We start from the raw sequence: 190073 nt of genomic DNA, 5'->3' as shown, positions 1-190073 counted from the left end.
AAGCGTGCCTGGGGGCAAGGTATCCAAAAAGTCACCGATCTTGCTCGACTCTTCGGCGTTAGCGAAATCGCGATCGAGGTGCGACTCCGCCAGACGGGACTACGTGACTGTGACCACCGCGAAGAAACTGGCGTCGTGCGGCACGCGATCGGCTGGCAAGCACTATGCCAAGGCCGCGTGAATAGCTCGGGATGGATCGAACGGTCACCGCAAGATTTTGTGAGGAGCTTGCAATGAAAAGACCAGACAAGACCATACGAGATGAACACTCGCTCACCGCACTGTTTCGCTGAGTGCGGCGAACAGCGAAGCCTATATGGAGAACAACGAAATCTATCGGAGGATAAATATGGCACGAAAAATAGAACCACTCGATCTGGGCATCAGTGGGGTAGATCAGCCGCTGAAAACGGCTGTGTCGTATCCGCGCGTGTCCACCAAGGAGCAAGCAGAGAAGGATGGTGAGGCGGACGGTTACTCGCTTCCTGCGCAACGCGACGCCAACCGAAAAAAGGCCGCGTCGCTCGGCGCGGTTGTCGTCAAGGAGTTCGTGGAACGCGGCGAAAGCGCCAAGACGGCCGACCGGCCCAAACTTCAAGAGATGCTCGCTTACATCCAGGAGCACCCGGTCGACTACGTCATTGTTCACAAGGTCGACCGTTTGGCGCGCAACCGGGCCGACGACGTCGAGATCCACATGGCCATCAGAGCCGCTGGCGCTGAGCTGGTTTCAGCGACCGAGAACATCGACGAAACCCCTTCGGGGATGCTGCTGCACGGCATCCTCAGCTCCATCTCGGAGTTCTACTCCCGAAACCTCGCCACCGAGGTGCTGAAGGGTATGACCGAGAAGGCTCGCACCGGCGGCACGCCGAACCGAGCGCCTCTCGGCTACCGCAACGTCGGCGTCATCAATGACCAAGGCGCAGAGATCCGCACGGTGGTCGTAGACCCCGAACGCGGCCCCTTGATCGCCTGGGCCTTCCAGGCGTTCGCCACAGGGGAATGGACCCTGAAGGGACTGGAAAGGGAGCTCGCGGCCCGAGGGCTGACAACTCGGCCGACGCCGAAGGTTCCCGCCACCACAGTCAAATACACCAGACTGCAAGAGATCCTGCGCTCGCCGTACTACAAGGGTGAGGTCGTCTACCGGGGAGCCGTGCATCCTGGCCGTTACACACCGCTTGTCGATCCTGTCACCTGGCAGCTCGTGCAGACCCTCCTGTCTTCACGGGTGAACGGCGAGAAGATACGAGAGCATCCGCACTACTTGAAGTCCACGATGTTCTGTGGCGGATGTGGCAGTCGGCTCATCGTCACCCACGCCAAGAACCGGCACGGCACCATCTATCCGTACTTCGTGTGCCTCGGCCGTCACCAGAAGTTCAACGACTGCCAGCGCCGGGCCGTGCTGATCGACCGCGTCGAAGAACTGGTCGAAGAGGAATACAAGGCGATCCAGTTGACACCCGTCATGCGTGAAGAGATCGAAACCAGCCTCCGGGGTGAACTGTCGACCAGCCGCAACGCCGCAGACCGCGAGGCGCGGGAACTGGACAAACAGAAGAAGCGCCTGCTCGATGAGCGCGGCAAGCTACTCCAAGCTCATTACGCTGGAGCGCTTCCGCTGGACCTGATGAAGCAGGAACAAGACCGCATCGCCGAGCAACTGGCGCACATCGAATCCCGCCTTGAAGCCAGCCTGCTGAACATCGAGGTCGTAGAGACCAACCTGCGCACCGCCCTGAACTACGCCAGCAACTGCTACGCGGGCTATGCGGAAGCCAGCAACAGTGTGCGCCGCTTGTTCAACCAAGCGTTCTTCGAGAAGGTCTACCTCGAACAGGATGAGGTCCGCGTCGAGCTGGCCGAACCGTTCAAGACCCTGCTCGGTGGCGAACTGATCGCCACGGCAGTGAGCGATGCCGAAGCGGTAGCGGTCGAACTGGCCACCGGCATCGACGTGGCCGACCAACGGCCGGCGGAGGGCGGAGTGGAACTGATGGATGTCATCCGCAATACTCGGCCTACCAGCGAAGAAACCGAAAAACCTGCACCGGTTGGCGCAGGTTTGAAAGGCAATGGCCTGGTGCCCCCGGCAGGATTCGAACCTGCGGCCTACCCTTTAGGAGAGGGTTGCTCTATCCCCTGAGCTACGGAGGCTGGCCGGTGGTGGGGTGGGCACCGGGCTCGGGCGAGTCTACCTGGTCGGAGGTGGATGTGCGGCATCTCGCATGACCATCGGGCGTAGCTGTGGTGTCGTGGCTCGATGGTATGGCGCGAGACGCTGGGTCACGGGTGGGCGGGGGCGGTGGACTCTTCGTAGTCGTTGGGGGTGAATTTCCTTGTCTTCCAACGGAAGAGGATGGTGGCGCCGGGCCAGTTGTTGGTGATGCGGCCGGAGGCGTTGCGGTACCAGCTGGAGCAGAAGTTCCAGGGGGTGTCCTTCAGGCGGCGTTGCAGCCAGTCGTCCCAGGACTGTTCGACGGTCGCGCGGGCGGACAGGTAGCGGCCGGGTCGGGCGGACAGGTACCGGACGATCTGCCGGATGTAGCGGGCCTGGGATTCGAGCATGTAGATGATCGAGCCGGCGCCGACGTTGGTGTTCGGGCCGTACATCAGGAACAGGTTCGGGAAGTCCGGCACCGATATGCCCAGGTAGGCGCGGGCGCCCTCGGGGGACCAGACGTCGGCGAGTTTGCGGCCGGAGCGACCGTAGATGTTCATGGGCGCGAGGAATTCGGTGCCCTTGAATCCGGTGCTGTAGACGATGACGTCCACCTCGTGCTCGACGCCGTCGGCGGTGCGGATGCCCTTCGGGGTGACCGCCTCGATCGCGGTGGTCTCCACGGTGACGTTCGGCCGGCTCAGCGCGGGGAAGTACTCGTTGGAGAACAGGCCGCGCTTACATCCGGCGGCGTAGTCGGGGGTGAGTTTGCGACGCAGTTCCGGATCCGGAACCTGTTGTTCGCGATGACGATCCGCGATTCGGACCACCGGACCCTTGATGCCGGGAATGTCGGTGAGCGCGAGCGCCATCACCTCGAAGAACAGCCAGATCGCGAACCGCTCGGCCCATCGGCTCGGCGGGAACCAGGTGAACAGCGCGTGGTGGAACCCGGTGTACTCGGTGTCGAATTTCGGCAGTACCCAGGCGGCCGAACGCTGGAACAGCGTCAGGTGCGCGGCCTGCGGCTGGATCGCCGGAATGTATTGGATCGCACTGGCTCCCGTGCCGATGCAGGCTATCCGCTTGCCGGTCAGGTCGACGCTGTGATCCCATTCGGCGGAATGGAACGCGGCGCCGGTGAAGGTGTCGATACCCGGGATGTTCGGCAGGGCCGGACGCGACAGCTGGCCGACCGCGGGAATCAGCAGGTCCGCGGTGAGGGTGCTGCCGTCGGCGGTGCGGACCTGCCAGATGCCTTGCTGCTCATCGAATTCCGCGTCGGTGACCTCGGTGCCGAACCGGATCTTGTCGGGCAGGGCGTATTTGGTCGCCACCGAACGCATGTACGCGTGGATGTCGGCCTGCCGCGAAAAGCGCCGCGGCCAATCGGTCTTCGGCTCGAACGACCACGAGTACAGCGGTGAGGGGACGTCGCAGGCGGCATTGGGGTAGGTGTTCTCCCGCCATACCCCGCCGAGATCGGCGGCCTTCTCCAGGATCGTGAAATTGTCCAGGCCGTTGCGCTTCAGCTCGAGCGCCATGCCGAGCCCGGCGAATCCGGCTCCGATGATGAGAATGGACGGCGTGCGGGTCATAACCCGAGATTATGTGGTCGGACCGGGTTTTCTAGGGTAACCCCGGACATTAGATCAATATTTTCGGCCAAACTGGAAAGGTGCGTGCCACCGATTCACTCGACGCGGTCCGGCCGCGCTGGGCTATTATCTGCGTATGAATGCAGATAGCGAGATGAGGCGCTCGCTGATCGAGGAGGATCAGGTCCGGCTGGTCGTCGAGGTGTTCCGCATGCTCGCCGATCCGACCCGCGTGCAGTTGCTGTGGGTGTTGGCCGGCGGCGAGCTCCCGGTGAACGATCTGGCCGCGCGGGTCGGCAAACCCGCGCCCTCGGTCTCGCAGCATCTGGCCAAACTGCGGATGGCCCGGCTGGTCAGCACCCGCAGGTCCGGTACCTCGATCTATTACGCGCTGGAGAACGAGCACGTACGCCAGCTCGTCGTGGACGCGGTGCACAACGCCGAGCACGCCGGTCCGGGAGTCCCGGCGCATCATCGTGCCGTCGCATCGGTCCGGGAACTACCGCGCAAGGAAGTGGCAGGCGAATGAGCAACGCACACAACGAGTTCGGACCATCGGGCGAGAGCGTCGAGCATCTCCGGCCGCGGGACGGGCATCCTCGCGCTCACGGTGAGCATGTGCGTGAGGGTGGTGAGCAGGGCGAGCACTCGCACGCGCACGACGGATATTCGCACGAGCGCGGCGGGCACTCCCACGAGCGGGCTGGGCAGTCCCATGAGCACTCCGAGCATTCGCACGCGCACGACGGGCATGCACACACGCATGGCGGGCGCACCCACGTACACGGTCCACACACCCATTCGCACGGGGTGCGCGGGGTCCTGCGCGAGCTGCTCGTGCCGCACAGCCATGACGCCGCCGACAGCATCGATGACGTGCTCGAATCCAGTTCCGCGGGCATCCGGGCGGTGAAGATCAGCCTGGTTGTGCTGGGGGTGACGGCCGCGGTGCAGGTGGCGATCGTGCTGCTGTCCGGGTCGGTGGCATTGGCGGCCGACACGATTCACAACGTTTCCGACGCGTTGACCGCGGTGCCGCTGTGGATCGCGTTCGCGCTGGGGCGGCGGGGCGCGACGCGGCGGTACACCTACGGGTTCGGGCGGGCGGAGGACCTGGCGGGGTTGTTCGTCATTACGGTGATCGCGCTGTCGGCGCTATTGGCCGGATACGAGGCGGTGCGGCGGCTGATGCATCCGTTGCCGCTGGAACATCTGTGGTGGGTGGCGGCCGCCGGACTGGTCGGATTCGCGGGCAACGAGATCGTCGCGCTGTATCGGATCCGGGTCGGGCGGCGGATCGGTTCGGCGGCCCTGGTGGCCGACGGACTGCACGCCCGCATCGACGGCCTCACCTCGCTGGCGGTGCTGATCGGGGCCGGGGGAGTCGCGGTCGGATTCCCGCTCGCCGACCCGCTTGTCGGGCTGCTGATCACCGTGGCCATTCTCGGGGTCTTGCGGACCGCGGCACGTGATGTGTTCGCCCGTTTGATGGACGCGGTCGATCCGGCCCTGATCGCCACGGCGGAACGCGCATTGGCGGCCGAACACGGTGTGCTCCGCGTGCGGAGTGTGCGAATGCGATGGCTGGGCCACCGTCTGTATGCCGACGCCGAACTCGACATCGACCCCGACACCAGCCTGGCCGACGCACACCGCATCGCGCACGAAGCGGAGCACACGCTCGCTCATGCGGTGCCGCGGCTGGACCGCGCACTGGTGCACGCGTACCCGGAGCACGCCTGAGAGAGCAGCTGCGAACTCGGGTGACCGGCGGGTCAGCCTCGCGCCAGGTAGGAGATCGCGTCGCAGACCAGTCGTCGCGGCCATTTCTCCGGGTCGGCCGCAGGTGTTGCCCGGACCGGGGTCGCCGATGTGAGTGGTCCGGCGAGAGTGGTTCAGCGTCTGGCGAATTCGGCATCGGCGAGCCGGCTGAGCACCGTGCGGCTGCGGCTGGGTGTTGGATCCGCACGGAAGAGCAGGTCACGTATGGCGTGATCCCAGCGAGCCGCGGCTCGGATCACGGCATCGGCCGCTTCGTGGTCGTCGGTGTGCAGCGCCAGCGCCAGATCCAGTGCCGGACTCGGACCCGCGGTCGCGGCGCGGTATTCGCGCAGCCGGGCAGCCGCTGCCGCCGGCTTTCCTGGTGTGACCGCGGCCAGGGCTGCCATCCACGGGCGGACCCGGTCCGGGGTGTCGGGCCAAGAAGCCAGAACCCGTGGCGTCGCTTCGGTTACGGCGGCCACCGTCCGCTCGACCACGGTTCGGTTGCCCGGCTCACCCACGGTGGACAGTTCGATCATGGCTTGTAGCAGGGCGATGCGGTACGACGGGGTGAAGTCGGGCGTCGCCGCGAGTCTGGCCAGGTACGGCACCGCGAACGGGGTCGCGGTGTAGCAGGTTCCCTGGTGGAACAGGCTGCTGTAGAACCCGTCTTGGAGCGCTTCGTCGAATCCCTCGTCGTCGGCGGCCAAGGCCCACAGCAGTTCCGGCACGTCGTCTGCTGGACCGTAGGCGTGTTGCAGTGCGGCCCAGTCGATCTCGTCGATATCCGAGAGGTCCGCCGCGGTGTACGCCGGGCCGTCCTCGATCGGGAGATCGGCCAGGCCGTGCCGAATAACGGGGCGCTCTGTCCGGGCCGGGTACGTCTGATAGGCGGCGAGCCGGGCCGAGGCCGCTGCTGCGGAGGTGCGGTCGGCCAGAACGGTGCCACGCAGTTCCACTGCGCCGCGATCGGACTTGTGCATGACGAGCGACCGGACCGAACCCAGATGGCGGGCCGCGAGTTCTTCGATGAAGATCTGTTCGGCGCCCTCCCACCATTGGACGTCGGCCGAGGGCAACGGCCCCGCATCCACGCCGACCACCTGCCAGGTCGTCTCCTGGTCGACTTCCGTTACTGCGACGGCGGCGTAGCCGCGGGTCACCAACTGGGTGGCCACCTCCTGCGCAGCGGCCCGTTCGCCGAAATCGAAGGTATAGACCGTTATCCCGGACCGCTCGTGCACAGACCGATGATACTTACGCAGCAGATCCCTATCACCGAATGGCGGCCGAGTTGATTTGCGCGATGTTCGCCGGGTGGGCAGGGTTTCGGTGAGCTGCGGAGCGGTCGATTCGGTTGTGCGGTTCCGGGGGCGATCGCCGGGTTCGCGTGCGGCCGACTGGGGCCGGATTTCGAAGTTGATCATGATCGACGCGTTTAGCCTGCTCTCAGGCTGTGTTGCAGGTTGGCCTGGCTTCAGTCGACTCAATAACGATGACGAACGGTATCAGCTATCCTCGCGGCAGGTGTGACCTCGTTCACCGGTGAAGGAGTGGCGTTCGAATGTTGAGCACGATGCAGGATGAGCAGTTGTCGCTGGCCACGCTGTTGCGGTACGCGCAAAGTTTCCACGGCGATGCGACGATCTCGACGTGGACGGGTGAGGGCGTTCGCACCACTACTTATCGTGAGATGGGCGCCGAAGCGGCGCGGCTGGCCAATGCGCTGCGCGCGCTGGGCATCGGCGAGGGCGACCGGGTCGGCACCTTCATGTGGAACAACACCGAGCACATGGTCGTCTACGCGGCCGTGCCGGCGATGGGGGCGGTGCTGCACGCGCTGAACATCCGGCTGTTCCCCGAACAGCTGGTCTACGTGGCCAATCACGCCGAGGATCAGGTGGTGATCGTCGACGGTTCGCTGCTGCCGATGTTCGCCAAGTATCTGCCGCAGCTGCGCACGGTCCGGCACGTCATCGTCTCCAACGGCGATCCGGCCGAACTCGCCGCGCCCGCCGGCGTCCAGGTGCACTCCTACTCCGAACTCCTTGCCGCACAACCGGATACCTACGACTACCCGATTCTGGACGAACACGCCCCCGCCGGGATGTGCTATACCTCCGGCACCACCGGGGACCCCAAGGGCGTGGTCTACTCGCACCGTTCCAACTGGCTGCACGCCATGCAGGTGATCTCGCCGAACAGCATGGGGTTCAACGACAAGGACACCGTGCTGGCCATCGTGCCGCTCTTCCACGCCAATGCCTGGGGTATGCCGTATGCCGCGATGATGGCCGGGGCGAGCCTGCTGATGCCCGACCGGTTCCTGCAGCCGGCCCCGCTGCTGGAGATGATGGCCGCCGTCCGGCCGACCTTCGCGGCAGCTGTGCCGACCATCTGGGGTGGCGTACTGGCCGCGCTCGACGCGCATCCGCAGGACATCTCGCATCTGCGCACCTGCGCGGTCGGCGGTTCGGCGTTGCCGCCCTCGATGATGCGTGCGTTCCAGGAGAAGTACGGCGTGAAACTCCTGCACGCCTGGGGCATGACGGAGACCTCGCCGCTGGGCAGTATCGCGCACTCGCCGAAAGGCGCTGTGGGCGAGGAGGAATGGGCCTATCGGGCCACCCAGGGGCGCTTTCCCGCGTCGGTGCAGGCGCGGATCGTCGCCGATGACGGCAGCGCCCTGCCCAACGACGGAAAATCCGTGGGCGAGTTGGAGGTTCGCGGTCCGTGGATCACCGGATCGTATTATTCGCCCGACGGCAGCGAGGTCGACGCGGGCAAATTCGACGACGGCTGGTTGCGCACCGGCGACGTCGGGCACATCAGCCCGAACGGCTATCTGACCCTGGTGGACCGCTCCAAGGATGTGATCAAATCCGGCGGTGAGTGGATCTCCTCGGTGGATCTGGAGAATGCGATGATGGGTCATCCGGCGGTCGCGGAGGCATCGGTGATCGGTGTCCCCGACGCGAAGTGGGACGAGCGCCCGCTGGTGGCGATCGTCTTGAAGGAGGGCGCCACGGCCGACGCGGCCGAGCTGCAGGAATTCCTGGTCGACAAGTTCGCCAAATGGCAGCTGCCCGAACACTGGACGTTCATCGACGAGATTCCCAAGACCAGTGTGGGCAAGTTCGACAAGAAGCGCTTGCGTGCCAGGTACGCCGATGGGGATCTGAAAGTCGTCACGTTGTAGGGGATTCATCAAATGACGCTGGGGTTGCTCCGCTCCCTGGGAGTGCGGGCGTGGACCGAGCTGGAATATGTGCGGTTGTGCGTGAGCAGCGGCGTGATCGGGATCGAGACACCCGCGACGCTGCTGTCCGCGGGTGGCGCGCTGCTGAAGTACGGGGTTCTGCCCGCGGCGCTGAACCTTGCGGCGGCGCGCTACGGCGATCGGACCGCGGTGATCGACGAGCTGGGCGCGCTGAGTTATCGCGAGCTCGATGATCGGTCGAACCGACTGGCCAATCAGTGGCGCATCCGTGGCTTGCGCGGCGGCGAGGGCGTGGCGATTCTGGCGCGCAATCATCGCGGGCTGCTGGACGCGGTCTTCGCCGCCGCCAAGTGCGGTGCGCGAATCATCCTGCTGAACACCGATTTCGGCGGACCGCAATTGCAGGACGTCGCCCGTCGCGAGGGCATGGATCTGCTGGTGTACGACGAGGAGTACGAATCGATCCTGGGTTCGCTCAGTCCGCGTCGCGGGGCGTATCGCGCGTGGTCCGACACCAGGGAGGTCGGCGATCTCGAATCGCTCATCGCCGCGGGCTCGACAGTCGCGCCGCCCGCGCCGGGGACGAATTCGACCATCGTCCTGCTGACCAGCGGCACCACTGGCACGCCCAAGGGCGCGCCGCGTCCGGAACCGCGTTCGCTCGAACCGCTGGGCGCGATCCTGAGCCGGGTGCCCTTGCGCACCCGCGGGGTCATCGAATGTCCGGCGCCGCTGTTCCATACGTTCGGTTTCGCGATGGCGATGCTGGCCGTCGGATTCGGGTCCACCCTGGTGATCCGGCGGCGCTTCGATGCGACCCGGGTGCTCGAGAGCATGGCCCGGCATCGGGCGACCACACTCGTCGCGGTGCCGGTGATGTTGGCTCGGCTGACCGAACTGGACCCCTCGGCGTTCGCGCGAAAAGATCTGTCCGCGTTGCGGATCATCTTCGTCGCGGGGGCGCAGCTGGGTGCGGATCTGTGTTGCCGGGCGACGGCGATCTTCGGACCGGTCGTGTACAACCTGTACGGATCCACCGAGGTCGCCTACGCGACCGTCGCCACGCCGCGGGATCTCGCGGCCGAACCCGGTTGCGTGGGCAAACCGGTGCTCGGCGCGGTGGTGAAGATCCTCGACGATTCCGGTCGGGAACTTCCGCGCGGGGAGACCGGACGCATCTTCGTCGGCAACGCCCTTCAGTTCGAGGGTTATACCGGCGGCGGTGGCAAGGAGCGCGTGCGCGGGTTGGTCGCCTCCGGCGATGTGGGCCACTTCGATTCCGCGGGAAGGCTTTTCATCGACGGCCGGGACGACGACATGATCGTCTCCGGCGGAGAGAACGTCTTCCCCGTCGAGGTCGAGGAACTCCTCAACGCGCACAGTGACATCCGCGAGGCCGCGGTCATCGGCGTGCCCGACGACACGTTCGGCGCGCGACTCAAGGCGTTCGTGGTGACCAGCGCGGACGCCCGGCTCACCGAGGACGACGTGAAATCCCATGTGCGGGCGAGCCTTGCTCGTTACAAGGTCCCCCGCGAGGTGGTGTTCCTCGCGGAGCTGCCGCGCAACCCCAGCGGAAAGGTGCTCAAGCGAGCTCTCCAGGATCTCTAGGGTTTTCGTTCATCAGGGTTTTCGTTCATCCGGAACCCGGTGCGGGCGAAGGGGATCGCCCGCACCGGAATCGGTCCGGATCAGCAGTTGCGGAGCTCGGGGCTCTGGTTCAGCAGCTGGGCGCGGGTGGAGATGAACCTGGTGTAGGTGTCGCCGCCGACCGCGGAGATCGGGAAGGCCGCGACGCGGTGGCAGTTCTGGAAGGCCAGCTTGACGCCGAAGTGCCGTTCGAGGCCGCCGCGGATGGAATCCGACGCCATGGCGCGCAACAGCTGACCGCGTGCCGTCTCGTCCGGTGGCGGAGTCTGGTTGTCGGCGAATTCCGCTGTGCCGGAACGCAGATCGGCGGCGACGCGACTGACCACCGCATAGGCGTAGGGCAGTGAGTTGCGGACGCATTCGACGAATTCCTCGTCGGATACTTCACCGCGTTCGGCGCGCTCGAGCAGTGCGGTTGGTACGTCGAGTGACATGACGCTCTCCTCCTGGGATGGCGGATGATGCCCTCCGAGTCTAAACGAAAAACGTTGTCAATAACACCGGATACTGCGCGAAAGTGCTTTTTCCAGAGCTGCTTTCGCCTCCTCGGAGAGTCGGCGGATCAGATCACCGGCCGGCTCCCGACCGGTCAGGGCGTGCGCCTGACCGGCCCAGAGGTTCACCGCGTCGGCATCGCCGGAGGCGCGGGCCGCGGCGCGCAGTGGCCCGGTGGCGTAGTGGATTTCGGGATAGGCGACCGGCGCTTCGGGGTGATCGAGCATGAACCGGTTGCGCAGTCCGCGGGCGCGGCGGCCGGTGAAGGCGCGGGTGAGCATCGTCGGAATGTCCAGTGCCAGTGCGTCCCGATGGAGCTGCGGGGTTCCGGCCTCCGGGCAGTCCAGGAAGGCGGTGCCCAGTTGTGCGGCGGCCGCACCGGCGGCCAGGGCCGCGGCCACCCCCGCGCCCGTGGCGATGCCGCCCGCGGCGACGACGGGCAGATCCGCCGCGGCGGTGAGCAATTGGACCAGCGCGAGGGTGCCGAGCGGGTCGATGGCGTCGTCCTCGGTGCGGTCGGCGAAGGTGCCGCGGTGTCCACCCGCCTCGGCTCCCTGCGCCACCAGCACGCCGGCCCCGGCCTCGCGGGCGATGCGGGCCTCGGCGACCGAGGTGACCGTCACCCAGGTCTCCGACCCGGCCGCGTGCAGGCGCGCGATCTCCTGCGCCGACGGGCAGCCGAAGGTGAACGAGACCGCCGGGACCGGGTCGGCGGTGAGCAGATCCAGTTTCGCCGCCCAGTCGTCGTCGTCGAACCGGGCCTCGCCGAGGGGATGGTCGCGTCCGACTTCCTCCAGATATCGGGTGTACCGGTCCGCGGGGGTCGGGGTGCCCGGGACGAAGAGGTTCACCCCGAACGGTCCGGCGTCCAGGGCGCGGGTGGCGGCGATCCGATCGGCGGTGGCGGAGGCCGGAAGATATCCGGCGGCCAGGAAGCCCAGGCCGCCCGCGCGCGAAACCGCGGCGGTCAGTTCGGGAGTGGACGGCCCTCCGGCCATCGGCGCCAGCACGATCGGGGTACGGAGCTCGTCGATGATCACTCTCACAGTGTGCTTCCCGACGGCCGCGGGATGCTGGTGATCCCACTCTCACCTGCGTTTATTCCTAGAAAGGTTGCGAAAAGGTCACGACGGAGTACAGTTTCCGTCACGCCGATGCCGAATCGTTACCGAAATGCAGGTTTCGACCTTCGGGAGCGTATCGGTATCCACAACCGAAGTGAATCGACGCTAGGACGCACCTTGCCGCAGCACCGGGAGACATCGAGTTCCGTATCGGTCAGGGATCTGCTGGGGGATGGCGTCGCGAGCCGTTCGACCCGGCACCGGGCCGAACCCCGCCACGATCGGATGCGGCTGGCCGCCGGCACCGCGGTCGCGACCGGCGCCCTGATCGGCGTCACCGCCCAGTTCGCCCAGGCTGCCCCGCTGCCGGGTGTGCACACCGCCAACAGCGCCGACACCATCGCGCTGAAACCCGCTGTCGCCCCGGCCGCGGAGGCCACCGAGACTCCCGCGCGGGTGCCGCTGGAGGCCGCGGCGCCCACCCCGGCAGCCGCGCCGGTCGCCGCGCCCGCGCCTGCGCCCGCGGCCGCACTCGCGCCGTTCGGCTTGCAGAATCTGCCTCCCGAGGTGGCCGGGCCACTATCGCAGGCCGAGCAGGTGATCAAGAACCTGCAGCAGCAGGCCGCACCGCAGACACAGACGCAGGCCGTTCGCCCGGTCTCCGGTCAGCTCACCTCCGGATACGGCTCACGGTGGGGCGCATTCCATTACGGCGTCGACTTCGCCGACCCGATCGGCACACCGATCGAATCCGTGGAGAACGGCACAGTGATCCAGGCCGGGCCCGCCTCAGGGTTCGGGCTGTGGGTGCGGGTCCGGCAGGACGACGGGACCACGGCCGTATACGGCCACGTCAACCAGATCCTCGTGCACGAGGGCCAGCGGGTGAACGCGGGCCAGGCCATCGCGACGGTCGGCAACCGGGGCGATTCCACCGGCCCGCATCTGCACCTCGAGATCTGGGACCCGTCCGGCCGCAAGGTCGACCCGGCGCCCTACCTGGCCGCCAAAGGGGTCGTATTACAGGCGCGGTCGTGGGGATCGGGACAGTAGCCGTGGGCGCCGCGGGCCGCACGCGGCCACGGCTCGCCGTCGTCGGGGGTGGTCAGACCGACGTGCACGAACTGTTCGACACCGGCTCCCTCTACGGCCGCACCTACGCCACCCTGGTCCAGCATCCCCGGGCCACGCTGGCCGAACTGGCCGCGCATCTGGAATGCCCGCCGGAACTGATCCAGGCCGCCCTCGACCGATTGTGCGAGGTGCAGGCCGCCGTCCGGATCGATGCCGGGGGCCGCACCGTCTGGGACGCGCACGCACCCGAGGCGTTGTCCGAGGCCGAGGCGCGTCGCCGCCAGCAGGACACGGCCCGGATGCATGCCGCCGCGGCGCGGCTGGGCGAGACCTTCCGGTCGGTGCGGCGATCGGGCCGCGGTGACGGCGTCATCGTGCCGATGTACGAAACCCGGGAAATCATCGCGGAATTCGAGGATCTACACCGCGGCGCGCGTAAGAACGTGCGGCTGATCGAACGCGGCCCGTACGTCTGCGATGCGGAACGTTCCGAGCGGCTGTTCGAGCTGAAGTCCGCGCGGCTGGCCGCCGGGGTCCGCTATCAACTGCTGTATCAGGACACCATCTATCAGGACCCGGATCGGTTGCGGCACGCGCTGGCCGTCACCGCGGCCGGGGCGCAGGCCCGCACCCTGCCCGATCCGCCGCTGAAGGTGATCGTCGCCGACGGCGAACGGGCCACCATCGTGCTGCACAACGACGAGCGGCGCGGCGATCCGATGGGCCTGCGGATCGGCCCCTCGCCGACCCTGGACCTGATGATGCGCACCTTCGACGTGCTGTGGTCGCTGTCGGCCCCGATCTCGGTGAATCCGAGTGAGCCCCTGGACGAGCGCGATCGCGCCATCCTGACTCTGATGGGCCTGGGCGCCACCGATGACACCATCGCGCGGCGGCTCGGGATGTCGCGGCGCACGGTCGTGCGACGGACCGCCAGTTTGCTCGAACGGCTCGGTGCGAGTACGCGTTTTCAAGCGGGAGTGCAGGCGATCCGGCGCGGATGGTTGTGAGGACGCCGTACCCTCCGTGGCGACAACGCCGAGATCTACAGCCGTATATGCTTTCTCGGACCGTGCGAGTGAGGTTCGACCTGTGTTCGGCGGTGCGGACCTGCCGACCGCGAGAGGTGACAGCGCTCGAATGCATACAGCTCGTCGTACCGCACGGGGAAATCGCCGTCGGCGTTCCGGTAATCCCCTGTTCGGTCAATTGCTCACCGCCGCAGTGGAATCAGCCGCCGATGCGGTGGCGATCCGGGGGCACGCCAGCGGTGATCCGGCCGGTGTGCGTGAGCTGAGCTACCGAGAGTTCGACGAGGCGTCCTCGCGGCTGGCCCGGGAGTTGATCGCCCGTGGCATCGGGCCCGGCGATGTGGTGGCCGTGGGTATCGATCGCTCGCTCGAATGGGTGCTGGCGGTCTGGGCGATCGCCAAGGCCGGTGCGGCCTGCACACCGGTGGACCCGGCCGGCCCGACCGAACGAATCCCCCGTATCCTCGCCGAATCCGATGTGGCACTTGGTTTGACGACCACCACGTGCCGCGGCGATCTCGGTGACGACGTGGTATGGCTCGAACTCGACGACGCGCACACGGGCGAACGCATCGACGCCCGCGCCGCGCATCCGATCTCCTACACCGACCGGGTGCGCCAGCTCACCGAGCAGCATCCGGCCTTCGTCGTGCACCCGTCCGGTTCGGCCGGTGGCGTCGTGGTTACCCACACCGGCCTGGCCACCGTGGTCAACGCGATGCGTGAACACCTCGGGGTGGACGGCGAATCGCGTGTGGTCCATCTGCGGGCACCGGATTCCGGCCTCGCGATGCTGGAGCTGATGCTGACCTTCTCCTCCGGTGCGACGCTGATCGTCGCCCCGCCGGAGGCGTCCGGCGACCGGCTCGCGGATCTGCTGCGGCGCGAGCGGATCACCCATCTGCTGAGCACACCGGACGCGCTCGAATCGGTGGACCCATCGGGCTCGGACGAGCTCGAGGCCGTCGCGGTGATCGGCGACCGGTTCGATTCGGAGCAGATCGGCCGCTGGGCACGCGGCGGGCGGGCGGTCCACACCGCGTACGGACTTCCCGAGGCGACGATTCTGGATACCGTCAGCGGCGTCGTCCAGCCGGGCGAGATCGCGACGATCGGCACTCCGATCGCGGGAATCGGTGCCTTCGTGCTGGATTCGCGGTTGCGTCCGGTGCCCGTGGGTATGGTCGGCGAGTTGTATCTGTCCGGACCGGTACTCGCGCAGGGGTATTCGGGACGTCCGGGCGCTACCGCCGGACGGTTCGTGGCGAGCCCGTTCGGCGCCGAGACCGGACAGCCCGGCATGCGCCTTTGCCGGACCGGAGATCTGGTGCGGCGCAACGAGTCCGACGGTTCCATCGAATTCGTCTCACGGATGCCCGAGCCGGCCTCCGCGATGCGGGGACCGGTGCCCTCCGCGTTGCTGGAGCAGGCCGTCGCGGAGACCTTCGCCGCCCTGCTGATTCCCGCCGACGCCGAGCAGCGCCCGATCGAGCGCACCGACGACTTCTTCGACCTGGGCGGCGATTCTCCGCTGGCCGCCGTGGCCGCGGCGCGGATCGGGGCCGCGCTGGGGCTGTGGGTACCGGCGCGCTTCGTCTTCGAGGCCTCCACGGTGCGGGGCCTGGCCGAACGTATCGGGCGGCATGTGGAGTCGGTGGCCGCACGCGAACTGCGACCCATGCCGCGTCCGGAGCGGATTCCGCTGTCCTATGCCCAGCAGCGGATCTGGTCGCGCAACCGGTTCGATCCGGCGAGTGCGACCGACAACATTCCGGTGGCGATGCGGCTGCGCGGCCGGTTGGACATCGAGGCACTGCGCGTCGCGGCCCGGGATCTGGTGGTGCGGCACGAGGTCCTGCGCACGGTATTTCCCGAATTCCGGAGTGCCGGTTATCAACTCGTCCTCCCGACAGCCGATCCCCGAGCGACACCGGATGTTCGGGTCGTGCGTGCGGCCGAGAGCGAACTGCTGGGTCTGGTATCCGAAATCGTCGGCACCGGCTTCGATGTGACCGCCGAACCGCCGCTCCGGCTACGGGTGCTCTCCTCGAGCGAGACCGACCACGTCCTGGTGTGCGTACTGCATCGCATTGCGGGAGACGGCTTTTCGACCGGCCCGCTGGGCCGGGACCTGATGACCGCCTATCGGGACCGGGCGCGGGGCGAACATCCGCGCTGGACCGCCCTCGAGGTGCAGTACGTCGATTACGCCCTCTGGCAGCGTGAGGTGCTGGGGCCCGAAGACGATCCGGATTCCGTTCCGGCGCAGCAGATCGAGTTCTGGCGCAGGGAATTGGCCGGGCTGCACGAGCAGGCGGAGCTGCCCGCGGACCAGCCGCGTCCGGCGATCGCCTCGCAGCGGGGCGCGACGTTGGAGTTCGAGATCGACGCGCGGGTGCACGACGTACTGAACCGGGTGGCGCACGAGCACGGCGCTACCTTGTTCACGGTCCTGCACGCGATGCTGGCGATTCTGCTGGCACGCCTGTCCGGTACCCGCGACATCGCGATCGCCGCCCCGGTCACCGGACGTGGCGCGGTGGCGTTGGACGAGCTCGTCGGCGCCTTCGCCAATATTCTGGTGCTGCGCGCGAATATCGATCCGGGCATCGGGTTCGCCGATCTGCTGACCGCGGTGCGCGACTCGGACCTCGCGGCGCTCGGCAACGCCGATGTGCCGTTCGAGCAGCTGGCGGAGGAATTGGATCCGGTGCGGTCCGCGGCCCGGCATCCGCTGTGCCAGGTGGCGTTGACCTTGCGCAATACCGCTCGGACCCGTCCGGAACTGCCGGACCTGACCGTCGACGATATCGAGTTCGATACCGCACGGGCCGAATTCGACCTGCAGCTGACCATGTCGGAACGCCTCGACGAACGTGGCGTCGCGCAGGGGATGACGGCCCGGTTCACCTATGCCACGGACCTTTTCGACGACGCGACCGTCCGCGATTTCGCGCATCGTTTCGGCCGGGTGATCGACGCCGTCGCCGCCGACGGCCGGGTGATCGCCGGCGATATCGACGTGCTGCTGCCTGGTGAGCGCGAACTGGTTCTGCGCGAGTGGAATACAGCCGGGGTTGCGGCGCCCGCGGTGACGCTGGTGGATCTGATCGCCGAGCGGGCGAACGAGCGTCCCGGCGCGATCGCGATCCGATCGGGTGATACGGCGTTGAGTTTCGGCGAGCTGATGCGGCGAGCGAACCGGGTCGCGCGGGCGTTGATCGACCGCGGCGCGGGGCCGGAATCGGTGGTGGCCGTGCTGGTCGAGCCGAATGCGGAGCTGGCGGTGGCATTGCTGGGCGTGCTGCTGTCCGGGGCGGGATACGTCCCGATCGATCCCGACTCGCTGGTACAAGACTCCACGGCGGCGAGTTCGCGGCCTGCCTCTGGGCCGAATTCGCTCGAGTCCGTGCTCTCCGACACCGCGCCGGTCTGCCTGCTGACCACGGCCGAAGGCCGAAAATCGGTGCGGAACAACCGGACTCCCGTCGTCGTACTGGATGACGTCGAACAGTTCCCCGACACTCCCGTGACCGACGCCGATCGGATCTCTCCGCTGCGGCCGGGAAATACGGCGTATCTGAACTACTCCGCGGGTTCGGGCGGTACACCCAGGGCCGTGAGCATCAGCCATCGCAACGTGGTCGAGCTGTTCGTCAATGCCCGGCCGCTGTTCGACATCGCCGAGACCGATGTGTGGGCACTGAGCCATTCGTACGCCGACGACCTGTCGGTGTGGGAGTTGTGGTGTGCCCTGGCGACCGGCGCGGCGGTGGTGGTGGTCGACCGGCCGACGTCGTTGCCGCCGCAGTCGTTCCGGGAGTTGCTGGTTCGTGAACAGGTGACGGTGCTGCAACTGACGCCGTCGGAGTTCGACGGGCTGGTCGAGGCCGATCGGGCCGCGAGCGACAGCGAATTGGGCAGCTCGGCGAGGCTCGCGCTGCGCTACGTGGTGCTCAGTGGGGAGGAACTGGATCCGCAGTCGGTGCGGCGCTGGTACGAGCGGCACATCTCGAATTCACCTCAGCTGGTGAACATGTACGGAATCGCCGAGAGCACGGTGCACGCGTCGTTCCTCGCGGTGGACGAGCACTGGGCGGACGATCCGGTGAACGCGATCGGGCGGGCCCTGCCGGGTCTGGCCTGTTTCGTGCTGGACGAGCGGTTGCATCCGGCTCCGATGGGTGTGGCCGGGGAGATGTACTTCGCGGGTGGACAGCTTTCCCGCGGTTGTCCGGGGCGGGCGGGGCTGACCGCGACGCGGTTCGTCGCGAATCCGTTCGGAGAGCCCGGATCCCGGATGTATCGCACGGGTGATGTGGGGCGCTGGATCGGTTTCGGAGGTGAAGCCGTACTCGAGTACGTCGGGCGTGCGGAGCGGAATCCGGCGGACGCGCCGCCTCGGAGCGCGACGGAGAGCCTGCTCGCGCAACCTGAACTGGACTATGCCACAACGGAACTCGCGCCACTGGACGGCCGTGCGGTGGCTACCGCCGGTCCCGCGTTGTCGCAGGCGCTGGCCGCGATCGTCGAGGACGATCCGGACGGGCCCGCGCTGGTGTCCGGTGCGAGCGAGCTGTCCTTCGCCGAACTCGACGCGCGATCCTCGCGGCTGGCGCGGGTGCTGATCGACCGGGACTGCGGTCCGGGCGTCGGCGTCGCGGTCCGGTTCGAGCGCGGGATCGATGCGGTGGTGGCCGTCTGGGCGGTGCTGAAAGCCGGTGCGGCAGTGGTCTTCACCGCGGCGGACGCGCCGGAGCCGGAGGTTGCGGTCGGGTTGACCGCCGTCCCGGCGCACGGTTCTCGCATCGACTGGCTGGTTCCGGCCGATCCGGCGGTGGCCCTCGAGATCGACAGCCGATCGGCCCGTCCGGTGACGTACGCCGACCGCACCCGCGCGCTGCGGGGTGGTCATCCGGCATTCGCCACCGCGGATTTCGTTCTCGGTTACGACGAATTGGCCGCGGCCGTGGACCGATTGCGCGCGGGCATCGAATTGGATATCGAATCGCGCACCTTTCATCAGGGCGCTCCGCAGTCTCCGGCGGCATTGCTGGAAATCGTGGCGGCCGGTGCGGCGGGGGCGGCACTGGTATTGCCGCCGAATCCCGACGCCCCCGTCGACGCCGCGATGCTGGCCGAGGAATGGGTGACGCACCTGTTCATCGATGCGGCCGGGCTCGCGCGGCTGGACCCGGAGCCCCTGGCGGATTTGCGAGCCGTCGTCCTGGACAATGGCGCGGTACCGGCCGAGGGCTTCGGCGTCGTCGAGACGTTCATGGTGCTCGACGAGTTGATCCGGTGAATTCCGGCCCACCGGGTGACCATCGGGCCTTCGTACTCCACAATGGTCTGGTTCCGCGGGCGGCTACCCTCCGCCCCGGAATATCCGCACGATGGTGATATCGGCCGCTGTCGTGCTCGATCGATCGAGGGTGGCGTCCCCAGCGGCGCATGAGCAACAACAGGCAGGGTGTGAGGCAACGTGCTTCGGGTGTTCGGACGGCGCAACGTGATCCGGCATGGGATTCGGGCATGAGTCGCCCGAGTCGCCACCGGTCTGCGCGCAGCCGCCGCACGCGCGTGGTGACCCTGCCTCAGCTGATGTCGACCGCGGTCGAGGCCGATCCGGACGGCACCGCGATCGTCCTCGCGGATGCGGCCGGCACGCTCGCGGAACTGACCTACGCCGAGCTGGACGAGCGTTCCACACGTCTGGCGCGATTGCTGATCGCCCGCGGAATCGGTCCCGAAGACCTGGTCGCGGTGGCTTTTCCGCGTTCGCTCGAGGCAGTGATCGCGCTCTGGGCGGTCGCCAAAACGGGTGCGGGATTCGTTCCGGTGGATCCGGACGATCCGGCCCAGCGCATCGCGCATATCGTCGTGGATTCCGGGGTGGTGCTGGGCCTGACCGTCGCCGCGACCCGCGCCGCACTGCCCGGTACGACGCCCTGGCTGGCTGTCGACACCGCCGGAATCGCCGTGGAGCTGGAGGAATTCGACGCCGATCCGGTCACCTACGCCGACCGGCTGCGGCCGCTGCGCGCCGAACATCCCGCCTATGTGGTGTACACGGTCGACGCGATCGGCGCGCCGCACGGCGTCGTGGTGACGCAGGCCGGATTGTCGGTGCTGTCCGATGCGCAGCGGACGCGTTATCAAGCCGACGGCGATTCACGGACGTTGGCCTTCGCGGCTCCCTCGGACGATGCGTCGGTGCTGGAACTGCTGCTCGCCGTCGGCGGTGCGGCGACGATGGTGGTGGCCGCGCCGTCCGTGCGCGGTGGCGACGAACTGGCTCCGCTGCTTTTGCGCGAGGACGTCACGCACGCGTACCTGCCGCCCGAGGCGCTGGAATCCATGGACCCGGCCGGACTGGACGAATTGCGCGTGGTGATCTGCGCGGGCCGGTCGTATCCACCGGAGCTGGTGGACCGGTGGACGCAGCCGATCGGCGCGGGACCGTTCGGCGCGGCCGTGCGCCGTTTCCTGCACGGATACGGATCGGCGGAGACCACGGTCCTGACCAATATCGGCACGCCGAATTCGCCGGCAGAGGCATCGGGGATCGGTGCGCCGAATCCCGGGATCACCGAGTATGTGCTGGACGAACGGCTTTCGGTGGTCCCCGACGGGGAAATCGGTGAACTGTACATCGCCGGCCCGCAGCTGGCGCGCGGATATCTGCGGCGCCCGTCGCGGACCGCCGCGCATTTCGTGGCGAATCCGTTCCTCGGCGGACCGGAGGGGATGGGCCTGTCCGCCGCCGATTCCCGGCTGTTCCGGACCGGTGATCGGGTGCGTCGTTCGGCCGACGGCGCCATCGAGTACATCGGCCCCGCGACTCCGGTGGTGACCGCCGGCGCCATGCCCGGGGTGCGGGATCGGGTGTCGGATGAGGGGGCTCCCAGTGCGGGTGCCGGGGATGCCGATGCCGGCGGGGTGAGTGTCACTCCGCGCCCAGTGTCGGTGGATGGGTTCGTGGTCGATCACCCGTCGAGTGCGGGAGATTCGTCTGTCGGTGCGGAAGCGGGTTCGCGGGGCGGGACTCGGGGGCGCGATGGCGCCGCGGGCGCGGCATTCCCGCAGAGTTCGTCCGATGCGTCGAGGATCGATGAGCCGTCGGCGGATTCACCTGCCGGGTGGGGTTCGGGGCCGCGGTCAGAGGATGCGGATCGCGACGAAGAGGCTGCTACCGGGGCGGATTCGGCCGAGGCGCCGTTCGGGGTGGGAAGCGATCGTTCGTCCGCCGGGTCGGGTTCATCCGGCGAATGGGGTCCGGAGGCTCGGGCGACGGATGGTCCGGGCGGTGCGAGTGCCGACTCCGTCGTGAGCGCGGTCGACGTGTCGCCCGCGGCGAGTGGGAGCGGTTCTGCGTCGCCGGAGAGTGCGTACGAGGACAGGCCGCAGGCGGCGGGCAGTGCTGCGCCGGGATCGGTTGACGCCGACGCTTCGCCGGGGAGTGATCGGTCGCTCGCTGCCGAGGATTCGATCGGCGTGCGGGAATCGGCGGGGAGTGCCGGCGCGGTCGGCGGCCGGCCTTCGGAGACCGACAGTGCGGGCGGATTGCCCGATTCGGACGTGCAGCCCGAGCGGATACCGTTGACGACGATGCCGCGACCTTCGACGACCGTGGAGTTCGAGGACACGGTGCTGCCGGGCGTGCCGTTGTCAGCGGCGCAGGAGCGGATGTGGGGGATCAACCGATCTGATCCGGGGACGGCGGCGCACAACGTGTGTTTCGCCGTGCGGATCAGCGGGCGGATGCGGGTGGAGGCGCTGCAGGTCGCGGTGGTCGACGTCATCGAGCGGCACGAGATGCTGCGGACGGTCTATCCGCGGTCGGGCGGGGCCGGATATCAAGTGGTGCTGCCGCTGGACCGGGTGCTCGCGGATCTGACGCCGGAGCCGCTGGAGGAATCCGAGATCGAGGACTGGCTGGGCGATTACGCACGCCTGGCCTTCGACGTGACCGCCGAGATCCCGGTTCGGATCGGCGTCGCCCAGATCGCCGAGGACGAGCATGTGGTCGTCGTCGTGGCGCATCGCATCGCCGCGGACGAGGCCAGTGTGACGCCATTTCTGCGTGATCTCGCGGTGGCCCTGCTGGGGCGGCGCAATCGAGCCAAACCGGCGTGGGCCCCGCTGCCGGTGCAGTATGCCGACTATGCGCTGTGGCAGCGCTCGGCGCTCGGCGATGCGGCACAACCGGGTTCACTGGCGGCACGGGAAATCGCTTACTGGCGAACAGCTTTGGCGGGTATTACGGACGGGCCGGACCTGCCCGCGGACCGGCCGCGGCCCGCGACGCCGTCGGGACGCGGTGCGGTGTACGCCTTCTCGGTGGATCGTGAGGTTCATGCCGGGCTCCTGGAACTCGCCCGCACCACGGGCGGCACACTGTTCACCGCGCTGCACGCGGGATTCACCACGCTGATCGGGCGGCTGACGGGTGCGGGCGACATCGTCGTGGGCACCTCGGTTACGGGGCGTGGTGCGCGTGAACTCGACAGTGCCATCGGACTTTTCGAGAATCCGGTCGCCCTGCGCGCCCGGGTCGATCCGACCATGTCCTTCGCCGACCTGCTGGCGGAGGTGACGCGGTCCGACCTGGCCGCGTTCGAGCACGCCGAGCTGCCGTTCGGGTTGTTGGCCGAGGCGCTGGGAATGGGGTCCGCGCGGGCGTACCCGTCCTGGTTGCGGGTCGCGCTGACGGTCCGAGAACAGCATCCCTCACAGGTGAATCTACCCGGATTGTCCGCTACCGCAGTGGAATTCGACGGTGGTAACGCCGAATTCGACCTGCGGTTGAATGTGTTCCCGCGCACGCTGGACGGTGCGCCCGACGGGTTGTCGGCCGCGTTCACCTATGCCACCGACCTGTTCGACGAGATCACCGTGGCCGGATTCGCCGAACGCCTGGTCCTGTTGCTCGAGGCGGTCACGGCCGATCCGCGCCGTCCGGTCGGTGATGTGGAGTTGCTGCAGCCGGACGAGCGGATGCGAATCCTGGGCGACTGGAACAACACCCGGTACGCGGTCGAGCCCGGACTGCTGCTGGACGGCTATCGGCGTGCGGTGCGGGAGCATCCGGACGCGATCGCGGTCTCCAGCGCCGACCTCGAACTGACTTACGCCGAGTTCGATACTCGGGTGAACCAGCTCGCACGCCTGTTGATTTCGCGCGGGGTCGGACCGGAAACCACGGTGGTGCTCGCGATCGCGCCCTCGCTGGATCTGTTGATCGGCATGTACGCGATCGTGACCGCCGGTGGGGCGTACGTACCGGTGGATCCGGATCATCCGGCCGAGCGGATCGGGTACATCCTCGAGACGGTGCGTCCGGTCTGCGTGGTCAGTACCGTCGCGGATTCGGTTCCGGTGCCGCACGATACGCAGAGCCTGCGGTTGGACACGATGGATCTGAGCGGATTCGATCCGAGTCCGGTGCGGCCCGAGGAGTTGGCGCGTCCGCTGCGTCCCGGCCATCCCGCCTATGTCATGTTCACCTCGGGATCGACCGGGCGGCCCAAGGGCGTGGTCGTCTCGCACGCGGCCATCGACCACCAGCTCGCCTGGATGCTCGCGGCCTATCCGCTGGCGAGCGATGATGTGTACCTGCAGAAGACCCCGCCGACCTACGACGCCTCGCTGTGGGGATACTTCCTGCCCTTGCGGGCGGGGGCGCGGCTGCGGCTCGCCGCGCCGGACCGATCCGATCCGCTGTACCTCGCGGAATCCATTATCGCGCACGGTGTTACGGTCACCGACTTCGTGCCCTCGCAGCTCGCGGCATTCGCGGACCGCACCGCGCCGGGGATCTGCCCGACGCTGCGGGAAATCTTCGTGATCGGCGAGGTGCTCCCCGCCCGGACGGTCGTGGCGTTCGGGCGGATCAGCGACGCGCGCGTGCACAACCTCTACGGCCCGACCGAGGCCGCGGTCTCGGTGACGTACTGGCCCGCCGCGAGCGCGGACGGGGTGAACGTCCCGATCGGGTTGCCGCAGTGGAACACTCGGGTCTACGTGTTGGACGACCGGTTGCGCCCGGTGCCGGTGGGCGTTCCGGGTGAGTTGTATCTGGCGGGTGCGGCGCTGGCCCGCGGCTATGCGGGCCGGCCCGGTCCGACCGCGGATCGGTTCGTGGCCGACCCGTTCTCGGACCGGGATGCCGGGGAGCGGATGTACCGCACCGGCGATCTGGTCGTCTGGCGCGAGGGTTCGGGCGAACTGCCCGCGCGGCTGGATTTCCTGGGCCGCACCGATTTTCAGATCAATATCGGCGGCCGACGGATCGAGCCCGGCGAGATCGAAGCCGCTCTGCTCGCGCAATCCTCGGTCGGGGACGCGGTGGTGGTGGCGCGGGACGGCCGGCTCGTCGCCTACGTCGCACCGCGTCCCGAGAAGCGGATCGTCACCGAACGGGTGGCCGCCTCGCTGGCGGAAGTCCTTCCGGAGGAACTCATTCCGGACGTCGTCGTCCCGATGGAGGCGCTACCGCGCACGGCAGCGGGCAAACTCGACCGCCGCGCGCTGCCGGACCCGGCACTCGGCGTCGAGACGTCGTCCTCGCTGAAGGTCGTCCGTGTCGACACGCTCGCTTCGCCTCGCACGTCGGAACCCCCGTCGCCGACCCCGGTGCGGACCGAGGTCGACCCTGCGGCGGAGTCGGGTTGGCTGTCCAAGCAGTGGAAGCTCGGTCCGCTGTCGGGACCGGACACGTCGGTGGGGCCGGAATCGGTGGAGTCCGAGTCTCGAACGGGACTTCCGCGTCGGTCGACAGCCGAGTCCGACCGCCGGGGCGATGCCGATGCGTCCGGTACCGCTGCGCGCGCGGGTTCGGAGGCGTCCGCGGAGTCGGAGTCGCGGGTAAAGCTTCCGCGTAGGTCGCGGGCCGAGGCCCGTCGCCGGGACGATGCCGGCGGGGCTGATTCCGCTGTGCGATCGGAGTCGCCGGAGTCCGAGTCGCCGGTGGATCGGCCGGAGGGCGAGTCTCGCCGCCGCGTCGGTGCCGATGAATCTGGTTCCGCTGTGGGTTCGGGCTCTGCGGCGTTGTCGGAGCCGGAGTCGCGCGCGGTCCTTCCGCGTAGGTTGCGGGCCGAGGCCCGTCGCCGTGGCGATGCCGGCGGGGCTGATTCCGCTGCGGTATCGGATTCGGAGGTGTCGGCGGGTTCGGGCTCGCCGGAGTCCGAGTCGCGGATGGCGCTTCCGTGTAGGTCGCGGGGTGAGTCTGGCCGACAGGTCGATGGCGCCGGGCTCGGTCCCGCTGCGGGACAGGCTGCACCGCAGGAAGATCCGGAATCAATTCCGGATGATGCGGGACAGTCCGGGGTCGACCGAGGGGCGAGCTCGCATGCCGGATGGCCGCCGCGGGTGGTGCCCGCGGAGGATGCCGGCGCGGCCGAAGATGTTCGGGCGGAGTCCGATTCGTCCGCGCGTCCGGAGCCGGTCCGTTTGCCGCGACGTGCGGCCGGTTGGTCGCCGCGGGTGGTGGCGTCCCAGGAGTCCGGTGCGGCGGGCGACGGGCCTTCGGAGTCCGATTCGTCATCGCGTGCGGAGTCCGTTCGTCTGCCGCGCCGTGCCGCTGGGTGGTCGCCGCGGGAGTCGTCCTCGGAGGCGCCCGGGGCACAGGATGAAAGTGCTGCGGGGGCCGATCGCGGCTCGCTTCCGGGTGGTGGGTGGCAGCCACGGGTGGTGTCCTCCTCGCAGGAGCCGGGAGCGGTGGATGATTCCGCATCCGACGAGTCGGCGGCAGCGGCAGAGCCGGATTCGCCCAGGCTGGAATCCGGGTTGTCTTCGCTGCGGGCGGGGTTCGATCGTGGATTGCGTTCGGGCGCCGAGGAGCCGGACCCGTCCGAGCCGTCGTCGACGGCGCACGGGACGGAGCAGACCGCGGAATCGCCGGAGCTGCCGGGTCTTCCGTTGCGGCGGTCCCGCGATGAAACGGATTCGGCACCGGAATCGTCGTCGGACGACGATTCGCAGCCGGAGCCGGTGACAATGCTGCTGCCTCGCCGGTCCGTGTCGCAGCAGCCGGAGGCGGCCGGGGTCGGTGCGGTTCGAGCGGACGTCCAGCCGGTGCCGTTGTCGGCTACGCAGGAGTGGCTGTGGGAGCTCGGCCGGGCCGAACAAGGCGGGCATGTTCCGGCGGCGTACCACCTGCCGTTCGCGTTGCGACTGGCGGGAAGTCTGGATGTCGATTCGCTGGGTGCCGCGCTGGACGACGTGATCGCTCGGCACGAGGTGCTGCGCACGGTGTATCCGGCTGCGGCGGAACCGGATTCGGGAGCCGTGCAGCGAGTCTTGCCTGCCGGGCCGCGTCCGCCGCTGACCGCGCGGCGGATCGCGCGGTCCGAAATCGCGGCGGCGGTGCGCGAACTCGCGGCCGCGCCGTTCGACGTGACCGCCGAACCGCCGCTGCGGGTGCAGCTGTTCGAAATCGCCGATCTGGCACCGGGTTCGCGCCGGGAGTACGTCCTGGCCATGGTGGTGCATCGCATCGCCGCGGACAACTCCGCGCTGGATCCGATAGTCGCCGATCTGATGGTCGCCTATGCGGCCCGGACCGCGAACCATTCGCCGCGGTGGGCGCCGCTGTCGGCGCAGTACGCCGATTACGTCCGCTGGCAGCAGACCATGCTCGGCTCCGAATCGGATCCCGAATCGGTTGCCGCCCAGCAGATCAGCTACTGGCGCGGTGAACTCGCGGGGCTGCCCGATGTACTCGATCTGCCCGGCGCCCGTCCGCGTCCGGCCGTGGCGTCGATGGTCGGCGCGTGGACCGGCGTTCACATCGACGCCGCCACCCACACCGCGCTGTTGGAACTCGCGCACAACCATGCGACGACCCTGTTCACCGTCCTGGAGACCGCCGTGGCGGCCTTCCTGGCCCAGCTGTCGAACGGTGACGACATCGCGATCGGGGCTCCGGCCCCGGGACGCGCCGCGGGTGAGTTCGAGGATCTGATCGGCTCGTTCGTCAATACGGTGGTACTGCGCACGCGCCTGGATCCCGCGGAGTCGTTCAGCGAATTGCTGATTCGTCAGCGGGACAGCCAGGAACAGGCCTTCGCGCACGCGGACCTGCCCTTCGCGAGTCTGGTGGAGGCGCTCGGCATCCGCCCGTCCACCGCCCGCAATCCGCTGTTCCAGGTGGGTGTGGCGGTGCAGGCGCCCGCACGCACGACAGTGGATCTGCCCGGTCTGACGATCGAGAATCTCGATACCGAACTCGAGGTCGCACCGGTGGACCTGAACCTGACGGTCACCGAAACCTACGACTCGGACGGCAATCCATCCGGCATCGACGGCCGAATCACCTACGCCACAGATCTTTTCGACCCGAGTGCGGCGGAGTCTCTGGCCACAGGTCTGACCGGCCTCCTGACAACCCTCGTCGCCGACCCCACCCGGCCTCTGGGCGCCATCGGAATAGGCAGCCTCGACGCATCCGGCTCGGCCACCGCATCCGATGCCTCGACCCCGGCGCACACCTCCGAAACCGCCGCCGCCTCGGCGGACCGCGGAGATGCCGAGTCCGTCGACCGAATCGACGCTCTCCCGCCTTTGGCTCAGCGTCGCGGGGCTGGTAGCGGAGCCCCCGAAGCGACGGTCGCGAGCGCCGATTCTGGTGGCGATTCGGCTGATCGCGGGGGTTCGGGGCGTGCTGGTGAGGTGGCTCGCGTGGATTCTCGGGCTCGTAGCGCGACAACGGAAACCACGGTCGCGAATGCCGCTTCCCGGGGCGGTTCCGCCGACCGCGGGGATTCGAACGACCACGCCGTGGATTCGGAGTGGGGTCGGGATTCCGACGCGGCCTCGGGCGAGTCCGGCGACGGGCCGACTCTGGTGTCGATCCTGGAGGAGGCGGCGGCGGCCGGACCCGAGCGGGTGGGGATCATTGCCTCCGCGGCGGAGAATGCCGGTGGGCCGGCGGAGTTCACCCTCGGTGAGCTGGACGCCTGGGCGAATCGGCTGGCGCGGTATCTGATTTCGCTCGGCGTCGGCCGGGGATCGGTTGTGGCGCTGGCTGTTCGACGTTCGGTGGATCTCGGCGTCGCCGTGTACGCGGTGGCGAAGGCCGGTGGTGCGGCGCTGCCCATCGATCCGGAGGGAGATGCCGAACGCAATCGGGAGATCCTCGCTGGGGCCGGGCCGGTCTGCGTGTTGGCCGATGCGGAATATCCCTTCGTGGCCTCGAATCGCCCCGGCGGTGATGGGAGTTTCGACGCGCCGACCGAACTGCTCACCCCGATCGGGCGCACGCCCGCGCATCGGCCCGCCGCGGGCGGACAGCCGATGGTCGTGCGGGTCGACAGGCTGAATCTGGACGGTATCCCGACCCATCGGCTCGCCGATGCGGAGCGAATCGAACCGCTGCGCGCGAATCATCCGGCATGGATCATCCAATCCGCGGGCGCCGCTCGTGCGGTCGTCTCGCATGCCGGTGCTGTGGCCCAATTGACCGGCGTTACAAACGAATTCGGGTTGGACGCGGATGGCCGGGCGGTGTTGGCGACAGCCGCGACGGTCGATCTGTCGGTATGGGAATTCTGGACGGTCGCGATGGGCGCACCGGTTCAGCTAGGTGAGCAGGTTGCCCGGCCGCGCACCATCCCGGAACTCATGACCTCCGCCGTGGCCGCGAACCCGAACGGTGCGGCCGTGGTGTTCCGGGGCCGCAGCTTCACCTACACCCAACTCGATCGCGCCTCCTCCAAGCTGGCGCGGCGTCTGATCCAGCTCGGTGCGGGCCCGGAGAAGCCGGTGGCCGTGGCGATTCCGCGCTCGCTGGAGGCGCTGGTGACGCTCTGGTCGGTCGCCAAGACCGGCGCGGCGGTGGTGCCGGTCGAGCCGAGTCTGCCCGGCGATCGGATCACCGATCTGGTGTCGGATTCCGGTGCGGTCCTGGGCGTGACGGTTCGCGCCGTGGTCGCGGGCCTGCCCCAGATCGACGGCGAATGGCTGGTGCTGGACCACCCGAATTTCGCCGCTGAGGTGGATGCGCAAGCGGGCGAGCCGATTTCGGATTCGGAGCGGATCACTTCCCTGCTTCCGGACGACGGCGCGTACGTCCTGTACGGCTCCGCCGACATCGATCACAGCCAGGGCATCGTGGTGGCCCACGAAGATCTCGCCGATCTGGCCGAACAGGCGAATCACTATCGGCTGCACCATGGTTCACGTGTGCTCGCGCTCGCCGCGCCGTCGTCGGACGAAGCGGTGCTCGAGCTGGTCCTGGCTCTGGGCGCGGCCGCGGCGCTGGTAGTGGCCCCGGCGACCATCGGCGGCGGCCCGGAGCTGGCGCGACTGATCCGCTCCGAACGGGTGACGCACGCCTTCCTGCCCGAGGCGGCACTGCGAACGGTGGACCCGACATCGCTGGACGGCGTCGAGGTCGTGGTGACCGATCGCGCGGTGGCAGAGGAGGATTCCGCACCGGAGGAGTACTCGCCGGAGGTCGGGTACCCGGAGCAGGCGGACCACCGGAATCAGGAGTGGCCCTCGGCCCCGGGCGGATACTCCGAACAGGCGGACTACTCGGAACACGTCGACTATCCGGCGCAACCGGAACAGCCGGGACAATCCGGCTACTCCGAGCGGTTCGGGTACGCGGAATATTCCGAACAGCCCGGGTACGCCGAAGACCCGGAGTACGCCGAAGACCCGGAGTACGCCGAACAGCCGGAGCAACCCGAGGGCGCCGGATACCTGCCCGAGGTCGCGTACTCACGAGAGACGTCGCATTCGCAAGAGCCCGGCCGCTCGGAGCGGACGACCTACCCGGAGCAGGCCGAGGACACCGAACACCCCGAGTCTCCCGCACCGTCCGACCGCCCGATGACCCCTGCGGAACGCATCATCGCCGAGGCCCGCGCAAGCGCCCCGCCCCCGGAGGAATTCGACAGCGTCACAGCGTTGTCCGCGCCGATGCACACCCCCGCCCGGCAGGCGCTGCCGGATCGTGCCGCTCCCGCGCTCCCGCAACGGGGCGCCCGCGCGGCCGAGCCGGCCGAACCGGATTCGTCTGCCGAGTCGGCGGGTCCCGAGTCCGAACCGGATGAGCACGGCACACTCCCACTGCCACCGCGAGCGGTTCGCCTGCTGGAGATCGACCCCTCCGGCCGGGAGAGCCGCGCGATCGCCCTGGACGTTCCGGCCGGCGTGCCCACGGAGAACATCCGCGCCGCCGTGCGGACGATCCTGGAGCGGCATCCGCTGCTCTCGGCTCGTCTCACGGTCCCGGGCCGGGCCGGTGACGACTCGTTGCGCGCCTGGTCGCCCGTCTTCGCGGGGTCGGCACACGAGGCTCGGCTGGTACTCGCGCAGACACCGCCCGAGCTGTCACCGCGCCGGTTCGTGCACTCCGAGGGCGTCGCGGAGATGGCGGTGCGCACGCTGGCCGTCGAGCTGGATCCCGGCCAGGGCCGCAATATCGGCTTCGGACTGATCGATCCACCGGAATCGGCTGAGCTGGAAGATGATTCACGTACCCTCGTGATCGCCGCCAACGGTCTGGTCGTGGACGACGTCTCGTGGCGGATCATCATCGACGAACTGTCCCGGGCCTGGTCGAACGGCCACACCGAACTCGCCGACCCCGCACAGGCCGCACCCGGCGGCGCCGCGCACGCACTGTCCCGGCGTGTCACCGACGATGCGGTGCGCGGCGAGGTTTCCTGGTGGCGGCGCGCCCTGGCCGACCTGCCCACCGAAAGTCCGCTCGACGGTGTGGATCTCACGGCTCGCGGCCGGGTGTCGCTGGTGATCACCGCGGAGGGCGCGGCGGCGGTGTCCGCGGTGGCGGCCTCGTATCACACGGACGTGGAAGACGTTCTGCTGACGGCACTGGCCCTGGCGATGATGCCGGACACCCGCGCGGCCGAGATCCTCGGCCCGGTGGTGCAGTTGACCGTGGACGGGCGATCGATCGCGGGCGGCGAATCCGCCGGTGCGGTAGGCGGATTCACCGCCACCTACCCGCTGGCGCCGAATGTCGGCGGCATCGACCTGGACGAGGCCCTGAGCGGCGGTCCTGCGGCCGGTGCTGCCATATCCCGGGTGAAGGAGCAGCGTCGCACGGTTCCCGCGGGCGGCGCGCGATACGGCGTGTTGCGTTATCTCGACCCGGCCACCGCAACCGAAATGGCCGCACTCGCCCACGGCCGCACGGCATTCCGCTATCGCGACCTGCGGCCCGCGCGCTCCTACCCGGACACTCCGGCGGCCGATTTGTTCCTGGACCTCACCGTGGACGCGACCGAGGAGGGCTTCCGGGCTCGGTTCGACTACGCATCAGCGATTCTGGAGGCGGACGAGGTCAAAGAACTGGCCGGGCACTGGGTTCGATCGCTGGGTGGCCTCGCCGAGCACGGAACCCATCCGGAGGCAGGCGGTTTCACCCCTTCGGACTTCCCGATGGTGCCGCTCACCCAGGACGATATCGACCGACTGCGGTACGAGAACCCGGACCTCACCGAGATCTGGCCGGTCGCACCCGGACAGGCGGGCCTGCTGGCGACCGCGCACACGGCCGGTGGTGCGCAATTCGCCGTTGACCTGCGCGGCCCGCTCGACGACCGGCGACTGCGCCTGTCCGCGCAGGCCGTGCTCGACCGGCACGACGGCTTGCGCTCGGCTTTCGGCGAATGGGCGGGCGGTCCGGTGCAGGTGATCTCGGATCCGGTCGACATCGCCTGGCGGACGGTCGATTTCACCGATCTGGCAGCGGCCGATGCGCGGGTGGAGGTGGAGCGGTATCAGGCCGCGGAACGGCTCGCGCCGTTCGATCCGCACAGCGCGCCGCTGATCCGTATCGCACTGTTGAAATCGGCGGGCACCACGCACCGGATCCTGCTCACCGCGCATCCGCTGCTGCTCGACGATCGATCGTTGCGCCTGGTGATGCGTGATCTGCTGACCGTCTACGCCCGCGGCCCGCGCTCGCGGCAGTTGCCCGACGTCCATCCGTATCGCGCCTACCCGACGTGGCTGGCCGCCCAGAACGGCGCCGCGGCGCGAGCGGTCTGGCGGGATGCGTTGGCCGGATATCGCGCACCGGCATTGCTCGGTCACGCCGAGAATCCCGATACAGCCTCTGCCACCGCGGAAGTCGGCGTGGAACTGTTGCCCGCCGACGCCGTGGAACTGAGGGGTCTGGCCACTCGTCTGGGCGTGACGGTGCAGATGGTGGTGCAGGCGGCCTGGGGTCTGCTGCTCGCGCAGTTCGCCGATCGCGACGACGTGGTGTTCGGTGTCTGCGCGCCCGGACGCTCCCCGCAGGTGCCGCATGTCGACCGCCTGGTGGGCCGGTTCGGCGGCATCGTCCCCGTGCGGGTGCGGCCGGAACCGGAGGAGTCCCTGGAGGAGCTGCTGCTGCGAATCCGGGCCGAGTGGTCGGCCCGTCCCGGCTATTACTGCCCGAGCCAGGCCGATATGGCTCGGTCGCTGGGGGTGGATCGGCTGCTGGATTCGGTGGTGATGTTCCGGGACGACGCGGCCGACCTGGCCGAACTGTCCGGAATCATCGACGGCATCCGCATCGCGGAGGTCGATTCCGCGCCCGCGTTCGCCGATCGGATCGCGGTGGCCGTGGTGCTGAACGGGCCCAACCGGCTCTCGCTGCGCTACCTGACCGAAGAGATCAGCGAATCTGTGGCGAATGCACTGTCCTACGGTCTGGCTTCGATGATTCGGCAGATCGCGGCAGCGCCGCATACTCTGATCGCCGATCTGGATCTGCATATCGAGCACGCGCCGAGCGATGTCGGAGTCGGCCGATAATGTCCGGCTACCTCGGGTGGTGTGTGGCTGGAGTGAAATCTATTCGGACAGCGGCGATCCGGGATGGGAAGGCCGGTTCCGGTGACGTATCGTCGGGCGGGATGTCGCACGGCCCGCGGGGGAGTCGGCGCACCGGTTCCGACCGGACTGCTGGAAATTCGAACCGATAGTGAAGGTGTGCACAAGTGATTCGTCGACGCTTCCGGCGTGGCCTTCGAGCCGCCGCCGTTCTGGCGGCCACAGGGGTTCTCGCCGGTGTTCTGACCGGGGTCGGCGCAACGACCGCCGCGGCCGACGATCCGATCATGAAGTCCAAGGCCCTGCTGGCCGATCCGAAGGCGCCCGACGGCTCGCACATCACCCGCGCCACCTACACGGACAACCGCAATATCCGGCTGTACGTGTACTCGGCGGCGATGGACGAGACCTATCCGGTCGACGTGCAGCGCCCCGCCGACGCATCCAAGGCGCGCCCGACGCTGTACCTGCTCAACGGCGCGGGCGGCGGTGAGGACGACGCGTCATGGGTGAAGAAGACCGATATCGTCAAGGGCTTCCTGAGCGACAAGAACGTCAACGTGGTGCAGCCCATCGGTGGCAAGTGGAGCTATTACACCGATTGGATCAAGGATGATCCGGTACTGGGCCGCAACAAGTGGAAGACCTTCTTCACACAGGAGTTGCCGCCGCTGATCAACGCCGCGCTGGGCACCAATGGCGTGAATGCCATCGCGGGCCTGTCGACTTCGGGTACCAGTGTGCTGAATCTGGCGATCGCCCAGCCGGGCCTGTACAAGTCCGTCGCGGCGTATTCCGGGTGCGCGCAGACCGCCGATCCGGTCGGCCGGGAGTTCGTCAAGCTCACCGTGAACGTCTGGGGTGGTGGCGATGTGCTGAACATGTACGGACCCGACGGCGCGCCGGCCTGGGCCGTGAACGATCCGTACGTGCACGCGGACAAGTTGCGTGGGTTGAACCTCTACATCTCGTCGGGCAACGGCCTGCCGGGCGTCTACGACACGATGAACAACAAGTACGCCCTGCCCGGCGCCTACGGCCTGGCCAACCAGCTGCTGATCGGCGGCGTCATCGAGGCCGGCGTCAACTACTGCTCGCACAATCTGCAGGCCAAGCTGAATTCTCTCGGCATCCCGGCCACCTACAACTTCCGCAACTCCGGGACGCACTCCTGGGGTTACTGGCACGACGATTTCCTGAGCTCCTGGCCGGTTCTCGCCAAGGGCCTCGGGCTCTGACCTCGGCCTCAGGTCAGCTGTGGCGGACCGGGGTCCGACCCCGGTCCATCTCCGCTCGCCACCGGTTCGGTGCCGGGCTGCGGGAGTCGCCGTTCGGCAGACGTTCGCGCCGTCACATTTTCGGCTTCCCTATGGACGAAAGTTCGGGTACCCGTAAAATGGGTGGATGAGCATCGCGATCGGTACTCCGGCCGCCGCGTTCCGGCGCGCGCGGTCGGCATCGGTGCTGCTCGGGCCCGCTTTCGTCGCGGCGATCGCATATGTGGATCCGGGAAACGTCGCGGCCAACGTCAGCGCGGGGGCGCAGTACGGTTATCTGCTGGTGTGGGTGGTCGTGCTGGCCAATCTGATGGCCGCGCTGGTGCAATATCTCTCGGCGAAACTCGGCCTGGTCACCGGACGCTCGCTGCCGGAACTGGTGCACGCCGCCGCCGGGCCGCGAACCAGGCTCGGATATTGGATACAGGCCGAATTGGCCGCGATGGCAACCGATCTCGCCGAGGTGGTGGGCGGAGCGATCGCACTGCAACTGCTGTTCGGGCTGCCGCTGCTGCTGGGCGGTGTGATCACCGGTGTCGTGTCGATCCTGTTGCTGACGGTGCAGAACCGGCACGGACAGCAGCGGTTCGAGCGGGTGATCATCGCGCTGCTGGCGATCATCTCGATCGGATTCGTGGCGAGTCTGGTGATCTCGCCGCCCTCGGCCACGAAGACCGCGGGCGGGCTGGTGCCGCAGTTCCAGGACACGAACAGTGTGCTGCTGGCCGCGGCGATGATCGGCGCGACGGTCATGCCGCACGTGATCTATCTGCATTCGGGGATGTCGCGTGACCGGCACGGCCACAGCGAACCCGGGCCGGCCCGCACCCGGCTGCTGCGCGCCAACCGGTGGGACGTCGGCATCGCGATGCTGATCGCGGGCGTGGTGAATCTGGCCATGTTGCTGATGGCCGCGCACACCTTCGCCGGACACGGCGATGTATCGACCATCCAGGACGCCTACCACGCGGTCCGCCACTCGCTGGGCGCGCCGGCGGCGCTGCTGCTCGCGATCGGCCTGTTGGCCTCGGGTCTGGCCTCGACCTCGGTCGGCGCCTACGCGGGTGCGATGATCATGGAAGGACTGCTGCGCCTTCGCATCTCGCTGCTGCTGCGGCGGACGGTCACCCTGGTCCCCGCGCTGCTGATCCTCGCCGTCGGATTCGATCCGACGCGGGCGCTGATCGTCTCGCAGGTGGTGCTCTCGTTCGGCATCCCGTTCGCACTCATCCCACTGGTCCGTTTCACCGCGAACCGCACGCTGATGGGCGTCGATGCGAACCACCGCTTCACCACCGCGCTGGCCTGGATCATCGCGATCCTGATCACCGCCCTCAACCTGTTCCTGATCTACCTCACCATCGTCGGCAGGTGAGGGTAGGCCCCTGCCGACTGCTAGCATCGCGCGGATGCGGCGCAAGCTCACGGTCACCGGCGCAGTCGTTCTGGTCGTTCTGTTGTCGGTCTGCGTCGGGCTGTACGCGCTGATGAACTCCCGCACGTACCAGGTCGCCGGGCGGCTGGTGAACCATGTGGATACCGGCGAGAAGGTTGTCGCACTGACCCTCGACGACGGGCCGTCCGATCGCACCGGGAAAATTCTCGAAACGCTTTCCGCCGCAGGCATTCACGCGACCTTCTACCTGATCGGCAACGAGATCGCCGCGCACCCCGGCCGGGCCGCCGCGATAGCCGGCGCGGGCCATGAGATCGGCAACCACTCCTATCACCATCAGCGGCTGGTATTCATCACCCCGGGTACCGCGCGTGACGAGGTCGAGCGCACCGACACGCTGATCCGGAGCACCGGCTACTCGGGGCCGATCACCTTCCGGCCGCCCAACGGCAAGAAACTGTTCGCCCTGCCGCTCTACCTGTCGCAGCACAACCGGATCACCGTGACCTGGGATGTGGAACCCGATTCCGGCACACATTTCAGCGCCGATCGGATCGTCGCGGAAACGGTGTCCCAGGTCCGACCCGGATCGATCATCCTGCTGCACGCGATGTACCCGTCCGGTGCGGCGTCGCTGGCCGCGATCCCGCGGATCGTCGGCGAACTGCGCGATCGCGGCTACCGATTCGTCACCGTCTCCGAGCTGATCCGGCACTGAATTCCCGCGCGGCCGGCGGCGCGTCCGAACGACGAGCCGCACGGTGGTTCTCAGCCGCTGGACTCCGCTGCGCGCCGGTATCCCCGAATGGCCGGGTAGGCGAAGACCACGATCGCCCCGAGCGTCCAGGCGAGGGTTTTGAGCAGCGGCAGGGTGACCGCGCCGTCCCAACTCAGTCCGCGCATGGCGTCGATGGCCGTACTCATCGGCTGATTCGCCACGGTGGACTGCATCCAGGTGGGATAGACCGTGGTGGGCACGAATCCGGAGTTGAAGAACATCAGCAAGGTGTTGACGATGGCGACGATGTTCACCAGCATCACCCCGCCCGAAACCGTGGCCAGCGCGGTCACCAGCACCGCGAACGCGACGCCGAACAGGACCGGGATGGCGATCATGGCAAGGGAGGCCAACGGCCCGTTCCAGAACCGGAATCCGATGCAGCACCCGACCGCGATCACGAACAGCGTGGTGATCAGCACGCGGATCGCCTCGGCGAGCAGACGTCCGGTGAGTCCGGCGGCACGATGCACCGGCATCGTCCACAGCCTGCCCAGCAGCCCGGTGTACTGCTCGTTCTTGAAGCCCAGCGCGCTGACCACCGCACCCGACATCGCCGCGACCAGCGTGATCATCGGCACGGTCCCGTACTCGCTGGGTATCCCGGTGGCCCTGGTGATCGAATCGCCCAGCACGACGCGCAGCATCAGCAGTGTCAGCGCGGGATAGATCAGCGTCTGGATGGTCGTCGCCGGATCGCGCACCCACACCAGCAGCAGTCGTTTGCATTGAATCAGGCTGTGCCGCGTCCATGCCCCGAACGCGCGCTCGGATTGCGGCGGCACGATCGGCAGCGGAGCCTGCCCGCCGGCGGTCTGTACGGATTCCATGACAACAGCGCTCACGCCGTGTCCATTGGGCGTGAGCGGGGGGCCTACGTGGTCACGCTCCGCTGCTGCCTCCGGCCCGGTCCTGATCATGCCCGCCTCACACTCGCCCAGATCGCCAGCGGCACGAAGCAGACCGCCAGACCGCCCAACCACACCAGCGGCACCCACAGCACGTGCCAGCTCACTCCGCTCGCGGCCATATCCCGCATGGCGAAGGAGAATTGCGATATCGGCTGATTGCGCGCGAACGGCCGAATCCACGCCGGAAAGCCCGTCTCCGGGACGAATCCGCAGGAGAGCATGCCGAAGATCAGGGTGGGCAGCGTCAGCGCCTGACTCAGCGATTCCGGGCTCTTGGTCAGACAGCCCAGCGCGTCGGCCCCGATGGCCAGTACCGTGCCGACCCCCAGCGCGAACCCGCAGAACAGCACCGACTGCCACAGACCCGAATGCAACCGGAATCCGATCGCGTACCCGAATATCAGCGCGGCGATCAGCGCGGTCACCGAACGCACCAGGCCCGCCGACAGCCGCGACAGCAGCGGGACCACCCGCCCGACCGGCATGGTCTGCATGCGCGTATTGAGGCCGCTGGCCGTCTCGAACGCCGCGATCTGCGCATTGGACATCATCGTGAACGACATGGTCTGTAGCACGATGATCGGCATCACGAACTGTCCGTAATCGATGCCCTGTACCCGCATCACCCACCGCAACGGCAGATAGAACCCGAGTGTGAAGACCAGCGGCGTGATCACCGCGACGATCAGTTCGCCCTTGGTGGCCATGGTCCGGACGATCCGTCCGGTCAACGCCCGCCACTGCGCGAATCCGGACGGGCGCACCCGGGTCACCCCGGCGAACAGCCCACTGCCGGACTCGGTGAGCTGCTCCGTCACTCGTGCCCGCCCGAATGGCCGGTGATGGACAGGAACACGTCGTCGAGCGAGGGGCGCCGCAGGCCGATATCGGCGAGCTCCACCGCGCCCGCGTCCAAGCGACGCAGCGCCTCGGCCAGGGTGGTCGCGCCCTCGGGCGCGGGAATCGAGATCCGGTCGACCCCGGCGGACTGATCGGCGAACTCCTTCGCGACCGACTCGGGGACCAGGTCTCCCAGCGCATCGATCGCCGTCGCGACCCGGGTCGGGTCCAGCGGCACGATCTCGCAGTAGCTGCCGCCGGTCTTCTCCTTGAGCTCGTCGGCGGTGCCCTCGGCGATGACCGTGCCGCGATCGATGACGATGATGTTGTCGCTGAGCACGTCGGCCTCCTCGAGGTACTGCGTGGTCAGCAACACCGTGATGCCCTGGTTCTTCAGGGCGATGACCAGATCCCAGACGCCCTGGCGACTGCGCGGGTCCAGGCCGGTGGTGGGCTCGTCGAGGAAGACCACCTCGGGCCGGACGACCAGTCCGCACGCGATGTCGACGCGTCGGCGCATACCGCCGGAATAGCCGCGCACCGCGCGTTTGCCCGCACCGACGAGGTCGAATTCCTCGAGCAGCGTATCGGCGCGGTCCCGGGCGGCCTTCTTGTTCAGCCCCATCAGCCGCCCGAACAACTCCAGGTTCTCCCGGCCGGACAGGTTCTCGTCCAGCGCGGCGTACTGGCCGGTCATCATGATCGATCGGCGCACACCGGCCGGATCGCTCAGCACGTCGTGCCCGGCGACCTGTGCCGTACCCGAATCCGGGCGCAGCAGGGTGGACAGGATCTTGACCGTGGTGGTCTTCCCCGCGCCGTTGGGGCCCAGGATGCCCAGGACCGAGCCGCGAGCGGCGGTGAAGCTGACGCCCTGCAGCGCGTGGACATCACCGAAGGACTTGCGCACGTCGGCGACCAGGACCGCGGTTTCGGGCGGCGACTCTGCGTTGTCCAAGCTCGGCATCGACTCTCCACTATGGCTGGGGCGGCAACCGGATTGTCCGGATCGCCTGTTCATACGTCCGGTTTGGTGATCCCATCCACCGGGGGCGATGTTACTGGGTGTGCGGTGCCGGATCGCCTCCGCTTCGCTCCGACGGGTGCCGAATCTTCGGCCCGCGCTTCGCTCCGGCTGCTCGCGGCCCCTGGAGTCGCACCGTCCGGCCCCGTGTCGGGCACTGATTCCTCGCATCCGCCACGCGTCCGAGTGGCATGACGGGCCGCGAGCTGTGTTGGATTGCCTCTGCTTCGCTTCGGCGTGTTCGCGGCTCCCCTGGGGTTTCGCTGTTGGGTCCGGTGTCGGGCACTCGTTCCTCGCACCCGGCACGTATGCGAGCGGCGAGACGGGCCGCGAACCGTGGTGTCGGCGTTGGCTCCGGCGGGCGAGCCCGGGTGACCTTCGGTGTGGGCTCGCCGCTTATCTGGTGTCGGCGTCGGCCACGATATCGGCGCGAGGTCTGGCGTTAACTGTGGCGTTACTCACAATTCAGGAAACCGACCGGTACGGCCCGGGTGTCATCCCTGGTCGGGCTGCGAACCGGCCGGTACGTCCTGTGCGGCGGGATCTTGTCGCGTGGGCCCGGCCGCCAATACCCTGACGGGCAAGGGGAAGAGACGGACACTCACTTGTCTGCGGCAACCTCGTCCGGCGAGCGGGACGTTCGGTTGCCGCGGGCTCACGTCGGCGAGAGGTTGACCGATGGCAGAGTCTGCCCGCGGTGTGCACAGCGGGCCCGCGGCCCGCTCCCGAGTCCTGACGTCCTTCGACCCGCGCACCGGCGAATCCGTCGGCGACTACGCGGTGATGGGCCAGGTCGATCTGAGGCGTGCGGTCCGCACCGCGCGATCCTCCGAGAAATGGTGGGCGGCACTGGGTTTCGCCGGACGCAAACGCTGGTTGCTGGATTGGAAGCGGATCATCGTCCGGCGCGCGGGCGAATTGGTGGACCTGATCTGCGCCGAGACCGGCAAACCCGAGGCCGACGCGGCCATCGAGGTGATGCAGGCGGTGGAGAATCTGGACTGGGCCGCGCGCAATGCCGAACAGGCACTGGGCCGTCGGCGGCTGGGCGGGAGCTGGTTCACTCGCAACGAACGCGCCTCGGTCGGTTACCTCCCGCTGGGCGTGGTGGGGGTGCTCGGCCCCTGGAACAATCCGGTCTACACGCCGATGGGGTCGATCGCCTATGCCATGGCCGCCGGCAACGCCGTGATCTTCAAACCCAGTGAGCTCACCCCGGGCGTCGGGGTGTGGCTGGCCGAGAGCTGGGCCCGGCTCGCGCCGAATCAACCTGTGCTGCAGGTGGTTACCGGGGACAGTTCGACCGGCGCCGCGCTGTGCCGCGCGCGGGTGGACAAGATCGCGTACGCGGGGTCGGACGCCGGTGCGCGCGAGGTGATCTCGCTGTGCGCGCAGACGATGACACCGGTGGTCGTGGAACGTTTCGGCAAGGGCGCCATGGTCGTTCAGGTCGACGCCAAACTCGACGACGCCGCCGAGGCCGCGGTCTTCGGCGCGATGTCCAACGCCGGGCAGAGCCCGGCCGGTATCCAGCGCGCCTATGTCGCCGAATCGGTCTACGAGCCGTTCCTGGAACGGGTCGCCGCGCGGGCGGGGAAGCTTCGTCCAGGTGGGGATCGGCGTGCCTCCTACGGTCCGATGATCCTGGAGTCACAGGTGGAGGTGGTGCGGCGACAGGTCAAAGATGCGGTCGCGCAGGGCGGGCGGCTGGTCGTCGGCGGCCTGGACTCGATCCGCGAACCCTATGTCGAGCCGATCGTGCTGGCCGGCGTGCCCGAGGACTCCCAGGCGATCACCGGTGAGGCGGCAGGTCCGGTGCTGATCGTGAATCCGGTGGCGAGTATGGACGAGGCCGTGGAGCGGATCAACGCCGCCGAGCACGGCCTCGCGGTCGCGGTGTTCACCCGCGATGTGCGGATGGTTCCGGAATTCGCCGAACGCATCAGAACCGGTGTGGTGACGATCAATTCGTCGATGGCCTACGCCGGAATCCCGGCCATGCCCTTCGGCGGCGTCGGCGAATACGGCCAGGGCCACACGCACGGCGAGGCGGGTCTGCGCGAATTCAGCCGTACCCTGTCCATCGCGCAGAAGCGGCATCGCGGCATGGTCGACCTGATCACGTTCGACCGGCATCCGCGGAATCTGCGACTGGCCAAGGCTATTTTCCGGATGCGCCACGGGCAGGGGTGAGCCGGTTCAGGTTTCGGCGGGCACATCCGGGCCGAGCAGCACCGCGCGCATCAGGTCGTGCACGCGGGCAAGGCTTTCCGGGCGGCGATCGAAACGCAGGCGGCGGCCGACGTCGACGACCTGGGCGATGGCGGCGTGTACGCGGAACCGGGCCTCGGCGGGGTCGCCGTCGAGCAGGTTCGCCCACTCCAGGACGTTCTGGCGCTGGATCGCGCGCAGTCGATGTTGTTCGGCCGCGGGCAGGTTCGAGAATTCGGCGAAGTAGACCGGGAGGATCTCGGGCATGGCGAAGGTGAGCCGGGCGAAGCGGTCGGCGATGCGCAGCGCGGCGTCGGCGCGGCTGCTCGCCTCGGCGAGGGCCTCGGAGTTGGCGATCGCGACGCGCTCGCCGGTGCGGTGGAAGGCGGCGGCCAGCAGATCCGATTTGCTCGGGAAGTAGCGATACACGCTCGAGGCGTTGATGCCGACGGCCGCGCCGATCTCCTCGATGCTGGCCTCGTGATATCCCTGCCGACCGAAGATCCGGATCGCTTCGGTGAGCAGCTGTTCGCGTTTGGAGCTCAGCGGCAGGCCGCGCACGGGCGTCTCGGGTGCGGGCTGGGTCGGCGCCGGGGTCAGTTCGGTGCGCAGGATCGACCAGCAGATGCTCTGCATCAGGTCGGTCAGCCGGGTGGTGGACAGGGTCGTGCGGTGCAGGGTGACACTCCCGATCGCGCCGAGCATGCCGGTGCCGAGCACGTTGATATCGGCGGGATCGTCGCCGGGGCGCAGGGCGGCGATGGCCGATTCCACCGTCGCGTGCAGTTCGTCGTAGATCTTGCGGATGCGGTGCCGGTCCTCCGGCTCGAGATATCGCCGCTCCCAGCGGTACAGCCCGCCCTCGCGGCGCACCTCGATGGTGTGTTCGGCCAGGGCGCGGATCTGTGCGGTGAGCCGGGCCTCGGGGTCGAGCGCGGGATCGTCGGCCGCCTGCGCGGCGTCCAGCAGCAATTGCGCACCGCCCTCGGCCGCGGCGACGAGCAGTGCGTACTTGTTCCGGAAGTGCCGGTACAGGGCGGGGCCGGAGATGCCCACCTCGGCCGCGATCTCGTCGACTCCGACCGGGTGGTAGCCCCGCTCGCTGAACGCCTGGGCCGCGACGCGCACGATTTGTGCTTTCCTGTTCTTCGGCCGTCGTCGGACCGTCGCGCCGTCGTCTCGCGCGGAAGCGAGCCCGGACTCGCTGCGATCCGCGACCATGCACCTCTCCTTCTCTCACACCGCCGCCTGGTTGACAGCGCCGCACAACTCAACCTAAGTTAACCACAATTCGCAATGTTAACCGTCATTCTCGCGCCGCCGCCAGCGTCGACGGCCTACCTGGGAGTTGTTATGAGCAACGTCGAGCAGACCACCGCCCCGACGGGCCTGCGTGTCGTCCACGACGGCCGGGTGCTGCGTGTCACCATCGCCAACCCCAAGCGCAAGAACGCGATCAACTACGACACCATGGTCGCGCTCGGTGACGCGTTCGAGGCCGTCGTCGAGGATCGCACGGTTCGCGCGATCGTGCTCACCGGTGAGGGCGAGGATTTCTGCACCGGCGCGGATCTGTCCGGCGTGGTGTCCGAGGCGCAGCGCGGCATCACCCCCGAGATGACCATGGATGCGGCGAACCGACTGGTCAAGGCCATCGTCGACGCGCCGGTGCCGGTGATCGCGCGGATTCGCGGCGCGGCCGCGGGCGTCGGCGTGGCGCTGGCCCTGGCCGCCGATCTGACCTATGTGAGCGAGGAAGCCTATCTGCTGCTGGCGTTCATCAACATCGGCCTGATGCCCGACGGCGGCGCGGCGGCCATGATCGCCGCTGCCGCCGGGCGTCCGCTCGCCGCCGAGATGGCCCTGCTGGGCGAGCGCCTGCCGATCGTCGAGGCGGCCCGCTACGGCCTGGTCACCGGCGTGCTGTCCGCCGAGGAGCTGGACGCGAAGGTGGAGGCCGCCGCCGCGAAACTGGCCACCGGCCCGCGCCGCGCCCTCGAACTCACCAAGCGCGCCCTCAACGAAGCCTCGCTGACCTCGTTGGCCGCCGCCCTGGCGGCAGAGAAGACCGGCCAGTCCGAACTGCTGCAGTCGCCCGACTTCGTGGAGGGCGCGACGGCCATGCTCACCAAGCGCAAGGCGGTTTTCGCCGAGTAGGTGCGGCAATGTCCGGATCGGCAGGTTGCGGGCGAATGGTGTGCAACATCCGGATGATGTGCGTAGTCGGGTGGACGCTACTGTGACTACATGAATTACCTGGTTATCGGGGCAACTGGGTGTATCGGTCGGTATCTCGTCCCAGAGTTGCTGAAGCATTGCGGTGATATTCATGTGGTGGTGCGTCCCGGGGCCGATCCGGCCTATCGATTCGATCGGTGTGCCCGTGAGTGGAACGGGGGCGAGCGGGTTCGGCGCGTGCCCGGGGATCTCGGTGCGCCCGGACTCGGGATCGACGCCGATTGGATCGGCGCGCACCGCGGTTCGATCGACCACGTGATCCAGCTGGCCGTCGGGTACGACGCGGCGGGTTTCGGTCCGGGCACCGGCCATGTCGTGGACCTTGCCGAGCGGCTGGAAGCCGGTGCGCTGCACCACATGTCGAGCGTCGAGGTGGCAGGTGCGGCGGAGGGGCTGTTCGACGAGGATATGTTCGACGTGGGGCAGGTGCTGCTGACCCCGCAGCAGCGAGCGGCCTTCGAGGCCGAGCGGATCGTGCGCGAGCGCTGTGCGGTGCCGTGGCACATCTACCGGCCCTCGATCGTGGTCGGTCATTCCCGCACCGGTGAGATCGATCGGATCACCGGGCCGTACTACTTCTTCCGGCTGCTTCGGATGGCCGCCCAGTTACCGCGAATTCTGCCGCTGCTGGTCCCCAAACTCGGCGAAACCAATATGGTGCCGCTGGATTTCGTCGTCCGGGCGCTCGGTCACATCGTGCACCTGCCCGTCGCCGCCGGGACCACCTACCATCTGGTCGACCCGCGCCGACAGAGCGCCGCCGACGTGCTCAACCTGTTCGCCGACGAGGCGGGCGCACCCCGGCTGGTGGAAGTCATGCCCCGGCAGACCCTGGACATGATGTTGCGGCTGCCCGGCGTCGGCGCGGTTCTCCCGCATCTCGGCGTGCCGCGAGAAGTGCTCGAGCAGAACGAATTCGGCTGCTGGTTCGACTGCCGCAACACCGCCGCCGCACTGGCCGGCACGGATATCCGGGTCCCGCCGCTGGCCGGATACGCGCCGGTCATCTGGAAGTACTGGATCGAGAACTGGGTATGAGTCCTCGGAGCTATCGGAGTTCGTCGAACGCGGCCTCGGCTCGGTCTTTCGCGGGCGGGTATGCATAATCGACCCAGCGGTTCCGGTTGGTCCAGCCGACCAGGTCGTAGCGCCAGCGGAACGGCCAGGTGCGCGCGACGGTCATGAACAGAACCGCGGCCAGGGGTGAGTAGTCGGCGTGCGCGGACAGTAGCGCGTGCTGCCGGCGGGGCGAGGCGGTGAAGAATGCCTCGAACATCGAGATCGATTGGGCCGTGGTGAGTCTGCCGAGTCCGTAGAGGCCGCGCATGCGCATCCAGTAGACCAGGCGGGCCTGCCACGGCCACAGGTCCTGGACCGGGTCGCGGCCCGCGCGCAGCGCATCGATCGCGGTGTCCACCAGGGCCAATGAATCCGCGACGCTGTATCCGGTGCAGGGATGCATCATTCCGCCGCGAGAGCCGAACGGCACCGCATCCGCGGCCCGCGTGGCGGCGCGCATCGCGGGCGGCGGCTGATCCAGGGGATAGTGCGCGGCCTCGCTGGGTTCGTCGCCGCGCAGCGTGATCCCGTGTGCGGCAAGGCGCTCGAGCGCCCGGCGGCGCAATTCACGTTGCGGCATCCCGCCCCGCAGCCCCAGACTCGTCTCCTCGAAGATCACCGTGCCGTCACCGAGCGGCACCGCGTACAGGAACGACGGCGGCTCATCCGGCCCCGCCCCGTTCTCCGCACGCCAATCCAGCAGCAGCCCTTCACCTTCGGCGACCATCGGCGCGGCACGCTCGGCATCGACGAAGATCCCGTGCGCACTCGCGGTCCGGCGCGCCCCCGGGGACGGCAGCCCGCGCGTATCGAAAACCGCCGCGGCCGTGACTACCGTGCCGTCGGCGAGTTCGACGCGATGCGCGCCGACCGAGGCCGCCCGACCGGCCAGCACGGTCGCGTCGTCGAGCGGAAGCGCTTCGCGCAGACCGGGTTTCGACAACACGCAATACGGCCGCTCGATCCGATGGGCGGATTCCGTCCACACCGTCGGCGCCTCGATCCGCTGCGCGATCGTGCTCTGCGGCAACCACGACGGCAACTCGTCGATCCAGCACGAGAACGTCGGGGGCCACAACCGCTCCGGCCGTGGATCCACCGCCACCACCCCCATCCCCGCCCGCACCGCCCGATGCGCCAACCCCCGCCCGGCAGGCCCCAACCCCACCACGCAGAGATCCGCCTCCCCGACACGCTGAGCATTCATGTATCTCATTCAATCAGTCGCGCCCCCGATTCCTGTACCCGTTGGCTCGATCGGCGGGAACGGTCGAGGTCGCCCGGCCCGAGATCCGGCGATCGATATCGGACCGGTCAAGCGCCGTCCGTCGCGTGCGGGCTGGTGAACGCTCCGGCGGCGGCGGCGAATACGGCCGTGACGGCGGCAGTGTGGGGTAGGCGCGGGTCGGGCGGTGTGCGAAGGAGCACCAGTTGGTGGTACAGCGGGGCGGTCGCGGCGATCAACAGGGCGCGGGGGTCGGTGTCGGGCGGGATCTCTCCGCGCCGGACCGCTCGCTCGACGATGATCTCGCACTGCGCGTACCGGTCCTCCCACAATCGTCGCAGCGCGCGGGCGGCGTGTTCGGAGTGGAACGAGACCTTGATCAGTGCCACCGCTATCGACGCAGGCTCGGTCAGTGAATCCTGGATCTCCTGGTTGAGGGCCGTCAGATCGCCGCGCAGTGAACCGGTGTCGCGGGGTTGCCATGCCACATCGCCCACCGCGGCGAAGACATCGATGATCAGCCCGCCGACGTCGTGCCAGCGGCGGTACACCGTGGTGCGATGCACCCCGGCGCGGGCGGCGACGGCGTCGACGGTGAGCGCGTCGTAGCCGTGTTCGATCAGTTCCGCGTGGACCGCCTCGAGGACTTGGACACGAATGCGGGCCGTTCGGCCGCCCGGCCGAGGCCGGGCGGTGGGTGCGGGATCGTCGGCCGACGGTACGGAGTTCATCGCGGTTGTCCGATTGCTTGACGATGTGAGAGAGGCTCCACTAGTTTAATGCAACAGTTGTCGCACTAGTGAATAGGCCTCGACGGACGCGCCGAACGGCTGCCGCCGCTGGAACCGACGAGACCGCCACGCGTGCCGAAAGCCCACTGTCCGAAGGAGTTTCGCCATGCCCGAGGACTCCGTCCCGATTCCCGCGGATCCGACCGTTCTGCGCCCCATACCCGGCCAGCCACGGACGGTGCTGTTGAAACCCCTTGTCACGTCGCCGCTGATCGAGATCGGGGAATTCTCCTACTACGACGACCCGGACGATCCGACCGCGTTCGAGACCCGCAATGTGCTGTACCACTACGGTCCGGAGAAGTTGGTCATCGGGAAGTTCTGCGCGCTGGCAACCGGCGTGCGGTTCATCATGAACGGCGCGAATCACCGCATGGACGGCCCCTCGACCTTTCCCTTCCCGATCATGGGGGGCTCGTGGTCCGACCACTTCGACCTGATCACGGGTCTGCCGAATCGTGGCGACACGGTCGTGGGCAACGACGTCTGGTTCGGCAATGGGGTGACGGTGATGCCTGGTGTGCGGATCGGTCACGGCGCGATCATCAGCACCGGCTCCGTGGTCGTCGCCGATGTGCCCGACTACGGCATCGTGGGCGGCAACCCGGCTCGCCTCGTCCGCACCCGCTACGACGCCGACGATATCGCCCGACTGTTGGCGGTGGCCTGGTGGGACTGGCCGGTAGAGCACGTCACGGTCCACGTGCGAGCGATCATGTCCGGCACCATCGCCGATCTCGAGGCCGCCGCCCGAGATCTGATCTGAGGGGAACCGTCATGCCTGCCCGTCCTGCCCACCTCGCGATGATCGGCATTCCGATCGTCAGTCACGTTCTGGCCGGCCTCGAGATCATTCGGGAACTGGTGGCCCGCGGCCATCGCGTGACCTACGCCAACGACCCTGCCGTTGGCGATCTCATCGCCGGCACAGGGGCCGAATTCGTCTGCTGTACTTCGGTATTACCGGTCGCAGACGACGCCTGGCCCGATGAGCCGATCGCTGCGATGAATCTTTTCCTCGACAACGCCCTGCACGCATTCCCGCAGTTGCGTGCGTCCTACGACCACGCCCCCGCGGACCTCTACCTGTACGATATCGGTGCCTACGCCGCGCGTGCCATCGCCGAAACTCAGCATCGCCCCCTTGTGCAACTGTCTCCGACGTTCGTGGCATGGGAGGGATACGACCGGGACGTCGCCGCCGCCATCAGGCAGCTGCCGGGCGCCGACGCCTACCGGGCGAGGTTCGCACACTGGCTCGCCGACAGCGGTGCTGCCACCACGGACGTCGATACCTTCTCCGGCCCACCTGAACGAGCTCTGGCCCTGATACCCCGGGCGATGCAACCGCACGCAGACCGGGTCGACACCGGCACAGTGACATTCGTCGGTCCATGCTTCGGCACCCGACCGGTGGAACGGGGGTGGGCGCGTCCGGCCGACGCGGAGAAGGTCCTGCTGATCTCGCTGGGTTCGGCGTACACCCGCCGGCCTGAGTTCTACCGGCGATGCCTGGCGGCCTTCGGTGGCCTGCCCGGCTGGCACGTCGTCCTCCAGATCGGAAAGCACACGACTGCCAGGGAGCTCGGCGAAATTCCACCCAATGTCGAAGTGCACCAATGGGTTCCGCAGCGAACGATTCTGGAACAGGCCGATGCCTTCATCACGCACGCCGGCATGGGCGGCTGTGCGGAAGGGCTGCTGGCAGGCATCCCGATGATCGCGGTTCCGCAAGGCGCGGAACAGTTCACCAACGCCGACCGGCTCGTCGAACTGGGAGTGGCCCGCCGCGTCGACACCGCGAACGCCACCGCCGAAACGTTGCGGAAAGCCCTGATCGAACTCACCACCGATCCGGAACTCGCCGATCGCTCAGCGCGGTTACGGGCCGAGACGCGAGCCGAAGGCGGCACCATGCGAGCGGCCGACCTCATCGAAAAGATGCTGGGCCCAACGTCGGGCCGGTAGGGAAGCCGGCCGGAGGGAAGGCTGCCGAATCGCTGCCCAGGACAGGTCGTCGTGCCACACCGCGCCGGCCGACAAAAGCGGGAGGGTCCGAGCGATGCCGGCTACTTCGGGGTGATCCAGGTGGTGATGTCGGCGTGGACGACCTCGACGCCGTGCTTGTCGTAGATCGAGACGGGGACGGTGAGGTCCCGGCCCTCGGTTATTTCGCTGAAATCGGGGATTTCCGGAAGTTGGGCTATGGCGCGCAGGCCCGATTCGGCCTTGGCGAGGTACTGGACGTTCATCGCCTTGGGGATCCAGCGGTGAGTGGTGGGGACGGTGGCCTCGCTGAGCATCCCCATCGCGACCTCGGCGAGGTTGCAGGCGGCGATCGCGTGAAAGGTGCCGAGGTGATTGTGAATACCGAACCATTTCGGGGCGGTGACCTCGCAGACGCCCGGTTCGAGCCGCACGACGTTCGGAACGATGGTGCCGAAGTAGGGCACCCGGGCGACCATGCCCAGGGAGAACAGCGCATGCCCGATACGGTTGTCGGGGAGCTTCTTCCAGCCGCGGAAGGCGGCGGTCTCGTTCGTCATGCCCCTATCTTACTCGATAGTAAGTTCTGGGGAGAGGTGGTTGACGACCTGGTTCCCTGCAACAAGTCCGTTCGAGAAATGTTCCATTCGAGTAATTTCCCATTTGTATTTCTGCTATTCGGCCGGTTGGTGAATTGAAGTATTGAAATAAGTTGCCATGCAGGCGATTTGGGCTTTTGTCGGCATTTTCGCGTACGGTATTCGGCATGACATCCGATCCCTCCAATCCGCACGACGCGTTGGTTCGTAAAATGCTCTTCCGTGTCATCCTCGAAGGCCCTATGGCAGGGAGGCGTTCCAGGTCATCGCGACGTACATTGAATATGTTGGCAAGCTGTACCCCGGCGAGTTCGAATCCTTCGCCGAACAACTCGGACCCATCGCCAAGGAGGTCATCGTGACAACGGCTGAGATGCGCGAAGCGCTGGGTGAAGCGCGCGGTGAAGCGCGTGGTCGTGCGGCGATGTTGCTCGAGCAGTTGGCTCTGAAGTTCGGGTCGTTGAGTTCTTCTGTCGAGGAGAAGGTTTATGCGGCTGATGTCGAAACGTTGGATGTGTGGGCCGAGCGGGTGTTGACCGCGAGCACGCTGGATGAAGTGTTGGACTGAGTATTTCGGGATGCTCGGAGCGCCGGGGGCGGGTGAGGCGTTGCGGCGCATAGGGATACCGGGGGATTTCTCGGGGTGCATCACTCTTGCGGGGGAGGGGGGATCACCTTGTGAGGTGATGGAATCGGGGGTGGGGGTTTCTACGATGGGCTTGTGATGGCTATCGGGCGGGTGTGGCGGTGGGGCCTTCTCCCGCTCATGGGGGTCTTCTTGCTGATGGGCGCGGGCGGGGTTGCGGGAGCTGATGCGCCGTCTTCGGGTGGGGATGTGTCTGTCGCGCAGACGTTGGGGGGTCGGGAGTTGACCGTTGTGTTGCGGCGGGTGACGTCGGTGCCGGGGCCGTTGCAGGTCGAGGTGGTCACTCATGCGGGGACCGCGGAGGGAGGGCTGACCCTGGCCGTGACGCCGACCGGGGCCTCGTCCTCGGCGTCGTCGCCCGCGCCGGGTGCTCCCACTGCTCGCGGGACGATTCAGCTCGGTGGTGCGCCCGGGATGTACTGGACCACGGTGCGAGTGGATCGGGCCGGGCCTTGGGAGCTGGCGGTGAGCGACGGGCAGCGGGTCGCGCGGATTCCGTTCGTCGTGTCGAAACAGGTGACTACGCCGCCGGAACGTTTCGTTTACGGTGGATTCCTGGCTGCCGGTGTGTTGCTGCCGGTTTCGATTCTGGTGGCGGTTCGGGCGCGGCGCGGTGCGTGGGCGGTGGTGCCCGCCGGAGGGATGGTTGCGGGATTGGCGGTGGCGATCACCGCCGCGGTGCTGTCCGCGTCATTGCCGCTGCCACCGCAGCCGGGCGTCCAGCTCGATCCCGATGTGGACAATGTGAGCAACCCGTATGCTCTTGGGCGGCCACTGATTTCGGACTTCTCCCGGCCGCCGGTGATGCTCGCCCTGGGCGGTGCGCCGCTGAGCGCCGGGCAGCCGGGTGATCTGGATCTGAACCTGACCGATGCGGCCACCGGCGCGGCCGTCGACGATCTGGTCATCGAGGACAGTGCGCTGATCCACCTGCTGGTGGTCGGGCCGAGCGGTCAGCTCTGGCATCTGCATCCGATTCGAATCGCGCCCGGCCGCTTCAGGATTCGCCTCGCCCCGCCCGAGGCCGGGCACTATGCGCTGTCCGCCGAACTGGCGCGGCGGGGCGGAGGTGTGCAAATGGTCCGCGCCGCAGAAGGATTCACCGTAGCGCCGGGACAGGCCACCAGCACCAGCGCGTCACCGCCGCATACCGCGAATCCGATACACCTCGGCAACGGTGCCACGACGGCATCGACCGAGGCCGACACCACCCCGATCACCTTGGCCACCACCGCCGCAACCGCGGGTACGCCGATACCTCTCGACGCGACCGTCGGCAACACTCCCGACCTGCAACCTTGGCTCGGCATGGTTGGGCACATGATCGTCGCTGGACCACTTCCCGATTCGGATACCGATATCGGCACAGCCGTGCAGAGTGCTCCCGTCTGGGGGCACGCGCACTCCATGGGCGGCATGTCCATGCCGGGGATGAGCAACCAGCCCGCCGGCGGGACAACGACTTCCGGCCCGAAAACCATGCCGGATATGCCGAACATGCCTGGTATGAACGACGATTCCGGTACGAGCGCTGCGCCGATGCCGGATCTGCCCGGGATGTACCACGGCTCGGAATCGAGTGCTCGGCCAACGCCGACAATGCCGGGTGGCGGTGACGGTTCGGTCAGCAGCGCTCCCGGCGGCGCGATGCTGATGCCGCCGGTGAACGGCGACAGCGCACCGGACGAGACCGTTGCCGCATACGGCCCGGCGGTCCCGTTCACCTACACCTTCGCGACCCCCGGCCGCTACCGGGTGTGGATCCAGGTGGAACGGAATTACACCGTGCTCACAATTCCTATCGTTCTCGACGTCGCCGCGGGAGGATCACGATGACGGCGAGTCCGGCGGCCACAGCAGAGCCGGTCGACCACACCTCGCGCGCCCGAACGCTACGGGTAGCCGCGGTTCTCGCGCTCGTGGTCGCGCTGATCGCGCTGGTGGGGTGGCTGCTGTGGCCGAGTCCACCCGGACATCTCGTAATGCACGGCGGCACAGCCGATCACATCGTCACTGTGACATCGGGTAGTTCTCGCATCGGCGACACCGGCATCGATATCGACATCGCCGATCGCGCGGGACATCCGGTGAACGGCGCCGTCGTCGAGGTGCAGGCGGTGGAACCGCGGATGGGGTACGCGAATGCGCCGGTGACCGCGACCTCGAGCGGAGGGGGTCGTTATCACGCACAGGATGTGCCGTTCATGATGACCGGGCCGTGGGATCTGCGGCTGTCCATCGTGATCGGCGATACGACCGATCGGCTTTCCGTACCGCTGTGGATCAGCGGATGAGTGACAGGGGTGCGGCAGCACCGGAAGGAGCAGCGCGATGCGTGAAAACAGGGAGCGACCGACCGGATCGCTGCCGGATACCGACGAGGCGACAACCTGGTCGCAGCCCGAGACAGGGGAGACGCCATGAGCACCTCGATACCGTTCGACACCGCGTCCGGCGGTGAGCGAGCGGCGAGCACGGCACGCCCGATCACCGTGGCCGCCGCCACCGGCACGACGGCACGGGCGGGGGCCTGGGTCGTGCTGCTCGGGATCGTCGTCACCACGGTCGGAACCAGCTGGGATATCCAGTGGCACAACGACGTCGGGCCGGATACCTTCTTCACCCTGCCGCATCTGTTCCTCTATTCCGGCAGCGCGATCTCCGGGTTCGCCAGTCTCGCCGTGGTAATGCTGATGACCTCGGCACAGCGGGCGGGCCGGGAGGTGCCACGCGCGGGCGGCACGCCGATCCGGGTCTTCGGCGGGACGCTCACCGCACCGATCGGCTATATGGTCTCCGGCGCTGGCGCGGCATTGTTCCTGCTCTACGGGCTGTTCGACCTGGAGTGGCATTCGATCTACGGATTCGACGCGGTCCTCAACACCCCCTCGCACGTGGCGCTGTTCCTCTCGATCTCGACAACCATGATCGGCAGCGTCATCGTGTTCTCCGCACACCGCGACGAGTTGTGGGGGCGCATCGGGCTGGTGTTCGCGGTCGTGCTGCTGATCTCCTACGCCCCGATCCCCGCCGACGGGCTGAACAATCTGCGTCTGCCGGTCGACGCGATGGTCGCCGCCACCGTGCTGTTCGCACCGATGCTGCTGATCATGGGCGCGGTCGTCCTGGGCCGGACCGGGTCCGCCCTGGCCATCGGTGTGGCGATGAGTGTGACGCAGGGGCTGCTGTGGTGGTTCTCGCCGTGGGCCGCGCATGTGTACGCCTCGGCCGTGGGCCTGCCGCTGCGCGACGGATTGCTGCCGCTGCCGCCCTCGTTCCCGAGCATCATGCCGATGTTCCTGATCGTCGCCGCGGTGGCCGTGGAGGGAATGTTCGCGCTGGCCAGGGCCCGGAATGCGGAACCGCGTCGCACCCTGCCGGCGACCGGCGTGGTCACTGGGGTCATCCTCGGCATCGGCCTGCCGCTGCAGACGATCCTGACCGATCCGGTCGCGCACATCAGCGCGTCGATGTTCGTCATCATCGCGGTCCTGGGCATCCCGTTCGGACTCGTCGCCGGATACTTCGGCGGACGTTTCGCGGCCATGCTGCGCACCCTCGCACCACGGGAGACCTTGTGACCCAACGCATCACGCACGATCGCCGCGGCGCCGAGGTGCGGTCGTGACCCACCGCGCCACCCTGCGCCGACTGGCGGCGCTCCTGCTCGCGGCGGTCACGCTGGTCCTGATCACGACCGGTCCGGCCGCCGCCTATCAACCGGTGAACATCGTGCACACCGAACGGGTCCAGGCCGGGCCGTACGACCTCACCGTCGGATTCACCACGTGGCCGATCCGGGCCATGCAGTCGCTGGACTTCACCTTCCTGCCCGACGGCGGCATCACCGGTAAATCCGGAACCCTGAAGATCAACGGACCGGATCGCCGGGCCACCCGCCGGGTGCAGCCGCTCGTGCGGCATCCGCGCAAACGCGACTCCTGGGGCCTGGACGTGAAATCCCTGAACGCCCCCGGCGACTACAGTTTCACCTTCGCCATCGACGGACCGCAGGGACGCGGCGAGGGAACACTGCGGGGTGTGCGGGTCCTCGATCAACCCGGTCCGCCACTGCCGCTGAGCTGGGCGTTGGGCTTGCTCCCGCTGGCCGGGCTGGTTATTTTCCTCGTGGTCGTGTGGCGCCGGCTGCGCCCGGCGAAGTTGCCGCTGACGATCTGACGAGCGCCCGGCGGCATCCGCGCCGGGTCGCCGGGCTCACAGGACCCCGATTTGAAGTCCGCGCCGGGGCTCGTGCATACTTGTCGGGTTGCCTTCACCGGGTGGCCTATGTCTGTGGTGAAAATCCGCGGGTACCAGGCACGATCGGCGGAGGCGGGCAGTACCCAATCAGTATCGGTGTCGAGTCCGGCGCGGATACGTCCGGGACAGCGTTCTTCCGGCCCAATGGAGAGTTATCCGTGGCCGAAGAATGAGCGGAAAGGCGACACGCCCGACCGCGTGGACCGGAAGAACCATGACAGATGAACAGCGGCGATGGATCGGTCAGCCTCTCTCGAAGAGATACCGGTCGAGGCAAGTACGGATGCGTCTGCTGTCTTCGTAGGTTCGGGCATGCAAATGAGGGTGCTTCGGGAGGCGACTCCCGGATCGCTTACCACAGCGAAGAGCAAGCACAAGCGGAGAAAAGGACACTCAGCGTGGCGGGACAGAAGATCCGCATCAGGCTCAAGGCCTACGACCATGAGGCGATCGACGCGTCTGCGCGCAAGATCGTCGAGACGGTGACCCGCACCGGTGCCCGCGTCGTCGGGCCGGTGCCGTTGCCGACCGAGAAGAACGTGTACTGCGTCATCCGTTCGCCGCACAAGTACAAGGACTCGCGCGAGCACTTCGAGATGCGTACGCACAAGCGGCTGATCGACATCCTCGACCCGACGCCGAAGACGGTTGACGCGCTCATGCGCATCGACCTCCCGGCCAGCGTCGACGTCAACATTCAGTGACGGGGACTTCGAATATGACTGACAACAAGAGCCGTCCGGCCGCGGGCATCCTGGGCACCAAGCTCGGCATGACCCAGGTCTTCGACGAGAAGAACCGCGTCGTTCCCGTGACCGTCGTCAAGGCGGGCCCGAACGTCGTCACCCAGATCCGCACCGTGGAGCGCGACGGCTACTCCGCCGTTCAGCTCGCTTTCGGAGCCATCGACCCGCGCAAGGTGACCAAGCCGGTCTCCGGCCAGTTCAGCAAGGCCGGCGTCACCCCGCGCCGCCACGTCGCCGAGATCCGCGTCGCCGACGCCTCGACCTTCGAGGTCGGCCAGGAGCTCAGCGCCGAGGTCTTCGAAGAGGGCGCGTACGTCGACGTGACCGGCACCAGCAAGGGCAAGGGCTTCGCCGGCACCATGAAGCGCCACGGTTTCCGCGGCCAGGGCGCCTCGCACGGTGCGCAGGCCGTGCACCGCCGTCCGGGCTCGATCGGCGGATGTTCCACGCCTGGCCGTGTTTTCAAAGGCATGCGGATGTCGGGCCGGATGGGTAGCGACCGCGTCACCACGCAGAACCTCTCGGTCCACAAGGTGGACGCCGAGAACGGCCTGCTGCTGATCAAGGGTGCGATCCCGGGCCGCAAGGGCGGCGTCGTGATCGTCAAGAGTGCAGTGAAGGGTGGTGCACGCGCGTGAGTACCGAGGCCGTGACTACTGAAACGAAGACCAACCTGACGCTTCCGGTCAAAGAGCCGGGCGGCAAGACCAACGGCACCGTCGAACTCCCCGCGGAGATCTTCGACGTCACCGCCAACGTCGCGCTGATGCACCAGGTCGTCGTGGCCCAGCAGGCCGCGGCTCGCCAGGGCACCCACGCGACCAAGACCCGCGGCGAGGTCCGCGGCGGTGGTAAGAAGCCGTACCGCCAGAAGGGCACCGGCCGCGCCCGTCAGGGCTCGACCCGCGCGCCGCAGTTCACCGGTGGTGGCACCGTGCACGGCCCGCAGCCGCGCGACTACTCCCAGCGTCTGCCCAAGAAGATGAAGGTCGCCGCACTGCGTGGCGCGCTGTCGGACCGGGCGCGTAACGAGCGCATCCACGTGATCGGCGAACTCGTTGCGGGACAGACCCCCTCGACGAAACAGGCCAAGACTTTTCTTTCCGAGCTGTCGGAGCGCAAGAACATCCTGGTCGTCGTCGGCCGCGAGGATGTCACCGCGTGGAAGAGCGTGGCGAACCTGCAGGGCGTGCACCCCATCGCTCCCGACCAGCTGAACACGTACGACGTCCTCAAGAGCGACGACGTGATCTTCTCGGTCGAGGCGCTGAACGCCTTTGTGCACGGCCCTTCGGAAGCTGACCAGGCAGCTGCACAGGAGGAGAGCAAGTGACCACCATCGCCGACCCCCGCGACATCCTGCTCGCGCCGGTCATCTCCGAGAAGTCCTACGGACTGATCGAGGAAGGCACCTACACCTTCCTGGTGCACCCGGACTCGAACAAGACGCAGATCAAGATTGCCGTCGAGAAGGTTTTCGGCGTCACGGTGACCAGCGTCAACACCGCCAACCGTCAGGGCAAGCGCAAGCGGACCCGCTTCGGTTACGGCCAGCGCAAGAGCACCAAGCGCGCGCTCGTGACCATCTCGGCCGACAGCAAGCCCATCGAGATCTTCGGAGGCTCTGTCGCGTAAGCGGCGGAGAGTCCAGAAAGCAGAGAAGAACTCATGGCAATCCGTAAATACAAGCCGACGACGCCGGGCCGTCGTGGCGCGAGCGTCTCGGACTTCGCCGAGATCACTCGCTCCACCCCGGAGAAGTCGCTGCTGCGTCCGCTGAGCAAGTCCGGCGGTCGCAACGCGCACGGCCGGATCACCACCCGGCATCGCGGCGGCGGCCACAAGCGCGCCTACCGTCTGATCGACTTCCGCCGGTTGGACAAGGACGGCATCCCGGCCAAGGTCGCGCACATCGAGTACGACCCGAACCGCACCGCCAACATCGCGCTGCTGCACTACGCGGACGGCGAGAAGCGCTACATCATCGCCCCCAAGGGCGTTGGGCAGGGCACTCGCATCGAGTCCGGCGCCGGTGCGGACATCAAGCCGGGCAACAACCTGCCGCTGCGCTCGATCCCGACCGGTACCACCGTGCACGCGGTGGAGCTGCGTCCCGGCGGCGGTGCCAAGCTGGCCCGCTCGGCCGGTATGAGCATCCAGCTGCTGGGTAAGGAAGGCGCCTACGCCGTCCTGCGTATGCCGTCGGGCGAGATCCGCCGCGTCGATGTGCGCTGCCGCGCCACCATCGGCGAGGTCGGCAACGCCGAGCAGTCGAACATCAACTGGGGCAAGGCCGGCCGCATGCGGTGGAAAGGCAAGCGCCCCACGGTCCGAGGCGTCGTGATGAACCCCGTCGACCACCCGCACGGTGGTGGTGAGGGCAAGACCTCCGGTGGTCGCCACCCGGTCTCGCCCTGGGGTCAGCCGGAAGGCCGTACTCGTAAACCCAACCGTCCGAGCGACAAGCTCATCGTCCGCCGTCGCGGCAAGAAGCGCTAAGAGGAGGTTAAGACATGCCACGCAGCCTGAAGAAGGGCCCGTTCGTCGACGAACACCTCCTCAAGAAGGTGGACGTCCAGAACGAGAAGAACACCAAACAGGTCATCAAGACCTGGTCGCGGCGTTCGACCATCATCCCCGATTTCATCGGCCACACGTTCTCGGTCCACGACGGCCGCAAGCACGTGCCGGTGTTCGTGTCGGAGAACATGGTCGGGCACAAGCTCGGTGAGTTCGCACCGACCCGCACGTTCCGGAGCCACGTCAAGGAAGATCGGAAGAGCAAGCGGCGATGAGCGAAGCGAAGAGCAATACAGCGCAGCTGAGCACTGATTCGAATCCGACCGCACGCGCCACTGCCAAGCACGTTCGCGTGACGCCGATGAAGGCGCGTCGCGTCGTGGACATGGTTCGCGGCCAGCGGGTCGAGGACGCGCTGAACATCTTGAAGTTCGCGCCGCAGGCCGCGAGCGAGCCGGTCGCCAAGGTCGTGGCCTCGGCCGCGGCCAACGCCGAGAACAACCTGGGCCTGAACCCGGCGACGCTGGTCATCTCGACCGCGTACGTCGACGAGGGCGCGACCATGAAGCGCTTCCAGCCGCGGGCACAGGGCCGTGCGTTCCGGATTCGCAAGCGCACCAGCCACATCACCATCGAGGTCGAGAGCGTGCCCACTGCCGCCCCGGCTCGTAGCCGCCGGAAGGGAGGGGCTAAGTAAATGGGACAGAAAATCAACCCCCATGGCTTCCGCCTCGGTATCACCACCGACTGGAAGTCGCGTTGGTACGCGGACAAGCAGTACGCGGACTACGTGAAGGAAGACGTCGCGATCCGCAAGCTGCTCGCCACGGGCATGGAGCGGGCCGGCATCTCGAAGGTCGAGATCGAGCGCACTCGTGATCGCGTCCGGGTGGACATCCACACCGCGCGTCCGGGCATCGTGATCGGCCGTCGTGGCGCCGAGGCCGACCGCATCCGCGCCGAGCTGGAGAAGCTCACCAAGAAGCAGGTGCAGCTGAACATCCTCGAGGTCAAGAACCCCGAGTCGGATGCGCAGCTGGTTGCTCAGGGTGTCGCGGAGCAGCTGTCCAACCGTGTGGCATTCCGTCGCGCGATGCGCAAGGCCATCCAGTCGGCCATGCGTTCGCCCAACGTCAAGGGCATCCGGGTGCAGTGCTCGGGTCGCCTCGGCGGTGCGGAAATGTCGCGTTCGGAGTTCTACCGTGAGGGTCGCGTTCCGCTGCACACGCTGCGTGCGGACGTCGACTACGGCCTGTACGAGGCTCGGACCACCTTCGGTCGCATCGGCGTGAAGGTCTGGATCTACAAGGGCGACATCGTCGGCGGCAAGCGCGAGGTCACGGCCAGCGCTGCTCCGTCGGGTGAGCGCCGCGAGCGCCGGGAGCGGCCGAACCGTCCGCGGCGGTCCGGTTCGTCCGGTACCACCGCGACCAGCACCGAGGCCGGGCGTGCCGCCACCGCTGTGGCGGAGACTCCGGCGCAGACACCTCAGGAGGGCTGACCCATGCTGATGCCTCGCAAGGTCAAGCACCGCAAGCAGCACCACCCGGGCCGCTCCGGCATGGCCAAGGGTGGCACCTCGGTGGCGTTCGGCGAATACGGTATCCAGGCTCTGGAGCCCGCCTACGTCACCAACCGGCAGATCGAGTCGGCGCGTATCGCGATGACCCGCCACATCAAGCGTGGCGGCAAGATCTGGATCAACATCTACCCGGATCGTCCGCTGACCAAGAAGCCCGCCGAGACCCGCATGGGTTCCGGTAAGGGTTCGCCCGAGTGGTGGATCGCGAACGTCAAGCCCGGCCGGGTGATGTTCGAGATGAGTTACCCCAACGAGGAGACCGCTCGTGAGGCCCTGCGCCGCGCGATGCACAAGCTCCCGATGAAGTGCAGGATCGTGACGAGGGAGGAGCAGTTCTGATGAGCGGAACACCGGCCGCAGAGCTGCGGGACAAGGATCAGGACGAGCTCGTCGCCGCACTGCGTGAGGCGAAGGAAGAGCTGTTCAACCTGCGCTTCCAGATGGCGACGGGTCAGATGACGAACAACCGTCGGCTGCGTGTGGTCCGCCACGAGATCGCGCGCATCTACACGGTCATGCGCGAGCGCGAGCTCGGTCTGGCCACCGGTCCCAAGACTGAGGGAGACGCCGCATGAGCGACGGCAGCGTGAGTGAAAAGAAGGGTCCGGCCAAGACGCCGGCCAAGGAGACGGAGCGTGGCAGCCGCAAGGTTCGCGTCGGCTACGTCGTCTCGGACAAGATGAACAAGACGATCGTCGTCGAGCTGGAAGACCGTCACCGGCACCCCCTCTACGGCAAGATCATTCGCACCACCTCCAAGGTGAAGGCGCACGACGAGAACGAGACCGCCGGTGTCGGCGACCGCGTTCAGCTGATGGAGACCCGTCCGCTGTCGGCCACCAAGCGCTGGCGTCTGGTCGAGGTCCTGGAGCGGGCCAAGTAGGCCTCTCCGGCTCTCCGAGTCGAAAACCGAAGGTCCGCTTTCCTTCCCGGAAAGCGGGCCTTCGGCGTATTCGGCGGCGCGAAGTCGGTTGCGATAGCCGGCGATATGCGGTTCGATAACGAAATATCCGGGGAGCCAATTACTTTTGTTCACCCGGATCGGGCGATATCGTGCCCACTGGTAGAAAGATTCGGGCGAGTGGAATACGCTTCGCGCGGAGAACCCGCGTATGGAGGGATGATGTGACCACCCCGAGCACGGTCCGGCAGGGGGCCGGGGGAACTGGCGAGCGGCCGACGGTGCCACTGACGAAGCTGGTTCATTTGATGGCCGAATATCAGAAGCTGGGCGCGCATCGCCAGACGTTTCTGCCCGCATCGATGAGTGACGACATCTTCGTGCGCGGCTGCGGCTTGATCGCGGGCGGTCTGGCCATCGTCGCGGGGATCTGCGCGACCGCTTCATGGTGGACCGGCACGATCGTATTCGCGATTCTCGCGCTGGTTCCGTTGGCGGCGGCCTGGTTGCGAGGCAGTCTCACCGGTGCGGTCCGTACGGCCCGGATGGACCTGTTCGAGCACGGTCTGACGGTGTATCGATCGGGGCAGGAGATCACCGCATTCCGTTGGGACACCGCCGAAGTGCGGCAGTCGGTCATCCCGTCGCCGGGTTCGGCCGCCGAATACTCCCTGACCCTCGACGGGCCGGACGGTTCGCACGAATCCTTCGACGAACGCCAATTCGACTGCGCGCACGAATGGGGCCCGGCGATCCAATCCGCGGTGACCGCAACACAACTCCCGCGCGCGGTGGCCGCGATCGATGCCGGGGAGAGCGTGCCGTTCGGCGAAATCGTCGTGGATCTGGCCGAATTGGCCTTCGCGGGTGCGAGTTATCCCTGGGAGCAGGTCGATACGATCGATGCCCAGGGCGGTCTGATCCGATTCAAGTCCGGCAGTCGCTGGGTCACGTTGCCGCCCATCGAATCCATTCCGAACTTCTATATCTTCAACGAGGTCGCCGAACGATTGCGCATGGCCGCGGCGGCGGAACTGACCGACGGCACGCAGTAGGAAACTCGCTGAAGCGGATTCAGCGGGTCGGAGTAAGTGGCAGATCCTCGGCGGCTGGCGCCGATTCGGACGGATGCGCTCGGCGTAGGCGTCCGGTGAGGGCGAGCGGATCGGTGTGCAGCATCGGCCGGCCGGTCAGCCACAGGCTACCCGGGATGCGGCGCGCCACCTCGGTGATGCCGATCGCCATCGCGACGACGGTCAGATACAGCAGCACGGTGCCCCAGAACAGCCCGAGATGATTCTGCACCGCCGGGATGACCGGTGCGAGCACCTGCAGTGCGATCGGATGTGACAGGAAGATGCCGAACGATCGGTCCGAGCCGAAGCGTACGGCCCGGGAGAACAGGTCGTGCTCACGTCTGTGCGCGGCCCACCAACTGCTCACCGTGTACACGGCGACGATGATCAGGACGTAGCAGAACAGCAGGTGCGGCATGAACACGTTGTTGGCCTGCCAGGAGGGCATCTGCCGCGTCTGCCACAGGAAGTACAGCTCGGCAAGCGCCAGCCCCACGATCGCGCCCGCCACGAACCACGGGCCGAGTCGGCGCACCGTGCGGGTCACCGCGTCGATATGCCAGGCCGCGATCGCGCCGAGCAGAATGTAGAACTGGTACGGGATCGCCGTGGCGTACAGGTGGTTCCAGATTCCGAGCAATCGTCCGGTCAGCGTCGGCGGGTGCACCAGCCACCACAGCACGCCCAGCTGCAGTGTCGCACTCGCCGCGAGCACCCACCGGTGATTGCCCTCGGTGGCGCGCAGCAGTCGCATGATCAGGGGGAAGAGCAGATATGCCTGCATCGTCACCAGCAGGAAGTACAGCTGATACCACGCCCCGCCGGTGGCTGTCTCGAACACCAGCCGCCACAGCGCGCCGCGGATCGTTTCTCCGGGATGCAGTCCGGCCAGGACGGAATAACCCCAGTAGATCACCGACCAGGCGAGATACGGGATGCCGACCAGCGGGAAACGTTTACGCCAGAAGGCCCGGGTGTCCAGCGACTTACCGCGGTACTGGTAGATCAGCACGAAGCCGGTGAGCGCGAAGAACGCGTCCCGGGTGAAGTGCAGGGGCATGACCACGCCGTTGGCCGCGGTATTGCCGGCGTCGATCGAGTTGCCGACCACGTGCGCGCCGATGACACAGGCGAAGGTGAGAATCCGGAACAGGTCGACCTGATGGAGATGCGGTCGTTTGCGTCGCGGGGCTGGAACCTCGGACTGCGTGGCGACGGTGGGGGGTGCGATGCCGATGCTCATCAGGCCACCGCAACCCGGGCGATCAATGTCGCCACCTCCGTCTCGACTACCCCATCTTCGAACTGCCTCATACACTTCCCTCGGTCCGGCCGTCAACGCCATCGTCCCCACCGAGCCTGTGAGCCGACTGATCGATTCCTCCGAATCGGCTGTGCCGGCGGCGTGGGCGCTCGGCCCGATGTCAGCGGGTCAGACCGTAATGCCGGAAATCCGAGGCAAGCCGGTCGGCGATCCACTGATGACCGGCTGCGGTGGGATGGAGCCGGTCTGCCACTGTGGGGAATACCCAATGTGAAGACAGTGGATCGAAGACATATACGTTCGGATAGGCCGATCTGGCCGCGGCCACGATGATTTTGTCGGTGGCCCATGCGGCCGGTGTCGGCTCACCCTTCGGGAAAACCGTGATCACCCCGACCGCCGCGTCCGGGGCCTGAGTGCGGATCTCGCCGATGACCTGGCGCACATTGGTGGCCAACTCGGTCGGCGACGTACCGATGTCATTGTATCCGGCCTGGACGATGACCACCGTCGGGTGGTCGGTGGCCAGCTGCAGCTTGCCGAGGAGGCGTTCCATCGGCCCGAGCTTGTGATAGCCCGGCGCGACGTATCCGGCGCCCGGATCGGCGCTCACCGTGGAACGCCAGCCGAGCTGATGGGCCAGCAGTACGGGCCAGCCCTTCTGCGCCGACCCAGCGCCGACCCCGTCACTGATCGATGCCCCGACCACGGCCAGCGCCGGGCGATCCTGCGCTGCTTCGGGTCCGGTGGCGCCCGCGTGACCGTGCTGGGAACCCAATCCGATTACGGTCGCCGCCGCGACGACAGTGCCGTAGATGCCGAATCTCGAAACGCGCTTCACGCAGTCAGTGTTATCAGGTTGTAAGAGTGGGTCAAGCTGTGACGCCCGGTGAACTACGCCACGCGGACAAATCGCGAGGTCGGCGATGGTCCGATTTCCGTTCAGCTGCTGACCGCGTACGGGCGGGCGAGCCGGCGCGCGGCCTCGAGGATGCCGAGGACGCGCGAGCCGGGCAGGCCGATCGACGCGCCGATCGCGGCCGGAGTCCAGGATTCGTCCGCGAGGGTGAGGACCTCGGCGAGCTGTTCGACCGGCAGTTTGGACAGCCGGCGCGCGGAGATCTCGCGCGCCACCGCCCAGACGCCGGTCTCGTCGCTGTCCGGGTCGATCTCGTCACCGTCGTCCCACGCGTCGTGCGCCTCGGATGCGTCGCGGTTCTGTACGCGTGTCTCGGGCTCCGGGTCCGGCACGATTCTCGGGCGCGGCCGTCGCGGCGCCGCTTCGGCGACCGCCTGTTCGTCGAGGGCGAGCTGAGTGCCCTGCTGAGCGCTCGCGGCTCGGTGGGGGGATTCGACCGACTCACTCATCGCGGCCGCGCGCTGAGCGGGATGCTGGGCGGGCGCATGCGCAGGGCGGGTGTTCTCGGTCCGCTCCGGTGACGCGTCCGCCGCGGCGGACGCGCTGGGGGCGGGCTGCCGAGTCGCGTTCCGCGCGAGTTCGGTGTCATCGGCGGAATCGGGGCCGGCGACGATCGATGCGGGGCGGGTTGCCGCCTCGGTGCCGGTCGGTCGGGTTGTGATCCCGTTGTTCGGAGGCGCTGCCACGTCGGGAGCCTCGGCGGTGCGCGTGTTCTCGGGAAGCGGGACGGAATCGGCGGTATCCGGTTGGGCGGGGTTCGTGGCTTTGTCGTATGGCGTCGGCTGCTGTGGCTCGGTTACGGGCGGCGCGGCGGAATGCTGCGGAGCCGGGTGGTGTGCGGTGGTCCTGTTGTCGCCGTGGGGGTTGGGTGGTCCGGCGGGTTGCCGAGGAGTCGCTGACGGGGCCGCGATGTCGTTCGGTGCGACGGGCGCGGCGAATTCGGCGTTCGCGGCGGGCGTGCCGAAAAAGCCTGCGGCGGGGTCGAACCGAGTTGCGAACGTATCCGTGCCGTCGGCGGTGCGAGCGGTGCGGCCCATGGGTAGGGCTACCGAATCGGTTGGCTCGGCGTTGAATTCGGGAAATGTGGCGGGACGGGGCTCGCCGAATTCGACCGTGGTGTGGCCGAATCGTCGCGGTGGCTGGTCGGGACTGGCGTCGTCATCGACGGGAATGGCATCGATCAGCTGGGCGTAGCGGGCGGAAACCCAGGCGTGCAACCAGATCACCACGCCGACCATGACGGGTGCGACCGCGGATTCGGCGGAGCGGGCCAGCTCGCCAGCCACCAGATGCGGGCCCGCATTGAGGGCGATGGTCACGCCCAGCAGCGCCGCCTCCAGGAAAACGACCTTGCCGCGGGCGATTTCGCGACCCCAGCGGGCGGCGGTGGTCGCGACGACCATGATGGTGATGATCGGGATCGAGATCATCGCCTCGAAACCGTAACTGAGCCAGTACAGCGGATCGGACGTATCACCGCTGGGGACCAGATTGTGCTGCACGTTCACCCCGGCCCACAGCATGCCGAGCACGACGACACCGATCAGCGCCCGCGAGGACCATTCGGCGCGGCGATACAGCTGGGCCAGGCGGGCGTCGGGATTGGACACCCGCCGTCGCGCGGCCAGGGCGCGCCGGTGCCAGCGGGCATCGGCATCGTCGGCGCGGCGCACCGACAGCGCGACGCGGCGGTCGCGTTTCTCGGCGGCCAGTTCGGCGCTCACGGCCCGGCGGCGTTGCTGCCGCCGCTGCTTGCGCATCCATTCCGCGAGATCGCGTTCGGCGGCGATCTCGGCCTCGGACAGTTCGGCGAACAGCGCCGGATCCGATTGCAGCGGCAGCTTTCCGCGAGCGGTGGCGACTCGATCCGCCAGGGCGGCGATCGCGGCCTCGGCGGCCGACGGAGATGTCGCGGTGGCCTGCTCCGCCGCCGGGGACGGGGCCGCCGTGGCTGGGTCGGAGGGTTCGGAATTGCCGGTCGACCGGTTGTCGAGCATGGCGCGCCTTCCCGGGTGCGGATGCGGTTGCGGCAGCGGCCGAACCGATTACTCGAACGTATGTGTGACCGCAGTGAGAGTAATGCCCGGCCCATCCGAGGTCAATGCTTCCACCGAACATCCGTTCGGGTAAGAGGGGCCCTCATGGCGGTATCAGTGCAGCGCGGTATGCCAGACCAGGGCCGCGGCGAGCGCGCCGGCCCCGTTGAGCGACCAGTGCAGCGCGATCGGCGCGAGCAGGCTGCCGCTGCGCCGCCGCAACCAGGTGAAGACCGCGCCCGCCGCACCGGTCGCCAGGACCGCGAGCGCGATTCCCGCGATCTGTGCGGCCGCTCCGTTGCCGAGAATTCCGCTCAGCCCGCGGTTACCGTTGGTGAGGCCGAGCGAGGACGCGATATGCCAGAGTCCGAAAAGCAGTGAGCCCGCGGCGAATGCGCCGCGCACGCCGTAGGCGCGGTCGAGTGCGCCGTGTAGGACGCCGCGGAAGGCGAGTTCCTCGGGGATGACCGTCTGCAGCGGAATCACGATCATCGAGGCGATCAGCGCGCCGGAGATGGTCGCATAGCGGTTGGCGAGGAAGAACGGCCGCGTGATCGGCAGCGCCGCCCCGATCGCCACCGCGGCGAGCACGATGCCGACCGCGCCCAGCGCGTACAGCGTGCCGCGCCGCCAGTGTCGCGGCGACAGGCCGAGTTCGGCCCAGCCGAGTCCGCGCCGGCGCATCAACAGAACGAGAACCACCGCCGCGAGCGGGACGGTGACGATATTGGCCCACGCCGAGGTGAAGTGGGCGATCAGATTCGTACCCGCCAGGGTGAGAACGACGACGGCCACGTCCACGTAGGCGTGGATCCGCCGAACCGGCCCGGCGGTCGCGGGCGGTTCGGCGAGGACTGGCGCGGTCGTGCCGGAACTGCTCACGACCGGTGTGCCGTCGTTATCGTTTCGAGACATCGGGTCCAGTCTACGTTCGTAGCTGAGAATTCGCCCTGTCTCGTTGGTCACGAGATCCGCTCGGTCCTTGCGCTATATGTATACGTCTACGTATAGTGGTGGCGAGGCGGGATGTCGGCCCGGCGATGAGCGGCCCTCGATGCCGCGGTGGTCGCCGCGAGTCGCGGTCGAGCCCGCCTCGAATGAATCAAATGATGCGCATCTGTGCATTGAAAAGGGAAGGTGGAACCCATGACCATCGATTCGACGCAGCCCGTCCCGGTCGACGCCCCGGACTCGACCGAGCGCGAGGCGGAGTTCGCGACCGTCGAGCTCGCCGACGGCCCCGCCGGTGCGCGGACGAAACGGTTCGAGGGGCGATTCGTGGTCCAGGGCCGCGAATTCGGTAAGCGCGAGGTCGAGGTGACCAAGGTCTATCAGGGGCGCTCGGGCAGATTCGTGGTGCAGCGTCAGCGTTTCGACTGGGCGGAGATGGCCTCCCGGGCCAATTTCCAGGGCAACTGGAAGAACTGGCTGAACATGTTGGGCGGCGGCGGTTTCGGCGTGGATACGGATGCCGAACCGACTTGGGGCGATTACGAGGTCGAGGTCGTGGACACCCTCGACGATCTGCGCGGGGTGCTCTCACCGAAACTGCATCGTCGCGTGGTCGCCGTCGTCGAGCAGCCGCGCATCGAATATCTCGACATCTGAATATCCGGAATCAGTTGTCGCGGTGTGGTTTCGGGGGCAGCCCGGCCGACCAGCCGGCGGGATCGGTCCATGCCTGCAGGGTTCGGGCGGTTTCGAAGCGGCGGGCTGCCCCGGTGATCGGATCGGTGAATTCCAGTGTGGCGGCGAGTAATTGCAGCGGCCGGGTGAAGTCGTCGATGGGGCGCTCGGTCAGTTCGGGAAAGAAATCATCGCCGAGGATCGGGATGCCGAGGCCGTTCATGTGCACGCGGAGTTGATGGGTTCGGCCGGTGCGCGGACGCAGGCGGTAGCGGCCCAGCCCGCCGCGGTGGCCGAGCAGGTCGACGCGGGTCTCGGCATTCGGCTCTCCCGGCGCCTCGAAGGCACGAATAATGTTGCGTTCCTTGACTATCCGGCTGTGTATCGTTCTCGGCAGCGACAGCTCCGGATCGTAGGGCGCGATCGCCTCGTACTCCTTGTGCACGCGGCGCTGCCCGAACAGTTTCTGGTACGCGCCGCGCTGGGCCGGGGTGATCACGAACAGAACCAGTCCGGCGGTGGCCCGGTCGAGACGATGTGCCGGAACGAGGTCCGGGAGTCCCAGCTCGCGACGCAGCCGCACCAGCGCGGTCTGCAGGATGTGCCTGCCGCGCGGAATGGTGGACAGGAAATGCGGTTTATCGATGACGAGCAGATGATCGTCGCGGTGCACGATGCTGATCCGGAACGGCACCTCGGTCTCCTGCGGCAGGTCCCGGTGGAACCAGACCGCCCCGCCCGGAACATAGGGGGCGTTCGGTGCGATCGGACCGTCCATATCGACGATGCCGCCCTCGGCGAGCAGTTCGTCGATGCGCGCGGGCGCGACTCGGGGCAACCGCTCCACGAGGTGATCGCGGATGGTCGCCCAGGAACCCTCGTCCGGCAGCCGCAGCCGCGCCGGGTCCAGTCCGTGCCGCTTCGGCAGCGGCGGCTTCTGCCTGCGTCTCATCGGTGACGAGACTAGCGGCACGAAGTCGTCCGGCCGTTGTTCGCCCGTCGATCCACGGCCCGGGTACGTGCCGGGCCGCGGCATCGGTTCAGGTACCGCGACGGCCGCGATCACCGCGCGAAATATCGGCCCGGGGAGATGCCGACCGCGCGGTGGAAGGCCGCCACGAAGGCGCTCGGGGTGCCGTAGCCGACCCGCTCGGCGATGCGGGCCACCGGCAGCCCGCCGGCGAGCAGCGGCAGCGAGGCCGCGAGCCGGATCTGAGTTCGCCACTGCCCGAAGGTCATTCCGGTCTCGGCCCGAAACAGCCGGGCCAGGGTGCGCGGGCTCACGGCGGCCACGGCGGCGAGCTGGGGTAGGGAGCGGTCGTCGGCCGGATCCCGCGTCAGCGATCGCGCCACCGTCAGGGCGCGTGGATCGGTCGGTAGCGGCGCTCCGACCGGTACCACCTGCACGGGTTCGAGCAGGTCGAAGACGACCGCTTCCGCTCGTCGGCGTGCGCCGGCGCCATCGTGGTCGCGCGGGGCGTGCGTGTGGTGGTCCGTGCCACGGGCGTCGTCGGAGGCGAGGTGGTCGAACAACTCGTGCAGCAGGCGGCCGACTCGCAACAATGTCGGCGTCGCGAAGGCGCGCGGGGCGTGCTGCGGCTCCACGAAGATGCCGCGCATCGCGGCGCCCTGGGACGTGCCCGTGCGGTGCGCGATGCCACCGGGGATCCACAGCGCCCTGGTGGGCGGCAGCACCCAGCGCCCGGCGCCGATCTGGACGGCGAGGACTCCCCGTGACGCCCAGGCGATCTGGTGGTGTGGATGTTCGTGCACATCGAACCAATGGCCGGACGGCAGGTCGCCGGCGCCGAAGATCATCGTGGTCGCCCCCGGCGGTGGGGTGAGCAGCTGAGCGTGGCCGTTTTGCGACACAGTCCGTCACTGTAGTGTCTGGTTGCCATCGCCGCGGCGTCCTACCGTCGGGTCATGGGAATGAACTACCTCCACCGAGTGCTGTGCCGCTCCGCACTGTGGGAGCGCACCAGCGCGAAGAAGATCGTGCCGTGGGCACTGGCGGGCCTGGACCTCGGCGATGCCGCACTGGAGATCGGCCCGGGATACGGCGCCAACGTCTACGCGCTGGGCGACCGCGCGGCGTCGCTCACCGGTGTCGAGATCGATCCGGAACTGGCCGCCGGTCTACGCGCGAAGCACGCGGGGCGACTGCGGGTGGTCGAGGGCGACGGTGCGGCAATACCGTTGCCGGAGAACACATTCAGCTCGGTCGTCTGCTTCACGATGCTGCATCATGTGCCGTCGCCGTCGCGTCAGGACGAACTGTTCGCCGAGGCGCTGCGGGTGCTGCGCCCCGGGGGCGTGTTCGCGGGCAGCGACGGTCTGGATCAATTGCCGTTCCGTTTGATGCATGTCGGCGACACCTGCGTGCCGGTCCCGCCGGAGACGATCACCGACCGTCTGACCCGCGCCGGCTTCACCGAGATCGAGGTCGACAAGCGATTGTCCAGCTTTCGTTTTCGCGCACGCCGTCCCGTGAAATAGGCAGGAACCGCAGGTATGGCCGTGGCACCCCGGCCCCGGTGGTGACGGAATCGAATCCGTCGCCAGCGGGGCCGTTCCGTGGGTGCGCCGACGTCTATTCGCGGAAGCCGCGGATGATCCGGCCGCCGAATATCAGGGTCAGGCCCACCGACCACAGCGCGGTGTACAGCACCGGCATGGCCACCGGGCCGCCGGAGATGAGGCCGCGCATGGCGTCGATCGCCACGCTCATCGGCTGGGCGCGGACCACGGGCTGTAGGAAGCCCGGATACTGTTCCACGGGAACGAATCCCGAATTGAAGAACATGCCGAGCAGGATCAGAATCGAGCACAGCTCCACGATCTTGGCGCCCGCGCGGCTCATCGCCAACGCCATCACCATCGTCGCGAATCCCACCACGAGCAGGAGCGGGACGCAGAGCACGCCGATCGCGGCCGGCGCACCGGTGTGCCAGCGCAGTCCCAGTGCCGCCCCGACCAGGAGCAGCAGTACCGTCGCGCCCAGTGTGCGCGCACATTCGGCCAGCAATCTGCCCGCGGGGATGGCCGCCCGGTAGCCGGGCAGCGCCCGCCAGCGGTCGAGCAGACCGTTCTCGGCCTCCGCGTGCAGCGAGGTGCCCGTAGCCATCGCGCCGAACATCGTGGCCGTCACCGCGACCAGCGGGACGAAACCCTCGATACTCGCCCTGCCCGACGACGCGGACAGAAATCTGCTCAGCACCAGCTGATACATCAGCAGCAGTGCGGTGGGGAAGATCAGGGACTGGATCATGATCTCGGGTTCGCGCGTCCAGCGGCGCACCAGCCGGCCCGCGTGGATCAGGCTCTGCCCGACCAGTGACGCGTGTCCGGTCGCGTTGTCGTTCTGCTGTGTCAGCGTGGTCATCGCGCCCGCCTTCCGATTCGTGCCGACACCGCGGCGAACACCACGATCAACGCGACCGACCACGCCAGTGCCCCGCTGACCGAGTCGTACCGGCCCGCGGCCAGCGCTCGCAGCGCGTCGCTGCACACCGACACCGGCTGCCACCGCACGATCGGCTGAATCCAGCCCGGAAAGCCCTCCACCGGAACGAATCCGGTCGATGCCATGATCAGCAGAAGCTGCGGCAGTAACAGGATCTGAGCGCCGATCTCGGGATTTCCGGTCGCGGTGCCGACCACATCGGCGCCGATCACGACGCCGACGGCGAACAGCAAGGCCAGGACCACGAACGCCACCGCGCTGCCGGCATCGTGGAATCGGAATCCGAAGACGGAGCCGATCACCAGCGCACCGGCGATCGCCACGACCGCTCGCGACGCATTGGCCGACATCCGCGCGGCCATCGGAACCCAGGGCCGCACCGGCATGGACCGCAACCTGGCGCCCATCCCGCTCGCGGTGTCCAGGGCCGCACGGTCGGCGGCCGACATGGCCGTGAAGAACATGCCCTGCAGGATGATCACCGGCAGCAGATACTGCGCGTAGTTCATCCCGGACCGCTCCATCGAATGCCGCAGCGGCACATAGAAACACATGAAGAAGATCATCGGCGCGAGGAAGCCGAACCCCAGGTCGCCCTCGCGGATCGCGGCGCGCACGGTGCGCCCGCTCAGCGCGCGCCACTGCGGGCCGGTCGGCGGCAGTGCGGCGGAGGTCTGTTCGCTCATGCTGTGTGTATGGGGCATGAGCGGGGGGCCTGCGTGGTGACGCTCCGCTGCCGCCTCCGGCCCTGACCCGCTCATGCCCGCACCGCTCGGGCGTCGGTGTCCGTAGCGGAATTCGCGGTTACGGCATCGGATTTGGTGAGTTTGACGAACACCTCGTCCAGCGACGGACGACGAAGCGCGATATCCACCAACTCGATTCCGGCGGCCGAGATGCGTTCCAGCGCAGCGGCCAACGTCGCGGCGCCGCCGGGGGCGGGCACCGAGACGCGGTCCCCGGCATCGGCGATGGTGACCTCGCCCAGACCTGCCAGGGCGGTGACCACCGCCGGGATATCCGAGGACTCCACCGGGACGACCTCGCAATAGCTGGGCCCCGATCGCGCCTTCAGGTCGTCGGCCGTGCCCTCCGCGATGACCCTGCCCTTGTCGATGACGATGATGTTGTCGCTCAGCACATCGGCCTCTTCGAGGTACTGGGTGGTCAGCAGCACCGTGACGCCTTCGTGCCGCAGATCGCGCACCAGCGACCACACCGCCTGGCGGCTCACCGGATCCAGTCCGGTGGTCGGCTCGTCCAGGAAGACCACCTTCGGCAGCCGGACCAGGCCGCACGCGATATCGATCCGACGGCGCATACCGCCCGAATACTGGCCGACGCGCCGATCCGCGGCCTCTTCCAGATCGAACCGGGTCAGTAGTTCCGCCGCGCGCTGCCTGCTCGCCTTGGTGCCCATCCCCAGCAGGCGGCCGAACAATACGAGGTTCTCCCGACCGGTCAACAGGTCGTCCAATGCCGCGTACTGGCCGGTGAGCATGATCGATGCCCGGACCGAGGCGGCATCGCGCACCACATCGAATCCCGCGACCGTCGCGCGCCCCGCATCCGGCCGGACCAGGGTGGAAAGGACCGATACCGTCGTCGTCTTACCCGCCCCGTTCGGTCCGAGTACGCCCAGGACGCTGCCCACCGGTGCGGTGAAGCTGACCCCTTGGAGGGCGGGTACGGAGCCGAATCGTTTTACGACGCCTTCGACGACCACGGCCTCGGCGTTCGCCTGCGTTGGAACCGCAGCCACAGGATCCTCCCAACTCTTCTTCGAGAACTGATTGCTATCCGTCCGAAAACCCACCGCCGGAGCCGATCTCGGATCGAACGGAGTTCAGCCCGGCATTATTAGGGTAGGCTAACCATAACAAAATACCCGGTGGCCGGGTAAGTGGTAACGGATATCGGAAACCGGGACGGCCGATCACCGGGGAGTTGCTCGTGCGGCGCGTCGCCGCCGTGCGCGGGTGGCGACCCGCTGGGCGGCGGAGACCACCCGGGCCGGTCGCAAGGTGTGGGCCAGTCGGTACGGCGTGGGGCTCCGGTACAGCTCGGCGAGCGAGAAACGTTGTCCCAGGCGGTCTTCCAGCAGTGCGTGGGCGCGGATCGCACTGATCGACGTGCCGCCCAGATCGAAGAAACTGTCGTGGATTCCGAATTCGCCAACGTGTAGCGCCGCACCGAACACCGAGGCGATCGTGGCGTCCAGCCCCCCGGTGTCCGAAGCGGCATGGGCATCGCCGACCGCGCCGGTGGCCGCCTCGATCCGGACCGGCACACCGAAACGGTCGCGCACCGTGCCGAGAGCGCCGATCACCCGGTCGCGTGAGGCCGCGTCGAGGCGCAGCACCAGATCGGTCGTCGTCGCTTCGGGAACGGCGAGCAATCCGGCGACGCGCGCTCCCCGGGGATCCAGTCCGACGAGTGGATACGGTGTGTCGCGTCGCAGGCACAGATCCAGTGAGGCCAGCGCCTCGGCCGGATCCAGGGCGCGATAGCCGTTGGCGCGGCCGAGATCGCTCAGCGTGCCGGCGCGGTTCAGGCCGACGCCGTGCCAGCTCGACCAGGCGATGGATTGCGCGCGATGCCCTCGTGCGCGGAATTGCCCGGTGAGCGCGTCGAGATGGGCATTGGCCGCCGCATACGCGGCGGCGTGTGCCGCGCCGAATACGGCATTGACCGAGGAGAATCCGATCCACCGCAGCTCGGGCCGCGAATCACCAAGGCGCATCAGCGTTTCGGCGACCGAGGTCTTGGCGGTGAGTGCGGCGTCGAAATCATCGGCCGTCGACTCGGCCAGCGGACGTTCGGCGAAATGTCCGGCGAGATGGACGATGCCGTCCAGGCGTCGTCCGAACCGGGTTTCCGCGGCCTCGACGCATTCCCGCAGGGCCGTGGCATCGGTCGGATCGAGGACGGCGTGCCGGATTCCGTCCGAATCGGCGGGGGCTTCGGAGCGGCCGATAACCAGCAGGCGCAACCCGTAGCGGCGTCGCAGATGGGCGGTGACCAGTGCGCCGACACCGCCTCGACCACCGCTGACCAGATAGAAATCGCCCGGTGCGGGCGGTTCGGCATCCAGCGGGGTCGTGCTGCGGCGCAGCCGCGGAACATAGCGGGTATCGCGCAGCGCGACCACCGGATCGCCTGTGCCGCTCATGATCTCGCGTGCGAGCCGCTCGGGGTCGACCGATGCGGCGGAGTCGATGTGGCGGATGCGCAACCGCTCCAGCTCGGCACGGGCGGTTTCCACCAGCGCGGCGCAGGCGGCGTGCAGGGGATCGGCGGCCGTGTCGACGGCGAAGGCCGACTTGGTCACCACGGTCACCACGGCGCCGGAAGGGCGATCGACCAGCGCGGTGGCCAGGGCTTCCAATACCTTTGCGGGCGAGGCGGTGTCGTCGACGGTGACCACCTCGGGAGGAGCGCCCTCGAGAGTGCCGACGGTGATCACCGTGCCGGAGTCCGGCGGCGCATCGGCTTCGAGTCGCCGGGGCGCCCAGGTCAGGTCGAAGAAGTGGTCGGCGACGGTGCCCGCATCCCCGGCCGCGACGCCTACGGTGACGAGATCGGCTGTGCGGTCGGCGAATTCGCCGCGTTCGTAACGTTCGCGCAGCGCCGAACGCTGGATCTTGCCGATTTCGGTCTTGGTGATCACGCCTTCGGGCAGCGGCAGGACCACGGCGGGGGAAACGCCGACTGTCGCGACGACGGCGGCCCGGATCGCCGATACCGCCGACGCCACATCACCCGGTTCCGCGAGGCGGCAGAACACGATCAGTTGTTCCTCGCCGTCCTGCTGGACCGCACATGCGGCGGACCAGGAGGTCAGGGTGCAGGCCAGGCGATCGACCGCGGCTTCGATCTCATGGCACGGGTAATTGACGCCGTTGATGATGACGACATCCTTCGCCCGGCCGGTGATCTGCAGGCTGCCGAGATCGTCGATGCGCCCCAGATCGCCGGTGTCGAACCAGCCCTCCGCGTCGAAGGAGGCCGAATTCTGCTGTGGCAGATCGCGATAACCGCGGGTTACGGTGGCTCCGGATACCTGCAGCCGCCCCACCTCGCCGGTGGTGAGCACTTGATCCGCGTCGTTCACGATCCGGATCCGGCATCCCGGAATCGGCGCGCCGAGATGTGCGAAGGTGTCCGAGCGGGAGACCGCGCTGCGGAATCGCGGCGAATACACCACGCCGGAGCAGGTTTCGGACATACCCCAGACCGGAACCATGGTGTCGGCGGCGAGGCCGTGCGGGGCCAGCGCGTCCAGGAATTCGGCCGCGACCTCGGGTGCGATGGCTTCTCCGGCGTTCAGTGTCATGCGCAGTGCGGAAAGATCCCAGCTGCGTTCCGGAGCCGCGCCGACGGCCTCGCTGACCAGCCCGAACGCGAAGTTCGGCGCCCACGTGCTCGTCACCCGGTAGCGATCCACGCAGTCGAGCCAGCGCAGCGGATCGGCGAGGATCCAGTCGGTCGGGGCGTGGATCTGATCGACGCCGTGGTAGACGTCGCGCAGATGCCACATGACCACGCCGCCGACGTGGTCCAGCGGCATCCAGTTGAACGAGACGTAGGCGCCGCTGAAATCCTCGACGGTGCGCAGGGATTCGCCGCGCCGGAGAATATTGCCGTGCGTCAGTTCCACGCCCTTGGGTGCGCCCGTGCTGCCGGAAGTGAACATCAGCAGGGCCACGTCGTCGGGGCCGAGGTCGGGCAGCTGTGCTGACCGGTGGGTGGCCGGATCGGCGGGGCCGCGCGAGAACGCCTCGATTCCAATGGCGCGCAGCGCTTCCCCATCCGGGGTGCGCCAGGCGCGCAACGCGTCGTACTCCTCGCGCCCGGCCAGCACGACCGGCTTTCCCGAACTCTGCCAGACGCGCAGGAACCGGTCGCGCGCCGGACTCGGCACGGCGTAGTCGACGGGTGCGGCGACGGGTGCGGCGACCAGGCCCGCCAGCAGGCATGCCCATACGCCGACCAGAAAATCCTCGGTATCGCGGGACTGCAGGAGCAGCGGGTCGCCGGTCCGGCTGCCGCCGTCGCGCAGGGCCGTCGCCAGAGCGGTTGCCCGCGAGAGCAATTCGCCATAACTGGACACGGTCTCGGAGCCTGTCGCGCGCAGGTGACGGATGCTGCCGGCGCCACCGGCGGCGGCCGCCAACGCCGCGCCCAGGGACGTCCAGCGCGGTTCGGGTTGGGGGCCGCCGTCGGACAGCGCGGGGCCGGTTCCGGTGACGCCCGCACCGGTCGTCGCCGGTGCCGTGGCCGGGACCGCCATGCGGCGCAGGGGCGGCGCGGGCGGTTTGCCGGTGGTCGCGGTGGCGGCCCCGGCCGCGGTGGCCGCGGCGGTGATGCGTTCGGTTTCCACCGCATCGAGGACAGGAAGGCGTTGCAGTGCAGCGATATCGACGCACCCCTGCGCGTCGAGCGGCAGTGCGCCGGGGAGGGTGACCACGGCATTCGGGACCAGCGCACGCGGCACGCGCTCGTCGAGCAGACGCAGTACCGCCCGCCCATCGATGGCCGTGTTCCGCGAGACGTAGGCGACGGTTTCGCGCAAGCCCGCGGCATCGGCGCGATCCAGCACGGCGGCCTCGCGCAGCTGCGGCAGGCTGAGCAGGGCCTCGCGCACCCGGGCGGCGAGCACCGGCGCGCACCCGGTCCAGACGGTGGTGTCGGCGCGGTCGGTGTCGATGCGCAGCCGAGTGCGGGTGAGGCTGCCGCGCAACCCGGTCGGCAGGTCGTCGATGTGAATCGCGCCCCGGAAGCCGTGCGGCACCACCGCGCCGAAGTGGTCCCGCACGGTCACCTCGGCGGGGCTGCTCGCGCTCGCATCGGCATCGACCCGCAGGTACCAGCCGCGGGCCTCGTCGCCGTAGACGGTGTGCGTGTGGACGGGTGCGGCCACGGACTCGCCGACGACGATGGCGGTGCCCTCGAAGCCGGACAGTTCTGCGCCGGCGCCCAGCGCCACATCCGCGTCGCCCGGGGTCGCCGTGTCGTTGATCCGGCCGAATTCGCTTGCTGCCCACAGTATATCCGTCGCATGCGCGGCGTCGCCGAGCCATACCGACTTCCTCGAATCGCCGGGGAACCACTTCCGCATGGTCCGCACCTGTGCGTCCACGGTCGCGCGGTTCAGCAACACCCGGCCGCCCGGCGCGGTCGCGAGGACCGCGGGCATGTCGGGGGCCGGATCGACGCGAGCCGCTGGGGCATCGGCTGCATTCGGGATGGGTTCGATGCCGTCGAGCACGGCGGTGTGAGTGGTGTCGAGTCCGAATGCGGTGTCGCTGGGTGCGGGCAGGCGCCGGGCTCCCGGTGCCCGGAAGCCGACGGTGAACCGGTTGCCGGCCCGGTGCCGACGGTCGACCGCGGAGATTTCCTGTGCCAGTGCGATATCCGAGTCACGGGGGTCCAGCGGCAGCCATACGCCGCCTCGGCCCAGGGTGGCGAGTGCGGCGATCAGGACGTCGCTGGAGCGTGGGGTCCCGGCGGTCGCGACTACATCGCCGGGACGCACACCAGCCTCGTGCAGCACGCTCTCGTAGCGCTCTACCGCAGTGCTGTAGGGGCCGAAGGACAGGTCCGGCAGGGGTTCTCGATCCACCGGGTGTGCGGTGCGTACCGACTCGGCGGGCAGGGCGAGCCGATCGATCTCGAGATCCGGTGCGGCACAACCACTTCGTAAGAGCATGGTGAAGGCGCGGGCCAGCCGGTCGGCGGTGTCGGCGTCGAACAGGTCGGTGCTGTAGACGAGGGCCGCGTGCAGTCGGTCGGGGCGTTCCCAGACGTGCAGTTCCAGCTCGAACCGGGTCGAGCGTTCGTCCTCGTCGATGCGCACCACGTCGAGGCCGGCGAAGCGGACGCGCGCATCGGCGAAGTTCTGCAATGCGAACAGCAGGGGGAACGTCACCTCGCCGGTGTCCTGCCTCCGCCGCAGGGCCGGCACGATCTGCTCGACGGGCGCGTCCTGGTGGGCGAATACGTCCATGGTCGCCGCGCGCACGCGGGACAGCAGGGCGCGGAAGGTCGGCTGCCCGCTCAGATCGACCGGGATGGGCAGCGTGTTGACGAACAGGCCGATCAGATCGACGATCTGGGGATTGTCGCGATTGGCCAGAAGGGTTGCGGCGGTCACGTTGTCGCAGCCGCCGCCGGCCCGCGAGACGGTCGCGGCCCACGCGGCCAGCAGCACCATGTACAGCGTCGCGCCGTCGCCGCGGGCGAGCCGGCGCGCGGCGTCGGCGACCGTGGCGTCGAGATCGAATTCGTGCCGCGCCCCACTCGAGGTGCGCGTTGTCGAGCGCGGCCGGTCGGTCGGCACGGTCGAATCGGCGAGTCCGTGCGGGAACAGGCCGCGCCAGTGCGCCAGCTCCGCATCGAGTGCGGCCCGATCGGCCCGGCCATGCTGCCATTCGGAATAATCGGCGTACTGAATATCCAAGGGAGGCAGCGTAATCGGGGTATCGGCCAGGCGTGCCCGGTAGAACGCGTCGAGTTCGCCGAGCAGAATCTTCAGCGATAAGCCGTCGACGACGATGTGATGCACCACGATAGCCAGCAACCGGTCCTCGCCGCCGAGGTCGAGCAACACCGCTCGCAACGCACCCGGTTGGCCCAGGTCGAACGGCACGTCGATGAGGCCGCGCAGTACCTCGGCTACGGCGGGCCGGTGGACCAGTTCGGCATCGGCCGCATCGCTCGCCTCGACGCGGTGCCGTGCCAGTTCGAACCGGCCGCGCGAATGCACCCGCTGCTGGAGTTCGCCGTCCACTTCGGCGAACGAGGTGCGCAGCTGCTCCTGGCGGTCGATCACATCCTCGAACGCTCCGGCCAGCGCGTCGGCGTCGAGCGGACCACGAATCCGCAGCAGCAGCGGCACGTGATAGGACGGGTCCCCGGGATCGAGCCGGTGCAGGAACCACATTCGTTGCTGGGCGAAGGAGGCGGGGAAGTTCAGGGGCTCGCTCATGACCGCACCGCACGTCGCGCGCTGGGGATGATCACGTCCGCCGCCTGGCCCGCGCCGTTGTCCGAACGGGCGCGTTCGACCAGTTCGGCCAGGCCGGCGACGGTCAGATTGCCCGAGGAGAAGAACTGTTTGACCGAAAGGCTCACGCCCAGCTCCTTTCGCAGGCTGGTCACCAGCTGCATCGCCAGCAACGATTCGCCGCCGAGGTCGAAGAAGTCGTCGTCGGCGCCGACCTTGTCGATGCCCAGCACCGCCTGCCAGGCCGCGGCGATGCGACCCTGTAACGGTCCGTCCGGTTCGCGGTAAGGCACCGACAGGGCGGGCCGAGCGTTGAATGCCGAACCGCCGCCGAACATTCCGCGACCGGCCGGGGCCGGTCGCGAAGTGTCGGCGACGGTGTCGGTGCGGCCGCGCGAGCCGACGATCAGGGCGTGGTCCACCGGGATCGCGCCCTCGTAGGCATCGGCATCGGATTGCACTCGCACGTCGGTGAATCCCGCGCCGCGCAGCAATTCGGCCCACTGTCTCGGGGAGACCAGCGGCGAATGGGTGCGCAGCGAATCGGTGAAGTACCACCAACCCTCGAACAGACCCGCGGTCAGCATCGAAACCCGGCGCTGCTGAGCGGATTCCAGCAGCATCAGGGTGCCGCCGGGGGCGAGCAGCGAATGCACCTTCGACACCGTCGTGGCCAGCTCCGGGGTCGCATGCAGCACGTTGAACGCGAGCACCACGTCGAACGGCTCGGTGAAGCCCTGCTCCTCGGCGTCCGCGGTGACGTCCAGGACGCCGAAGCGCATCCAATCGTAGCCCTGCTCCCGGGCCCGGCGCTGCGCGGCGACGACGAACGAGCGCCCGAGGTCGGTGAAGGTGTACTCGACCGGGGCGCCGTGTACCGCCTCGGCTACCACCCAGGTCAGATAGCCCTGGCCCGCACCGACTTCCAGGATTCGCAGCGGCCGGTCGCGACCGGCGGCGAGTTCGCGCAGCGCCGAGCCGACCAGTCGGGTGTAGATCGCGACGTCGCTGTGTGCGAGACGTTTGTCGACCACATCGGTCGAGCGATCATCCGAGCCGTTGGCGAACATCACCTCGGTTCCGGCGATTTCACCGGTGCACACCTGGCGATAGCGAGCCGAGCAGTAGTCGAGAAAGGCGAGTTCCTCCTCGGCGCCGGGATAGCGGGTCAGCAGCGCGGATCGTTCGCGGTCGAGTTCGCCCGCGTCGCACGGCTTGTCGGTGATGCGCAGGCGATCGCCCTCGCGGACCGCGTAGCCGTCCGCGAGCAGCAGGGACAGCAGTGCGTCGAAGAATCGTTCGTAGGGCGCGACGAATTCGTGTTCCGCCGCGATCGCCGCCGGGTCGATCAGCGTGCCCGGCACGGTGGCACAACCGATTTCACGCAGGAACCGGCTGACGTAGAGCGCACACAGTGCCTCCAGCCGCGAATCCAGCCCCTGTTCGACGTGTTCCACCGGAATCCGCCGGCGCAGTTCGTATTCGCGTCGATCGAGATAACCGAACAGGTCGAATCGCCGCGTCGCGCTCCGGGCGGGCGGATCGATCCAGAAACGTTGGCGCTGGTAGGGATACCCGGGCAGGGTCACCTTGCGTGCGCCCGGAGAGCCGGTGAGTGCCAGATCCACCGCGCCGCCCCCGGCCCAGATGCCGGCGAGCGCTTGCAGCAGGACGACCCGGTCCTGGCTCTCGTCGCGGCGGTGCCGCATGGCCGGTGGCGCGACCGCGTCCTTACCCGCTTGCAGTTCGATCAGCCGGGTCAAGCCCCGCCCGGGTCCGGCCTCGACGAACAGCGGCGAATATTCCTGCGCCAGTGCGTCGATACCGTCGGCGAAGCGCACGGTCCGGCGGGTGTGCCGCAGCCAGTAATCCGGATCGGTGGCCTCGGCGGCGGTCAGCCAGGTGCCGGAGACGTTGGAGATCAACGGAATTCGCGGTGCGCTGAGCGAGACTGTCGCCAGAACCGCTGCCAGCGTGGGCAATTCGGGGTCCAACAGCGACGAATGGACCGCGGGCAGCGGCAGCCGGTTGACGTCGACGCCCTTGGCCTCCAACGCCGCCTCCAGCGCGGCGATCTCGTCGACGGGGCCGGATACCGTCGTGTGCAGCGGTCCGTTGACAGTGGCGATACTCAGGTTCCCGGAGAGGTATTCGACGAGTTCCTCGGTGCCGAGCAGGACACTGGTGGCGGCGCCACCCGCGCGGTCGAGCAGTCGCGCGCGCTCGACCACCACCCGGATCGTGTGCTCGAGACTCAGCACGCCCGCGAGGCACGCCGCGCTGTATTCGCCGAGACTGTGCCCGATCAGCGCGACGGGCGTGACGCCGTATCGGGTCAGGGTCGCCGCGAGCGCGATCTCGGTGGCGACGATTCCCGCGAAGGCGACCGCCGAATCGCCCGATTCGGCGAACCCTTCCGGATCGTGCAGATGGGCGACCAGGTCGACGCCGGTCAGCGGCTCGGCGATCGCGGCCGCGGCATCGATGACCTCGCGGAATGCCGGTTCGGATGGATAGAGCCCCAGACCCATTCGCGGGTAGGCGGTGCCGCCGCCGGGCAGTACGAGTACGACCGGACGCCCGGCGCGGGCCGCTACGGGCGTTGCGGCGGCGAGTGCGTCGCGGGCTTCCCCGATTCCCGAAGCGACGACGGCGGCGCGGTAGTCGTGGTCCTCGCGCCCGACGCGCAGGGTGTGTGCGACGTCGGCCAGGGGGAGTTGCGGGTTCGACGTCAGATGCCCCGCCAACTGCTCGGCGGCCTGCCCGAGAGCCTCCGGGGACCGGGCGGAGAGGGTGAGAACTTCCGGAACACAGGCACTTTCGAGGTCGTGCGCACGAGGCGCCCGCTGGGGTGCACGCCCGAGGATGACGTGGGCGTTCGTACCGCCGATGCCGAAGGAACTCACCGCGGCCGACTCCGGCAGGGTTTCGTCCCATTCGGTCAGCTCCGTGGCGACCCGGAACGGGCTGGCCGCGAGATCGAACAGCGGATTCGGCTCGGTGTAGTGCAGGCTCGGCGGTATGGCCCGATGCTCCAGCGCCAGAACGGTTTTGATGAATCCGGCGATACCCGCCGCGGCGTCCAGATGGCCGAGATTGGTCTTGACCGAGCCGAGCAGGCAGTAACCCGTGCGGTCGGTGCCGGTGCGGAACGCGTCGTCGAGCGCGCGCAGCTCGATCGGATCACCCACCGGCGTGCCGGTGCCGTGCGCCTCGACGTAGCCGATGTCTTCGGGCGTCGTCCCGGCCGCGGCCTGCGCGGCGAGGATCACCTCCACCTGACCGGGCGCACTGGGCGCACCGTAACCGGCCTTGCGGTTGCCGTCGTTGTTGACCGCGGACCCCTTGATCACCGCACGGATCGGGTCGCCGTCGGCCAGCGCGTCGGCCAGGCGCTTGAGTACCACCACACCCACGCCGTCACCGGGGAACATGCCGTTGGCGCCCGCATCGAAGGCGCGGCAGCGACCGTCCGGGGACAGCGGGCCGTCGGCGATCGCCTGATAGCCCTGGTGCGGATTGGGGTTCAGGGACGCACCGCCCGCCAGGGCCACATCGCACTGGTAGTTCAACAGATCCTGGCAGGCCACGTGGATCGCGACCAGCGAGGTGGAGCACGCGGTCTGCACACTCATCGCCGGCCCGGTCAGGCCCAGTTTGTAGGCGACGCGGGTGGCGATGCCGCCGGGGGAACTGCCCGAGGTGGCGGGTAGTGCGGCCATCGAATTCGCCTGGTCCATGACGTGCGGGTACACGTTCTCCAGGAAGTAGCGGCTCTGGCTGCTGCCCGCGTAGACCCCGATCCGGCCGTCGAAGCGGCCGGGCACCTGTCCGGCCTGCTCCAGGGCCTGATGGCAGCATTCCAGGAAGAGACGTTGCTGCGGGTCGATCAGTTCCGCCTCCGACGGTCGGTAGCCGAAGAAATCGGCGTCGAACTGGTCGATGCCGTCGACGGTGGAGGCAACCCGGACCAGCGCGGGATCGGCGAATTCGGCCTCGGTCCCGCCCGCGGCGAGAAATTGCGCGAGGGTGAATTCCCGTGCGCCCTCGCGGCCTTCGACCAGGTTGTCCCAGAAGGCCGCCAGATCGGATGCGCCGGGGAAACGACCGTCCATACCGATCACGGCGATCGCGTCCGCCTCGGGCCGGCCGGGTAATTCCTCGAATGCGTTGGTGCCGGTCATCTGAACTTCCTTCCGGGCGGTGGTCAAGCTGAGGACGGCGGCGTGAAATTCGCCGAGCAGGGATTCGGCGTCCTCGGCGCGATAGCGGCCGCGGTCCGCGACGACGCCGAGCCGGCGTCCCCCGCCGCTGTCGACGGATTCAAGAACGAGATCGAATCGCGCGGTGCCGAGATCGAGCGGGGTGAGGGTGGCGCGCACGCCGTCGAGGGCCAGTTCGCCAGCCAGTTCGCCGCGCGCGGAGAACACGGCGTCGAACAGCGGGCCGGTGTCACCCGGCCGGGCCGCGCGCTGGTCCGCCACCACGACGTCGAACGGAACCCGTTGGTGCGCATAGGCTTCGATACTCTTCGCGGCGGTCTCGGCGAGCGGATCCGGTGCCGCGAGGTCGATGTCGACGAGGACGAGGTTGCCGAAATTGCCCAACACCGATTCCGCGCCCGGCGCACCGCGGTCGATCACCGGCACGGCCAGTACGACGGTGTCGCGGCCGGTGCGTCGCCCGATCGTCATCGCCGCGGCGGCCATCAGCACAGTCGTATCCGAAATACCCTGCATGCGTGCCGTTTCGGTGATCGCCTCCCGATCCGGTGCGGTGAGCTCCCGGACCGCTCGCCGACCACCGCGAGGCGGGAGGGGCGAACCCGGACGGGCCCGCAGCGCACGCGAACGCCAATACTCGCGGCCGGCGATGTACTCCGCGTCCCGCGAACCATCGGCCTCCGCCAGCGCGTAGTCCAGATACCGGCCCGCCGGTGCGGTCATGGTGATTTCGCCGTCGCGCCGCGCGCGGTAGGCCGCGGACAGATCGCCGAACAGAATGTCCCAGCAGTTGTTGTCGAATGCGATGTGGTGCAACGTGATCCACAACATCCAACCGCCCGCGGTCTCGTCCCGGGCCAAGCCCGCCCGGATCGGCAGTTCCGTGCCCAACTCGAACGGCCGCAGCGCCTCGGTCCGGGCATGGGCAAGCGGGTCCGGGGCGCTGATTCGGACCACTTCGAAGGGCTGAACCGCATCGGCCCGAGGGTGAGCGGACGGGTCGGGATTTCCTCTGCCCCCCGGCCGGAGGGCGTCGGCCGCCCGGAGCCGGGTCGTCCGATCGGTGCCGGCGGTGTCCATCGCGTCGAACGGCTGGGTTGCCTCGGCGCGTGCCGCGTCGACGGGCCGGACTGCTCGGTTGTGGACAGAGTCGAGAGGCCACTCCAGGACATGCTGTGTGGGAGAGCCATTCGCGTCGACGCGGTAGACGGTTCGAAGTACGCCATGCCGGGCGACCACGTCCGACAGGGCCGCGCACAGGGCGTCAGGGTCCAGGGCGTCGTCGAACCGGATCGTCACCGCCAGATGATTGGCCGCGCGGCCGGGGGCCAGGCGCTCGGCGAACCACATGCGGAGCTGGGCGGCGGACAGTGGTCCGGTATCCGATGCGGGTGTGTCGTCGGCGATGGCCGGGGTTGCGCAGATCTCCGGTGCGGGCCGGTCCTCGAGTGCGCGATGTGCGGCTCGCTCGATCGCCGGGCCCGCGTGCGCGCGTAGCTCCCGCGCGCAGGTCTCGACGTCGATACCGGCCAGCACCGCCCGAGCGGATACCTGGCAACCGGTGAGTTCTCGCCGTAGTCGAGCAAGAATCCTGGTGGCGGACAACGAGTCTCCGCCGAGAGCGAAGAAGTTCTGGTGCGGGCCGACCTGATCCAGGCCCAGGACATCGGCCCAGGCGGTGGCGATCACCGTGGTCAGCGCCGAGTCCGCGGCGCGATCCCGATTCTCCGTCGTCGACTCGCTCAGGGCCGCCTGACCGCGTGCGGTCAGACTCGCGCGATCGACCTTGCCACCCGCGGTCAGCGGCAGCGCGTCCAGGACCAGTATTCGGCTGGGTACCAGGTATCCCGCGATGCGATCGAGCAGATGGGCACGCAACGTCCGCTCATCGGCATCGGACACCACGTGGGCGATCAGCGCGCGATGTCCCGGGCCGGGCGTCTGCGGCACCGCCGTGACGACGGCGTGCTCCACGGCCGGGTGACCGCGCAGCGCCGCCTCCACGGCCGAGGGTTCGACCCGGCGGCCGCGCAACTGGACCTGCGAATCACGTCGGCCGATGAACTCCAGGGTGCCGTCCGGTCGACGTCGGCCCAGGTCGCCTGTGCGATAGAGCCTTTCGCCGGTGCCCGGATGCCGGACGAATCGTGCTGCGGTGAGTTCCGGATCGCCCAGGTACTCGCGGGCCACACCGATTCCGCTGCAACACATTTCGCCGACCACCCAGTCCGGGCATTCGAATCCGCGCTCGTCGAGCAGGTGGTAGCGCGCGCCCGGGATGGGCTTGCCGTAGGGCACGCTGATCCAGTCCTCGTAGTCGGCCGGATCGCCGACACGATGCCAGATGTTCCACAGGGTCGTTTCGGTCGGGCCGCCCACGCTGACGAGTTCGGCGGCAGCGAAGACGGCGCGATAGTCGGCGGCAAGCTCGAGCGGAAACCAGTCTCCCCCGAGGAAACTCATCCGCAGGGGGACCGCGCCGCGGGCGGCAGCCGGGTTCTCGCGGTGGTAGTCGAGCAGCATACGCATCATCGCCGGTACCGAATTCCACAGCGTGACACCGTGTTCGGACATCAGCGTCAGCCAATGTTCCGGGTCGGTGCGCCGGGTGGCGTCGGGCACCACGACGCAGCCGCCCGCGCCCAGCACGCCGAACACGTCGAAGAGCGACATGTCGTGGTGTAGCGCCGTCACCGCCAGCGAGCGATCAGCCGGGCCGAGGCCGAAGGTGCGTGCCGTAGCGCGCAGGCAGTTGACGACGCCGCCGTGCTCGACCGCGACGAGTTTGGGTTCGCCCGTCGATCCGGATGTCGGCAGCAGATAGGCCAGGCTGTGTGCGGTGGTCGCGGTTCGCGGAAGTCCGAGTCGCGGCGAGGAGGCGAGCCGGTCGACGGCCACCGTCGGCGGTGCGCTGTCCGGCAATACCCGCTCGGTCGCGGTATCGGTCAGCAGCGCGATCGGATGCGCCCGGTCCAGCAGGGCGGCAATCGATGCGGCGGGCAACTCGGGATCGATGGGCAGATAAGCCATTCCGGCGCACAGCACTCCGACCGCAGCCGCGATCTGTTCGGGCGATTTGGCCATGACGATCGCGACGATCGGTTCGGACGCATCGGGTTCCGGCGACACCTCACGCAGCCACCACGCGATAGCGGCCGCTCGGGCGTGCAACTGCGCGTAGCTGAACTCGCGTCCGTCCGCACCACGCACGGCCGGAGCATCGGGACGCGCCCGAACCTGCTCCAGAAAATCGTTGTGCGCCAGTTCGGAATCTTCGATGAGTGACGAAAATTCCTCTCGCACAGCTCGATCAGGAACCTGCCCGGTGCGCCGGAGGTGATCGGCGCCGCGTCCGGCCTGCCCGTCATTCGGGTGCGTACCGCCCAGGCTGGTGGAGTCGCTGTCGCGCCGCGCCCGTACGTCATTCGTGGACGTGGTGTCGAGGACGACGGGATCGAGTCCGATCGGATCCGTGCTACGCCAGTGGTTTTCGTCGTTCGCGAGATTGCGCAGCAGAGCCGACCAGGCCGTGAACATCGCCTCGATGACGCCGGGCTGCAGGACATCCCGCACGTAGTCCCAGTTGATGTACAGATCGCCGAGCCGTTCCTCGAGCTGCACGTCGAGATACACCTGGGGCGTGGAGGTGATGTGACAGACCGGCTCCAGGGCGCGCACCAGCGCCGAATCTCCCTTGGAGAAGGCCAATGTGCTGGTCAGCACCACGGGCATCAGCACGGGACCGTGCTCGACGCCGTGCAGTTCACCCAGCCGCCGCAGCAACTCCGTGCCGCTGATCGCGCCGTGCTCCAGCGCCTCCCACATCCGGCGCTGTGCCCGGAAAGCGAAGTCGGCGAACGGTTCCCGCTCGCTCGCGTCGATATCGACCAGGGTGAAGGTGGCGAATTCGCCGGCGACGTCCTGCACGCCGTCCAGCAGTTCGTTGCGGCCCATGCGCGGAACGTTCAGCGTGAACCGTGGTGTGGCGCTCCAGTGCGCGACGACCTGCGCGAAGGCGGCGACCATCAGCCCGCTCGCGGTGAGCCCGTGCTCGGTGGCGCCGGCCTGCAACCGGGACCAGGTCGACGCGTCCAGACAATCGTCGAGCCGATCGAAGCGGGGATGGGTCACCGATTCCGGTTCGCGTCGCACCGGAAGCTGCGGCGGGCCGGGCAGGTCCGGCAGCACCCGCGCCCAGTATTCGTTCGCCTCGACGATGTCCTCGGGATCGGTGAATTCCTGTGCGGCGAGCACATAGTCACGGAACGAACAGGTGAGGGCGGGCGGCGTCGCGCCGGGATCGTCGTAGAAGACCGACAGATCGCGAAGCAGCACATGCCAACTCGCGTAATCCAGCGTCAATCCGTCGATCCCGACGTGCAATCGGGCATGTACCTGGTGCGCCCGGCCGGCATCGGCCAGCAGTGACAACGCCATGCCGAAGATCGGATACCGGTCGCACGCGCGCACCTCGTGCGCCATCGTCTCGCGGATGGCGGCGAGCTGCGCCGCAGCGGCCGACTCGTCGAGTCCGCGCAGGTCCCGCAGGGCCAGACCGGAATCGGGCACCTCGGTCAGGATCCGCTGGGTGGCGGTGCGCGGATCCACCACGGCGCGCAGCATGTCGTGGCGGTCCACCACGCGCGCCCAGGCCGTCGCGAAGCGGTCCGGGTCGAGCACGCAGCGGTATTCGAGATACGCGTGCGTGGAGACGTTTCCGAGCGGATAGAAGTCACCGCGTCCGATGAGGTAGGCCCGCTGGGTGTCGGTCAGCGGGAACGACTTGTAGCGTTCGGTCGTCATCTATTGTTCCTCCGGCGTGCGGCGGCCGCTCGCTGTGCGGTCTTGGCCGCCTCGGCGCGTCGCCGGGCCGCGGCGACCGCGTCGCTGTCGGCCCGCGCCTGGGCGCCGGACCCGTCCGCGTCGCCGATCCGCCGCGTGTCCAGGTGGCCGGCGAGCCGGCCGATCGTGGTGTGCTCGAACAACTCCAACAGCGCGATCTCGGTGCCGAACTCGGCGTCGATCAGGTTCTGCACGCGCAGCATGGCCATGGAATGGCCGCCCAGTTCGAAGAAGTTGCGGTTCGATCCGACCGATTCGACGCCGAGCACCTCGCACCAGATCCGGGCCAGCCTCAGCTCGGTGTCACCGCTGGGCGCGATGCGGTCGGCCGGATCTTCCTGCGGCGGAACAGCCGAGGCGGCCAGACTTTTTCGGTCGACCTTGCCCGCGTCGGTGAGTGGAATCCGGTCCAGGACGGTGACGCCGCGCGGAATCATGAAGGGCGGAACCCAGCGGGTGAACCACTGCCGCAGCGAGCTCACATCGCACTGCGCACCGTCCTCGGGTTGGCAGAACGCCGCGAGTTCGCCGTCGGAATCCAGGACGACCGCGGCGCGGCGCACGTCCGGGTGACGCAGGGCCACCGCCTCGAGTTCCGGCAGTTCCACCCGGTGCCCGTGCACCTTGACCTGGTGATCGGCGCGGCCGCAGAACTGTAGTTCGCCGGACGCGGTGAACTTCGCCAGATCACCGGTCCGGTAGAGGCGGGTGCCGGGTAGTCCGGAAACAACGTCGGCGACAAAGGATTCCGCGGTTCGGCCGGGCGCGTTGACATAGCCGCGACCCAGCGGCAGGCCGCCGATGTACAGCTCGCCGACCATTCCGGCCGGGACGGGACGCATCCGGCGATCCAGAACGTACACGCGCGCACCGGGATTGGGTGTGCCCATGGTGACAGCCCTACCCGCGCTGCCCGATTCGCCCGACGGCGTGTACCGGCGGCACGCCACTCCGATGGTCGCCTCGGCAGGGCCGTACCCGTGGAACATGGTCGCCTCGGGGAAGGCGGCGGCGAATCGCCGGTACAGCTCGTCGGTCAAAGCCTCACCGCCACACCACACATAGCGCAGCGAGCGAGCCCGGGTGGCGCTGTCACGGCGATCGAGGATGAGATCGAGCATCGAGGCCACGACGTAGAAGAAGGTGACCTTGTCGCGTTCGATCACTTCCAGCAGATGTCCGATATCGGCCTCGCGTTCGGGCGTCACGATGGCGAGCCTGCCGCCGACCGTCAGCGGCAGGAAGATCTCGTTGATCGAGATGTCGAAGCCCAGCGGCGCCTTGAACAGCACGGTGTCCGAAGGCCCGAATCGCAGCACATCCCGCTGCCAGCACAGCCGGTAACCGATGGCGCCGTGCCGGATCATCACGCCCTTGGGGGTTCCGGTCGAGCCGGAGGTGAACATCACGTAGGCGAGCTGTTCCGGGGCCACCGTGGGCAGCGTGTGCGCACCCGGTTCGCCCGCGGCGCGGCTATCGATCACCGAGATACCCGGTGGCACAGCATCTGTCGTTTCGGGATCGGCGATCATGAGCGATACGCCCGCCTGTGCGAGCACCTGTCGGCGGCGTTCGGTGGGCCAGGTCTCCTCGACCGGCACGAATGCCGCGCCCGCGCGCATCACCCCCAGCAGCGCGACGACGTAGTCGATACCGCGCGGCAGCGACACCGCGACGATCTGCTCGCGCGCCACGCCCGCGTCCAACAGTCTGCGGGCCAGGCGTTCGGAGGCCGCGAGCAGTTCGCCGTAGGTGATCGTCGTCGAACCGGTGGTGATGGCGACCGCCGCCGGATCGCGCCGCGCCGCGGCGAGCACCAGTTCGGGTACCGCCGGCGGGCGGGCGCCGCGCGGAATTCCGGTGCTCGAGACATCGGCCGAATCCGGATGCGCCGCGCCGGTCCACCCCGTGTACAGCAGTTCACGCTGCGCCGCCGGCATGATCGACACCTCGGTGATCGGCGAATCAGGTTCGGCGGCAACGTGTTCCAACGCCGCAGTGATCGCCTCGGCGATGCGGGCGATGGTTTCGACGGCGAAGATGTCCAGTCCGCCGGTCACCGCGCCCCGGATGCGGCCGTCCTCCTCCCAGACGTTGCACACCAGATCGAATCGCGCCGTGTCGACCCGGTCGACGATCGGCTCGCCGACCACGTCGCCCATGCGCAGCGGTCGTACCGGCTGCTGGCCGATCACCATGGCCTGCGGGATCGGCGTCCGGTTGGCGACGGCGTCCCAGCCCAGTTCCGCGACCAGTTCGTCGAAGGCCACCGGCTGGTGCGCCAGCGCCTCGCCGATGCTGTCGCGCACCTGGGCGAGCAGGACGCCGAAGGTGAGGTCGGGTGCGATGCGCTCGCGCAGCAGGACGGTATCGGCGAAGCAGCCGACCGCATCGCGTTCGGCCGCGTCCAGGCGACCGTGGGTGACGGTGCCGGTCAGGATGTCGGTCTGCCCGGTGAGCCGGTGCAGCACGGTGATGAACGCGGCAGTGACGAGTGCGAAGGTGCTCGCGCGCCGACCCCGGGCGAGTGCGTGCAGTGCGGCCGAGGGATCGGCGGCGATGTCGAAAGTGTGTGCGTGTCCGGCGAATGTGGGCGTCTCCGGACGCGGACGATCGACGGGCAGGTCGAGCACGGCGGGCGCACCCGCGAGACGTCCGCGCCAATAGGCCAGTGCCGCAGAGCGTTCGGACCGCCTTGCGGGGTTCTCGCGTCGCAGCATGAGATCGGGGAACTGCGCTACCCGGGCGGGCAGCCGCGCGGCGCGCGCCTCGAGTTCGGCCGCGTACAGCTCGGCAAGTTCGGTGTGCAGAACGGCCACGCTCATACCGTCGGCGATGCTGTGGTGCGCACACAGCAGCATCAGGTGCGGTCCGCGCGGATTTCCGGCGGGTGCGAAGGCCAGCCGCACCAGCGGGCCGGCGCCCAGGTCGAACGGAGCCGCGTCCACCTCGGCGATCCATTGTTCGGCGGCGCGGTCGTCGCGGTCGCGAACGGTCAGGATGTCGACCGTGTCGTCCACTTCGCCGACGACGGCGAACGGGGTGTTCTCGTGCACGACGAACCGGGTTCGCAGCGCGGCGTGCCGGGCCAGCAGTCCTTTCGCCGCGCGCCGCAGCGCCTCGACGTCCACGGTGCCGCGCAGCCGCATCGGAAATCCGATGTTGTAGGCGCTCGAGGCCGGGTAGAGCCGCATGAACAACCACATCCGCCGCTGTGCCGCGCTGAGGGGTATGCGCATGCCCGGCTGCCGTGCGGGCGCGTCCTGGCTGGTCCCGTCCCGCTCACGGGCATCGATCAGCGTCGCCAGATCAGCGGGAGTCGTTGCTTCGGAGAGTAATTCGCGGATCGACAGGTTCACGCCGCAGGCTTCGCGCAACCGGTCGACGATGCGCGCGGCCAGCAGCGAATGACCGCCCAGATCGAAGAATTCGTCATGGACGCCGATCCGGTCGAAGCCGAACTCCGCGGCCCAGATTCGCGTCACCGCGGCCTCGGTGGCCGAGCCGGGCTCCGCATAGGGCGGCAGCGTGATCGGGCGGGGATGGGCGGTTTCCGGGTCCGCGGTCGCGTATCCGGTCGCGTCGGGATGTCCGGTCGCGCCGTGCGGTCCTGCCGCGCTGAGCTGCCCGGTCGCATCGTGGTTTCCGGCTCCGCCGAGATATCCCGTCTCCGGTGCGGATGCGGCCCAGCAGCGTTGGCGCAGATACGGATGACCCGGCAGGGCCAGCCGGACCGGAGCGTGCGCGCCGCGCAGAGCCGCCGGATCGTATTCGGGGCGGTCGTCGAGCCAGGACCGGCCGACGGTACGCAGCGTCGCGAGATATTTCTCGGCGCTGAGGGTATCGACACCGATGCCGGTCGAGGCATCCGCCGCCGACGCGTCTGCCACGGATACGGTGAAGTTCGAGGACTCGTACGATTCCTCGCGCAGTACGCGTTCGGCGTCGGCCGCATCGGTGACGATGAACGCGGCCCGCACCGGATGGGCCTGCCGACCGGCCTGCAACGTCCACGCGAACGCGCGTAGATCCGTCTCCCGTTGTGCGGCAAGGTAATCGGCCAATTCCCTGCGCATTTCGCGCAACTGGACGGCACTTCGGGCGGACAACGTCAACAGTTCCGCGGCCCGCGGCGGCGCGGCGGGCGCGCGGTGCGGGGCCTGCGCGAGGACGGCGTGGGCGTTGGTGCCACCCAACCCGAAGACGTGCACGCCGGCCCGTCGCGGGCGACCGGCCCCGTGCTCCGGCCAGGCCCGCAGGGCGCGGTTGACCGCGAACGGAGTGGCGTCGAAGTCGATGCGCGGATTGAGCGGCGAGCAGTTGATGCTCGGCGGTAGTTCGCCGTGGTTGAGCGAGAGCAGCACCTTGGCCACGCCCAGGGCTCCCGCGGCGGCCCAGGTATCGCCGATATTGGGTTTGTGCGTGCCGATCCACACGCGGTGCCCGCGATCGCGCAGCAGACCTTCGAAACCTTCGGTCAGAGCGGCGATTTCGATCTCGTCGCCGAGTGCCGTTCCGGTGCCGTGGGTTTCGAGGTAATCCAGGTCGTCGGCCTCGATACCCGCCACGCTCAGCGCCTCGGCGACAGCCTCGGCCTGCGCACCGGCGTCGGGTGCGGCGAATCCGGCCTTGCCCGCGCCGTCGTTGTTCACCGCGGTGGATTCCAGGACGCCGAGAATGGGATCGCCGTCGGCGATGGCATCGGCCAGCCGCCGCAGCGCCAACACCGCGACGCCGTCGCCGGGGGTGGTGCCGTCGGCGTCGGCGGAGAAGGCGCGGCAATGCCCGTCGGGGGAGTTGATCCCGCCCTCGCGGTACCGATAACCGGTGTACTGGGGCACGTAGACCGTCGCGCCGCCGGCCAGGGCCAGATCGGATTCACCCGCCAGCAGGCTCTGCGCGGCCAGATGCACCGCCACCAGTGAGGTCGCGCATCCCGCCTGCACGTTCACCGCTGGACCGCGTAACCCCAGCGACCAGGCGATGCGCGCGGCGAGGAAATCCTTGCTGTTGCCGAGCAGATGGTCCATGCGTGCGGCCGGATCGCGGCGCTCGCGCGGCAGCAGGTGGTGCTGATAGTACGAATCCGGGCCGGACCCGGCGAACACGCTGATCGCGCCGTCGAACCGGGCGGGGTCGATGGCCGCGGATTCCATTGTCTCACTGGCACATTCGAGTAGCAGACGCAATTGTGGGTCGGTCGTCTCGGCCTCGCGCGGGGTGAGGCCGAAACGGCCCGGATCGAACTGTTCGATGCCGTCGAGCACCGGGCGGGTGCGGACCAGCGCCGGATCGGCCAGCTCGGCCTCGCCGAGGCCGGACCTGCGCAGTTGCTCGTCGGTGAAGGTGGTGAGTGCCTCGCGGCCCGCGCGCAGCAACGCCCAGAACTGGTCGGGTGTCCGCGCTCCCGCCGTCCGCAGTGCCATGCCGACGACCGCGACGGCGTCCGCGCCCACCGGTTTCCCGTCCATCGATCCGGTCATGACGCGTCCGAGGCGGTGGCGGCGGTCAGGCGCAGCCAGGCCCGCAGCGTCGGCTCGGACATCATCTCGGCGAACCTCAGCCGGATTCCCTCGCGCTTGAGCAGACCCGAAATCTTCATCACGCGTACCGAATCCAGGCCCAGGGCCATGAGATTGGCGTCGGCGTCCAGAGATTCGGCGTCGGCCCCCATCGCTTCGCCGACCAATCCGCGTAAGAGATCGTCGCGGTTCGGCTTGTCGGACATCATATTTCTTCTTCCGTCGAGATTTTGTGCGTTAGTCGATCCGATGAGCCGCTCAATCGGAAGACCGTGGTTGCCGCCGCATGCGGTGCAGGAACGGGCAGCCGCCGGTGGGCGTGCCCGATTCGTTGTCGTCGGGGAGGAAGTACTGTCGCCATTCCCGGTTGTCCGGATCGCCGTAATCACCCAGTACCGACGATGGTTCGAGACCGTCGTCGAATGCGACCAATCTCTTGCGGATGCGTTTGCGCGCCAACTGTCCAGCTCTGGTGTCGGGTTTGATGTTCTCGAACACCCACTGCGGTTGGAAGGTGATGTAGAAGATCGGGCTGTACCGGCTGCGGCGGCGGACGTGCGCCGGATTGCTGCAGACCACGAACATCGGCGTGCCCTCGAAGACGTACTCCCACATGGGATCATCGGTCTCGGGCGGAATGTTCTCGGGCCACGGGACGGGGTCGCGGTCGTGCAGATCCTGCAGGATGTCCCAGAACGTCCGGTAGTACCCGGACAACGTATCGTCGGGTTCCCTGGTCCGGAAGAAGACGATCAGCGAGGTCTCGCGGGAGATGGTCCGGTATATCCCGAGATATCGCCGGAGAACGACGCGGAGTTCTTCACCTGCACCGGGATCGTAGAGTTCGTCGATGAATCCGAATCGCAACCCCTCGGTCAGCGCCCCACGCACCGCGAATGTGCACGGAAAACCGTTCTCGGGCAAGCTGATCAGGTCCAGCAACTCCGTGCCGTGCTTGATTCCCCATTCCGGCAGGGGGCCGAATGTCATTCGGCGCAGACGGTCGGATTCGGTTGGGCCGGTACCGCTTTCACCCTCCATCAGATGATCTTCTGCAATAACTCATCGGGAATGATGGGCTGGTGATATGTGCACACGCCGGACAACACGGTGGAGCCGTGCAGTCGTGATACCGGAATGAGAATCTTGTCGCCGGTGAACAATTCGATCTTGTGGGTGGCGTTGTTCCAGAAGTGCATCTGTCCCTCCTCGATCATCACCAGCCGATGTTCGTTGTGCACATGGGTGGTCGAGGTCTCCTCCTCGCTCTCCACGAAGGTGTCCAGATCGACGACGATGTTGTTGTCCGCGAGGTAGTGGGCGATCTTCTCGGCGTACTCCTGATGCAGTTCGATCTGATCGGCCCAGCTCAGCTGGGCGGCCAGATCCTGATGCCACAATCCGTGCAGCCGCTGCGCGGCGGCGAATCCGCGCCGGAAGGCGTGCGGTGCGTCCTCGCCGTAGGAAGTCACCAGGGCATCGAGGACTCCGGGCAGGAATTCGTCGAGGTCGACCGACCAGCCGATGCCGAGGTCGAATCCGGCGAAATTCGTCTCCGCCGGCAAGCCGCGCTCGAGGATCGGCCGCAGCGCGGCGGTGTCACGCTGTCCGGCTAGATGTGAAAACGCTGCCGCGCCAACGAGTTCGGGCAGCCGACCCGGATCGGCGGCCAGCGACAGCAGATGATTGCCCCGCGCGAGGGACGTGCCCAGCAGCAGTTGCCAGTGCCCGCCCGGGGTCTGCGACAGGCTCGCGGCTGCCAGCAGGTCGCGATAGGCGGCGCGGAGCGAGATCCACCGCTGATAGGAGCCCAGCAGTGCGGTTTGCAGCCCGTCGAGGTGACGCGGATATTCGCCGATGCCCGTGCGGCCGAGCGCCTCGCGCACGGCGGGGATGAAGCCGTGGTACTGCATGGTTACGAAGACGGCGGCTTCTCTTGTGCCGGTGAGCTTTTCGATCAGCCGCACGGCCTCCGGAGAGCTTTGCGACAGGCGCTGGGCGGTGGTTCGCACCAGCTCCAGCGCGTCCGCGGCACAGGTCTGCTCGCCCTCGGCGGCATCGTCGAGGAAGTCGAACAGGTGACGTTCCAGGACCGGACGCGCCAGCGCGGACCGCACCCGGTTCTCCCGGCTGTAGAAATCGGCGCGATCCCGGCCGACCGTATCGACGCCGTCGGCGGGCGCGATGAGGGTGGACTCGAGGTCGTAGATGTTGCGCAGCATGCGATGTCCGAGCAGGGCGCTCAGGCGCAGCGCGCGCTCCGGCGGCATCGTGTCGTGGTACTTGACCCAGGCCAGATCGTCGGGCCGCACCGGCCTGCGGTACGGGTTGCCGGGCGTGGTGAGTTCGCTCCATTCCGCGGCGCGGAATGCCGGATTCGAGGCGAACGCGACGACGATGGCGTTCGGATCGGTGGTGTCTGGGAGGTCCGGCAGTGGCCGGTGGACAGTGCCCACGTTCTCTCTATCCCTTCGGTCACAGGAACCCAGTACGGAACGAACCGCCTAAGGGAACCCTTAGTGAGGCAAGGCTACATTAACAATTTGGTGCGTCGGCGTCGAGACCTTGCGTGCTGTCACGCGAGGGAAACTGTTGTGGCGCAGGCGAATACGTGACCGCATCGGGGCATGCGGGGATGGCGCCACGACGAGATCGTTGCGGCGCTGCCAGTGTGGCGAGGTCAGAGCTTGGCGAATACTCCGTCGAACTCGGTCGGCAACCAGGAGGTGGTCCGTGCGGTCGGGAACCTCTCGGATGTCTTACTTAGGTAAGGCAATCCTATAATGGTCACCTGTTCAGGTAAAGATCGTTCCCGCGCAGCCGCCACGACCTGGCTCGCTGTTGCTCGCGCCAGAACCGGGCGTACTCGCCGTCTGCGGCGAAAAGCTCGGTGTGCGAACCGGATTCGACAACCTGACCGCCCCGCAGGTAGACCACGTGATCGGCATCGGCGATGGTGGAGAGCTGATGGGCGATGATGAGCAGCGTCCGGCCCCGGCCCAGTTCTCCCAGGGCCGCGGCGATCGCGGCCTCGTTCCGGGCGTCCAGGGCCGAGGACGCCTCGTCCAGCAGGACGATCGGTGCGTCCTTGAGCAGCGCTCGTGCGATCGAAACCCGTTGGCGCTCACCGCCGGACAGGATGTTCCCGCCCGCGCCGACCGGATTCTGCCAGCCCTGCGGCAGGCGTTCGACGATGGAATCGACCTGGGCCAGACTCGCGGCCCGGCGGACCTCGGCCTCGGTGGCGTCCGGCTTGCCGACGCGGATATTTGCCTCGAGGGTGTCGTCGAAGAGGTAGACGTCCTGCGGCACCAACGCGATTCGGTCCATCAGGTCCTCGCCGCGCAGGTCCCGCACGTCCACGCCGTCGACCCGCACGCTGCCCGAACTCGCGTCCCAGAACCGGGCCACCAGGTTCACGATCGTGGTCTTACCGGAACCGGATGGGCCGACCAGTGCGGTGGTGCTGCCCGCGGGCACGGCGATGTTCACCCCGGAGAGCACATCGACGTCCTCGCGGTAGCCGAAACGCACATCGCGCAGTTCGATCGCGTTCCCCGTGCTCGCGGCCTTCACCGACGATTCCGGTTCGGCCAGTTCGGGATGCGACAGCAGGGCATCGATGCGGCCCAGTGCGGCGGCCGAACCGCCGAGCATCAGCAGCGCCGTGGAGATCTTGCCGATCGGGCGCAGCGCCCAGATGCCGAAGACCGCCGCGGTGATCAGCCGCGCGAGATCGGGCGGCCCCACATGCCAGGCGCCGCTGCCGATCACGACCGTGACCGCGAGCACGATCACGAAGCCGAGCTGCACGCTCAGCTCGCCGACGTTGAGCCCGGCCGTGGCCCGCAGGATCTGCTTGTTCGTCGTCGTGTACCGGTTGTGCAGGGCTGTGGACAACTCGCCCAGGCCCCGGTCCTCGCGGCCGCTCGCGCGCAGCACGGGCTGGGTCTGCGAGAACTCGATCAGCCGGGCATTGGCCTCCGCGACCGCGGCGGCCTCGTCCGCGTCCGCCCGCGCGATCGGCCGGGCGACGGCGCGTTGCAGCGCCCACAGCAGCGGGAGCACGATCAGTACCGCCACGGCCACCGGCCAATTCAGGAACAGCAGGACCACCAGCACGATCGCGGGCGGGATCACCGTCTCGGCAATCGTCCTGAGCGCCATCACAACTCCCAGCGGCGCCTGCGAGCCACCGGTGACCAGCGCGGTCACCGATCCGGCGCTGGTCGAGTCGAACCAGCCCAGCGGCAGCGCGATGATCTTGTCGGCCAGTCGGGCGAACAATTCGCGCCGCAGCGTCGCGGCCACGTGCGTGCCGAGATGTTCCATGACGGCGTTGACCGCCCAGTAGCCCGCGACCACGACGGCGAGCGGGATCAGCCACCACCCGGCCGTGCCGGCATCGCGGCGCAGCAGCGCGAGCAGCACCGGAACGCACAGCGCCACAGCGGCTCCCTCGAGGACGGCGTTTGCGGCGCTCGCGGCGATGAGCAGCCGGACGCGCCGGCGTGCGGCCTCGCTGAAGATCCTGTCGAGAAGGGCGATCATGCGCGCGCTCCGATCGTGCTGGTCTGCAACTGCCACAGTTTCGCGTATTCGCCTGCGGCGTCGAGCAATTCCCGATGGGTGCCACGTTCGGCCACCGCGCCGTCCACCAGCACCGCGATCTGATCGGCGTGCACGACCGTGTGCAGGCGGTGCGCGATGACCAGCAGGGTGCGTCCGCGAGCCAGCTCCGAGAGCGCATCCTGCACCGCCGCTTCGGATTCCGGGTCCGCGTAGGCGGTCGCCTCGTCCAGGACCAGTACCGGGGTGTCGGCCAGCAACGTCCGCGCGATGCTCAGGCGCTGACGTTCGCCGCCGGACAGCGCGGCGTCCTCGCCGAGGACGGTGTCGTAGCCGTCCGGCAGCGCGAGGATGCGGTCGTGGATCTGGGCGGCTCGGGCAACGCGTTCGATATCCCGCGCGGTGGCGTCGGGGCGGGCGAGGGCGATGTTGTCCCGCACGGTCGCGCGCAGCAGCGCGACGTCCTGGAAGACGAATCCCACTGTGCCGTAGAGCCGTTGGGCGTCCAGTGTCGAGATCGGCACGCCGTCGATCTCGACACTGCCCTCGGTCGGATCGTAGAACCGTGCGAGCAGCTGACCGACGGTGGACTTGCCCGCACCCGAGGGACCGACCAGCGCGGTCATGGTGCCCGGCGCGAGTTCCAGATCCAGATTCCGCAGGACCGTGCGCTGCCCGTCGTAGGAGAAACTCACATTCCTCATCGAGACCCGCCGGGCGCCTTCGGCCGCGGGCAGTGTCGCGGGCGCGGCGGGCTCGTGCATCTCGGGGACGTCCAGGATCCGGCCGATGCGCTCGGCCATCGCCTGTGCCTTGTCCGGCATGGGCGCACCGATACCGAGCTTGGGCAGGATCAGGTGCAGGTACAGCGGAGTGGTGACGTCGAACAACGTCAGCCCCAGCAGCAGGAACGCGATGATGTTGACCGGCTCGGCATCCCACGTCGCCAGCAGCAGCGTCGCCAGGGCGAGCACGATCAGCGCGACCGTGCCCGGCGCGACGGTGGCGCGGGTGCATGCGCGCAGGGTCGCGATGTCGTCGGTCAGACTCTCGTCGGCGTCGGCGTAGTCGGCGGCCGCGCGCCGGAACCGCGCGTGTGCGCCGTAGGCGGCCCCCGGTGTGCCCGCGGTGTCGTCGGCGCGGTGGAACACCTTGGACACCGTGATGCCCTGGACGAGCTCGACCGCGGCCGAACCCATCTGCGCCGAGGCGCCCGCCACCGCCCCGTAGGCGGGAATGATCTTGCGGGTCAAGAAGTTTCGGATCAGTTGAGCGATGGTGACCAGGACGACCACGGCCAGCGCCGGCCGCCAGTCCAGCACGAACAGATAGACGACCACGGCGATTCCGGCGACCACGGATCCGGCGAGTTCCGGCTTGCGGTGGGCGACCTCCTCGTGCAGACCCGCGACATCGTCCTGAACGACGGCCTTGGTCTTGCCCGCGGCGTCGGAGGAGTACCAGCCCAGCGGGAGCCGGGCCAGGTGTCCGGCCAGCCGCATGCGCAGTGACAGGCCCAGGTCGGCGTCGGCGCGATGGGCGACGATCGAGGACGCGATACTGCACAGCGCACCCAGCACCAGTGCGACCGCCGCGACGAGTACCCAGACCCACAGATGTGTGTGCGAGGCGCCGCCCTCCAGGACGAGTCCGGCGATGTTCACCGTGGCGATGACCGGGACCACCGCGAGCGCGGCGGCCACTGATTCGGCGACTGCCGCGACGGTGACGGGCCCGCGTACCTGTGCTGTCAACGTAGCGACGCGCTGTCCAACGTCGTTGGCTACCATGGAAACTCCCTTGTGGTCACGAGTTGTCGCAGCTCGGGAATGCGGCAACGGTGCCGTACCGCTGTTCGCGTTCTTTGGTTAGGCTAAGCTTAACTCAAACATCGCGGCGTGGAGCGACGCCCGGTCACCAGGAGGAATCTCGTGCCGTCCATGCCCGGATTGCTGGCCACCCTCACCGAGAAATCTTTCGGCTATCGCGCGAGTATCGCGTCGGTCGAGCGGGTCTCGCCGAATTTCCGCCGCGTCGACCTGCGGGTCGAGCCGCTGAAGTCGGGTTGGAAGGCAGGGCAGGAGGTCCAATTCCGGATTGACAGCAACACCTTCCGTCACTACTCGGTGATGACCGTGGACGATGCGGGCACGGCGATCTCGGTGCTGTTCCATCTGGGCGTCGACGGCCCCGGCAGTCGCTGGGCCGCCGCGCTGAACACCGGCGACGAGGTGATCGTGCTGGGGATGAACACGCCCGCGCCGAAGCGGCTCGGTGATCGATACCTTTACCTGGGTGACGGATCCGCCGTCGGCGCGATCCACGGCCTCGCCGCGAGACAGAACGCGAACGGTACGGCGTCGGGTGCGGTCGAGGTGCCCGCCGAGGATCGCGAGATCCTCGCGGGCCTGCTGCCCGGAATCGATGTACTCCCTGCCGTGGCCATCCCCGGCGACGCGGTCGCCGACTGGCTCGAAGCGACCGCGTCGACCGAGGCCGGTTACGACGCGGCCGCCCTGTTCGGGCACGCGCAGTCGATCCAGCGTCAACGCCGAATCCTGTTGGACCGCACCGGTTTGTCGCGCAAAGCGATCACCACCAAGCCCTACTGGGCGACCGGCAAGGTCGGTCTGTGAGGGATCGAGTGCCGTCCGCTCGAACCGCGTTACTCGGGACGGCCGCGACACCACACGGGCTCGGCCCGCCATCAACGGCGTGATCGGCTCGGGGCGCGACGGTGGCGGACCGGCGATGAGGGGCCGATCCGCTACCGGCTCGTCGTTCGTGTTCGGATGAAAACCGCTGCCGATCGCTGTAGCGCACCGCGAGATTCAGGTCGTGCAGCACTATCGCCACGGTGCTGCCCGGCTCGGCGGACAAGCGTATGCTCGTCCCGGTCTCAATTATGAGCAATTGACTGCGCATTGAAAGAGAACTAATCTGCGCATCATGGGTCAGGCAATCGGAACAACCGGCACCCTTCCTCCCTTCCATCTCGCGATCCCGGTCCTCGACATCGAGGTCGCTCGCGAGTTCTACGGAAATGTGCTGGGCTTCCCCCGGGGCCGCTCCGACGAGAAGTGGACCGACTGGAACGTGCGTGGCCACCAGGTCGTCACCCACGAGGTCGGCGGCGATCCCGACGCGGCCGTTCGCGGCACCAATCCCGTTGACGGACATCAGGTTCCGGTACCGCACTTCGGTCTGGTGCTGTCCGTCGAGGAGTTCGGCGAATTGGCCGAGCGGCTGCGCGCGGCCGGCACCGATTTCGTGATCGAGCCCTACGTGCGGTTCGCGGGTGAGCCGGGCGAGCAGTGGACCATGTTCTTTCTCGATCCGTCCGGAAACGCGTTGGAGTTCAAGGCGTTCCGCAACATCGACCAGCTCTTCGCAGTCTGAGCCCGATGGCCGAGGACACCGCCGAGATCGCGGGCGGGGACGACACCACCGGTGACGGTGTACTCGCCCGCGACTTCCTGCTCCGGGTCGGCGAGCGCATCCGGGCCACCCGGATCGATCGCGGTCTGACCGTGCAGCATCTGGCCGACCTGTCCGGGGTCAGCCGGCGGCTGCTCACCCAGATCGAACACGGCCAGGCGAACCCGAGTCTCGTCGCCGTGACCCGGATAGCCCGCAGCCTCGGTACCGAGTTCACCGAGCTGATCGGCGCTGCCGGACCGGCCGAGAGTGCCGTGGAACGTGTTCCGCCCGAAAGGTATTCGCTGGTCTGGACCTCGCCCGCGGGCAGCTCGGCGCACCTGCTGGTCTCCACGACCGGCGTGCGCACCGCCGATCTGTGGTCCTGGACGCTGTCCCCCGGCGACAGCTACCGCGGCCTGCCCGACCCGCTCGGTTCCTTCGAACTCTTCCACGTCACCCGAGGCCACCTCAGCGTGCTCGCCGACGACGTCGAAGTGACCATGGCGGCAGGCGAATCCGGCCGCCTCCGCAGCGACCGCCCGTACAGCTACCACAACCACGGCACCGACCCGGTCGTCTTCCTCCGGACCGTCGCCCTCGCGGGCAACACCCGCACCCCCCGCTCCAGAGGCGACGATCGGTGAGGCCACATCCCGGCTGGACCTTGGCGCGCAGGTGATTTCGTGCCGCCGACGTGTACAGAGGCGTGCGTCGGGCCCTCGATCGTGGTGAGGCTGTAGGTGATCTCGGTTCGTCTGGACTGTCGGGGGCCGACGGGATCGGTGTCGGTCGCGATGTCCCACGGACCCCCGCCCGGGCCGGTTGTCCGGCGCCGTTCGCGTTCGCCGCGGGCTCGTCTGCCGGTGGCGGGCAGTGCGTGCGAGGCGGCGTTCGTGCGCGACACGATTCACCGACGATGCCGGTGACCTCGTGCCGCGGGCGGCCGATCGTCCCGCACGTCTCGCCGTGGCGCGACAGCGGGCGGCTGGTTCGAGCGATTCCGAACGCGTGCGGTCCCCGGCAGGACCGGCGGGCGCGCGGACGTGAGTAGTGTCGGTTGCGGACCGAGACTACGGAGGTACGGGTGGCGGGCGAGCGTGGAAGCGGGTGGCTGCGGGGAATCGGTGATCGGGTGCGGCGGATCATCGAACGGCCGGGCAGTGCGGATCTGCTGCGGTATCGGCCGGTGGTCGATGCGGCGGGCGAACTCGAGGACGAGTTCCGGGAGCTGTCCGCGGAAGGCTTGATCGAGGCGGCCCGGCAGGTGCGCGCCGAGCCCGATCGGCCGTTCGGGGCCGATGAGCTGGCGCGGATCTGTGCGCTGGGACGCGAGGCCGCGCGCCGGGCGCTGGACGAGCGTCCGTTCGACACCCAGTTGCTCGGTGTGGTCGGGCTGCTGCGCGGATACGTCGTCGAGATGGCCACCGGCGAGGGAAAGACCCTGGCGGGAGCGCTCGCCGCGGCCGGATTCGCACTGCGCGGCCGCCGCGTGCACGTGGTCTCGGTGAACGACTACCTGGCCCGCCGCGACGCGGAGTGGATGGGCGAGCTGTACGGGCTGCTGGGCGTGACGGTCGGCTTCGTGGATCAGCACACCGATCCGCAGCAGCGTAAGGACGCCTACGCCTGCGATGTGACCTATGTGCCGGTGAGCGAGGTCGGCTTCGACGTCCTGCGCGACCGGATGTGCACCGATCCCGCCGAGATCGTGCTGCCCGATCCGGACGTGGTGATCGTGGACGAGGCCGACTCGGTCCTGATCGACGAGGCCACGGTACCGCTGGTGCTGGCGGGCGCGATCGACCACGGCCACGCCGACATCGATGTCGCGCACGTCGTGCGCGATCTGGTCGAAGCGGTGCACTACGAGGTCGACGGCGACCGCCGCAACGTCTTTCTCACCGACGCCGGCATCGACCGCGTCCAGGGATTGCTCGGCGATGTGGATCTCTACACCGTCGAAGGAGCCGATCAGCTGACCCGAATCCAGCTCGCCCTGCACGCGCACGCCCTGCTGCACCGTGACGTGGACTATCTGGTCCGCGACGGCAAGGTGGAGTTGATCAACGCCGCCCGCGGCCGGGTCGCGCGGTTGCAACGCTGGCCGGACGGACTGCACGCCGCGGTGGAGGCCAAGGAGGGTCTGGACACCACGCCGACCGGCACGATTCTGGATTCGATTCTGGTGCAGGCGCTGATCGGCCGGTACCGCACCGTGTGCGGAATGAGCGGTACCGCCGTGGCGGTGGCCGATCAGCTCGCGGAGTTCTACCGGCTGGAGACCGGCGCGATCCCGACCAACGTACCGTGCATCCGCACCGACGAACCCGATCGGCAGTTCCACACCGAGGACGCCAAATTCGACGCCATCGTGGAATATGTGCGCTCGGTGCACGAGCAGGGCCGTCCGGTGCTGCTGGGCACCGCGAGTGTGGCCGAATCCGAGCGGATCGCCCGCACCCTGGTCGACGCGGGCATCGGCGGTGTGGTGCTCAACGCCAAGAACGACGCCGAGGAGGCTGGGATCATCGCGCGCGCAGGCGAATTCGGCCGCGTGACGATTTCCACCCAGATGGCCGGTCGCGGCACCGACATCCGGCTGGGCTCGGTCGACGGCGAGGATTATGAGCGGGTTGCCGAGCTCGGCGGGTTGTGCGTGGTGGGCGCGGGCCGCTATCACACCGGGCGGCTGGACGATCAGTTGCGCGGGCGAGCCGGCCGGCAGGGTGATCCGGGCAGTTCGGTGTTCTTCACCAGCCTCGAGGACGAGGTGCTGGTGGACCACGTCCGGCCGGTGCAACCCCGGAAGGTCGACGAGGACGGCCGCGTGCACGACGCTGACGCGCAGCGCGCCATGGATCATGCCCAGCGGGTCGCGGAGGGCGAACATCTGGCGACGCACCGCAACACCTGGCGCTACCACCACCTGATCACGATTCAGCGCGACGAGGTGCTGCGGCATCGCGCAGGGGTGTTGCGAGACGGCTTGGCCGCCGAGCGAATCCGGGAGTTGTGCGGCGAGCATTACGAAAGTTCCGAAAAGGAGGCGGGAGAGGCGGCCACCGCCGAGGCCGCCCGGCTGATCGTGCTGCACCATCTCGATCGGCGCTGGAGCGAACACCTGTCCTATCTCGCCGATGTGCGCGAGGGCATCCACCTGCGCGCCCTGGGCCGGGAGACGCCGATCGACGAATTCCACCGCATCGCCGTCGAGGAGTTCGGCACCTTCCTGGCCACGGTGTACGACCGGGCCGCGGATGCCTTCGATCGGGCCGAAATCACCGCCGACGGCGTGGATCTCGAATCGGCCGGAGTCGAGGGTCCCTCCTCCACCTGGACGTATCTGATCAACGACAACCCGTTCGGATCACATGAGCGGCGCTTCGCCGATTATGTGGGCGGCAAGGTGCGCCGGAGCGCGGTCGCGCTGGGTCTGCGGGAGTAGGGCGCGCACTCACCGCCGGTACGTGGGGCGGCGTTATTTGCCTTGGGCAGAAGGGATTTCAGCGATCCGACGATCGAACGCGGCGCGGGTCGGATCGGGGAGACCAGGGTGTGACCGCGCGCTGCGTCGAAGTGTCGCCCCCGTCCGGGAACCACATGCGGATCGACCGGGTGGGATGTACGGCCGGCGGACCGACTCCGGCGCCGCGGATAGTGGTCACCGATCTGCCGCGTGCCGGTGACGGTGAGCGTGCCGAACGCTATCGGCTCGTCACGCGGCAAGTCGTGGGTTTCGCCGCGACCGGCTACGCTTGTTCACCTGAGTCGGTCCGGCCACAGCGCGACCACCTGGTTCGATGCGGCCGACGCCGGAGTGTCCGAAGCGCGATGCCAGCTGTTCCCGGTGCAATGGGAGGAACCGTCCGGAATGGTGATGACGATCGAGCCGATGATGTACAGACCGGTGACGATGTCGCCGGACGAGCCGACGGGTACGAGCGCGTGAGCCCCGGCCCGCTCAATGCCGGGGAACCCCCGACGCTCGGCGGTGTAGGTGGTGCGATCACGCTGGTGGAGGGCAGTACGTTCTGCCTGTCCGATCGCGTGGGCGATGTCGAGCCCGGCACCTCGCACGGGCTGTTCTATCGCGACGCGCGGGTGGTGTCCCGCTGGGAACTGCGGGTGGACGGGCATCGGCCCGAACCGCTCTCGGTGCTGAGCCCGGAGGCGTTCACCGCGCGGTTCGTGCTGCGCCGCCCGCCGCGCGCCGGTGCGGCCGACAGCACTCTGCTCGTGGTGCGCGACCGGTTGGTCGCCGAGGGGCTGCGCGAGACGGTCACGCTGGAGAACCTCGGCCGCGAACCCACCGCCGTCGTGCTCGAACTGCACGCCGAGGGCGATTTCATGGATCTGTTCGCGGTCAAGGAGGGTCGCGGTGTCCACGGCCGCGCGGACGTCCTGGTCACCGATGACGAACTGGTGTTCACCGATCGGGCCGATCGGGCCCGCGGGCTGGCCGTCACCTCCTCGGAACTGCCGCAGGTGCTGCCCGGTTCGCTGTCCTGGCGGGTAGTGGTCCCGCCCGGCGGGTGCTGGCGGACCGAAATTCTCGCGCAGCCGACGATGGCCAATCAACGCGCCCGGCCGCCGGTGCGGCCCGGCGAGCACTACGGGGCCAGCGAACCCGGTCGCAAGATCGAGGCGTGGCGCGATACCGCGACGAAACTCACCGCGGGTGATCCGCTGCTCACCTCGGTCCTGCAGCGCACCGAGAGCGATCTGGGCGCGCTGCGCATCCACGACGACACCCGCGAGGGCCGCACCTTCGTCGCGGCGGGTGCGCCCTGGTTCATGACCCTGTTCGGCCGCGACAGCCTGCTGACCGCGTGGATGGCGTTGCCGCTGGACGTCGGCCTGGCGCTGGGCACCATGCAGCAGCTGGCCGAGATGCAGGGGCAGCGGGTGGATCCGCTGACCGAGGAGGAGCCGGGCCGGATCATGCACGAGATCCGTCGCGGCCCCGCCAGCGGTCAGGTGCTCGGCGGTGAGGTCTATTACGGAACAGTCGACGCCACACCGCTTTTCGTGATGCTGCTTGCCGAGGTGCGGCGCTGGGGCGCGGATCTGGAGGCGGTGCAGGCGTTGCTGCCCGCCGCGGATGCCGCACTGGAGTGGATCGAGCATTTCGGTGATCGCGACGGCGACGGTTTCGTGGAATACCAGCGCGCCACCGATCGCGGCCTGGCCAATCAGGGCTGGAAGGACAGTTTCGACGGAATCAACGACAGCGCGGGGCATTTGGCGCCGACGCCGATCGCTCTGTGTGAGGTGCAGGGCTACGCCTACGCGGCACTGACCGCGCGGGCGGAATTGGCCGAGGAATTCGGCGAATCGGCGACCGCGACCCGCCTGCGCGACCGGGCCGCCGAATTGCGCAGCAAATTCGCCGAGGCTTTCTGGATCCCCGAAAAAGGTTGGTACGCAATAGCTCTGGATCGCCACAAGCGCCGCGTGGATTCGCTCACCAGTAATATCGGGCACTGCCTGTGGTCGGGGATCGCGACCGACGAACACGCCGCGCGGATCGTGGAACAGCTGTCCACGCCGCAGATGGACAGCGGATTCGGTTTGCGCACACTGGCTTCGGGCATGGGCGCGTTCAATCCGATGAGCTACCACAACGGCTCGGTCTGGCCGCACGACACCGCCATCGCCGTCGCCGGACTGCTGCGCTATCGACACATTCCCGGCGCGATCGATCTGGCCACCCGGCTCGCCGACGGACTGCTGGACGCCGCGTCGGCCTTCGGTGGGCGACTACCCGAATTGTTCTGTGGTTTCCCGCGATCCAGATTCCCCGCCCCGGTGCCGTATCCCACCTCCTGTTCGCCGCAGGCGTGGGCGAGCGCGGCCCCGCTGCTGCTGGTCCGCTCGTTCCTCGGCCTCGAGCCCGACGTCCCCCATCGAACTCTGACCGTCCTGCCGCACGTCCCGGCCCGCTGGGGACGGGTCGAACTCACCGATCTGCGTCTGGGTGGAACGGTGCTGGACCTGGCGGTCGACGGCGATCAGGTGCGTTCGTCGAACCTTCCGCAGGATTGGAAACTCATCACCCACTGAGTGCGCGACGCCTGGTCACCAGCCGGTTTCGGTGACACCACCGCGCTGGTCGGGCTCCTCGACCTCGGTGAAGCCCGCGGGCGGTGGGTCGGCGGCGGGGACCGTCTCGGGGGCCGCGCTGCCGGGTCCGGTGGCCGCCTGGGCGTGTGCCGTCGAGCTTGTCGTGGGTGCCCAGCCGGACTCGGTGACGCCGCTGTCGTCGCGCCGGGGGAGGCGCTCCGCATTCTCCAAGGGAATGTCGTCCGCGGTGCCGGCGCGGCGCTGCGGCGAGTTCGGCGGTGCCAGTGAGACTTCGGGAGCCCTGGGCCGCTGCGAGATCAGATCGGGCATACCCTCGACGATTTCGTGCACCTGCGGAAAGCGGCCGCGCATATCCTGCAGCGGCGCCATGAGTTCGCTGCTCTTGCGAGCCAATTCCGCCGCGGCCTGCTGGGCCGCGGCGGTCACCGCTCGGGCGATGTCGGCATAGCTGAGATCGCGGACGCTGCCGTTGAACTTGGTTTCGATCACGGTGCCGTCGGCATTCACGGTCACCGTCACCCGTTTACCGCGTGCGGTGCCCGTCGCGGTGAGTTGGGTGCGGCGAAACTGCAGGTCTGCGATCAGCGCGAGCTGATCCTGGAAGGCCGCCCTGACCTCCGCCAGTTGAGCCTTCGCGAATTCGTTGGCCATCGTTGCCGCTGCGCGCTATCGGAAGCCGTCGGAGTTGCCCTGGTCGGTGTCGTCGAGATACTTCGCGGAGGTCTGCTGACCGTCGGCGTGACTTCCGGAATGGTCCGCCAACCCGTTGGTGATGGTGTGCAGCTGTTTCTGCGCTTCCAGATAACCGTTCTCCACCGCGAACTTGTATCCGTACACGTCCTCACCCCAGGGTGAGCCCAGGCCGTCGGCCTTGGACTGCAACGTGGTGAGCGCATTGGTGATTCGATCGCTGACGTGCTGCGTCTTCGCCGCAGCCTGCCGAAGTAGTTCCGGATCCACCTGAACTTTGCCCATGGCTGGCCCCCTCCGAACCCCGTGTACTCGAATGCCATTCGAACATAGCGTTTCCGAATCAAAGATAGCCGCCCGCCCGAGGCGTCGGCAAGCCGATTCCAAAGACCGTGTAGTCCAAGGGGTTCGGGGCTTGCGGTCGCGCCCGCTGTGTGTCACCGTGACGAATACCGGTGCTGCAAGGGTCGGCGGACCGGGAAGTCCGTGCCCGGATCGGGTCGGATGAGCCATGTGGAGTGGATGCGGCATCTTCCGGTTTCGCCGACCGGCTCGGTGCGCTCCATCGGGAGGGGGACATTCGGTGAACCGGAGTAACCGCGCCGGCGGGTGGTCGTCATAGGCGGCATGGACAAGCCGTCCGGCCTCGAGTACCTCCTCACGTGGCTGGGGCTGGAGTGGCCCGACGGCGACGAGAACAAGATGTGGGACCTCGCCGACGATTGGCACGACGCGGCGAAATCGCTCGCCGACATCGACGGCGATATCGACGCGGCCATCGGCGCGGTGCAGGCCGCGTATCCCGAAGGTTCCGGCGGCGACGCGATGATCAAGCAGCTGCAGTCCATGCGTTCGGGTCCGCAGTCCATCGACCAGCTGGTCTCCTGGTTCAACCACGTCGGCGACAGCGCCCAGTCCACCGGCGACTCGATCGAGGGCGGGAAGATCCAGTTCGAGACGCTGCTGTTGACGACGGCGGCCGCACTGCTGGCCGAGGAGGCGTTTCCGCCGACCGCGCCCGCGGAACAGGCGGCCACGATCGCGATATCCCGGGTCGGCGCGCGGCTGGCCATGCGGCAGTTACTGAAGGCCATCGCTGAGAACGGGCTGAAGGACGTCCTGCTCACGACGTTGAAGAACCAGTGGCAACGGATCCTGCTGCACCTGGTGCTGGACGCGGCCATTCCCGCCGGTGTGAATCTGGCCAATCAAGAGGCGAAGGTACAGAGCGGTCATCAGGACGGCATCCACTGGGGCGATGTGGGGAAGACCGCCGTCGAGGGTTTGGCGGGTGGCCTGACGGGCGGTTTCGCCGGTGGGCTCATGCAGGGGTGGATGCGGAACCTGAGCAGCGGGATGTTCAGGGGCCTGGTGTCGGGCATCACCGGCGGGGTGACCGGGACGCTGGCCAGCGGGCTGGTCGACATGGCGTACACGGGGCAGTGGCAGATGGATCCGAGCGCGCTGGTCGCGGGCGCGTTCTGGGGAGCGCACGGCTCCCTGGGCGGAGATCACGGTCCGATCGAGGACGGCACCGCGCCCCATACCCGGGTGAATCTCGACGAGGGCGGTGCGCCTCCGGAGCGGGTGTCCGTTCCCTCGGACGGCCAGGATGGCGGTTCGCCGCATGTCGAGCCGGCCGGGAGCGTCGCGAATGAGCATTCGCCGTCCTCGAGCGAGCAGGACTCGGGCCTCGCCCAGCAGCACGACACTCAGGCGTCCGATTCGACGCAGCCGACCGGATCGGAACACAGCTCGGAAAAACCCGGCGCGCAGAATGATTCGGCATCCTCCGAGCATGATCGACCGCCGGATTCGCGTCCCGCCGACGAGACGCCGTCCGACACCGGGCAGCAGGGTCATTCGACCGGTTCGGACGGGGCGCGTCCGGAATCGCATTCGGCCGAGTCTCATCCGCTCCGATCGCATGATGCCGAACCGCGTGCCGAGGGAGCGAATTTCACTACGGGAGGGGATCATTCGGGCGCGCGTGCGGACAATGTCGCGCGGCCGGAGTCGCCGGTCTCGGCGCGTTCGGCAGGTTCGGCGGGCGATGGTGTGCGTGCGGCGGGATCGAGTCCGCGTCCACAGGCGACCGGGGACGGCTCGAGCGCCTACCGGCCCACCCATTCCGAAACCACCCCGGCGCGGGGCGAATCCACGACCACACCGGCCGATCGCCCGGTGGCGGGCAGTGCCGAGTCGTCCGAGCCGCGGCCGGCGCCGGATCCCTCGACTGCCGATTCCCTGTCCGCGGACAAGCCGTTCAGCGCCTCGCTCGATCGGCCGGTCTCGGAAGCTCCGCGTGCCGAGGATGTTTCGGTCGCCGGGGCGCGGTCTGCGGACGAACCGGAACTGGTTGTGCCGGACGATATCTCGGGCATTCACGACACTCCCGCTCCGCCGGAGCCGTCGACGCGTGCCGGTCTGGCCGACAACGTTCAGCGTCCGGGCGATCCGGAACGACCGGCGAGCCGCATCGGCGACCGCCCCGAATCCTCCTCGCCGATCCGGGCGCGCAGCACGGGCGTCGAACGCGGCCCACGCGGGGGCGAATCCAGCTCTCGTCCGGGCGAATCCGGCCCCAGGGCGGGCGATTCCAGCCGTACGGACCGTGCGGGTAGTGCCGACCACCCGCGCGAACTCGTCGGCGCCCGCGCCCGCGGTGACGACGACGGCCCCCATCCGAATGAGCAAAATCCCAACGGCGACAACGGAACCCGTCCCCCGGGACCTCCCGGCGACGATCCTGGCACCCGTGCCGGTCTGCCGGAGAATTCCCACCCCGGCGAGGATGGACTCCACCCGTCCGACCGCACCCCGGAGGAACACCGCACCGGCGAGCACGACGAACCGCCTACTCGCCCCGGCGATCACGAACGGCAAGAGCCGCAGCGTGATTCGACAGATCAGGATCATCACGAAGACGGCTCGCCGCATCCGGACGAATCCGTGTCGCCCGAGCGCCCGAGCATCGAGGACGCATTCCGCGACCATGCCGAGCCGACCGACGCCGGCCTCTCGTTGCACGCGCAAGATCCCGAGCTGAGCAGGCTGGCCGCTCGCGTCCCCGCCGACGACCGCTACTTCACCGTAGATGCCCACGTCACCGCCGACGGCTACCTCCGAATCGGCGAACACCGTTACACGCCGGAGGAATTCGGCGACATGCTGCGTGAGCACGGTTGGGACGGCGAGAAGCCCATCCGCATGATCGGCTGCGACGCATCGGAGAACGGCTTCGCCAACCGCCTGGCCAACCACCTCGACACCGATGTTCTCGCCCCCACCGAAAAGGCATGGTCCGACGAGAACGGCCGCGTCTACAGCAGCACCTCCGAAAAAGACGACAATGGCAACCCCCGCCCCCACATCCCCCCGGACGGCGAATGGCACACCACCCACCCCGACGGCACCAAGACACCCGCCGGCGAGGACGGCTTCGTCCCGGGGACGCCCGAGGAAGCCAAACGCCCGCTGGACCCGGACTCGGCAGTGAAACGAGATTCGGATTCGACGGAATCCGAATCCGAATCCGAATCCGAATTCGATCGAAGGCTGCTGCTGCCAGATGTCGGCAAGCGTGTCGATCTCGGTGATGCCACCTATGTGGTCGATGAGAACGATAGAACCAAGGTGGCTGTTGCCAGGATGGAAGTGCCGGCAAATTACAAGAAACACGGGGTCTCACACCTCGATCACCCGGTGGGGTGGATCACAGGCGTCGATCATCGTGGTCATCTGATTCCGGAGGCGGGCGTGAAGAATTACAAGGACGTCAACGTCTCGGAGAACATCATCGCTCAGCATGGCAACTCGAACGTATCCGCCAAGAAGGTCTGGGAGAATGCGTGCAACCGTTTTGTGGAGGAGCATCCGGGTATGTTTGCCAGGGCGGAGATCCTGGACAGGGATGCTAACGGCCGGGTGAACTATACCGAGTTCAGGCTGTACGATGCCGATGGAGACGAGATTCCGGAGTTCGGAGTCGTACTCGATAATCCGTCCGTAAAAGGTCAGGAAGGGCTCGCATACCCGCTACACCGCAACTATTTGGGCCGCTGAAACAAGTTGGTTTCTGGAATGGAGTGAGATGTCGGCAGTACCCCCCGAACAGCAAAAAGCCTTCGACGCTGCAATCGGTCAGCAGGTCCTACGTGAGATGTACGAGGAAGATTCTCGCGCTGCTTTGAAAGTCGAACTTCACGATAAGCGGATCGGGGTTTCGCTGGCCTCCGATACTCAATCGGCAATAATTCCACCCGGAGAGCTGATTCAGGCCATCGCCGATATGGTGACCGCTCACGAACGCGCATCCACAGGATTCACCGACGTGACCTACGAGTACGTGAAGGATGCTCAGGGGCAGTGGACGATGGTCGCGCATTTCTCCTACGCGGACTGACTGTCCATGTACCGTGGCGCGATGTCGGTGGCGCGGACTCGTGATCACCGACATCGCCCGCCCTGTCGTCAACTACGGGATGTACGACCGGAACCGATCGCAAGCTGTCACGACAGCCGCCGACTTCACGGACCGACGATCACCGATACCGCACGCTCTTTCGTCACCTGGTCGACAGGACCGAGTCGAAAGTCGCGCGCCTGAATGTGCCGCACCAGCTTCGGTTCCGGAGCCAGCCCGTGTTTGCGGAGGTAGTGGGGGACAGAGCCGGCCCAGATCCAGGTGCCGTCGGTGCGGTAGTTCAACGGGACGTCGCGGTCGGCGGGGGCGAACTCGTCCACGTCGAGGCTGCGGGCGGCCAGGACGATGGGAGCGGACTCGAGGTAGGTGAGCAGCGCCTCGGTCAGTGCGGGGTCCAGCGGGTCGCGGTCGACGACTGGGCGGCCGTTCGGGTCGCGGCCGTCGTAGACGCGGGCCAGGCGTGGGGGCGGTGGGGTCGCGTCGTCGGTCGGCTCGCTCATCCGTATGTCATCCCCTCCGATGGGCTTTCGAATCCGGACGTCAGAGGTTCACTCGCTGGTCCGGGGCGAGGAACAGTTTATCGCCCGCTTTGACGCCGAACGTCCGGTAGAACTCCGGCAGGTTGCGGACGACCTGGTTGCAGCGGAACTCGTTGGGGGAGTGGGGGTCGGTGGCCAGCAGCGACTGGGTGGACTGGGGGGTCTGCTTCTCGCGCCAGTTGCGGCCCCAGGCCAGGAACATACCGGTGTAGTTCGGGTTGTCGGTCTTCAGGTCGATGCGGAAGGCGGACAGTGAGATCATCAGTCCGCGCAGGTCGGCGAGGTTCTCACCGACCGTGAGCGAGCCGTTGACGTGCTCGGTCGGCGGCAGGCCCTCGGGGACCAGGCCGTCGTACTGGGCGATGAGCTGTTTGGTCTTGGCGGCGAACGCGGCCTCATCCTGCGCGGTCCACCAGTCCTTGCGGTTGCCGTCGCCGTCGTACTTGGAGCCCTGATCGTCGAAGCCGTGGCCGATCTCGTGGCCGATGACCGCGCCGATCGCGCCGTAGTTGACCGCCGCCTCGGCGTCCTTGTCGAAGAACGGCGCCTGCAGGATCGCGGCGGGGAAGTTGATCGAGTTGGAGGTCACGTCGTAGTAGGCGTTCACCGTCTGCGGTGTCATACCCCATTCGGTCTTGTCGACCGGCGTGCCGAGTTTGTTCATCGCACGCCTGGACTCGAAAGCCGAGATGGCCAGCAGGGATTCGACGAGTTTGCCGCGGGTGACCTTCACCTTCGAATAGTCCACCCACTTGTCCGGATAGCCGATCTTGACCGTTATCTTGCCCAGTTTGGCGATGGCGGCATCGCGCGTGGGCGGGGACATCCAGCTGGAGTTGCGGAAATTCTGCCGATAGGCGGCGAGCAGATTGTCCACCAGTTGCTTGGCGCGATCCTTCGCCTCGGCGGGAAAGTACTTGGCCACGTACAGTTTTCCGAGCACTTCGCCCAGGTTGGCGTCGACCACGCCGACCGCGGACTTCCACAGTTCGGGTCGCTGCTGGATGCCCGCGGTGGCCTTCACGTAGTCGAAGTTGGCATCCGAGAGCGCCTTGGTCATGTACTTGGCGTAGCTGCGCAGCAGGGCCAGCTTCAGATAATCCCGCCAGATCGCGATATCGGTGCCGGCCCAGATCTGCCCGGCACTGGTGACGAAGGAGGGTTCGGCCACGACGATCTTCGCGAACAGTTCCTGCGGTCGGTCTGTGCTTCCGGAAAGCCAAGGCTCCCAATCGAATTCGGGAGCCAGCGCCTTGACCTCGTCCCAGGACTTCAGGTTGTAGGTGGCATCGCTGTCCCGGGTCCGCACGTTGTCCCAGAAGGCCATGGCGATCCGCTTCTCCAGATCGAGCACGCGCTGTGCCGCGCCGTCGGGATCGGGCAGCCCGCCACCGGCGGCCAGCTTCTGCAACAGGGTCGAATAGGCCGAAAGGTACTGTGCGTATTGGGGTTTGCTGTAGTACTGCTCGCTCATGCCCAGACCGGACTGGCCGATCGAGGGCAGATAGGCGTTGGAATTCTTCTGGTCGACGGTGATGCCGAGTCCGATCAGCCCGCCCAGCGGCAGCGCGCCCATCACCTTGGCCAGATCGGGTTTCGTTGCCGCGCCGTCGATCTGGGCGAAAAGTCCGGACAACGGGGTCAGGCCGAGCTTGTCCAGGGTCGCCTCATCCATGCGCGCGTCGTACAGATCGCGGATCTGCTGTTCCGGGGTGCCGTCCTTCGGATTCTCGATCCCGGCGATGACCTCCTTCAACTGCCCCTCGATCCGGTCCGACACCTCGGTGAAGGTGCCGAAGCTCGTCTTGTCCGGCGGCAATTGATATGTGCGCAACCACGTGCCGTTGACGTGCCGGTACAGATCGTCCTGTGGGCGGATGGCCTGATCCGCGCCCGACATATCCGGTCCGGCGGGCGGTTTCGTGGCGGAATCGTTGCCGTTGCAGGCGGCCAGGGTCGCGGCCACCGGTACGGCACCGAGTACGGCCAGGAACGAACGACGATCCAGCTGGACCGGACGGCGCGACGAGCTCACGGAAGATCCTTCCCCGACTACAGTGTGGCGAAAGCGGTTGATCGTAGTTCGGCCCGAGGCTACTCGAGTTGCCTGAGAGTCGGGTGAACGACGCGATCGGCAACCCTGATTTGGGCTCGACCTGCGCCTTGGCTACACTGATCCGGTTGCTTGCGGGGCAGCTGTGCCCGCACTTCGGCCGCGAACCCACAGTGGTTGATCTCTGGATCCTCGTATAACCGCTGGCAGGCGCGCGTTTGAGGGGCAACTGACCATGCCCGTCGGGTCGGCAATCCGGCGTGCATTTCGTCCAGGTCTAGGAGGAGCTGAAGTGATTCAGCAGGAGTCGCGACTGCGCGTCGCCGACAACACGGGTGCCAAGGAGATCTTGTGCATCCGCGTGCTCGGTGGCTCGTCGCGTCGCTATGCCGGTATCGGCGATGTGATCGTCGCCACCGTGAAGGACGCCATCCCCGGCGGCAACGTCAAAAAGGGTGAGGTCGTCAAGGCTGTCATCGTGCGCACCGTCAAGGAGCGTCGTCGTCCGGATGGCTCGTACATCCGTTTCGACGAGAACGCCGCGGTGCTGATCAAGGCGGACAACGATCCGCGCGGCACCCGCATCTTCGGCCCTGTCGGCCGCGAGCTGCGTGAGAAGAAGTTCATGAAGATCGTCTCGCTGGCCCCGGAGGTGCTCTGACATGAAGGTGCACAAGGGCGATACCGTCATCGTCGTCTCGGGTAAGGACAAGGGCGCCAAGGGCAAGGTCATCCAGGCCTACCCGGCAACCGAGAAGGTCCTGGTCGAGGGCGTGAACCGGATCAAGAAGCATGTCGCGAACTCCGCGAACCAGCGTGGCGCCAGCTCCGGCGGCATCGTCACCCAGGAAGCGCCCATCCACGTCTCGAACGTGATGGTCGTCGACTCCGACGGCAAGCCGACCCGCGTGGGCTACCGCACCGACGAGAACGGCAAGCGGGTGCGCATCTCCCGTCGCAACGGGAAGGACATCTGATGACGACAACGGAAAACCAGGCTGTGACATCGGGGAGCTCCGCTCCCGTGCCCCGCCTGAAGGTCCGGTACCGCGAGGAGATCCGGGACGAGCTGAACAAGGAATTCGGCTACGCCAACGTCATGCAGATCCCCGGCGTGGTGAAGGTCGTGGTGAACATGGGTGTCGGTGACGCCGCTCGCGACGCGAAGCTGATCAACGGCGCGGTCAACGACCTGACGCTGATCACCGGCCAGAAGCCCGAGATCCGCAAGGCCACCAAGTCGATCGCGCAGTTCAAGCTGCGTGAGGGCATGCCGATCGGCGCGAAGGTCACCCTGCGCGGCGACCGGATGTGGGAGTTCCTGGACCGTCTGGTGTCCATCGCGCTGCCCCGTATCCGGGACTTCCGTGGTCTGTCGCCCAAGCAGTTCGACGGCCACGGCAACTACACGTTCGGCCTGAGCGAGCAGTCGATGTTCCACGAGATCGACGTGGACAGCATCGATCGCCCGCGTGGTATGGACATCACCGTGGTGACCACCGCGACCAACAACGACGAGGGTCGCGCACTGCTCAAGCACCTCGGCTTCCCGTTCAAGGAGAACTGAGCACATGGCTAAGAAAGCTCTGAAGATCAAGGCCGCGGCCACGCCGAAGTTCGCCGTTCGCGCCTACACCCGCTGCCAGCGTTGCGGCCGCCCGCACGCGGTCTACCGCAAGTTCGGCCTGTGCCGCGTGTGCCTGCGCGAAATGGCGCACCGCGGCGAGCTGCCGGGCGTGCACAAGAGCTCCTGGTGAGCTCGCGCTGCTGAGGCAGCGCACGCGCTGAGCGCAACAATCGAATCGAGAAGGGTACGGACTCGGCCGAGTCCGTACCCCTTTCTCGCGTTGAGGAAGACTTCGCCTTCGCGCCCGAGCGACGGCAAATCTCGAACATGAACGTCCCTCGTTCACGGTTGCGAGATAACCTTGAACCGACGGCCGGTGTCGGTGACAGTAGCCCTGACGTGGCGTAATGCGCTGTGTCAGGGCTTCCTCATTTTCATCGGCGCGCGACTCCGACGTATGCCGGGGCGATATCATCGATGAGCGACCGTTTCACGACATGGTTTCTCGCGGCGAAGGTGAACCATCAGCGCGGGAGGTGGTCGGTGAACGCTGAGGTGTTCGGCCACTACCAGCTGCAAGAGCTGATCGGTGAGGGCGGTATGGGCCAGGTTTGGCGGGCCTACGATATCGCCACCGATCGGGTCGTGGCCGTCAAGGTACTACCCGCACAGTGCGCGGCGGATCCGGCTTTCCGGGAACGATTCCGGCGCGAGGCGCACGACACCGCCCAGCTGCGGGAGCCGCATGTGGTCCCGATCCACTGCTACGGCGAAATCGATGGCCGTCTCTACCTGGATATGCGGCTGATCGACGGCGTCGATGCCAGAACCCTGCTCAGCCGCGACGGGGCGATGTCGCCACGACAGGCGGTCGCCGTGATCACGCAAGCCGCGGCGGCGTTGGATGCGGCGCACGCTCGAGGGCTGGTACACCGCGACGTCAAACCGTCGAATCTGCTGATCACCGACAGCGGTTTCGTATATCTGATCGACTTCGGCATCTGTTATTCGGCCGAAGACACCAGGCTGACCGGCGTCGGCACGATGATCGGCACCCTGGCCTACATGGCTCCGGAGCGATTCACCACCGGAGTCGTCGACGGCCGATCGGATGTATACGCCCTGACCTGCGTGTTGTTCGAATGTCTCACTGGTGCACCGCCTTATCCGGGCGACAGCGCGGAACAACAGATCGCGGCACATCTGACCGCCGACCCGCCAGCACCGAGCCTCGAGCGAGTCGATCTGCCCGGCGGGTTCGACCGCGTCGTCGCCCGCGGCCTGGCGAAGAATCCGGACGATCGCTACCCGAGCGCCGGGGAGCTGGCGATCGCCGCCGCCGATGCCCTCACCGATACCCCGACGACGAGCCCGGCGTCGCCACCGAATCCGGCAATAACCTCTGTTCATCCGAATCAACTGTGGCGCAAGCGATTCGGATGGCAGCGGAACCGGCTGTCCGTCCGGGCGATCATGGTCGCGGTCGCCGTGCTGATCGTCGCGGTGGCGGTGGTGGGGATGTGGCGGCTGGCCCGCCCGCCCGCCCCCGCACTGGCCTTCGACGGCAGGTACGCGGTCACTTATACGCACCGTACCGAGAACGGGAAGCCGGTCGAAGCCGCCACCGATACTCGGGTCTGGTCGGTCCGCTCGCGCTGCCTGCCGCACAGCGATCAGTGCGTAGCCTCGATCACCAGCGAGCGCCCGGACGTTCCGGGGAACGACCCGAGCCAGTTCGTCGCGGACTACCGCGACGGCGCGTGGGTGGTCACCAGAGAGGCGCCCCCCTCCGTCGACAGCGATTGTGTCAGCCCGATCACTCATGCGCCCCAGAGCATTCAGCTGTGGCAGCGGGCGGTGTTCCGATCGGAAGGCTCGCAGTGGAGCGGAAGGTACTTCGGCTACGTCGGCGGGCCGTGTGCGTATACCGTCGAAGACGGGATGACCCTCTCTCGCATCGGCAATATCGAGCCGAGCGTCCACGTCGTCGCGCCCGATACCATCCGCGCTCCCGTCGATCCACCGGCGACGGCGATCAACGGGGACTACGACGTGACCGTCACCTACAGTCCGAGTCCCGAAGCCCCGAACCCCCCTCCGCCGGACAAGATTCGGCAGCGATACGACACCATCTGCCTGCGCACCGGCGATCGTTGCGCCGCCACGACCCAGTCGGACCCGCGCACGGATCCCAGCACGGATCCGCGCGCCGTCTTCGCGCCGTTGCTCGTCTTCGGGGGCGGAGCGTGGCGCGCCGCCTACAACTCTCCGTATCCCTGCTCCGGCGACGCGAACGAGCCGTACTCCAGCGCGACTTTCAGTTGGAACCTGGTCCGGTCCGATGCCGGCCCGGGTTCCGTGGACTCCTTCACCGGCACCTGGTCGCGCGAAAAAACCGCCCCGTGCCCCGCGACCAGTCACGCCACGGTCGACATGCAGCCGGTCCGGTCGCTCGGTGTGCATCCGTGACTCGCTGTCTTCGATGCCGACGCCAGAGGTTCGCTCGCACAGTCGATTTCGATGCCGTAACGAGCGGTCACACCGGGAAGCTCACACCGGTCAGTTCTTCGGAGACGTTCCACAACCGCTGCTGGATGCCAAGGTCGTAGGACTGGGCGCTGGAGGTGACCAGTCGGGGATGTCCCCGGCTCTCGGTTCTGCCGTCCGGGCCGTAGTACTGACCGCCGAGCACGCTCGGGTCGGTGGCCGCGCGCAGGCTGGGCAGGGCGCCCATCGCGGCGTTCTGCGTGATCAGCGGTACCACCAGCGGCGCGAGTCGGCGAAGCGGCGCGGGAAGGTTGCGGATCAGGTCCGTGTCGGCGGCGCCCGGATGCGCCGCGACCGCGATGGTCGCGCCGTGTCCGGCGAGACGGCGCTGAAGTTCGTAGCTGAACATCAGGTTCGCCAGTTTGGACTGGCCGTAGGCGCCGATCCGGCTGTAGGAACGCTCCCACTGCAGATCGTCGAAATGTATTGCGGCGCGGATGCGGTGGCCGACACTGCTGACCGTCACCACGCGCGACCCCGGAACCTCCAGCATCCGATCCAGAAGCAGGCCGGTCAGCGCGAAATGGCCCAGGTGGTTGGTGCCGAACTGCAGCTCGAAACCGTCCCGGGTGGTCTGGCGCGGGGTGTGCATCACGCCCGCGTTGTTGATCAGCAGATCGATCCTCGGGTGGGCCGCGCGGAGTTCGTCCGCGGCCGTGCGCACGGACTCCAGCGAGGTCAGATCGAGGTGCTGCACGCTCAGGCGTGCGCCCGGCACCGTGTCGGCGATTCGGGCGGTCGCCTGCTTGCCCTTCTCCACGTCCCGAACCGCGAGCGTCACCGCGGCTCCCCGGGCCGCCAGTGCCCGCGCGGTCTCGAAACCCAGCCCCGTATTGGCGCCGGTGACGACCGCTACCCGGCCGTCCTGTACTGGAATGTCGCTCTCGGACCACTTGCTCATGAGTTCCTCCGTTCTCGGGTCCACCGGCATTACAGACCGGCGGTCTTTTGTGGTGTCGACGCTAAGAGACCGACGGTCTGTTGTCAATAGACCGGCGGTCTGTAATATGACGACGTGGGATTTCAGAGGGCGCGCAGTGCCGAGCAGCGAGAGATGCGCCGCCGCGCGATCCTGGACGCGGCCGCCGCGATGCTCGACCAGATGCCGGTGGCCGATCTGAGCCTGAACGAGCTCAGTCGCCGGGTCTGTCTCGCGAAGTCGAATGTGTTGCGCTACTTCGAATCTCGTGAAGAGATCCTGCTGGAGCTACTGGATCGAGGATTGCGCGAATGCGTCGAGGAGATCTCGGCGCGGTTGTCCGCGATCGATCCGCGACTGCCGGCTGCCGAACGAGGCGACCGGCTCGCCGCCGTCTTCGCTCGTTCGCTGCAGGATCGCCCGGTCGTGTGCGAACTGTTCGCGGCCCAGCCCGGAGTGCTCGAGCGCAACGTCTCGACCGAAGTCGTCCTGCGCTACAAGCGATCCGGTTACGCGTCCCTGGTGACCCTGGTCGACGCCACCCGCGCAGCGGTACCCGAATTCGGCGAATGTGCCTGGATGTTCTGCACGATGTCGGCCGTCATGGCCGCCGCCCTGAGCGCCCACTTCCGCCCATCCCCCAGCGTCCTGGCCGCCCTGGAAGCCGACCCCGCCCTGGCAGCCCTACGCCTCGACGGCCCCGCCACCCTGGAATCCGTTCTCGCCACGTTGGCCGCGGGCACCCTCGCCCGTTCGGACGCCTCGCGCGAGTCGTAAGACCTCGACGAAACCGAGATGGGCCAGGATAACCATTGTCGACCAACAACATTCGTGGCAATCGCGACCATCGCACCGTCGCGGAAGCGATCGCCGGAGGCGGTCGCTCAGACCGAGACCACCGTCGACAGCGGGCGGTCTCGAGGAGATCTTCGAAGATTGAGGACGGAGCTGCCGGGACGGTTCGTATAGTGCTCGTCCGAGCATCCTTCCCCTGGGAGGCTGGGTCCGCATCGCTGATGTGTGGTTCGACCCTGATTTTGTCCTGGTAGTGGGGTTGTCTACACTGGTCCAGTTGCCTGGGCAGGTCTGTGTGCATTCTCGTGTGCGTGGGGCCCGGATGACACGTAACTCATTCGGTCGGCAGAGAGTCGGCCGGACCAGCCGAATTGTCATAGGCCCACCATCGGCGTGCCGGTGCTGTATGGGAACCGTGGCGAGAAAGGTTAGCGGTCACTTATGACCATGACAGATCCGATCGCAGACTTCCTGACCCGTCTGCGCAACGCCAACTCGGCGTACCACGATCAGGTGAAGGCTCCGCACTCGAAGCTCAAGGCGAACATCGCCGAGATTCTCAAGCGCGAGGGTTACATCGCCGACTACCGGACCGAGGACGCGAACGTGGGCAAGACCCTCATCGTGGACCTCAAGTACGGCCCCAGCCGCGAGCGCAGCCTGCAGGGCGTGCGCCGCGTCTCCAAGCCGGGTCTGCGTGTGTACGCGAAGTCGACCAATCTGCCCAAGGTCCTGGGCGGCCTCGGCGTGGCCATCATCTCCACGTCGACCGGCCTGCTGACCGACCGTCAGGCCAAGCAGCAGGGCGTGGGCGGCGAAGTCCTCGCCTACGTCTGGTAAGGGAGGCCAGGACAATGTCGCGTATTGGTAAGAAGCCCATTGCCGTTCCCTCGGGCGTCGAGGTGACCATCGACGGTCGGAACGTCGCGGTCAAGGGGCCCAAGGGCACCCTGTCGCACGTCGTCGCCGAGCCGATCGTCATCAGCAAGGCGGAGAACGGTGAACTCGAGGTCGTCCGTCCGGACGACGAGCGCCGTAACCGCTCCCTGCACGGCCTGACCCGCACCCTGGTCGCGAACATGATCGAGGGTGTCACCAAGGGCTACGAGAAGAAGATGGAAATCTTCGGCGTCGGTTACCGCGTCCAGGCCAAGGGTTCGAACCTGGAGTTCGCCCTGGGCTACAGCCACCCGGTTCCGATCGAGGCGCCCGAGGGCATCACCTTCGTGGTGGAATCGCCCACCAAGTTCTCGGTGTCGGGTATCGACAAGCAGAAGGTCGGCCAGATCGCCGCGGTGATCCACGGCCTGCGCAAGCCCGACCCGTACAAGGGCAAGGGCATCCGCTACGCCGGTGAGGTCGTTCGCCGCAAGGTCGGAAAGACGGGTAAGTAAGCCATGGCCAACACACAAACCGAAGCTCAGAAGGCCGCACGCAAGCCGCTCGGCAAGGACTCGTCGACCCGTCGGCGTACCGCCAAGGCCCGTCGCCACTTCCGGCTGCGCAAGAAGGTCGCCGGCACCACCGAGCGTCCGCGTCTGGTCGTCAACCGCTCCTCGCGGCATCTGCACGCCCAGCTGGTCGACGATTCGGCCGGCAAGACCATCGCCGCCGCCTCGTCGGTCGAGGCCGATGTGCGTGCCGTCGAGGGCGACAAGACCGCCAAGGGCCGCAAGGTCGGCGAGCTGCTCGCCGCCCGCGCGAAGGCCGCCGGCGTGGAGGCCGCGGTGTTCGACCGTGGTGGCCACGACTACCACGGCCGCATCGCCGCCCTGGCCGATGCCGCTCGCGAAGGTGGGTTGAAGTTCTAAATGCGTAGCTTGCGGAGCATTCACAAGACACAGCGGATCAGTCGGCTGTCGATGAACGGAAGGAACGTCTGATGCCGGGACGTCAACGGCGTGACGGCGGCAACGGACCCGCCGGACAGAACAGCGGCCCCGAGGGCGGCCGCCAGGAGCGTGGCGGCGGTCGTGACCGTCGCGGTGACCGCGGTGGCCGCGACAGCGCCGCCGAGAAGAACCAGCTCGAGCGCGTAGTCGCGATCAACCGCGTGTCCAAGGTCGTCAAGGGTGGTCGGCGCTTCAGCTTCACCGCCCTGGTGATCGTGGGCGACGGCAACGGCCTGGTCGGCGTCGGCTACGGCAAGGCCAAGGAAGTTCCCGCGGCCATCCAGAAGGGCGTCGAGGAGGCTCGCAAGGGCTTCTTCCGCGTTCCGATGATCGGCTCCACCATCACCCACCCGGTGCAGGGTGAAGCGGCCGCCGGTGTGGTCATGCTGCGCCCGGCCTCGCCCGGTACCGGTGTGATCGCCGGTGGCGCCGCGCGTGCGGTGCTGGAATGCGCCGGTATCCACGACATCCTGGCCAAGTCGCTCGGCAGCGACAACGCCATCAACGTCGTGCACGCCACCGTGGCGGCCCTGAAGATGCTGCAGCGTCCCGAGGAGGTGGCCGCCCGCCGCGGTCTGCCGCTCGAGGATGTGGCTCCTGCGGGCATGCTGCGTGCGCGCGCGGGACAGGGAGTCTAGACATGGCACAGCTGAAGATCACCCAGATCAAGAGCACCATCGGCGCGAAGGCGAACCAGCGAGATTCACTGCGGACCCTCGGCCTGCGCAAGATCCGGCAGAGCGTGGTCCGCGAGGACAACCCGCAGAACCGTGGTCTGGTCAACGTCGTGCGCCACCTCGTTACCGTTGAGGAGGTAAACGCATGACCCCGATCAAGCTCCACCACCTGCGTCCGGCGCCGGGCTCGAAGACCGAGAAGACCCGTGTGGGTCGCGGTGAGGGCTCCAAGGGCAAGACCGCGGGCCGCGGTACCAAGGGTACGAAGGCTCGCAAGAACGTCCCGGCCCGTTTCGAGGGTGGCCAGATGCCGCTGCACATGCGGCTGCCGAAGCTCAAGGGCTTCACCAACCCGTTCCGCGTCGAGTACCAGGTCGTGAACGTCGGCGATATCGCCCGGCTGTTCCCGCAGGGTGGCGAGATCGGCAAGGCCGAACTGGTCGCCGCCGGCGCCGTGCGCAAGAACGAATTGGTGAAGGTCCTCGGTCAGGGCGAGATCGCCGTGGCCGTTCAGGTCAGCGCCGACAAGTTCTCCGGCTCGGCCAAGGAGAAGATCACCGCGGCCGGTGGCACCGCCACCGAGCTGGGCTGACAGTTACCGGTGCGGCGGGGCGGTAGCGTGGCTCATGACCACGTGAATGTCTCGCGTACGTCGCAGTACTACACAGGTCGCCGGACGGGTGAGAGCCCGTCCGGCGCCGCTGTTAGAGTTCAAGTGTTGTCTGCCAAGACTTGTCGAAACCCGGGCATGACCCACCATGTCGTTAGCCAGGAGGATCTGTGTTTTCCGCCTTCGTGTCGGCTTTCCGGACCCCGGACCTACGGCGGAAGATTCTCTTCACGCTGGGCCTGATCGCGCTGTACCGCGTCGGCGCCGCCCTGCCGTCGCCCGGTGTGGACTACAAGGCTGTCAAACACTGCGTCGACGTCGTCAGCGGTGGTGGTGACGCGGGCATCTACCAGCTCATCAACCTGTTCTCCGGTGGTGCGCTGCTGCAGCTCTCGGTGTTCGCGATCGGCATCATGCCGTACATCACCGCGAGCATCATCATCCAGTTGTTGCGGGTCGTCATTCCGCGCTTCGAGGAACTGCACAAAGAAGGCCAATCCGGCCAGACCAAAATGACGCAGTACACCCGGTATCTCGCTGTGGCGCTGGCCATTCTGCAGGCCACCGGCCTGGTGGCGCTGGCCGCCCGCAAACAGCTGCTGCGCGGGTGTGATCAGGACATTCTTTCCGACAAGAGCATTTTCGGCATGATCATCATCGTGCTGGTGATGACCGCCGGCGCCTCGATGGTGATGTGGTTCGGCGAGCAGATCACCGATCGCGGTATCGGAAACGGCATGTCGCTGTTGATCTTCGCCGGTATCGCCGCGCGGTTGCCCTCCCAGGGCAAGGGAATTCTGGACAGTCGCGGCGGTCTGATCTTCGGCGCGGTCATCGTGGCGGCGCTGGTGGTGGTCGTCGGTGTCATCTTCGTCGAGCAGGGCCAACGCCGGATTCCGGTGCAATACGCCAAACGTGTCGTCGGGCGGAAGATGTACGGCGGCTCGTCGACCTATCTGCCGTTGAAGGTCAATCAGGCCGGTGTCATCCCGGTGATCTTCGCGTCCTCGCTGTTGTATCTGCCGAATCTGGTGGCGCAGCTGACCCAGGGCTCCTCGGGCGGCCAGGGCAGCTGGTGGCAGAAGATCATCCAGGAATACCTGGTGAACCCGGGTAATCCGGTATATGTCGCGATCTATTTCATACTGATCGTGTTCTTCACCTACTTCTATGTCGCGATCACCTTCAGTCCGGAGGAGCGCGCGGATGAGATGAAGAAGTTCGGCGGCTTCATTCCGGGATATCGTCCGGGTAAGCCGACCGCGGACTATCTGACTCGGGTATTGAGCCGAATCACCCTGCCCGGTTCCATCTATCTGGGTGCTGTTGCCGTGTTGCCGAATCTGCTGCTGCATATCGGCGGCGGCGGTGGTGCGGCCAGCAACCTGCCGTTCGGTGGTACGTCGGTGCTGATCGTCGTGAGTGTGGGCCTCGACACGGTGAAACAGATCGAGAGCCAACTGATGAACAGAAATTACGAAGGGTTCCTCAAGTGAGACTCGTACTGCTCGGTCCGCCTGGTGCCGGTAAAGGCACACAAGCTGAACTGCTGTCGGACAAGTTGGGTGTGCCGCACATCTCCACGGGGAACCTTTTCCGTGCGAACATCTCGCAGCAGACGCCGCTCGGTCGCGAGGCGCAGCGGTATATCGACGCGGGCAATCTGGTGCCGAGCGATGTCACCAACCGCATGGTGGAATCCCGCATCTCCGAGCCGGACGCGGTGAAGGGTTTCGTACTCGACGGGTACCCGCGCACGGTCGATCAGGCCGAGGCGCTGGAGAAGATGCTCAAGGAGGCCGGACACGAGCTGAACGCCGTGGTCAGCCTCGAGGTCGCGGAAGACGTCGTGGTGGGCCGCATGCTCGGTCGCGGCCGCTCGGACGATACCGAGGAGGTCATCCGCAACCGGATGCACGTGTACCAGTCGGAGACCGCGCCGCTGCTCGAGCACTACGACGGCCTGGTCGTCACCGTGAACGGCGTCGGCGGGGTCGACGAGGTCAACGGGCGCGTGCTGCAGGCCCTGGGTCGCTGACGCGGATGGTCTTCGGCCGCAAGCACAAGAAGGTGGTGCCGTTCCGCACGTCCGGTGAACTCGACGCGATGGCGGCGGCGGGAGCCGTCGTCGGCCGGGCCCTGGTAGCGGTGCGCGCGGCTGCGAAGCCGGGCGTTTCCACGCTGGAATTGGACGAGGTCGCCGAGCAGACCATTCGCGACGCGGGTGCGGTGCCCTCCTTCAAGGGCTACCACGGATTTCCGGGATCGATCTGTTCCTCGGTGAACGACCGTGTGGTGCACGGGATTCCGGCCGCGGACGAGATCCTCGCCGAAGGTGATCTGGTGTCGATCGACTGCGGCGCGATCCTGGACGGCTGGCACGGCGATTCGGCGTGGACGTTCGGCATCGGCGAGATCATCGAGCCCGATCGGCTGCTCAGCGATGCGACCCGGCTGTCCATGGAGGCCGGGATCGAGGCGATGCTGCCCGGCAACCGGCTCACGGACGTCTCGCACGCGATCGAGCTCGGTACCCGGGCGGCCGAACGCGAACACGGCCGGTCCTACGGCATCGTGGACGGATACGGCGGGCACGCCATCGGCCGGGAGATGCATATGGACCCATTCCTGGCGAACGAGGGCGCACCGGGTCGCGGGCCGAAACTCGTCGTCGGATCGGTACTCGCGATCGAACCGATGCTGACGCTGGGCACCACGCAGACCAAGGTGCTCGGCGACGATTGGACCGTCGTGACAACCGATGGGACCCGGGCGGCGCACTGGGAACACACCGTGGCCGTGACGGAGGATGGTCCGCGGATTCTGACATTGCGTCCCGAGTAGCGGATAGCGTCATCTTGCACTGGGTCCGCGGGTCGGAGCGGGTGTGTTGTCGTTCGGATGTGAATTGTGTGCGGAAAAGGTGTGGATCGGGCTCTCGGTGGGCACCCATCCGTGGTGACATCGCGCGGTGACTCGGGGGTGACCGGTGACTCGGGGGTGACCGAAGCGGTCGGCGAGGCAGCCGAGCGCGCGGGGCTCGGGCGGTACCTGCGGACGTATCGTCCGGGGCCCGCGGACGTCGGGCGGCCGCTGGCCGGAGCAGTGGCGATCACCGCCGGAATCGTTCTCGCCGCGGTCGGATTCGCCATCGGTGTGCCGCCCGTGGGGGCCCTGGGCGTCGTGGTGCTGCTGGCCGGCGGGGCCTGGTTGCTGGTGGAGACGGGGTGGTTGGCCGCGGTACGGCGGCACGACAGTCGGCTGGATCTGTACCAGCACGGTGTGGTCGCCTCGGGCGAGGGGCAGGTCCGCGCGGTCCGGTACGACAGCACGACGGTCCGTCGCAAGATCGTGCATGCGGCCAAAGATGCTGCGGCAGAGGATGTTTCGTACCGTTACACGATCGTGGACACCGATGGTGCGCCCGTGGAGCTGCGGCACGGCATCGAATGTCCGCGGCAGTGGGGCGTGGAGATCGAACAGGGCATCCTGCAGGCTCAGCTACCGGCGGCCCAGGCGGCATTGGACGCCGGGGAGCGGCTGGATTTCGCGCCGCTGTGGCTGACCGCGGCGGAACTCGGTACGGGTTCGGAATCGGTGCCGTGGTCCCAGGTCGATGATCTGGCCGTGGTCGGCGGCTGGCTGAGCGTGCGGATACGGGGGCGCGCGCAGCCGCTGGAATCGCTGCCGTTGTGCCTGGTGCCGAATTACATGATGTTCCGGACGTTGGCCGAGCGGTTGCACGCGGCGTCCGTCGCCGGCGCGGCCGGGTGAGCCGTCCCCAGTTCAGGCTTCCAGGAGCAGGGTCACCGGACCGTCGTTGACCAGCGCGACCCGCATGTGCGCGCCGAATCGTCCGGTGGCTACGGTGGCGCCGAGCGCGCGGAGAGTTTCGGCGAACAGCTCGACCAGAGGTTCGGCGACCGGGCCGGGTGCGGCGGCGGACCAGGACGGGCGGCGGCCCTTGGTGGTGTCGGCGTAGAGCGTGAACTGACTGACCACCAGGATGGGAGCTCCCAGATCCGCGGCCGAACGTTCCCCTTCCAGGATTCGTAACCGGAACAGCTTGTCGGCCAGAGTTTTCGCGGTCGTCTCGGAATCGGTGTGGGTGACCCCGACCAGAGCCGCGAGACCGTGCGGCACGCCCGCTGCGGCCGGGTCGATCCGGCCGACCACCTCGTCGTCCACGATCACCTGCGCGGAACTCACGCGCTGCACCAGTATTCGCACATCGCACATCATCGCAGGTCTGTCGCATTCCCAAGTTTGGCTGTGCCGATTTGCATTTCGGCTACTCCTCGTTCATGTCGGCGCAACGGCCGATTCGCCGACGGCTGCCATCGTCGATGGTGCGCACCGTAGAGGTGAGAGCGCGAGGAGAGGGGCACGCGATGACGACCGTCAAGGTCGATCCGGAGCAGTTGCGCAAGGCGGCGACCAAGACCGGCGAAGTGCGGGATCGGATCGGGAGTGTCCTCACCACCCTCCAGTCGGCGCTGGCCGCGCGTGGCGAGCCCTGGGGCGACGATTCGCTGGGGCACCAGTTCGCCGACGGCGACAAGGGCTATCTGACCGCGAAGAAGAACATGATCACCGGTGCGGGGCAGTTCGAGAAGACCTTCGACAGCTACTCGACGGGCCAGACGCAGAGCGCCGACAAGATCGAGACCACCGAGCACGGTACGGCCGCCGTATACGTCACCTTCGATAATTGACGCCGGGTCGGTGACCGATGGCATACGAGTTCGACAGAGCCGAGCTGGAATCGATCGTCGAGGACGCACAGGAACAACTGCGCACGGTCGCCCGAATTCAGCAGCAGCGCATCCAATTGATCGGTACCGCAACGGTTTCCAACAAACGCGTCACGGTCAGTGTGAATGCCGACGGGATCGTGGTGGAGACCAAGTTCGGGCCGGGTATCGAGAATCTCGGATTCTCGGCGATCGCCAAGGCGGTCACCGAGGCCGCGCAGCTCGCCGCCGAGGATCTGGCCGAGAAGAATCGGGAGCTGATGGCGCCGCTGCAGAGTCAGCGGGCCCGGCTGCCGAAACTCTCCGACCTGGTCGCGGGCATGCCCGATTTGCGCGGCGCGTTGCCCACGCCGTCGAAACCCTCACTGAAACCGCCGAATTCGGCCGATCGCAACCCACTACCCGGCGCGGACGAAATGCAGTTCACGGACGTGGAGTCGTACGATCACGACCACGATCACGAAGTGCAGCATCGGACCACGGAAGCCGGTTGGTGATCGCGGGGTAGCCCGATGCCGATGGAATTTCCGTCCTGGCTGGAGTGGCTGGGCGCCGCCGTCGGTATGGAGTGGCCGCACGGCAACGAGGACGAGATGTGGGCCATGGCGGGCGATTGGCGCACCGCCGCAGCGGGTTTGCGCGATATCGTCCACGATGTCGAGGCGGCCAAGAGCGCGACCCTGGCCGCCTATCCCGAGGGCACCGGATCGGACTCGATGGCCAAGGCCTTCGACGCGATCCTGCGCGACTCGGGGGCGGAGAAGAATTCGCTGCCCGATCTGGCCGACTTCTTCGATCAGGTCGCCGAATCGGTCGATGGCGGCGGTACGCAGATCCAGTACACCAAGCTGATGTTCTACACGACGCTGGTGGTGACGGCCGCGGAGATCGCGTCGGTGTGGATCTTCCCCCCGACCGCACCGGCGGAGGAGGCCGGGATCATCGTCGCAACCCGGGTCGGGGTGCGGATGATGATGCGCGAGGCGCTGGCCGCGATGGAAGAGAAACTCGCCGGCTTGATCGGCGCGCGCATGGCGAAATTCCTGCTGCGGCACGTGATGATCGGCGGATTGCTCGGTGCGTTGCAGGACTACGCGATTCAGCAGTTCCAGGTGTTCGAGGGGCATCGCAACGGGATCAACTGGGGGGAGACGATCGTCTCGGGTGTGGCCGGTGCGGCGGGCAGCGCGGTGGGCGGTCCCACGGCCGAGGCGCTGGACAAGGCGCTGGTGAATTCGCTGGGGACCAGGGGCGCCCGGATCGTGGCCGGAACTCTCTCCGGCGCGGTCAATTCCGTGGGCGCCTTCGCCGCGTCGGTGCCTACCCAATTCGCGGTGGACGCCATGACCAAGGGGTGGGACACCGCGGTCGACGATCTGAAGAACACCCACGTGGACTGGCGGATGTTCACCGCGGGTGCGGCGGGCGGCATGCTGTCCGGCGCGAATCACGCTCTGGCGGACCGGTATTACACCAACAGCAGCTTCTGGAAGACGCCGACTGCGCCGGATATGTACATCGGCGCCGCACGGGACATGAACGTGCCGGACGGCAGTACGCCACTCGTGGTGAACGATTCGGGTGTGCCCGGTGAGCGCACCGGTACTCCCGTCCAGGAGCACGGTGGCGGCGGCGATCAGAGCGCCGGTCGGCAATTGCCGAACAGCCGTGCCGCAGCCGTGGATTCGCCCAGTGATACGCCGGTTCGCGCGGCCGGGACCTCGCAGTCGGTCGACGGCAACCACCAGTCGGGTGGCGGGAGCGAGACCGCGCGCCCGGAGCAGACGACCTCCCAGTCGCCGCGTTCGGCGACCGAAACACCCGGTGCCGGTGTGCATTCCGATGCGAACGGGGTTCGTTCGACCGGTTCCGACGGCGATGTTTCCGAGGCGGGCGGGCGAACCGGTGGGGATGCGGTCTCGCACAGCGAATCCGCCGCGGTATCGCAGTCGCAGCGCGATTCGGACGGAATCGCCGGTACGCGAACGGAATCCGATGGCGCCGCCCCGCCGGTCGAGGCGGGCGGCAACGCCACGACGACGTCGGCGCCGGTGACGTCGGACCCCTCGGGTGCGTCCACGACGCCCGCTGCGCGGGCGGACGCCCCGGTCGGCGGGGAGAGTTCCCGTTCGGGCCCGGCCGCGCCCGGTGACGTCCGGTCCACACCGGCGCAATCCTCCCCGGTGGGCGACGCCCGCGCACCCGCCGCGAACGCGTCCTCCGCGCGTTCCGGCGCAGCTGCGGGCACCGAGGGTACGAGCCGTCCGGAGGGCCGGAACGCCAGTAGGGTCGGCGACTCGCCCGGATCGCGGACTCCGTCGAGCGACGCTCCGCGCGCACGGGCCGGTGCGGACGGTGCGCGTCCGGGCGCCGAATCGGGAGTGCGGGCGTCGCGAACGGCCGAGGCCGCTCCGGCCGGACGTTCGCCCGAGGTCGAGGGCGGTAAAGAGGCTGCGGCACAGCCTGTTTCGGAACGTTCTCGCGGCTCGGATGGGGCGGGAGCGCAGGAGCGGGCACGTTCGGGTGAGGCCGAGGCAGGCGAGCACCAGCCGCCGGTCCGGGCGCGCGGCGGTGCGGCGCACGACAGCGGCCGGACGTCGGGTGAACGTGATTCCGAACGAGCGCAGAATGATTCGGCGCCCGCCCGCGACGGCGACAAGGCCGCGACACCTCCCGAACGGTCCGGGAGACAGATCGCCGAGGCCGAGGACCGCGCCGCGGCCGAACAGCAGCGGCAGCGCGAGCGGATGGACGAATCGCAACGTCGCGTCGACGAGGCGCGGCAGGCTCTTCAGCGGGCGCAGCAGGCGCACGATGCCGCGCACCCCGATCACGGATCGGGCGACGATTCGACCTCGCGTCCGCACGGCGAGCCGGACGCCGCCCGGGACGAGTACCACGCCGCGCTGGCCGATCACGCGGAGGTACTGCACGAGGCGACCGACGAACTGGTGGCCGCCGCGCAGACCGCGCATGCCCAGGGCGTCCGCGGCGAGGAGTTGACGAAGGCGTACCGGGCGGCGGGGAAGGCGGCGCTGGACTACTACCACGCCAGAACCGACCCGGATATCCCGGAACATCTGCAGTTGAAGGATGCCGCACCGGATGCCTTGCGGCACGAGCTGGAATCGGGTTCGGAGGCCGACAAGCTCGCCGCGGTGATCGAGGCGATCCGGCAGGCCTCACCGGACGGCGATATCGTGCTGCGCGAAACGCAGGTCATGGCGACTCTTGCGATCCGGGACGGCGCGATCAACATGGACGCCGGCGAGGGCAAGTCGTTCGTGTTCCTGGCCGGCGCCACCATCGATGCGGTGGAGCACGGCGCGGTCCAGGTGCTGACCACGCGCGACAATCTGGCCAATCGTGAGGTCGATCGGTATCTGAAGACATTGGGCAACATGGGTTTCGACATCGTGCGGATGGATGCGGACCATGCCTACACCGAGCCCGCCGAGGGCCGGCCCACGATCTACATCGGCACCATGGAGGATGTCGGCTTCGGTCATCTGCGCGGCAATATTCCGCCCGGAAAGCGCGTCGCCATCGATGAGATCGACGAGGCGCTCGTGCACGCGAACACCACCTACATCCTGTCCGAGGGCGCCGGCGAGAGTGCGCCGCCGCATGTGGTGGAAGAGGTGGTCGGGGCGCGCGACATGCTCGATAACAGTCTGGCCGAGGATGATTCGGGTCACCGCGTGCTGACCGAGGCCGATTTCGGCCGGCAACCCGGTCAGAAGGGCGGCCCCGCCGTGCTGACCGAGCAGGGTCGGGCCAAGCTCGAGGAATCGCTCGGTCGCGAGCTGTCCGAGCAGGAGCTTCGCCGGTTGAACATGGCCGCGGCGGCCAAGTGGGAGTACCGGAACAAGGTCCATTTCATCATCGCCGACGGTCGGGTGCTGATCATCGATCAGACCACCCACAAGGTGATGTTCGATCCGGAGACCTCGACCGAGAGTCGCTGGAACGGCGGCCTCGCACAGGCCATCGAGGCCGAGCACGGACTGCGGATCCGCGACGATCCGGGCAGCACCAACGAGCTGAGCGCGAAGGAGCTGATCAACGACCACTACGAGGCCAAGACCGGCGCCTCGGGCACGGCGGAAGGCGTTTCCGGGCCGCTGCAGCACGATTACGGGATCGGCGTCACGGAGATTCCGCGGCACGAGGCGTCCAAGCTGATCCACGGCGCGGATGACGTATCGCCCGACGAGGCCACGAAGCTGGACCGGATCGCCAAGGACATCGTCGATAATCACGAGTCGGGTCGGCCGCAGCTCATCCTGGCGCACCGCAACGACATCGTCGGCGAATTGTCCACTCGCGTAACGGAACTCACCGATGGTACCGCGGTCGAGCACGTCGCGGTCGATGCCACCTGGGTAGCCGAGCAAGGTGTGCACGCCGAGGCGCGGTTGCAGGAGATCTTCGACGAGGCGGGCAGAGAGGGCAAGATCCTCATCATCAACATGCAGGGCGCGCGCGGTGTGGACATCCCGATCGGGAAGGACATGAACGCGAGGGGCGGCCTGCACGTCATCGTCACCGGCCACTCCGGCACCTCGCACGATATCGACATCCAGGCCGAGAACCGGGCCGCGCGGGCCGGGCAGCGCGGCACCGTGCAGTATTACACCTCGCCCGAGGACGACCTCTACGCTTTGAGCGCGAATCCGGAAGTCCAACATGTGGTCGTCCGATACTCGCGGTCGATCGGCTCCCACGACGCGGACGGCCTCGTCGCGCCGGCGAACGATATGCGCGTCGCCGCGGAACAGCAGCTCCGGGACATGGTCGAGCCGCTGCAGGACGCCGCCGCCGCGCGCCTGGGCCTGACCCGCGCCCCGCCCGGCGCCGGCAGCGCACCCATGCCGACGCATGAGAGGGGAGTGGGGGCCGAACCTGGTGAGCGCCCGCCTGCGGGTGCTGAGGAAAATCCGCCCGCCACGGGTGAGCGTTCGCCCGCGGTGGCTGCCGATCGTTCGCCCGCGCCGGCCGGTGAGGGTTCGCACGTTGCGGGCGGTGAGCGTTCGCCCGCGGTGTCCGGTGATCGTTCGGCCGCGTCGGCTGCCGAGCATCCACCCGCCGTGTCCGGCGATCGTTCGCCTGCGGCGAGTGGTGAGAATTCGCCTGCGGTGATCGAACATTCGGCTGACTCGACTGCCGAACATTCGCCTGCGGCGAGTGGGGAGCGGTCACCCGCGGCTGACGGTGAGCAGTCGCCGGTGGCGGAGCGAACACCGCCGTCGGCTGCGGACGGTGGCGTGAGCGATGCGGCGGGGGATCCGGCTCGTGCGGATGATGCCGCGAACAATCCTGCTGTGGAGGGTGATTCGACGCCTGCGGTGGGCACCGGTCGACAAGGATTGCCTGCGCGCGGGATCGTTCCGGTCGACGATGCGGATGAGCGGGTCGACGGCGAGCGGTTCGGTGATCCCGAAACCGCTGTGCCGCGAATGGATACCCCGGATACCGTGGTCGCCGATCCATCTCGGGGGGATCGGCCAGGGCGTGTGGCGGATTCCGGGGCTGAGCGAATCCCGGACTCCGGTAGTCGGGCGGGGAGCGGTGCGGATCGAGGGAGTCCGGTTGCCCGGGAAGGGGACTCGACCGGCGATATCCGAGTGGGACAGATGGCCGGGTCGGTGGCCGAACGCGCGATGGAGTCGGATGTCGCGCCGGAGGCGAAGGTGGCGGCCGAACCTGTCGCGGCACAGGATCGTTTGCCGAATCGTTCCGGCGAAGAGGTGGTGGACTCCCACCGGGACGCTGAAAAGAATTCGGCGAGAACGGATTCGGATACCGGCCCGGTTGCCGTCGTGACGTCCGGGCATCCGGTCGCCGCGTCGGAGGCCCGATCGAGGCGAGTGCCGAACTCCGACGGTTCCACCTCGAAACCGACCGCGCGACAATCGGATGAAGCCACACCGGAGACGAGAGCTCGAGCGCCGCAGCAGAATACGAACCGTGGTAGGTGTGCCCCGCTGGCGCTGAAGCTGATTCGCGAGCTGACCGGTAGCAGATTCATCCGGCCCTTCGATCGTGAGGTGGGTTCGGAGGGGGTCACCAGGCGGGAGCTCCAACTGGCCGCCGGCGGCCGACTCCGCAAGTTCCCCGGTGGTCACGACGCGATCGCCGCCATGTTGCGCAAGAAGGGAAACGGCGCGATCGCGCTCGTCGTCGACGAATACGCCGACTCGTCGAGGCGGCAGCCCGGTGCGCACGCCTACGTGCTGGTGAATGAGCACGGCCGGATCGTGGTGCGGGATCCGTCCACCGGCACGGTGCAGGGCTATCCGCCGACGGTGCCGGTCGAACTCCGCAATACCCACGCGGTGCTTTTCGACAGGAAGGGCCATCCGATGCACCCGCTGCGGTGGATCGTGCGGTACGTCATGCGATCGTCCGCCACGCAGTCGCGGATCGGTCAGTCCAGTGCCGCGGCCGAGGTGGAGCGCCTGGTGGGGGTCCGCGACGCCGCCGAACGCTCGCGAATCGCGGCGCACGCGGCCGTCGAGGCCGCCCGGCAGCGGGTGAACCGGCTCGGTCGCGGCCCGGAGGGGCCCGCTCGCGGCGGCACGGTCGGTATCACGCCCCACGAACTGCGCCCGCGCAGGCTGCCGGGTGAGCCGGCCGATCCGGATCACCCGGAGTACGCCAGGACGCTGGCGGAGACGCTCGACTACCTCTACAGCCGCACCAAGCGCGCCGATCTGGCCGATGCCTGGCACAGCGCGGTCGACGACCTGGCCGCCGCGGCGCGTCAGCAGTGGAAGGCCGACGCCGCGGCCGCGCGGGCCGGCCGCGAACTCACCGACGCCATCCGCGGCGACGTCGACGTGCGACCGGACGGCGTACCGGCCCGGCAGGCCGTGGCCGATCAGCTGGAACAGGACCACGCGCACGCGATCACGCGCCTCGGTGCGGCGCAGGCGAAGCTGACCGCGGCCCGCGAACGTATCGACCAGGCGGGGCCGGGCCGCGAACCTCCGAGCGCGCCCACCGGTATCCGCCTGTCCGACGCGGAGCTGCGCCCGCGTCGCGCACCCGGCGAGCCGACCGATCCGCAGGACCCGGGATACGTGCGGACCCTGGACGAGACCATCGAATATCTGCAGAGCCGCACCAAACGTTCGGATCTCGCTGGGCAATGGCTACGGGACGTTCGGGAGCTGGCGGACGCGGCGCACGAATTCCACGCTGCCCGAACGGAAGCCGATCGCCTCGGCGACGCACTTACCGTGGCCCGGAGCCGGGTGGCGAATTCGGCGCGACCGCATCGCCCCGCGCTCGACCCCGCCACCGAGGTGCGTCGGGTGCTGGACCGGCTCCCGGAGGTGTTCGACCGGCCGCGAACCTTGGCCGAACTGCACACGAGGTTGGGTCCGGGTACGCCGTTCGAAGTCCTGCTGGCGGTGCGGGAATTGTCCTACCGCCGCAACGGCCTCGTTCCGCCGTCGTTGTCGCGGGAGAGCCTGGACGAATTCCTGCGACGTGTCTGGGATCGCCGCGATTCGATGCGGTCGTACAACGACGTCTATCGCCTGTATTCGGGCCGGGTCACGGGGGCGGTCGAGGATCCGCACGCCTACCTGGACGGGCTGGTTCGGATTCTCGGCGAGCGCGCTCCGGGCGGGCAACTCGCGGTGCTCCAGGACGTCGGCGTCCTGGAGCCGGACAACGCGGACGTCTGGGCGCCCGAGGACGTCAGCTTCGCGCACTTCTTCCGCCATTCCGAGCCACTGGATCCCGAGGACGTCGGGTACCGCGTGTACGTGAACGCCAGTAACGAGGGGGCTCCGGATCTGGCCGCGGGCATCGTGCACGAGATCCTCGACGCTCCGGGCGATTTCCCGGGAATCCATTCCATGAAGGTGGCCGGTCCGCACCGGCTACGCGACGACCGCATCGTGATCTACGTCCGCGATCTCGACTCCGCACAGCGAGTTGTGGAGTGGCTGAAGACATTCCAGGACGCTCGCCCGGACGCGTTCGGCTGGGACGTGCCCGCGATGACCGACCAGGTGTTGCCCGGGGTCGGCATCGGCGCGGAACCGCCCACCGATGCCGCGGGCCGGGACCAGAGCTTCGGGGAGGTGCGCAGCAACATCGTCCTGGAACAGCTCGACGCTCATCGGCGGGGCGACTTCGCGGATTTCCGGATGGCCGTGCTGAATGGGCTCGTCGCGGCGGATGTGGATCCGGATCATCCGTACCGGCATTCGGACGGTACGGACGCTGGGTCGGGCGGCATCGCACCGCCACGGCATCCGGGAGCACTCGCCGCGGGTGCGCCGGACCCCGGGCCGTCGCAGGCGGGTCACCGGCAGCCGAGCCTTGCGCAGCGGACCGCCTACCTGACACCGGAACAACTCGCGGTGCACGGCCGGAAGCTGGCCGAGCACACCGAAGCCGTTGCGCGACTGGCGGAGCTGCGCAATCAACGTAACCTGCTGGCGGCGCACCTGCTCGTCGATCCGAGCGGCGGATGGGCAGCGCTGCGGCCGGAGAATCTCGACCACACCGTCGAGCAGCTGCGCGCCCGCGCCGCAGCGCCCGGCGAGTACGCCCGGCGCGCCGCGGAAATCGTTGCGCTGGAACGGTTGTCGCTGGACCACCAGGAGGTCGTCGACGAGATCGCCCGACTCGAAGGCGAATTGGCCGCATTGGAGGCAACGCCCGAGCCGGATTCGCTGCGTCCGGAGGGCTGGACCGAGCACAGCGCGCCGCAGGAACACCGGCCGCTCACCGCACGGACCCGCCGAGCGTTGCGTGCCCTGACCCGCGCCGCCGATGCCCGCGCTCGGGCCTGGGCGCAGGCCGTATCCCGGGTTCGGGAGCTGGGCATCGATCCCGACCAGGTGCGCCGCGAGGTGCTGAGCGGGCAGCTCGGCGCGAAGGCGGACCGGGCCGAAAAGGACCATGAACACGATCTGCGACAACCGGATTCGCGCGGGCAGAGCCTGGCCGAGTTGCGGTTGCGAGCCGACGCGCTCGGCCTGGTACCCGGTTCGGCGAACGCCGCCGAGCTGCGTCGGCGCATCCTGATCGCCGAGGCGGAACGAGCCGCGGCCGCTGCCGCGGTCTCGGCGTTGCGCGGACTCGCCGGGGAGGCGCGCAGTGCGCCGCCGGCGGAGCTCGAACAGCGGGCGCGGGAGCTGGGCGTGCGAGTCACCGATTTCATGGTCGAACAGGCCCTCCGTGATCGGATCGGCGCGATCGAGGAGCGGGGCGGGCAGGCGGTCCGGGAACTGTCCGGCACCCATCGCGACAGTCGCAGCGGTCCGAGTCACCGCGACCCGTCCTCGGGCGCGCCGATCAGCACCGAACGCCTGCACGAGCTGGCGCGCGAATACGGCATCGATCCGGCGGGCCGGGCCGATGCCGACGTGGAGCGGGCGCTGCGCGCGGAGATCGGTCGGCGCACATCGGCAGCACGGGAACGCGGGGCCCCGGTGCTCGCGGAATTCGATCGGTTCCGGGTGGCCGTCGCCAACGAGTCGGTGCGGCGCTCGGAGGCGCAGGCCGCGGCCGAGCACGAGATCCTCTATCACCGGACCGGCGCATCCGATCGCAGTCCGCGGATCATCGGCACCACTGCCGGCCACGCGCGCCACGGTGACGGGCACACCCTCACCGTTCCGGGCGCGGTGGGCGCCCGCGGCCGGTACGTCGGCGTGGGCGCGGCCGCGGACCCCGAGACACATCTGCCTGCCGCCCAGCGTCGGCGGCGCGCCGCCCAGGGTTTCCAGGACGCCATGTACTTCCGTGTCTCGATCGACGAGCACGGCGTCGTGCGGGTCGGTGCGCACCGGCCGCCGCCCGCGCCGGTCGAGCGGCTCGGTCCCGGCGCTCGACCGGGCGACTGGACCCCGCACGGCGACGAGCGGCGGTTCGTGCCCGAGCGGGGCAAGGTCCGGCGGAACCTGCGCCAGCTCGCCTACGACATCCGACGGCTGACCAGTGCGGCGGACGAGAACTACACCGGATTGCTGGACCTCGCCGAGACCTTGGACATCGATGCGGCCTGGCAGCTCAGCCCGCGCGAACTCGAGGCCGCCACGCGAGCGAAGGTCGCCGAATTCCGCACCCGCGCCGAGGAGGCGTGGGACCGCACCGACGACGTGTCGCCCAGGGAGCATTCGGCGCTGGTGGCCGAGCGCAACCGGCTGGAGGACCAGGCGCAGGCGGCCCAGGAGATCGGCGACGAGCTGTTGTTGCGACTGGCCGATCACGACAACAACTACGTCCGGCCGCGTGATCTGAAGACCGCCGATACGGCGGTGCTGGCCGCCCGGCGCGTCCTGGCCGCGCACGGCGGCGTACCGATCGGCCGGGACGGGCGTCCGGCGCATCCCGGGCAGGAGGTGGCCCGGCTGATCACCTCGGCGGACGGTGCGAACCGCCTGGTCGTGGTCGCACCCGCGGCTCATCCGGACCACATTCTGGATCCGGCCCTCCGGCGCGCGCTGGTGGGTAACGGCGAGTTCCTCTTCCAGCAGGTGCGCGTGGACGAGCGGGGGCGGGTGTGGACCCGTGAACTGCGGGAACCCGAGGGTGGCCCGGTCGCGCCCGCCCCGGAACCGATCGCAGAGCCGGCGCCGAAGGCGATCTCCGAGAAGCCGGAGCCGGATGCCCCGGAAATCCCCGAGGCTCCGGTCGAGGAGCCGGCGGCGCTCTCACCCGAGGACGCGCAGCACCGGCTCGATCAACTCGTCCGCCGGCGCACGGCGAAGGTCGCCGCCCAGGAACGGTGGCGGAACAAGTTGGCGGGCAGGGCCGGAAAGTTCCCCAATGCCGACATCTCCCGGAGCGCCTGGGCGGAGACGGTACGCCGACTGAGCGGCGAGACGACCGGGTACACCGCGGAATACCAAGGGCTGGACTATGTTTCGCCCGGCGAGCCGGAACAGCTCGGCCCCGCCGAACTGGCCCGCCGCCGTGATCCGGTCGACAAGCTGGCCCAGGCCGCGCGCAACTACTACGAGCTGAGCGACAAGATCCAGCAGATCGACGAGGATATCGACGCGCTGGTGCGCCAGGGCGCCACCTATGATCCGGCGCACGCTGCGGCGTTCGACGACCTGCAGGTGCAACTCGCCGATCGGCACAAGGCCGCCGTCGACGCGGCAAAACCGTTGCGCCGCTTGCGAGATGAACTGGAGGCCCGGCTGATCCAGGCGCGGCGCGACGACGATCCCACCGCCGGCGATCCGCAGCGATTGCGCGAGCTCACCGAGGCGCAGGAGGCGGTGGACCGCGCCGATACCGAGATCGACCGGCTCAACGATCAGCACGCCGCGGCGACCGGCGCGTGGGCCGACGCGGCGAAGGCGCATTGGCGTGCGGCGGCCGTCGCACCGGACGAGCCGGGCAAACGGCTGCGGCAGATCAACGCCAATGTGTGGTTCGACCGCGGGGTGCCCGACGGGCGGGGCGGATTCCACGGTGGGCGGATCATCGTCGTCGCCGGTCGGGCCGAGTACGGCAGGCTCGATGCCACCGCGCACGATGCCGCCCTCGCCGACGCACTGGCCCACCACCACTATCTGGCGCGGTTGCTGGAGCGGTCGGATACCACGGTCGACTACCTGCGGGTGACCGCCGACGCTCAGCTACGGATCACGAACATCCAGCTCGACTCGCCCGAGTTGCAGCGCGCCACCATGGGCCCGCGCAATCCGCGCTCGCGGGCCCTGCCGGTGACCGACCCGGTCGCCTGGCGGCGGATCATCGACGAGGTCACCGGCATTCCGGCCGGCTCGGAGACCCGGTGGCGGACACCGGAGCAGGATCGGCACGCGGCCGAACTCGAGCCGTTCGCCCGCCACGCGTTGCCGCCGGAGACGCTGATGCGGTGGCGCGACGCCGAGGGCAACTGGCACAGCACCCGCGAGGGCGAGGCCCGCGGTTACCGCGCCTACCAGCCGAAGCTCGAGTCCGGCGTGAAACTGAACAAGATCTGGCAGAAGGAGCTGGACGGCTGGCGGCTGCCGCCGAAGGGCTGGGCCCCGTTCGGCGGCGAGGACAAGTCGCATCTGCGCGCACGCTCCTACGACGAGAAGATGCCCGACGGGTTCAGCGGCGCGGTCGCGGTCGAGCCGTTCCAGAACATGGTGGAGCCGTGGCTGATTCACGAGATCTACGGCTACTGGCCGGAGATGAGCTACGAAGAGCTGGAGAGCCTGAATCCGGACGGCCGCGCCGAGGCGTTCTGGCTTCAGGGCCCGGGGCCGGGTATGGAGGCCCCGCCCGGCTGGAACGAGGAGCAACACCACGATCTGCCCCTGCACGACGCGCTCTACACCATCGGCAAGCGGTGGATTCAGATCGGCGAGGGCGTGCGCAAGCTGCCCTGGATCATCGAGCACTTCCACAAGAATCCCGAACTCGGCAGTCGGCGGCGCAACCGGTACTGGTTGCCGGACGGGCCGTTCGACCCGGATCATCCTTTCCTGCGCAAGATTCCGATCGTCCGCAGCTATCGGGGCTATCGCGGTTGGAAGGCGCCGCGGCTGGATCTGCAACCGCCGCACCTGAATTGGACCGAGGCCGAGCACGGGCCGGCGAGTGAACTCGATCCGGCGCAAGCGCGCTTCTGGGAGCGCGATGTCGCGAACTGGGCGCAGGTACAGGCCTGGGCCGATCGCGTCATCGGCGAATTCGCCGACGACGAAGCGAATTCGGATGTGCAGCGGATCGTCGACCAGCTGACCACCCCGCGTGACCCGCTGTTGCGTCGCGGCGACGGCGGCGCGGTCTTCGCCGAGTTGCTCGGCTTCGCGCGGCACGCGGACGGTATCCCGCTCACGCACGAGCAGCTCACCGCCGAAATCCTGCTGATCAAGCGGCATCTGATGATCAACGAGATGCGCGTGCAGGATCCGGCCAGCCCGGAGGGCAGGCTGATCGAGAAGCCGTACGACCGGCTTGCGCACGTGGCCGATGCGTGGCTGCGGCTGACTGGGATCGGCGATCGCGACGGCCGCACCCGGCCGTATCCGGAGGATCTGCTGCTGCTCGAGGACGCCCACGCCGAGGCGGACTACCTGCGCACGCACCCCAAGGCCACCTGGCACGAGGCCGACGAGCACGCCGCGAGCCTGGGCCACGACTGGGATACCAACCGCCGCCGATTGAGTGGTCGGTTGGTGCGCCGGCGCGGGCGGCTGTACTACCCCGAGGAACTGCCCGCGAATCGCCCGCTGCGGCGGCGGACGTTCCCGTTCACCGACAAGCGGATTCCGCTGCTGAGCGATCGCACACTGCCGGTGGCGGCGCTGCCCTACGCGGTGGAACCGATGGCGCCGGAGCAGGACTGGCTGCCGCCCGCGCCTCGCCGTGCCGCCCGGATTCTCGCCGAAACCGGTGTGCGCGAACGGTTCCCGGAGTTGCCACAGGAACCGGTCGCCGCCCTGCGAGAGTTGGCGGTCCAGGTGTTGCTCGGCGACGGGCTCGTGCACGAGTTGAGCAACGATCCCGCGCTGGCACTCGCGGTTCGCGCCGGTGCGGTCGAGAACTTCGCCGCCGCGGAGACTTCGGAGCAGCGTGAGCGGTGGGCCGCGCTGCTGAACCACAGCGACCCCACGGCCGCGCCGAAGGAACTCACCGAGCGGTTGCGCGCCGAGGTGGCACAGCAACTGTTCGCGTTCACCGATCCGGACGAGGCGGCTCGGGCGCAGCGGCGGGCCGCGCACGAGCAGGCGCTGCTGGACTGGGCGCGGGCCGAGCGGGAGCGGGTGGACGCCCGGCAACAGGTGCTCGAGCGGGCGCGGGGTGTGCCGGTGAATACCGACGAACTGCTGTCGGACGAGATGAAACGTCCGATGGCGCTGGAGGATCTGCTCGCGGAGGTGCGCAACCACCGACGTGTCGTCGGCCCCGAGACCGATGCGTACCAGGACCGCTTGACCGCGCTGCACCAGGCCGTCGAGGACTATCATCGCCTCGATGCTCGGGCCGCCGAACTTTCCGAGGGTGTGCGCGCGGCCCGCGCCGACGCGCAGCCGGGCGACGCGGTGCACGACCCGGCCGCCCGGCACGCCGAGATCGATTGGCTGACAGCCGAATTGCGGCGGATGATCCTGGCCCGGGAGAACGCTCGGTTCGATGTGATCGCGCGCGGGGACGGCGTCCGGGTGAATATCGAGGAGGTGCTGCACGACGACCTGAAACAGGAAGCCGAGCGCCGGCGCCTGTTCGAGGAGTTGCGGTCGCGCACGCTGCCCGTAACCCAGGTGGACGAATATTCCGAGCGGGTGTCGCGGCTCGAGGACGCGGCTACGGCGTTCCACCTCGCCGACATTCGCGCCGGCGAGCTGGCCGATGAACTGCAGCAGGCGAAATCGCGCGATGCGGAGTTGTCGGCCGCCGAGGCCGCTGCCCGGCGCGCGGAGGCGGATCAGCCGGAAGTCGAATCCGGCTCGGGCCCTGCGAAATCGGGTGCACTGGTTCCGAAAGATGATGTCGCACAACAGGTCCGGATGGCTATTCCGCACTCCGTGGCTCCCGTCGCCGCGCGGCTGCGCTTCGCTCATCGGGTGTGGGATTCGGTGCTGGACGGGCTGTCCGCCGAGGAACGCCGGGCGCTCGGTGAATTCCTGGCGGGCAGAGGTTCCGGGTTGTCGCCGGAAGCGGCCCCGATACTGGACGAGGTGCTGACCCGAGCCCCGCTGCCCGAATCCGCGATGCTCACCTTCGAGGGGGAGCACGGGCTGTTCGGCGACACCACACCGGGATCGGTGTACGAGGTGCCCGGATATCTGCAGGGTTTCCTGGGCAGAGTGTCGGCCCGCCCGGAGTCGAACCTCCACCTCGAGCTCACCGTGCCGGAGGGCACACCCGCGCTGTTCGTCGGCGGCACCGACCTCTCCCCGGGCGGACGGCTGGAGACGGCCAGACTGCTGCTCGGACGTGGGTTGCACATCCGGGTGGACGCGGTGCGCGAGGAGGACGGGCAGATCCGGGTGCGTGGCACCGTGGTGCCGCGGGCCGAGGAGGCCGGACAGCCGCATGCCGCGGTACCGGCCGAGCCGCACGAGGTGTACCGACGCCGCCTCGATGCGGCGGGCGAGGCCGAGCGCACCGCGCATGAGATATTGCGTCAGCTCGCCCCGACGATCGGCATCGATCCCGGGCTGACCGGTAACGACCTGGCGCGTGCGGCCGTTCGCGCGGTCGGTGTGGACCGGGATCGGCTGCGGGCGGAGGTCAAGGCAGCGCAGGCGGCCGGTGACGTCGAACGGCACCGGGAGCTGCGCGAGCAACTGGCGATCAACGGGCCGCTCGCCCGGGCCGTGGTGAAGGTCACCAACGACTTCTGGGCGGCGGTCTCGGAGCAGGAGCGACTGCGTGCCGAGATGCAGGCGCTGGGCCTGGATCCGTCCGGTCCGGACGGCATCGGCGCACCGGACGCGCCGGTATCCGGACCGGATTCGAGCGGTGGGCCCGGACGCGACACCGGGGATACGGATTCTCCGCCGCCGCCCACGGGGGGCGATCACGACGGCGATTCGGGAGGCTCGGGCAACGGGCCGACGCCGCGGGCCGAAGGGGAAGCCGCGGAGCCGGAACCGGAGCCCTCCCGCAATGACCGGTGGAGTAGCGAGGAGACCGAGCAGCGGCATGTGCCCACCACGCGGCCGTTGAAGAAAGCGCTGCGCGCGCTGGTCGAGGCCGTGGCCCGGCGCGAGCGGGCTTGGGCCGCCGCGCTGCGCGACGCGCATGCGGCAGGGGTCGAGCCGGACAAGGTGCGCCGGGAAGCGTTGCAGGACAAGGTTTCCGATGCAGCGAGGTTGGCAGAGCAGGATTACGCGCAACGCCCAGCGGTGTGGCGGATGGACGAGAGTCGCCTGCGTGAATTCGCGGACGAACTCGGAATCGAACACGACGGCCTCACCGAAGCTGAACTGCGCCGGCGGATTCGAACCGATCAGCTCGGGCAGCGCCGTGCCGTGGCGGACCTGGCCGATCTGCGCGACAACGGCGATGCGCTCACCGATTCCGAATTCCACACCCGCGCGGTCGGCCTCGGCATCGACGAGCCGTCTCGCCACCAGATGGACGAGATTCTGCGCGAGCACGCCGAACAGAACTCCCGGGCCGCGGCGCGGCGACAGGCGGCGGTGCGCCAGGAGCTGGAGAAACCGGGTACGCGCATGCCGCGACTGCGGGAGCTGGCGCGGGAATTCGGCGTCGATCCGGAGCTGGACCGAAAAGCCCTGGTGCACCGGACCGGCAAGGCAGTGCAGGCCGAGACGAACCGGACCATCGAGGGTGCGCGCAAGCTGATCGAGCAGCTGAACGCATTCCGGGTCGCGCAGGCGAACGAGCGGATGCGTGAATCCGAAGCCCAGACCGAGGCCGAGCGCGAGGTGATGGACGCCAAGGCGGGCGCGCGGGGCAAGGGGCCCAAGGTCTATGGCGACGGAGTGCGCAAGGTGCGGCTCGCGTTCGGCGTCGCGCACACGCGTGAGGTCGAGGGTGCCGACGGGAAGACTCGGCGCCTCGTCGGCGTCGGTAAGACCGGCGATCCGACCGTCCACATCGATGACGAACGTCGACGCGCCCTGGCCGAGCAGGGCGCCGACACCGTCTACTACCAGGTACGAGTCGGTGCGGACGGTACGGTGCATCTCACCGAACACCGTCCCCACGACGTGCCGGCGCCGCGTCCGCAGGTCCCGCCCGCACCGCGTCCGGGCGATTGGCGCGCCGGTGCGGAGACCGAATACGTGCCGCGCTCGCGGTCGGACCGGAAAGCTCTGCGCAAGTTGGCTGTTCAGGTCGGCGATATGGACAAGGCGGTGAACCGGAACTTCCGCGACATCCTGCGACACGCGCGATGGCTGGACATCGAACCGGCCGGTGCGAGCCCGCACGAACTGGCCCGCGCCGTGCGGGAGTTGATCGCCGAGCATCGTGCGCGGGCCGACGAGTTCTTCGACCGCACCACCATTCCGGCCGATCGGATGGAGGAGTTCTTCGATCAGCGACGCGCCATCGAGGCGCGGGCGGCGGAGGTGTCCTCGCGCGGTAACGCGCTGTTGCAGCGGTTGGGCATTCACGAACTCGGCGTGGTGATGCGCGATCGCAAGGCTGCCGAGCTGACCATGCTGGCCGCGCGGAACGTGTTGCGGCACAACGGCGATACCGCGATCGGACGCGACGGCCTGCCGGTCGGCGCGGACCACGAGACCGCGGCGGTGGCTCGGCTGCGCGCCGCGGGCGAGGGAAATCCGGCTGGTCTGTACCTCGTCGTGCCGACCGCGAATCCGGATCATGTGCTGTCGCGTGCGGTCCGCGAACATCTGCTCGGCGCCGATGGTGAGCTGAACGTCCGGCAGATCCGGGTCGACGGCGAGGGTCGAGTGTGGCTGGCCGACCTGACCGAACCACAGGGCCGCGACCTGACCGCGGCACCGGCCGAGGGTGCCGCCGCAATCGAGCCGAAGCGTCCCGGAACACCCACCGCGCGCGAGGACTCCGGCCCGGCCGCAAAGCCCGCCGCGCCCGTAAAGCGCGGCAGCGCAGCGGAATCCGGCAGCGGCGAGAAAGCCGACACCGCAGCGAAGCCCGGCCGTGACGAGAAGTCCGGGACCGCCGAAAAGCCGAGCAGCACAGAGGTATCGGTCGTTGAGAAGTCCCAGGACGCTGAATCACCGGGCGAGACACCAGATCCGCAGGCGAAGTTCGCACCCGATCCGAGTCAGGTCGAACTCGACGAGTTGGTGAACCGCCGCATCCGAGTTGCCGCGGCGCACGAATTCTGGCGCACCAAGCTGGAATACCGGACCTCTCGCGTGGACGGCGTAACGCCGGACGACGTGTCCCGGGACGACTGGCCGGGCACCGTCGCGCGGTTGAGTTCCGAGCGGGTCGGTTACACCCGCGAGGACGCGGGCGTGGACACGCCGAGCTTGTCCACGCGCGAACAGGTCAGCGAGGAGGAGTTGACCCGGCGGCAGGATCCGATCGACAAACTCGCCGAGGCCGCCGAACGGTATTACGAGCTGGGTGATCAGCTGCGCGAGATAGATCAGCGCATCCACCAGCTCGAACAGCTCGGCGCGAAACATGATGTCTCCGAAAGCGATGAGACGCATCGTTCGCTCGGCCGCCTTGCCGAGGCGTACAAGGCGGCGATCGATCGGACCAAACCGCTGCGGCGGCGGTACTTCGGCCTGCGCGAGCGACACGAGGCCGATCCGAGCGCGGCGACGCCCGAGGATCTGCGTGAACTCGCCGATGCCCGGGAGGCGGTCGACCGCGCGGACAACGAGATCGACCGGATCAACGACCGCCGGATAGGGATGGGCGGGGCCTGGCGCGCGGCCGCGGAGGACGTCGTGGATCCGCGAAATCTGGTGCGGGTCACCGAGAATGTGTGGGTCGATCACGGCCGGGTCCCCGACGAGAACGGCGCGGGCGGCCGTCCGCCACGGATCGTCGTGACCGCGGGCCGTTCGGAGTACGAACTCACCGCGGGGGTGGATCACGATCGCGCTCTCGCCGCGGCGCTGAGCCGCCACCACATCGTTGCCCGGCTGTTCGAGCGGCCGGAGACAGCGGTCCACTATCTGCAGGTCGCGGCCGAGGTGAGCGGTAACGGCCACCAGGTGACCGAGCTGGCGTCGCCGCGCGTCGAACGTCAGGGCATGCGCACCGAACTCGACGAGGACGGAAATCCCGTCGAATCGTTGCGGATCATCCAGCACGGTGAGCGGCCGGTGACGCTCTCCGGCGCGGTGCGCTGGCGTCGGATGCTGTACGAGGCAACGGGAGTCGAGGCGCCGGGCACCGGTGATCGGCGCGTGTCGCCCAGCCGGGACCGGGAGGCGGCAGAGGTGAGCCGTCGTCGGCGCGAACCCACCGTGCCGCTGGAAATCGTGCTCTGGGAACGGCGTTCGGAGACTCCGGGCGGCGAGCCGACCTGGCACGACGTCCGCGAGGGCGAGGCGTACGGCTTCCGGGCGCACAAACCGCGACTGCCCCTGGGGACCAAGCTCGACAAGTACGGGCAGCAGGAGGTCGACGGCTGGCAGCTGCCACCGAAGGGCTGGGCCCCGTTCGGCGGTGAGGACAAATCGCATCTGCCCGCGCGCTCCTACGAGGAGAAGATGCCGGACGGATTCAGCGGGGCCATGGCCGCCGAGCCGTTCCAGAACATGGTGGAACCGGGTCTGCTGCGGCTGCTCACCGGTCACTGGCCGGAGATGAGCTACGAGGAGATTCTGAGCCTGTCCGAGGAGGGGCGGGCGATGCTCTGGGCGACCCAGGGACCGGGCCCCAAGCCCGAACCGCCGATCGGCTGGGACGAGGACGCGCATCACGAAATGCCGCTCGACGGTGCGCTGTACACGATCGGAAAGCGGTGGTTCCAGCTCTACAACCTCGCGCGCAAACATCCGTGGGTGCTCGATCGTTTCTACAACCATCCCGAGATCGGGCGGTGGGTTCTCGAGCACACCCGCGGCCTGCCGAACGGGCCGTTCGACGAGAATCATCCTGTGCTGCGGTTCGTTCCGGGCCTGCGCAGCATCCGGACGTTCCGCGGCTTCCACCCGCCGATCGATATGGAGGTCCAGCCGCCGCATCCCCGATACCATGTCGCCGAGTTCGCGCCGCCGGGCGATCGGGTGGACTTCATCTCGACGAAGTGGGATCGGATGGTCGATCGCTATTCGAGGGTGCGGTCCTGGGCCGAGGGCGGCTACGACGAATTCGCACCCGACCGGACCGTCCCGGATCAGCCCGATGCCCCTGCGGGCCGGGCACTCCGGCAGGCCGCACACGACGATATCGACCACGAGTACAACGCCGATGTCCGGGAGATCCTCGACGCGCTGACGCGGGCGGGCAATCCGCTGCTGCGCCCCGAGGACGGCGGGGTCAGGTACGCGGACGGCCTGCGCTTGGCCCACCGCGACGACGGCACGCCGCTGACGAAAGCGGAACTGGGACAAAGGCTGCTGCGCATCAAGAACCACATGATGCGCGATGTGATGTCGGTATTCGATGCGAATACGCCGGAGAACCGGTCGAGTACGCGGCGGATGGATGCGATGCCGCACGTGGTCGATGCCTGGAACCGGTTGACCGGTCGCGGCGACGGCGCGGGCAAGACCTCGCCGACGCGGCCGGATCTGGTGATGCTGGAACACTATTGGGCCGAGGCGCACTACCTCGACACCGAGGACAAGGTCACCTGGCACGATGCCGAGGCGCATGCGGACCTGTTGGGGTACAAGTGGATTCGCCCGCCGCTGACCGAACATTTCGTGGTCCGCGACGGCGAGCTGATCCATCCGCGCGACCTGCCGCAGGATGCGCCCGAGCGTGGCGGGGTGCCGTTCGCGCGCGATAAGAAGGTGCCGTTCGCGCGGATTCCGTACGCGGTGGAGATGCGGCCGCTGGACGATTCCTGGAAGCATCCGAAGGTGCGCAGGGCCGAGCACATCATCGAGGTGACCCGGCTGCGTGACTGGTACAACGAACTGCCGGACGATCCGGTCGCGGCGTTGCGGAACGTCGCACTGCACGCCTGGCTCGAGCTGGGCCCGGACGTCACCGCGCTGCACCTCACCCAGGCGGACCCCGATCTGGCCGTGGTGATCCGTGCCGGAACGATCGAGCTACTGGCCGATTCGGCAACCGGTGACGAACGCCTGGAATGGTCCCGCAGACTGGGCGAACCCCCCGAGACCGCCGACCCCGACAACCTCGACCAGGCGCTGGCCAGATTGCGCCGGGGCATCGAGCGAGACCTCGAACCACCGACCCGCGAGCAACTGGAGAGCGCGTCGCGGCCCGGTGAACTGTCCAGCGGTGAATCGGAATCCGCACGTCCACAGCAGAAGCCGCCACCGAGTCTTACCGAGGAGACCGATCCGGACGCGCCCACGCAACCGCTACAGCGCGAGGTTCGGCAGCCGGAAGGGCCGGAGTCATCGGTATCCGAACAGGCCACCGGAGTGGCGAAAGCGGCTGAACCGCGCGAGGAGTCGGAGTCCGGGGAACAGTCGGAGCGAACGTCCGAGCCGCCGAAATCCGCAGAGCTGCCCGAATCGCCGAAGGTCATCGATCCGGATGCGCCGACCGAGCCACAGCGGCACCGGGCCGGGAAGCCGCCGGCGCCGCCGAAATCCTCGGGTTCGCAGCAGTCGGGGACACCGGATGAAGGCGGCCCCCGTGGGCTCGGGGGTCGGCGTGGCGAGCCGTGGCCGTATTACGGGCCGCGCACGCCGCGAATTCCGATCAGGCATCACTTCCGCTGGCCGGGTGAACCCGGTGCGCCCGAACATATTCCGGGTGCGTACCTGACGCCGGTGCCGCCCGATCCGGGGCAGCCGCCCGAGCCGCCGCAGCCGCCCGAGCCGCCGCAGCCGCACGGCCCTGGACCGCACAGCCCCGGGCCGCACGGGCCGGGGGTGCCGCAGCCGCCGGGGCCCGTACCGAGCCCGCCGCGCGGGTCCGAACCGGGCGATCGGCAGCCGGGGTGCGATCAGCACGAACACTGCCCGCACGACCATTGCCCGGACGATCCGAACCCGTGTCCGCGGTGTCCGGGACAGGTTTCGGACCCGGTGCCGCAGTGGCCCGGTCTGCCGTCGTTGCCGAATATTCCCTCGCTCCCGAATATTCCGTCGATCCCGGACATTCCGGGATCGACCAACCCATCGCAGCCGCCCGGATCACCGGACGGTGCCGTACCGCCGGGAACTGCGCGACCACCTCGGGACTCCGGCGGATCGGGCTCCGCGGAACCCGGCGGGCCCGGATATCCCGGCCCGAATACGTTCGGCTCGCTGCCGGGCGTGCCGCTGCCCGACCGATTCGGTACGCACAACGGTGCGAACGGGGCGAATTCACCGTCTCGGCACAGTGATTCGAACAGCAGCCCGGACCCGATGACACCGGGCTTCCCCGGTGCGCCCGGACTGCCGGGCACAGCGCCGCGCGGCTCCTCGAATTCATCGAAGAAGCGCAAGAACTACATTCCTCGCGTCGGCAGCGGCGCCGGTCCGGGCAATGACACCGAGATCTACGTCCGATCGCATACCGGCTGGGGGGAGAGCGCCGCCTTCGATCCGGTAACGGGCGTCATGCGTCCGGTCGAACTCGCCATGGGCGGGCTCGCCGGGGTCTACGGCGAACTGGGCGGATCGCGAATCGTGTTCTACCGCTGCGGAACCGGTCTGTCGCTGCGGGTGGACGATCGCGGCGTGGATCTGGACGCATCGGACGTCGCCACGCACTGGCAGCGCATCGATTCGAGCCGGACCCGGTTCGCGGTCGCGGTAGGCGGAGTCGTGGTGTGCGACCTGTACTATCCGTCCACGCCGGAGGAGGCGGATCTGGGCCTGCTCATCCGCGACGTCCTGGCCGATCCGGATCGGCGCGCTCAGATCTTCGCGCGTTGAACGTCCGCTACCACCACGACCGCGGCCGCAGCCGGTTGGCCAGATCGATCAGCGCGTACCGCTGCAGGCGGCGCGGTGTGGTGCGGGCGATTTGACGCAGTGCCAGTTCGATCCCCTCGCGCAGCGCCTCGTCGGAGTAGTGCAGGCCCAGGATCGTCGAGTCCGGCTCCGGCGCAGATCCGCTGCGGCGCAACCAATCCAGCGCGGCGCTCAGGACCAGGACCCGCATCTGTTGCAGGCGGGGTTCGTCGGGCAGATTGCGCAGATGGGCCGCGGCTTCGTCGAGGTCCCGGCGGGTCAGCTCATCGGCCGGCCGGGTCACCAGCAGCAGGCAGGCGGTCATCCGGGCCACGTCGTGGTGGCGCGAGGTCTCGGGCATCTGCTGCAGGGTGGCGACGGCGGCGGTGTGATCCTTCGCCTCGGCCAGGCAGCGAGCCAATCCGAAAGCGGCGCTGGCGATTCCGTGATTGGCGCGCCAGACCGCGCGGTAGTGCTCGGTCGCGGCGCGCTCCCACCGATCCGGATCCTCGGGCCCGGATTCGATCAGCAGTTCGGCGGTCGCGGCCAGCGCCAGCAGCGGGGCGGCCTCGCCGGGCACCATGTCGGCGACGAGATCGAAATGCGCATAAGCCTTTTCGTAATCCGCGTCGATGAGCTCGGCGACCGCGGCATACCATTCGATGCGCCAGTCGACGCCGTAGCCCGAACGCAGGGCGACCAGTTTGGATCGCGCGTATTCCACCTCGCCGAGATCCAGATAGGCGCGAATCTCGGTCAACGCGCCCTCCAGTTCGAAGGTCTCCGGCATGGCGATCTTGCCGATGCGCATGTTCTCCCGGCCCTGGCGCAGGGTGTCCAGCGCCCGATGCGGTTCGCCGTGCAGCAGTGGCGAGAGCAGATCCGCGCTGGGATCCTCGGCATCGATCAGCGGAACCGGAAGGGCCGCAGCGACATTCGCGGCACCGAGGTCCGGTGCGCGGTGCACACCGTCGACCATGGCATCGGTCTGCCGGACCAGCGTATCGATGCCGAAATCCCCTCGCGGCGCGCTGAATATGGTGGAGACCTGGGGATATTCCCGACCGGTGTCCTCGGACAGAGCCGCGCGCAGCACGCCGAGCAACTGCCGGTACAGCGCATAGGCGGACGGAAAACGCTGGGCGGGATCGGGATCGGTGGCCCGGTGCACCAGCCGCGCGAACGCCGGATAACGCCTCAGCACCGGTTCGTCCTCGGCGGACGGGATTCCGGGCAGTTTGTGACCGTGCGCATCGGTGGGCATCCGCATGGTCAGCGCGGCCAGGGTGCGCCCGACGGTGTAGATGTCCGAGGCGACGGTCGGACCGGTGCGGGTGAACTCGGGCGCCTGGTAGCCGGGCGTGCCGTACAGACTGCCGCCGGATTGGCGAGCGGCCACCGCGCCGAGGTCGATCAGTTTGACCTCGTCCTCGCTGACCATGATGTTGTCGGGTTTGAGATCGTTGTAGGCCAACCCGAACGAATGCAGATAGTCCAGTGCCGGAAGCACTTCGAGCATATAGGCGACGGCCTCGGCGACCGGCAGGCATTCGGGGGCGCGCTCGTCCAGTTCGGTCTTGAGCGAGCGCCCGCCGACGTACTCCATCACGATGTAGCCGCACGGAATCCCGTCCGCACCACGATGTTTGACGAAGTTGTAGATCTTCACGATCGCCGGATGCGCCATCTCGGACAGGAATTGGCGTTCGGCCAGTGCCACCACGTGCGCCTCGATGTCCAGGGGATTCTGCAAGCCCTTCAACACCACCCAGCGCCCGCTGACATTCCGGTCGCGGGCCAGGAAGATCCAACCCATCCCGCCGTAGGCCAGACAACCCCGCACCTCGTACTGATCGGCGACAAGTTCGCCGGGCTCGAGCATGGGCCGAAAGTTGAACGGGGAGCCGCAGTGTGCGCACGTTCCGGCCGAGACGTCGCGGGGCCGGGAGCCCGACGTGGGTTCGGGAGCGCTCTCGGCGCTCTCTTCGGAGCGCCCGACCGGCTGCTGACATTTCCAGCAGAAGCGTTTGTCCTCGGGCACTTGGGGATCGCGCAGTACCGCGGCCGTCGGATCGACCGGGTTCACCCGCGGCAGCGTGACCAGCCCGACGCCGACCCGCCGCACGCCGGGACGCGAGCGCTGCTCGGTATCCGACGCAGCCGGAACCGAATCCTCTTGCTCCGCCCACGAACTGGGCTGGGTGACCACCGTGCGCCGGGTCGCCCACCGATACGATGTATCGGCGGCCTCGCGCAGCTGGCGCGTCGCCCACGGGGGTGGACTCGGGTGGCCGGACGGGCTGGAATTCTCGGCCATTCGTCTTCTCAGAACCTCGAACCTCGCAGTGATCCGGAAACCCCACCGCTCCGCAGCCGGAGTGATCCGTACTGCGGAGCGGCGGGGACCGGTCCCGGCGGTGTTCCGGTGGTCACCGGAATCGTCGGGTATCAGTGCGATTGTGCCTCATCGTCCGAGCTCCTGCCGGGACTGGAGAATTTGTCCTCCCGGTGTTCCATCGGACGCTCGGCGAGCACCGGGAACTGACCGGTGTAGCCGACCCGCGCGGCCGCCAGCTCGAGCACCCGCTTGCGGGCCAGGAACCAGCCGCCGATCAACAGCGGGACCACGACCACGGCCATGGCCAGGACCGCGCCCCATTGCGTCGAGTCGCCGCTGATCACCATCAGCACCACGACCGCCGCGAGGAAGATCAGCGTCGCGAAACTGGTGTACGGCGCGCCGATCAGCCGGAAGGACGGACGTTCGATCTTGCCGTCCCGAGACCACCGCCACAGCTGCAGCTGGCACAGGATGATCGCGGTCCAGGCGAACATGGTGCCCAGAGCCGACATGTTCATCACGATCTCGAACGCCTGCTTCGGGACGACCGCGTTGAGTCCCACACCCAGCAGCGCGACACAGCCGGTCGCGAGAATGCCCACGTAGGGCACGCCGCGGCTGGACATCCGCGAGCCGATCTTCGGTGCGCTGCCGTTCATCGACATCGAGCGCAGGATGCGACCGGTCGAATACAGTCCGGCGTTCAGGCTGGAGAACGCGGCGGTCAGGACCACCAGGTTCATCAGCGTGCCGCCGCCGTGCAGGCCCAGCTTGGAGAAGAACGTCACGAACGGGCTGACCTTGGGGTTGAACTCGTTCCACGGAATGAGCAGCGACAGCAGCACCAGCGAGCCGACGTAGAACAACGCGATACGGGCGATGACCGAGTTGATCGCGCGGGGCATGACCTTCTCGGGGTTCTCCGACTCGCCGGCCGCGGTGCCGATCAATTCGACGGCGGCATAGGCGAATACGACGCCCGTGGTGGACAACACCAGTGGCCAGGTGCCGTTCGGGAACAAGCCGCCGTGCTGGCTGATGACGCTCCAGCCCGTGCTCTGACCCGCCAGGGTGAACCGCCCGGCCAGGAAGACCGTGCCCAGGATCAGGAAGCCGACCAGCGCGACGACCTTGATCAACGCGGCCCAGAACTCCATCTCACCGAACCACTTCACCGAGATCATGTTGATGCTCAGCACGATGGCCAGTGCGATCAGCGCGATCAGCCACTGCGGGATGACCTTGAACGCGCCCCAGAAGTGCATATAGGTGGCGATCGCGGTGATATCCGCGATTCCGGTCATGCACCAGTGGAAGAAGTACATCCAGCCGACGCCGAAGGCCAGTTTCTCGCCGTAGAACTCCCGGGCGTAGGAGACGAACGAGCCCGAGGAGGGCCGGTGCAGCACCAGCTCGCCGAGGGCGCGAAGTATGAAGAACACGAAGATGCCGCAGACGGCGTAGGCGATGAACAGGCTCGCGCCTGCGGTGTGCAACCGGGAGCTCGCGCCGAGGAACAGTCCCGTGCCGATCGCGCCGCCGATGGCGATCATCTGCATCTGACGTGGGCGCAGGGCCTTGTGGTAGCCCTCGTCCTCGGCGTGCAGGGACTGCGCCTGCGTCTCCGGAGGAGGTTGAACGGTGGTCATGTGCGGGACCTTCCTTGTGATGCCGATCATACCGCTGTGTGGTGTAACGTACCGCTGATAAATGGCACATGCAAGAGGTAAGTTCATATGTAACGTCATGGAAACTCGTGGCCCTCACCGAAACCCGGTGGTTACGGGCACTGTGGACGCGGGTTTCCATATGGTTTCCTGGAGGTATGGCTGTGGAATCGGAGTTCACGATCGACGAGTTGGCGCGCGAGGCCGGGATGACCGTGCGCACGCTGCGCGTGTACAACGAGCGCGGTTTGCTGCCACCCCCGCAGTTGAAGGGACGCACCGGCTTCTACAGCGAGGAACATCTGAACCGGGTGCGGATCATCAGCCGGCTGCTCGACCGCGGCATCAAGCTCAACGGTGTGCGCGACCTGCTCGAGGCGTGGGATCGCGGCGACGATCTGGCCGCGGTGCTAGGGGTGAGCGCCTCGACCGCGCCGGCGCCCGCGCCGCCGAAACCCGCGGCCGTCGCGACCGAAACCACCATTGCCGCAACCGAACTCGCCGAACGCTACAGCGAGATCCCGAACGGTCTGGCGCGCGTGGTGACCACCGGCCTGTACGAACCGGTGGACGCCACCACGTACCGGGTCAAGGATCCGCACCTGGTCGACATCGCCGCGCAGCTGATGAGCGCGGGCGTGCCGCCGAACCGGGTGCTCGACGAGATCGAGCGGTTGCGGGATGATTGCGATCACATCGCCCGGCAGTTCGTGGACATGTTCGAGCGGACCGCCGTGCGCGAGTTCCGCCGGTCCGATCGCAAATCGCAGGATGTGGCCGAATTCGTCGGACACCTGTCGATGACGCGGTCGATGCCCGGCAAGGTGGCGAGCGACCTGATCGGTCAGTACGTCGCCCGATATCTCGAACACGTCACCCGGGAGCTGGGTGACATCCTGCCCGACGGCGTGTGAGCCGCTACTGCGACGAGTTCTTCTCGTTGTCCTCGAACGTCTTTGCGGAGTCCCGCAGATTGTTCGCGTTGTCGGTGAACACCGTCACCAGCTGCGAGAGCGTATTGAACATCCCGTCGCGGTTGGTGATGTAGCCCTTGTCGCCCTCGGCGAACCTCTTGCCGTTCTTGTCGTCGCCCCAGGGGGCGCCCTTGGCGGCGGTGGAGGACTGCAGTCTGTCGAGAATCGACTTGGTGGTGGCGGAGACGTCGTCGAACTCCGTCGCGGCCTTGCGCAGGCCGTCGGGATTCAGCTCTACCGGTTCGCTCACGGGATCCTCGCTCTCACACCGATCGGTCGTCCAGGCCGATCAGTCGTCGTCGGATACCGACCAGGGCTGGGCCCGGTCCGGTTGCTCCTTGTTGCGCGCCGAGGGCGGATCGAACGACGCACGCTGGGGTTCGGGCACTTTCGCCTGGAGGTCCGGCAGATCCGCGACGATCGAGGACAGGCTCGGCAGCCGGGAACGGGTTTTGCGCACCGGCGCGATCAACTCCTCGGCCTGGCGGGCGACCGAGGCCGCGGCATCCTGTGCGGCTTCCAGTACCGCCGTGGCGATTTCGTCGTAGTCCAGATCGTCGATATCGTCGGCGAAGACGATGTCGATCGGCACTCCGTCGGCATTGCAGGTCACCTCGACCCGGCCCTCCTGGGCGGTGGCCGTGGCGACGAGTTCGGTGCGCTTACGCTGCGCATCCGCGATCGACCGGATGTGGGTGTTGACCGTATCCAGCAGATCGGCGAGATCGGCCTTGGCTCTCTCGTTACTCACAGGCTCTCTCGTTACTCACGACAGCGAAATCTCCTCGCGCGGAAACTCGTCCGAGTCTACCGGGTGATCGGGATCGGTTCAGTGCAGATTGAACTCGTAGGTGGCGTAACGGGGCTGCTCGGTGCCCGCGTCCTCCCACTGGTAGGTGTGCCGCCCGATGTGGCCCAGGCGGATCCGGGTATCGGCCATGACCCGGAACCCACTGCGGCGGGCGCGCTCACAGAACGCGTATTCCGCGCTCATGTACCAGTGGTCCTCGCCCTCGGGCAGGACCAGCGGCAGGAAGTACGGCACCGTGATGCGGTCGAACTGCTTGTTGCACACCGGAAGTTCCTCGTGCACGATCATCTGCTCGTAGACAGTGCGCTGGGTGTAGCAGAAACCCATTGGCGCATAACGGATCTCCAGCAGACCGCCGCCCTCGCCGAAGATGATGCGGGGCGTATCGGGAAGCAGTTTGCAGGCCAGTTCGCGCCGGCCCTTGCGCGGGTAGATCCCGCACACCATCGGAAGATCGTGCTCGCGCAACATATCCACCGCGTCGGCGTCGAAGCCGATGTCCGAATCGATCCACATCATCGCTTCGTAGTCGTCCAGCAGCGCGTCGGTCGCCATCTGACTGCGGCCCTGGTCGATCGCGGCGTACCGCGGTACGGCACGCACGTGGTAGCCGCGCGCTTCGAGTTGCCCCAGCCCTCGGGCACATTCGGGCTCCAGGTAGCCGCCGATCGGCACCAGCACGACACAGCGCGACGGGTCCATCGAAGTTCACTCCCTCGTCGAAGTATGCTCCCTGATCCCGCGCGACCCCACGCGGTCGCGGGAGATCGGAACGGGAGATCAGAAGTTGAAGGTGAAGCTGGCGAACCGTTCCTGGGAACTGCCCGCATCCTCCCAGCCGTAGGTCCGCCGCCCGATGTGACCCAACCGGATCTTGGTATCGGCGATGATGTCGTAACCGCACCGGCGGGCACGCTCGCAGAACGCGAAATCCTCACCCAGATACCAGAAGTTCTCGCCCACCGGAACGGCCATCGGCAGGAAGTACGGGACGACCGGGCGGCCGAAATGCTTGTTGCACGTCGGCAGTTGCTCGTGCTCCTGGATCTCGTCGTAGATGTGCCGCCGGGTGTGCAGGAATCCGGTGGCGGCGTATTTGATCTTGGCCAGGCCGCCGCCCTCGCCGAAGGTCAGCCGCTCGGTGCCCGGCTCGAGGTGGACGACCAGTTCGCGCTGCCCCTTCTTGGTGTAGATGCCGCAGGAGATCGGCAGGTCCAGGGTGCGCAGTTGGTTCACCGCCTCGGCCGGGAAGGACATGTCGGCGTCGATCCACATCAATTCTTCGAATCCGGCCGCGAGCGCGTCGGTGGCCATCTGGCTGCGGACCTGGTCGATACCGGAGGCGCCGTACAGCCGCCACACCGGATATCCCTGCTGTTCGAGCATGAAAAGACCACGCGCGCAATCGGGTTCGATACTATCGGCCACCGGGACCAGGATCACGCAGCGGGCGGGGTCCAGGCGTTCGCGAGCATCGGATGCGACCCAGAACGGCTCCAGCCGCGGCTTCGGCCCGCCCGGTGCGTCCGGATCGGCCGCGACCTCGCCGCGCACCCGCGGCTCGATGGGCGTCAGCCCCCTCGCATCGAGGAATCGCCGGTATTCGACGATCGCGAAATCCACGTCGGGGGCGTCGTCGTACGCCTCGGTCCCCTCGAGCTCCATGAGCCGGTCGAAGAGCTCGAGCTCCGCGTCCGTGGCGGGCTGCGGGATCGCCCGCGAGCGGACGTTGCGCACCGACGCGTGATCGATCACGGCGATATCGCGTTCGCCGAGCATGGTCGGCCACAGTGCCGCCAGGCCGAGTTCGGAGATTCTCGCGCCGAAATCCGATACGCAACGATTCAGGAATTCCCGGCTGAAGCAGGGGGCCGTGCCGCCGACGTAATTCGTGTACCGCAGCACCTGACCGGGAACGGCCCGGCTGATCTCGTGATCGACATAACTGTCGGGCGTGAGCGAGGGCTGAGCCAGTGCCAAGGAGTATTCGGCGCAGATATCGAACATCGCATTGATCGATGCCATATCGGTCTGGAGATCATCGTCCGGAATCCATATGTGATCGTACTGCTCGAGCGTATCGCCCAAGGTCCGTACCACGTGCTGCACCAGCGGCCATTTCCTGCCCTTGAAATCCATGCGCACCGCGTGAGGACTGCGGAAACGCTTCGCATTGGGACCGGTATAACTGACGATCAGATCCCAATTCCGATGGCCCGGACCGGTCATCCAGGACTCGTGCTGCGATATTTCGGTGGCTTGGACGATGACAAGGTTACGTCGCACAACGACAGTATTACATCGGTCGCCGAACTCCGCCCGTGCGCGTGCGAGCCCGGTGACGTCGGGAAACTCGGTCACGAATTCGGTCCGGACACCGGTAGTGCGCCGTCCGGTTCCGGCCGCGCCGCGGCATCGTCCCGCTCGTCCGGTGCCGCCTCCACTTGCTCGGCGTCCGGTTCCTTGGGCGGGTGCAGGTGGTAGGTGTAGGTGCTGTAGCGGGGCGAGTCCGTGCCGGCCTCCTCCCAGCTGTAGGAGTTACGCCCGATGTGGCCCAGGCGAATTCGGGTATCGGCCATGATCGCGAAACCGTTGCGCCGGGCCCGCTCGCAGAAGGCGAAGTCCTCGCCCAGATACCAGGGGTTCTCGCCGTCGTCGACGACCATCGGCAGGAAGTACGGCACGGTAGGGGTGCCGAACTGCCGGTTGCAGGTCGGAAGTTGTTCCGCCGCTTCGATCTTCTCGTATACGCAGCGCTTGGTGAGCAGGAATCCGGTTGCGGCGTATTTGATCTCCAGCACACCGCCGCCCTCGCCGAACACCAGCTGATCGGTTCCGCGCTCGAAGTGCACCACGAGCTCGCGCCTGCCCTTCTTCGCGTAGACCCCGCAGACCACGGGCAGATCCAGTGCGCGCAACCGGTTCACCGCGTCGACGGGGAAGTCGATGTCGGCATCGATCCACATCAGTTCCTCGAATCCGGCCGCGAGCGCGTCGGTGGCCATCTGACTGCGGGCCTGGTCGATCGCCGACGCGCCGTACAGCCGCCACACGGTGTATCCCTGCCGTTCGAGTTCGAACAGGCCACGGGCGCAATCGGGTTCGATCTTGTCCGCGACCGGGACCAGCACGACACAGCGCTTCGGGTCCAGTGCCTCCGGGGACGGGGCCTGCCACGCCAGGCGGCGGGCGGTCAGGCCCGGCGGTTCCGGAAAGCCGACCGGGATACCGCGATACATCACCTGCTGCTGGCGGACCACGCCCTTGCGGGCCATATAGGCTTCGTATTCCTGCCGCGGATCCTCCACCCCGGCCTCGCGCACCGCCGCGTACAGCGGACCGCTGCCCTGGGCCCGGCTGTGCCGCATCGGAACCGCGTCGAGGATGGCGATATCGCCCTCGCCGAGCATGGTCGTCCACACGTAGTCCATGCCCCAACCCGATTGGGTCTCACCGAATTCCGCGGCGGCGCGGCGCAGGAAGTCCCGGCTCAGACAGGGAGCCATGACCTCGGCGAAGTTGGTGTAGCGCAACGTGTATCGCGGATCGAGCCGGGTGATCGGGTGGACGATGGAACTGTCCGGGGTCAGCGCGGGCTGCGCCAGCGACAGCTGGTATTCGGCGCAGTAGTCGAACATCAGGTTGACCGCGGCGGTGTCCGCATCGATGTCGTCGTCCGGGAGCCAGACGTAGTCGTACTGGCCGACCAGCGTGGCCAGATTCTGGATGAGCTGCCCGAGCGGCGGCCATTTCGGGCCCTTGGCATCCACTCGCACCACGTCGGGCACCCGGTAGCGGTCCGGGTCGTCACCGAAGTAGCTGACGATCAGGTCCCAGTTCCGATCCACCGGCCCGGCCAGCCACTTCTCGTGCATCGACGTATCGCCGGCTCGGACAATGACAAGGTTGCGTCGCACCGCGTCAGTATTGCATCGTCCGGTCGGGCGTGCCCGCGGCCGTCGCGCGGCGAATGTCCTCGGACCAGCGGAATCGCCTGTCGCGGACGCGCCGGTATGCCGAGCCGGCGGGTGGGCTCGTCCTGTGCGCTATGTCACGTCGAGAGTCGTTGGCCGTCAAGACATCTCGTCGCCACTGTCGATTCGTCCAAAGTTCTCTGGAGGTTTCCCGGGCGCGGCGGCCGCGGCTCGCGGTCCCGTCATGTGACCGGAGATCGGCTGGGCAACTTCGGCATTGCGATGCGAAACCGACCGTGAACCGGCCATGATGAACGTTAACACTGGAAGCGGGACCAACGGTCCGGATTTTGCTGAGGGTGCGCCGGGATGAGGCTCTCGACGTGCGGCTCAGGGGGTTCGGCCGTAGCATTGATCCGTGGAGGTTGCCGATGAGCAATGAGCGATTGCAGGCCGATGCCGCGATGATGATGGAGGCGTTCGCCGAGCAAATGTCCGGCCTCGCTGAGATTCAGCGCAACCGGTCTCGGCTCACGGCCACGGTTACCGCGTGCGACAAGCGCATCGAGGTCACCGTCAACGCCGACGGCATCCTCATCGCGACCAAATTCGCCGACGACATCAAGGATCTGACCTACGAGGAGATCGCCACCGCGATGACCCAGTCGGTCCAGGCGGCCTCCGCCAAGGTACAGAAGATGGCCCGCGAACTCATGGAGCCGCTGCGCGAGCGCAAGGAGCGGTTGCCGAAGCTGTCCGAATTATTGGACGGTGCACCGGATCTCGGCGAGTTGATGCCGCTCGTCCCGCCCGCGTCGACCGCACCCCCCGACGCCCCCGAGCGGCGTCCCGAGGAGCAACCCGCGATGGTCTACGGTGACGTCGAGGACATTCGCCCACGCTCGATGATCAGCGACACCGACCGGTAGGTGCGGGTTGTGCCGTGAGCCTCTATCTGCCCCCCGAGCTCCGATGGCTGGGGTATGTCGCGGGAACCGAATGGCCCGATGGCGATGAAGACGCGATCTGGGCGGTCTCGCATATCTGGAAGGACGCCGCGCAGGGTCTGCGCGCGGTCATCCCCGAAGTGCAGTCCGCCAAGGGCGTAGCGGTCTCGGCCTACCCGCAGGGGACCGGCGGGGAGAACATCGCGAGCATGTTCGACCAGATCCTGCAGGGGGATTCCTCGCTGGAAACCCTTGCCAAATATATGGATTCGGTGGGCGACGCCGCCTTCGACATGGGTACCCAGGTCCAGGCCGCCAAACTCATGGTGATCATCTCGCTGATCATGCTGGCCATCGAGATCGCCTGGGCGTGGCTGTTCCCGCCGACCGCGCCCGCGGTGGAGGCCGCCGAGGTCAGCGCCACCCGCCTGGTGGTCCGATTCCTGGCGCGGATGATCGAGGATCAGATCGTCGCGCGAGTGCTGCGGATCTTCGGTGAGAAGTTCGCGAATCTGGCCAAGGGCTGGGTCGCGCGGATCCTGGAGTCCGCGCTCATCTCCGGCGGCGTCGACGCCGCCGTGCAACTGGGCCAGATGGCGGACGGTAAGCGAAAGAGCTTCAACGCCAAGGAGTTCGGCGTCGCGATGGCCGGTGGCGCCGGGGTGGGCGGGCTGAGCAAGACCTTCGGCAACTTCTTCGGCAAACAGTCCTCGAAGTTGTTCGGTGATATGACGAATCCGTGGATGCGCACCGGCCACGGCATCCTCGTCGGCGCGGCAGGCGGCGAATTCGGCAACGCGGTGACGAGTTTGGTGGCCGCGGGCATCACCGGTGACTGGGGCGACACCTTCGGCAACGGGGCGGGGTGGGCAGGCGGCGCGGTGCGCGGCGCCCTCGGCGGTGGGTTGGGCGGATACCGCGGCATCGTCGCGGCGCCAGGGTCCAAGAGTTTCGAGATCGGAACGTTCTCGCCGAAGGACGGTTTCGAGAATTCCTTCACTCGCGGCGGGGGAGAGGATTCCGGCTCGAGCTTCTTCGGCGGGTCCCGCGGCGGCGACGATACCCAGCCGACATTCTCCACCGGATACCGCAGCGGCAGTACGGAATTCGCGCCCGGCGTAACCAACGGCTCCAGGGGTGGGAGCTTCGGCGAGGAAGATCCCATCACGCAGAATCCCGCCACCGTCACCAACGGCAACAGCCGCGGCTTCGGCGCGGACGATTCGCTGCCGAACAACCAGAAGCCGACCACCCCGGCCGGGTCGACCCAGAGCAATTCACCGAACGAGACGAATTCCTCTGGCGGGCAACAGCATTCTGATTCATCGTCGAGCGAGTCCACGGGACTCGGCGTGGACGGCCGAACGCAGCCCTCGAACGGACCGGTGAATCAGTCGGGTTCGAAGTCGGATGTCACGGATGGCCCTGTCGTCCAGTCGGGTTCGAAGTCGGATGTGACCGATGGCCCGGTGATCCAGTCGAGTTCGAAAACCGACGTGACAGACGGCCCTGTCGTCCAGTCGGGTTCGAAGTCGGATGTCACGGACGGCCCTGCCATTCAGGCGGGTTCGAAGACCGAGGTCACCGATGGCCCGGTCACACAGTCGAGTTCGAAGACCGACGTCACCACCAACACCAGCAGCACCGGTAACCAGGCAGGTAGGGCGAGCACGTCCTCGACCGGGTCCAGCAGTACGCAGTCCTCGTCGATCAGATCGTCCACCACGACCGGGAGTACCGGTGACGGCACCACGGCGCGTCCGGTACTGCGTGTGAACACCGACCTGAACTCGTTCGCCCTCGCCCGTCAGGGCGACGGCGATGTGAGCCCGGTGTCGGACATCTCGCCGTGGAGCTCGGAAGACCTTTCGCCGGTGAGCCCGATCACCCCGAAGGCCACACCGTCCTTCTCCGGCGGATCGCAGTTCGGCTCCGACCTGTCGACCAATTCCAGTGCGGTGCGGCCGATTTCGTCCTCCGACACGAGTACGACCAGCAACAGTTCACCGATCCGGGCCGCGAACTCCACCGGGTCGGGTGATACGGGCGGCACCGGGACGCGCAACCCGATCGCGGCCTCGGTCAAGAACACGCCGGTCGGCTCGTCGGTGCAGGGCGGTTCGCGCTCGACGGTCAACCTGACCGGGGACGGCACCTCCACACCGACCCGGGTCACCGCGACTCCGGGAACCGGCTCGTCGAGTACCGGCAACTCCGGCGGTCGGTCCCTCGACGACGGCACGACCGGCACCACCCAGTCCGGCGGCGGTCGCGGCTCGAACGACGATCCGGTCACAACCGGCAACGGTCCGCGCGCCGGGGTCGGCGGCGGATCGAACCGGTCGGATCCGCCGTTGGCCCCCTACGGATCTCGGTCCGACGACGGCGGCTCGCACACCGAACCCGCCCCTGGGAGCAACCGCGGCGACTCGCAGGACAACGACAACCCCACCTGGAAGCGGAACAAGGACGGCAGCATCACCGTCCGCCTGCCGGACGGCACCGAGGTCCAGGTGCAGGACGGTTTCGTCTTCGTCGGCGTGCACGGCGGCGTCGAGGGCGGCGGATCCGCATCCCCGCACAACTTCGGGCGGGACGGTTCGGTGCGGATTCCGGGCTCGAACGGATCGAACGTCACCGTCAAGCCGAACGGCGAGACCGAGGTCAACTCCGCGAACGGCAAGAAGACCACCTACCGCCCCGACGGTACGAAGGTGGAATCCGAGCTGGGGCAACCGACCATCGTCACCCGGCCGGACGGCACCGAACACACCGTGCCGACCGACAGGCACAGCTGGACGAAGAACGACGACGGCACCATCACCGCCACCTCGCACGACGGCACCCGGCACACCGTCGACTCCGACGGCAACATCACGGTCGTCCGGCCGGGCGAGGACCACGGCATCTCGATCTCCGCGGATGGCGGGACGGTTCGGTTCGTCGGTGCGGACGGCCACGAAACCGGCACTCCCGCAGGCAAACCCGGCAAGGGTGCGGGCAAGTTCGAAGAGCAGACGTTCGGGCGCCCCGATCAGACCACGCACACCACACTGTCCGGCGGCGGGGTGCGCACCACCGGTCCGGACGGATCGACCACCACCGTGAAGCCGGATGGCACAACCGAATTCGGCTCGCCGTCGGGACAGCACACCATCCACACCCCGGACGGCGGCAAGGTCGAATTCGGTCCGGACCGCCCGACGATCGTCACCCATCCCGACGGCAGCACCCACATCGTGCAGACCGATCGCGGATCGTGGAACAAGAACTCCGACGGCGATCTGCTCGCCAGCTCCACCGACGGCACGACCCACCTGATCAAATCCGATGGCGGCCCGATTCTGGTGGGGCGCAGCGGAGATGATCCGCACCGCTTCACCATCCACCCGCCGGCGCCCCCGGACAAGCCCGGTTTCCTCAGCCGGATCACCCCGGGTTCCTCGACGCCGAAGACCAACGACCACAGCGTCGAATTCTTCGGCCGGAACGGGAAATCGGTCACGGTCGAGGTGCAGCCCAACGGAACGGTCAAGACCACCGCCTCCGACGGCTCGACGGTCACGATCAAGCGCAACGGTTCCGCCGACTTCGTCGCCGAGAACGGCACGAAGACCGGATTCGGTTCCAGTGGAAGGGAATCGGGCTCCAAGTCGGGCTGGCAGGGCAGCGTCGCGGCCTGGAACAAGAGCGGCGACGAAGTGCACATCACCGCACCGGACGGCACGCACTTCACCGTCGACAAGGACAAGAACATCACATTCGGGCATCCGGGTGATCCGCAGCGCACGATCACCATCGATCCCGATCGCTCGATCACCTTCGACCGGCCGGACACCACGACCCATGCGATCGGTCCGGACGGAACCGTGCGCACCGAAACCCCCGACGGCACCGTCACCACCATCAAGACCGACGGCACAACGCATTTCGAGCAGCCGGACGGCCACACCACGGTGTCCAAGCCGGACGGCACCGCGGTGCAGCAGGGCCCGGACTCCCCGACCGTGGTCGCGATGCACGACGGCACCGAGCAGACCCTGCACACCGACGGCGCGGTGACGGTGAAGGATCCGGACGGCACCACCCACTCGATCGGAGACGTATCGAATCCGTTCGGCGGGCGCAAGACCACGTATCCGGACGGTTCGACCACCACCGTGCCCAAGGCGCCGGAACCATCGGGACTCCAGGAACGGATGACCGGCCCGGAGCGGCAGCCGGTGACGCTCGACCGCCCCGACGGCACCGGGCTGCGGGTGGACCCGAAGGGCACGGTCAAGGTCACCGACCCGAATGGCACCACCTACGAGAAGGACGCCAAGGGCAAGGTCATCGTCACCGGGCCCGACGGGGAGGCGCTGAAGGGCGGCTCGCCCATCGAGTCGTTGCACGGGACCGTCAAGCTCTCCAACGGCGCGACGCTGGAGAACACCTCCAACGGGTTCAAGGTGTTCCACGGCGAGTCGGTGTCCGAGGTTGGCAAGGGTGGGGTGAAATTCACCGACCTGCAAGGCATTTCGCGCGAGACCAGGCCGGACGGGATGGTCGGGATCTCCGAGCCCGGCGGGTCGGTCCGGGAAATCCGCTCGGACGGTTCGGTGCGGGTCACCGAGAAGGACGGCACCTCCTCGGGCAGCCGGCCGGACGGCACCACCTGGACCGTCGACAAGAACGGGAAGGTGCACGTCAACGATCCGGAAGGGGTGAAGCAGCCGCCAGTGGACCGGGACAGCCCGTTCGTCGAGGGTGGCAGGCTGACCACCCCGTTCCGTTCACGGCTGGTGCTGCCCGCACCGCCGCCGGAACCGGTGGTGTTCGTGGCGCCGATGGGGCCGATGGCCATCCAGTTCATTCCGGAAGCCGATCTGGTGCCGCCACCCCCGCCGCCCCTGCTACCTCCGCCACCATATCCGCCGCCGCCGCCCTTCGTGCCGCCGCCGCCCTTCCAGCCGCCGCCGTTCCACTGGAATCCGCCGTGGACGAGCAACTGGGGTGGCGGTGGGTACGGCGGTGGTCACCACTCCGGTCCGGATCTGTCGGGCCTGGACGGAGCCGCGCGGCGAGCGGCCCGGGATCTGGCGGGCGTGTCGGGTCCCTCGTCGGCTGCCGCCCACCAGGCCGCCGCCCGCGCGGCGGCGGCTCACCAGGCCGCCGCCGCGGCCCAGCGGGCGGCGGCCGCGCACATCGCCGCGGGTCTGCGGGGATTGAACTCCGCGCAACTGGCCGGGCTGTCGAATCTGTCGAATCTGCCGGGACTTTCGAGCCTCGGCGGACTGTCCGGACTGTCGCCGTCGCAACTGTCGGGGCTGGCGGGTCTGTCGCACCTGTCGCCGTCGGCGATGTCGGATCTGCTCGGTTCGACGGGCGGCGGGCCGCTCGGCCTGGCGAGTTTGCTGTCCGGATTGAACGGTCCCGGCGGGCTGGCGGGTCTGAACAACATGCTTTCCGGGCTCAACGGCCTGTCCGGCCTGAACGGCCTGTCGGGACTCGGCGATCTGTCGGGGCTGGGCGGTCAGGGGTCCGCGGGCCCGGGTGCCGGAGGTTTGTCGGGCCTGTCGAATCTGCTGAACTCGGCCACACCGGCCCTGAACGCACTGCTCAACGCGCTCACCGGACAGAACGGCCTGCAATCGCTTTCGGGGCCCGGACTGCTGAATGCCTTGCAGCAGAACCCGCTCGGTTCGCAGGGCGGCTCGGGTTCCGGTGCGGACGGATCGTCCACGGGGTCGGGCAGTGACGGGACCGGATCACGAACGGACGGAACAGGTTCGGGAACGGACGGGACGGGCTCCGGTACGCATGGGACCGGACCCGGCACCGACGGAACAGGTTCCGGTACCGACGGGACGGGCTCCGGCACCGACGGAACGGGTTCCGGTACGGGCGGGGCGGGCTCCGGCACCGAGGGAACAGGTTCGGGCACCGACGGGACCGGCGACCAGCTGCCGGGGTCGCAATACGGAGCCGACGCGAACAAGTCGATGGCCGACGTCACCAGCGATGACGGCAGCAACGGTGCGCACCACGGTTCCCCTGGCTCGCTGGACGACGGGACGAGTTCCCCGGACCCGACGAACCAGAGCGATCCGACCACCCAGGACGATCCGACAACCCAGGGCCGGAACGGTTTCGACGACCAGAGCATGCCGAGCTCGGGTTCGGGATTCGGCGGTTCGGGTGGTATGGGTGGTATGGGCGGCGGTTCTGAGACGGCCGAATCCAAGGGCCCCAAGGACCGCAAGAAGGATCGCAAGAAGGACGATAGGCGAAAACGCAAGCGGCCCAAGGCGATCCTGATGCCCTCGCCGGACGAGGGAGTCGAGGTCGAAGGTCCCGAGGCCGATGTGGACGTCAAGTTCAACCTGGGTGAACCTCTGCTCCCGCAGGCGGGTTCCCGAGATCCGGACAAGCGGAAGGCGAAACCGAAGCCCAAGGTGATGCCGGTGACGACGATTTCCGAAGGCGAGCCGAAGGATTCCGGTGGCGAACCGAGGGCCCCGAGCACGAGTTACCGGGATTCCGATTAGGGCAGCCAGCCCGAAAAAACGTTAGTGACCTTGATGAGGGAGTAGGAAGCAGATGGCTGACGGCACCGGCACCAGCGGGAGCATCGGCACGACCACCGGCGGGCCCGGCGATACGACGCCGGCGGATACGACGGACTGGGGTAATCTCAACACTTGGGCCAACGCCAACCCGCCGAGCCTCGGACTCAACACCGACAAGGGGATGAGCGCCGACTTCCAGGTCTTCAAGGACAGTGCCGCGGCGATCCACGAGCTGATCAAGCAACTCGACTCGTACCACAAATACATCACCGACAACCAGCTGAACGCCATCAAGCCGATCACGAACTACGCGCTGGATCCGGCGGGTCCCGAGCTGACGAATATCTACAACCAGAAGGGCACCACGATCCTCACCGGGATCGAGGGCCTGCAGAAGATCCTGACGAATATGCAGGATACGTTCATCGGCGCCCTGAAGGCCTATCAGAAGGCCGAAGGCCAGACCGTCGATGACTTCACCAGTATCACCAACGCCGCGGTCAAGAGCGATCCGACGGTCAGCAACCCACCACCGGACCCGTCGAAGTTCTCGGTGGGCAACGGTGATATGCCGGACGCGCCGACAACGCCGCAGAACCATGACACCAGCCAGACGGTCCAGATCAACGACGCCAGCTCGTGGACTTACGACGACTTCTACTACTTCGACCGGTCGATGATCGGCAGTGACTGGAATACCGACGCCGCGAGTGTCCGCTATGGGTGGGTGGCCACGCAGATGGCGACCTCCTTCTCGAACGTGACCCAGCAGTTGTCGAAGATCACCGGCGACATGTGGACCGGCACGGGTGCGACGGCGGCCATGGCCGCGGTGCAGCGTTTCGAGACCGGCGCATTGGCGTTCAGTAACAGCATCAGCGAACTGGCCTCGGTCCTGAAGTACACCAGCGGCTTCCTCAAGGCCACATTCGATCAGATGCCCACCGACACCAGGGAAAATCAGTCCGGTTACGCCGACTGCACGATCAAGAAGTGGCGTCAGAAGGCTCTGGACGCGTACAACAACGACTACAAGGTCGGCATCCAGAACGCGATGAAGGCCCTGCCGTACATCACGGTCCTCGGCTCGGGCACCGGAAATACGAGTTCGAGCGGCTCGAACAGCAGTAGCACCAGTACCAGCGCGACCAACAGCGCCAGCACCAGTGCGACCGGCAGTACCAGCGGCAGCGGTTACGGCAGTGGCAGCGGCTATGGCAGTGGTTACGGCAGCGGCTACGGCAGCGGCGCTGACTCCGGCTACAGCGCAGGCTATTCGGCTGGTTACGGTGCCGGCTATTCGGCGGGCTATTCGGCTGGTTACGGTGCCGGATATTCCGCCGGTTACGCCACGGCGGCGGCCGCGGCGAGCAGTGGCGGCGCAGGCGGCTACGGCGGCGGTACCGGAGGTGGCACCGGCGGCGGCACCGGCGGTGGTGGCGTCGGCGGCAGTTACGGGGGCTACGGCGGCTCCAGCGGCGCCACAAGTGGTACGGGCGGTGGCACCGGTGGCGGTACCGGCGGCGGTATGGGCGGCGGCACCGCCGGTAGCTACGGCGGTACGGGCGGTGGTACCGGTGGTGGCACCGCCGGCAGCTACGGCGGCGCCGGTTCCAGCAACCCCTACGGCGCCTACAGCGGTGCCGGGGCGACCAGCGGCGCGGGCGCTGCCGGTGGCGGAGGTAGCTACGGCGGCACCGCGGGCGGCGGCGGCACGACCGCCGGTGGCGGTGGGACCTCGGCAGGCATGGGTTCGGCGTACATGGCCGGTTACTCCGCCGGACTCGCGGCCGCATCCGGCCTGGGCAGCGCGTACTCCGGAATCGGTGCGTACTCCGGAATCGGCGCGTCCGGACTCGGTTACGGCAGCGGTGCGTACGGCAGTGGCTACGGCAGCGGGTACGGCTCGTACGGTATGAGCGGTTCCGGCTACGCCGCCGGTTACAACGCGGGCTATTCGGCGGGCTACCTGGCCGCCGAACAGGCGCTGGGCATGTCGGGCGCGTCGCCGTTCAGCGCGCTGTCCGGACTGGACTCCCTGGGCAATACGCTCGGCGGTGCGCTCTCGGGCATTCTGCCCTCGCTCCTGGGCGCCGCGACCTCGGGTCTGGCCAATGTGCCCGGCATGTTGAACAACGCGTTGAGCAGCATCGGCCAGGGCCTCACCGACGCCGGGAACGCGCTCGGTGCGGCCGGGCACGACGTCTCCAATGCCGTTGGCGCGGCGCTGGATCCGAACGGTTCACCGGACGTATCGAAGCTGTTCCCCCGAGCGGCCGGTGGCAGTTCGCCGCTCACTCCCGACCACCAGTTCGACGCGTCCAATGCCGCCAACGGCCCGAGCATGCCGGGGATGCCCGGGCCGATGGGCGGTAGTCAGCAGGCCAACAGCAACAAGGAACACAAGCGAGCGAAGTACCTCGATGGCGCAACGAATCTCGATGAAATCCTCGATCCGGTCGACAAGGTCAGGCCGGTGATCGAGCCGTGACTGTGTCGTGGAACTTCACCGGTATCGAATTCCAGGTGCTCTGTGAGAAGTATCGAGGGGGTGAATTGCCTGACCCGCTGTTCTGGACGCTCGACGAGCATATGTCGATCGACAAGTCGGCAGCGCTGAAAGCCGATGTCTGGCAGGAACTCCGGGCGAAATGGGATCCGGCCTGGGACTCGATGATCGATGTCATGTGCGCACCGGAGATCTACATCCGCCTGCACGGCTGGGACGAGCGGGATATGGACAACGGGCAGAAGTGCATATACATCCATTTCGCGCGCAGTGGCGCACAGGCGTTCAAATTCGAGCAGAAGCCCGGAAAGACGTACTGGCACACCGATGGATACATCGTCACCGAATGCGATCCGCGCAGTCTGGCATCCGAGGTGGTCAAGGCCCTCCCGCCCACCGAGGCGGGCACCCTGCCCAGCACCCCGATCATCATCGATCCGGCGGAGCACGTCGGACACGGCGGCGGAAGTTTCTTCAAGGACGACGACGAGGACCCGCCCGCCGTCGCCTCCACGAAGTTCTTCAACCTGCCTGCCAGCAAGACCGGGACGTTGCGCGTCGTGCAGGGCCGTTCGAAGTTCGGCCCGCGCGGTATTCAGGAGACGAAGCTGCTCTGGCGCGATGTGATCGGCGACGGCCGCTACGTGATGAATATGGATGGTTCGCCGGTGGCCGTCGGAATCGGCCGCGCCGCGTTCGCCAACAAAATACAACAGCAGATCGACAATTTGATGGAGCGGCTCGATACCCATTGGGAGAGTGGACGTCCCGAGGATCGTTGGTGAGGCGGTCGCGGATGACGATCAGAAAGGAAGAGTTCGATGAGTAAACCGGTCGAAGTCGACACCACGAAACTGCGGCAGGCCGCGGGCACGATGAACGATGTCACCAGCCGGGTCACCACGGTCATCAACACTCTGAAGAACGGCCTGAACGCCAAGGGATATCCCTGGGGCCACGACCATTACGGCGACAAGTTCACCGAGGGCGACAGCGGCTACACCACCTCCAGCAAGAACCTGTTGGCAGGTGGGGACAATATGGTCGGCTCACTCGGCAAGTTCGGCACCGGTATGACCGATGCCGCGCAGAAGATGGACGATATGGACCACTAGTTCCGGTCGGGCCGGCCGGCGATCATCGCGTCCGGCCCCCGGGAAGTGTGGTCTTGCCTTTCGGCGTCGGGCGGATTTCGGTTCCGAATGGTCTCGGCCGCGGCGGTTTTCGAAATATTGGCTCGTCGTTCACGTCGATCGGCGATACGGTTGAATAGCGTGACGGTTGGTGACACGGCATGATTACGCGTGTCCGTGATGAGGCAGGCCGTTGCGGCACTCAGGAGGGTTCGAGCACATGACCGATCCGCACCAGGAGCCCCCGAAGGGCCAGGACGCCCCGGATGTCACCTTCAGCCTGGGCGGTCTCCTGGGTGGGGATGCGCCGGGCGACGCCGCGGTCCCGGCCGCGGGACCGCCCGCCGCCGCGGGTGCGAGTGCCGCGCCGACGCCGCAGGCCGCTGCCGAAGCGCCCCTGGACATCTCGCTCGTGGACGAGGAGGCGCCCGCCGCGCCGCAGCCCGCTGCCGAGGAACCCTCCTCCATCGAGCAGCAGGCGACCGAGCTCGCGCACACCATCGCCCGCGAACTCGCGGTCGCCGGGCCGGAGGGCTGGAAGCGGCTCGAGGCGTACTTCGCCATCACCGTCGCGGGCGGGGTGACCTACACCCTGTACTACGACGACGCGGATCGGGTGGCCCGGCGCGAACCGTCCTCGGAGATCCTCGACGTGGTGCAGATGCAGCGCGAGGTTTCCGCGCAGCTCGGCGACGGCCCGTGGTGGCGGATGGAGATCCGGCTCGACGTCGCCGGTCACATCGAGGCCGATTACGACTATGGCGACGAGCCGTTTCCCGAGGATCAGATGTTGGTCCCCGACGCGTATCTGGCCGATTTGCAGGCCTTTCCGCGTGAGCGGGTGCCGGTGTGGTTGGCCGCGTACGTCGGTCACGACAACCGGCAGTGGCGTTCGCCGCAGCAGGCCGCGCAGAACACCCGCGCGGATCGGGAGGCGGGCGTCGTCCCGGTCCCGTCGTACGACGATTTCCCTGTGCTGCCGGTGTTCTGGTCGCGCTGGGCCACGATCGCCGCGGCCTTCGTCGCGATCGGCTCGGACTGGGGGCCGCGGGTGCTGCCCGCGCTGGGCGTTTTCGAGGGCGCCTCGCGCAGCGGCTCGACGCTGTACATCCTGCCGGGCGGGCGCGCGGTGCTGTCCGGTGGCGTCTGGGACGCACCCGCGCTGGATGCCGCCTACAACGATGGCGAACCGATGCCGGACCTGTATTCCGGTGCGCCGGAATGGGTTGCGAATCAGGTCCTGAACCCGCGCGCGGCGCGCGGTCTGATGTCGTTCTGCTACTGGTGGGATCGCGACAGGTGGTACCGCGGCGAATCGCCGACCTCCGATCAGATCAGCGCCGCGATTCCCGGCGTGTGGTCCGCCGATACGGTCGCCGACGTGCTGTGCGGCGTGGTGAGCAACGATCCGAGCAGCAAACAGCGCACTGCCGCAATGAATTTGGTGTCCGCCGCCGAGGCCGGCGTGGTCACCCGCGAAACCCTCACCGCCCTGTTCGACGACCCCGCCGATGATATCGACGGCGCGCTCTACCAGCTGTCGCTGGCGGGCCTGGTGGCCGACGATCCCGTCGCGCTGTCCGAGGATCGGGCCATCGCCCTGGTGCGCGAGCACATCCTGAGCCTCGACATCGACACCACCAACTACCCGGTCGAAGATCTCGTCGCCGAGCGCCTGAACGTCGGCTGGATGGTCTTCGTCCCGGTCCCCGAGGGCGAGATCGCCATCGGCCGCGCGATCTTCTACATCGCCGACGACGGAGTGATCGAACAGTCGTCCTCGTCCACAGCGCCGTCGGTGTACGCGACGGGTTTCGAGGAGCGTTTCCACCAGCGGCAAACCGGTGCGGCAGCCGATTTCACAGTCTGAGACACTGGGACCCTCGGTCCTCTGGGGCCAGCGTCGGCCCAGAGGACCTTTCTCCGCTCGCCGCGCCGGGCTGCCGCACTAGTCACGGCGTTCGTCTTTTATGGCGCGGACCACCGTGGCCACCTCGATGTTCATCAGATCCACCAACTTCCGGGAATCGACACCATGTACAACCCGCGGGGTGTCGAAAGTGATCACGCAGCGGCCGTCGTCGACCAGATCGCGCAATTCGAGCATTCGATGCGTGATCCCGCGCGGTCCGAATCGCGATTTTCCCTGGATCACCTTGACCAGCGCCAGGGTGCTCACGGGAGTGGCGAAGAATCTTTTGGTCCGCTCCGCTCCGGACTCCTCGAAGGAATCGAATATTTCCGACTCGGCATAATCGTAATTCGGTGAATTGCGTTGCTGTGGATCGGCGCGCAATGCCAGGTTGGATATCTTGCTGGGTGAGACGTCGGGAAGTGCGCGCACGATCTCGTCGACCAGACCTATCGCGCTGCATTCGGTGACGATGAATCCGCCACTGTGCCAGATGGTTTCGCCGGGCAGCTGCCGGACGACATAGCCGCGATCACGCTTGCGTGCTCCGTATATGCGGATGCTGTGTTCCGGGTTTTCCGGGTCGCGGTCGTCCAAGGCGCGCAGTGTGATCTTGATATCCGGATCTGCGATCGCATCCAATGGCTCGCCGAATTCCGGATCCCCGGCCCGACGCAGCTCGTCGAGGGCCTCCCTTTTGGCTCGATCGAATTCGTCCGACCGGGATACGAAATATGACAGCGGAACGGGAAGATAGTCGTCTTGCACCGTTTCCCACAAGGCGATGAATTCGAATTCGTTGAATCGCCAGGCTCGGTTCATTTCTCGACGATGGGTTTGGCGACGACAGGCGCATCACCGAGTGCGGCGTCGAGCCATTCCTCGGAATCGAGGAAGTCCGCGCGTTTGCGCTCCTTGTCCTGTTGCCCGTTCCGTGCGCCCGCCGCGCCCATCGGGCCCATGCCCGGGGCGCCGTAACCCGTCGAGGACGCTGCGACCCCGGCCTTCGCCTCGCCGGCGAGGGTGGACTCGAGGTTCGCCGCAGTGGACGCGCGCGGGAACAGCTTGGACGATGCCACCGCCTCGCGACTCAGCTCCGACGCTTCGGTGCCGAGGCCGCCCCCCTTGCCGCCACCGCCGAGTCCGCTCTTGCCGAGACCACCCAGCGAACTGGCCATGTTTGCCAGCCCCGGCACGGAGGCCAAATCGCTGGCGACGTTCTCTGCGGCATTCTGCTGAGTGGCCGCTACCCCCTGCTGAAACAGCTGCTGACCTGTCTGCAGGAGTTGTTGCAGCCCCTGCTGAGCGGTCTGCAGCACTTGCTGCTGGGCTTCCTGTTGTTGCTGTTGCCGCTGGGCTTCCTGCTGCTTGGCCTTCGCTTCCTGTTGTTGCTGTTGCTGCTGGGCTTCCCGCTGCTTGGCCTCCTCTTCCTGTTGTTTTTGCTGCGCGGCTTGCTGTTTGGCTTCCTCTTCCTGCCGCTTCTGTTGCTCCTGTAGTTCTTTCTGGGTCGCCTGCGGGCTGGATGTCGATGTGCGCGCGTTGGGACTCGGGTTGGGATTCGGATTGGAGTTGGGATTCGGATTCGGGTTGGGGTTCGGGTTGGGGTTGGGGTTCGGGTTGGGATTCGGCTTGGCGGCAAGCGGATTCGTCGGCGCCGGAAGCTGGAACATCGCCGCGGAGGCGGTGTTCAGTGCCGGTGTGTAGGTCCTGTCCATCAGATTCGCGGCAATGACGCGAGCATTGTCGTCGTTGATCTTGGTGAGAGTGTCGCCTCCCGGGTGGTCGGGGTCGACATCGTTGCACGCTATGGAAACCGGGCCGTCCAGCGTCGCCATCTGGCCACTGACCCAGCTGAGTGTCTGGCCGATCACGTTCATGTAGTCGGTCAACGGCTGCGTTGTGGCAACGTAGTTCGAGGTGGCTGCGGCGGCCGCCTCCTTGCCCTTGCCCTCCCAGTTCTTGCTGACCGTCGACATCTGCGACGAGAGATCGTTGAACGCCTCGGACAGTTCGGTCGATATACGACACCAAGCCCACGCCACGAACATATTGGTCTGCGCAGCTGGGGAGACGGAGCTGGCGAAATCCTTCATCTGCTGCTTCCAGCCGATCCCCATGCCGTGCTCGGGAAGGACCTGTATCGAATCAGCCGTCATACCGCCCTTGCCGTACTGCGCGATCTGCTCAGGTGTCGGCGGTTGGTCCTTGTACTTGTCGGTGCTCGACTCCTGGTCCTGTTCCTCCCCGAGGTAGGGATCCATCCAGTTCTTGCCGACAGTGGCGTCCAGGATGCTGCCGTAGTGTCGCGGGTCACGTGCCTTGATCTGGTACTTGTTCGGATCCGCCGACTTCGTGATGGTGGCGAACTGATTATCCGAATCGCTGTCGGCGCCTTGATAGGTCTTGTCCACCAGGACGAATGCCTCGCCGAGATCGGTCAACGCCTTTTCCTGGTCACCCAGAATAGTGTCGAGTTCGGTGCCGCGATTGGCGAATTTCTTTGTCAGAAGGATACTTTGGGGCAAGCTGCTGATATTGGTCGGCGCGCCCAGCTTGGAATCGCTCGCATCCTTGCGTGCGGCCTTGACCAAGGCCAGCACGTTCGCCACCACCCCAGCCAGCTGCTTACCTTGCCCGGCGGGCAGGGTAAGGCGATTGGAACCGTTCTTCGTCGATCCGTACTGACTCAGGGTTTGGCCCAGATCATCGCCAGCCACAGCAATCCTCCTCGTTGCCTCGACGTCTACGGATACATCCCCGCGCCTCGTATGCTCGAGGTAAGCCACAACAACTCGTCGTCCCCGTAGCATCAATCCTGGCATATCGCCGTGGTAATGGCCACGGGTTATGGGAGGGGACGACGAAACGGATCGCCTCTGTCCAACTCGTGCGCGGTGAAGACGAGCGGTCTCGACCTTCTTCGCCGTAGGCTGAACCAAGTTCGCCAGTAACCGGCTCAGTGATGTGGGGGTGCCCAGATGAACACCGAGAGTGCCGGATTCGACAGCGGTGGAGTCAGAAGCGATTCGGTCGTGAGCGATGCGGTGGTAGGTGAACAAGCGCCCGAGGGAAGTTCCGGGTCCGCGGTCGGCGATGGTCCGGTCGTCGAGCAGGCGGAGCCGGTGCTCGTGGAGTGGACCGCGGCCAACCGCACCGGATCGATCTCGGTACGAACCACGGAACAGGGTCTGCCACTGGGGATTTCGATCGACCCGGCCGAATTGCGGCGCGATCCGCAGGCTTTGGCGGCCGAGGTGCTGCGGCTGTGCAAACAGGCGGCGAATCGTGCTGCGCTGGCGCGACGGGCGGAACTCGAAGCGGCCGGGGTCGCGCCGGAGGCGTTGCGCCGGATGGGGCTGCCCACCACCGCGGAGGTCGCGCAGAGCGAGCTCCAGGAGGAGGACGAGTACGAGACCGAGCCGGAGAGCTGGCTGCGGTCCGTCTGAGACGGTTCGGCCCGTCCGAACGACGAAAACCCTTGTGAGGAGCGTCATGTACGAAACGATGGACGAGCTCGAGGCCAGTGTTCGCCGACGGCTGTACCGGCTGCGTGACCTCGGTGACCAGATGGCGGGGGTGCGCGCCCGCGAGACCGCGCCGGACGAATCGCTGACGGTCGAGGTGGACGGCAACGGCGCGATGGTGGAACTGCAACTCTCCGAATCGATTTCGCGGATGTCCCCCGAGCAGTTCGAGCACACCCTGGTGACCACGGCGTATGCCGCTGCGCGCCAAGCCTTTGCCGAACGCGCCGATCTGGTCGATACGTTCAATGACGAGGTTTCGAGCTGGTGAATTTCTGGCGGAACGCCGCAGCCCCTGGACCCGGGGGCAGCAATTGCGTAGCGCGATGAGCGCGGCTCCGCTTACCATTGGTGGCAAGTAAGGATTTTCGTCATCGGATCGGGGTTTTACGATGGAACCTTTTGTCACAGTGCCCGATGCCATCCGCGGATACGGCGCGTCGTCGGCTGCGATGGCGACGACGATCGCCACGGTCGGCAATGTCGACCAGGCCGCCACGGTGGGCGCGGCGGTGCCGGTATTCGGCCTGATCGGCCAAGATTTCCTGGCGGCGTTCGCCTATGCGCAGGCCAACCACATCTCGTCGGTCAACGAGCTCGCCTCGGTGCACGCGGGCACCGCGCTGGCCGCCTTCACGGCCGCCGATCACTACCAGGCCACCGATGACGACTCCGCCGCACACCTCGGCTCGGTATAAGCCCGATGAACGCGCCACTCGACCCCAGCATCTCGGATCTGCTGCGGGGTAGCTCGCTGGCGCCGATGATGGATCAGCCGGTGAGCCACATCCTGCACAGCATGGGATTGCCGCAGCTGCCGACCATTCCACCGATGCCGCCTCTGCCGGGGCTCCCGCCGATGCCGGTGATCGACCTGACCGCGATCGTCCGGCCGCTGACTGATATGGCCTCGAGCTTCGGCACCGGGCAGTTCGGCAATGCGGCGGTGCATCCCGCGGTCGGCGTCGCGCCGGCTCCCGCACCGGCCACTATTAATCCGCTGAACACTTCTGCGGCACAGCATAATTCACCGGCACCCCAGGCGAATTCGCCCCAGGTCGCCGCACCGAAGCCCGCGACGCCGGGCGCCCCCGCGGGTGTCAACGCACCGGGCTCGCCGACCGCCCCGCAGCCGAATGTCGATCCGACGCAGGTACTCACGGCGATCACCACCGGCCTGCAGACCGCCATGCAACTCGGCATGTCGGCACTGCAGCTGGTGATGCAGATGTGGCAGGGCCAGGGCGCGCAGCAGGCGGCTTCGACGGCAGCGCGGACGGAGTCCACCGGCAACCAGTTGGCCACGCAGAGCGTCGGGCAGAAGGCGATTCTCGGCGCGGGCGCGACCTCGGTCTTCACCGGCGGCGCGCTGATGGCGACCGTGGTGGGCAAGTACATGACCACGATGGCTCTCACCGCACCGGCACTGTCGGTGCCCGGTGGTGCGGCCTTCGTGGTCGCCGAGACCGCCGAGGCCATCGCCGAGGCGCTCGCGGTGATCACCAAGACGCGCGTGGAGCTGACCATCCACTCGGCCAATATGACCGAGGCCGGGCAGAAGGTCGAGGTCAGCACCGCACCCACCGGTGTCAACGCGGCGTCTCGGGCGGCGACCGCCGCGGACACCGCATCCGCCACGTCCGGCTCGTCCAGCAGTGAGCTGCAGCAGCTGATGCAGCTGATCACGCCGATGGGCCAATTGCTCACCACCGGAGTGCAATCGGCGACACAGCTCGGGGAGGCGGCCAAGACGCTCGTCCCCGGCGTCACCACGACGCCCACGGCCGCCGCGATGTCCGGCGACAAGGCCGCACTGGGGGCGTACAAGGGCTCGGATTCGAAGAGTTCCGCCGCCGGTGGCGGCGGTGGCGTCGGCGGTGGCGGCAGTATCGCCGCGGTCCCGGCGACGCCGCTCACCCCGTACGTCGGCACCCAGCTGGCCGGTGGTTCCACCTTCGGGCCCGGCACAGCGGCGGCTTCGGAGGCGCTCGCGGCCGAGCCGGTCGCGACCTCGACTCCGTTGTCCACCACCAGTCCCGGCGTGATGCCGATGAGTGGTGCGGGCGCCGCCGCGGCGGCGGCCCGGGGTGTGGGCGGCGCGGGCGACGCCGGTGGCGGCGTGAACGGCAATCTGGTCACCGGCTCGAACGGGGACGCGGTCGTCGGCGATCTCGACGGGGCGGTCCTGCCGGTGGTCGGAGCCTACGTCCGGGCCACCGAAGCGCCACCCGACAAAGAACTGACGTTGTGATGGTGCAGCGGAAACCAACTGGAGGGATCGTCATGACAGACAACAACTTCGACGGGGTGTACTTCAGCCCGGCTGCCGCGACCGACGCCGCGGGCCGCCTGGACGCTCTGGCCCAGCGCCTGCAGCAGGACCTGCAGACCAGCAAGACCGCGCTGAGCGTTCCGGCGGCCGGGACCGACGAGGTGTCGGTGCGTGCCGCCCACACCATGAACGAGGTCGCGGGCTCGTTCTCGACCAGCGCGGATGCGGGCGTACTCGAACTGCAGAAGCTGGCTGCCTCGCTGCGCGCCCAGGTCACGCATTTCGGCCGGGTCGAGAACGAGAACACCACCGGGATCGAGCAGGCACGGTCGGTCTAGATGATCGAGCCACCGCAGCCCGGATTCACCGGGGTCGTCTGGGAGTCGCGTGAACCCGACCGGCTCGCACGCGATCTCGACACCGGCCCCGGTCCGCTTCCGATGGCCGAGGCCGGTGCCACCTGGTCCCGTCTGGCCGTCAGTTTCGCGGCTGCGGCGGCCGAGTACGAGGCGATCGTCGTCAGCCTGCGCGGTGCGTGGCAGTCGATCAACAGTGTCGGTGTGCACGACCGCATTTCGGTCTTGCATGATTGGCTGGCCAGTGCCGCGCAGGCGGCGGCCGCCAACGCGGCCAAGGCGCAGGAGCATGCCGCGGCCAATGAGCTGGCTCGCCTGACGATGCCGAATATGGCTGATATCAAGGCGATTCAAGAAGCGCAGCAGATGTTGCAGCTGATCGGCATCTCGCTGGGCGCACCGATCCAGGCGATCGCGGCGGTCACCGATACCGATTCGGATATGGCCAAGGCCACCGCGTCCCGGGTGATGCGCATCTACGAGGCGGCCACCGAACCGCTGGCCACTCCGTGGGTGCAGGACCATCCGCCGGAGCTGACCACCGGCGCCGCGCTGGCGGCGGAGCAGGCCGGCGCCCAGGCGCCGAAACTTCCCATGCCCGAGGGCGTCACGGTACTGCCGCCGAACTTCGATCCCGCCGCGTTCGCCATCGCGCCGCCGATCAAGACCGCTTACCGCGCACCGTCTTTCGTGGAATCCGCGACCACGGCCGAGGAGGCCGCGGAGGTGGTTCCCGCGTCCGCGACCGGTTCCGCGAGCCCGATCCCCGCCAGCAGTGTTCCGGGCGCGGTGGCACCGGCCGCCGCGGGCTCGCCGTTGCAGAACGAGGAGCATCGCGCCGGAATCGCGGTGGAGGGTGCGGACGCGATCGGCATCGACAACGGAATCGTCAGCGCCCCGGCTGTTCTCGGCGGTTCGCCCGCCGCACCGCAGCAGACCGCGCAGACCGTGCCGGGTACCGCCCAGCCCGGGGCGGCCTGATGACGACGCTCACCAACGACGGCCTGTTCGCGGTGGCCGAACGTCTCGGCGTACAGACCCTGCCGTTGGTGCTTTCCGTTGCACCACAACATGATTCGTACGCCGACTGGCAAGCGGCCCAGCAGGAGGCGATCGCCGGACTGACCGATGCCGGGGTGTTCGACTCCTACGGCGAGGTGAGTCCGGATCTGGCCCAGGCGTTGTTCGTCCTGGCGCAGCCCGAGCGCGAACTGGTGGCGCGGATCTATCGCGTCGCGCCCGATCGCGTCGGCGAGGAGTCGAACACCCCGGCCGACGTGGTGCGAGTGTGTCTGGCCCGCAGGGGTGAAGACCACGCGATCGCCGTGCGCACCGGCGACGATTTCGAGCTGCAAACCTTCTGGTCCGACGGGTCCGGCGATTCGCTGGCGCGTCCATTGCTCGGTGCGCTCGGTTCGTGCACACCGGCCGCGATTCCCGATTTCAATGTGCTGTCGCAGGATCTGAGCGAGCGGCTCAGCGCGGCGAACACCGCCACGGACTATGCCGATGCCTGTTATGCACTCGGCGTGCCCGATCGCGAGGCCACCATTCTCGGGCTGGCCTTCGAATCATGTTATGCCTACGCCGAAATCGTGGCCTACACGCACGAGGACGGCATAGCCACCCGGACGCCGGGCGCTGTCGCGATGTACGACACCGGCCGCGGCCGGATTATCGCCATTCCGGCGCTGGCGCCCGATCAGCAGTCTTGGTCGACGGTCACATCCGGTACGGATCACCGGATCGCTCAAGCGATTTCGGCGCTGATCCAGTTGTTGCCCGGGGAAAGGTGGCTGCGGCTATAAGTTCTGAAATATGTCCCGAAGTCTTCTATTCTGATGAGGTCGGACGACCTCCGCACAGCAATAACCGTGATGAAAGGTTGGGAAAATGGCAGGCGCAGTCGGTCTTGATAAGGCCGCCATCGAGAAGGTGGCCAACGACATGGACACCTCGATCACTAACATTCGTAACCACATCCAGAAGATCGAAGATGCCGCCGATGCGGCCAAGGCCGGCTGGCACGGTGACGCGAACGCCTCGTTCGTGAAGTCCGCCACCGCGTGGCACGAGGAGGCGGAGACCCTCAAGTCCAACCTCACCGCGCTGCACCAGGCCGTCATCGACGGCAAGAACAAGCTGCTGTCGATGGACCAGGGCAACGCTTGATCGCATCCCGGCACAGGCCGGCGCCGCGGCAATTCCGCCGCACTCCATTACTTCCCGATGAGGAGAGACATCCATGAGCGATATCCTTTACGACCCCGCAACCATGAACACGCTGTACGACGACCTGAACCACTCCGGTTCGCAGCTCAAGGCGGAGGGGCAGAACCTCGAGACGAACGCCACCGCGTTCCACAACGCGCTGCAGGGTGACAACGCTTCGGCCAGCTTCGACTCGGTGCACAAGAAGTGGTCGGACGAGTTCAGCCAGCACCTGGGCGTGCTCGACCAGCTGTCCAACTCGGTGGAGGAGGCGCTGCACCGTGCGCTGTCCGCCGACTCCGCCGTCGGTCAGGGCTTCGAGGTCTTCTGATTCGCGGTGTGAACGGCCGCTCGGAATCAATTCCGAGCGGCCGTTCACAATCCGAACCATGCGGCCGTGCGAAATATCTTCGCGCGGCCTTTCTGCTGTTGTCCGGCAGTGTAATCGCGATACCGGGCGGCGGGATCGATTGTGGCGCCGCGGCTCGGTACTGAACCCGAACGGATTTCCGGCCGTGCGGGCATCTGTTCGTTTCGAATACCGAAACCTCCGATGAGGCGCGGTTTCCCGCTGGTGGCGTAGAGACCTGAACGACCGGCGGATTATGCGTTCACATATGTGGCGAAGAATTCATATATACGACGGAATTTGAAACGGTCGTACACCGATAATCCCGTAGGGCAGCCGAATTCAGCGCGTGGCGAGCGACTCCCCGATGTATTGCATCTCGTCCGGGGTGGTGACCATGTGCACCGTCGCCGAATCCGTCGCGGTGCGGACAGTGATCATATTCGGCGACGCCGGATCCTGCAGCAGTGTGACGTCGGCTTCGAACGGGCTCTCCGGACCGTCCTCCTCGCGCACGTGCAGAATGGTGGCCCCGCCTGGCAGCGCCGTCGGGGTGATCCCATCGAAGACCACGACAGTCGTTGTGGGATAAGAACTTCCGGGTTGCATCGGGGGTGCCGGGGGATGGTGGCTCGCGCCCGCCGAACGCGGTGCGAGCGAAAGCGAGTGCGGTGCGGCCACACTCGCGACCATGGTGTTCCAGGCATCCGGCCGCACGGTGTGCACCACGGTGTGCGCGCCCAGCGCGATCGCCCGCAACACCACCTGCTGGGCCAGGTCGAGCATGCCGATGACCTCCAGATGCCTTGTGCCCTCACCGATCAGCGGCACCGCGATGCCCTGTCCGGTCAGATCCGCGCCGATCAGCTGCCCGCAGCCCGCGGTAGGCACCGAAAGCCCGTTCAGCGCGTCCAGGGGGCCGCGATAATCCTCCGGGGCGTCTCCGGGTGCCACCGCGATGGGCAGGCTGTCCAGGAAGGCACGCAGCTGCTGTCCGGGCAGTCGTCGCAGGCCCGGCACCGGCGGGTCGGCCGGTTCGCTCAGGGTGTCGAACCGAACCAGCGCATGCAGTGCGATGCCCGGCCGGATCTCGTCCTGCCCGGCGCGCACGGCCTGCGGTCGCAGCCGGACGGTGATGGTCGTGGAAAGGCTCTGCGCCGCCCACAGATCCGCGAAACCGGGGGAGGCGATCAGATCGCGCCCGATCGCGTAGCTGGTCAGGTGCAGCCCCTCGTACTCCAGTGTGTTCGGCGATTCGGTGAACTGGTCGGGCGTGATGCCGTGCGTGAGTTGCCTTACCGCGCTGTTGATCTCACCGGCGGTCAGCACCGAGACGGTGATGTCGCGAGCGGCGAGCCGGTTTGCGACCCGGCGGGTGGCGATGATCGCCGCGCGCAGCGCCCCGGCGCCGCCGCCGCCGCGATTGTCCACCGCCTGCGCATTGGCCAGCGGGTCGAACCGGAGCACCAGCCACACCGTGCGCCGCGCGATCGCGGGCAGCGGTCCGAGGATGCGGTCGTAGAGCCAGGCCACCGCGCCGTTGCCCGCGGTGCGCGCACCCGTGCTGATGACGTCGATGGAATCCAGGGTGATGTCGAATTGCCCGAGGCAGTTGGCGATTTCGCTGAGCGGCAGCTCCTGCACCGAGCCGAGCGAACCCGGCCGCAGCCAGGTCATCGAGTCCGGCGGCGGTTCGATCCGCAGCATGCTGATCAGCCGATCGGCATCCCAGCGCACGCCGTAGCTGCCGCCCTCGGGCAACGGGACGTCGAACGCCTCCGGTGGCTCGGCGCTCGGGTCGTGCCGCCACCGGTTCCAGCGAAAGGCGATGGCGCCGCCGATGATTCCGGCGAGTGTGCGCGGCAGGCGGCGGCGCAGCGGCACCAGCCCGATCAGCGCCACGGCGACGCCGATCGCGATGATCACGTACAGCCGCAGCGCAAAGGCGGTGGCGATCCAGGCCCCGAGCGCGGCCAGCAACAGCACCGGAACCACCTGACGCAGCGGGAAATCCCGGAACAGCCAGAAGTCTTGATCATGCAGCGCGACCGGCGGGCGGCCGGTACGCGCTACGCCGCCGTGCTGCGACGACGACAGTCCCTCCTGCGATCCGGATTCCCGCTCCTCGGGGCCGGTGTACACGATCGCTTCTTCGACCATCGTTTCCCATATCTGTTCACGAGCCTGCCGCAATGGAGCCCGGCCGGTACGGCCGGAAGCACGGTCCGAATGGCCGGTTTCGCGGATTACGTTACCTGTTTCGGCTGCGAGTGGCGGCCCGCCCGCGCAACCGCTTAGTCTTTTCCTTGCGGGGAGTCCTTCGGGGAGATCCCGAAATGGGCGGCCACACCCGCGCGTTCGACCGATGCCCTACCGTTCGAGGGAGATCCAGTGCCGGCACAGCTGACGACTCGGGCACAGGTCAATGGCTACCGCTTCCTGCTGCGTCGTCTCGACCACGCGATGGTCCGGCGGGATGTGCGAATGTTGCACGATCCCATGCGCTCACAGTCCCGGTCGCTGATCATCGGCGGCATTCTCGGCGTGCTGGCCGTGGCCGGTTGCATGATCCTTGCGCTGCTGCATCCGCAGGGTTCGGTCGGCAAGGCGTCGATCATCGTCGGCAAGGACAGCGCCGCACTGTTCGTACTGGTGAAGGACCAATCCGGGAATCAGACCCTGCATCCCGTCATGAATCTCGCCTCGGCCCGATTGATCAGCGGCACCGCTGAAACACCCACCTCGGTCAAGGATTCCAAGCTGTCCTCCTATCCGCGCGGTCCGCTGCTGGGGATTCCGGGCGCTCCGAACGCGTTGCCGGGGAGCTCGCAGGGCAACTATTCGGACTGGTCGATGTGCGAATCGGTCGCTCTCTCGGCGAGCGGCAGCGCGACGAGTTCTTCCGCGGTCACCACGACCGTCGTGGCCGGGCGGCCCGAGCTGGGCTCTCGCGCGCGGACCGCGAGTCCGGACGAGGCGGTGCTGGTGCGCCACGAGGACAAGACCTATCTGCTCTACGACGGTAAGCGCGCGGAGATCGATCCCGGTAATACGGTCGTCGCCCGCACTCTGAATCTGGGCGCGCATCCGGCGCGGGAGACCGGCACCGGCCTGCTCGACGTCGCGGTCCCGATGCCGGCGCTGACTCCGCCGACGATCCCGCAGGCCGGTCATCCGGGGCCGGGCAAATTGTCGAATGTGCCTGTGGGCGGGGTGATCTCGGTCGCGCCGCTGGACGGCGGCGGAGCTCCGGATCTGTATGTGGTGCTGTCGAACGGCGTGCAGCACATCGGCCCGTTCGTCGCGCAGCTGATCCGCAATGCCGACTCACAGGGGATGAGCGAGATCAAGACGGTGCCGCCGGACGCGCTCGACGGCGTTTCGGTGGTGACCACGTTGCATCTGGACCAGTTTCCCACGCAGGTGCCGAAAATCGTTTCCGCCGAAGACGATCCGGTGACATGCGTGCACTGGAACAAGAATTCGGGCATGGCGACCGAACAGGTCGAGTCGAGTAATCCGGCGGACAAGGCGGATGTCTCCATGGTGCTGGGAACCGAACTGCCGCTGACTGATTCGGAGCATCCGGTCAAGCTGGCCACAGCGTCCGGCACCGGCGACCACGTCGACGAGGTGTTCGTCCCGCCGATGTCGGGTGAGTTCGTGCAGACCACCGGGATGGATTCCGGCAGTCTGCGCCGCGACAGCCTGTTCTACATCGCCGACGACGGAGTCCGCTACGCCGTACCGGATCTGGCCACCGCGCAGATTCTGGGCTTGGGCAAGACGCCGCATCTGGCGCCGTGGGCGATCGTGGGCCAGCTGGTCCCGGGGCCGACGCTCTCGCGGACATCGGCGCTGAAGAGTTACGACAGCGTGCCGCCCAGTGCATCCAGTTCGGACGATTCGTCGAAGACCACAACGGCATCCAACTGAGCTGCCGAAATCCGATCCACCCCTCCCGAAAAATGCCTGCGGCTCTGCGGCTTTCGAATCCCTTCGAAAGCCGCAGAGCCGCAGTGATACTCAGCCCAGGCCGAGCGAGGCGAGAATGGTCGCGAGGGCGGCCTGCATGTCCGGCGCCTCGATACGCATCAGCACCGATTCGTCCACCTCGGCCAGATCCAGCGAATCATCGTTGGCGAGACGGAATTCGCGCTCCTCCTCGGCGGACTCGATGACGTTACGGATGAAACGACCGTTACCGGCGAGGTCGACCCCGCGCCGCGGCTGGCCGCTCTGGTCGGTGCTCTCCATCTCGTACAGCCGCTGGCAGGCCGCGACCAGTTGCTGGATCGCGCCCTCGGCCAGTTCCGAGTCCCGGGACTTGGCGATGACCTGGCCGATCTCCCCCAATTCCTCGGCGGTGTAGGACGGGAACTGCAGGCGCTTGGAGAAACGTGAGGCCAGACCGTCATTGGCGGCCAGCAGTCGGTTGATCTCACCGTCGTATCCGGCGATGATCACCACGAGTCGATCGCGATCGTTCTCCATGCGAGCCAGCAGCGTGTCCACGGCCTCACGACCGAAGGCGTCACCGCCGGACAGGCCGGTCTGAATCAGGGTGTACGCCTCGTCGATGAAAAGCACACCGTCCATTGCGCTGTCGATCAATTTATCGGTTTTTATCGCGGTGCTACCCAAATGTTCACCGACGAGATCCATTCGCTTCGCTTCGACGACCTTGTCGGTTTTCAGAATTCCGAGACCGCAATAGATCTTGGCGACCACGCGAGCGATCGTGGTTTTACCGGTACCCGGCGGACCGGTGAACGCCAGGTGATTGCCGCGCGATTTCGCCGAAAGGCCCTTCTCGGCACGGATCTTGGCCAGCTGCGCACTGGACTGCAGCCGGGCGACCTGGGTTTTCACCGATACCAGACCGATCTGGCGATCGAGTTCCTTACGCGCCTCGTCCAGGATCTTCTTGGCGCGATCCTGGAATTCGGCCTCCTGCTGCTCCTGCATCGAGGGGGCCGATTCGGGATCCCAGCGGTCGGTCCGGGCGGCGATGGTCTCCTTGGAGGTGATGGTGATCCGGTAGGTGCGATCCCGCATGGCCTCGGTGTTCGCGGCGAAGTCGGGCGCCTGCGAGTACACCTTCTCGAAGAGCTTCTGCGCCTCTTCCTCGGCGCCGTTCTCGCGCAGGCACAGGCCGCGACAGAACATGGCGGTGGTGCGCGCGGCCGGAATCGGGCCGTGCTCGGCCATTTCCATGCGGCGGATCGCCTCACCGAACAGGCCCAGCTGAGCGCAGGCCGAACCGACCATGACGTGCGCGCCCGCCGCCATGAACGGATCGTCCCACTCGGCCGAACCGGCCAGCACGGTCATCACATCGGGCCAGCGCTGGGTGTTGTAGTGCAGAACGCCGCGCACGTAGGCCGAGATGCGGTTGTCCGGCTCGGTTTCCGGGGCAGGCTGCTGTCCGCGACGGAATTCGGCGAGTTCGTCGAGTACCTGTTCGGCCTCGTCGTATTGTTTGGCGGCGATGAGCTGGGCGGCCTGGGCGACCCAGATCTCGGTGTAGTTCGCGAGCGGATAATCGATGTACAGGCCGGTGACGAACCGGCCGGACAGCTCGCGCGGTCGCAGACCCAATCGGCGCTGCTCACGGTAGAGCGTTGAGCCGCTGGTCTTCTGGAGTTGGGTGAGCACCTCGGGGGTCGTCTCACCGGCAGCGGCCAGGCCCAACCAGGCATCGCACATCGTGGGATCCCACTCGGTGGCCCGTTGGAACGCCAACTTGGCGTACTCCAGGTCGCGCGTGGCCTCTTGGCCGTCGATGGTCAGACCCAGCGACAGAACGCCGGCGTCGAAGGCGCGTTGAGCTTGGCGGTTGCTGGTCATAACACTCGAACCCCGAATTTTCTTTTGTGAAGGCCCATTCCGTATCTCTCCTGACCAGCCTACCGATCGCGCGCTACTCACCTGTCCGATACATTAGGGTTCGCTGCGTAGAGGTCGCAACGCGAACGCAATTGACGGGGTGAAAGTGGTTCGGCCAGCTGACAGATCGTCGTGTGAAACACCGTTGGTTACCGTACGTCCAGGATCGGCGGCCTCATGACGACACCATCGCCCGGCGGGCGGACCGCCGCGGAGCCCGAGCTCTGCCGAGTCTCGGTAATCGGAGGAAACACCCAGCTCGATGTGGGTCTGCCCACGGCGATTCCGGTCGCCTCGTTCATCGGTGACCTGGTCTCGCTGATCGAATCGCGCAATCCGAGCGTCACGGACGGCGAGGACGACGCCGGCCCGCTGCAGACCCAACACTGGACGCTGGCCCGGCTCGGCCGCGATCCGATCCCGCCGAGCCGGACCCTGGTCGAGGCCGAGGTGCACGACGGCGATCTGCTCGTGTTGCGTGCGGTGGGCGCCAAGGAGACTCCGGCGCTGTTCGACGACGTCATCGATGCGGTATCGCGTCTGACCGCGGACACCTTCCGCGGCTGGTCGCCGCAGTCGGCCCGCTGGACGGGCCTGGTCGCCGCCGTGGTGTCCACGGTCGCGGCGATGGCGCTGCTGGCGGTGGGCCGATCGCACATCAACGCTCTGGTCGCGGGTTTCGTCGCGGCCGGTGTCGGGGTGGCGGCCATGGTCGCCGCCGCGATCGCGGTGCGCCGCTACAGCGATACGCTCGCGGGCACCTGGCTCTCGCTCGCATCGCTGGTGCTCTTGTTCTCCGGCGGCGCCTTCTTCGTACCGGGCAGTCTGGGCAGTCCGCATCTGCTGCTGGGCTTTTCGGTGGCCCTGGTGGCCGCCGCGGTGGGCTATCGCGCGACCGGTATCGGCGCGACGCTGTTCCCCATGGCGATCACCGTCGCGCTGTTCGGCGGAATCGCCTCGGCGGTACGGATGTTCGGCGATGTCGCACTGCCCGGTATCGGCGCGGGAATGCTGGTGGGCGCGCTGATCGTGATCTCCGTGGTGCCGCGGCTGTCCGCGGTGCTGGCCCGGCTGCCCGTGCCGCACGTACCCACGGCCGGCGCCGCGATCGATCCGGCCGACCACGAACCGCGCCCGACCATCGAGGGTATCGGCGCGATCGGCGCCACGGCACTGCCGTCGGCGATGGGTCTGGGCCGACGTGCCAAGGCCGCCAACGCATATCAGACCGGCATCATGGCGGGCTGCACGCTGGCCGCGGTCGTCGGCACGGTCGGCGCGGCCGATCCGCTCGGCGGCGTGCACTGGCCGGGCATCGGGCTGGCGGTGGTGACCTCGATCATCCTGGCCCTGCGCGGACGCTCCTTCGCCGATCTGACCCAGGCCGGTGCGTTGATCATCGGCGGTGCGGTGATCTTCGTCGCGACGGCGGCGGGTGTGGCACTGGGGGATTCGCGAGCGGTGCTGATCTCCGTGGGACTGCTGCTGGTGTTCGCCGCGGCGGTGGTCGTCTTCGGCGTCATCGGCCCGCACATCGAGATCACCCCGGTCATGCGCAGGATGAACGAGCTGTTCGAATATCTGCTGATCGTGCTGGTGATCCCGCTCGTGCTGTGGATCATGGACGTGTATTCGATGGCCCGCGACATATGACCGGTGTCGGCCCGTTGGGCGGGGAAGGTTTCGGCCGGAGTCGTTCCGTGCTTCGGATGCTGTGCGCGGTAACGGTTCTCGGGGCCGCGGTGTTCGCCGTCCCGGGCCCCGCGAACGCGGTCCAGCCGCCGAGGGTCGATCCCGGGGCACTGGGCGCGGCCCAGGCGCTGAGCGGACATCCCGCACCGCTCGAGCCGACCGAGCAGCGCGAGGTCTGCGCGACTCCGATGCTCAGCGGCACCC

127 protein-coding genes, 1 tRNA gene and 1 pseudogene (1 of these 129 only partly in view) are annotated in these 190073 nt (G+C 67.7%); 82 read left to right on the top strand and 47 right to left on the bottom strand.

What is annotated here, in order from left to right; genetic code table 11:
• Nucleotides 1-237: ImmA/IrrE family metallo-endopeptidase (locus NV1_RS45175; RefSeq protein WP_373864646.1), on the top strand; the 237-nt coding region annotated here is incomplete at its 5' end.
• A gap of 79 nt (nucleotides 238-316) precedes the next feature.
• Nucleotides 317-1438, top strand: a pseudogene (locus NV1_RS46900) (recombinase family protein); the annotation flags it as partial.
• 156 nt (nucleotides 1439-1594) lie between these two features.
• Here NV1_RS46900 and NV1_RS43775 read toward each other — a convergent pair.
• From NV1_RS43775 to NV1_RS24070, 3 genes are all read right to left on the bottom strand, one after another.
• Nucleotides 1595-1975 carry a hypothetical protein gene (locus NV1_RS43775; RefSeq protein ID WP_067895391.1) on the bottom strand — a complete coding sequence of 127 codons (381 nt, stop codon included), beginning with the start codon at nucleotides 1973-1975 and terminating at the stop codon, nucleotides 1595-1597.
• Between the two features lie 112 nt (nucleotides 1976-2087).
• A tRNA-Arg gene (locus NV1_RS24075) sits at nucleotides 2088-2163 on the bottom strand.
• Nucleotides 2164-2292: 129 nt separating this feature from the next.
• A complete protein-coding gene (locus tag NV1_RS24070; RefSeq protein WP_067895388.1) occupies nucleotides 2293-3765 on the bottom strand; it encodes a flavin-containing monooxygenase in 1473 nt (490 codons plus the stop codon).
• 136 nt (nucleotides 3766-3901) lie between these two features.
• On the opposite strand from NV1_RS24070, the gene NV1_RS24065 reads away from it, so the two are divergent.
• Together NV1_RS24065 and NV1_RS24060 are read left to right on the top strand one after the other, a co-directional pair.
• The gene (locus NV1_RS24065) at nucleotides 3902-4294 is read left to right on the top strand and encodes an ArsR/SmtB family transcription factor (protein ID WP_084525704.1); all 393 of its coding nucleotides are present in this window, start codon (nucleotides 3902-3904) and stop codon (nucleotides 4292-4294) included.
• Nucleotides 4291-5508, top strand: a complete 1218-nt coding sequence (locus tag NV1_RS24060; protein ID WP_084525703.1) for a cation diffusion facilitator family transporter — start codon at nucleotides 4291-4293, stop codon at nucleotides 5506-5508. Before NV1_RS24065 ends, NV1_RS24060 begins: the two co-directional genes overlap by 4 nt.
• A 152-nt stretch (nucleotides 5509-5660) precedes the next feature.
• Here NV1_RS24060 and NV1_RS24055 read toward each other — a convergent pair whose 3' ends face one another.
• A complete protein-coding gene (locus NV1_RS24055; RefSeq protein WP_157117307.1) occupies nucleotides 5661-6770 on the bottom strand; it encodes a hypothetical protein in 1110 nt (369 codons plus the stop codon).
• A gap of 320 nt (nucleotides 6771-7090) precedes the next feature.
• Between NV1_RS24055 and NV1_RS24050 the strand changes: the two genes are divergently transcribed.
• Together NV1_RS24050 and NV1_RS24045 are read left to right on the top strand one after the other, a co-directional pair.
• Nucleotides 7091-8725, top strand: coding sequence for a long-chain fatty acid--CoA ligase (locus NV1_RS24050; protein ID WP_067895381.1), 1635 nt, complete (start codon nucleotides 7091-7093; stop codon nucleotides 8723-8725).
• 12 nt (nucleotides 8726-8737) lie between these two features.
• Nucleotides 8738-10357: an acyl-CoA synthetase gene (locus NV1_RS24045; protein WP_067895378.1), complete on the top strand. Its 1620-nt coding sequence runs from the start codon at nucleotides 8738-8740 to the stop codon at nucleotides 10355-10357.
• An 80-nt stretch (nucleotides 10358-10437) separates the two neighbouring features.
• On the opposite strand, the gene NV1_RS24040 is transcribed toward NV1_RS24045, so the two are convergent.
• Together NV1_RS24040 and NV1_RS24035 are read right to left on the bottom strand one after the other, a co-directional pair.
• Entirely contained in the window at nucleotides 10438-10830 is a 393-nt protein-coding gene (locus NV1_RS24040) for an SCO5389 family protein (protein ID WP_067895376.1), read from the bottom strand.
• Between the two features lie 57 nt (nucleotides 10831-10887).
• Nucleotides 10888-11931: a nitronate monooxygenase gene (locus tag NV1_RS24035; RefSeq protein WP_174557472.1), complete on the bottom strand. Its 1044-nt coding sequence runs from the start codon at nucleotides 11929-11931 to the stop codon at nucleotides 10888-10890.
• A 201-nt stretch (nucleotides 11932-12132) separates the two neighbouring features.
• On the opposite strand from NV1_RS24035, the gene NV1_RS24030 reads away from it, so the two are divergent.
• From NV1_RS24030 to NV1_RS24000, 7 genes are all read left to right on the top strand, one after another.
• Complete coding sequence (locus NV1_RS24030; RefSeq protein ID WP_067895373.1) at nucleotides 12133-13008, top strand: M23 family metallopeptidase; 876 nt, start codon at nucleotides 12133-12135, stop codon at nucleotides 13006-13008.
• The gene (locus tag NV1_RS24025) at nucleotides 12990-14039 is read left to right on the top strand and encodes a helix-turn-helix transcriptional regulator (RefSeq protein ID WP_245713885.1); all 1050 of its coding nucleotides are present in this window, start codon (nucleotides 12990-12992) and stop codon (nucleotides 14037-14039) included. The genes NV1_RS24030 and NV1_RS24025 overlap by 19 nt, the downstream gene beginning before the upstream one ends.
• 130 nt (nucleotides 14040-14169) lie before the next feature.
• Entirely contained in the window at nucleotides 14170-19365 is a 5196-nt protein-coding gene (locus tag NV1_RS24020; RefSeq protein WP_067895507.1) for an AMP-binding protein, read from the top strand.
• A gap of 230 nt (nucleotides 19366-19595) precedes the next feature.
• A complete protein-coding gene (locus NV1_RS24015; RefSeq protein WP_157117305.1) occupies nucleotides 19596-32843 on the top strand; it encodes an amino acid adenylation domain-containing protein in 13248 nt (4415 codons plus the stop codon).
• A 260-nt stretch (nucleotides 32844-33103) separates the two neighbouring features.
• Nucleotides 33104-34099, top strand: coding sequence for an alpha/beta hydrolase (locus NV1_RS24010; RefSeq protein ID WP_067895504.1), 996 nt, complete (start codon nucleotides 33104-33106; stop codon nucleotides 34097-34099).
• Nucleotides 34100-34265: 166 nt separating this feature from the next.
• Nucleotides 34266-35513 carry an Nramp family divalent metal transporter gene (locus tag NV1_RS24005; RefSeq protein ID WP_067895368.1) on the top strand — a complete coding sequence of 416 codons (1248 nt, stop codon included), beginning with the start codon at nucleotides 34266-34268 and terminating at the stop codon, nucleotides 35511-35513.
• A gap of 34 nt (nucleotides 35514-35547) precedes the next feature.
• Complete coding sequence (locus tag NV1_RS24000; RefSeq protein ID WP_067895367.1) at nucleotides 35548-36252, top strand: polysaccharide deacetylase family protein; 705 nt, start codon at nucleotides 35548-35550, stop codon at nucleotides 36250-36252.
• 50 nt (nucleotides 36253-36302) lie between these two features.
• On the opposite strand, the gene NV1_RS23995 is transcribed toward NV1_RS24000, so the two are convergent.
• From NV1_RS23995 to NV1_RS23985, 3 genes are all read right to left on the bottom strand, one after another.
• Nucleotides 36303-37142 (bottom strand): ABC transporter permease, encoded by an 840-nt coding sequence (locus tag NV1_RS23995; RefSeq protein WP_067895364.1) that lies wholly within the window; start codon nucleotides 37140-37142, stop codon nucleotides 36303-36305.
• Nucleotides 37143-37228: 86 nt separating this feature from the next.
• Complete coding sequence (locus NV1_RS23990) at nucleotides 37229-38041, bottom strand: ABC transporter permease (protein ID WP_067895361.1); 813 nt, start codon at nucleotides 38039-38041, stop codon at nucleotides 37229-37231.
• Nucleotides 38038-39030, bottom strand: a complete 993-nt coding sequence (locus NV1_RS23985; protein ID WP_067895359.1) for a daunorubicin/doxorubicin resistance ABC transporter ATP-binding protein DrrA — start codon at nucleotides 39028-39030, stop codon at nucleotides 38038-38040. Before NV1_RS23985 ends, NV1_RS23990 begins: the two co-directional genes overlap by 4 nt.
• A gap of 735 nt (nucleotides 39031-39765) precedes the next feature.
• Between NV1_RS23985 and NV1_RS23980 the strand changes: the two genes are divergently transcribed.
• A complete protein-coding gene (locus tag NV1_RS23980) occupies nucleotides 39766-41280 on the top strand; it encodes an aldehyde dehydrogenase family protein (RefSeq protein WP_067895356.1) in 1515 nt (504 codons plus the stop codon).
• Nucleotides 41281-41286: 6 nt separating this feature from the next.
• Here NV1_RS23980 and NV1_RS23975 read toward each other — a convergent pair whose 3' ends face one another.
• Complete coding sequence (locus NV1_RS23975) at nucleotides 41287-42519, bottom strand: TetR/AcrR family transcriptional regulator (RefSeq protein WP_067895354.1); 1233 nt, start codon at nucleotides 42517-42519, stop codon at nucleotides 41287-41289.
• A 132-nt stretch (nucleotides 42520-42651) separates the two neighbouring features.
• Here NV1_RS23975 and NV1_RS23970 point away from each other — a divergent pair, with 132 nt between their 5' ends.
• Both NV1_RS23970 and NV1_RS23965 read left to right on the top strand, forming a co-directional pair.
• Nucleotides 42652-43455 carry an enoyl-CoA hydratase-related protein gene (locus tag NV1_RS23970; RefSeq protein WP_067895351.1) on the top strand — a complete coding sequence of 268 codons (804 nt, stop codon included), beginning with the start codon at nucleotides 42652-42654 and terminating at the stop codon, nucleotides 43453-43455.
• A 90-nt stretch (nucleotides 43456-43545) separates the two neighbouring features.
• Entirely contained in the window at nucleotides 43546-44574 is a 1029-nt protein-coding gene (locus NV1_RS23965) for an SDR family oxidoreductase (protein WP_084525700.1), read from the top strand.
• 10 nt (nucleotides 44575-44584) lie between these two features.
• On the opposite strand, the gene NV1_RS23960 is transcribed toward NV1_RS23965, so the two are convergent.
• Nucleotides 44585-45811 (bottom strand): lycopene cyclase family protein, encoded by a 1227-nt coding sequence (locus NV1_RS23960; RefSeq protein ID WP_157117303.1) that lies wholly within the window; start codon nucleotides 45809-45811, stop codon nucleotides 44585-44587.
• Nucleotides 45812-45909: 98 nt separating this feature from the next.
• Entirely contained in the window at nucleotides 45910-46551 is a 642-nt protein-coding gene (locus NV1_RS23955) for a TetR/AcrR family transcriptional regulator (RefSeq protein WP_067895345.1), read from the bottom strand.
• A gap of 166 nt (nucleotides 46552-46717) precedes the next feature.
• Between NV1_RS23955 and NV1_RS23950 the strand changes: the two genes are divergently transcribed.
• Together NV1_RS23950 and NV1_RS23945 are read left to right on the top strand one after the other, a co-directional pair.
• Complete coding sequence (locus NV1_RS23950; protein ID WP_084525699.1) at nucleotides 46718-47377, top strand: CatB-related O-acetyltransferase; 660 nt, start codon at nucleotides 46718-46720, stop codon at nucleotides 47375-47377.
• An 11-nt stretch (nucleotides 47378-47388) separates the two neighbouring features.
• Nucleotides 47389-48579 carry a macrolide family glycosyltransferase gene (locus tag NV1_RS23945; protein ID WP_067895343.1) on the top strand — a complete coding sequence of 397 codons (1191 nt, stop codon included), beginning with the start codon at nucleotides 47389-47391 and terminating at the stop codon, nucleotides 48577-48579.
• Between the two features lie 101 nt (nucleotides 48580-48680).
• On the opposite strand, the gene NV1_RS23940 is transcribed toward NV1_RS23945, so the two are convergent.
• Nucleotides 48681-49157: a hotdog fold domain-containing protein gene (locus tag NV1_RS23940; RefSeq protein WP_067895339.1), complete on the bottom strand. Its 477-nt coding sequence runs from the start codon at nucleotides 49155-49157 to the stop codon at nucleotides 48681-48683.
• A gap of 397 nt (nucleotides 49158-49554) precedes the next feature.
• On the opposite strand from NV1_RS23940, the gene NV1_RS23935 reads away from it, so the two are divergent.
• From NV1_RS23935 to NV1_RS23855, 17 genes are all read left to right on the top strand, one after another.
• Complete coding sequence (locus NV1_RS23935) at nucleotides 49555-49764, top strand: DUF4351 domain-containing protein (protein ID WP_157117301.1); 210 nt, start codon at nucleotides 49555-49557, stop codon at nucleotides 49762-49764.
• A gap of 156 nt (nucleotides 49765-49920) precedes the next feature.
• A complete protein-coding gene (locus tag NV1_RS23930) occupies nucleotides 49921-51678 on the top strand; it encodes a hypothetical protein (RefSeq protein WP_373864648.1) in 1758 nt (585 codons plus the stop codon).
• Nucleotides 51675-52136 (top strand): FixH family protein, encoded by a 462-nt coding sequence (locus tag NV1_RS23925; RefSeq protein ID WP_067895328.1) that lies wholly within the window; start codon nucleotides 51675-51677, stop codon nucleotides 52134-52136. Before NV1_RS23930 ends, NV1_RS23925 begins: the two co-directional genes overlap by 4 nt.
• A gap of 126 nt (nucleotides 52137-52262) precedes the next feature.
• On the top strand, nucleotides 52263-53423 hold the full coding sequence (locus tag NV1_RS23920; RefSeq protein WP_084525697.1) for a hypothetical protein: 1161 nt from the start codon (nucleotides 52263-52265) through the stop codon (nucleotides 53421-53423).
• A gap of 43 nt (nucleotides 53424-53466) precedes the next feature.
• Nucleotides 53467-54021 (top strand): hypothetical protein, encoded by a 555-nt coding sequence (locus NV1_RS23915; protein WP_245713883.1) that lies wholly within the window; start codon nucleotides 53467-53469, stop codon nucleotides 54019-54021.
• 479 nt (nucleotides 54022-54500) lie between these two features.
• Nucleotides 54501-54806 (top strand): 30S ribosomal protein S10, encoded by a 306-nt coding sequence (gene rpsJ / locus NV1_RS23910; RefSeq protein WP_003938093.1) that lies wholly within the window; start codon nucleotides 54501-54503, stop codon nucleotides 54804-54806.
• Nucleotides 54807-54820: 14 nt separating this feature from the next.
• The gene (gene rplC, locus NV1_RS23905) at nucleotides 54821-55486 is read left to right on the top strand and encodes a 50S ribosomal protein L3 (RefSeq protein ID WP_067895325.1); all 666 of its coding nucleotides are present in this window, start codon (nucleotides 54821-54823) and stop codon (nucleotides 55484-55486) included.
• Nucleotides 55487-55497: 11 nt separating this feature from the next.
• Nucleotides 55498-56181, top strand: coding sequence for a 50S ribosomal protein L4 (rplD, locus tag NV1_RS23900; protein WP_067895495.1), 684 nt, complete (start codon nucleotides 55498-55500; stop codon nucleotides 56179-56181).
• The gene (rplW, locus tag NV1_RS23895; protein ID WP_040818433.1) at nucleotides 56178-56483 is read left to right on the top strand and encodes a 50S ribosomal protein L23; all 306 of its coding nucleotides are present in this window, start codon (nucleotides 56178-56180) and stop codon (nucleotides 56481-56483) included. The genes rplD and rplW overlap by 4 nt, the downstream gene beginning before the upstream one ends.
• Nucleotides 56484-56516: 33 nt before the next feature.
• On the top strand, nucleotides 56517-57347 hold the full coding sequence (gene rplB, locus NV1_RS23890) for a 50S ribosomal protein L2 (protein WP_067895322.1): 831 nt from the start codon (nucleotides 56517-56519) through the stop codon (nucleotides 57345-57347).
• A 14-nt stretch (nucleotides 57348-57361) separates the two neighbouring features.
• A complete protein-coding gene (gene rpsS, locus NV1_RS23885) occupies nucleotides 57362-57643 on the top strand; it encodes a 30S ribosomal protein S19 (RefSeq protein ID WP_025347177.1) in 282 nt (93 codons plus the stop codon).
• Entirely contained in the window at nucleotides 57640-58065 is a 426-nt protein-coding gene (gene rplV / locus NV1_RS23880; RefSeq protein WP_067895319.1) for a 50S ribosomal protein L22, read from the top strand. The genes rpsS and rplV overlap by 4 nt, the downstream gene beginning before the upstream one ends.
• Nucleotides 58066-58869 carry a 30S ribosomal protein S3 gene (rpsC, locus tag NV1_RS23875; protein ID WP_040818440.1) on the top strand — a complete coding sequence of 268 codons (804 nt, stop codon included), beginning with the start codon at nucleotides 58066-58068 and terminating at the stop codon, nucleotides 58867-58869. It begins immediately after the preceding gene.
• A gap of 3 nt (nucleotides 58870-58872) precedes the next feature.
• Nucleotides 58873-59289 (top strand): 50S ribosomal protein L16, encoded by a 417-nt coding sequence (gene rplP, locus NV1_RS23870; protein ID WP_067519522.1) that lies wholly within the window; start codon nucleotides 58873-58875, stop codon nucleotides 59287-59289.
• On the top strand, nucleotides 59286-59525 hold the full coding sequence (gene rpmC, locus NV1_RS23865) for a 50S ribosomal protein L29 (RefSeq protein WP_040818715.1): 240 nt from the start codon (nucleotides 59286-59288) through the stop codon (nucleotides 59523-59525). Before rplP ends, rpmC begins: the two co-directional genes overlap by 4 nt.
• Nucleotides 59522-59833, top strand: coding sequence for a 30S ribosomal protein S17 (rpsQ, locus tag NV1_RS23860; protein WP_067895316.1), 312 nt, complete (start codon nucleotides 59522-59524; stop codon nucleotides 59831-59833). Before rpmC ends, rpsQ begins: the two co-directional genes overlap by 4 nt.
• 242 nt (nucleotides 59834-60075) lie before the next feature.
• The gene (locus NV1_RS23855) at nucleotides 60076-60906 is read left to right on the top strand and encodes a DUF6585 family protein (protein WP_067895313.1); all 831 of its coding nucleotides are present in this window, start codon (nucleotides 60076-60078) and stop codon (nucleotides 60904-60906) included.
• 19 nt (nucleotides 60907-60925) lie between these two features.
• Here NV1_RS23855 and NV1_RS23850 read toward each other — a convergent pair whose 3' ends face one another.
• The 4 genes from NV1_RS23850 to NV1_RS23835 form a co-directional block, all read right to left on the bottom strand.
• Nucleotides 60926-62170 carry an acyltransferase gene (locus tag NV1_RS23850; protein WP_067895310.1) on the bottom strand — a complete coding sequence of 415 codons (1245 nt, stop codon included), beginning with the start codon at nucleotides 62168-62170 and terminating at the stop codon, nucleotides 60926-60928.
• 181 nt (nucleotides 62171-62351) lie between these two features.
• Entirely contained in the window at nucleotides 62352-63032 is a 681-nt protein-coding gene (locus NV1_RS23845; RefSeq protein ID WP_067895306.1) for an SGNH/GDSL hydrolase family protein, read from the bottom strand.
• A 101-nt stretch (nucleotides 63033-63133) separates the two neighbouring features.
• The gene (locus NV1_RS44635; protein WP_067895303.1) at nucleotides 63134-65107 is read right to left on the bottom strand and encodes a hypothetical protein; all 1974 of its coding nucleotides are present in this window, start codon (nucleotides 65105-65107) and stop codon (nucleotides 63134-63136) included.
• Nucleotides 65108-65260: 153 nt separating this feature from the next.
• A complete protein-coding gene (locus NV1_RS23835; RefSeq protein ID WP_084525694.1) occupies nucleotides 65261-66061 on the bottom strand; it encodes a CPBP family intramembrane glutamic endopeptidase in 801 nt (266 codons plus the stop codon).
• Between the two features lie 231 nt (nucleotides 66062-66292).
• Between NV1_RS23835 and NV1_RS23830 the strand changes: the two genes are divergently transcribed.
• Nucleotides 66293-66754 carry an EXLDI protein gene (locus NV1_RS23830; RefSeq protein WP_157117299.1) on the top strand — a complete coding sequence of 154 codons (462 nt, stop codon included), beginning with the start codon at nucleotides 66293-66295 and terminating at the stop codon, nucleotides 66752-66754.
• A 10-nt stretch (nucleotides 66755-66764) separates the two neighbouring features.
• Here the strand turns inward: NV1_RS23830 and NV1_RS23825 are convergent, their stop codons facing one another.
• Nucleotides 66765-67724, bottom strand: coding sequence for an RluA family pseudouridine synthase (locus tag NV1_RS23825; RefSeq protein WP_067895489.1), 960 nt, complete (start codon nucleotides 67722-67724; stop codon nucleotides 66765-66767).
• Between the two features lie 110 nt (nucleotides 67725-67834).
• The gene (locus NV1_RS23820) at nucleotides 67835-68644 is read right to left on the bottom strand and encodes an AraC family transcriptional regulator (protein ID WP_245713882.1); all 810 of its coding nucleotides are present in this window, start codon (nucleotides 68642-68644) and stop codon (nucleotides 67835-67837) included.
• A gap of 54 nt (nucleotides 68645-68698) precedes the next feature.
• Between NV1_RS23820 and NV1_RS23815 the strand changes: the two genes are divergently transcribed.
• A complete protein-coding gene (locus tag NV1_RS23815; RefSeq protein ID WP_067895295.1) occupies nucleotides 68699-69271 on the top strand; it encodes a class I SAM-dependent methyltransferase in 573 nt (190 codons plus the stop codon).
• Between the two features lie 94 nt (nucleotides 69272-69365).
• On the opposite strand, the gene NV1_RS23810 is transcribed toward NV1_RS23815, so the two are convergent.
• The 11 genes from NV1_RS23810 to NV1_RS23760 form a co-directional block, all read right to left on the bottom strand.
• Entirely contained in the window at nucleotides 69366-70157 is a 792-nt protein-coding gene (locus NV1_RS23810) for an ABC transporter permease (RefSeq protein WP_067895292.1), read from the bottom strand.
• A complete protein-coding gene (locus NV1_RS23805; protein WP_067895289.1) occupies nucleotides 70154-70924 on the bottom strand; it encodes an ABC transporter permease in 771 nt (256 codons plus the stop codon). The genes NV1_RS23810 and NV1_RS23805 overlap by 4 nt, the downstream gene beginning before the upstream one ends.
• 71 nt (nucleotides 70925-70995) lie before the next feature.
• Nucleotides 70996-72000: a daunorubicin/doxorubicin resistance ABC transporter ATP-binding protein DrrA gene (locus NV1_RS23800; protein ID WP_067895486.1), complete on the bottom strand. Its 1005-nt coding sequence runs from the start codon at nucleotides 71998-72000 to the stop codon at nucleotides 70996-70998.
• Nucleotides 72001-72174: 174 nt separating this feature from the next.
• Entirely contained in the window at nucleotides 72175-78228 is a 6054-nt protein-coding gene (locus NV1_RS23795) for an SDR family NAD(P)-dependent oxidoreductase (RefSeq protein WP_084525693.1), read from the bottom strand.
• Nucleotides 78225-87272 carry a hybrid non-ribosomal peptide synthetase/type I polyketide synthase gene (locus tag NV1_RS23790; RefSeq protein ID WP_067895284.1) on the bottom strand — a complete coding sequence of 3016 codons (9048 nt, stop codon included), beginning with the start codon at nucleotides 87270-87272 and terminating at the stop codon, nucleotides 78225-78227. Before NV1_RS23790 ends, NV1_RS23795 begins: the two co-directional genes overlap by 4 nt.
• Nucleotides 87269-92794: a non-ribosomal peptide synthetase gene (locus NV1_RS23785; protein WP_067895281.1), complete on the bottom strand. Its 5526-nt coding sequence runs from the start codon at nucleotides 92792-92794 to the stop codon at nucleotides 87269-87271. Before NV1_RS23785 ends, NV1_RS23790 begins: the two co-directional genes overlap by 4 nt.
• Nucleotides 92791-93039: a phosphopantetheine-binding protein gene (locus tag NV1_RS23780; RefSeq protein ID WP_169813388.1), complete on the bottom strand. Its 249-nt coding sequence runs from the start codon at nucleotides 93037-93039 to the stop codon at nucleotides 92791-92793. The genes NV1_RS23785 and NV1_RS23780 overlap by 4 nt, the downstream gene beginning before the upstream one ends.
• 52 nt (nucleotides 93040-93091) lie before the next feature.
• Entirely contained in the window at nucleotides 93092-93823 is a 732-nt protein-coding gene (locus NV1_RS23775; RefSeq protein WP_067895485.1) for a YqcI/YcgG family protein, read from the bottom strand.
• A gap of 50 nt (nucleotides 93824-93873) precedes the next feature.
• A complete protein-coding gene (locus NV1_RS23770) occupies nucleotides 93874-95289 on the bottom strand; it encodes a cupin domain-containing protein (protein ID WP_067895276.1) in 1416 nt (471 codons plus the stop codon).
• Between the two features lie 331 nt (nucleotides 95290-95620).
• Complete coding sequence (locus tag NV1_RS23765) at nucleotides 95621-97384, bottom strand: ABC transporter ATP-binding protein (protein ID WP_067895273.1); 1764 nt, start codon at nucleotides 97382-97384, stop codon at nucleotides 95621-95623.
• The gene (locus NV1_RS23760) at nucleotides 97381-99192 is read right to left on the bottom strand and encodes an ABC transporter ATP-binding protein (protein WP_067895271.1); all 1812 of its coding nucleotides are present in this window, start codon (nucleotides 99190-99192) and stop codon (nucleotides 97381-97383) included. Before NV1_RS23760 ends, NV1_RS23765 begins: the two co-directional genes overlap by 4 nt.
• Nucleotides 99193-99342: 150 nt before the next feature.
• Between NV1_RS23760 and NV1_RS23755 the strand changes: the two genes are divergently transcribed.
• From NV1_RS23755 to NV1_RS23735, 5 genes are all read left to right on the top strand, one after another.
• Nucleotides 99343-100038, top strand: a complete 696-nt coding sequence (locus tag NV1_RS23755; RefSeq protein WP_084525692.1) for a siderophore-interacting protein — start codon at nucleotides 99343-99345, stop codon at nucleotides 100036-100038.
• Between the two features lie 313 nt (nucleotides 100039-100351).
• A complete protein-coding gene (locus NV1_RS23750; RefSeq protein ID WP_067895265.1) occupies nucleotides 100352-100801 on the top strand; it encodes a VOC family protein in 450 nt (149 codons plus the stop codon).
• 5 nt (nucleotides 100802-100806) lie between these two features.
• A complete protein-coding gene (locus NV1_RS23745; protein WP_084525691.1) occupies nucleotides 100807-101466 on the top strand; it encodes a helix-turn-helix domain-containing protein in 660 nt (219 codons plus the stop codon).
• A 440-nt stretch (nucleotides 101467-101906) separates the two neighbouring features.
• On the top strand, nucleotides 101907-104267 hold the full coding sequence (gene secA2 / locus NV1_RS23740) for an accessory Sec system translocase SecA2 (protein WP_218027199.1): 2361 nt from the start codon (nucleotides 101907-101909) through the stop codon (nucleotides 104265-104267).
• 500 nt (nucleotides 104268-104767) lie between these two features.
• Nucleotides 104768-106885 carry an amylo-alpha-1,6-glucosidase gene (locus tag NV1_RS23735; RefSeq protein WP_067895477.1) on the top strand — a complete coding sequence of 706 codons (2118 nt, stop codon included), beginning with the start codon at nucleotides 104768-104770 and terminating at the stop codon, nucleotides 106883-106885.
• Nucleotides 106886-106900: 15 nt separating this feature from the next.
• Here the strand turns inward: NV1_RS23735 and NV1_RS23730 are convergent, their stop codons facing one another.
• A complete protein-coding gene (locus tag NV1_RS23730) occupies nucleotides 106901-107557 on the bottom strand; it encodes a YbaB/EbfC family nucleoid-associated protein (protein WP_067895262.1) in 657 nt (218 codons plus the stop codon).
• Between the two features lie 15 nt (nucleotides 107558-107572).
• Entirely contained in the window at nucleotides 107573-107881 is a 309-nt protein-coding gene (locus NV1_RS23725) for a WXG100 family type VII secretion target (RefSeq protein ID WP_067895259.1), read from the bottom strand.
• 342 nt (nucleotides 107882-108223) lie between these two features.
• Between NV1_RS23725 and NV1_RS23720 the strand changes: the two genes are divergently transcribed.
• Complete coding sequence (locus NV1_RS23720) at nucleotides 108224-111661, top strand: WXG100-like domain-containing protein (protein ID WP_157117295.1); 3438 nt, start codon at nucleotides 108224-108226, stop codon at nucleotides 111659-111661.
• A 28-nt stretch (nucleotides 111662-111689) separates the two neighbouring features.
• A complete protein-coding gene (locus NV1_RS23715; protein WP_157117293.1) occupies nucleotides 111690-112001 on the top strand; it encodes a hypothetical protein in 312 nt (103 codons plus the stop codon).
• 125 nt (nucleotides 112002-112126) lie between these two features.
• Here NV1_RS23715 and NV1_RS23710 read toward each other — a convergent pair whose 3' ends face one another.
• The gene (locus NV1_RS23710) at nucleotides 112127-112522 is read right to left on the bottom strand and encodes a hypothetical protein (protein WP_067895250.1); all 396 of its coding nucleotides are present in this window, start codon (nucleotides 112520-112522) and stop codon (nucleotides 112127-112129) included.
• Nucleotides 112523-112562: 40 nt separating this feature from the next.
• Complete coding sequence (locus NV1_RS23705; RefSeq protein WP_245713881.1) at nucleotides 112563-114596, bottom strand: M13 family metallopeptidase; 2034 nt, start codon at nucleotides 114594-114596, stop codon at nucleotides 112563-112565.
• Nucleotides 114597-114906: 310 nt separating this feature from the next.
• Here NV1_RS23705 and rplN point away from each other — a divergent pair, with 310 nt between their 5' ends.
• The 5 genes from rplN to NV1_RS23680 all read left to right on the top strand — a co-directional run bounded on the left by rplN (nucleotide 114907) and on the right by NV1_RS23680 (nucleotide 118650).
• Nucleotides 114907-115275 carry a 50S ribosomal protein L14 gene (gene rplN / locus NV1_RS23700; protein ID WP_067895247.1) on the top strand — a complete coding sequence of 123 codons (369 nt, stop codon included), beginning with the start codon at nucleotides 114907-114909 and terminating at the stop codon, nucleotides 115273-115275.
• 1 nt (nucleotide 115276) lies between these two features.
• Nucleotides 115277-115591, top strand: a complete 315-nt coding sequence (gene rplX / locus NV1_RS23695; RefSeq protein WP_040818503.1) for a 50S ribosomal protein L24 — start codon at nucleotides 115277-115279, stop codon at nucleotides 115589-115591.
• On the top strand, nucleotides 115591-116181 hold the full coding sequence (rplE, locus tag NV1_RS23690) for a 50S ribosomal protein L5 (RefSeq protein WP_067895244.1): 591 nt from the start codon (nucleotides 115591-115593) through the stop codon (nucleotides 116179-116181). Before rplX ends, rplE begins: the two co-directional genes overlap by 1 nt.
• 4 nt (nucleotides 116182-116185) lie before the next feature.
• Nucleotides 116186-116371, top strand: coding sequence for a type Z 30S ribosomal protein S14 (locus NV1_RS23685; protein WP_040818507.1), 186 nt, complete (start codon nucleotides 116186-116188; stop codon nucleotides 116369-116371).
• 353 nt (nucleotides 116372-116724) lie between these two features.
• The gene (locus NV1_RS23680; RefSeq protein WP_084525716.1) at nucleotides 116725-118650 is read left to right on the top strand and encodes a serine/threonine-protein kinase; all 1926 of its coding nucleotides are present in this window, start codon (nucleotides 116725-116727) and stop codon (nucleotides 118648-118650) included.
• Nucleotides 118651-118717: 67 nt separating this feature from the next.
• Here the strand turns inward: NV1_RS23680 and NV1_RS23675 are convergent, their stop codons facing one another.
• Complete coding sequence (locus NV1_RS23675) at nucleotides 118718-119629, bottom strand: SDR family NAD(P)-dependent oxidoreductase (protein WP_067895471.1); 912 nt, start codon at nucleotides 119627-119629, stop codon at nucleotides 118718-118720.
• A 114-nt stretch (nucleotides 119630-119743) separates the two neighbouring features.
• Here NV1_RS23675 and NV1_RS23670 point away from each other — a divergent pair, with 114 nt between their 5' ends.
• From NV1_RS23670 to NV1_RS23620, 11 genes are all read left to right on the top strand, one after another.
• Nucleotides 119744-120424, top strand: coding sequence for a TetR/AcrR family transcriptional regulator (locus tag NV1_RS23670; RefSeq protein WP_067895239.1), 681 nt, complete (start codon nucleotides 119744-119746; stop codon nucleotides 120422-120424).
• A 459-nt stretch (nucleotides 120425-120883) separates the two neighbouring features.
• Nucleotides 120884-121282, top strand: a complete 399-nt coding sequence (gene rpsH, locus NV1_RS23665) for a 30S ribosomal protein S8 (RefSeq protein WP_067895236.1) — start codon at nucleotides 120884-120886, stop codon at nucleotides 121280-121282.
• Nucleotides 121283-121296: 14 nt separating this feature from the next.
• A complete protein-coding gene (gene rplF / locus NV1_RS23660) occupies nucleotides 121297-121836 on the top strand; it encodes a 50S ribosomal protein L6 (RefSeq protein ID WP_067895233.1) in 540 nt (179 codons plus the stop codon).
• A gap of 3 nt (nucleotides 121837-121839) precedes the next feature.
• Nucleotides 121840-122253 carry a 50S ribosomal protein L18 gene (rplR, locus tag NV1_RS23655; protein WP_067895230.1) on the top strand — a complete coding sequence of 138 codons (414 nt, stop codon included), beginning with the start codon at nucleotides 121840-121842 and terminating at the stop codon, nucleotides 122251-122253.
• A gap of 71 nt (nucleotides 122254-122324) precedes the next feature.
• Complete coding sequence (gene rpsE / locus NV1_RS23650) at nucleotides 122325-122972, top strand: 30S ribosomal protein S5 (RefSeq protein ID WP_067895226.1); 648 nt, start codon at nucleotides 122325-122327, stop codon at nucleotides 122970-122972.
• Nucleotides 122973-122974: 2 nt separating this feature from the next.
• Nucleotides 122975-123160 (top strand): 50S ribosomal protein L30, encoded by a 186-nt coding sequence (rpmD, locus tag NV1_RS23645; protein ID WP_067667070.1) that lies wholly within the window; start codon nucleotides 122975-122977, stop codon nucleotides 123158-123160.
• Entirely contained in the window at nucleotides 123157-123603 is a 447-nt protein-coding gene (gene rplO / locus NV1_RS23640; RefSeq protein WP_067895224.1) for a 50S ribosomal protein L15, read from the top strand. Before rpmD ends, rplO begins: the two co-directional genes overlap by 4 nt.
• Before the next feature lie 188 nt (nucleotides 123604-123791).
• Nucleotides 123792-125117, top strand: a complete 1326-nt coding sequence (gene secY, locus NV1_RS23635; RefSeq protein WP_067895221.1) for a preprotein translocase subunit SecY — start codon at nucleotides 123792-123794, stop codon at nucleotides 125115-125117.
• Complete coding sequence (locus tag NV1_RS23630) at nucleotides 125114-125659, top strand: adenylate kinase (protein ID WP_067895218.1); 546 nt, start codon at nucleotides 125114-125116, stop codon at nucleotides 125657-125659. The genes secY and NV1_RS23630 overlap by 4 nt, the downstream gene beginning before the upstream one ends.
• Nucleotides 125660-125664: 5 nt before the next feature.
• Nucleotides 125665-126465: a type I methionyl aminopeptidase gene (map, locus tag NV1_RS23625; protein ID WP_067895215.1), complete on the top strand. Its 801-nt coding sequence runs from the start codon at nucleotides 125665-125667 to the stop codon at nucleotides 126463-126465.
• 138 nt (nucleotides 126466-126603) lie between these two features.
• Nucleotides 126604-127395: a DUF6585 family protein gene (locus tag NV1_RS23620; protein WP_157117288.1), complete on the top strand. Its 792-nt coding sequence runs from the start codon at nucleotides 126604-126606 to the stop codon at nucleotides 127393-127395.
• Between the two features lie 12 nt (nucleotides 127396-127407).
• Here NV1_RS23620 and dtd read toward each other — a convergent pair whose 3' ends face one another.
• The gene (gene dtd, locus NV1_RS23615; RefSeq protein ID WP_067895467.1) at nucleotides 127408-127851 is read right to left on the bottom strand and encodes a D-aminoacyl-tRNA deacylase; all 444 of its coding nucleotides are present in this window, start codon (nucleotides 127849-127851) and stop codon (nucleotides 127408-127410) included.
• 161 nt (nucleotides 127852-128012) lie between these two features.
• Here dtd and NV1_RS23610 point away from each other — a divergent pair, with 161 nt between their 5' ends.
• From NV1_RS23610 to NV1_RS23600, 3 genes are read left to right on the top strand one after another with little or no spacing between them, the layout of a single operon-like run.
• A complete protein-coding gene (locus tag NV1_RS23610) occupies nucleotides 128013-128336 on the top strand; it encodes a WXG100 family type VII secretion target (protein WP_084525690.1) in 324 nt (107 codons plus the stop codon).
• Nucleotides 128337-128353: 17 nt separating this feature from the next.
• Nucleotides 128354-128872: a YbaB/EbfC family nucleoid-associated protein gene (locus NV1_RS23605; RefSeq protein WP_067895209.1), complete on the top strand. Its 519-nt coding sequence runs from the start codon at nucleotides 128354-128356 to the stop codon at nucleotides 128870-128872.
• Nucleotides 128873-128887: 15 nt separating this feature from the next.
• Entirely contained in the window at nucleotides 128888-150799 is a 21912-nt protein-coding gene (locus NV1_RS23600) for a WXG100-like domain-containing protein (protein ID WP_067895206.1), read from the top strand.
• A gap of 7 nt (nucleotides 150800-150806) precedes the next feature.
• On the opposite strand, the gene NV1_RS23595 is transcribed toward NV1_RS23600, so the two are convergent.
• A complete protein-coding gene (locus tag NV1_RS23595) occupies nucleotides 150807-153134 on the bottom strand; it encodes a serine/threonine-protein kinase (RefSeq protein WP_067895203.1) in 2328 nt (775 codons plus the stop codon).
• 131 nt (nucleotides 153135-153265) lie between these two features.
• Nucleotides 153266-154807, bottom strand: coding sequence for an amino acid permease (locus NV1_RS23590; RefSeq protein ID WP_067895199.1), 1542 nt, complete (start codon nucleotides 154805-154807; stop codon nucleotides 153266-153268).
• 176 nt (nucleotides 154808-154983) lie between these two features.
• On the opposite strand from NV1_RS23590, the gene NV1_RS23585 reads away from it, so the two are divergent.
• On the top strand, nucleotides 154984-155739 hold the full coding sequence (locus NV1_RS23585) for a MerR family transcriptional regulator (RefSeq protein WP_067895196.1): 756 nt from the start codon (nucleotides 154984-154986) through the stop codon (nucleotides 155737-155739).
• A gap of 4 nt (nucleotides 155740-155743) precedes the next feature.
• Here the strand turns inward: NV1_RS23585 and NV1_RS23580 are convergent, their stop codons facing one another.
• The 5 genes from NV1_RS23580 to NV1_RS44955 form a co-directional block, all read right to left on the bottom strand.
• Nucleotides 155744-156049 carry a WXG100 family type VII secretion target gene (locus NV1_RS23580; protein WP_067895193.1) on the bottom strand — a complete coding sequence of 102 codons (306 nt, stop codon included), beginning with the start codon at nucleotides 156047-156049 and terminating at the stop codon, nucleotides 155744-155746.
• Between the two features lie 39 nt (nucleotides 156050-156088).
• Nucleotides 156089-156550, bottom strand: coding sequence for a YbaB/EbfC family nucleoid-associated protein (locus NV1_RS23575; protein WP_067895189.1), 462 nt, complete (start codon nucleotides 156548-156550; stop codon nucleotides 156089-156091).
• Nucleotides 156551-156628: 78 nt separating this feature from the next.
• Nucleotides 156629-157312, bottom strand: a complete 684-nt coding sequence (locus tag NV1_RS23570) for a hypothetical protein (protein WP_067895186.1) — start codon at nucleotides 157310-157312, stop codon at nucleotides 156629-156631.
• Nucleotides 157313-157390: 78 nt separating this feature from the next.
• Nucleotides 157391-158896 (bottom strand): glycosyltransferase family 2 protein, encoded by a 1506-nt coding sequence (locus NV1_RS45875; protein WP_245713880.1) that lies wholly within the window; start codon nucleotides 158894-158896, stop codon nucleotides 157391-157393.
• A gap of 71 nt (nucleotides 158897-158967) precedes the next feature.
• Nucleotides 158968-160527, bottom strand: a complete 1560-nt coding sequence (locus NV1_RS44955; protein ID WP_174557471.1) for a hypothetical protein — start codon at nucleotides 160525-160527, stop codon at nucleotides 158968-158970.
• 428 nt (nucleotides 160528-160955) lie between these two features.
• On the opposite strand from NV1_RS44955, the gene NV1_RS23555 reads away from it, so the two are divergent.
• From NV1_RS23555 to NV1_RS23530, 6 genes are all read left to right on the top strand, one after another.
• Nucleotides 160956-161453, top strand: a complete 498-nt coding sequence (locus NV1_RS23555) for a YbaB/EbfC family nucleoid-associated protein (protein ID WP_084525689.1) — start codon at nucleotides 160956-160958, stop codon at nucleotides 161451-161453.
• A 14-nt stretch (nucleotides 161454-161467) separates the two neighbouring features.
• Nucleotides 161468-168001, top strand: coding sequence for a WXG100-like domain-containing protein (locus NV1_RS43770; RefSeq protein ID WP_067895181.1), 6534 nt, complete (start codon nucleotides 161468-161470; stop codon nucleotides 167999-168001).
• 52 nt (nucleotides 168002-168053) lie between these two features.
• Nucleotides 168054-170513 (top strand): hypothetical protein, encoded by a 2460-nt coding sequence (locus tag NV1_RS23545; protein ID WP_067895178.1) that lies wholly within the window; start codon nucleotides 168054-168056, stop codon nucleotides 170511-170513.
• Nucleotides 170510-171316 carry an ESX secretion-associated protein EspG gene (locus NV1_RS23540; RefSeq protein WP_084525688.1) on the top strand — a complete coding sequence of 269 codons (807 nt, stop codon included), beginning with the start codon at nucleotides 170510-170512 and terminating at the stop codon, nucleotides 171314-171316. The genes NV1_RS23545 and NV1_RS23540 overlap by 4 nt, the downstream gene beginning before the upstream one ends.
• A 36-nt stretch (nucleotides 171317-171352) precedes the next feature.
• Complete coding sequence (locus NV1_RS23535) at nucleotides 171353-171646, top strand: WXG100 family type VII secretion target (RefSeq protein ID WP_067895172.1); 294 nt, start codon at nucleotides 171353-171355, stop codon at nucleotides 171644-171646.
• Between the two features lie 238 nt (nucleotides 171647-171884).
• The gene (locus NV1_RS23530; RefSeq protein ID WP_067895170.1) at nucleotides 171885-173534 is read left to right on the top strand and encodes a hypothetical protein; all 1650 of its coding nucleotides are present in this window, start codon (nucleotides 171885-171887) and stop codon (nucleotides 173532-173534) included.
• A gap of 78 nt (nucleotides 173535-173612) precedes the next feature.
• Here NV1_RS23530 and NV1_RS23525 read toward each other — a convergent pair whose 3' ends face one another.
• Nucleotides 173613-174398: an ESX secretion-associated protein EspG gene (locus tag NV1_RS23525; RefSeq protein ID WP_067895167.1), complete on the bottom strand. Its 786-nt coding sequence runs from the start codon at nucleotides 174396-174398 to the stop codon at nucleotides 173613-173615.
• Nucleotides 174395-176293: a hypothetical protein gene (locus NV1_RS43765; protein WP_067895164.1), complete on the bottom strand. Its 1899-nt coding sequence runs from the start codon at nucleotides 176291-176293 to the stop codon at nucleotides 174395-174397. Before NV1_RS43765 ends, NV1_RS23525 begins: the two co-directional genes overlap by 4 nt.
• A gap of 261 nt (nucleotides 176294-176554) precedes the next feature.
• Here NV1_RS43765 and NV1_RS23515 point away from each other — a divergent pair, with 261 nt between their 5' ends.
• From NV1_RS23515 to NV1_RS23475, 9 genes are all read left to right on the top strand, one after another.
• The gene (locus NV1_RS23515; RefSeq protein ID WP_307629897.1) at nucleotides 176555-177022 is read left to right on the top strand and encodes a hypothetical protein; all 468 of its coding nucleotides are present in this window, start codon (nucleotides 176555-176557) and stop codon (nucleotides 177020-177022) included.
• Between the two features lie 46 nt (nucleotides 177023-177068).
• Complete coding sequence (locus tag NV1_RS23510) at nucleotides 177069-177371, top strand: YbaB/EbfC family nucleoid-associated protein (protein ID WP_067895161.1); 303 nt, start codon at nucleotides 177069-177071, stop codon at nucleotides 177369-177371.
• Nucleotides 177372-177492: 121 nt separating this feature from the next.
• On the top strand, nucleotides 177493-177798 hold the full coding sequence (locus tag NV1_RS23505; protein ID WP_067895158.1) for a type VII secretion target: 306 nt from the start codon (nucleotides 177493-177495) through the stop codon (nucleotides 177796-177798).
• A gap of 5 nt (nucleotides 177799-177803) precedes the next feature.
• Nucleotides 177804-179351 (top strand): hypothetical protein, encoded by a 1548-nt coding sequence (locus tag NV1_RS23500; protein ID WP_067895156.1) that lies wholly within the window; start codon nucleotides 177804-177806, stop codon nucleotides 179349-179351.
• Nucleotides 179352-179383: 32 nt separating this feature from the next.
• Entirely contained in the window at nucleotides 179384-179710 is a 327-nt protein-coding gene (locus NV1_RS23495) for a PE family protein (RefSeq protein WP_067895454.1), read from the top strand.
• Nucleotides 179711-180709: a PPE domain-containing protein gene (locus NV1_RS23490; RefSeq protein ID WP_067895153.1), complete on the top strand. Its 999-nt coding sequence runs from the start codon at nucleotides 179711-179713 to the stop codon at nucleotides 180707-180709. It begins immediately after the preceding gene.
• Nucleotides 180709-181536 carry an ESX secretion-associated protein EspG gene (locus NV1_RS23485; protein WP_067895150.1) on the top strand — a complete coding sequence of 276 codons (828 nt, stop codon included), beginning with the start codon at nucleotides 180709-180711 and terminating at the stop codon, nucleotides 181534-181536. The genes NV1_RS23490 and NV1_RS23485 overlap by 1 nt, the downstream gene beginning before the upstream one ends.
• Nucleotides 181537-181621: 85 nt before the next feature.
• Nucleotides 181622-181900, top strand: coding sequence for a WXG100 family type VII secretion target (locus tag NV1_RS23480; protein ID WP_067895148.1), 279 nt, complete (start codon nucleotides 181622-181624; stop codon nucleotides 181898-181900).
• A 73-nt stretch (nucleotides 181901-181973) separates the two neighbouring features.
• Complete coding sequence (locus NV1_RS23475; protein ID WP_067895146.1) at nucleotides 181974-182270, top strand: WXG100 family type VII secretion target; 297 nt, start codon at nucleotides 181974-181976, stop codon at nucleotides 182268-182270.
• A 360-nt stretch (nucleotides 182271-182630) separates the two neighbouring features.
• Here NV1_RS23475 and eccE read toward each other — a convergent pair whose 3' ends face one another.
• Nucleotides 182631-184448: a type VII secretion protein EccE gene (gene eccE, locus NV1_RS23470; protein WP_084525714.1), complete on the bottom strand. Its 1818-nt coding sequence runs from the start codon at nucleotides 184446-184448 to the stop codon at nucleotides 182631-182633.
• A 231-nt stretch (nucleotides 184449-184679) separates the two neighbouring features.
• Between eccE and eccB the strand changes: the two genes are divergently transcribed.
• Nucleotides 184680-186224, top strand: coding sequence for a type VII secretion protein EccB (gene eccB, locus NV1_RS23465; protein WP_067895143.1), 1545 nt, complete (start codon nucleotides 184680-184682; stop codon nucleotides 186222-186224).
• A 90-nt stretch (nucleotides 186225-186314) separates the two neighbouring features.
• Here the strand turns inward: eccB and eccA are convergent, their stop codons facing one another.
• Nucleotides 186315-188138 carry a type VII secretion AAA-ATPase EccA gene (eccA, locus tag NV1_RS23460; protein WP_067895140.1) on the bottom strand — a complete coding sequence of 608 codons (1824 nt, stop codon included), beginning with the start codon at nucleotides 188136-188138 and terminating at the stop codon, nucleotides 186315-186317.
• A gap of 216 nt (nucleotides 188139-188354) precedes the next feature.
• Here eccA and eccD point away from each other — a divergent pair, with 216 nt between their 5' ends.
• On the top strand, nucleotides 188355-189830 hold the full coding sequence (gene eccD, locus NV1_RS23455) for a type VII secretion integral membrane protein EccD (RefSeq protein ID WP_067895137.1): 1476 nt from the start codon (nucleotides 188355-188357) through the stop codon (nucleotides 189828-189830).
• A gap of 56 nt (nucleotides 189831-189886) precedes the next feature.
• Nucleotides 189887-190073, top strand: partial view of a type VII secretion-associated serine protease mycosin gene (mycP, locus tag NV1_RS23450; RefSeq protein ID WP_067895447.1) — the start only. It continues 1199 nt past the right edge of the window; 187 of the gene's 1386 nt are visible here — the first part of the coding sequence; it begins with the start codon at nucleotides 189887-189889; its stop codon lies beyond the right edge, outside the window.

The sequence above is a fragment of the Nocardia vaccinii NBRC 15922 genome, from assembly GCF_001613305.1.
In the GTDB taxonomy this organism is placed as follows: Bacteria; Actinomycetota; Actinomycetes; order Mycobacteriales; family Mycobacteriaceae; genus Nocardia; species Nocardia vaccinii.
The sequence above is the reverse complement of the archived record's forward strand: the minus strand, read 5'-3'. Positions and strand labels throughout refer to the sequence as shown.

Excerpts from the sequence above, each read along its gene's own strand:
- NV1_RS24070 (WP_067895388.1), bottom strand. The coding sequence starts at position 3,765 with ATGACCCGCACGCCGTCCATTCTCATCATCGGAGCCGGATTCGCCGGG.
- NV1_RS24065 (WP_084525704.1), top strand. The coding sequence starts at position 3,902 with ATGAATGCAGATAGCGAGATGAGGCGCTCGCTGATCGAGGAGGATCAG.
- NV1_RS24060 (WP_084525703.1), top strand. The coding sequence starts at position 4,291 with ATGAGCAACGCACACAACGAGTTCGGACCATCGGGCGAGAGCGTCGAG.
- NV1_RS24050 (WP_067895381.1), top strand. The coding sequence starts at position 7,091 with ATGTTGAGCACGATGCAGGATGAGCAGTTGTCGCTGGCCACGCTGTTG.
- NV1_RS24045 (WP_067895378.1), top strand. The coding sequence starts at position 8,738 with ATGACGCTGGGGTTGCTCCGCTCCCTGGGAGTGCGGGCGTGGACCGAG.
- NV1_RS24040 (WP_067895376.1), bottom strand. The coding sequence starts at position 10,830 with ATGTCACTCGACGTACCAACCGCACTGCTCGAGCGCGCCGAACGCGGT.
- NV1_RS24020 (WP_067895507.1), top strand. The coding sequence starts at position 14,170 with ATGCATACAGCTCGTCGTACCGCACGGGGAAATCGCCGTCGGCGTTCC.
- NV1_RS24015 (WP_157117305.1), top strand. The coding sequence starts at position 19,596 with ATGAGTCGCCCGAGTCGCCACCGGTCTGCGCGCAGCCGCCGCACGCGC.
- NV1_RS24005 (WP_067895368.1), top strand. The coding sequence starts at position 34,266 with ATGAGCATCGCGATCGGTACTCCGGCCGCCGCGTTCCGGCGCGCGCGG.
- NV1_RS24000 (WP_067895367.1), top strand. The coding sequence starts at position 35,548 with ATGCGGCGCAAGCTCACGGTCACCGGCGCAGTCGTTCTGGTCGTTCTG.
- NV1_RS23995 (WP_067895364.1), bottom strand. The coding sequence starts at position 37,142 with ATGGAATCCGTACAGACCGCCGGCGGGCAGGCTCCGCTGCCGATCGTG.
- NV1_RS23985 (WP_067895359.1), bottom strand. The coding sequence starts at position 39,030 with ATGCCGAGCTTGGACAACGCAGAGTCGCCGCCCGAAACCGCGGTCCTG.
- NV1_RS23980 (WP_067895356.1), top strand. The coding sequence starts at position 39,766 with ATGGCAGAGTCTGCCCGCGGTGTGCACAGCGGGCCCGCGGCCCGCTCC.
- NV1_RS23975 (WP_067895354.1), bottom strand. The coding sequence starts at position 42,519 with ATGGTCGCGGATCGCAGCGAGTCCGGGCTCGCTTCCGCGCGAGACGAC.
- NV1_RS23970 (WP_067895351.1), top strand. The coding sequence starts at position 42,652 with ATGAGCAACGTCGAGCAGACCACCGCCCCGACGGGCCTGCGTGTCGTC.
- NV1_RS23965 (WP_084525700.1), top strand. The coding sequence starts at position 43,546 with ATGAATTACCTGGTTATCGGGGCAACTGGGTGTATCGGTCGGTATCTC.
- NV1_RS23960 (WP_157117303.1), bottom strand. The coding sequence starts at position 45,811 with ATGAGATACATGAATGCTCAGCGTGTCGGGGAGGCGGATCTCTGCGTG.
- NV1_RS23955 (WP_067895345.1), bottom strand. The coding sequence starts at position 46,551 with ATGAACTCCGTACCGTCGGCCGACGATCCCGCACCCACCGCCCGGCCT.
- NV1_RS23950 (WP_084525699.1), top strand. The coding sequence starts at position 46,718 with ATGCCCGAGGACTCCGTCCCGATTCCCGCGGATCCGACCGTTCTGCGC.
- NV1_RS23945 (WP_067895343.1), top strand. The coding sequence starts at position 47,389 with ATGCCTGCCCGTCCTGCCCACCTCGCGATGATCGGCATTCCGATCGTC.
- NV1_RS23940 (WP_067895339.1), bottom strand. The coding sequence starts at position 49,157 with ATGACGAACGAGACCGCCGCCTTCCGCGGCTGGAAGAAGCTCCCCGAC.
- NV1_RS23930 (WP_373864648.1), top strand. The coding sequence starts at position 49,921 with ATGGCTATCGGGCGGGTGTGGCGGTGGGGCCTTCTCCCGCTCATGGGG.
- NV1_RS23925 (WP_067895328.1), top strand. The coding sequence starts at position 51,675 with ATGACGGCGAGTCCGGCGGCCACAGCAGAGCCGGTCGACCACACCTCG.
- NV1_RS23920 (WP_084525697.1), top strand. The coding sequence starts at position 52,263 with ATGAGCACCTCGATACCGTTCGACACCGCGTCCGGCGGTGAGCGAGCG.
- rplC (WP_067895325.1), top strand. The coding sequence starts at position 54,821 with ATGACTGACAACAAGAGCCGTCCGGCCGCGGGCATCCTGGGCACCAAG.
- rplB (WP_067895322.1), top strand. The coding sequence starts at position 56,517 with ATGGCAATCCGTAAATACAAGCCGACGACGCCGGGCCGTCGTGGCGCG.
- rpsS (WP_025347177.1), top strand. The coding sequence starts at position 57,362 with ATGCCACGCAGCCTGAAGAAGGGCCCGTTCGTCGACGAACACCTCCTC.
- rplV (WP_067895319.1), top strand. The coding sequence starts at position 57,640 with ATGAGCGAAGCGAAGAGCAATACAGCGCAGCTGAGCACTGATTCGAAT.
- rpsC (WP_040818440.1), top strand. The coding sequence starts at position 58,066 with ATGGGACAGAAAATCAACCCCCATGGCTTCCGCCTCGGTATCACCACC.
- rplP (WP_067519522.1), top strand. The coding sequence starts at position 58,873 with ATGCTGATGCCTCGCAAGGTCAAGCACCGCAAGCAGCACCACCCGGGC.
- rpsQ (WP_067895316.1), top strand. The coding sequence starts at position 59,522 with ATGAGCGACGGCAGCGTGAGTGAAAAGAAGGGTCCGGCCAAGACGCCG.
- NV1_RS23850 (WP_067895310.1), bottom strand. The coding sequence starts at position 62,170 with ATGAGCATCGGCATCGCACCCCCCACCGTCGCCACGCAGTCCGAGGTT.
- NV1_RS44635 (WP_067895303.1), bottom strand. The coding sequence starts at position 65,107 with ATGCTCGACAACCGGTCGACCGGCAATTCCGAACCCTCCGACCCAGCC.
- NV1_RS23835 (WP_084525694.1), bottom strand. The coding sequence starts at position 66,061 with ATGTCTCGAAACGATAACGACGGCACACCGGTCGTGAGCAGTTCCGGC.
- NV1_RS23830 (WP_157117299.1), top strand. The coding sequence starts at position 66,293 with ATGACCATCGATTCGACGCAGCCCGTCCCGGTCGACGCCCCGGACTCG.
- NV1_RS23825 (WP_067895489.1), bottom strand. The coding sequence starts at position 67,724 with ATGAGACGCAGGCAGAAGCCGCCGCTGCCGAAGCGGCACGGACTGGAC.
- NV1_RS23815 (WP_067895295.1), top strand. The coding sequence starts at position 68,699 with ATGGGAATGAACTACCTCCACCGAGTGCTGTGCCGCTCCGCACTGTGG.
- NV1_RS23810 (WP_067895292.1), bottom strand. The coding sequence starts at position 70,157 with ATGACCACGCTGACACAGCAGAACGACAACGCGACCGGACACGCGTCA.
- NV1_RS23805 (WP_067895289.1), bottom strand. The coding sequence starts at position 70,924 with ATGAGCGAACAGACCTCCGCCGCACTGCCGCCGACCGGCCCGCAGTGG.
- NV1_RS23795 (WP_084525693.1), bottom strand. The coding sequence starts at position 78,228 with ATGAGCGAGCCCCTGAACTTCCCCGCCTCCTTCGCCCAGCAACGAATG.
- NV1_RS23790 (WP_067895284.1), bottom strand. The coding sequence starts at position 87,272 with ATGACGACCGAACGCTACAAGTCGTTCCCGCTGACCGACACCCAGCGG.
- NV1_RS23785 (WP_067895281.1), bottom strand. The coding sequence starts at position 92,794 with ATGACCGGATCGATGGACGGGAAACCGGTGGGCGCGGACGCCGTCGCG.
- NV1_RS23780 (WP_169813388.1), bottom strand. The coding sequence starts at position 93,039 with ATGTCCGACAAGCCGAACCGCGACGATCTCTTACGCGGATTGGTCGGC.
- NV1_RS23775 (WP_067895485.1), bottom strand. The coding sequence starts at position 93,823 with ATGACATTCGGCCCCCTGCCGGAATGGGGAATCAAGCACGGCACGGAG.
- NV1_RS23765 (WP_067895273.1), bottom strand. The coding sequence starts at position 97,384 with ATGATCGCCCTTCTCGACAGGATCTTCAGCGAGGCCGCACGCCGGCGC.
- NV1_RS23760 (WP_067895271.1), bottom strand. The coding sequence starts at position 99,192 with ATGGTAGCCAACGACGTTGGACAGCGCGTCGCTACGTTGACAGCACAG.
- NV1_RS23755 (WP_084525692.1), top strand. The coding sequence starts at position 99,343 with ATGCCCGGATTGCTGGCCACCCTCACCGAGAAATCTTTCGGCTATCGC.
- NV1_RS23750 (WP_067895265.1), top strand. The coding sequence starts at position 100,352 with ATGGGTCAGGCAATCGGAACAACCGGCACCCTTCCTCCCTTCCATCTC.
- NV1_RS23745 (WP_084525691.1), top strand. The coding sequence starts at position 100,807 with ATGGCCGAGGACACCGCCGAGATCGCGGGCGGGGACGACACCACCGGT.
- NV1_RS23730 (WP_067895262.1), bottom strand. The coding sequence starts at position 107,557 with ATGGCCAACGAATTCGCGAAGGCTCAACTGGCGGAGGTCAGGGCGGCC.
- NV1_RS23725 (WP_067895259.1), bottom strand. The coding sequence starts at position 107,881 with ATGGGCAAAGTTCAGGTGGATCCGGAACTACTTCGGCAGGCTGCGGCG.
- NV1_RS23720 (WP_157117295.1), top strand. The coding sequence starts at position 108,224 with ATGGACAAGCCGTCCGGCCTCGAGTACCTCCTCACGTGGCTGGGGCTG.
- NV1_RS23715 (WP_157117293.1), top strand. The coding sequence starts at position 111,690 with ATGTCGGCAGTACCCCCCGAACAGCAAAAAGCCTTCGACGCTGCAATC.
- NV1_RS23710 (WP_067895250.1), bottom strand. The coding sequence starts at position 112,522 with ATGAGCGAGCCGACCGACGACGCGACCCCACCGCCCCCACGCCTGGCC.
- rplX (WP_040818503.1), top strand. The coding sequence starts at position 115,277 with ATGAAGGTGCACAAGGGCGATACCGTCATCGTCGTCTCGGGTAAGGAC.
- rplE (WP_067895244.1), top strand. The coding sequence starts at position 115,591 with ATGACGACAACGGAAAACCAGGCTGTGACATCGGGGAGCTCCGCTCCC.
- NV1_RS23685 (WP_040818507.1), top strand. The coding sequence starts at position 116,186 with ATGGCTAAGAAAGCTCTGAAGATCAAGGCCGCGGCCACGCCGAAGTTC.
- NV1_RS23675 (WP_067895471.1), bottom strand. The coding sequence starts at position 119,629 with ATGAGCAAGTGGTCCGAGAGCGACATTCCAGTACAGGACGGCCGGGTA.
- rpsH (WP_067895236.1), top strand. The coding sequence starts at position 120,884 with ATGACCATGACAGATCCGATCGCAGACTTCCTGACCCGTCTGCGCAAC.
- rplF (WP_067895233.1), top strand. The coding sequence starts at position 121,297 with ATGTCGCGTATTGGTAAGAAGCCCATTGCCGTTCCCTCGGGCGTCGAG.
- rplR (WP_067895230.1), top strand. The coding sequence starts at position 121,840 with ATGGCCAACACACAAACCGAAGCTCAGAAGGCCGCACGCAAGCCGCTC.
- rpsE (WP_067895226.1), top strand. The coding sequence starts at position 122,325 with ATGCCGGGACGTCAACGGCGTGACGGCGGCAACGGACCCGCCGGACAG.
- rpmD (WP_067667070.1), top strand. The coding sequence starts at position 122,975 with ATGGCACAGCTGAAGATCACCCAGATCAAGAGCACCATCGGCGCGAAG.
- rplO (WP_067895224.1), top strand. The coding sequence starts at position 123,157 with ATGACCCCGATCAAGCTCCACCACCTGCGTCCGGCGCCGGGCTCGAAG.
- map (WP_067895215.1), top strand. The coding sequence starts at position 125,665 with ATGGTCTTCGGCCGCAAGCACAAGAAGGTGGTGCCGTTCCGCACGTCC.
- NV1_RS23610 (WP_084525690.1), top strand. The coding sequence starts at position 128,013 with ATGACGACCGTCAAGGTCGATCCGGAGCAGTTGCGCAAGGCGGCGACC.
- NV1_RS23605 (WP_067895209.1), top strand. The coding sequence starts at position 128,354 with ATGGCATACGAGTTCGACAGAGCCGAGCTGGAATCGATCGTCGAGGAC.
- NV1_RS23600 (WP_067895206.1), top strand. The coding sequence starts at position 128,888 with ATGCCGATGGAATTTCCGTCCTGGCTGGAGTGGCTGGGCGCCGCCGTC.
- NV1_RS23595 (WP_067895203.1), bottom strand. The coding sequence starts at position 153,134 with ATGGCCGAGAATTCCAGCCCGTCCGGCCACCCGAGTCCACCCCCGTGG.
- NV1_RS23590 (WP_067895199.1), bottom strand. The coding sequence starts at position 154,807 with ATGACCACCGTTCAACCTCCTCCGGAGACGCAGGCGCAGTCCCTGCAC.
- NV1_RS23585 (WP_067895196.1), top strand. The coding sequence starts at position 154,984 with ATGGCTGTGGAATCGGAGTTCACGATCGACGAGTTGGCGCGCGAGGCC.
- NV1_RS23570 (WP_067895186.1), bottom strand. The coding sequence starts at position 157,312 with ATGGACCCGTCGCGCTGTGTCGTGCTGGTGCCGATCGGCGGCTACCTG.
- NV1_RS23555 (WP_084525689.1), top strand. The coding sequence starts at position 160,956 with ATGAGCAATGAGCGATTGCAGGCCGATGCCGCGATGATGATGGAGGCG.
- NV1_RS23545 (WP_067895178.1), top strand. The coding sequence starts at position 168,054 with ATGGCTGACGGCACCGGCACCAGCGGGAGCATCGGCACGACCACCGGC.
- NV1_RS23535 (WP_067895172.1), top strand. The coding sequence starts at position 171,353 with ATGAGTAAACCGGTCGAAGTCGACACCACGAAACTGCGGCAGGCCGCG.
- NV1_RS23530 (WP_067895170.1), top strand. The coding sequence starts at position 171,885 with ATGACCGATCCGCACCAGGAGCCCCCGAAGGGCCAGGACGCCCCGGAT.
- NV1_RS23525 (WP_067895167.1), bottom strand. The coding sequence starts at position 174,398 with ATGAACCGAGCCTGGCGATTCAACGAATTCGAATTCATCGCCTTGTGG.
- NV1_RS23515 (WP_307629897.1), top strand. The coding sequence starts at position 176,555 with ATGAACACCGAGAGTGCCGGATTCGACAGCGGTGGAGTCAGAAGCGAT.
- NV1_RS23510 (WP_067895161.1), top strand. The coding sequence starts at position 177,069 with ATGTACGAAACGATGGACGAGCTCGAGGCCAGTGTTCGCCGACGGCTG.
- NV1_RS23505 (WP_067895158.1), top strand. The coding sequence starts at position 177,493 with ATGGAACCTTTTGTCACAGTGCCCGATGCCATCCGCGGATACGGCGCG.
- NV1_RS23500 (WP_067895156.1), top strand. The coding sequence starts at position 177,804 with ATGAACGCGCCACTCGACCCCAGCATCTCGGATCTGCTGCGGGGTAGC.
- NV1_RS23495 (WP_067895454.1), top strand. The coding sequence starts at position 179,384 with ATGACAGACAACAACTTCGACGGGGTGTACTTCAGCCCGGCTGCCGCG.
- NV1_RS23490 (WP_067895153.1), top strand. The coding sequence starts at position 179,711 with ATGATCGAGCCACCGCAGCCCGGATTCACCGGGGTCGTCTGGGAGTCG.
- NV1_RS23485 (WP_067895150.1), top strand. The coding sequence starts at position 180,709 with ATGACGACGCTCACCAACGACGGCCTGTTCGCGGTGGCCGAACGTCTC.
- NV1_RS23480 (WP_067895148.1), top strand. The coding sequence starts at position 181,622 with ATGGCAGGCGCAGTCGGTCTTGATAAGGCCGCCATCGAGAAGGTGGCC.
- NV1_RS23475 (WP_067895146.1), top strand. The coding sequence starts at position 181,974 with ATGAGCGATATCCTTTACGACCCCGCAACCATGAACACGCTGTACGAC.
- eccE (WP_084525714.1), bottom strand. The coding sequence starts at position 184,448 with ATGGTCGAAGAAGCGATCGTGTACACCGGCCCCGAGGAGCGGGAATCC.
- eccA (WP_067895140.1), bottom strand. The coding sequence starts at position 188,138 with ATGACCAGCAACCGCCAAGCTCAACGCGCCTTCGACGCCGGCGTTCTG.
- eccD (WP_067895137.1), top strand. The coding sequence starts at position 188,355 with ATGACGACACCATCGCCCGGCGGGCGGACCGCCGCGGAGCCCGAGCTC.